The 230,686-nt window shown below is 70.9% G+C and carries 183 protein-coding genes, 1 tRNA gene, 4 pseudogenes and 1 riboswitch (1 of these 189 cut by a window edge); of the genes and pseudogenes, 124 read left to right on the forward strand and 64 right to left on the reverse strand.

Annotated elements, in window-relative coordinates; all coding sequences use genetic code 11:
• The 6 genes from CLV70_RS14170 to CLV70_RS14195 all read left to right on the forward strand — a co-directional run.
• Window positions 1-570: transposase (locus CLV70_RS14170; protein ID WP_245908221.1), on the forward strand; the 570-nt coding region annotated here is incomplete at its 5' end.
• A 21-nt stretch (window positions 571-591) separates the two neighbouring features.
• Window positions 592-888, forward strand: coding sequence for a hypothetical protein (locus tag CLV70_RS14175; protein WP_106126954.1), 297 nt, complete (start codon window positions 592-594; stop codon window positions 886-888).
• Between the two features lie 478 nt (window positions 889-1,366).
• A complete protein-coding gene (locus CLV70_RS14180) occupies window positions 1,367-2,413 on the forward strand; it encodes a DNA cytosine methyltransferase (RefSeq protein WP_245908222.1) in 1,047 nt (348 codons plus the stop codon).
• Between the two features lie 245 nt (window positions 2,414-2,658).
• Window positions 2,659-3,867, forward strand: coding sequence for a hypothetical protein (locus tag CLV70_RS14185; protein WP_106126955.1), 1,209 nt, complete (start codon window positions 2,659-2,661; stop codon window positions 3,865-3,867).
• 231 nt (window positions 3,868-4,098) lie between these two features.
• A complete protein-coding gene (locus tag CLV70_RS14190) occupies window positions 4,099-7,173 on the forward strand; it encodes a hypothetical protein (RefSeq protein ID WP_106126956.1) in 3,075 nt (1,024 codons plus the stop codon).
• Window positions 7,174-12,525, forward strand: coding sequence for a DEAD/DEAH box helicase (locus CLV70_RS14195; protein WP_106126957.1), 5,352 nt, complete (start codon window positions 7,174-7,176; stop codon window positions 12,523-12,525).
• Window positions 12,526-12,625: 100 nt separating this feature from the next.
• Here the strand turns inward: CLV70_RS14195 and CLV70_RS14200 are convergent, their stop codons facing one another.
• Window positions 12,626-13,198, reverse strand: a complete 573-nt coding sequence (locus tag CLV70_RS14200) for a very short patch repair endonuclease (RefSeq protein WP_106126958.1) — start codon at window positions 13,196-13,198, stop codon at window positions 12,626-12,628.
• A gap of 879 nt (window positions 13,199-14,077) precedes the next feature.
• Between CLV70_RS14200 and CLV70_RS14205 the strand changes: the two genes are divergently transcribed.
• Together CLV70_RS14205 and CLV70_RS14210 are read left to right on the forward strand one after the other, a co-directional pair.
• The gene (locus tag CLV70_RS14205) at window positions 14,078-14,950 is read left to right on the forward strand and encodes an aldo/keto reductase family oxidoreductase (RefSeq protein WP_106126959.1); all 873 of its coding nucleotides are present in this window, start codon (window positions 14,078-14,080) and stop codon (window positions 14,948-14,950) included.
• Window positions 14,947-15,954: an alpha/beta hydrolase gene (locus CLV70_RS14210; protein WP_106126960.1), complete on the forward strand. Its 1,008-nt coding sequence runs from the start codon at window positions 14,947-14,949 to the stop codon at window positions 15,952-15,954. Before CLV70_RS14205 ends, CLV70_RS14210 begins: the two co-directional genes overlap by 4 nt.
• Here the strand turns inward: CLV70_RS14210 and CLV70_RS14215 are convergent.
• The 4 genes from CLV70_RS14215 to CLV70_RS14230 all read right to left on the reverse strand — a co-directional run bounded on the left by CLV70_RS14215 (window position 15,942) and on the right by CLV70_RS14230 (window position 22,530).
• Window positions 15,942-17,624: a DEAD/DEAH box helicase gene (locus CLV70_RS14215; protein WP_106126961.1), complete on the reverse strand. Its 1,683-nt coding sequence runs from the start codon at window positions 17,622-17,624 to the stop codon at window positions 15,942-15,944. The two genes, CLV70_RS14210 and CLV70_RS14215, sit on opposite strands and share 13 nt — an antisense overlap.
• A gap of 255 nt (window positions 17,625-17,879) precedes the next feature.
• A complete protein-coding gene (locus CLV70_RS14220) occupies window positions 17,880-19,955 on the reverse strand; it encodes a M6 family metalloprotease domain-containing protein (RefSeq protein ID WP_106127263.1) in 2,076 nt (691 codons plus the stop codon).
• A 91-nt stretch (window positions 19,956-20,046) separates the two neighbouring features.
• Window positions 20,047-21,054 carry a calcium-binding protein gene (locus tag CLV70_RS14225; RefSeq protein WP_106126962.1) on the reverse strand — a complete coding sequence of 336 codons (1,008 nt, stop codon included), beginning with the start codon at window positions 21,052-21,054 and terminating at the stop codon, window positions 20,047-20,049.
• Between the two features lie 42 nt (window positions 21,055-21,096).
• Window positions 21,097-22,530 carry a hypothetical protein gene (locus tag CLV70_RS14230; protein WP_106126963.1) on the reverse strand — a complete coding sequence of 478 codons (1,434 nt, stop codon included), beginning with the start codon at window positions 22,528-22,530 and terminating at the stop codon, window positions 21,097-21,099.
• A gap of 173 nt (window positions 22,531-22,703) precedes the next feature.
• Between CLV70_RS14230 and CLV70_RS14235 the strand changes: the two genes are divergently transcribed.
• From CLV70_RS14235 to CLV70_RS14255, 5 genes and pseudogenes are all read left to right on the forward strand, one after another.
• Entirely contained in the window at window positions 22,704-23,249 is a 546-nt protein-coding gene (locus CLV70_RS14235; protein ID WP_158277763.1) for a TIGR03086 family metal-binding protein, read from the forward strand.
• Between the two features lie 291 nt (window positions 23,250-23,540).
• Window positions 23,541-24,632, forward strand: a pseudogene (gene rho, locus CLV70_RS14240) (transcription termination factor Rho); the annotation flags it as partial.
• A gap of 73 nt (window positions 24,633-24,705) precedes the next feature.
• On the forward strand, window positions 24,706-25,809 hold the full coding sequence (locus CLV70_RS14245; RefSeq protein WP_170148616.1) for an FxsB family cyclophane-forming radical SAM/SPASM peptide maturase: 1,104 nt from the start codon (window positions 24,706-24,708) through the stop codon (window positions 25,807-25,809).
• Window positions 25,806-27,425 carry an HEXXH motif domain-containing protein gene (locus CLV70_RS14250; protein ID WP_106126967.1) on the forward strand — a complete coding sequence of 540 codons (1,620 nt, stop codon included), beginning with the start codon at window positions 25,806-25,808 and terminating at the stop codon, window positions 27,423-27,425. The genes CLV70_RS14245 and CLV70_RS14250 overlap by 4 nt, the downstream gene beginning before the upstream one ends.
• Before the next feature lie 366 nt (window positions 27,426-27,791).
• Window positions 27,792-27,983: a hypothetical protein gene (locus CLV70_RS14255; RefSeq protein WP_106126968.1), complete on the forward strand. Its 192-nt coding sequence runs from the start codon at window positions 27,792-27,794 to the stop codon at window positions 27,981-27,983.
• 120 nt (window positions 27,984-28,103) lie between these two features.
• On the opposite strand, the gene fxsT (CLV70_RS14260) is transcribed toward CLV70_RS14255, so the two are convergent.
• The 3 genes from fxsT (CLV70_RS14260) to CLV70_RS14270 form a co-directional block, all read right to left on the reverse strand.
• Complete coding sequence (gene fxsT, locus CLV70_RS14260; protein WP_146164061.1) at window positions 28,104-31,997, reverse strand: FxSxx-COOH system tetratricopeptide repeat protein; 3,894 nt, start codon at window positions 31,995-31,997, stop codon at window positions 28,104-28,106.
• A gap of 9 nt (window positions 31,998-32,006) precedes the next feature.
• The gene (locus CLV70_RS14265) at window positions 32,007-33,290 is read right to left on the reverse strand and encodes a TIR-like protein FxsC (protein WP_158277764.1); all 1,284 of its coding nucleotides are present in this window, start codon (window positions 33,288-33,290) and stop codon (window positions 32,007-32,009) included.
• A 139-nt stretch (window positions 33,291-33,429) separates the two neighbouring features.
• The gene (locus tag CLV70_RS14270; RefSeq protein ID WP_106126971.1) at window positions 33,430-35,220 is read right to left on the reverse strand and encodes a RyR domain-containing protein; all 1,791 of its coding nucleotides are present in this window, start codon (window positions 35,218-35,220) and stop codon (window positions 33,430-33,432) included.
• Window positions 35,221-35,307: 87 nt separating this feature from the next.
• Here CLV70_RS14270 and CLV70_RS14275 point away from each other — a divergent pair, with 87 nt between their 5' ends.
• Complete coding sequence (locus CLV70_RS14275) at window positions 35,308-36,126, forward strand: AAC(3) family N-acetyltransferase (RefSeq protein ID WP_245908223.1); 819 nt, start codon at window positions 35,308-35,310, stop codon at window positions 36,124-36,126.
• On the opposite strand, the gene CLV70_RS14280 is transcribed toward CLV70_RS14275, so the two are convergent.
• Window positions 36,092-37,261, reverse strand: a complete 1,170-nt coding sequence (locus CLV70_RS14280; protein WP_106126972.1) for an FxsB family cyclophane-forming radical SAM/SPASM peptide maturase — start codon at window positions 37,259-37,261, stop codon at window positions 36,092-36,094. The two genes, CLV70_RS14275 and CLV70_RS14280, sit on opposite strands and share 35 nt — an antisense overlap.
• The gene (locus CLV70_RS14285; protein WP_146164062.1) at window positions 37,258-37,467 is read right to left on the reverse strand and encodes a hypothetical protein; all 210 of its coding nucleotides are present in this window, start codon (window positions 37,465-37,467) and stop codon (window positions 37,258-37,260) included. Before CLV70_RS14285 ends, CLV70_RS14280 begins: the two co-directional genes overlap by 4 nt.
• Before the next feature lie 353 nt (window positions 37,468-37,820).
• Here CLV70_RS14285 and CLV70_RS14290 point away from each other — a divergent pair, with 353 nt between their 5' ends.
• The 3 genes from CLV70_RS14290 (at window position 37,821) to fxsT (CLV70_RS14300) (ending at window position 43,742) form a co-directional block, all read left to right on the forward strand.
• A complete protein-coding gene (locus CLV70_RS14290; protein ID WP_106126974.1) occupies window positions 37,821-38,369 on the forward strand; it encodes a hypothetical protein in 549 nt (182 codons plus the stop codon).
• Window positions 38,370-38,484: 115 nt separating this feature from the next.
• Window positions 38,485-39,693, forward strand: a complete 1,209-nt coding sequence (gene fsxC / locus CLV70_RS14295) for an FxsC protein (RefSeq protein WP_106126975.1) — start codon at window positions 38,485-38,487, stop codon at window positions 39,691-39,693.
• A gap of 149 nt (window positions 39,694-39,842) precedes the next feature.
• Window positions 39,843-43,742, forward strand: coding sequence for an FxSxx-COOH system tetratricopeptide repeat protein (gene fxsT / locus CLV70_RS14300; protein ID WP_146164063.1), 3,900 nt, complete (start codon window positions 39,843-39,845; stop codon window positions 43,740-43,742).
• Between the two features lie 10 nt (window positions 43,743-43,752).
• On the opposite strand, the gene CLV70_RS14305 is transcribed toward fxsT (CLV70_RS14300), so the two are convergent.
• The 3 genes from CLV70_RS14305 to CLV70_RS14315 form a co-directional block, all read right to left on the reverse strand.
• Window positions 43,753-45,309, reverse strand: a complete 1,557-nt coding sequence (locus CLV70_RS14305; RefSeq protein WP_158277765.1) for an aKG-HExxH-type peptide beta-hydroxylase — start codon at window positions 45,307-45,309, stop codon at window positions 43,753-43,755.
• A gap of 37 nt (window positions 45,310-45,346) precedes the next feature.
• A complete protein-coding gene (locus CLV70_RS14310) occupies window positions 45,347-46,132 on the reverse strand; it encodes a L,D-transpeptidase family protein (RefSeq protein ID WP_106127265.1) in 786 nt (261 codons plus the stop codon).
• Window positions 46,133-46,299: 167 nt separating this feature from the next.
• A complete protein-coding gene (locus CLV70_RS14315; protein ID WP_245908224.1) occupies window positions 46,300-47,664 on the reverse strand; it encodes an RICIN domain-containing protein in 1,365 nt (454 codons plus the stop codon).
• 229 nt (window positions 47,665-47,893) lie between these two features.
• On the opposite strand from CLV70_RS14315, the gene CLV70_RS14320 reads away from it, so the two are divergent.
• Together CLV70_RS14320 and CLV70_RS14325 are read left to right on the forward strand one after the other, a co-directional pair.
• Window positions 47,894-48,532, forward strand: coding sequence for a CGNR zinc finger domain-containing protein (locus CLV70_RS14320; RefSeq protein ID WP_106126978.1), 639 nt, complete (start codon window positions 47,894-47,896; stop codon window positions 48,530-48,532).
• Between the two features lie 362 nt (window positions 48,533-48,894).
• Window positions 48,895-49,797 carry a zf-HC2 domain-containing protein gene (locus tag CLV70_RS14325; RefSeq protein WP_106126979.1) on the forward strand — a complete coding sequence of 301 codons (903 nt, stop codon included), beginning with the start codon at window positions 48,895-48,897 and terminating at the stop codon, window positions 49,795-49,797.
• 211 nt (window positions 49,798-50,008) lie between these two features.
• Here CLV70_RS14325 and CLV70_RS14330 read toward each other — a convergent pair whose 3' ends face one another.
• From CLV70_RS14330 to CLV70_RS14340, 3 genes are all read right to left on the reverse strand, one after another.
• Entirely contained in the window at window positions 50,009-50,242 is a 234-nt protein-coding gene (locus CLV70_RS14330; RefSeq protein WP_106126980.1) for a hypothetical protein, read from the reverse strand.
• 63 nt (window positions 50,243-50,305) lie between these two features.
• Window positions 50,306-50,746: a large conductance mechanosensitive channel protein MscL gene (gene mscL / locus CLV70_RS14335; RefSeq protein WP_106127267.1), complete on the reverse strand. Its 441-nt coding sequence runs from the start codon at window positions 50,744-50,746 to the stop codon at window positions 50,306-50,308.
• A gap of 94 nt (window positions 50,747-50,840) precedes the next feature.
• Window positions 50,841-51,194: an anti-sigma factor antagonist gene (locus CLV70_RS14340; RefSeq protein ID WP_106126981.1), complete on the reverse strand. Its 354-nt coding sequence runs from the start codon at window positions 51,192-51,194 to the stop codon at window positions 50,841-50,843.
• Between the two features lie 188 nt (window positions 51,195-51,382).
• On the opposite strand from CLV70_RS14340, the gene CLV70_RS14345 reads away from it, so the two are divergent.
• The 6 genes from CLV70_RS14345 to CLV70_RS14370 are packed head-to-tail and all read left to right on the forward strand — an operon-like array spanning window position 51,383 to window position 56,974.
• Window positions 51,383-52,249 carry an STAS domain-containing protein gene (locus CLV70_RS14345; RefSeq protein ID WP_106126982.1) on the forward strand — a complete coding sequence of 289 codons (867 nt, stop codon included), beginning with the start codon at window positions 51,383-51,385 and terminating at the stop codon, window positions 52,247-52,249.
• 4 nt (window positions 52,250-52,253) lie between these two features.
• Window positions 52,254-52,664 carry an STAS domain-containing protein gene (locus tag CLV70_RS14350; protein ID WP_106126983.1) on the forward strand — a complete coding sequence of 137 codons (411 nt, stop codon included), beginning with the start codon at window positions 52,254-52,256 and terminating at the stop codon, window positions 52,662-52,664.
• Entirely contained in the window at window positions 52,661-53,071 is a 411-nt protein-coding gene (locus tag CLV70_RS14355; RefSeq protein WP_106126984.1) for an ATP-binding protein, read from the forward strand. Before CLV70_RS14350 ends, CLV70_RS14355 begins: the two co-directional genes overlap by 4 nt.
• Entirely contained in the window at window positions 53,068-54,099 is a 1,032-nt protein-coding gene (locus CLV70_RS14360; RefSeq protein WP_106127268.1) for an ATP-binding SpoIIE family protein phosphatase, read from the forward strand. Before CLV70_RS14355 ends, CLV70_RS14360 begins: the two co-directional genes overlap by 4 nt.
• A 20-nt stretch (window positions 54,100-54,119) precedes the next feature.
• Window positions 54,120-55,439, forward strand: coding sequence for a sensor histidine kinase (locus CLV70_RS14365; RefSeq protein WP_211303763.1), 1,320 nt, complete (start codon window positions 54,120-54,122; stop codon window positions 55,437-55,439).
• Entirely contained in the window at window positions 55,436-56,974 is a 1,539-nt protein-coding gene (locus tag CLV70_RS14370; protein ID WP_106126986.1) for a fused response regulator/phosphatase, read from the forward strand. The genes CLV70_RS14365 and CLV70_RS14370 overlap by 4 nt, the downstream gene beginning before the upstream one ends.
• A 68-nt stretch (window positions 56,975-57,042) precedes the next feature.
• Here CLV70_RS14370 and CLV70_RS14375 read toward each other — a convergent pair whose 3' ends face one another.
• Complete coding sequence (locus tag CLV70_RS14375; RefSeq protein WP_106126987.1) at window positions 57,043-59,130, reverse strand: S9 family peptidase; 2,088 nt, start codon at window positions 59,128-59,130, stop codon at window positions 57,043-57,045.
• A 158-nt stretch (window positions 59,131-59,288) separates the two neighbouring features.
• On the opposite strand from CLV70_RS14375, the gene CLV70_RS14380 reads away from it, so the two are divergent.
• Window positions 59,289-60,443, forward strand: coding sequence for an FAD-binding oxidoreductase (locus CLV70_RS14380; RefSeq protein ID WP_170148617.1), 1,155 nt, complete (start codon window positions 59,289-59,291; stop codon window positions 60,441-60,443).
• Between the two features lie 489 nt (window positions 60,444-60,932).
• Here the strand turns inward: CLV70_RS14380 and CLV70_RS14385 are convergent, their stop codons facing one another.
• The 3 genes from CLV70_RS14385 to CLV70_RS14395 form a co-directional block, all read right to left on the reverse strand.
• Entirely contained in the window at window positions 60,933-61,559 is a 627-nt protein-coding gene (locus CLV70_RS14385) for a dihydrofolate reductase family protein (RefSeq protein ID WP_106126988.1), read from the reverse strand.
• 490 nt (window positions 61,560-62,049) lie between these two features.
• A complete protein-coding gene (locus CLV70_RS14390; protein WP_106126989.1) occupies window positions 62,050-62,610 on the reverse strand; it encodes a dihydrofolate reductase family protein in 561 nt (186 codons plus the stop codon).
• 182 nt (window positions 62,611-62,792) lie between these two features.
• Window positions 62,793-64,805, reverse strand: coding sequence for a SpoIIE family protein phosphatase (locus CLV70_RS14395; RefSeq protein ID WP_106126990.1), 2,013 nt, complete (start codon window positions 64,803-64,805; stop codon window positions 62,793-62,795).
• A 114-nt stretch (window positions 64,806-64,919) separates the two neighbouring features.
• Here CLV70_RS14395 and CLV70_RS14400 point away from each other — a divergent pair, with 114 nt between their 5' ends.
• Window positions 64,920-69,326 (forward strand): hybrid sensor histidine kinase/response regulator, encoded by a 4,407-nt coding sequence (locus tag CLV70_RS14400; RefSeq protein WP_106126991.1) that lies wholly within the window; start codon window positions 64,920-64,922, stop codon window positions 69,324-69,326.
• On the forward strand, window positions 69,319-69,867 hold the full coding sequence (locus CLV70_RS14405) for a response regulator (protein WP_106127270.1): 549 nt from the start codon (window positions 69,319-69,321) through the stop codon (window positions 69,865-69,867). Before CLV70_RS14400 ends, CLV70_RS14405 begins: the two co-directional genes overlap by 8 nt.
• 27 nt (window positions 69,868-69,894) lie before the next feature.
• Here CLV70_RS14405 and CLV70_RS14410 read toward each other — a convergent pair whose 3' ends face one another.
• The gene (locus CLV70_RS14410; RefSeq protein WP_106126992.1) at window positions 69,895-70,227 is read right to left on the reverse strand and encodes an STAS domain-containing protein; all 333 of its coding nucleotides are present in this window, start codon (window positions 70,225-70,227) and stop codon (window positions 69,895-69,897) included.
• 134 nt (window positions 70,228-70,361) lie between these two features.
• On the opposite strand from CLV70_RS14410, the gene hemL reads away from it, so the two are divergent.
• From hemL to CLV70_RS14465, 11 genes are all read left to right on the forward strand, one after another.
• A complete protein-coding gene (hemL, locus tag CLV70_RS14415) occupies window positions 70,362-71,708 on the forward strand; it encodes a glutamate-1-semialdehyde 2,1-aminomutase (protein WP_106126993.1) in 1,347 nt (448 codons plus the stop codon).
• Window positions 71,705-72,361, forward strand: coding sequence for a histidine phosphatase family protein (locus CLV70_RS14420; protein WP_106126994.1), 657 nt, complete (start codon window positions 71,705-71,707; stop codon window positions 72,359-72,361). The genes hemL and CLV70_RS14420 overlap by 4 nt, the downstream gene beginning before the upstream one ends.
• 4 nt (window positions 72,362-72,365) lie before the next feature.
• Window positions 72,366-72,923, forward strand: coding sequence for a TlpA family protein disulfide reductase (locus CLV70_RS14425; protein WP_106126995.1), 558 nt, complete (start codon window positions 72,366-72,368; stop codon window positions 72,921-72,923).
• 46 nt (window positions 72,924-72,969) lie between these two features.
• On the forward strand, window positions 72,970-73,698 hold the full coding sequence (locus CLV70_RS14430; RefSeq protein ID WP_425440162.1) for a cytochrome c biogenesis CcdA family protein: 729 nt from the start codon (window positions 72,970-72,972) through the stop codon (window positions 73,696-73,698).
• The gene (resB, locus tag CLV70_RS14435) at window positions 73,695-75,305 is read left to right on the forward strand and encodes a cytochrome c biogenesis protein ResB (RefSeq protein WP_106126997.1); all 1,611 of its coding nucleotides are present in this window, start codon (window positions 73,695-73,697) and stop codon (window positions 75,303-75,305) included. Before CLV70_RS14430 ends, resB begins: the two co-directional genes overlap by 4 nt.
• Window positions 75,305-76,327 (forward strand): c-type cytochrome biogenesis protein CcsB, encoded by a 1,023-nt coding sequence (gene ccsB / locus CLV70_RS14440; RefSeq protein ID WP_106126998.1) that lies wholly within the window; start codon window positions 75,305-75,307, stop codon window positions 76,325-76,327. Before resB ends, ccsB begins: the two co-directional genes overlap by 1 nt.
• Window positions 76,328-76,373: 46 nt before the next feature.
• The gene (locus CLV70_RS14445; protein WP_106126999.1) at window positions 76,374-77,348 is read left to right on the forward strand and encodes a LacI family DNA-binding transcriptional regulator; all 975 of its coding nucleotides are present in this window, start codon (window positions 76,374-76,376) and stop codon (window positions 77,346-77,348) included.
• 162 nt (window positions 77,349-77,510) lie between these two features.
• Window positions 77,511-78,863, forward strand: a complete 1,353-nt coding sequence (locus CLV70_RS14450; protein WP_106127000.1) for an ABC transporter substrate-binding protein — start codon at window positions 77,511-77,513, stop codon at window positions 78,861-78,863.
• Window positions 78,860-81,286, forward strand: coding sequence for a glycosyl hydrolase family 28-related protein (locus tag CLV70_RS14455; RefSeq protein ID WP_106127001.1), 2,427 nt, complete (start codon window positions 78,860-78,862; stop codon window positions 81,284-81,286). The genes CLV70_RS14450 and CLV70_RS14455 overlap by 4 nt, the downstream gene beginning before the upstream one ends.
• Window positions 81,286-82,887, forward strand: a complete 1,602-nt coding sequence (locus CLV70_RS14460) for a glycoside hydrolase family 13 protein (RefSeq protein WP_106127002.1) — start codon at window positions 81,286-81,288, stop codon at window positions 82,885-82,887. The genes CLV70_RS14455 and CLV70_RS14460 overlap by 1 nt, the downstream gene beginning before the upstream one ends.
• Window positions 82,884-83,906 (forward strand): LacI family DNA-binding transcriptional regulator, encoded by a 1,023-nt coding sequence (locus tag CLV70_RS14465; RefSeq protein WP_106127003.1) that lies wholly within the window; start codon window positions 82,884-82,886, stop codon window positions 83,904-83,906. Before CLV70_RS14460 ends, CLV70_RS14465 begins: the two co-directional genes overlap by 4 nt.
• Here CLV70_RS14465 and CLV70_RS14470 read toward each other — a convergent pair.
• Window positions 83,886-84,803 (reverse strand): hypothetical protein, encoded by a 918-nt coding sequence (locus CLV70_RS14470; RefSeq protein ID WP_245908227.1) that lies wholly within the window; start codon window positions 84,801-84,803, stop codon window positions 83,886-83,888. The two genes, CLV70_RS14465 and CLV70_RS14470, sit on opposite strands and share 21 nt — an antisense overlap.
• 90 nt (window positions 84,804-84,893) lie before the next feature.
• Here CLV70_RS14470 and CLV70_RS14475 point away from each other — a divergent pair, with 90 nt between their 5' ends.
• Together CLV70_RS14475 and mqnP are read left to right on the forward strand one after the other, a co-directional pair.
• Entirely contained in the window at window positions 84,894-86,354 is a 1,461-nt protein-coding gene (locus tag CLV70_RS14475; protein WP_106127004.1) for a menaquinone biosynthesis decarboxylase, read from the forward strand.
• Entirely contained in the window at window positions 86,351-87,244 is an 894-nt protein-coding gene (gene mqnP, locus CLV70_RS14480; RefSeq protein WP_106127005.1) for a menaquinone biosynthesis prenyltransferase MqnP, read from the forward strand. Before CLV70_RS14475 ends, mqnP begins: the two co-directional genes overlap by 4 nt.
• A 43-nt stretch (window positions 87,245-87,287) precedes the next feature.
• Here mqnP and CLV70_RS14485 read toward each other — a convergent pair whose 3' ends face one another.
• Together CLV70_RS14485 and CLV70_RS14490 are read right to left on the reverse strand one after the other, a co-directional pair.
• Entirely contained in the window at window positions 87,288-88,004 is a 717-nt protein-coding gene (locus CLV70_RS14485) for a hypothetical protein (protein WP_106127006.1), read from the reverse strand.
• Window positions 88,001-88,564 carry an RNA polymerase sigma factor gene (locus CLV70_RS14490; protein WP_106127007.1) on the reverse strand — a complete coding sequence of 188 codons (564 nt, stop codon included), beginning with the start codon at window positions 88,562-88,564 and terminating at the stop codon, window positions 88,001-88,003. The genes CLV70_RS14485 and CLV70_RS14490 overlap by 4 nt, the downstream gene beginning before the upstream one ends.
• Window positions 88,565-88,652: 88 nt before the next feature.
• Here CLV70_RS14490 and CLV70_RS14495 point away from each other — a divergent pair, with 88 nt between their 5' ends.
• Window positions 88,653-89,300, forward strand: a complete 648-nt coding sequence (locus CLV70_RS14495; RefSeq protein ID WP_106127008.1) for a UbiX family flavin prenyltransferase — start codon at window positions 88,653-88,655, stop codon at window positions 89,298-89,300.
• On the opposite strand, the gene CLV70_RS14500 is transcribed toward CLV70_RS14495, so the two are convergent.
• On the reverse strand, window positions 89,273-89,548 hold the full coding sequence (locus tag CLV70_RS14500) for a BldC family transcriptional regulator (protein WP_106127009.1): 276 nt from the start codon (window positions 89,546-89,548) through the stop codon (window positions 89,273-89,275). The genes CLV70_RS14495 and CLV70_RS14500 overlap by 28 nt on opposite strands.
• Before the next feature lie 220 nt (window positions 89,549-89,768).
• On the opposite strand from CLV70_RS14500, the gene CLV70_RS14505 reads away from it, so the two are divergent.
• From CLV70_RS14505 to CLV70_RS14515, 3 genes are read left to right on the forward strand one after another with little or no spacing between them, the layout of a single operon-like run.
• On the forward strand, window positions 89,769-90,230 hold the full coding sequence (locus tag CLV70_RS14505) for an Lrp/AsnC family transcriptional regulator (protein ID WP_106127010.1): 462 nt from the start codon (window positions 89,769-89,771) through the stop codon (window positions 90,228-90,230).
• A gap of 3 nt (window positions 90,231-90,233) precedes the next feature.
• Window positions 90,234-91,367, forward strand: a complete 1,134-nt coding sequence (cds1, locus tag CLV70_RS14510) for an L-cysteine desulfhydrase Cds1 (protein ID WP_106127011.1) — start codon at window positions 90,234-90,236, stop codon at window positions 91,365-91,367.
• Between the two features lie 34 nt (window positions 91,368-91,401).
• Window positions 91,402-92,865: a gluzincin family metallopeptidase gene (locus CLV70_RS14515; RefSeq protein ID WP_146164064.1), complete on the forward strand. Its 1,464-nt coding sequence runs from the start codon at window positions 91,402-91,404 to the stop codon at window positions 92,863-92,865.
• A 27-nt stretch (window positions 92,866-92,892) separates the two neighbouring features.
• Here the strand turns inward: CLV70_RS14515 and CLV70_RS14520 are convergent, their stop codons facing one another.
• From CLV70_RS14520 to CLV70_RS14530, 3 genes are all read right to left on the reverse strand, one after another.
• Window positions 92,893-93,507: a putative glycolipid-binding domain-containing protein gene (locus tag CLV70_RS14520; RefSeq protein ID WP_106127013.1), complete on the reverse strand. Its 615-nt coding sequence runs from the start codon at window positions 93,505-93,507 to the stop codon at window positions 92,893-92,895.
• 169 nt (window positions 93,508-93,676) lie between these two features.
• Window positions 93,677-95,671 carry a DEAD/DEAH box helicase gene (locus tag CLV70_RS14525; RefSeq protein WP_425440155.1) on the reverse strand — a complete coding sequence of 665 codons (1,995 nt, stop codon included), beginning with the start codon at window positions 95,669-95,671 and terminating at the stop codon, window positions 93,677-93,679.
• Between the two features lie 239 nt (window positions 95,672-95,910).
• Window positions 95,911-96,636 carry a hypothetical protein gene (locus CLV70_RS14530; RefSeq protein ID WP_106127014.1) on the reverse strand — a complete coding sequence of 242 codons (726 nt, stop codon included), beginning with the start codon at window positions 96,634-96,636 and terminating at the stop codon, window positions 95,911-95,913.
• A 76-nt stretch (window positions 96,637-96,712) separates the two neighbouring features.
• On the opposite strand from CLV70_RS14530, the gene CLV70_RS39680 reads away from it, so the two are divergent.
• Window positions 96,713-96,853: a hypothetical protein gene (locus CLV70_RS39680; protein WP_158277766.1), complete on the forward strand. Its 141-nt coding sequence runs from the start codon at window positions 96,713-96,715 to the stop codon at window positions 96,851-96,853.
• 1,275 nt (window positions 96,854-98,128) lie between these two features.
• Here CLV70_RS39680 and CLV70_RS14545 read toward each other — a convergent pair.
• Entirely contained in the window at window positions 98,129-99,880 is a 1,752-nt protein-coding gene (locus CLV70_RS14545) for an NlpC/P60 family protein (RefSeq protein WP_106127017.1), read from the reverse strand.
• A gap of 215 nt (window positions 99,881-100,095) precedes the next feature.
• Between CLV70_RS14545 and mqnE the strand changes: the two genes are divergently transcribed.
• The 4 genes and pseudogenes from mqnE to CLV70_RS14565 all read left to right on the forward strand — a co-directional run.
• On the forward strand, window positions 100,096-101,265 hold the full coding sequence (gene mqnE / locus CLV70_RS14550) for an aminofutalosine synthase MqnE (RefSeq protein ID WP_106127018.1): 1,170 nt from the start codon (window positions 100,096-100,098) through the stop codon (window positions 101,263-101,265).
• 563 nt (window positions 101,266-101,828) lie between these two features.
• Window positions 101,829-102,257: a hypothetical protein gene (locus tag CLV70_RS14555; protein WP_106127273.1), complete on the forward strand. Its 429-nt coding sequence runs from the start codon at window positions 101,829-101,831 to the stop codon at window positions 102,255-102,257.
• Window positions 102,258-102,269: 12 nt separating this feature from the next.
• Window positions 102,270-102,689: a DUF4229 domain-containing protein gene (locus CLV70_RS14560; RefSeq protein WP_106127019.1), complete on the forward strand. Its 420-nt coding sequence runs from the start codon at window positions 102,270-102,272 to the stop codon at window positions 102,687-102,689.
• Between the two features lie 138 nt (window positions 102,690-102,827).
• Window positions 102,828-104,135, forward strand: a pseudogene (locus tag CLV70_RS14565) (M14 family metallopeptidase); the annotation flags it as partial.
• A 44-nt stretch (window positions 104,136-104,179) separates the two neighbouring features.
• On the opposite strand, the gene CLV70_RS14570 reads toward CLV70_RS14565, so the two are convergent.
• Both CLV70_RS14570 and CLV70_RS14575 read right to left on the reverse strand, forming a co-directional pair.
• The gene (locus tag CLV70_RS14570; protein WP_106127021.1) at window positions 104,180-104,728 is read right to left on the reverse strand and encodes a PIN domain-containing protein; all 549 of its coding nucleotides are present in this window, start codon (window positions 104,726-104,728) and stop codon (window positions 104,180-104,182) included.
• 12 nt (window positions 104,729-104,740) lie between these two features.
• Entirely contained in the window at window positions 104,741-105,211 is a 471-nt protein-coding gene (locus CLV70_RS14575; protein WP_106127274.1) for a helix-turn-helix domain-containing protein, read from the reverse strand.
• A 61-nt stretch (window positions 105,212-105,272) separates the two neighbouring features.
• Window positions 105,273-105,432: riboswitch (cobalamin riboswitch) on the forward strand.
• Window positions 105,433-105,499: 67 nt separating this feature from the next.
• On the opposite strand from CLV70_RS14575, the gene CLV70_RS14580 reads away from it, so the two are divergent.
• From CLV70_RS14580 to CLV70_RS14590, 3 genes are read left to right on the forward strand one after another with little or no spacing between them, the layout of a single operon-like run.
• Window positions 105,500-106,411: an ABC transporter substrate-binding protein gene (locus tag CLV70_RS14580; protein WP_106127022.1), complete on the forward strand. Its 912-nt coding sequence runs from the start codon at window positions 105,500-105,502 to the stop codon at window positions 106,409-106,411.
• Window positions 106,386-107,501, forward strand: a complete 1,116-nt coding sequence (locus CLV70_RS14585) for a FecCD family ABC transporter permease (RefSeq protein ID WP_106127023.1) — start codon at window positions 106,386-106,388, stop codon at window positions 107,499-107,501. Before CLV70_RS14580 ends, CLV70_RS14585 begins: the two co-directional genes overlap by 26 nt.
• Window positions 107,498-108,262: an ABC transporter ATP-binding protein gene (locus CLV70_RS14590; protein ID WP_106127024.1), complete on the forward strand. Its 765-nt coding sequence runs from the start codon at window positions 107,498-107,500 to the stop codon at window positions 108,260-108,262. The genes CLV70_RS14585 and CLV70_RS14590 overlap by 4 nt, the downstream gene beginning before the upstream one ends.
• Here the strand turns inward: CLV70_RS14590 and CLV70_RS14595 are convergent.
• Genes CLV70_RS14595 through CLV70_RS14615 form a run of 5 tightly spaced genes read right to left on the reverse strand, consistent with a single transcriptional unit; the run spans window position 108,252 to window position 111,655 of the window.
• Complete coding sequence (locus CLV70_RS14595; protein ID WP_106127025.1) at window positions 108,252-109,013, reverse strand: VOC family protein; 762 nt, start codon at window positions 109,011-109,013, stop codon at window positions 108,252-108,254. The two genes, CLV70_RS14590 and CLV70_RS14595, sit on opposite strands and share 11 nt — an antisense overlap.
• Before the next feature lie 52 nt (window positions 109,014-109,065).
• Complete coding sequence (locus tag CLV70_RS14600) at window positions 109,066-109,806, reverse strand: ABC transporter permease (RefSeq protein WP_245908228.1); 741 nt, start codon at window positions 109,804-109,806, stop codon at window positions 109,066-109,068.
• Window positions 109,807-109,815: 9 nt separating this feature from the next.
• Window positions 109,816-110,679 (reverse strand): ABC transporter ATP-binding protein, encoded by an 864-nt coding sequence (locus tag CLV70_RS14605; RefSeq protein WP_106127026.1) that lies wholly within the window; start codon window positions 110,677-110,679, stop codon window positions 109,816-109,818.
• On the reverse strand, window positions 110,676-111,032 hold the full coding sequence (locus CLV70_RS14610; RefSeq protein WP_106127027.1) for a winged helix-turn-helix domain-containing protein: 357 nt from the start codon (window positions 111,030-111,032) through the stop codon (window positions 110,676-110,678). The genes CLV70_RS14605 and CLV70_RS14610 overlap by 4 nt, the downstream gene beginning before the upstream one ends.
• Complete coding sequence (locus CLV70_RS14615; RefSeq protein ID WP_245908229.1) at window positions 111,029-111,655, reverse strand: transporter; 627 nt, start codon at window positions 111,653-111,655, stop codon at window positions 111,029-111,031. Before CLV70_RS14615 ends, CLV70_RS14610 begins: the two co-directional genes overlap by 4 nt.
• A gap of 76 nt (window positions 111,656-111,731) precedes the next feature.
• Between CLV70_RS14615 and CLV70_RS14620 the strand changes: the two genes are divergently transcribed.
• Window positions 111,732-112,154 (forward strand): GNAT family N-acetyltransferase, encoded by a 423-nt coding sequence (locus CLV70_RS14620; protein WP_106127029.1) that lies wholly within the window; start codon window positions 111,732-111,734, stop codon window positions 112,152-112,154.
• On the opposite strand, the gene CLV70_RS14625 is transcribed toward CLV70_RS14620, so the two are convergent.
• A complete protein-coding gene (locus tag CLV70_RS14625; protein ID WP_106127030.1) occupies window positions 112,151-114,175 on the reverse strand; it encodes a HelD family protein in 2,025 nt (674 codons plus the stop codon). The genes CLV70_RS14620 and CLV70_RS14625 overlap by 4 nt on opposite strands.
• 342 nt (window positions 114,176-114,517) lie before the next feature.
• Here CLV70_RS14625 and CLV70_RS14635 point away from each other — a divergent pair, with 342 nt between their 5' ends.
• Together CLV70_RS14635 and CLV70_RS14640 are read left to right on the forward strand one after the other, a co-directional pair.
• Window positions 114,518-115,372: a menaquinone biosynthetic enzyme MqnA/MqnD family protein gene (locus CLV70_RS14635; RefSeq protein WP_106127031.1), complete on the forward strand. Its 855-nt coding sequence runs from the start codon at window positions 114,518-114,520 to the stop codon at window positions 115,370-115,372.
• A gap of 83 nt (window positions 115,373-115,455) precedes the next feature.
• Window positions 115,456-116,964 (forward strand): COG1361 family protein, encoded by a 1,509-nt coding sequence (locus CLV70_RS14640; RefSeq protein WP_106127032.1) that lies wholly within the window; start codon window positions 115,456-115,458, stop codon window positions 116,962-116,964.
• Window positions 116,965-117,050: 86 nt separating this feature from the next.
• Here the strand turns inward: CLV70_RS14640 and CLV70_RS14645 are convergent, their stop codons facing one another.
• Together CLV70_RS14645 and CLV70_RS14650 are read right to left on the reverse strand one after the other, a co-directional pair.
• Window positions 117,051-118,016: an alpha-hydroxy-acid oxidizing protein gene (locus CLV70_RS14645; RefSeq protein WP_106127276.1), complete on the reverse strand. Its 966-nt coding sequence runs from the start codon at window positions 118,014-118,016 to the stop codon at window positions 117,051-117,053.
• Window positions 118,017-118,474: 458 nt separating this feature from the next.
• Entirely contained in the window at window positions 118,475-119,431 is a 957-nt protein-coding gene (locus CLV70_RS14650) for an aldo/keto reductase (RefSeq protein WP_245908230.1), read from the reverse strand.
• Between the two features lie 464 nt (window positions 119,432-119,895).
• On the opposite strand from CLV70_RS14650, the gene CLV70_RS14655 reads away from it, so the two are divergent.
• Window positions 119,896-121,491, forward strand: coding sequence for a beta-1,3-glucanase family protein (locus CLV70_RS14655; protein WP_106127034.1), 1,596 nt, complete (start codon window positions 119,896-119,898; stop codon window positions 121,489-121,491).
• A 210-nt stretch (window positions 121,492-121,701) separates the two neighbouring features.
• Here CLV70_RS14655 and CLV70_RS14660 read toward each other — a convergent pair whose 3' ends face one another.
• The 3 genes from CLV70_RS14660 to CLV70_RS14670 are packed head-to-tail and all read right to left on the reverse strand — an operon-like array spanning window position 121,702 to window position 126,008.
• Window positions 121,702-122,529, reverse strand: coding sequence for an SWIM zinc finger family protein (locus CLV70_RS14660; protein ID WP_106127035.1), 828 nt, complete (start codon window positions 122,527-122,529; stop codon window positions 121,702-121,704).
• Between the two features lies 1 nt (window position 122,530).
• Window positions 122,531-125,572: a DEAD/DEAH box helicase gene (locus CLV70_RS14665; RefSeq protein WP_106127036.1), complete on the reverse strand. Its 3,042-nt coding sequence runs from the start codon at window positions 125,570-125,572 to the stop codon at window positions 122,531-122,533.
• A 55-nt stretch (window positions 125,573-125,627) separates the two neighbouring features.
• Window positions 125,628-126,008, reverse strand: coding sequence for a VOC family protein (locus CLV70_RS14670; protein WP_106127037.1), 381 nt, complete (start codon window positions 126,006-126,008; stop codon window positions 125,628-125,630).
• Window positions 126,009-126,080: 72 nt separating this feature from the next.
• Here CLV70_RS14670 and CLV70_RS14675 point away from each other — a divergent pair, with 72 nt between their 5' ends.
• The 20 genes from CLV70_RS14675 (at window position 126,081) to CLV70_RS14770 (ending at window position 149,014) form a co-directional block, all read left to right on the forward strand.
• A complete protein-coding gene (locus CLV70_RS14675) occupies window positions 126,081-126,875 on the forward strand; it encodes a TetR/AcrR family transcriptional regulator (protein WP_106127038.1) in 795 nt (264 codons plus the stop codon).
• Between the two features lie 234 nt (window positions 126,876-127,109).
• The gene (gene mqnC / locus CLV70_RS14680; RefSeq protein ID WP_106127039.1) at window positions 127,110-128,345 is read left to right on the forward strand and encodes a cyclic dehypoxanthinyl futalosine synthase; all 1,236 of its coding nucleotides are present in this window, start codon (window positions 127,110-127,112) and stop codon (window positions 128,343-128,345) included.
• A gap of 624 nt (window positions 128,346-128,969) precedes the next feature.
• Entirely contained in the window at window positions 128,970-129,665 is a 696-nt protein-coding gene (locus CLV70_RS14685; RefSeq protein WP_281260455.1) for a demethylmenaquinone methyltransferase, read from the forward strand.
• Between the two features lie 208 nt (window positions 129,666-129,873).
• Window positions 129,874-130,164 carry a hypothetical protein gene (locus CLV70_RS14690; RefSeq protein WP_106127041.1) on the forward strand — a complete coding sequence of 97 codons (291 nt, stop codon included), beginning with the start codon at window positions 129,874-129,876 and terminating at the stop codon, window positions 130,162-130,164.
• Between the two features lie 102 nt (window positions 130,165-130,266).
• Window positions 130,267-131,547, forward strand: a complete 1,281-nt coding sequence (locus CLV70_RS14695) for a geranylgeranyl reductase family protein (RefSeq protein ID WP_106127042.1) — start codon at window positions 130,267-130,269, stop codon at window positions 131,545-131,547.
• A 79-nt stretch (window positions 131,548-131,626) separates the two neighbouring features.
• Complete coding sequence (locus tag CLV70_RS14700) at window positions 131,627-131,992, forward strand: NADH-quinone oxidoreductase subunit A (RefSeq protein WP_106127043.1); 366 nt, start codon at window positions 131,627-131,629, stop codon at window positions 131,990-131,992.
• A 38-nt stretch (window positions 131,993-132,030) separates the two neighbouring features.
• Window positions 132,031-132,702 (forward strand): NuoB/complex I 20 kDa subunit family protein, encoded by a 672-nt coding sequence (locus CLV70_RS14705; RefSeq protein ID WP_106127044.1) that lies wholly within the window; start codon window positions 132,031-132,033, stop codon window positions 132,700-132,702.
• The gene (locus CLV70_RS14710; protein WP_106127045.1) at window positions 132,699-133,418 is read left to right on the forward strand and encodes an NADH-quinone oxidoreductase subunit C; all 720 of its coding nucleotides are present in this window, start codon (window positions 132,699-132,701) and stop codon (window positions 133,416-133,418) included. The genes CLV70_RS14705 and CLV70_RS14710 overlap by 4 nt, the downstream gene beginning before the upstream one ends.
• On the forward strand, window positions 133,415-134,740 hold the full coding sequence (locus CLV70_RS14715) for an NADH-quinone oxidoreductase subunit D (RefSeq protein ID WP_106127046.1): 1,326 nt from the start codon (window positions 133,415-133,417) through the stop codon (window positions 134,738-134,740). The genes CLV70_RS14710 and CLV70_RS14715 overlap by 4 nt, the downstream gene beginning before the upstream one ends.
• Window positions 134,741-135,943 carry an NADH-quinone oxidoreductase subunit NuoE gene (gene nuoE, locus CLV70_RS14720; RefSeq protein ID WP_106127047.1) on the forward strand — a complete coding sequence of 401 codons (1,203 nt, stop codon included), beginning with the start codon at window positions 134,741-134,743 and terminating at the stop codon, window positions 135,941-135,943.
• Entirely contained in the window at window positions 135,940-137,256 is a 1,317-nt protein-coding gene (gene nuoF / locus CLV70_RS14725) for an NADH-quinone oxidoreductase subunit NuoF (RefSeq protein ID WP_106127048.1), read from the forward strand. Before nuoE ends, nuoF begins: the two co-directional genes overlap by 4 nt.
• A complete protein-coding gene (locus tag CLV70_RS14730) occupies window positions 137,256-139,733 on the forward strand; it encodes an NADH-quinone oxidoreductase subunit G (protein ID WP_106127049.1) in 2,478 nt (825 codons plus the stop codon). The genes nuoF and CLV70_RS14730 overlap by 1 nt, the downstream gene beginning before the upstream one ends.
• The gene (gene nuoH, locus CLV70_RS14735) at window positions 139,730-141,121 is read left to right on the forward strand and encodes an NADH-quinone oxidoreductase subunit NuoH (RefSeq protein ID WP_106127050.1); all 1,392 of its coding nucleotides are present in this window, start codon (window positions 139,730-139,732) and stop codon (window positions 141,119-141,121) included. Before CLV70_RS14730 ends, nuoH begins: the two co-directional genes overlap by 4 nt.
• Window position 141,122: 1 nt before the next feature.
• On the forward strand, window positions 141,123-141,716 hold the full coding sequence (gene nuoI, locus CLV70_RS14740; protein ID WP_106127051.1) for an NADH-quinone oxidoreductase subunit NuoI: 594 nt from the start codon (window positions 141,123-141,125) through the stop codon (window positions 141,714-141,716).
• Window positions 141,716-142,489: an NADH-quinone oxidoreductase subunit J gene (locus CLV70_RS14745; protein ID WP_106127052.1), complete on the forward strand. Its 774-nt coding sequence runs from the start codon at window positions 141,716-141,718 to the stop codon at window positions 142,487-142,489. The genes nuoI and CLV70_RS14745 overlap by 1 nt, the downstream gene beginning before the upstream one ends.
• Complete coding sequence (gene nuoK, locus CLV70_RS14750; protein ID WP_015618499.1) at window positions 142,486-142,785, forward strand: NADH-quinone oxidoreductase subunit NuoK; 300 nt, start codon at window positions 142,486-142,488, stop codon at window positions 142,783-142,785. Before CLV70_RS14745 ends, nuoK begins: the two co-directional genes overlap by 4 nt.
• A gap of 12 nt (window positions 142,786-142,797) precedes the next feature.
• Complete coding sequence (gene nuoL, locus CLV70_RS14755) at window positions 142,798-144,723, forward strand: NADH-quinone oxidoreductase subunit L (RefSeq protein WP_106127053.1); 1,926 nt, start codon at window positions 142,798-142,800, stop codon at window positions 144,721-144,723.
• Complete coding sequence (locus CLV70_RS14760; protein ID WP_106127054.1) at window positions 144,723-146,261, forward strand: NADH-quinone oxidoreductase subunit M; 1,539 nt, start codon at window positions 144,723-144,725, stop codon at window positions 146,259-146,261. Before nuoL ends, CLV70_RS14760 begins: the two co-directional genes overlap by 1 nt.
• A gap of 2 nt (window positions 146,262-146,263) precedes the next feature.
• Window positions 146,264-147,796 carry an NADH-quinone oxidoreductase subunit NuoN gene (gene nuoN / locus CLV70_RS14765; protein ID WP_106127055.1) on the forward strand — a complete coding sequence of 511 codons (1,533 nt, stop codon included), beginning with the start codon at window positions 146,264-146,266 and terminating at the stop codon, window positions 147,794-147,796.
• A 225-nt stretch (window positions 147,797-148,021) separates the two neighbouring features.
• On the forward strand, window positions 148,022-149,014 hold the full coding sequence (locus CLV70_RS14770) for a polyprenyl synthetase family protein (protein ID WP_425440163.1): 993 nt from the start codon (window positions 148,022-148,024) through the stop codon (window positions 149,012-149,014).
• A 112-nt stretch (window positions 149,015-149,126) separates the two neighbouring features.
• Here CLV70_RS14770 and CLV70_RS14780 read toward each other — a convergent pair whose 3' ends face one another.
• On the reverse strand, window positions 149,127-150,311 hold the full coding sequence (locus CLV70_RS14780) for an MFS transporter (RefSeq protein ID WP_106127057.1): 1,185 nt from the start codon (window positions 150,309-150,311) through the stop codon (window positions 149,127-149,129).
• Window positions 150,312-150,464: 153 nt separating this feature from the next.
• On the opposite strand from CLV70_RS14780, the gene CLV70_RS14785 reads away from it, so the two are divergent.
• The 3 genes from CLV70_RS14785 to CLV70_RS14795 all read left to right on the forward strand — a co-directional run bounded on the left by CLV70_RS14785 (window position 150,465) and on the right by CLV70_RS14795 (window position 152,559).
• Window positions 150,465-151,259: an IclR family transcriptional regulator gene (locus CLV70_RS14785; RefSeq protein ID WP_106127058.1), complete on the forward strand. Its 795-nt coding sequence runs from the start codon at window positions 150,465-150,467 to the stop codon at window positions 151,257-151,259.
• Between the two features lie 98 nt (window positions 151,260-151,357).
• Window positions 151,358-151,852, forward strand: coding sequence for a sigma-70 family RNA polymerase sigma factor (locus tag CLV70_RS14790; protein WP_245908259.1), 495 nt, complete (start codon window positions 151,358-151,360; stop codon window positions 151,850-151,852).
• Complete coding sequence (locus CLV70_RS14795) at window positions 151,849-152,559, forward strand: anti-sigma factor family protein (RefSeq protein WP_106127060.1); 711 nt, start codon at window positions 151,849-151,851, stop codon at window positions 152,557-152,559. Before CLV70_RS14790 ends, CLV70_RS14795 begins: the two co-directional genes overlap by 4 nt.
• A 25-nt stretch (window positions 152,560-152,584) precedes the next feature.
• On the opposite strand, the gene rarD is transcribed toward CLV70_RS14795, so the two are convergent.
• The 3 genes from rarD to eccE form a co-directional block, all read right to left on the reverse strand.
• Window positions 152,585-153,526 carry an EamA family transporter RarD gene (gene rarD / locus CLV70_RS14800; protein WP_106127061.1) on the reverse strand — a complete coding sequence of 314 codons (942 nt, stop codon included), beginning with the start codon at window positions 153,524-153,526 and terminating at the stop codon, window positions 152,585-152,587.
• A gap of 393 nt (window positions 153,527-153,919) precedes the next feature.
• The gene (locus tag CLV70_RS14805; RefSeq protein WP_106127062.1) at window positions 153,920-154,303 is read right to left on the reverse strand and encodes a phage holin family protein; all 384 of its coding nucleotides are present in this window, start codon (window positions 154,301-154,303) and stop codon (window positions 153,920-153,922) included.
• 762 nt (window positions 154,304-155,065) lie between these two features.
• A complete protein-coding gene (gene eccE, locus CLV70_RS14810; protein WP_342750365.1) occupies window positions 155,066-156,928 on the reverse strand; it encodes a type VII secretion protein EccE in 1,863 nt (620 codons plus the stop codon).
• A 308-nt stretch (window positions 156,929-157,236) separates the two neighbouring features.
• On the opposite strand from eccE, the gene CLV70_RS14815 reads away from it, so the two are divergent.
• From CLV70_RS14815 to CLV70_RS14840, 5 genes are all read left to right on the forward strand, one after another.
• Window positions 157,237-157,575, forward strand: coding sequence for a WXG100 family type VII secretion target (locus CLV70_RS14815; protein ID WP_425440156.1), 339 nt, complete (start codon window positions 157,237-157,239; stop codon window positions 157,573-157,575).
• 17 nt (window positions 157,576-157,592) lie between these two features.
• On the forward strand, window positions 157,593-157,889 hold the full coding sequence (locus tag CLV70_RS14820; RefSeq protein WP_106127064.1) for a WXG100 family type VII secretion target: 297 nt from the start codon (window positions 157,593-157,595) through the stop codon (window positions 157,887-157,889).
• Between the two features lie 624 nt (window positions 157,890-158,513).
• Window positions 158,514-158,942, forward strand: coding sequence for a nuclear transport factor 2 family protein (locus CLV70_RS14825; RefSeq protein WP_106127065.1), 429 nt, complete (start codon window positions 158,514-158,516; stop codon window positions 158,940-158,942).
• A 386-nt stretch (window positions 158,943-159,328) separates the two neighbouring features.
• On the forward strand, window positions 159,329-162,736 hold the full coding sequence (locus CLV70_RS41025; RefSeq protein ID WP_245908232.1) for an SseB family protein: 3,408 nt from the start codon (window positions 159,329-159,331) through the stop codon (window positions 162,734-162,736).
• Entirely contained in the window at window positions 162,729-163,091 is a 363-nt protein-coding gene (locus CLV70_RS14840; protein ID WP_106127066.1) for a hypothetical protein, read from the forward strand. The genes CLV70_RS41025 and CLV70_RS14840 overlap by 8 nt, the downstream gene beginning before the upstream one ends.
• Window positions 163,092-163,103: 12 nt before the next feature.
• Here CLV70_RS14840 and CLV70_RS14845 read toward each other — a convergent pair whose 3' ends face one another.
• From CLV70_RS14845 to acs, 5 genes are all read right to left on the reverse strand, one after another.
• A complete protein-coding gene (locus CLV70_RS14845; RefSeq protein WP_106127067.1) occupies window positions 163,104-164,024 on the reverse strand; it encodes an alpha/beta fold hydrolase in 921 nt (306 codons plus the stop codon).
• 102 nt (window positions 164,025-164,126) lie between these two features.
• A complete protein-coding gene (locus tag CLV70_RS39685; RefSeq protein WP_158277767.1) occupies window positions 164,127-164,642 on the reverse strand; it encodes a hypothetical protein in 516 nt (171 codons plus the stop codon).
• Window positions 164,643-164,757: 115 nt separating this feature from the next.
• The gene (locus CLV70_RS14860; protein ID WP_425440164.1) at window positions 164,758-167,124 is read right to left on the reverse strand and encodes an immune inhibitor A domain-containing protein; all 2,367 of its coding nucleotides are present in this window, start codon (window positions 167,122-167,124) and stop codon (window positions 164,758-164,760) included.
• 200 nt (window positions 167,125-167,324) lie between these two features.
• The gene (locus CLV70_RS14865) at window positions 167,325-169,688 is read right to left on the reverse strand and encodes an immune inhibitor A domain-containing protein (RefSeq protein WP_211303781.1); all 2,364 of its coding nucleotides are present in this window, start codon (window positions 169,686-169,688) and stop codon (window positions 167,325-167,327) included.
• Window positions 169,689-169,959: 271 nt separating this feature from the next.
• The gene (acs, locus tag CLV70_RS14870) at window positions 169,960-171,945 is read right to left on the reverse strand and encodes an acetate--CoA ligase (RefSeq protein ID WP_106127072.1); all 1,986 of its coding nucleotides are present in this window, start codon (window positions 171,943-171,945) and stop codon (window positions 169,960-169,962) included.
• A gap of 199 nt (window positions 171,946-172,144) precedes the next feature.
• Between acs and CLV70_RS14875 the strand changes: the two genes are divergently transcribed.
• Together CLV70_RS14875 and CLV70_RS14880 are read left to right on the forward strand one after the other, a co-directional pair.
• On the forward strand, window positions 172,145-172,888 hold the full coding sequence (locus tag CLV70_RS14875; RefSeq protein WP_106127073.1) for a Fic family protein: 744 nt from the start codon (window positions 172,145-172,147) through the stop codon (window positions 172,886-172,888).
• A gap of 81 nt (window positions 172,889-172,969) precedes the next feature.
• On the forward strand, window positions 172,970-173,452 hold the full coding sequence (locus CLV70_RS14880) for a PH domain-containing protein (protein ID WP_106127074.1): 483 nt from the start codon (window positions 172,970-172,972) through the stop codon (window positions 173,450-173,452).
• Window positions 173,453-173,843: 391 nt separating this feature from the next.
• On the opposite strand, the gene CLV70_RS14885 is transcribed toward CLV70_RS14880, so the two are convergent.
• The gene (locus tag CLV70_RS14885; protein WP_106127075.1) at window positions 173,844-174,647 is read right to left on the reverse strand and encodes an HAD family hydrolase; all 804 of its coding nucleotides are present in this window, start codon (window positions 174,645-174,647) and stop codon (window positions 173,844-173,846) included.
• 370 nt (window positions 174,648-175,017) lie between these two features.
• Window positions 175,018-175,374 (reverse strand): STAS domain-containing protein, encoded by a 357-nt coding sequence (locus tag CLV70_RS14890; protein WP_106127076.1) that lies wholly within the window; start codon window positions 175,372-175,374, stop codon window positions 175,018-175,020.
• A 272-nt stretch (window positions 175,375-175,646) separates the two neighbouring features.
• Between CLV70_RS14890 and ssd the strand changes: the two genes are divergently transcribed.
• The 8 genes and pseudogenes from ssd (at window position 175,647) to CLV70_RS42005 (ending at window position 180,844) form a co-directional block, all read left to right on the forward strand.
• A complete protein-coding gene (ssd, locus tag CLV70_RS14895; protein WP_211303782.1) occupies window positions 175,647-176,693 on the forward strand; it encodes a septum site-determining protein Ssd in 1,047 nt (348 codons plus the stop codon).
• Window positions 176,690-177,877 carry a TadA family conjugal transfer-associated ATPase gene (locus tag CLV70_RS14900; protein WP_106127078.1) on the forward strand — a complete coding sequence of 396 codons (1,188 nt, stop codon included), beginning with the start codon at window positions 176,690-176,692 and terminating at the stop codon, window positions 177,875-177,877. Before ssd ends, CLV70_RS14900 begins: the two co-directional genes overlap by 4 nt.
• A gap of 518 nt (window positions 177,878-178,395) precedes the next feature.
• Window positions 178,396-178,773: pseudogene (locus CLV70_RS42110) on the forward strand (hypothetical protein); the annotation flags it as partial.
• Window positions 178,770-178,970 carry a hypothetical protein gene (locus tag CLV70_RS14910; RefSeq protein ID WP_106127080.1) on the forward strand — a complete coding sequence of 67 codons (201 nt, stop codon included), beginning with the start codon at window positions 178,770-178,772 and terminating at the stop codon, window positions 178,968-178,970. The pseudogene CLV70_RS42110 and the gene CLV70_RS14910, both read left to right, overlap by 4 nt.
• Entirely contained in the window at window positions 178,901-179,557 is a 657-nt protein-coding gene (locus tag CLV70_RS14915; RefSeq protein WP_245908260.1) for a type II secretion system F family protein, read from the forward strand. Before CLV70_RS14910 ends, CLV70_RS14915 begins: the two co-directional genes overlap by 70 nt.
• Window positions 179,558-179,607: 50 nt before the next feature.
• Window positions 179,608-179,784: a DUF4244 domain-containing protein gene (locus tag CLV70_RS14920; RefSeq protein ID WP_106127082.1), complete on the forward strand. Its 177-nt coding sequence runs from the start codon at window positions 179,608-179,610 to the stop codon at window positions 179,782-179,784.
• Window positions 179,781-180,182: a TadE family type IV pilus minor pilin gene (locus CLV70_RS14925; protein WP_342750366.1), complete on the forward strand. Its 402-nt coding sequence runs from the start codon at window positions 179,781-179,783 to the stop codon at window positions 180,180-180,182. Before CLV70_RS14920 ends, CLV70_RS14925 begins: the two co-directional genes overlap by 4 nt.
• On the forward strand, window positions 180,179-180,844 hold the full coding sequence (locus CLV70_RS42005) for an Rv3654c family TadE-like protein (protein WP_106127083.1): 666 nt from the start codon (window positions 180,179-180,181) through the stop codon (window positions 180,842-180,844). The genes CLV70_RS14925 and CLV70_RS42005 overlap by 4 nt, the downstream gene beginning before the upstream one ends.
• Window positions 180,845-181,037: 193 nt before the next feature.
• Here CLV70_RS42005 and CLV70_RS14935 read toward each other — a convergent pair whose 3' ends face one another.
• Window positions 181,038-183,290: a DEAD/DEAH box helicase gene (locus tag CLV70_RS14935; RefSeq protein ID WP_245908262.1), complete on the reverse strand. Its 2,253-nt coding sequence runs from the start codon at window positions 183,288-183,290 to the stop codon at window positions 181,038-181,040.
• Window positions 183,291-183,509: 219 nt separating this feature from the next.
• Between CLV70_RS14935 and CLV70_RS14940 the strand changes: the two genes are divergently transcribed.
• The 6 genes from CLV70_RS14940 (at window position 183,510) to topA (ending at window position 191,370) form a co-directional block, all read left to right on the forward strand.
• The gene (locus CLV70_RS14940; RefSeq protein WP_106127085.1) at window positions 183,510-183,881 is read left to right on the forward strand and encodes an STAS domain-containing protein; all 372 of its coding nucleotides are present in this window, start codon (window positions 183,510-183,512) and stop codon (window positions 183,879-183,881) included.
• On the forward strand, window positions 183,878-184,318 hold the full coding sequence (locus CLV70_RS14945) for an ATP-binding protein (RefSeq protein ID WP_106127086.1): 441 nt from the start codon (window positions 183,878-183,880) through the stop codon (window positions 184,316-184,318). The genes CLV70_RS14940 and CLV70_RS14945 overlap by 4 nt, the downstream gene beginning before the upstream one ends.
• Window positions 184,319-184,611: 293 nt before the next feature.
• On the forward strand, window positions 184,612-186,978 hold the full coding sequence (locus tag CLV70_RS14950) for a sodium-translocating pyrophosphatase (protein ID WP_106127087.1): 2,367 nt from the start codon (window positions 184,612-184,614) through the stop codon (window positions 186,976-186,978).
• A 65-nt stretch (window positions 186,979-187,043) separates the two neighbouring features.
• The gene (locus CLV70_RS14955) at window positions 187,044-187,583 is read left to right on the forward strand and encodes a hypothetical protein (RefSeq protein WP_425440165.1); all 540 of its coding nucleotides are present in this window, start codon (window positions 187,044-187,046) and stop codon (window positions 187,581-187,583) included.
• Window positions 187,574-188,365: a hypothetical protein gene (locus CLV70_RS40400; protein ID WP_245908233.1), complete on the forward strand. Its 792-nt coding sequence runs from the start codon at window positions 187,574-187,576 to the stop codon at window positions 188,363-188,365. The genes CLV70_RS14955 and CLV70_RS40400 overlap by 10 nt, the downstream gene beginning before the upstream one ends.
• Before the next feature lie 197 nt (window positions 188,366-188,562).
• Entirely contained in the window at window positions 188,563-191,370 is a 2,808-nt protein-coding gene (gene topA, locus CLV70_RS14965; RefSeq protein WP_106127089.1) for a type I DNA topoisomerase, read from the forward strand.
• 24 nt (window positions 191,371-191,394) lie between these two features.
• Here topA and CLV70_RS14970 read toward each other — a convergent pair whose 3' ends face one another.
• A complete protein-coding gene (locus CLV70_RS14970) occupies window positions 191,395-192,708 on the reverse strand; it encodes a D-arabinono-1,4-lactone oxidase (RefSeq protein WP_106127090.1) in 1,314 nt (437 codons plus the stop codon).
• 159 nt (window positions 192,709-192,867) lie between these two features.
• Here CLV70_RS14970 and CLV70_RS14975 point away from each other — a divergent pair, with 159 nt between their 5' ends.
• Complete coding sequence (locus CLV70_RS14975; protein ID WP_106127091.1) at window positions 192,868-193,500, forward strand: TetR/AcrR family transcriptional regulator; 633 nt, start codon at window positions 192,868-192,870, stop codon at window positions 193,498-193,500.
• Window position 193,501: 1 nt separating this feature from the next.
• Here the strand turns inward: CLV70_RS14975 and CLV70_RS14980 are convergent, their stop codons facing one another.
• Window positions 193,502-194,707 (reverse strand): amino acid deaminase/aldolase, encoded by a 1,206-nt coding sequence (locus CLV70_RS14980; protein ID WP_106127092.1) that lies wholly within the window; start codon window positions 194,705-194,707, stop codon window positions 193,502-193,504.
• Between the two features lie 189 nt (window positions 194,708-194,896).
• Between CLV70_RS14980 and tmk the strand changes: the two genes are divergently transcribed.
• The 5 genes from tmk (at window position 194,897) to CLV70_RS15005 (ending at window position 199,733) form a co-directional block, all read left to right on the forward strand.
• Window positions 194,897-197,188 (forward strand): dTMP kinase, encoded by a 2,292-nt coding sequence (tmk, locus tag CLV70_RS14985; protein ID WP_106127280.1) that lies wholly within the window; start codon window positions 194,897-194,899, stop codon window positions 197,186-197,188.
• A gap of 19 nt (window positions 197,189-197,207) precedes the next feature.
• Window positions 197,208-198,398, forward strand: a complete 1,191-nt coding sequence (locus CLV70_RS14990; RefSeq protein ID WP_106127093.1) for a DNA polymerase III subunit delta' — start codon at window positions 197,208-197,210, stop codon at window positions 198,396-198,398.
• Between the two features lie 104 nt (window positions 198,399-198,502).
• Window positions 198,503-198,829, forward strand: a complete 327-nt coding sequence (locus tag CLV70_RS14995) for a hypothetical protein (RefSeq protein WP_106127094.1) — start codon at window positions 198,503-198,505, stop codon at window positions 198,827-198,829.
• Complete coding sequence (locus CLV70_RS15000; protein WP_106127095.1) at window positions 198,829-199,125, forward strand: type VII secretion target; 297 nt, start codon at window positions 198,829-198,831, stop codon at window positions 199,123-199,125. The genes CLV70_RS14995 and CLV70_RS15000 overlap by 1 nt, the downstream gene beginning before the upstream one ends.
• Complete coding sequence (locus tag CLV70_RS15005; protein WP_106127096.1) at window positions 199,125-199,733, forward strand: hypothetical protein; 609 nt, start codon at window positions 199,125-199,127, stop codon at window positions 199,731-199,733. The genes CLV70_RS15000 and CLV70_RS15005 overlap by 1 nt, the downstream gene beginning before the upstream one ends.
• A 146-nt stretch (window positions 199,734-199,879) precedes the next feature.
• Here the strand turns inward: CLV70_RS15005 and CLV70_RS15010 are convergent, their stop codons facing one another.
• Window positions 199,880-201,274, reverse strand: a complete 1,395-nt coding sequence (locus tag CLV70_RS15010) for a hypothetical protein (RefSeq protein WP_158277768.1) — start codon at window positions 201,272-201,274, stop codon at window positions 199,880-199,882.
• An 826-nt stretch (window positions 201,275-202,100) separates the two neighbouring features.
• On the opposite strand from CLV70_RS15010, the gene CLV70_RS15020 reads away from it, so the two are divergent.
• On the forward strand, window positions 202,101-202,937 hold the full coding sequence (locus tag CLV70_RS15020; protein ID WP_106127098.1) for a PSP1 domain-containing protein: 837 nt from the start codon (window positions 202,101-202,103) through the stop codon (window positions 202,935-202,937).
• A 325-nt stretch (window positions 202,938-203,262) separates the two neighbouring features.
• Here the strand turns inward: CLV70_RS15020 and CLV70_RS15025 are convergent, their stop codons facing one another.
• The gene (locus CLV70_RS15025; RefSeq protein WP_106127099.1) at window positions 203,263-205,050 is read right to left on the reverse strand and encodes a metallophosphoesterase; all 1,788 of its coding nucleotides are present in this window, start codon (window positions 205,048-205,050) and stop codon (window positions 203,263-203,265) included.
• 108 nt (window positions 205,051-205,158) lie between these two features.
• On the opposite strand from CLV70_RS15025, the gene CLV70_RS15030 reads away from it, so the two are divergent.
• From CLV70_RS15030 to CLV70_RS39140, 5 genes are all read left to right on the forward strand, one after another.
• A tRNA-Thr gene (locus tag CLV70_RS15030) sits at window positions 205,159-205,235 on the forward strand.
• Window positions 205,236-205,684: 449 nt separating this feature from the next.
• Window positions 205,685-207,169, forward strand: coding sequence for a hypothetical protein (locus tag CLV70_RS15035; RefSeq protein WP_146164066.1), 1,485 nt, complete (start codon window positions 205,685-205,687; stop codon window positions 207,167-207,169).
• 53 nt (window positions 207,170-207,222) lie between these two features.
• Window positions 207,223-209,100, forward strand: coding sequence for a LamG domain-containing protein (locus CLV70_RS15040; RefSeq protein ID WP_106127101.1), 1,878 nt, complete (start codon window positions 207,223-207,225; stop codon window positions 209,098-209,100).
• Window positions 209,101-209,144: 44 nt separating this feature from the next.
• Window positions 209,145-216,104: a polymorphic toxin-type HINT domain-containing protein gene (locus CLV70_RS15045; RefSeq protein WP_106127102.1), complete on the forward strand. Its 6,960-nt coding sequence runs from the start codon at window positions 209,145-209,147 to the stop codon at window positions 216,102-216,104.
• Complete coding sequence (locus CLV70_RS39140) at window positions 216,098-216,691, forward strand: hypothetical protein (RefSeq protein ID WP_146164067.1); 594 nt, start codon at window positions 216,098-216,100, stop codon at window positions 216,689-216,691. Before CLV70_RS15045 ends, CLV70_RS39140 begins: the two co-directional genes overlap by 7 nt.
• Window positions 216,692-216,770: 79 nt before the next feature.
• Here the strand turns inward: CLV70_RS39140 and CLV70_RS15050 are convergent.
• Window positions 216,771-216,959: pseudogene (locus CLV70_RS15050) on the reverse strand (leucine zipper domain-containing protein); the annotation flags it as partial.
• Window positions 216,956-219,004 (reverse strand): GmrSD restriction endonuclease domain-containing protein, encoded by a 2,049-nt coding sequence (locus CLV70_RS15055; protein ID WP_158277769.1) that lies wholly within the window; start codon window positions 219,002-219,004, stop codon window positions 216,956-216,958. The gene CLV70_RS15055 and the pseudogene CLV70_RS15050, both read right to left, overlap by 4 nt.
• Window positions 219,005-219,191: 187 nt before the next feature.
• Here CLV70_RS15055 and CLV70_RS15060 point away from each other — a divergent pair, with 187 nt between their 5' ends.
• From CLV70_RS15060 to CLV70_RS15070, 3 genes are read left to right on the forward strand one after another with little or no spacing between them, the layout of a single operon-like run.
• A complete protein-coding gene (locus CLV70_RS15060; RefSeq protein WP_211303764.1) occupies window positions 219,192-220,424 on the forward strand; it encodes a DUF6271 family protein in 1,233 nt (410 codons plus the stop codon).
• A complete protein-coding gene (locus CLV70_RS15065; protein WP_106127105.1) occupies window positions 220,417-222,033 on the forward strand; it encodes a GNAT family N-acetyltransferase in 1,617 nt (538 codons plus the stop codon). Before CLV70_RS15060 ends, CLV70_RS15065 begins: the two co-directional genes overlap by 8 nt.
• An 8-nt stretch (window positions 222,034-222,041) precedes the next feature.
• A complete protein-coding gene (locus tag CLV70_RS15070) occupies window positions 222,042-223,220 on the forward strand; it encodes an MFS transporter (protein ID WP_106127106.1) in 1,179 nt (392 codons plus the stop codon).
• A gap of 24 nt (window positions 223,221-223,244) precedes the next feature.
• Here the strand turns inward: CLV70_RS15070 and CLV70_RS15075 are convergent, their stop codons facing one another.
• Window positions 223,245-223,808 (reverse strand): type 1 glutamine amidotransferase domain-containing protein, encoded by a 564-nt coding sequence (locus tag CLV70_RS15075; RefSeq protein WP_106127107.1) that lies wholly within the window; start codon window positions 223,806-223,808, stop codon window positions 223,245-223,247.
• A gap of 37 nt (window positions 223,809-223,845) precedes the next feature.
• Window positions 223,846-224,307: a DUF2231 domain-containing protein gene (locus CLV70_RS15080; protein ID WP_106127108.1), complete on the reverse strand. Its 462-nt coding sequence runs from the start codon at window positions 224,305-224,307 to the stop codon at window positions 223,846-223,848.
• 132 nt (window positions 224,308-224,439) lie between these two features.
• Between CLV70_RS15080 and CLV70_RS15085 the strand changes: the two genes are divergently transcribed.
• From CLV70_RS15085 to CLV70_RS15120, 8 genes are all read left to right on the forward strand, one after another.
• Complete coding sequence (locus CLV70_RS15085; protein WP_106127109.1) at window positions 224,440-224,793, forward strand: DUF1304 domain-containing protein; 354 nt, start codon at window positions 224,440-224,442, stop codon at window positions 224,791-224,793.
• A gap of 254 nt (window positions 224,794-225,047) precedes the next feature.
• On the forward strand, window positions 225,048-225,488 hold the full coding sequence (locus CLV70_RS15090; protein WP_106127110.1) for a DUF6232 family protein: 441 nt from the start codon (window positions 225,048-225,050) through the stop codon (window positions 225,486-225,488).
• A 248-nt stretch (window positions 225,489-225,736) separates the two neighbouring features.
• A complete protein-coding gene (locus tag CLV70_RS15095) occupies window positions 225,737-226,180 on the forward strand; it encodes a DUF6232 family protein (protein WP_106127111.1) in 444 nt (147 codons plus the stop codon).
• Window positions 226,181-226,260: 80 nt separating this feature from the next.
• Window positions 226,261-227,262: a helix-turn-helix domain-containing protein gene (locus CLV70_RS15100; protein WP_245908234.1), complete on the forward strand. Its 1,002-nt coding sequence runs from the start codon at window positions 226,261-226,263 to the stop codon at window positions 227,260-227,262.
• Window positions 227,263-227,341: 79 nt separating this feature from the next.
• Entirely contained in the window at window positions 227,342-227,539 is a 198-nt protein-coding gene (locus CLV70_RS15105) for a DUF397 domain-containing protein (protein ID WP_106127113.1), read from the forward strand.
• Window positions 227,540-227,754: 215 nt separating this feature from the next.
• Window positions 227,755-227,955, forward strand: coding sequence for a DUF397 domain-containing protein (locus tag CLV70_RS15110; protein WP_106127114.1), 201 nt, complete (start codon window positions 227,755-227,757; stop codon window positions 227,953-227,955).
• 136 nt (window positions 227,956-228,091) lie between these two features.
• Window positions 228,092-228,694, forward strand: coding sequence for a DUF6226 family protein (locus CLV70_RS15115; protein ID WP_281260457.1), 603 nt, complete (start codon window positions 228,092-228,094; stop codon window positions 228,692-228,694).
• A 12-nt stretch (window positions 228,695-228,706) separates the two neighbouring features.
• Window positions 228,707-229,291: a DinB family protein gene (locus CLV70_RS15120; RefSeq protein WP_106127116.1), complete on the forward strand. Its 585-nt coding sequence runs from the start codon at window positions 228,707-228,709 to the stop codon at window positions 229,289-229,291.
• A gap of 4 nt (window positions 229,292-229,295) precedes the next feature.
• Here CLV70_RS15120 and CLV70_RS15125 read toward each other — a convergent pair whose 3' ends face one another.
• Both CLV70_RS15125 and CLV70_RS15130 read right to left on the reverse strand, forming a co-directional pair.
• Entirely contained in the window at window positions 229,296-230,615 is a 1,320-nt protein-coding gene (locus tag CLV70_RS15125) for an MFS transporter (RefSeq protein ID WP_245908235.1), read from the reverse strand.
• Window positions 230,612-230,686, reverse strand: the 3' end of a protein-coding gene (locus tag CLV70_RS15130; RefSeq protein ID WP_106127117.1) for a TetR/AcrR family transcriptional regulator. It continues 570 nt past the right edge of the window; the window shows 75 of its 645 coding nt (coding positions 571-645); its start codon lies off the right edge, out of view; the stop codon is at window positions 230,612-230,614. Before CLV70_RS15130 ends, CLV70_RS15125 begins: the two co-directional genes overlap by 4 nt.

The following is a 230,686-nucleotide window of genomic DNA, read 5'->3' on the forward strand; positions in this document are numbered from 1 at the left end:
CGCAGGCTGGGCGCGTGGATCTGCTTCGCCGACGAGTCCGGCATCTCGCTGAGACCAGCCCGGGCCCGCACCTGGGCCCGGCGAGGCACCACCCCGATCGTCACCGTTGCCGGGCGCGGCGGCCGCAAACTCTCCCTCGCCGGGATCGTCGCCTACCACGCCGGACATCAGCCGCGCATCATCTACCGCACGATGGTCCACCGAGGACGTAAAGGTGAACCGAAAGGCTTCGGCGAAGACCACTTCGCCAAGCTCCTCGACGCCGCCCACCAGCACCTCGGCGCCCCGATCGTGCTGATCTGGGACGGGCTACCCGCGCATAAGTCCGCCAAGATGCGCGCCCTGATCGCCGCCCGGCCGTGGCTGCGCGTCTACCGTCTTCCCGGCTACGCCCCGGAACTCAACCCGGTGGAGAACCTGTGGTCCAGCCTCAAACGCAGCATGGCCAACCTGGCCCCCGGCCGCATCGACGACCTGCTCCGCGTCGCGAAAAACAGGCTCAAACAGATGCAGTACCGGCCCACCCTCGCCTACGGATTCCTCGCCACCAGCGGACTGGCACCGCCCTGACCCTGACCCCAAAAGCTCAGTATGCACAGGGCCGCGAGCGATGTGATCGCCACCGCACAGCGCATCCTCGGCGGCCTCGAGCAGGACGACCCCGTCACACTGGCAAATCTGCCCCGCCCGGATGTCGACTCGCCCGTCGACTTCGTCGAGCAGTACACCGGATACACCTCTGAATTGTTGCCCGCGTGGGGGCAGCTGACGCCCCGCGAGCAGCGAGACGCCTTCGCCGCCTACGTCGACGGGTTCGGCATGGCGGTCGTCAGCAGGACCATCGCCCGCTGCATCACAGAGCTCGGCGAGCGGGGCATCGCGGTGTGAAGCAGCCGAATCCCCCTCGCAGACCGACGTCGCGGTATTGGGGGGCGGAAGCCGGACCAACGGCCCATCTGGTGGTTTGCGCCGGAGCACGTTTGGGCGCGGCCATGACCTGCAAGCCAGTCGCTTACCCGGCGCGGCGGGCCACCGGCTGAGCTAGTCGTGAGTTGTTGAACCTTGATTCACAACCTCTTGGCATCGCGCTAGTTCGCTACGAGCATAATCGCCGAATCTTCAGCTGTCCCTAAATGGGCTGGCAACCTGCCATCATGCGTAGTCACCCTGCGTAAGGTTGCCTAGGTGAAACGCCAGCTTAGACATCTTCCTCGCCGAGGCGGTGAAGCCCAGACGGGGCTGGGCTTCAGTTCGCCGGCGGGCATGCTGGGACGATGTCGACTGTCCGAGATGCTGGGTGAGCTCTAAGTCACGATTTGGCGTGGCCTACTTGAATCTGATGACACCTGTGGCACAGTCATGTCCCATGGCAGGCGTAGCGATCTCTCTCTTCTCTGGGGCAGGCGGGCTCGACCTCGGCGTCGAGCGAGCCGGTTACGAAGTCAGGGCCGCTCTCGAGCGCAACCCCGACGCGTGCGACACGATGGAGAAGAACTTCGATCACCTGGCGTCGCCGGTAATTCGTAAAGACATTCTGGAAACGTCCACAGAAGAGATCCTCGATGCGGCCGGCCTGAAGAAGGGGAAACATCCGGAACTCCTAGTGGGTGGCCCGCCCTGTACCCCTTTCTCGAAATCGGGATTCTGGCTGGACTACAAGCGGGCAGGACTCGACCCTGACGCATCTCTCCTTCAAGCTTATACGCGCGTCCTCGCCGAGGCGAAGCCCCGTTATTTCATCCTCGAGAACGTCTACGCTCTCACCTACAACAACAAGGCCAGCCGGCCGGCGTTCGAGCGGCTTCTTAGAGAGATCACGGCCGCCGGATATACATTCGATCGTCAGGTCTTGCACGCCGCCGACTATGGCGTGCCGCAGGCGCGACCCCGGCTGTTCATCCTTGGCGCCCGTGAGGGCGAGCCCACGCCCAGTTTGCCAGATCCCAAGCGTGGTGGTCGATGGGAGCGCCGCGCCACCGGTAGGGCAGACACCCCCCATGTCACCGCTGGGGAGGCACTCGCCGGTTTGGTTACGGACCCCGAGCCTGAAGAGATCGTTGGGGGGAAGTACGGCCACCTTCTTCCGGAAGTGCCACCCGGCGGAAACTATCTGCATTTCACCGCTGAACGGAATCATCCGGACCCGCAGTTCGCTTGGCGCAGTAAGTATTGGTCCTTCCTGCTTAAGCTTGACCCCGAGAAGCCTTCGCCCACTATTCAAGCGCAACCAGGCCCCTATATCGGTCCTTTCCATTGGGAGAACCGGCGCTTGCGGGTCGCTGAATTGAAGCGACTCTTCACTTTTCCAGATAATTTCGAGCTAGTGGGTCGGCGCTCGTCCATCCAGGCGCAGTTGGGCAACTCTGTTCCGCCGCTGCTTGCAGAGGCGGTCACGCGCGCACTTCCGGCTTGAGCGTCGACTCGTAGCGCCCGGTGGCCCTGCTCTAGGCCGTACTTCTGCTGTGCAACCGAGGCCGCTGATCCCGGAGAGCGCAGGCGCGTGGACCAAGGCCGCACGCGGGCCTTCGATGTGATCGCAGTAGCGATCAACGCAGCGCTCGCCCGCGGTACGCCGGCCGGCCACCCGCTCGAGCCCGGTGCTTGTGCGCCGGTCACCCCACCCGCGGGTTTGGGTCTGAGTCGGACAGAATAATCCGGATGACCGACTCCATCGCTGGCCGCGCCTACGCACGTGTCTACAGGACCTCGAAGCGAGTAGAGATTCACCGGATGTTGATCGACGCTGTTGGTCGCGCCGGTGGGCGCCTGCTCTACGCCAGCGATCATAGGCGCGCACCGGTCTACCTAGGCGTCGAGACTCCGGCAGGCGAGCGCATCGGAATCATGGCCTACCCCTTCACCGCCACTCACAATGTGATCAAAAACCGGCCACCGGATGAGCATCGATTGCAGATCCGTTACGGGGGTGAGAGCACGTGGACTGGCGATCACCGCTTAGGACGCGACGCCGCCCTGGTGGACACCACGCTGGTGCTGGGCGTTCACCGTGACGCCGACCTATTTATCGGCCTAGACCCTGGGCTTTACGACCCCCTGCCTATGGGTATCTCGATCGAGTTCAAACAGGTCCACGTTGACGCAGCTCAAGCGAGTGGGTGGCATGTGTTCGAACGCGACAACATCACTGGAAGGCGCCGGCCAGACCCACGGGCCGCGCAAGGGCTTGAGGCTGTGGTCTTGTTTCAGCCGCATCGGCTGCTTGACTACGTCCGACTCGAGCGCCAAGCCTCCGACTTGCACCTCGATCCACCGCTGCGCTTCGCCGCGGCGGAGCAAGCGTCCTCGCCTCCTCCCGAGATGCAGCGGTCTCTGCCATCGCTGCATGACCTGGAACAGCAGTTCCAGATGACCGCACCGGAGATCATGGAGATGATCAGCGATCGGAGGCGCTTGACAGTCGCTGTCCGTGGCGGCGTCGCCGAACACCACCTCAACCGCGTGTTGAGCCGCGACGCGCGGGTTGCCCGGCACCGTTCGCTCGACGAGGACGGGCAGCACGACTTCGACGTCACCCTCGTCGACGGCCGGTTCGCGCGCGTGGAGTGCAAGAATGCGTCTCCGCAGCGGTACGCCAACGGCGACATCAAGGTGGAGGTGCAAAAGACAAGGGCGACTCAGGGCGATCCCGCTGGCCGCTTCTACCGGCGCGATCAGTTCGACATCGTCGCTGCATGTCTTTACGCCCCCACCGGCGAATGGCGCTTCGTGTACCGATCGACAGCGCGAATGGAGGCCCATCCCAAGTTCCCAGACCGGCTTGCCCCGTTGCAACACGTCACTAGTGAGTGGTCAGACAATATCGCTGACGCTTTGGGAGGCGGCCCAGTCAGCCGTTCTAGATGCTGATCGGATCCGCGAGACGCTTCGCATTTCCCGCTGTCAGGCATGGGCGGGCGTAGAGGCGGGACGCGGTCGGCGAGGTGTCAACCTCACTACCAGATGCCGAGCGACTGCCGGTCGCGCAAGGAGCGGCAGCCGAACACATGAGACTCGCCGACGAGAACGTGAAGCTTCGTACCCGAAAGGTGGATCTGCACCTCCGGACTTCGTCCCGTGCTGTAAGTAGTCTGTCACCAGGTGGTGATCGTGGACCTTGCGGAGTGGAACAGCCAGCTGTTCAGTGACGTCTGCGCGCGGGGGCGTAGAGGCCAGCGGCTGTACCTGTACGTCGACCGGGACTTGCTAGGCAAGCTCGCCAACACGTCGCCCCAAGCGGCCGTCGACGACTTCAGCCGCGCCTTTCGCGCTTCCATGGGAGTGGAGCCGTTCGGCCGAGGCGCTCAGGAAGCGTCCGCCTGGCGCCGAAGGAACTTCGAGGGCCCCCCACCGCTCGTCGCTCACCTGGCCATGAGCGTTCTTGCCGTGACCGAGCAGCCCATTGGCGGCAGCCACGGGGTGTATGCCTGTCAGAACCGTTTACTCGGCCTACCGGAGACACCGACACCTCCGCCGGGCTATGCGGTTCACGTACCGCTGCTCTGGGGCGTATGGAACTCATGGCTTCAAGGCCCTGGCGCCGTCTACGGCCTGCCCACCGCCAAGGCGCACCCGCACTGGTCGCTCCAGGGCTGGGCGCGCAGCCAAGGGCTAATTCGCTTCACGGACCGCCTCCAACTCGAGGAATACTTCTCGGCTTTCACAGGCGAAACGTCGTTCGACGGCTTCCTCTCGTGGTTGCGCCTGCACCGCTTTGAACTCTGGCGACGCCTCCAAGAGAAGCCTGCGCTGGAGATCCTCGAAGACGTTTTCCGCGAAGAGGCCGCGCGCTGGCTGGAGCAGGGACCGCGCGTTGTGAGCAGGCCCGGGCGGCAGGGTCTGTTGCAGTTCGACCCCTGGACGCGCTCCTTCAGCGGAGCCGTGCCCGTCGATGACGAACTGATCGGCCAGACGGTCGACCTTGGCGGCGGCGAGCAGTGCGTCGTCGAGGAATCCGACAGCTTGCTCACGGTGATACCGCCCGTTGCTGACGATGCGCTGCTGCGTGATGGTTTCGAGCATGAACTGAACGACACGGTAGCCAAGCGCTTCGGCGGCGAGGCCATCTACGTCATGCGAGATGACCCGGCGGCCAACGGTCTCCTGCAGGTGCGCTCATTAAGCCGCCCTGAGTCGGTGAAGGTTCTGCTGCGGCGCAGCCAGCTCCAGCGAGTCAGCGAGATCCTCCGCGGCGCTGGGATCGAGGTCAATGTCGGCCCGGCTGCGTGGGCGGGTTGGATCTGGATTAATAGCATCCAGTTAAGTCCATCGCAGCGGTCGGCCCTGGAATGCCTGCGCCTCACCCACGTGGCTGCAGGCGTGCAGCCGCTCGCCCATCTCCATGGTGGTCTGCGGCTACGCGCGAGCACCTATCTCGTCGGCGGCGAGCCCGACCTGCTAACGCCCTCCGGGATGCTCAAGGACGTGAGGCTGGACGGGGTATTGGTAAGGACCACGCCGCTCGCTTATCGTCTACCGCTTGTCGACCAGTTCCTCGGGCCGGGCGAGCACCTCCTTGAGTTTCCTGGTGGCCGGCTCTCGTTTCGCACCTTGGAGTATGTCCACGAGGTGCCTAAGGCCGGCGGCATCCTGAGGTCCATTGAACAACGCGGGTCACGCTATGTCATCGGCGTAGCAGAGCGGGCCGATGACGCTTCGATGTCGCTATCCGGAGCATCCCTGCGCCCCGTGAAGGTGCCCAACACGTATGTGATCAGACGCTCTCCGTCCTCTGAGATCCTGTTCGTCACTGACAGCGGCGAGGTGGCCGAGATTCGCCCCGACACGCCGCTGTGGCTTCGCTCCTTAAGCTTGGAGCCGGCGGCGATCGATGTCATGGCCGCGATCCGTGCAACGCCCTCGCCCGTAGCCTGTCTAGTCGTGCGCAACACTTATACGGGGAGCACCCAAGCCATCGCTGTTCCACCGGACGCCCCGCGCATGGACGGTCACGCCGAGACGCACCCACGCCCTGAAGCGTTTGCTGCGCTGGCGGTCAGTGTGGGCTCGTGGTCGTGGGTCGGGGTGCCGGACCCGCGGATCCGTCGAATCTTCTCCCAAGCGATCCAGGCCCATAAGGCCAAGGGAACCCGCCCTGCGCAGCCGCGAACTTGGTCGAGACGACCGGAAGCCGCCGTTCGCGGCGACGTCGCCGCGGGGCCTGTTGCGAATAATCCCTTCGACGACGTCCTCAGCTGGCTATCAGAGCGCGAGCACGGGCGAGCATCGGTGCAAGCGTTCATAAGCACCTGGGAATGGGCGTGCACGCGCTATGGCTTCGCCTCTCTTGCTCACCAGTGGCGACGCGCGCTGCGCGTCCTCGAGGAGCTCGGTCATATAGAGCGGGACTACGAGACGGGGCAGATCGGTGCAGCTCCGGCCGAACTCGTCGCACTACCCGCATCCTCGGGACTGTATGTCTTGACAGGCTCACGGCCCATCCGGCTCGTTGAGCGGATCAACGACCCCGATGACGATGACCCGGTTGTCGGTGACGCGGTGTCCGCATGGGAAGTGCACGTACGCACCCTGCTCGACGCACATGGTGTCCCCGCCGGACCGGCGGCTATCTACATCGAATGGGACCCGACACGGCGGGAGAGCGTCGAAAAGGGTCTGCAGCGCTTGGGCGTCGGTCTGACCGGATCAGTCGCCGAAGCCCTTCTCGCCATGCAGCCTGGCATCCATCAACTTGATCTGGCCGGCATGCCCCTGACCATGTCGCCAGGCCGGGAGATGTGGATGCGCCGTCGCAACCCCAGCGGCGCCTTCGACTGGATCGCAGCGTCCTCCGACACCGCGGCAGGCCTCTACTGTTACCAACTGCGGCACCGACGGGTCTACGCCTGGCGCTCCGAGCCCGCAGCGCCGCTCGTGCAGGTCGAGTTCGCTGTCGGCGAGTGGTTGCTTCAGACGGCCACCGGCAAGACAAGCTGCCTCCTCGCCGATGCGGGCGCTGCGCGCCTCTTGGCGGTGCCTGCCAATTTGCCGCTGCCTCGCCTCCTCGCGCGCTCGCTGGTCCTACGTAGCGGTCTGCCGCCGCATACCGCAACGGCGCGAACCGACGGCACCCCATACCTCGTCTACGACAACGTCGACGCGCGCACTATCCACCACGTCGCGCAGCTCTTGGCACAAGACCCCGTCCACACCAGCATCACCAGGAAGTTGGCATAAGTGAGTCAACATGCGGCATCCGCGCTCACCCTCGACAACCTGCAGACCTACCTCGAAGAAACGTTTCTGCGCTACTACCGGACGGCTTACGAGCTGCGCGACGCTCACGTGGAGGAAGAACGGCGGCGGTTGCTGAGCCAGCGCGGATCCATCTTCATCGACCCCTACGTCGAGCTGATGCCGGCGTACCCCTCGTCGGCCTCATCCGTGACGGACATCTTCGCCAGCCTCGGCCTCGCGGAGGCCGCGGAGCTCGTCCATGCTGGGCTACTCCCGCACGCTGCGCCGTGGAGCCATCAGGAGCAGGCTCTACGCGCTTCGATGGCAGGCGATGACGTCATCGTCGGCACAGGCACCGGTTCCGGGAAAACGGAAGCGTTCCTCTTGCCGGTGCTCGCTCGCCTCGTTGCCGAGTCCCGCACCTGGAGACCACAGGAAACATTGAGTGCCGCAACGCCGTGGTGGCGTGGCACGGGGGCGTTCAAGCCCCAGCGCAGCGGTGAGACCGGTCGCCTGCCTGGCATCCGCGCCCTGCTGCTTTACCCCATGAATGCCCTCGTCGAAGACCAGATGGTCCGCCTGCGATCCGCCCTCGACTCGCCATCAGCGCGCCGATGGCTAGCGAAGAACCGTCCTGGACATCGCTTCTACTTCGGGCGATACACCGGCCGAACTCCCCTGCCCGGCACACGACACACAGCAAACTCAGACAAAGTCAAACGACTGGCCCGGCTCTTGCGAGAGGCGGAAGCACGTCACCTGCGCCTTCTCCAAGGCATCGGCGAGGGAGAAATCCGGGAAAGCTGGCGCTACTTCCTGCCCGCCCTGGACGGTGCCGAGATGCGCTCACGCTGGGACATGCAAGCCGCCGTGCCCGACATCCTGATCACCAACTACAGCATGCTCTCGATCGCCTTGTCCCGCTCAGATGAGGCACCCATGATCGAGGCGACCCGCCGATGGCTAGAAGCCTCACCTGAGCACCACTTCAGCCTAGTCATCGACGAGTTGCACATGTATCGCGGCACGTCCGGCACCGAGGTCGCCTACCTACTACGCCGCCTCATGACCGCGCTAGGACTCGACGAGCGTCCCGAACAGCTTCGAGTGATCGGTACCTCCGCCAGCATCCAGGACGACACCGAGGGCCGAGCGTTCCTCAGCGAGTTCTTCGCCCGACAAGACCCATCGCGCTTCACCTTCGTCAAAGCGAAGCATCAGATCCCACCGGGCGCCGACGACCTGCGGCACCTGGCAGGTTCCTTGCTCCGCGGGGACCTGCACGTCGACAATCTGCCTGCCGACGACACTATTAAAAGAGCCTTCGCCCTGGCGATGACAGACCCGCAGAGCGGCGAGTTCCGCCCGCGCTCCATCGACACCGTCGCCGGCAGGCTGTTTCCCGAGAGCGAACCTCGGCAGGCTCGCGAAGCCCTCAACTGCCTTACCGCCTTGCTCGAGCAACAGCCCTCCCCAGCTGCACGGCTCCGCGGACATCTGTTCACGCGCACTCTGCAAGGCCTGTGGGCCTGTGCCGACCCATCCTGTCCTGAGGTGCCAGAAGATCTCCAAAACCCGGGACGCCGCATCGGAGTGCTCTACGCAACACAGCGCTTCACCTGCGAATGCGGCTCACGCGTCCTCGAATTGCTCTACTGCCAATCGTGCGGAGAAACCATGCTGGGCGGCTACGTCGCCCGAGCCTCCGGCCGTGAGTTCCTCGTGTCGTCGATAGCCTCCCTCAACGAGCTGCCGGATCGAGCTGCAACCGGCAGCAACGCCGACAACTACCGCGTCTACTGGCCGACCGACCGCGCGCCAGTCGGCACAGTGCAATGGCAGCGCACAGGCACACGAACGTCAGCCGATACCAAGGCGCCCCAATACCAGATGAGGTTCACCAAGGCACGGCTGTCACCCGGAACCGGCCAGCTCCTGCGCAATCCACGACAAGGCATGACGGGCTACGTTTACACGCTTACCGCCAACGGCGCCGAAGATCGTATGCCCCCCTACCCCACGAAATGCCCCTCCTGCGGCGATGACCGCGAGTGGAAGCAGAAAAGCACTAGAGTCGAAGACCGCCAACGCTCACGCTCTTCCATCCGCACCCAGGGCGTCGGCTTCGACCGAGCCAATCAGGTCCTCACCGGTGCTCTCAAGCGGCGCCTCGACTCCCACCTCGTCACCTTCTCCGACAGCCGCCAAGGCGCGGCCCGCGTCGCTGCCAATCTCGAGCTCGCGCACTACCTCGACCTCATCCGAGCCCTATTGCTCAAGACGCTACGAGAGAAAGCCGAAGACGGTGCGCTGCTACAGACCCTGCTGGACGGCAATTCAAGCTCCGAAACCAGCGCGTTCTTGGAGCGCCTGCAGGTAACCGATCCCAATGCTGCCATGGCAGCAATGAAGAAGGCCAACAAGTTCCCGCTCACCTCCGCCGACGAGCGCGCCCTACAGGGAGCCACCGAAACGCTGGGAGGCAAACCCAGCCTCGTCGACCTGGTCAATCAGCTGCAGCCGCTATTGCTTAACCTCGGCGTCAACCCAGGCGGTCCAGGACCATCACTCAACAAGCTGCCGAGCGGGCTGCCATGGACCAACCTCTTCGATTGGGATGTCCGTCCCGTCCGCGACCGAGGCGCCTTCCTCGACCCCGATGCCGTCGGACTTCTCAACAAGCTCCAGCGGCATCTCGCCGAGCAGGTCGTGAAAACGATCTTTGCAGGCGGTGACCGAGACGCCGAGTCACTCGGCCTGGCTCACGTCATACCGGCGACGACGGTGTCCCTCGGTTCCTTGAACACTGCCACAGCGTACGAATTCGCATGCTCAGCACTGCGGATCATGGGCCGGCGGCGACGCGTTATGTGGACAACCGACGCCGAGAAAGGTTGGCCAAGCCAGCTCAAGCACTATGCGGAAGCTGTCATCAACGCTCACCCCTGCGGCTTCGACGGCGAAGGACTCGCCGACGCCCTCGGCCAGCGCATCAAAGCCGGACAGCAATCAGGATTCCGTGTCGACCCAAACGAGATGCGCATCGCACTGATCGACAAACCGCAAGTCTGGCGATGCCAGGTATGCCGTACCAAGCACCTGCACCCAAGCGCCGGCGTGTGCATCACCTGTTATCAAAAGCTTCCCAACGAACCGGAGGCATCCGAGACCGTACCGCAGGACTACTACGCGTGGCTTGCAGACCATGACGGGGGCGCCTATCGATTCCACTGCGAGGAACTCACCGGGCAGACTGACCCACTCGAAGCCCAAGCGCGGCAAGCGCGCTTCCAAGGCGTCTTCCTCGCCGGAACCGAAGTCAAGGAAGTCGAGGAGATCGACATCCTCTCGGTCACCACAACGATGGAAGCAGGAGTCGACATCGGAGCGCTGCGCGGCGTAGTCATGGCTAACATGCCTCCCCAGCGCTTCAACTATCAACAGCGAGTCGGACGCGCGGGCCGGCGAAGCGAGCACCTAGCCGTCGCGCTCACCGTATGCCGCGGCGCCCGTAGCCACGACGAGCACTACTTCGCCAACCCGGCCGCGATCACTGGCGACGAACCACCCCAGCCGTTCCTTGACACGCGATCCGAGCCAATCCTCAGACGCGCCTTCACCGCTGAGGTGCTCACCCGTGCCTTCCGGCACGCAGCCACTCAGGTCGACTTCGACGGGGGCCGCAGCGTGCACGGAGAGTTCGGCTCAACCACCGACTGGCTCAACCACGCAAGTCTGGCCTCCGTCGTCCGCGACGCCCTGACGGCCGAGCGCGAGAGCTGGAAGGGGGTCGCGCGGAGCCTGCTCACTGCTACGAGGATGGCTGCCGCGAACACGGATACTCTGGCCGACTGGGCGGCGTCCGAGCTAGCCGGCCGGATCACGGCAGCTGCACAGGAAGCCCGAGTGCCCGCATTGTCCGAGGCATTAGCTCAGGCCGGCCTGCTACCGATGTTCGGCTTTCCCACGCAGGTTCGCGTCCTCTACGCCGACTGGCCGCGAGGCTGGGAAGAGCCCAACAGCCTGGACCGAGACACCGCAATCGCCATATCCGAGTTCGCGCCGGGATCAGAAGTGGTCAAAGACAAGGCCATTCACACCGCTGTCGGCGTCGTCGACTACATCCAACGCCCGGATGGCTCGTGGGCACAGAGCAACGACGACCCACTAGGCCCTCTCACGGCCGCAGGTATCTGTCATTCCTGCCTGGGTGTCGCCAAGGTTCTCAGCGATACTTGTCCGCACTGTGGCGCCAGCGCGCCCGAATACACGCAGGTGCAGCTAGCGGAGCCTCTCGGCTATCGGACGTCCTACTGGCCACGTGACTACGAGCAACTCGGCGATCCGTCCGCCCGCGCTACCCAGCCCCGCCTGGCACTCGACGAGGCGCCGGACATCAAATGCGACAACGCGCTCGTGCGATCCGCGAACGGAGAGATCCTGGCAGTCAATGACAACAACGGCGCTCTGTACGATTTCGTACCCGCCACGAAGAACACCCAAAAGGGAGCACGACTTGCGGACGGGCTCATCGACCAGGGCCTCCTCGACGACAAGGACCGCAAGGACCAAGCTCGGTTGTGGGGTCACACCGCCGCTGGGCCTGCTCGACAGCCGGTCGCCTTAGCCGCGCGCCGTCGCACTGACGTCCTTGTCATCGGCTTGGACCAGCTGGCGCCCGGGCTCCGCATCGATCCACAACTGCCTGCGGGCCGCGGGGCCTGGGCTTCGCTGGGCTATCTGCTACGCGACACAGCCGCCAAATGGCTCGATATCGGTTCTGACGAAATTCAGATTGGTATTCACCCCCGTAAGCGCGCAGAATTGGTTGGCGAGCTCTTCATCGCCGACAGCCTCGAGAATGGCGCCGGCTATGCAACCCGCCTCGCAGCCAAGATCGAAACGCTGTTCCAGGAGGCCGACGCCTACGCCGAGGCGCTCAGACGGCATGGCGCTGGACAGCCGTGCGACTCCAGCTGCCACAGCTGCCTACGCGACTACAACAACCGACCTTGGCACCCCCTTCTTGACTGGCGCCTGGCTGTCGATCTGCTCGATCTGCTTCGAGGCCGCTCGCTTGACGTCAACCGGCAGCGCGATCGCGACTTCAACGCGGCGCGAAAGCTTGCAGATGATTTTGACCTAACCCTCACCGGAGACGAGGTTCCGGTCATCGTCAAACAGGGCGGCAGCGCGCTTGCGATCATGCACCCTTTTGAGGACCAAGCGCCCACGTCCCCCAACGCACGAGTAGCCGAGGTCCGGAGCAGCTACGGCAACGTCGCCCTGGCTACGTCATTCGAGCTTCTCAGGCGGCCAGGCGCGCTGATCGCAGACCTCATGGCAAGCTAACTAAAAGCCTGGGATGTCCCGGCGCTGCCCGCTCGCCGAGTCAGCGAGGTAGCGCCGGCGGCGAGCTGGTGGATACGGTTGACGCTGTGCGAGCACCGCCTTACTGCCGCACGTTACGTACCGGACCCACTCCCTCGACGCGCGCCTGGATAAGGCGGTCCACAACATCGTCGGGATGCTCATGCTCCCAGGCTCTGATGACCCGCCAGCCTACGGCGCTCAGGCGCGCGTCGGTGTCTTGGTCCCGACGCACATTTCCCCTTATCTTCGCTGACCAGTATGACGCGTTGGTAGCCGCAGGCTTGTAATGCTCCGGACAGCCATGCCAGTAGCATCCATCGATGAAAACGGCGATCCTATCGCGAGTAAACACTAGATCCGCGCGCCGACGGATTTCTGGTACCGGCTGGGTATTGACGCGGTAGCGCAGACCTCGCCGATGCGCTACTCGACGGACCGCAAGCTCAGGACGCGTATCCCGACTCCGGTTTCCCTGCATCACTCGACGTACGGCTGCGCTGCTTGCCTCGGGCGGGCGTGGCAGTCGTCGGTCATCGTCGGTCACGTGGAAGACGATAGATGACCTGCTGGTGTTGTCGAGAGCTGTAGCCGGGTGAAGTCCCAGCAAGCATGCTGCGACCTGCACTGGGAAGAGCGGCGTCCGCGGAGGCATCGACGACTCCGTGGAGCCGGCGTGCTTGGAGGCGCCACTGTCCAGGAACGGCAGCCAGCGCCGGCTGCTCGGCAGTTGCTCGTATGTTCATTGCCTTTAATGGATGCACCGAGACGGTCGCGGACGCTGACTCATCCACGCGCGTATCGCGCCAACGTTAAAGACCCGAACGTCGTCGTACGACGATGGACTCGACCAGAACGGTGACCCTCACGTCGGACAGTCGCATACTCGTCTCACGGGCTGACCTTTAATCCTCAGGTTCGGGGTTCGAGTCCCGGCGGCCCAGATTACGCCCTTGGACAGTGCCGTCTGTGGTTGGACGGAGCGAAACATGGCCGCTCCCGAACAGACGAGCGCCCATCGAGGACCAGGCCGCCACAATGGACAATGCGGCGTTGGAGTTCCGCCTGCTCAGGGGGCATCTTGTCGAGCGGAAATTGCCCAATCTGGTGGATTAAAAGTCCACAGCTCTGCCATTGAGCTAGCGGCCCGCGAGATCAGGTTACCCGACCACGGCGCGGCCGGCGGGGCAGGCTTGGGGCGGCGTGGGGTTCTCCGCTTTCTGCGGGGCGGTGGACCGCCCCCGTGGCGGTGCGGCCTACCGGGAGCCCAGTGCGCGGCCGCCCTGAGGCGCGCCTCGTCCGCTCCGCTGGCGACCGTCCCGGCCGGCGGCGCTCGCGGTCGGGGGCGCACGCGTGAAGGGGATCTGGGCATAATCGCGGGGTCGGGCGGATCGGGGTTCGGGGACCAGGATTGGTTATACCGGCGGGGTATCACGGCTGACCGGACCGGTATTGGACGGTATTGGCGCCTCGCCGCATTCTTGTGTTTGCCGGGCTTCCCGGGCAATAGGCACGAGGATCGAAAGGCAATAGGTTGAGCGCGAATTCTTCCACCCTTCCCGGTGGCACCTGGTCCCTCGGCGACCTGACGGTCACGCGGTTCGGTTACGGGGCCATGCAGTTGGCCGGCCCGGGGGTGATGGGTCCGCCCGCGGACCGGGACGGTGCTCTGGCCGTTCTGCGCGAGGTCGTCGACCTCGGTATCACCCACATCGACACCGCGGATGCGTACGGGCCGCGGGTCACCAATGAGCTGATCCGCGAGGCGCTGCATCCGTACCCGGGGTCGCTCCACGTGGTGACGAAGGTGGGGGCGACCCGGGACGAGCACGGGGGATGGCCGCCGGCTCGCCGTCCCGATCAGTTGCGGCGGGCGATCGACGAGAATCTGGAGAGCCTGGGGGTCAGTGAGCTGGATCTGGTGCATCTGCGCCTCGGTGATGCCGCGGGGCCCCAGCCGGGCTCGCTGGCGGAGGCGTTCGAGGCGCTGGTCGACCTGCAGAAGCAGGGGCTGATCCGGCACCTCGGCGTCAGCAACGCGACCGCGGACCAGGTGGCCGAGGCGCAGTCGATCGCGCCGATCGTGAGCGTGCAGAACATGTACAACCTCGCGTACCGCCAGGACGACGAGCTCATCGACCGGCTCGCGGCCGAGAACATCGCGTACGTGCCCTTCTTCCCGCTCGGTGGTTTCACCCCGCTGCAGTCCGACGCCCTCTCGTCCGTGGCGGACCGCCTGGGGAGCACGCCGATGTCGGTCGCGCTGGCCTGGCTGCTGCAACGCTCGCCGAACATCCTGCTGATCCCGGGTACGTCGAGCGTCGCGCACCTGCGGGAGAACGTCGCCGGCGCCGGTCTCTCGCTGTCCGAGGAGGACCTGGCCGAGCTGGACAGGATCGGGCGATGACCAGGGTCCGTCTTCTGCTCGTCTCCGTCGCGGCGGCCGTCGCGGTCGCCGCGACCGGGTCCCTGCCCGCCGCGGCGCAGGCGAACGCGTGGCACCGCAGCGCTCTGGACGTCCGGGTGGCTGTCGGCGTGGACGGGGTGTCCTCGGCCACGATCCACGCCGAGCAGTACACGCCGTCGCGGCGGGCCCGCGGGGTGCAGGTGTTCATCCCCGGCGTCACCTACGACCACCACTACTTCGACCTGGCCACCGCGCGGGGAACCGTTTCCCAGGCCCGGCAGGCCGCCCGCAGCGGATGGGTGGCCATCGCGCTGGACCGCCTCGGCACCGGCCTGTCGTCCAAGCCGGCGGCGGACTCCGTCACCACCGCCGTACACATCGCTTCGATCGACCATTTCATCGACGCGATCAGCCGCCGGTACGCGCGGCTGCCGATCGTCGTCGTGGGTCACTCGTACGGAAGTGTCGTCGCCGAGGGGGTCGCGGCCCGATCGGACAAGGTCGACGCGCTCGTCGTCACCGGGTTCATGTACCGCGCGACCCCGCCGTCGTTCGAGGGATTCCCGGAGTTGACGCCGGCCTCCACCGACCCGGTGCTCGCCGGCCGGAAGCTGCCACCGGGATACCTGACCACCGCACCGGGCTCGCGGAAGTTCTTCTATCACCTGCCCGGCACTGACCCGGCGACGCTCGCGGCGGACGAGGCCACCAAGGCGACGACGACCGAGGCCGAGATCCCCGGTTTCTCCACCGAGTTCGGTACGGGGGCCTTCGCCGCCGCGGTCCGAGTCCCCGTCCTCGTCGTCGTGGGTCAATACGACTACCTCTACAAGGGCGGCGACCCCCGGGCCTTCGTGCCCGACCAGAAGCGGGCGTTCGGGGCGGCCCGGAAGGTCAGCGCGGTGCTGATCACGAACGCGGCCCACGACCTGGCGCTGCACCGCAACGCCGCGACGACCAACGCGCTCATCAACAGGTGGGCGGCCGCCTCTCAGCGGCCGTAGCGCTCCCGGCGTACGGTCGGCTTGCGTCCCCTGATCGTGCTCTTCTGCAGCGCGGCGATGACCATGTCGGCGGTCGATTCCGGAACCTCGACCAGGGAATAACGGTCGGTGATCTGGATCGCGCCGATGTCGCGGGTGCTGAGGCGGGCCTCGCCGGTGATCGCACCGACGACGTCCTGGGGGCGCAGGCCGGCGCGCCGCCCGATGCCGAGGAAGAGGCGGGTCACTCCGGCGTCGGGGTGGCGTGCGGTGCCCGGGCGGTCGCGGCGGCCGTCACCGCGCCGGGAGTCGCGGCCCTCCGGGCGCGGCTCCCCGGCGAACGAGGGGATCTCCTGCTCGTCGACGTCGCCGCCGGCCGCCTCGTGGGCCAGCTTCACCGCGGCCAGCGCGACCGTCTCGATGCCTAACTCGTCGCCGAGCGAGTCGATCACCACGCGGAAGCGTTCCAGGTCGTCGGCCTCGAGGCTGGCCTGCAGCGCCGCCCGGGTGAGCTCCATGCGACGGGCCCGCAGGTCGGTGACCGTCGGAACCTTCTCCAGGGCGATGCGCTGGCCGGTCAACCGCTCGATGGCCTTGAGCATCCGGCGTTCCCGCGGCTCGGCCAGGGTCACCGCGGCGCCCTCGCGCCCGGCGCGGCCGACCCGGCCGATGCGGTGGACGTACGACTCGGGCGCGGCGGGGACGTTGTAGTTGACGACGTGGGTGAGCTGCTCGACGTCCAGGCCGCGGGCCGCCACGTCGGTCGCGACCAGCAACTCCGTGCTGCCGCTGCGGAGCCGGCCCATCACCCGGTCGCGCTGGTCCTGGCTCATGCCGCCGTGCAGCGCCTCGGCGCGGTACCCGCGCCCGTTCAGGATCTCGGTGACTTCGTCGACCTCTTGACGGGTACGGCAGAAGACGATCGCCGCCGGCGGCGCCTCCACGTCGAGGACCCGGGCGAGGGCGGCGGGCTTGTGGGCGCGGGCGACCACGTACGCGCTCTGCCGGACCAGCGGCAGGTCGCCGGTGTGCGAGGTCTCCCGGCCCATCTGGATCCGGATGGGGGAGCGCAGATGCCGGCGGGCGATCGCGTCGATCCGGGGCGGCATCGTGGCGGAGAACAGCACCGTCTGCCGGTCCTCGGGCGTCTCGACGAGGATCGCGTCGATGTCTTCCGCGAAGCCCATGTCGAGCATCTCGTCTGCCTCGTCGAGCACCACCGTACGCAGGGCGCCGAGCTGCAGTGTCTCCCGGTTGAGGTGGTCGAGCACCCGCCCCGGCGTGCCGACGACGACGTCCACCCCGCGCTGCAACGCCTGCAGCTGACGCCCGATGGGCTGCCCGCCGTAGACCGGGAGCACGCGGACGCCGAGGTCGCGGCCGTACCGGTGGACGGCCTGCGAGACCTGCTCGGCGAGTTCGCGGGTGGGCACGAGGATCAGCGCCGCGGGATCGGCGCCGCCGGTGTGCCCGGTCAGCCGCTGGAGGACCGGCAGCGCGAAGGCCGCCGTCTTGCCCGTACCCGTGGCCGCCTGCCCCAGGAGGTCGTGCCCCTCGAGCAGGGGCGGGATGGCCTCCCGCTGGATCGGCGTCGGCTCCTCGTAACCCAGGTTGGTCAGCGCCCGCAACAACTCCGGCCCCAGCGCCAGGCCGGCGAAACCCGGGGCCTCCTCGGACGGATGCTCACTCATGAGTGCTCTGACCCTTCGCATAAGTCGCTTACGGATGTGCCGCCCGGCCGGGCGCGACAGACCCATGTTCCCCGTGGCGGCGCGCCGCTCACGCAGGATACGAAGGTAACGCGCCCCCGCCCGCGGCACGCGACGGGCTACAGGTCGCGCAGGTGGATGCCGTCGACGAGGTCGCGTCGGGCGGATCCCGCACCGGTGGGCGGTCGCCCCGGGCAGCGGCGGCGCCGGGTGGGGCGGCCCCGGGTGGGGACCCGGTTACCGCACGCGGCAGGTGGTGGTGGCGGTGGCGGCCGGGTCGCTCTCCGAGGTGATGGTCACCTGGGCGCGGGTGGCCCGCGCCGAGGCGGCGCGGTGGACGTAGACGTCGGCCGTCGCCGCCCGGCCCGCCGGCACGCTCACCACGGTGTGCGGGAGCCAGGTCGTGGCGCCGTCGGCCGAGATGCGGAACACGTCCGCGGCCGTACCTCCGGTGTTGCGGATCGGGACCCGGCAGCGGGCCCAGCCGGAGGAACCGGCGACGGCCGTCGCCGGGGCGGCCTTGACGCCGCGGGTGTGCGGGCCGGCGCCGTCCAGGGAGCGCACCGCCACCGTGTACGACAGCACGCCGGCCTTGTCGCGGCGCACGTCGAGCACGTAGAAGTGGAGGCGGTTGGCCGTGTCCACGTACTCGTACTCGCTGCCGGAATCCGTGCCGGCGTGGAACAGCGCGTCCGACAGCTGCCGGTAGTCGCCGATCGTCATCTTCTGGGGCGTGCCGTCCGGCAGGACGAAGTCGACCTTGTCGATGTCCTGCGGGTTGGCGTCGATCGTCCAGATGAACGGCTGCCGGTCGGCGTCCTTGGTCTTGGCCAGCAGGACGCCGGAGTCGGGCGTGAACGAGTCGAAGCCCATCCGGTCGACGACCTCGAGCGTGTAGTTCTGGTATCGGCCGCCGTCGCAGAACGGATCGGTGGCCGGGTCGCACGCGGGGCTGCGGTCGCCGCCGTCGAGCGTCACGTTGATGCCGGAGAGCACGCCGGGTCCGGCCTCGACCTCGCGGGCCGTCACGCGGGTCACGACGACGCCCGAGGCGGCCAGGCCGGTGCGGGACAGCCGCAGCACCGCGTCGTCGTCGATGATGCCCAGCTTGAGCTTGTTGCGGAGCATGTGCTGGGCGCCCATGGAGCTCCCGGCCACGCTGGGGATGAGCCATCGGCTGTGCGGGCCGCCCGGTCCGTTGAACGTGCCCCGGCTCAGCATCTCCCACGGGCCGCTGTAGTCGCGGCGGGCCGGCACCGAGTACGGGTTGTTGTAGTTGTCGCCCACGCCGAGGATGTGGCTGAACTCGTGGGCGAACGTGGACATGCCCGAGCTCTCGGTCTGGATCGAGCTGCCGCTGGAGGCGTTGGGCCAGATGCTCGAGGACGCCTGCCAGGAGGTCCAGTCCACGTACCGGGTCGCGTTCCAGTTGGGCAGCGCGTCGTCCGGCGGCCCGAACGCGTCGGAGACCTGCTCCTTGGACGCGAACTTCATCTGGCCGAACTCCTGCCAGGTCGACGACTCGTCCTGGCCGGCGGCGAGGAAGAACACGAAGTCGTAGCTCGCGGCCTCCTCCGCGCCCACGGCGGCGACCCACGCGGCCTGCGCATCGGTACGCAGATCCCGCCCGCAGCTGTCCCCGGCCGGGCAGCCGAGGCCGCTCTGCATGGAATTCTCGATGCCGTACTCGTGGCTCTTCGCCGGCATCTTGTAGACGCCGTACGCGCCGATGTCGATGCCGTAGCGCCCGCCCGAGTCCTCCATCCAGTACTCGTGGATGGTGTGCCCGCGGTTGAGCTCGCCGGGCCGGTTGAGGAAGTCGTGGTAGAACGCCGGCACGTCCGCCCGCGCCAGGTCGTGCACGGTGGTCGGGTTGCCGTAGATATCGGAGTTCGCCGGCTGGGTCACGACGAACGGCTGGTTGGGGAAGTCGACGAGGACGAGCGCGCCGCGGAAGTTCTTCACCGAGCCGGGCACCGCCGGATCCGCCCAGTCGGTGCCGGGGACCGGCGCGTAGTCGTCCCAGGTCATGGTGTCCGGCAGCTCGTAGTTCTGCGGATCGACCGGCTTCGGCGCGCCCGCCGGATACGTCCGCGGGGCGGCCTGCGACCGCTGCCACGGCTGGGTCCGCGGCCAGTGCCGCATCCGCCACGGCTGCTCGGAGCGGGCGCCGGGCGGCGGCTCGGGTGCGGCCTGCGCCGAGGGCGTGCCGGGCGGCTCGGGTGCGGCCTGCGCGGGCGACGCGGTCACGGCCCCCGTCACGGCCAGCAGGACAGCGGAGATCGTCGCGACCACGCCTCGGCTCACGGTCATCACCCCAGCGATAGAAGGTGGTCGATCACGTCCGCCTCATCCTGGCATCAGCGTGCGTACCGAATCAATGCCTTGCCCGGATGGGCGGCCGTCACTGCACGTCCACGTAATCCGCCGGGCTGTTGGAGACCGCTGACACGGAGTCCGAGGCGAAGCTGAACCGGTACGAGCCGTCCGAGCCCGCCGTGGCAGTCGTCTTCAGGTTGCCGGCGGAGTCCGACTTGAAGCCCTTGACCGTGCCCCAGGCCGACGTGTTGATCTTCGACCAGGCGAGGGTGACCGGCTGCGACGCGTACGGCTTGAAGCTGCCCGCACTCCAGTCGGCGCGGGTGAAGGCGCCGGTGACCGTGACGGTCTTGCCCTTCTTCACCGGCTCCGGCGTGGCGTTGGCCGTCAGCCGGGTGGCCCGCTTCAGGGCCACGCTGCCCGCGCCGTGGCGGTCGGTGAAGCCGATGCCGTCCTTCGCCGTGGCCCAGGCCGCCGCGCGCCAGCTCCCGGCCAGGGCGTTGCTGGCCAGCGAGAAGCGCACGTCCCAGAGGTAGACGGTGGCCGTGCACGTCGACGTCGTCGGGTTGACCGGTACGCACTCGGTGGCGGCGAACTCGATGCCGTCCGGGGCGTTGAAGTTGCCGTGCCACAGGTATAACCCGGCCCTGGCGATGCCCGACGGGTCGCCGGCCGTGAACGTCGCGGTGATTTGGACCTCGCCCGACGTACCGATGGACAGGCCCTTGCCGCCGTTGACCTTGACGTTGGAGATCGTGGTGCCGCCGGCGGACTCGTCGCCCGGCACGGCGGGCCCGGCGATGGCCCGCAGCACGGTGCGGCGCAGCGCGCCACCCTCGTCGTTACGCGCGCTGATCCGCAGCGAGACGTACGCCGCCGTCGCCGGCACGGTCAGCGAGGCCGCCGCCGCGGCACCGGACCCGGTCAGCGGCAGCTCGGTCCAGGTCCTGCCGTCGTCGGCGGACCACTCCAGCCGGTCGACCGTGCCGGCGGCGGAGCTCACCCGGGTCGACGGCACCACGGTCAGGCCCACCGGCGCCGAGCCGGCGCGGTTGCGCTGATCCAGGCCGGACGCGCCGATCGCCAGATCCATCAGCGGCAGGATGCCCCACTCCGGCCCGCCCGACGCGAAGGTTCACTCGCTGGTGACCTTGGTGGACAGTCGCGCCCAGGCCGCGCGCTGCGTGGACGTCTGCTCCAGCAGGTACGTCTGCCGCGCGGACGGCACCTCCACGGCCAGGGAGCCGTTGGGGGACTCCCCGAGCACCTCGCGACCGCTGCTGAGACGCATGGACGTCGTGGATCCGGAATCAGCTCCCCGGTTGCCGGCGGCGTCCCCGAGCGTCATGTTCTCCAGGAAATAGAGGGTGTTGCGCTCGCGCCGGGAGTCGTCGTCGTAGAACCGGCGGCCGGGCGCCAGGGGACCCGCGCCCACCGTCTCCCCGGCGGAGGTTCCCGCCGCGAGGCTCCGGTCACGCGGGAAGAGGGACCGGTCGTCGCCGTAGGAGACCATCCGGGACATGGTCACGCCGGGCGTCACGTACTCGGTGAAGACGGCCGGGAACCGCATCGACGTGGCCACGTAGGCGCCGGTCCACTCGCCGGTCATCGGCACGGTCCCGTACGAGCCCGGCATGGTGGTGCCCGGCGCGCGCACCGTGGTCGTGGTCTTCGCCAGCGACGAGGTCTTCACCGTGGTGATCGGCGACGCCGGGAGCGGGTGGGCCCAGCTCTTCACCAGGTCGTACCGGTACGGGGTGGGCTTTGCGGCGGACGAGCCGGACTTGGTCAGCACCTCGTGCACGCGCAGCGTGGTGCCCGGCGTCGAGGCCGTCGTCACGTACGTCCGGACCCCGTAGCCGCCGGCGAACCCCACCAGGTCGCCGTTGGGCAGCGACATCCAGACCGCGCTCCCGTCCTGCCGGGCCGTGGTGTCGTCGACCTTGATCGCCACCTCCTTGGCGGAGGTCTCGGCCAGCGTCACCGTCTGCGGCTTGTCCTTGACGGTGAAGGACTTCGTCAGCATGTAGCTGTCGACGTCGTAGATGCCGTACATCGCGGCGACGTAGTAGTTGCCGGGCGGGAGGTTCACCGTCGCGCTCAGCGAGTTGGCCGGGTTCGTGACCGGCACGTAGGTCCACGTGTCCCGGTTCCACAGGTTCAGGGACTTGTTCCAGGCGGTCCAGTTCTCGGACTTGACGGTCAGCGTCGTCTTGTACGTGGTGGCGGCGGCGCGGGCCTGCGCGGCGCGCACCGGCGCGCCCGACTTCGCCTGGGCAACGGTGGCGGACGGCTTGCCGAGCGCCTGCGCCCGCACCGTGCCACCGGTGGACACGAAGGCGTAGGGCGCCCTGCTGTCGCCCGAGGCGGGGGTGAAACGGAAGGCCGAGCGACCGCCGGCGCGGGGACTCGTGGTGAGGCGGTCGGCCGGATGCTCCGCCGCCGGGGCGGGAGCGGCCGGCCGCTCCTCGGCCTGTGAGACGGCGGGCAGGACGAGCAGGGAACCACCGAGGAGAGCGACGGCGACGACGCCGGAAGTGCGCAGCCTCGACCGGAACCACCGAGCCATGACGTGAGATCCTCCCGCGAACGACCGCGCCGGACGCGGTCGAGGGGGTCACCTTACGGCTCGGCGCGGGCTGCCGGCGACCCCGGAAACGTGGCCTGTGGACAAACTTCCGCGTTGGCCGACCGGGCACGGACCGGGATGCGGACGTGCGCGTAACCCCTAAGGTGTCCAGGGTGACCACGGCGACGGTGGATCAGCTGACGGCCACCGCCGAGCGGGTGGATCGGTTGATCGCGGGCATCAAGCCCGATCAGTGGAGCGAGCCCACGCCCTGCCCCGAGTGGGACGTCCAGGCCCTGGTCAGCCACCTGGTGCTCGGCAACGCGATGGTCACCTCGGCGCTCACCGCCGAGCCTATGACGTTCCGCACCCTGCGGGCCGGCTTCGACGAGAGCGTGGAGACGCTGACCGCGGCGCTGCGGCGGCCCGGCGCGCTGGACCGCACGGTGGAGGTGCCTTTCGGGCGGGTGTCCGGGGTGCTGGCGGTGCACCTGCGGCTCACCGAGCTGCTGGTGCACGGCTGGGACCTGGCCCGGGCCACCGGACAGCCGACCGGCTTCGCCGACGACGTGGTCGAGCAGGAGCTGGCCCACACGGCGCCGATGCTGACCGGCATGCCCGGCGACCGCCGGCCGTTCGCTGCGCCGGTCACCGCGGAGCCGGCCGCGCCGCCCCTGGACCGCCTCGCCGCCCTCCTCGGCCGCCGCACCACCGGCTGAGCCGGGCCAGCGGTCGAGCCGGGCCATCGGCTGAGCCGGGCCATCGGCTGAGCCGGGCCATCGGCTGAGCCGGGCCATCGGCTGAGCCGCACCGGTGGCAGTCCGGGCAAGTCAGCGGCCGGAGATGGCCGGCAGGGTGGCCGCAAACCGAGGGTTCGGTGCTACGGTTAACGCAACCGAGCCCTGGATGCCGGCGGCGGATCCGCCCCCAGAGGCCAGTTTTCCTCCCTTTTCGCGTCGTTCCCGACGCTCCCTTGGAGTACCTCTATGACGGACAAATCAGGCGTCGACGTACCCGTCGACGCCATGCTCGACATCGTCGACGACCGCGCCTGGCTGCGCGGCGACGGCTACCTTCCCGGTCCCGGCGACATCCCGGTGTCCCGTGACCAGCTTCGCCGGCTCGACCTGCGTCGCGGCGACCGGATCGCCGGCGTCGCCCGGGTCGACGGCCGCCGGCCGGCCGCCCTGCGGGTGCGTACGGTCAACGGCCGCGACCCCGCGCGCCGGCCCGACTTCTACCAGCTCACCGCGCTGTACCCGCAGGAGCGCCTGCGGCTGGAGACCGAGCCGCACCTCCTGACCACGCGCGTCATCGACCTGGTGATGCCGCTCGGCAAGGGCCAGCGGGCGCTGATCGTCTCGCCGCCGAAGGCCGGCAAGACGACCGTGCTGCAGCAGGTGGCGAATGCGATCACCCACAACAACCCCGAGTGCCACCTGATGGTCGTGCTGGTCGACGAGAGGCCCGAAGAGGTCACCGACATGCAGCGCTCGGTCGAGGGCGAGGTCATCGCGGCCACCTTCGACCGGCCGCCGCAGGAGCACACCGCCGCGGCGGAGTTGGCGATCGAGCGCGCCAAGCGACTCGTCGAGCAGGGCGCCGACGTGGTCGTGCTGCTCGACTCGATCACCCGGCTCGGGCGGGCGTACAACCTGATCGCGCCGGGCCGCGGGCGTACGCTCTCCGGCGGCCTGGACTCCAGCGCCCTCTACCCGCCGAAGCGGTTCCTCGGCGCCGCGCGCAACATCGAGAACGGCGGCTCGCTGACCATCATCGCGACCGCGCTCGTCGACAACGGTTCCGCCATGGACACCGTGATCTTCGAGGAGTTCAAGAGCACCGGCAACGCGGAGCTCCGGCTCGACCGCGCGCTGGCCGAGGCGCGCCTCTTCCCCGCGATCGACCTGGCCGCCTCCGGCACCCGCCACGACGAGAACCTGCTCGCCCCCGCCGAGCTCGCCATCGCGGCGCAGATCCGCCGCGCGCTGCACGGCCAGGGCCGCGAAGGGCTGCAGCAACTGCTGGAGCAGGTGCGCACCACCGGGTCCAACCGCGAATTCCTGCGGCGGGTGGCGCACTCCCTCGCCGTGGCCGGCTGAGCCCGGAGGAGACGGACTCCCAGTCCCCGCGATTCAGCCTCGGGTGGCGGCCGGGTACTGGCAGGATGGCCCGGTGCCCGCCACGGTCAGTCAGATTGTGTTGAAGCTGCACAGCAGATGCAACCTGTCCTGTGCGTACTGCTACGTCTACAACAGCGTCGACGAGACGTGGAAGCGACAGCCGGTCACCCTCACTGAGGAGACCCGCAAGCTGGTCGCCGAACGGATCGCCGAGCACGTGGGCGCCCACCGCCCGGCCGCGATCTCGGTGGTCCTGCACGGCGGGGAACCCCTGCTGGCGGGGCATGACGGGGTGGCGGACACGCTCTGCGCGATCAGCGCCGCGATGCCGCCGGAGACCGAGGTGCGCTTCGGCATGCAGACCAACGGCATGCTCCTGGACGAGCGGTTTCTTGAGATCTTTCATCGGTACGGCGTACGCGTGGGCGTCAGCCTCGACGGTGGCCGCGCCGCCAACGACCGGCACCGGATCCACGTCAACGGCCGGGGCTCGTACGAGCGTGCCGCCGCGGGCCTGCGCCTGCTGGCCCGGCCGGAGCACCGCGACATCTACAGCGGACTCCTGTGCACCATCGACGTCCGCAACGACCCCGTCGCCGTGTACGAGGACCTCGCCGCGTTCGACCCGCCGGCGCTGGACCTGCTCCTGCCGCACGGCAACTGGACCAACCCACCGCCCCGCCCGCCCGGCGCCAGGTCGTACGCGCAATGGCTGATCGAGGTCTTCGACGCCTGGTACGACGCGCCGGTCGTGCGCACGCACATCCGCCTCTTCGAGTCGATGATGGTCCGGCTCCTCGGCGGGCACGGCACGCTGGAGACGATCGGCGGGGACCAGGCCGGAATCGTGGTCATCGAGACCGACGGGACGTACGAGGAGACGGACTCCCTCAAGACCACGGTGGACGGCGCCGCGGCGACGGGGCTGGGCGTGCGTACGGCCTCGCTGGACGACGTGATGGCTCGGCTCGACGCGCCCGTACGCCTCTCGGAGACCTGTTTGTCGTGCCCGGTTCTGCGGGTGTGCGGCGGTGGGCTTCGGGCGCACCGCTACCGTGACGGCTCCTTCGACAATCCCTCCGCCTACTGCGACGACCTGTACGCCGTGATCCGCCACATCGAACAGCGCATGACCCAGGACCTGGGGAGCCGATGACAGTTCCGCATCACGCCCTGACCGCGGCCCAGTTCGACGGCCTCGCCGCGGGATACGGCTCGCCGGACGCCGTCCGGGTGCTGCGGGAGGGGCAGCTGACCAAGCGGAAACTGCTGCTCCAGGCGCTGATGGAGGCGACCGGTCCGGCCAGCCCGGCGATGGACCTGCTGATCCGCGCCGACGAGGCCGACCGGGACGCCACCGCCGAGCTCCTCTGGCACCCGCACCTCGACGTCTGGGCGGGCCAGGCGCTGCGTACGGGCGAGGGCACGGGGTATCTGGCGCAGGTGGCGGCGGCCGCGGGGGTCCGGGCCGGGCTGCCGTTCCGGCTGGAGGTGCCGGTCACCCACGGCGAGGTCTACCTGCCGGGGCTGGGCGCCCTCGCGCACGAGGGCGCCACGGCGGTGGTCACCCCGGACACGGTCGGCGCGGAAGGCTGGGAACCGCTGCGTACGGCGGAGCTGGAGCCCGGGTACGCCGTGGCCATCGAGGACCTCGAGCCCTACCGCGACTGCTACCACTGGCGTCCGGCCCCCCGCCTGGACGAGGCGGCGGCGGACCGTTTCGCCGGCCTGCTCCGGGAGGCGTGGCAGATCACCACGCGGCGCCACCCCGGGCACGCCGACGCCATGCGCATCCTGCTCCGCTCGATCGTGCCCCTGGCCACCCCGAGCACGGGCGGAAACGTCAGCGCGGCCTCCCGCCAGGCGTCCGGCTCGGTGGCGGTGGTGATCCCGGCGACCGCCGAGGAGCTGTGCCTCCTGCTCATCCACGAGTTCATGCACATGAAACTCGACGCGCTCCGCGACCTGGTCGACCTGCACCACCCGGGCGGCGAGCCCCGCTTCCTCGCCCCCTGGCGGATGGACCCGCGCCCGGTCGGCCCGCTCTTCCAGGGCGTGTACGCCCACACCGGCGTCACCGACTACTGGCGCCTCCGCCGCGCCGAACCGGACGCCCCGCCGGCCGCCGTGGTCGAGTTCGGATATTGGCGCCACCAGAACTGGCTGGCCGTCGGCGCCCTGAGCGACTCCGGCGAACTGACCCCCGAGGGCGAACGCTTCGTCCACGGACTCCACGACACGCTGGCCACCTGGCAGGACGAGGAGATCCCCGCCGGCACCTCCCGCTGGGTCGAGGCGATGGTCCTCGCCCAGACCATCCGCTGGCGCCTGCGCAACTGGCGCCCGGAAGACGCCGAACTGGCCGCCCTCCTGACCGCCTGGCGAGCCGGCCGCGACCCGGGCCCCCTGAACCCGGCGGGCGTCCTCCGCACCAACGCGGAGGGCGAACCGTCGGCTCTCCCGGGCATCGTGGGCGCGATCCGCACGGCCCTGGTCGGCGGCCCACCGGGGGAGGAGGCGGAGCAGGCCTACCTGCACGGCGACGAGACGAGGGCGGCCCAGCTGTACGCCGCCCGCCTACCCTCGGGCGACGACGACGCCTGGGTGGGCTTCGCCCTCGCGGTCGCCGACGACGACATCAGGGGTACGGTATGCCGCCGCCGCCCGGATCTGGTCCGCGCCCTGACCCTCGCCCTGACCGCCGAGGGTCACCCTGTCGATGTGGTCGCCGTCTCTTTGTGGCTGGGCGCCGGTAGCTCGTTCGGGTCCTGATCGCCGATCGGGTTGAGGCAAGTCTGCGGTCGCGGTATGACTAGATGCTCGTGTGCCTGCCGGGACAGGACTTGCTCCTTGTACACCCTAAGGAGTGACATCGCGCGTCGTGAAAAACGGCTCGCGCCTTTCGAATCATGCACTCGTTCCGGGTCTGCGCCGACGGATGCATCGTGCTCCCGGGGTTATTGACCTGGGAAAGAAGGTCGACCGCCGCAATTCGGTATCAATGCCATCAGGTTAGGGCGAATGCCCAACACGGCGGTTGATCACGTGATTTGCTGGGGGGGTGCCAAACTCCCGTCAATGGCGGGTTGGCAGAATGCGCCATGCCATTACACCCCTAGGCACAAGAGGGAACTCAGCATGCGCCACGCGAGCGATGTCGGCGTGGCCGACGGCATCGAGACCGAGGTCCCGAACGTTGTCGGCGTATCGCTGCGTGAGCTGCATAAGTTGCGTCACGGGGTGACCAAGCCGGTGCTCGCGTCCGTGCTCGATCGCATGGTGTCGTCGAAGGGCGAAGCGATCTCGCCTTTTGGCTCCTACGTCTCCTGACGGTTCCGGGCGGCCTCCTGCCGTGTCATGGTATCGCCTGCGCTGTCGGCGTGCCTGGCATTCGTCCGAGAAGTCCCGGTCGGCGGCGGCGTCCGTCCACTCCCGAGCGGTCCGGGTCGGTCAGATGGGCGGCGGGGAGATGTCGCAGTTGAGCCGGCGCCCCTGGGACATGGCGATGACGTTGGGATGCTTGTCGCCCAGCACGATACGGGCCCGTCTGACGGTGTCACCCTTCAGTTCCTCGAAGCCGGTGGTGGCACCCGTCGTCCGGCGGCTGATCGCGAGGTTCGCCGCGGCCGCGAGGGTGTCGGGATTGTCGTTGCCCAGGACGCGTACCAGCGCCGCCCACGTCTCCTCGTCCTGACGGAGCGCGGCCTCGTACTCGCCGGCCTCGTACATGTCGTTGGCGAGATTGACCTCGCTGGACAACGTGTACGGGTGGTGATCGCCGAGCGTCGACCGGAATCCCGATCGCACCTCCTCGGTGAGCGCACGGGCCTCGGCCACGGCACCGGCGAGCCGGGTGAATACGGCGAGGTTGTTGATGCCGGCGAGGACGAACGGATGGTTGGGCGCGTAGACCCGCTGGAACCCGCTGACGGCCTGCTGGGCGGTGGCCCGCGCGCCGGCGTGATCACCGAGCGCCGACTCCTCGCAGGCCCGGTTCATCAGGCAGGACAGGGCTTCCGGATGCTCGATGCCCACCGTCTCGCGGTACCGGCGCAGGGTGTCGTTCGTCAGCGCGTGCGCGGCCGCGAATTCGCCGGTCTTGCGCAAGGTGGCGGCGAGACTCTTGGCCGTTCGCAACGTCAGTGACGCACTGCTGCCGAGCACTTCGCGGTATCGCGCCACCGTGCTTTCGAGCAGCTCGCGGGAGCGAGCGAACTGGCCCTGCGCCCGCAGGTCGTGTGCCAGGTTGTCGGTCGCCTGAAGGGTTCGCGGGTAGTCCGCACCGAAGTAGCGCTGCCGTGCGGTGACCACCTGTTCGTCGAGGTCGGTTGCGGCCGCGAAGTTGCCCACCAGGCGGAGTGACACGGCCAGGTTCATGGCGGCGTTGAGGGTGCGGTCGTCGGATTCGCCGAAGACCTCGCGGGCTCGGTCCAGGGCGTCGGTGGAGATGTCCAGGGCTTCCCGGTAGCGGCCGAGGGCTCGCAGGTCGGCGCCGACGCTGCCGGCGACCATGACCGTGTACGGGTGCATCGGGCCGACCGAGTCGGTCAGGCTCTGCAGGGCGTGGCGGTTCAGCCGGTACGACTCCTCGTACTGGGCCTGCCAGCGGAGGGCGTTGCCGAGGTAGAAGCTGAGCAGGTGGGTGGCGGTGTCCTCGCCGAAGCGGGCGCGCCACAGTTCGAGGGTGCTCTGGGCGAGTTCGCGGCTGCTCGAGTAGTCGCCGCGTTGTTCGAGGTAGCGGGCGACGTCCGTGACCAGTTGGCGGACCGCGGGGTCGCCGGACTCGAGGGCGCCCGAGGCGCGCAGGTGGGGCCAGAGCAGCGCGTACGTCGGCCAGTTCTCGGGGTTGTCCGGGCTGCCGCGCTCGTACGACGCCAGGATCAGCTGGACGTCCTCGCGGTTGGTGCGCTGCTCCTCCTCGCTCAGGCTGTTGCGGATGACGGCCTGGACGAGGCGGTGGATCTGGATGCCGCGTTGAGCGTTGTCGACGGTCGCGAGGGCGTACCGGCCGATCTCGCGGAGCAGCTGGCCCTGGAGGATCGGGTCGCGCAGGGCCGCGTCGTACGGCAGCAGCACCTGGGTGAACCGGCTGCTGTAGACGATCTTGGTGGAGATCGGTTCGGGTGCGAAGAACGCGCAGACCTCGAGCAGCTTGGCCGCGGCGGGCCGGGTGTGCCGGAGCCGGTCGAGGGACAGCAGCCAGGTGGCGGCGGTGGTCTTCTCGTAGCCGAGCGGCGGGTTCTCGTCCAGCATGCGCATGAGCTGGGTGTCGAGGAGCTCGAGGTACTGCGACACCGGCATCAGCGTGGTGGTCAGCCAGGCGCCGGCCTGCTCGATGGCGAGCGGCAGGTCGCCGAGCTTGTCGGCGACCTGTTCCGCGTCGGCCAGCTCCAGCTGGGCCACCCGGCGGACGAGCAGCGCCACCGACTCCGAGCGGGTGAAGACGCCGAGCTGGACCGCCTGGGCCTCCTGGTTCCAGGCCTGGTTGCGCGAGGTCAGCAGGACGTGGCCGGCGCCCTGCGGGATGAAGTCGCGGACGTCCTCGGGGCGGTCGACGTTGTCGAAGACGATGAGCCACCGCTGGTACGGCCGGCCCTGCCGGAGCGCGTCGAGCACGATGCGGACGGCCTCGTCGAGGTTGTCGCCGCCCTCGAGGTGCAGCGCCCGGCCGAGCTCGGCGAGCGAGGAGCGGATCATGTGCGGCTGCTCCGCGGAGATCCACCAGACGCAGTCGTAGTTCGCGGCGAAGCGGTGGGCGTACTCGAGGGCCAGCTGGGTCTTGCCGACGCCGCCGAGGCCGAACAGGGCCTGCGGCACCACCGCGGTGATGCTGGCCGACAGCCGGTCGCGCAGCTGCTCGAGCATGATCCCGCGGCCGGTGAAGTCGGCGTTGCGCTGCTGCACGTTCCACACCGGCGGCAGGGAGCCCGGGAAACGCGGGCCGATGCGCCGGGACTGCCCGCCGCCGGGCTCCGCCCCCACCGCGGCCAGCAGCAGCTCGCGGGCGCGTTCCGGGGCCGCGCTGGTCAGGTCGACCGGCGGCCGGTCCAGGTAGGGGGCGTCGAGCCGGGTGCCGTCTATGCGTACGGGGACCAGCGGCGCCCGGTTCCCGCTGCCCGCCCGGGCGATCTGCCGCCAGGTCGGCAGGGCGTTGCGGGACGCGACGTAGTCCTTGGAGAGCAGCACCAGGGCGAAGCGCGTCCCGGTGGTACCCCGGTCGCCGAGCCCGTCGGTGCCGTCCGGGAGCACGAAGTCCACATCGGACAGCGTGGAGCGCAGGCCGGCCGAGGCCAGCTCCGCCGCCATCCACTCGGCCCACATCCGGTCCACCGGCGCGTAGCTGATCAGCACGTCGGACACGGAGATCGGCCGCCGGCGCTCGAACTCGACCAGCCAGTCGCGGCGGATGCCGTCGTCCATCGGCGGCAGCTCGTGCACCGCGCCGTCGGTGATCCAGCTCGCCAGCCGCTCGTACGCGGCCAGCAGCGAGCTCTCCACCATCGGCCGCTCCGCGAACGGGGCGAGGATCTCCTCGTACGCGAAGAAGGGTTTGTAGGGAATCTCGACCTCGCCCCAGTAGCGGTCGACGGACTCGCCGATCGAGGCCAGGAAGGGCTGGAATTCCTGGCGCGCGTAGTCGCGGCCCGCTTCCAGCTTGAGCGCCTCCGCGTTCTCCACCCGCATCGGTACGGGCAGCACCCGCACCGGCCGCCGGTCGCGCTGGGCACTGACCGAACGCGCGACCGAGACCGCACCGTCGATGCTCTGCGTGCTGAGGGTGAAGCAGTTGACGATGGTGTCCGGCAGCTGGACCGTGCAGATCCCGGCGCTGTCGCTGAGGCCGGTGCGGCTGTCGATCAGGATGTAGTCGTAGTGCGCCCGCATGTTCTCCGCGAGCGCGTCGATGAACAGGCCGCCGCCGAGGCGGTCCCAGAAGCTGGACCAGTCGAACGTGCTGACCTTGCGGGCGTACGAGCGGTCCTGCTGGCCGGCCGGGAGCAGGTCGATGCCGGCGCCCTCGGGGAACTGCCACTCCAGGGAGACGGCGTAGTCCAGGACGGCGGCGTGCTCGTCGATCCAGCCCACCGTGTCGGCGTGCCCGGGCTCCATCGCCGCCGACGCGTAGTCCCGGATCATGTCGATGATCCCGGGCGAGGACGTCAGCTGCTTGTCGAGCAGGAACGGGTGGAAGTAGCGGTGCAGGCCGGGCGACTCCAGGTCCCAGTCGACGACCAGCACCCGGAAGCCGTTCGCGGCCAGCAGCCACGCCGTGTTCGCCACGCCCATCGTGCGGCCGGTGCCGCCCTTGTACGAGTAGAACGTCACGATGCGACCGTTGCTCATCGTCGTCACCTAGGGCCCTTCGAGGATGGGACGGCTACCGCGTGGTCCGGGCAACGGGCGCTGGAGGGTGCCGTTCGCGATCACCCGGTTGCGGGATTCCTCGAGAACGGCCTGCAGGTCGGAGCGGAAGCTCTCGGTGGTGAGCACGCTCTGCCGGAACGTGGTGGTGTGCGGCCGGCGCATGTTGCGCGGGAACGTCTGGCGTACGGCGGCGTTCAGCTCGGGCGTCTTCTGCGAGGTCTCCAGGTCGTCGGTGCTCCAGGGGAGCATCACCGCGGCGGGGTGGTCCTCGCGCCGGTCGTAGCGCACCAGGATCTCGTGGTTGGCGTCCATCTTGGTGCTCCAGGGATCGACGAGCAGCACCACGATCTGGTTGTCGCGCCGGGCCTGGTCGATGCACGCCTCCAGCTCGCCCACCTCGGTGATCTGGGCGCGCAGGCTGCGCCCGGCGGCTATCCGGGCGGCGTAGTCGGCGAGCGGCTCGTGCGTGCCCGGCTTGTACGGCGACCAGCTGCGCGCGGTCGGCCCGTAATACTGCCGGTCCTCGCGCCCGACCCGCTCGTCGGCGGCTTCCTCGGCGGTCGGCGCGGACACGACGAAGTAGACCTTGTCGGAGGAGGGCAGCAGGCTCGTCGGCTCGATGACCGGGGGCGGGCCGCCGTTGACCGCCGGCGGGACGGCGTCGACGTGCATCGCGGTGTGGAAGGCGCTCGGCACCCCGTCGAACGGCAGGCGCTCGGCCGCGGTGGGCATCGGGTCTCGCCAGGTGGCCTCGACGACGAGCTCCGCGACCGTGGTCACGAACTCCAGGTAGTCGTCGCGGTTGCGCCGGATCCGCAACAGCTGGCGGATGCCGCGTTCGCGGTGCGGTTCCTGGTGGCGGTTGTCGATCTCGTGACGCGGCTCCGGCACGTACTGGATGATCTGAGCGGCCGGCGGCATCGTCCGCGACGGCAGCCATCGCAGCGGGATCAGGGTGGATCCGGTGTTGCCGGTGCGCAGCTGGTGCTGCCGGATGCGCTCCTGGAAGATCGCCCATTCCCGGCCGCACGGCTCGCTGAGGAAGTACGCCGGTGAGCACAGCGCGAGGAAGGCCTGGCACCGCGACAACGCGTCGACCAGGGTGTCCGGCCAGGTGTCGCCCGGCTGGATGTTGCGGTTGTCGAGGAAACCGACCTCGGTGGCGGGGTCGAGTCCCTCCAATGCGCGCACTTCGTCGCAGAGGTCGTTGAAGAATTCCTGCACGTACACGTCGTCGCCGCCGCGGGCGTAACTGAGGAAGAAATACAGCACGCAGTCTCCGACAAAGGATCGAGGCCCCATGCGGCGGACGGTGCCGCGTGACGGACAGTATATTGATCGGGACGTTTAGTGAACAGCTACGCAAGTGCGAATGACTTCAGGATGCGGTCCGCCGGCAAGGCCGCCGCGATCATCCCGGCAACGTGGTCAGGTCCTGGTTGTCGCCTGCCACGCGGGGTGCGGGGATGGCCGGTGGGTCCGGCCGGACGCGCACTATCCGAAATCCCGCGTCTGCCAGCAATTCCGGCAATTGCTTGACGGCGTCGAAGTCCTTGGCACGCGCGGTCTCCGAGAGCCGGTTCCAGTCCACGAGGTCCGGATGCCGGCGGTTGAGCTCGTCGCGCTCGGGGCCGTACCGCCAGCCGGTGGATTCCTTGAAGGCGCACCACCGCTCGTGTTCGTGCCTCGCGAGCTGCTCCAGCATCTCTCCGGTGAGGACGTCCGGGTCGCCCCAGACCGGATTCGGGGCCAGGGCGCAGCCCACCTCGTTGAGCTTCGCGCCGATGTCCGCCGCCTGGGCGCGGTTGGCGGCCCGCAGATCCGCGGCCAGCCGATCCCACGGGCGCAACGCCGGGGTGGCGCCCAGCGAGGCGCCGGCGGCCAGCTGCTGACGCAGGTAGCGCTCGTGGATCGTCCGGGCCAGCCGCTCGGTGAGGCTGTCCTCGGTGAGGGTCAGGTCGGTGCCGGCGCGCAGCGCGTCGAACATGTCCAGCGTGCCCGAGACCGGGTCCAGCAGGCGTTCACCCGGCCCGTGGAAGGCCTGTGCCAGGCCGCCGAGCTGGCCCAGCCGTACGATCACCGAGCGCGGGCCGCCGCGCCAGAAGTGGTCCATGGTCAGCGCGATCTTGAGCCCGACCTCCTCGTTGTCGCAGCAGATGTAGACCCGGTCGGAGGGCGCGTCGGGCAGGTCGCCGTCGAGCAGCGAGGCGACGTCGCGGTTGCGGGTGACGAGCCGGCAGACCTCGCCCACGAACGGGTAGAGCCGCTGCAGGCGGTGCACGGCCTCCCAGGCGTGCGCGTCCACCACGATCACCTCGAGCGGGTGCCCGGCGGCCCGGATCCGCCAGGTGCGCGCCAGCTCCACGATCAGCGTGCGGGCGAACCAGGAGGCGCCGATCACCATCACCCGGGTGGGGCGGTCCGGGTGCATCGGCGGGAGCCGGTCGCTGAGCAGGGCGTGGGCCGCCCGCTCGTGCCAGTTGAAGAAGTTGACGGCGAGCCGGTCCTCCTCGCGCCGCCCCAGCCGGCGCGCCTGCAACGCCAGGCACAGCTCCGGATCGTCGACCTGCACGTGGACGCGCAGCGGACCCTTGCGCTCCACGCCGGCCACCGCCAGGACCACGGAGAGATTCCGCGCGGTGTCGCCGGAGCAGACGTAGAGCGACTCCGCGCGGTGGATGCCGGCGCCCCGCAGCAGGCCCGTACGGGTCGAGTCGCCGGGCACGACCAGCATGCCCCGCCGGCCGCCGGCGCGTTCCTCCGGCCGCACCACCCGGACCACCCGCCGCCCGCCCTCGGCCAGCCGCGCGGTGAGGGCATCGGCCACCATGCTGTCGCCGCAGACGATGGCGTGCCCGCGCGACCGTCGCGCGCGCAGCCGGGTCAGCTCGGTGGCGAACAACAGCCGGACGGTCTCCACGACGGCGTAGATGGTCACCGCCGGGGCGAGGAACCGGGCTGCCTGCAACGAGGCCGGCAGCGTGCCGCCCTCGTCGAGCGGCGGTGCACCGAGCACGAACAGCTGCAACGTGTAGTAGAGGCGGTCCCAGAGGTTGTTCGCGAACTCGTCCTGGCCCGCGAGCAGCGTGCCCATTCCGCGATAGCCGAGGACCACGGCGGCGATCGCGATCGCCGGGAACAGGAGCCGCCACGAAACGGCTGCCGCGCGGGACCAGCCGCGGCGCTCGTCGGGTGCCGTCACCAGCCTTTCACCCCCCGAAGGATCGGCCGTGCAACGTAAAGCGACGGAAGGATTACTTTAGGCCAGGAGCGGTGGCACAATCCACGGGTGTTGATCGATCATGGTGCGGCGGGCCCGGTCACCCGGGCGTCCCTGGCCCGGGACTTCCGCGCTCTGGGCGTACGCCCGGACGGCGTGCTGCTGGTCCACTCCTCCCTCCGGTCGCTCGGTTGGGTCAGCGGCGGCGCCCTCGCCGTCGTGCAGGCGCTGCTCGACGTGCTCGGACCGGGGGGAACGCTGGTCGTGCCCAGCCAGACGGCGGACAACCGGGACCCGTCGACCTGGTCCCCGCGGCCGCCGGAGGCCTGGTGGCCGGTCATCCGGGACACCCTCCCGGGGTTCGACCCGGCCCGCACCCCGAGCGCGCGCGTGGGCGTCATCCCCGAACAGGTCCGCACCTGGCCGGGCGCCGTCCGCAGCGCCCACCCGCAGACGTCGTTCGCGGCGATCGGGCCGCGGGCCGCCGACCTGATGAGCGATCACCGGATCGAGTGTCACCTGGGCGAGCGATCCCCGCTCGCCGCCCTCGACGCGGCCGGCGCCGCGACGCTGCTGCTCGGCGTCGGCTTCGCCAAGGCCACCGCGTTCCACCTGGGCGAGTACCGGGTCCCGTTCCCGCCCCGGCGGACCTACGGCTGCGCGATCCTCACCCCCGACGGTGGGCGACGCTGGTGCGAGTACGAGGACGTGGCGCTCGACGACTCCGACTTCGCCCGGCTCGGCGCCGACTTCGAACGCCACACCGGCGTCGTCTCGGCCGGCCGGGCCGGCGCCGCCCCGTGCCGGCTCTTCCCGATTCCGGACGCCGTCGAGTACGCCCAGAAATGGTTCATCAGATACCGGGCCGCCCCCGGGGCCGGCGCCTGACCAGGTCGGCGCCGAGCCGCCGGTGCGCGTGCGCGATCAGGTGGTAGAGATCCGGGCAGTACACGCTGCGCTGGGCGAAGCTCGTGCCGTCGTACCGGTGGGCGTGCAGGCCGCCGCCGCAGATCCGCACCACCGGGCACTCCCGGCACTCGGGGCCGAGCCCGTCCAGGCCGGCCCGGCGCGCCCTGATGCCGGGATGCTGGGCGACGTCGTCGAACGAGCCGGTGAGCAGGTGCAGCCCGGTGGAGGCCGCGCCCTCGGCGGCGGTCTTGAGGATGTCGCTCTGCTCGATCGCGCCGTCGGTGTCCACCGTCACGACGTCGATCGGCCCCAGGCCCAGCGCCTCGGTGTGGCCGGTTCCGCCCAGCAGCAGGTCCAGGAGGCTCTCGAACAACCGGATCCGGGTCTCCTGTACGGGCGCCGCGTACCACCTGTCGAAGACGGCGACGAGCCAGTCACCGTACGCGGACCGCCGGTCGTCCACCGGGCGCGCGGGCGGCGGGCTCTGCCTGTTCCCGTGCGGCAGCAACAGATCCATGGCCGGGGGAGCGTGTGCGAGCAGGTGCTCGTACGTCTCCACGGGGTCGGCGTGCACGTCGACGGTGCACAGGATGCCGGCGTACAGATGGCGGAAGCGCGCGGAGCGCAGCAGGTCGAGGGCCTGGACCACCGCGGGGTGACTGCTGCGGCCCCCCGCGAACCTGCGGTGCCGGTCGTTGGTGCTGCGCGACCCGTCCAGGCTGACGCCGACCCGGATCTCCTCCTCGGCGAAGGCCCGCAGCACCTTCTCGTCCACCAGCACCCCGTTCGTCTGCACGGCGAACGTCGGCGTGGTCCCGTCCGGCAGCGCGGCGCGGATGGTGCCGACCGCGTACCGGAGGAAGTCGACGCCGGCCAGGAGCGGCTCCCCACCGTGCAGAACCACCCGCAGCCGCCCGAGCTCGTGCGCCCGGGCATGCTCACCGAGCCGATCGGCGAGCCGCTCGACGGTGTGCCGGCTCATCATCGCGGGCTTGCGACGCCAGCTCTGGTCGGCGTGCCGATAGACGTAGCAGTAGTCGCAGGCGAGATTGCAACGCCCGTGAACCTTGACGACGACCTCGCGGAACGGCCGGGTCGCCGTGGGGTCGGTCACCCGATCGCACTACCGCGACCCGGCGGCCCCCCGGGGTGGCCGTCGATGGCACTCTGGAACCCCGACACGGAGTCCTCGCCCGGATCGCGCAGCCGGTTCAGGGAGTGGGACAGCGCCGAGGCCGGCACGGACGCGGGTTCGCCCACCCCGGCCGCCAGTACGTCTGCGAACTCCTCCTCGAGGTCGAGCAGTTTCGTGCGAATCACGGACTCGTCATGGCGTGACATCTGCATCCACTCCCCGCGGAGATCCGGGACGGCGACGGGCACCGCCGCGGAACAGCCGATCGCGCTCTCGAAGCCGGAGGAACCGCCCGTGACGTCATCGTCCGCGGTGGTGCTGCCGTGGGGCTCTCCTCAGGCTGAGTCTGCCTCGGGGGCGGGCGACCGTCCAGCGTTACCGGTCTATGTCCGACGGGTCACCGCGGGGTCAGATCCGACGATCAGTGGCAAATTGCGGGCTTGACGCTCGGCGGGGCGGCGTCGCCGTTAGGCTTGAAGTTCTCGGTCACACTCACTGCACGGGGCAGGCGGCGGGGCAATGGGGAAGGGGTGCCGGGATGCACAGCATCGGGATCACCGGCCACATTCACCTGACCCGATCCACGATGCGCAGCGTACGCGAGGCGCTCGTCGCTGACCTGCGCGGACGCCGGGGTCCCCTGCACGGCGTCACCTGTCTGGCGCCCGGTCCGGACCGCATCTTCGCCGAGGTGCTGACGGCTCTCGGCGGCACCTACGACGTGGTTCTTCCGGCGGCCGACCAGCTCGGCGGCGGTGGCGGCCGGCGGGCGTCGTGCCACGTTCTCGAGAGCTTTCTCGCGGGTGCCCGTGAGGTGATCGTCGGTCCGTTCCCCCGCTCCGGAGCGGCGGCGTACGCCTTCGCGAACGAGCAGGTCGTCGCGCGTTGCCAGGAGCTGATCGCGGTCTGGGACGGGCACGCCGACGAGCAGCCCGGCAGCACCGCCCACGCCGTCTGGTTGGCCCGGCGGGCCGCCGTACCGGTGAATCGGATCTGGCCGGAGCGCGCCCGGCGGTCGCGGGCCTTCGGTGCGGAACCGGGTCGCCGGCCGTCCACTCCGCTCATTGTCGGAAGTGCGACAACGTGATGTCCGGGGGCCGGCGCCGTCCGACCACTATGGTCCTCGGGTGCCCGATCACCGACGTGTCGCTCCCGTGTGATCCGGCGTCCCGGTGATGACAGGGCCAACGGCAGGAGCGGCCGTGGCCCCGGAGGAGCATGTGCCCTACTTCCTGGTCAGCCACGTCCGCGGCGATGACGATGCGTACGTCGAGGAGCTCTTCCGCGACCTGCGCCACGCGGTCGGGGAGCTGACCGGGCAGACCCGGAGCGCGGACATCGGCGAGCTGGCCCGAGACCTGGATCCGGACGCCACGGCGTGGCCCGCGGCGACCGCCGATGCGCTGGCCCGGTGTCAGGTCTTTCTGCCCCTGTGCTCGGCCCGGTCGCTGCTCAACGAGAGCGCCGGACGGCACTGGTGGATCTTCCGGGAGCGCCTGCGGCGGTTCCGGGACGAGGGCGGGGCCGAGGCGCCGTCGCTGCTGCCGCTGCGCTGGACGGCGGTCCGTGATCTCTCCGCCGGCTTCCCGGAGTTCGTGCCCGCCGACCCCGCCGAGCCCCGCCGCCCGCTGGGCCAGTATCTCCGCCTCCGCTCGCTCCGCCCGCAGTACCGGGCCTTCGTGCACCGGCTGGCCCAGCGGATCGTGCGGACGGCTCGCGCCCACCCGCTCGGCGAGTATTGGCCGCTGCCCGCACCGGCGCGGACGCCCAACGCGTTCGCGGACGCCGGCAGCGGGGCGCCGGACCGGCTCACCCGGGGGACCCGCAACGTGCGGTTCGTCGTCGCCGCCGGCTCGCGGGACGACATGGAGCAGGTGCGATCCGTGCTCGACTATTACGGCAAGGAATCGGCGGACTGGGCGCCGTACCTGCCGGTGTACAGCCGCCCGCTGGCGGAACAGGCGAAGGCGGTCGCGGCCGAGCGCCTGTTCGGCTCCGAGGTGACCGACCTGAAGGATCTGCGGCGCACCCTCGACCTCGCGCGGGAGGCGCGGGATCTCGTGGTTCTGCTGCTGGACCCGTGGGCGACCCGGCTCCCGGACAGCCGCCGCCGACTGTCCGACGCCGACGGTGCCGGCCTGCCGGACGCCGCCCTGCTCGTCCCGCTCAGCGGCGCGGACGAGGAGAGCGAGCGCAGCCGGGAGGAGTTGCTCTTCGACGTCGAGCAGACCCTCTCGCAGTTCCTGGACCGGTCGGACGCCCTCTACAGCGGCCGGCTGCCCACCCCGGACAGCTTCGGTGGTCAGCTCGCGGCGGCGCTGGAAGAGGGGCGCAACCGGATGTTCCGATCGGGACGCAAGGTCCCCCCCTCGGGTACGGGCGGGGACCGGCCGATCCTGCGTGGTCCGTGACCGGCCACAGTCCAGTCAAGCTGCAATGGGGAAAATCGCGCCAGTCAGGAGTGGCCGGTCGGCATGTTGGTTCGTTCGTTCTTTGACAGGCAGTCTGATAATCGGCGCGACGACGACGTCGATGACGTCCCGAGGAACGGGGAGCCGGCGTGACCCAATCCGCTGATCGCTCGGACGGACAGGTGGTCACGTTCTACTCCTACAAGGGTGGGACAGGGCGCACCATGGCGCTCGCCAACATCGCCTGGATCCTCGCGGCCAACGGCTACCGCGTGCTCACCGTCGACTGGGATCTCGAGTCCCCCGGCCTGCACCGGTATTTCCACCCGTTCCTGCGCGACAAGGACCTGCGCGAGACCGACGGCGTGATCGACATGATCCGCCGGGTCTCGGACGCCACCCTGTCCGAGGACGACGGCTTCGATCTCGCGGAGCTCGCCGACATCCACGAGTACGCGGTGTCGCTGGACTGGGACTTCGGCACGGGCTGCCTCGACTTCGTCAGCGCGGGCCGGCAGGGACCGCAGTATTCGACGATCGTGAGCACCTTCGACTGGGACTCCTTCTGGCTCGCCCACGGCGGGGCGTTCTTCGACGAGATGCAGCGCCGGATGCGGGCGTCCTACGACTTCGTGCTGATCGACAGCCGCACCGGGCTGAGCGACACGGCCGGCATCTGCACGGTCCAGCTTCCCGACACCGTCGTCGCCTGCTTCACGCTCAACACGCAGAGCATCGAGGGCTCCGAGGCGGTGGCCCGGTCCATCGTCAAGGCACGGGAACGCCGCGACGCCGCCCCGCCGCGCATCCTGCCGGTGCCGACCCGCGTCGAGGACGGTGAGCAGCGCCGGCTCGAGCGGGGCCGGGCGTACGCCCACCGCACCTTCGCCTCGTTCCTCGAGCAGTCCGGGATCGCGGACCCGGACGAGTACTGGGGCTCGGTGGAGCTGCCCTATCGGGCGTACTACGCGTACGAGGAGATCCTGGCGACCTTCGGTGATCTGCCGCGCCTGGAGAATTCGCTGCTGGCGCCGTACGTCCGGCTCGCCCGGCGGCTGGCCGGCCCCGAGGTCTCGGCGCCGGTGGTCGACGAGGGCGCCCGCCAGCGGGTGCTCCGCCTGTTCGAGCGCTCCGAGCCGATCGAGCCCTGCCGCATCCTGATCAACTACGTGCCCCTCGACCGGGTGTATGCGGAATGGCTGTGCGAGCAGCTGGGCCGGGCCGGCCACCACCCGCAGCTCCACTTCGCCGGCGCCGACCTGCCGGACCTCGACGGTTTCGACCGGGTGGTCACGCTGATCTCCCGCGACTACGAGACGTTCCCGGAGAACGAGCAGCTCGCCCTGGCCCTCCAGCAGCAGCACGACCGGGAGGACGACGACTTCGCGGTCGCGGTGCAGACCGCCGCCGGTTCTCTGCCGGCGAACCTGAACCGCTATCCGAGCGTGGACCTGACCCGGATGAGCGCCGACCGGGCCCTGGACCAGGTGCTGAGCACCCTGCGGATCCAGCCGGAGCTCAGCCGCGTGACCGGCCACGACGAGACCGACGACGGCATCCGCTATCCCCGCGTCCGCGCCGAGTACTGGAACCTCCAGCTGGTGCGCAACGCGAGCTTCTCGGGCCGGCACCTGCTCCTCGAGGCGCTGCGCGACCAGCTGCTGGCGACGGAGAACACCGAGGGCGGCCGCGTCGCGCTCGAGGGCATCAACGGCGTGGGCAAGACCCAGATCGCCCTCGAGTACGCGTACAGGTTCGCCGCGACGTACGACATCGTCTGGTGGATCTCCGCCGAGCAGACCGACCGGGTCCGGACCAGCCTGGCCGACCTGGCCGAGCGCCTCGGCATCCCCGGCGACGCCGAGGAGCGGGTGATCGCGGTCCGCGAGCTGCTGCGCCAGGGCAAGCCGTCGTCGCGGTGGCTGATCGTGCTCGACAACGCCGACTCCCCCGAGGAGCTGCACGACTTCCTGCCGACCGGCACCGGCCACGTCATCATCACCTCGCGCAACCCGCACTGGACGGAGAAGTTCCACGTCCCGCGCCTGGACGTGAACGTCTTCGCCCGCGGCGAGAGCGTCGAGCTGCTCCGCCGCCGGGTGCGAGGCCTGGCCCTCGACGACGCCGACCGGATCGCCGACGCGCTCGGCGACCTGCCGCTGGCCCTCGAACAGGCCGCGGCCTGGCTGGCCCTGACCGGCTCCACCGCGACGGACTACCTGAGCGAGCTGGCCGCCCGCGCCGCCCGCCTGCTCGACCAGCAGGCCCCGCCGGACCAGCTGTCGACCACGGCCAGCGTCAAGCTGTCGTTCGACCGGCTGCGCGCGGAGAGCCCCGCGGCCGCCCGGCTGCTGGAGCTGTTCGCCTTCCTGGCTCCCGAGGCGATCCCGTTCCGCCTGCTGGAGAGCGAGCGGCTCTCCGACCGGCTGGCCGAGCTCGACCCGAACATGCACGACCCGCTGCTGCAGCGCACCCTGATCAGCGTCATCGGCCGCTACGCGCTGGCCCGCGTCAACACGGCCGTCGGCGGCGCGGTCGTGCACCGCCTGACCCAGGGCATCGTGCGGGACAGCCTCAGCCCCGAGGATCAGGTGGCCACCCGCGAGGAGCTGTGGCGGATCCTGGCCAGCGTCAAACGCGGCGAGCGGGAAAATTCCGACAACTGGCCCGTGTACGAGGAACTGCGCGCCCACCTGGAGGCCTCAGGAGCGATCGAGGCGTCCCGCCCCGACGTTCGCATCCTCTTCCTCCACCTCGCCAACTACCTGCGCTACCGCGGCGACTTCGTCGGCGCCGAGGACCTCGTCGTCCGCGTACACACCCGCTGGGCCGAACTGTTCGGCGCCGACGACATCCTCACCCTCCGCCTCCAGTCCGAGCGCGGCAACATCGCCCGGGAACGCGGGCACACCAAGCGGGCGTACGAGCTCGACAGCGACGTCGTCGAACGCATGACCCGGGTCCTGGGCATCGACCACCCGTACACCCTGATCGCCGCCGGCGGCCTGGCAGCCTCCCTCCGCGCCCTGGGCGAATTCTTCGCCGCCCGGGACCTCGACGAACGCACGGCCCCCCGCACCCGCGACGTGTTCGGCCCGAGCCACGAGCGCACCCTGATGCAACAGAACAACTACGCGCTCTCGTTGCGGCTGACCGGCGCCTTCTTCGAGGCCCTCCAGGTCTCCCGGGGCGTGCTGGAGGCGGGCAACCGCCTACTCGCCTCGAACGACTACCGGGTGGCGTCCAGCCGGGACAACTACTCCCGCAATCTGCGGGCCTGCGGGCGTTACGCGGACGCCCGGGACGGGCTGGAGGCCCTCGTGGCCGCGCAGCGGGAGAGCGCCCCGGATTCCTTCCGCACCTGGCGGGCGTCGACCAATCTCGCGGCGGTTCTCCGGCTCACCGGCGACGCGCGCCGGGGCCGCGAGATCGCCGAGGAGGCGTACGACCGGCTCACCGCGCTGGTCGGCCCGCAGCATCCGGAGACCATCGTGGCCGAGCTCGAGATGGCCTTCGCGCTGTGGTGGCTGGGCGATGTGGACACGGCTCGCAAGCACGCCGAGCGGGTGCACGACTTCTACCGCGACCGCCGTGGCGCGAAGCACCCGTTCACCCTCATCGCCGCGGCCGACCTGGCGATGGTCGAGCGCGCCAACGGCGACCTCACCACGTCCCGGGCGCGGGCCGAGGAGGCCGCCGGCGGGCTGAAGGCGGTGCTCGGCCCGGCGCATCCCTACACCCTGATGGCGCAGGCGAGCGTCGCCACCGGGCGGCTGCGGGTCGGCGAGGTGGAGGAGGCGTACCTCCTCGACCGGGACATCCAGCGCCGGCTGGCTCAGCAGCTCGGTGAGAAGCACCCCACGGTGGTGGCCGCGGAGGTGAACCTCGCCCTCAGCGCCCGCGAACGCAAGGACGGTCCGCAGGCGCGCGCCGAGCTCCCGCGGGCGCAGGCCCGGGCGGCGGAACTGCTCGGCGAGCGGCACCCGTACACCACGGCCGCCCTCGAGGCCCGGCGGATCGACGTCGACATCGAGTTGCAGCCGACCTGACCGGTGGCGCTCAGTCGATGGTCGCGCACCACCGCACCGCGTCGCGGGGATCCGGCGCGCTGCCGTCCCCGGCCAGGGCCGCGTAGAGGTCCCGCGCGAGCTCCGGCCGGGTCGAGCCGCCCAGGGCCAGGGTGAGGCCGGCCCAGTCGTCGTCGTTGCCGGCTCCGGCCACGATGGCCGATCGGTAGTGCCCGGCGGCCGCTCGAGGGTCGCCGGCGAGCAGTGCCCGATCCCCGGCGGGCAGGCCGGTCGCCCCGGCACGGACGGCCGCGAGAATCCGCGGGGAGACCCCGGTGTCCGCGCCGCTCGCCGCGGCGGCGGGCGGAGGGCGGGACCCGTTTCGCCAGGCGGTCACCAGCTCCGCCCGCGCCGAGGCGGGGATGCGCCGATTGGCCAGCAACCACACCAATTCGTTCACCGCGCCGCAGATGCCGGCGATCCGCAGGTCCCCCGGGCTGACCGGCTCCTGGGCCCAGGCGTCCAGGGTGTCGCGCATCCGGCGGACGAAACGGCTGCCCGTAATCGTGAGCTCGCCCGAGCGGGCCAGCGTCGCGGCGGCCTGCGCGGTCTGGGCACGCCAGTACGCGAACTGGCGACGGTCGTGCCGGCGCCAGAAGTCAGTCACGCCGAGATGCGCGTACGTGCCCTGGAGCAGGCCGCGGATCGGGCGCGGGTCGCCACGCCACGGCGCCCGGTAGCGCGGTTCCCGGTCTCCGGAGTCCAGGTCGACCAGGTCGAGCACGGCTCCGAGCTTCAGGTGCTGGGTCTCGTGGAGCAGAAGCATGGCCATCGAGGTGCCGGTGGCCGGCGGGGCGATCGCGAGGGACCCGCAGGCGTGGCTGCTCGACGCGCTGCGCTCCGTACGGTCGCCGGGTGCTTGCAGCGGCACGAAGGAGCGCACCATCCGGCCGACGATGCGCGCGTGCCGCGGATGGCCGGCGAGCAGGATCTTCCAGCCCTCCCGGCAGAGGGCGGTGAAGCCGGCGAGATCGAACCGCCGGTCGGCCAGTGGCATCCCGTACCGGTCGCGGTACTGATCGACGTCCTCGACGGCGACGGCCGGGCCGCCCAGGTCGCCGAGGTCGACCACCGAGCGGGGGCCGGGCGCGGCGGGTTTGCCGTCGGCGGTCAATGCCGCACCGTCGAACGCCAGACGGAGCGGCACCTCGGACTCGGTCAGCGCGCCCAGCCCGGGCAGGGTGACCGCACCGGCCGAGGGCGGCACGTCGAGGGTGAACGGCAGGCCGGCGCGGATTGCTGCCGTGGCGGCCAGGGCGTGGAGGTATCCGAGGTCGCCGTGTTTCGGGTACGTGCTCGCCCAGGCGTCGACCTGGGGGTGGGACAGGACCTCGTCGACCGTCCGGGGGGAGTGGGCGTGGACGGACAGGAGGAGGCGTACGGGGGCCTCGACCGGGCGGCCGGCCGCGCGGGCGTCGCGGACCACTCCCCAGAGCAGGATGCGGCGTTTGGCGAGCTGGCCGGCCAGGAGTTGGGTGATGGCCTCGTCGGAGCCGTGACCGGAGGCCAGGCTGTCGAGCTCGTCCGTGGTCAACGTCAGCGGCCGCACGCCACATATTGTCACGTGCGTCGATGGGTGGGGCCCGTCAGTAGACCCAGACCTTGGTCTTCAGCGGGATCTTGCCGGAGGACCAGAGGTAGTTCATCGCCGGGACCGAGAGGCGGGCGCAGCCGTGGGAGGCCGGGTACGGGGGCACGCTCGCCGACCCGTGCACCGCGATGCCGCCGTTGAAGTATTTCGGGCGCCACAGCATGCCGAGCGGGGCGTTGCGCCAGCCGTCGATCTGGCGGGAGACCGTGAACTTGCCGCTGGGGGTGTCCGCGAGGTACGTCCGGCCGTCGTGCTCGTAATGCTCGTACGAGCCGGTCGACGTGTTGAAGACCTCGGTCACCTTGCCGTCGTCGACGAGCATCAGGAGCTGGCGCTTCTTGCTGATCTCGATGACCCGGCCGCTGCGGCTCTTCGCCTTCGGGCGTACCCCCTGGTCCAGGGCCTGTTGGGTCTTGGGTCCCACCACGCCGTCGCGGGTGAGGCCGGCCGCCTTCTGGAGCGCGTAGACCGCCTGCTGGGTCTTCGAGCCGAAGCTGCCGTCCGCCTTGCCGTTCCAGTAACCGAGGGCGGTGAGGCGCTGCTGCAACGCCACGACCTTGTCGCCCTTCGCGCCGCTCTTCAGCTTCTTGGGCTTCGGGGGCTTGGTGGGGGTCGCCGGCTCCGACGGGGCCGGCGCGGAAGCGGAGGCCGAGGGCGCGGCGCTCGTCGTGGTGCCGGACGGCGCCGGGGCCGCGGCCGGGTCGGAGCCGCCCGTGTCGCAGCCGGCAACCAGGGACACCGCCGTGGCCAGGGCCACGGCATAGGTCAGAGCTTTGCGCACCACGCCTCCTCACCACCGATGATCACACGGGTGGACCCATCATGACCACCGATGTCCAATGAACCCTTGACATCGAGCCCGACGGTTGGCGGCACTGCCGGCACCCCACGTTGAAAAGGTTCAGTGTAGGAGCGCGACCGGACCGGTCCGGTCGCGCTCCTACGCGGTCACGGCTGGGCGGTCAGGCGGAAGCTCTGCGCCGCGGTGCCGTTGCAGGCGTACTGGACGAGCTGGACGCTGTCGGCGGTCGAGGCGGCCGGCACGTCGAGGCACTTCCCGCTGTTGCGGTTCACGAGGTGGTAGTAGCCGTCCCCCTCCGCGACCGGCTGCCACTGCTGGTTGGTGCCACCCGAGTACGCCCACGTCTGGATCGGCGCGTTGTCGGCAGCCGACACGTTGGTCACGTCGAGCGCCTGAGCGCTGTTGCCGCGATTGTTGACGCGTACGTAGGAGCCGGTGACCGTGGCGAACTGGTACTGCTGGGCGTTCGAGGTGTTGCAGGCGTACTGCTGGATCGGCGTGCCGCTGGTGGTTCCGGCGGCCCGCGCGTCCACGCACTTCCCGCTGTTCCGGTTGGTCAGCGTGTACCACCGGGCCGGGTCGATCGGGTCGGCCGGCGGCGGCGTGGTGCCGGTCGAGCCGCCGAGCCAGAGCAGGCCGTTGATCAGCCACTGGTTCTGCTGCGCGCTGGCGAACGTCGAGGACGTACGGGTGTTCGTCTCGTAGTTCATCCCGTTGTGTCCGAAGTTCGCGTACAGCATCTTGTAGTTCCGGTTGGTCCACAGCAGGGGGTAGTAGCCGCTGCGCCACTGCTGGTTCGGGTCGGAGCCGACCGGGAAGCTCGACGCGTCGATCGAGGCCAGCACGTCGATGTCCGGGTTCTGGCGCAGGTCGCGGCTCCACGAGTACCACTCGCTGACCGAGGACGTGATCGTGGTCGGGAGGCCGGCGGTGGACGGGTGATCGCGGTCCTCGATCCGCAGCGTCTCGGCGGTCGGCCCCCAGGTGTTGGTCTGGAAGTTCCCCGAGCCCAGGAACGTGTTGTAGTACCAGCTCCACGAGTTCGCGTCGGTGGTGAAGGCGCTCACGTGGAAGCCCAGCCAGGCGCCACCGTTCTGCACGTACTGCTGGAACGCGGCGCGCCGGTCCGCCGGCGGGCCGTCGTCCAAGAACATGATCACCTTGTACGCCGAGAGCCCGCTCGCGCTGAGCCGGCTCCAGTCGGTGGTGGCCTCCCAGGTGAAGCCGTACTGGGCGCCGGCCCGGGGGAACCAGTCGCGCGCCTCCTTGTCGAAGTCGATGTGCGCGGCGTCCCAGGTGCCGTTGTAGAAGGCCAGGACCTTGAAGGGGGCGGCGGCTGCCGGGGCCGCGGTCGCCGGGGCGGCGTGGGCCGGGGCGGCGGTCGCCGGGGCGGCGTGGGCCGGGGCGGCGGTCGCCGGGGCGGCGTGGGCCTGCGGTGTGGCGAGGGTGGTGGCGGCAGTGAGCAGCCCCATGGCCGTGATCAGGGCACGGCGGAGCGAACTTCGCACCATGTCGGTTCCTCGGGGGAGTCGGGGCGGGGACGGCGGCCGCTGCGGACATCTTCAGTCATCGATGTGGTGGGCACAAGGTTAAGAAGACTAATAGTTAATTCAAGTGCCGATCCCAACGAAGATCAACTGTGGGTCAGGACGGGAATGCGCTGCGTGGAGCCCTTGACGGGCCGGCCGATCAGGCGACCGGTGGATGTGGCGGAGAAAAAGAATCAAGTACCCTTCGCCTATGTCATGGAAGGCAAGTGCCCGGCACGGCGTACGCGAGGCGCCCGCCGGCCTCGCCCTCCTGCAGGACCTGATCAACACCCGGGCCACCATGTCGTACGGCGCCGACCTGCTCGCCTCGCAGGACGACGCCCAGCGCTGGCTCAGCGAGGCCCTCGCCACCTGGTCCCGCGTCGTCGGCCTGCCTGCCCCCGTGCTGCTGCTCTCCTCGACCGACCTCCGCTCGCTGCGCCGCCTCCGCACCACCTTCGAGGGCGTGATCCTCGCCGGCAGCGGCCGCGGCGCCACCCAGGACGGCGCCCTGCCCCCGGCCGACGTGCCGGTCAGCCTGGTCCCCGACGCCGAAGGCTGGGTCCGGATGATCCCGGCCGGCCGCGGCACCCGCTGGCTCGCGTCGGCGCTCTGGGCGGAGGCGCTCCTCGCCCAGCAGGCGGGGCTGTGGCCGCGGCTCAAACTGTGCAACAACCTCGAGTGCCGGGCCGCCTTCTTCGACACGTCCCGCAACAACAGCGGCGTCTGGCACGACGTGAGCACCTGCGGCAACACGGCCAACTTGAGGGCCTTCCGGGAACGCAAGCGCCTGATGGGCGGCACGGGCGGCCAGCCCGGCCCGTCGGTCCAACGCCCCGACCTGGCCTGACGCCAACCCCCGCCGCGCCACCCCGCCCGCGCCGGCTGGACCGCGTAACCCCGATCCCGGTCGTGTCGCCCCGGCCTGGTCCTAACTGCCCCGGTATAGCCCGCGCCGTCCCCGCGCAGGTCCGCGACGCCCGGGTTGCCCTGCTCGGCCCGCTTTGCCCTGCTCCGCCCGTGTTGCCCCGGTCCGCCCACGTCGCCCTGGTCCGCCCACGTCGCCCTGGTCCGCCCACGTCGCCCTGGTCCGCCCATGTCGCCCCAACCGCGTCGCCCCGGTTGCGTCGTTCTGGCCGTGTCGGCCGAGGTCGGCGCGGTTGTCGGGGGAGTGGCGGGAACCAGCGGGCTTCGGCGGGCGACTATGGGTACATGGCGTGTGAGCGGTGGCGCGAGATGCTGTCTGCGCAACTGGACGGCGAGGACGATCCGGCCGACAGGGGACGGGTCGACGAGCATCTGGCCGGGTGTGCCGGCTGCCGGGAGTGGTTCGAGCGGGCTGCGGCGGTCAACCGGCTGACGCGTACCGGCCTGGTGACCGACGTGCCGGACCTCACCGACTCGATTCTCGCCGCCCTCGCCGTTCCCGGCGCACCGCCGGCAACCGGGGAGGCCGGAAGCCTGTCATCGCGGTCCGGGCGGGCGCTGTGGGGCGGCCGGCTGAGGGAGTGGTTCGCCGTCTCGCGGCCTGAGGCGGGAGCGGATGCCGGGGTCAAGGTGCCGTGGCGGGCCCGGGTGACCGCCACGCTCTACGTGGCTCTCGCCGCGGTCGGTGCGGTGCAACTCATTCTCGGACTTGACCAGGTCGGCGGCGCGGCCAGCAGCCTGCATGTGCACAGCGGCGTCGACGCGACCCCCGGGCACCTGTGGCACGAGTCGGCGGCCTGGAACGTGGCGGTGGGGGCCGGCTTCCTGTTCATCGCGCTGCGGCGTAACCGGCCGGCCGGTCTGGTGCCGATGCTGACCGCGTTCGTGGGGATGCTGTTGCTGCTGTCGGTCAACGACCTGTCGGCGGCCCGGGTGGATGCGACCCGCCTGGTCAGCCACGGTTTCGTGCTGCTCGGCTACCTGCTCGTGGTGGCGCTGACCCGGGTCGGCGGCGGCTCGGCCCAGCCGCCGGGCGACCGGTCCGGCCTCGGCAGCCGCTGGCACCTGGCACAGGAGGAGGCGGCGGAGGGCGAGAACGCGCCCCGCCCGCCCAAGCTTCGCCTGGTCCCCCGCGGCCCCCTGACCGCCACCCACGAGCCCACAACCCCGGACCGCCGCGCCGCGTAACCCGAACGCGACGTCCGGCCCGCCCGGCATGGGGTTACCCGAACGCGACGTTCCGGCCCGCCGGGCCGCGAGAGCCGAACGCCATGTGCCGGACCGCCGGGCGGGTGGCTCCGAACGCGACGTCCCGGCCCGCCGCGCCATGTGACCCGAAGGCCATGTGCCGGCCCCGGACCCGGGTCGCGTGCGCGGTGGCGCCGGCTCCGGGGCCGGATCAGCGTTCGCGGGGGCGGACGGACAGTTCACGCCACTCGTCCGTGCCGGTCAGCAGAGCTCGGACCATGTCGAAGGCGGCGTCCTCGCTGTCGTACTCGAAGAAGTGCGAGACTCCGTCCGCGCCGCCCGCGCGTTGTTCCACGTACCACTGGTCGCCGCTCGTTCGCAGATACACGTCCTTGCGGGCGACGCGTCCCCATCTGCCGTTCCACCAGTGCTTACGCTGTTCCATCCCGGCACTGTATCGAACATCTGTTCGAACAGTGCCGGGTGGGTTGATCTTTTCCGAAAGCGATCAGCGGGGCGGTTCCTGCTGGTGCCGGCCGAGGATGTCGTTGACCGCGCCGGGGGCCACCTGCTGGCGGACGAGGGCGTCGCGGATCTCGGTCAGGAGCTTGACCTCTTCGCTGGGGGCCTCCGGCGGGGGCTCCTCGCCCCGCTTGCGGCGCTCCGCGAGCTTGTTCAGCGGGAAGACGACGAGGAAGTACAGCACCGCCGCGGTCAGCAGGAAGGTGATGACCGAGTTGATGAACGAGGCATAGTCGAAGTCGACGCCGCGAACGGTCCACTTCCCGGCGCCCGTGCCGGTGCCGCCGCCCATCAGCTGGATCAGTGGCTTGAGGAACGCGTTGGTGAAGGCGGTGACGACGGCGGTGAAGGCGGCGCCGATGACGATGCCGACCGCCAGGTCGACGACGTTGCCGCGCATGATGAAGTCTTTGAAGCCTTTGAGCATCGAGCCCATGAAGCCACTCCTGCCATGAGAGCCGAGAAGGAACCGACGGCAGCAGTTGCCCGCAGCCGGTCAGCGACAAACTACGCCGACCGCCTCAATCGAGCGCGGGTTCCTCAGCCGTGACAGCCTCGTCCACCGTCGGGTAGGTGTGCAGCACCTCGACCAGCCCGGACACCTCGAGGATGCGCAGCACGCCGCGCTGGGGTGCGGCCAGGCGCACCACGCCGCCGGCGTCGTCGGTGCTGTTCTTGGCGCGCACGAACACCGACAGGCCGGTGGAGTCGCAGAACGAGACCTCGGCCAGGTCGAAGACCAGGCGGGTGCGACCCTTCTCGAGCAGGTCGCTGATCTGGTCCTGTAGTTGTGGAGCGGTAGCCATGTCGAGCTCGCCGGCGACCGACACGACGACGACGTCGCCGCGCTGCTCCGTTTGTACCGTCAGGGACATTCAGGACCTCCCAGTTATGGCGAGAACGTTACTCCACGCAGCGGGCGGTCCGCAGAACGGGGAGACCGGCTGACCATGGGATATTAGTTGGCCGACGGCAAGTAAGAGCGGACGCCGATGGTAAAGTCCGGCCCGGCTGCCCGCGACGTGCGCGCAGGCCGGTCCGGCAGAGGTCACGGGAGGCAGCAGTGGCGCTGAGTTCGGACGAGGGCGGTCGCTTCGCCGACCTGCTCATGGAGCATGAGGACAGCATCGTCTCGTCCTGGACGGCTGAGGTCGCCGCGTTGCTGCGCGGCCGGCTCAGCCACGCGGAGCTGCAACGGCAGACCGCGGAACTGCAGAAGGGCTTCCAGACGGCGCTGGCCGGCGGGGCCCAGGAGCTCACCGACGACTCCGCGGCGGAGCTGCGGGCCCAGCTCGCCGAGTTGTCCAGCACCCGGGCGCGGCAGGGCTTCACCGCCACCGAGACCGCGGTCAGCGTGTTCGCGCTCAAGGAAGCCGTCCTGAAGGTCCTGGACGCCGGCGACGGCACCGACGCGGACACGCTGCGGGCGTACGTGGGGCTTTCGGCGTTCGTGGACCGGGCCGGGCTCTTCACCTTCGACAGCTACGCGCGGGCGCGCGAGGAGCTCATCGCCGACCAGGCGGAGCAGTTGCTCGAGCTCTCCACGCCGGTCGTCAAGCTCTGGGAGGGCGTCGTCGCGGTGCCCCTGGTCGGCACCCTCGACTCGGCCCGCGCCCAGGTGGTCATGGAGCGCCTGCTGCAGACCCTGGTCGACACCGGCTCGCCGTACGCGATCATCGACATCACCGGCGTCCCCGCCGTCGACACCCAGGTCGCGCAGCACATCCTCAAGACCGTGGTGGCCGCCCGCCTGATGGGCGCCGACTGCATCATCTCCGGCATCCGCCCGCAGATCGCCCAGACGATCGTGGCGCTGGGCATCGAGTTCGGCGACATCGCCACCAAGGCCTCGCTCGCGGACGCGCTGCGGCACGTGCTGCGCAAGACGGGCGACAAGGTGACGCAGAAGCCGTCGCGCCGGGAGGGCTGACCCGATGGAACGCGTGCCGGTCCTGAAGATCGGCGACATCCTCCTGGTCTCCATCCAGATCGACATGGAGGACCAGGTCGCCCTGCAACTGCAGGAGGACCTGGCCGAGCGGATCGTGGCGAGCGGCTGCCACGGCGTGATCATCGACATCAGCGCGCTCGACATCGTCGACTCGTTCGTGGGGCGGACGCTGGCCACCATCGCCTCGATCTCCCGGGTGCTCGACGCCGAGACGGTCGTCGTCGGCATGCGGCCCGCCGTGGCGATCACGCTCGTCGAGCTGGGGCTCTCGCTGCCGGGGATCCGCACCGCGCTCAACGTCGAGCTGGGCATGGAGCTGCTCGCCCGGGAACGGGCCGAGGACGACGAGGACCGGGACGACGACGCCGACGAGCCGGCGGTCACCACCCCATGACCGCCGGGGGCGCCGCCGAGCGGATCGCGGTCACCTCCGACCAGGACGTCGTCCGGGTACGCCAGCTCGTGCGTACGGTAGCGGTCGCGGTGAAGTTGTCACTGGTGGATCAGACCAAGCTGGTGACGGCCGCCAGCGAACTGGCCCGCAACACCCTCGTCTACGGCGGGGGCGGCACGGTCGAGGTGACCCGCGTCGAGAACGGCCGCCGGGCCGGCATCCAGATCGTTTTCGCCGACCAGGGGCCGGGTATCCCGGACCTCGACCTGGCCCTCACCGACGGGTACACCACCGGGGGCGGGCTGGGGCTGGGGCTCAGCGGTGCCCGCCGGCTGGTCGACGAGTTCGCCATCGACACGGCGGTCGGTAAAGGTACGACCATCAGCGTGACCAAGTGGTGCCGATGAGCGGAGGCGCGGTGGCTTCGCTACCGGAGGGACTTCTCGACGCGGGGGTCTGGTTCCGGGTGGAGGAGGCCGCCACGGCCGCCTCGGTGCGCCGCACGGCCGAACGGCTCGCCGCCGAGCTCGGCATGCCGGAGTCGCGCACCGCGGACCTCTCGATCGTCGCCTCGGAGGCCGCCGGAAACCTGGTGAAGCACGCCGACCAGGGAACGCTGCTGGTGCGGCCGGTCCGCGACGAGGACCCAGCGGGCATCGAGCTGATCGCGATCGACAAGGGCCCCGGCATGAGCGACGTGCCCCGGTCGATCGGCGACGGCCACTCCACCGCGGGCACGCTCGGCATCGGCCTCGGCGCCATCGTCCGCCAGGCGAGCTGGTCGGACCTGCATTCGGTGCCGGGCCGGGGAACGGTGCTCGTCGCGCAGGTGTGGCCGGGCAGGGCGCCCGCGCCGGCCTGGGCCGCCGGGCTCACCCGCCCGCTGACCGGCGAACCGGTCAGCGGCGACGCGTACGCCTTCCGCACCGCCGACGGCCGGCGCCAGGTCATGGTGTGTGACGGGCTCGGGCACGGGCGGCTCGCTCACGCGGCTGCTCAGGAGGCCGTACGCGTCTTCCGGGGTGCGCCCGCGCAGCCGCCCGCTGCGCTTCTGGACCTTTTACACCGTACGCTCGGACACACCCGCGGAGCCGCGATCGCCGTCGCCGAGCTGGACCCCGACGCGGGTCTGGTCCGCTATGCGGGCCTCGGCAACATCTCCGGCACCGTCCTGTCGCCGGGCGGCGCGCGGCGCGGCATGGTCTCGCTGCCGGGCATCGCCGGGCACCAGCGGCGGCAGATCCGGGAGTACGACTACCCGCTGGCCCCGGAGGCGGTGGTGCTCATGCACTCCGACGGCGTGGTCGACCGCTGGAAGGTGACCGACTACCCGGCCCTGTTGTCCCATTCGCCGCAGGTCATCGCGGCGACGGTGCTGCGGGACGCCGGAACGCGGCGCGACGATGCCGGCGTACTCGTGGCCCGGTTGCCATGAAACGGGAGCCGCTGACGCGCATGCGTATCCGATCCGAGCAGGACGTCTTCACCGTCCGGCAGCTCGGACGCGAGGTCGCGCGCGCCGTCGGGCTCGAATCGCAGGACCAGACCAGGCTCGCCACGGCGCTCAGCGAGGTCGGCCGGCTGCTGGTCGCCGCGGGCCACGAGACGGACGTGGCGTTCACGACGACGACGATCGGGGTACCTACCCTTCTGGTAGAGATGGCGCATCCGGTTTCCGGGGACGGTGATCGGCTGCGCCTGGAGCTGACCCAGGTGAGTCGCCTGGTCGACACGTTGGAGGTAGGGGATGGGGAGACCGGTACGGTCGTGCGGATGTCCCGACGTCTGCCGCCGAGCTCACCGGCTCTGACCCCCGGCCGTATGGACGAGATTCGCGACCGGCTCTCCGGCCACGTGCCGGGTACGCCCCTCGACGAGCTGACGGTGCAGAACCAGCAGCTCATCGCGGCGCTGGACGAGGTACGCGCGCAACGCGACGACCTGGCCCGGCTCAACGCCGAGCTGGAGGAGACCAACCGCGGCGTGATGGCGCTGTACCACCAGCTCTCCGACGAGCTGGAGGAGACCAACCGCGGCGTGGTGGCGCTCTACGCCGAGCTGGACGAGAAGTCGGTGCAGCTGCGCGCCGCCAGCGAGGCGAAGAGCCGCTTCCTGGCGAACGTCAGCCACGAGCTGCGCGCCCCGGTCACCGCCATCATCGGCCTGGGGCGGCTGCTCACCGACGAAGCGTCCGACAAGCTCACCGAGGAGCAGTCGCGCCAGGTCGAACTGATCCGCGCGTCCGCCTCGGACCTGCTGTCGCTGGTCAACGACCTGCTCGACCTCGCCAAGGCGGAGGCGGGCCGGATCGAGCCGGAGTGGTCCGACGTGGACCTCAAGGCGGTCTTCGGCCAGCTCCGCGGCACCCTGCGACCGCTCGCCACCCGGCCCGAGGTCGAGTTCATCGTGGACGAGCCGGCGGTGCCGCGCCTGCGCTCGGACGAGGTGCTGCTCGCCCAGATCCTGCGTAACCTGCTGACGAACGCGATCAAGTTCACGGCGGAGGGCTCGGTGCGGCTCAGCGTGGCCGCGGTCGGCGACGACGTCGAGTTCACGGTCGCGGACACCGGCACCGGCATCCCGCCCGATCTGCACGAACGCATCTTCGAGGAGTTCTATCAGGTGCCCGGCAGCCAGGCGTTGAGCGGCAAGGGCACGGGCCTCGGCCTTCCGTACGCCCGCCGCCTCGTCGGCATCCTCGGCGGTGCCCTGCGCGTCTCGTCCGCACCCGGCGAGGGCAGCACGTTCGTCGTCTCGCTGCCGGTGTCGCCATGACTCCGGCCACCGTCCTGGTGGTCGACGACAGCGCCACCAAGAGGTACCTCCTGGTGAGCTGGCTGTCGCGGGCCGGGTTCACGGTGGTCGAGGCGGAGACCGGCGGGGCCGCGCTCGCGACGCTCGGCGAGACCGAGGTCGACCTGGTCGTGCTCGACGTGAAGCTGCCGGACATGAGCGGCTTCGAGGTCTGCGAGAGAATCAAGACCGATCCCGAGTACGGCGTACTGCCCGTGATCCACGTCTCGGCGCACGCGGTGGACGTGGTCGACCGCACGCAGGGGCTCAACCGTGGCGCGGACGCGTACCTGGTCGAGCCGATCGAGCCGGACGAGCTGATCGCCACCTCCCAGGCGGTGCTGCGCTACTACCGGGCCCGCCAGCGCGCCGAGTCGCTGGCCGCCCGCATGATCAAGCTGGCCGAGACCACCCTGGCGATCAACGCGGCGTCGACGCTGGTCGGCCTCCTGCAGGCGGCGGCGGACGGCGCCTACCAGATCTTCGGCGGCCCGGTCGTGGTGGTCGCGGAGACGGCGGACGGCGACGGCCTCGCCGCGATCGCGGACGGCCATCCCGCCGCGGTGCGCCCGTGGACGGTCGAGCACCACGAAACGGCGGTCGGTTCCACCGTACGCACGGAGCAGCCGACGGCCTGGACCCTGGTCGACTGGCCGGACCAGGAATCCGTGGCGGTGGCCTCGGCCAAACTCCGCGCCGACCGCACGCCGGTGTACGTCGCGGTGGCGAGCAGTTCCCAGACCCCCGGCTTCCCGGTCCTGCGCCAGCTCTCCCAGGCCGTCGCCGCCGCGGTCGAGGCGCAACGCTCGTACGACGAGGAGCACCGCATCGCGGTCACCCTCCAGCGCAGCCTCCTCCAGTCCCGCCTCCCCGACGTGCCCGGCCTGGAACTGGCGGTCCGCTACGAGCCGGCGGGCGCCCAGACCGAGGTGGGCGGCGACTTCTACGAACTGACCATGCTGGACGGCCGCCTCCTGGTGGCGATCGGCGACGTCGCCGGCCACTCCCTGCACGCGGCAACCGTGATGGCCGAGCTCCGCCACGCGGTCCGCGCGTACGCGGTGGAGGGCCACCCGCCGGGAGCGGTCCTCGAACTGGTCAACCGCTTCATGCGCACGGTCCTGCCGACGGAATCGGCGACCCTCTGCCTCCTGACCCTCGAACCGGACACCGGCCGGGTCAGACTGGCCAGCGCGGGCCACCTCCCGCCGCTCCTCCACGTGGACGGCAGCAACGCCCGCTTCCTGAACCCGCGCGGCCCGCTGCTCGGCATCAACGCCCCCCGCCCGGAGGACCTGGAGTTCGTGATCCCCCGCGGCGGCACCCTGGTCCTCTACACGGACGGCCTGATCGAACGCCGCGACAGCGACATCGACGTCGGCCTGTCAGCGTTGTCCGCGTGCGCGAGCCGGGTGGAAACGAGCCTGGACGCGTTCTGCCAGCGGCTCCTGGTGCAGCTGGCTGGCGCGGGCGAACAGGCGGACGACATCGCGGTGGTCGCCCTCCGCCGCAGCTGACCCCGACCCGCGTCCCGCCTCGGCCCCGCCCGGCCCGGCGTGGGAGCCGGGTGCGGGTGGGTGGGCGGTCAGGCCAGGCCGACCGTGTCGAGGATCCAGGCCGTCACGAAGGCCTCCTCCTTCCAGGAGTCGTAGCGTCCGCTCGGGCCGCCGTGCCCCGCGCCCATCTCCGTCTTCAGCAGGTACGTCCCGTCCGGCGCCGTGGCGCGCAACCGGGCGATCCACTTGGCCGGCTCGTGGTACAGCACGCGGGTGTCGTTGATGCTGGTCACCGCCAGGATCGCCGGATACTTCAGCTTCGCGACGTTCTCGTACGGGCTGTAGGACTTCATGTAGGCGTACACGTCGGCGTTCTCCAGCGGGTTGCCCCACTCCTCCCACTCCGTGACGGTCAGCGGCAGCGACGGGTCGAGGATGGAGGTGAGCGGGTCGACGAACGGCACCTGCGCGACGATGCCGGCGAACGCGTCCGGCGCCAGGTTGGCCACCGCGCCCATCAGGAGGCCGCCGGCCGAACCGCCGCGCGCCACGATGCGCTCCGGGCTGGTCCACGACGACCGCACCAGGCTCCGCGCGCACGCCACGAAGTCCGTGAACGTGTTCTTCTTGGTCAGCATCTTGCCGTCCTCGTACCACCGGCGGCCCATCTCGCCGCCGCCACGGACGTGCGCGATCGCGTAGACCATGCCCCGGTCCAGCAGGGACAGCCGGGCGATGGAGAAATACGGGTCCATGCTGATCTCGTACGAGCCGTAGCCGTACAGGAGCAGTGGCGCCGTCCCGTTCCGCGGGGTGCCCTTGCGCGCCACGATCGAGATCGGCACCCGCGTGCCGTCGTCCGCCACCGCCCACTCCCGGAACTGCTCGTACGCGTCCGGGTCGAAGTCGCCGAGCACCGCCTTGCGCTTGCGCAGCACCATTGCGCGGGTGATCAGGTCCACGTCGTACACCGAATCCGGCGTGACCATCGACGTGTACGAGATGCGCACGAGGTTGGTGTCGTACTCCGGGTTGTTGGAGAGGCCCACGCTGTAGAGCGGCTCGGGAAACTCCATGTCGTACGAGTCGGTGCTGCCGTCGGTGATCACCCGCAGCCCGGTGAGCCCGTCGCGGCGTAGGGAGACGACGAGGTGCCGCTGGAACGCGTCGACCGCCTCGAGCCGGGTGCCCGGGGTGTGCGGGATCAGCTCCACCCAATCGCCCGGATTGTCCACCGAGGTGTACGCCAGCGCGAAGTCCTCGGCGTTCTCGTTGTGCAGGATCAGGAAGCGGTGCCCGTGGTGCTCGATCGAATACTCGACGCCCTGCACCCGCTCCCGGATCACGGCGGGCCCGGCCGTGGGGTTGTCCGCGGCGATCACGCGTACCTCGGAGGTGACCTTGCTGTTGGCGTCGATGACGATGAACTTCTCGCTGCGGCTGAGCTCGACGCCGACCCAGAACCGCTCGTCGGCCTCCTCGTAGACGATCACGTCGTCGGCCGCCGGCTGCCCGACGGTGTGCCGCCACACCCGCCACGGCCGCCACGCGTCGTCCACCGTGATGTAGAACAGCGTCGACCCGTCCGCCGACCAGGCGCTGCCGTAGAACGTGTCCGGGACCTCGTCGGCGAACGTCTCGCCCGTACGCAGATCCTTGACCTTCAGCACGAACCGCTCGTCGCCGTCGAAGTCGACCGAGTAAGCCAGGCGGGTGCCGTCAGGTGTGACGTCGAACGTGCCGAGCGCGAAGAACTTCTTGCCCTCCGCCAGCTCGTTGCCGTCGAGCAGCACCTCCTCGCCGGGCAGCGGCGCCCCGTCGCCGGTGGCCGGCGGATCGACCTCGTCCGGGCCGGCCGCGACGCGGCACTGGATGCCATACTGCTTGCCCTCGACCGTGCGCGTGTAATACCAGTAACCGCCCTTGCGCTGGGGCACGGACAGATCGGTCTCCTGGGTGCGGCCCTTGATCTCCTCGAAGATCGTGCTCCGCAGCCCCTCCAGGTGGGCGGTCGCCCGCTTCGTCCAGGCGTTCTCCGCCTCGAGATAGGCGATCGTGTCCGGATTCTCCTTGTCGGCAAGCCAGGAGAACTCGTCGGTGACCGTGTCGCCGTGGAAGGTGCGCTCGGTGGGCGCCTGGCGGACCGCGGGCGGGGTCGTGGGCATGTCGGTCGTCACGGTTGTCCACGTTACCGGTCGATCCGGGGCCGATCGCGTTATCCACAGGCATGCCTCGCCCGGTGCCCCACGGCCGGACGGCTCCCCGGACCGTTCGAACATGTGTACGATGTGCCAGAGTGGACGATCTCCGGAGCGATCAACGCGGGGGAGGTGCGATGGGGACGGATCTGCCCGCCCGTGAGCCGCTGCTGCGAGCCTTGATCGACATCTGCGGCCCGGACTTCGCCCGCCGGGCCGGAGCGCCCGATGCCGTCGCCGGCCGCCGCGCCAGCTTCGTGGCGGCCCCGGCCACCACCCAGGCGGTCGCCGACACCATGGGCCTGGCCGCCGAGCGGGGCCTGGCGGTCATCCCGCGAGGTTCCGGATCCAAAATCGACTGGGGTACGCCCCCGCCCGGCGTCGACCTGATCCTCGACACGAGCCGCCTCGACGGCATCTGGAACCACGACGTCCGCGCGATGACGGCCGAGGTCGGCGCCGGCACGCCCCTCAAAGCTGTCCAGGCGGCACTCGCCCTCCGCGGCCAGCGCCTCGCGACGGACCCGCCGTCCCCCTCGGCAACCCTCGGCGGCATGCTCGCCCTGAACGAGACCGGCCCGCTGCGCCACCGCTTCGGCACGGCGGCCCACCAGGTCAACCACATCGCGTACGTGACGAGCAAAGGCGAAGCAGCCACCTCCGACGGCGAGAACGGCCGCCCCGGCATCGCAGAGATCGACGGCGTGATCCTCTCCGCCCAGGTCCACGTCGAGCCCCTGCCCTCGGCCCGCCGCTGGGTGACAGCCCCGGTCACCAGCCCCCGCGACATCTACGAACTCGTCCAGGAAACCCTCACCCGCCGCCTCACCCCGAGCGCCATCGAGGTCGACCTATCGGCAACCCCACCCTCCGGAGTCCTCGCGGTCCTGCTGGAAGGAGACCCGCCGGACGTGACCGACCGAGCCACCCGCCTCGAAAAGGCCTTCGGCCCGGACGCGACAACTTCCCCCCTCGCCCCACCCTGGTGGGGCCGCTACCCCTTCACCCCGGCCGACGTGGCCCTGCGCATCGAGGTCCCGACCGCAGACCTCCAGGCCGCGGTGTACGCCCTCCGCGACGTCGCGGGAATGCCCGTCCCGGTCCGAGGCTCGGCCGGAAGGGGAACGGTCCACGCGGTGCTCCCGGGCACCCTCCCCCCGGAAAGGGTGGAAGGCATCCTGGACGCGGTGCGAGGCGTCCTGCTGGCAAGGGGCGGGCAATGCGTGGTGGTGGCCGCCCCCCGAGAAATCGGAGAGGAGCTGGACATGGCCAGCCGCCACGACATGTTCTAACCGCTGCCGCTGCCGCTGCCGCTGCCGCTGCCGCTGCTCGCGTGGCTCGTGGCTCGCGTGGCTCGTGGCTCGCGTGGCTCGTGGCTCGCGTGGCTCGTGGCTCGCGTGGCTCGTGGCTCGCGTGGCTCGTGGCTCGCGTGTTCGTGCGTGCTGCTTGCGCCCGCCGCCTGTGTCCGCTGCCCTCGCCCAGGTCAGCTGCCGGCGCCGCGGAACCGCCGCCGCGGCCGGCCACTCGTCAGCCGCCGCCTGCACCCACCGCCTCCGACCGCTGCCCCGCCGCCGGTCGCCGGCGTCCCTGCCTCCGACCACTGCCCCGCCCGCGCGCCCGGCTGCCCCGCCCGGTTGACAGCATCCCCGCAGCTCGCCCCCCGTTGCCGCGTGCTTCCCGCAGCGGCGCGCTGGCCGTAACCGGGCGCTACCCGTCGCCGCGCTCGCCGGCGCCCAGGTCGGCCGTCCTCCGTCGAGCCGGCGGTCGGGTTGCCGGGCGCTTCAGAGGGTTACCGGGGAGCGGCCGAGGGCGTCGGCGGCCAGGTGGCGGCCGAGGTCGGCGAGCACGCCCACCGCGTATGTGAGGTAGGCGAATTGGCCCATCTGCGCGACGTTGGTGAGGGCGAGCTGGCGTGACGACAGCCGGCGGGGCAGCAGTGGCGTGCCCGCGTTCAGCAGGACGGGGGCGACGGCCAGGATGATCTCGTCGAGGAGGCCGGCGTCGGCGAACTCGGAGACCAGGCCGCCGCCGCCGGCCAGCCAGACGTTGCGGCCCTGGGCGGCGACCGTCATCGCCTCGTGCACGCGGCGTACGTCCCCGCTGACCATGAAGATGTTGGCGCCGGGGACCAGGGGGAGTTCGCGGTGGGTGAAGACCCAGCAGGGCACGTTGCCGTACATCTCGTGCCAGTTGCCGGGCTCCTCGACGACGTTATCGTTCTGCAGCACCCACTCGTACGTGGTGGCGCCCATCGCGAAGGCGCCGACATTGGAGAAGAACGCGCCGAACGGGTTGTCGGTGCCCTCGTCGACCTCGAACAGCCAGTCGAGCGAGTTGTCCAGGTCGGCGGTGAAGCCGTCGATGCTGGCCGCGGTGTAGTACTGAGTCTTCGCCACGACAAACACCATGCCACGACACAGGCGACAAAAAGGTCGGATCGACCAGACCACCGCCGGCCCCACCCGCCGGTCACCGAACAACAGCGCTATCCGCCGACCGGCGACAGGGCCGAGGACTGCCCGGCCCGACTCCCGGCCACTACGCCAGGCACCGAGCCGAAGCGCTGCGGTCAGGCGCCGGGCACAAGTGCTGCGCCAGGCCGCCGCGCCCGAGGACCGTGCCAGGCTGCCGCGTCCAGGCGCCGCATCAGGGCCCACGCCGCCCGTCGCGCCCGCCGCCCACGCCGCCCGTCGCGCCCGCCGCCCGCGCCGCGCCCGCCCGCCGCCCGGCACCCGCGCGCCCGCCCGCCGCCCGGCACCCGCGCGCCCGCCCGCCGCCCGGCACCCGCGCGCCCGCCCGCCGCCCGGCACCCGCACGGCCGGCTGCTGCCTCCAGGCGCGCCGCGACCGGGCACCGGGCCCCGGCGATGTGCCCGGTGCTGCGGTCAGGCGCCGGGTGTCAGGCCGGCTTGCCCACCTCGTACGTCAGGTAGGCGAACTGTCCGCTCTGTTCCAGGGATCTCAGCGACAACCGCGAGGCCGCAAGACGCCGTGGCAGCAGTGGCGCTCCCGCTCCCAGCGTCACCGGTGCCACCCCCAGGATCAGCTCATCCAGCAGTCCCGCATCCGCGAAAGATCCCGCCAGCTCGCCGCCTCCGACGATCCACAGGTTCTTCTCCCCGGCCGCCGCCGTCATCGCCTCGTGGACCGGGCGGACGTCGCCCTGGACGAAGGTCAGGTTGGCGCCGGGGACCCGGGGGAGGTCCTGGTGGGTGAAGACCCAGGCCGGCGTGTCGCCGTAGTAGTCCGCCCACTTGATCGGTTTCTCGATCAGGGCGTCGTGTTCGAGGACCCACCGGTATGTCGTGGCGCCCATCGCGAACGCGCCGACCTGCGCGAAGAAGGGGCCGAACGGGTTGTTGGTGTCCTCGTCGACCTCGAAGAGCCAGTCGAGCGAGTTGTGCTGGTCGGCGATGAAGCCGTCGATGCTGGTTGCCGTGTAGTACTGCGTCTTTGCCACGCCGTCACCCTGCCACGGGGGTCCGACAGAACGCCGCCCGAGAGGCCCGCGGGAGCATGCGGCCAAGAGGGGCACGCGGGAGCACGCGGCCAGGAGCGCACGCGGAGAGAGCTGCCAAGAGGGGCACGCGGAGAGAGCGGCCAAGAGGGGCACGCGGGACCGCGCCGCCGGGAGCCGGGGGTTCAGGCGTCGTTGCGGAGGACCAGGATCGCGATGTCGTCGCGCGGTTCCTCGACCGAGAAGTTGATCGTCGTGGAGCGCAGCCGGGCCGCCATCACGTCCGCCGGGTAGCCCGCCAGTGGGGCCGCCGCCTCGCGGAGGCGGTCCGTGCCGAAGAGTTCGCGGCCTCGGCGGCGTTCGGTCACGCCGTCGGTGTAGAAGATCAGGGAGTCGCCCGGGTGCAGGGTCACCGCCGCGTCCGGGGAGGTGATGGTCTCCAGGAGGCCGAGGGCCGTGCCGCCCTCGCCCACGAAGGAGGTCTTGCCGTCCGCTCGGACGAGGACCGCGCGGTCGTGGCCGGCCAGGTGGAGGCAGACCTCGAGGTCGTCGCCGCTGCGGGTGACCGAGGCCATCGCCAGGGTGCAGTAGCGGCCGCCGCCGCGCTGGACGAGGGTGCGGTTGACGCGGCAGAGGACTTCCGTCATCGGTTTGCCGTCGTCGACCAGGATGCGGATGACGTCGCGGACGAGGCCGGTCACCGTTGCCGCCTGGACGCCCTTGCCGGAGACGTCGCCGACCACCACGATCCAGCCGTCGCCGGCCGGGACCACGTCGTAGAAGTCGCCGCCGACCTCCGAGCCGGTGGGGACGTATTCGGCCGCGAAACCGACGCCGGGGACGTGGGGCAGGGCCGGGGGCAGGAGCGAGGCCTGGAGCGTACGCGCGACCTTGTGCCGTTCGTCGTGGATGCGGGCGTTGTCGATGGCGAGCGCCGCCCGGCGGGCCACGTCCTCGAGCACCGCGACCTCGTCGACGTCGTGGCGGTGGCGCAGGTGCCGGCCGACCGCCAGGGTGCCGAGGCGCTGGCCGCGGGCGACCAGGGGCACCGCGAAGCCTTCCGACGGCGAGCCGAACATCACCTGCTGGCCGAGGCGGGACGCCTCCTCGAGGCGGGCGAGGACCGATTCGGGGCCGGTCTCGGAGAGGGTGCCGTGCAGCTGCGAGACGGCGGCCTCGTCGGCGTGGGTGGCGGCGGCGAGTTGGAGGCGGCCCCACGCGTCGGTGGTGTGCACCGCGCACCACTGGCCCAGCCGGGGGACGACGAGCTGCGGGATCAGGGCCATGGTCAGGTTGACGTCGAGGGACTGGGCGAGCAGCTCGCTGGCCTCGGCGAGGAAGGTCAGCCAGGTCTGCCGGCGCAGGTCGGTGCGCCGCAGCCGGTCGTTCTCCAGGTGCAGCGAGAGCCGTTCGGCGACGATCGTGGCGAGCGGGAGCGCGTAGCCCTCCGGGGAGGAATCGAGCTCGAGCTCACCCGCGTACGGTCGCTGGACGGAGAGGGGCACCCGGATGGTGGCGGCGTCGTCGCGGGGTGCCCGGCCGTGCCGGGCGAGGAGTTGCCGCCCGCCGCCGTCGCCGCGGTCGAGCCGGACCACCCCGCCGGTCGCGCCGGTCAGCCGGGAGAGCCGGACGAGCAGGTCGGTGGCGAAGTCGGCGAGGGCTTCCTCGGTGGGGCGTTCCGGGTCGGTCTGGAACAGGGCGGTCAGCTCGCCGACGCTGGGGGTGGCGTCGCCCTCGGCCACCGGCAGCGCGGCGGCCGTCTCGGAGCCGCCGCGGCTCTCGAGATAGAACCAGACGCCTTTGCCGGTGCCCTCGTGCACGGTGCCCCAGCGGCTCGCGAAGTGGTCGACGAGCAGCAGGCCGCGGCCGCGCTCGGCGACCTCGCCGATGTCCGTCTTGTCGTTTCGCGGGCCGACCGCGAGTTCTTCGACCGGGCCGGGGGCGAAGTCGGTGACGGTGACGGTGAGGCCGCCCGCGTCGGCCGCGACCTCCATGTCGAGCTCGGTGCCGGCGTGCACGACCGCGTTCGTGGAGAGCTCCGTGGTCAGCAGCAGCGCCTCGTTCACCAGCGCGTCGAGGCCGGCCTCCTCCAGCACCGAGCGGACCAGGGCGCGCGCGGCGGCGGGCGTACGCCGGTCGTTGGGCAGCCGGACCCGCCGGACCAGGGCGCCCGTCGTCTGTCCCGCCTCCACCGACACGACTGCATCCTCTCCTGTCCACGGCTCGATGCACAAAGCCACGTCTCGCAATGACCCCGCCGGCCGAGGGATGATGGGACGCCCCCCGGCGTTGGACAGCGAGTGAGGAACAGCATGACTGCGGCGAAAGAGGTCAGCGTCGGCGTGGCCGACGAGACCGCCCTGCTCGATGAGGTCGCCGACGCCCTGCGTCGGGTCCGTCGCGGCGATCTCAAGGTCCGGCTGGCGCGGCGCAGCGGCACGTTCGGCGAGCTCGTGGACGCGTTCAACGAGGTCGTGTCGCTCCAGGAGCGGCAGAATCTGGACGTACGGCGGATCAGCCGTACGGTCGGGCGCGAGGGCCGGCTCACCGACCGCCTGGACGAGGAGGGCCTCGACGGGGCGTGGGCGGACAGCGTCCGTTCGGTCAACTCGCTGATCGACGATCTCGCGCGGCCGACCACGGAGATCTCCCGGGTCATCGTCGCCGTGGCCGAGGGCGATCTTTCCCAGCACATGGCTTTGGAGATGGACGGGCGACCCCTGCGGGGTGAATTCCTGCGGATCGGCCGGACCGTCAACACGATGGTCGACCAGCTGTCGTCGTTCGCCAGCGAGGTCACCCGGGTGGCCCGCGAGGTCGGCACCGAGGGTGAGCTGGGCGGTCAGGCCGACGTGCGCGGCGTCGCCGGCACCTGGAAGGACCTCACCGACTCGGTGAACACCATGGCGTCGAACCTGACCCACCAGGTGCGCTCGATCTCCCAGGTGGCGACGGCGATGGCCCGCGGCGACCTGTCGCAGAAGATCACCGTCTCGGCCCGCGGCGAGGTCGCCGAGCTGGCCGACACGATGAACGGCGTGACGGACACGCTGCGGCTCTTCGCCGAGCAGGTGACCCGGGTGGCCCGCGAGGTGGGCACGGAGGGCAAGCTGGGCGGCCAGGCCGACGTGCCGAACGTGGCCGGCACCTGGAAGGACCTCACCGATTCGGTGAACTCCATGGCGTCGAACCTGACCAGCCAGGTCCGCAACATCGCCCAGGTCTCGACCGCGGTGGCGAAGGGCGACCTGTCGCAGAAGATCACGGTGGCGGCCCAGGGCGAGATCCTGGAGCTGAAGGACACCGTCAACACGATGGTCGACCAGCTCTCGTCGTTCGCCGACGAGGTGACGCGGGTGGCCCGCGAGGTGGGCACCGAGGGCCGGCTGGGCGGTCAGGCGCAGGTGCGCGGCGTCTCCGGCACGTGGCGGGACCTGACCGAGAACGTCAACCAGCTCGCCGCGAACCTCACCGACCAGGTCCGCAACATCTCCCAGGTCTCCACGGCCGTGGCCAAGGGCGACCTGTCGCAGAAGATCACGGTCGACGCGAGGGGCGAGATCGCGCAGCTCAAGAACACCATGAACACGATGGTCGACCAGCTCTCGTCGTTCGCCGACGAGGTGACCCGGGTGGCCCGCGAGGTCGGTTCCGAGGGCAAGCTGGGCGGTCAGGCTCAGGTCAAGGGCGTTTCGGGTACGTGGCGTGACCTGACCGACAACGTCAACTACATGGCCTCCAACCTCACCAGCCAGGTCCGCAACATCGCCTCCGTCACCACCGCGGTGGCGAAGGGTGACCTGTCGCAGAAGATCACGGTCGACGCCCGCGGCGAGATCCTGGCGCTGAAGTCGACCGTGAACACGATGGTTGACCAGTTGTCGTCGTTCGCCGACGAGGTGACCCGGGTGGCCCGCGAGGTGGGCACCGAGGGCAAGCTGGGTGGTCAGGCGCAGGTGCGCGGGGTGGCGGGCACGTGGCGTGACCTGACCGACAACGTCAACTCGATGGCGTCGAACCTGACCGCGCAGGTCCGCAACATCGCCCAGGTCTCCACCGCCGTCGCCCGCGGTGACCTGTCGCAGAAGATCACGGTCGACGCCCAGGGCGAGATCCTCGAGCTGAAGTCGACCGTGAACACGATGGTCGACCAGCTGTCGTCGTTCGCCGACGAGGTCACGCGGGTGGCCCGCGAGGTCGGCTCGGAGGGCAAGCTGGGTGGTCAGGCGCAGGTGCGCGGGGTGGCGGGCACGTGGCGTGACCTGACCGACAACGTCAACTACATGGCGTCGAACCTGACCGCGCAGGTCCGCAACATCGCGTCGGTCACCACGGCCGTCGCCCGCGGTGACCTGTCGCAGAAGATCACGGTCGACGCCCGCGGCGAGATCCTCGAGCTCAAGGACACCGTCAACACGATGGTCGACCAGCTCTCGTCGTTCGCCAACGAGGTGACCCGGGTCGGCCGCGAGGTCGGCATCGAGGGCAAGCTGGGCGGCCAGGCCCAGGTCAAGGGCGTTTCGGGTACGTGGCGTGACCTGACCGACAACGTCAACCAGCTCGCCTCCACGCTGACCACGCAGCTGCGCGCGATCGCCGAGGTGTCCACCGCGGTGACCCGGGGTGACCTGACCCAGCGGGTGGCCGTCGAGGCCCAGGGCGAGGTGGCGGAGCTCAAGGACAACATCAACCAGATGATCGTGACCCTGCGCGAGACGACCAAGGCGAACGCCGAGCAGGGCTGGCTGGATTCCAACCTGGCGCGGATCGGCGGCCTGCTCCAGGGCCAGCGCGACCTGGGCGAGGTCTGCCGCATGATCATGACCGAGGTGACCCCGCTGGTCGACGCCCAGCTCGGCGCGTTCTTCCTGGTCGACAACGAGGAAGCGGTGATGCGGCTGCGGCTGGCGGCGGCGTACGGCTACGTCGCCCGCAACCACGAGGTCACGTTCGGGCCGGGCGAGGGCCTGGTCGGGCAGGCGGCCGTGTCGCGGCGCACGATCCGGGTGCGGGCCACCCACGACGGCGTGCTGACCATGCGCTCCGGCCTGATGTCGATGCCGCCCAGCGACCTCGTCGTGCTGCCGGTGCTGTTCGAGGGCGAGATGCTCGGCGTCATCGAGTTCGCGTCGGTCGCCGCGTTCAGCGGGCTGCACCTGACCTTCCTCGAGCGCCTGGTCGCCACGATCGGCATCGCGCTCAACACCATCCAGGCCAACCGGCGTACGGAGGAACTGCTCGCCCAGTCGCAGCGCCTGGCCCGCGAGATGCAGGACCAGTCCGCGGAGCTGCAGCGCACCAACGCCGAGCTGGAGGACAAGGCGCAGCTGCTGAGCGAGCAGAAGGGCAACATCGAGACGAAGAACCGGGAGATCGAACTGGCCCGGCTGGGGCTGGAGGAGAAGGCGCAGCAGCTGTCGCGTGCCTCGGCGTACAAGACGGAGTTCCTGGCGAACATGAGCCACGAGCTGCGTACGCCGCTGAACTCCCTGCTCCTGCTGGCCCGCCTGCTCGCGGAGAACTCGGACCGCAATCTGACCGAGAAGCAGATCGAGTTCGCCCGCACGATCCACAGCGCCGGCTCGGACCTGCTGTCGCTGATCGACGACATCCTGGACCTCAGCAAGATCGAGGCGGGCCGGATGGACGTCGAGCCGGACCAGGTCGACTTCGAGGGCGTCCGCAGCTACGTCGAGCAGGCGTTCCGGCCGCAGGCGGACGAGAAGGGGCTCGGGTTCCGGGTGGACGTCTCGTCCGATCTGCCCGAGTCGATCGTCACCGACGCGCAACGGCTCCAGCAGATCCTGCGCAACCTGCTCTCGAACGCGGTCAAGTTCACCGACTCGGGTTCCGTCACGCTGAGCATCTTCCCGGCGCAGCCGGACACCGAGTTCGACATCCCGTCGCTGTCGGCGGCGCGGCAGGTGGTGGCGTTCGCGGTCACCGACACCGGCATCGGCATCTCCGACGAGAAGCTCAACCTGATCTTCGAGGCGTTCCAGCAGGCCGACGGCACCACGAGCCGCAAGTACGGCGGCACCGGCCTGGGCCTGTCGATCAGCCGGGAGTTCGCGGCGCTGCTCGGCGGCACGATCGTGGTGTCGTCGGTGCCGGGCGAGGGTTCCACGTTCACCCTCTACATGCCGGACGCGCTGATGCCCGACACGATGCCGGCGTCGACGCCGGTGCAGCAACTCCCGCTGGACGCCGCGCGGCCGGCGCGGGCGGGGACGCTGTCGTCGCTCGACCTGCCGCTGCTGACCGCCCAGCCCGATCCGGAGCCGCACCAGGTGAGCCCGGCGAGCCGGCAGCTGGACGGCGCCACGGTGCTGATCGTCGACGACGACGTCCGCAACGTCTTCGCCCTGACCAGCGCCCTCGAGATGCACGGCCTCAACGTCCTGTACTCGGACAACGGGGTCGACGGCGTCCGGCTGCTGGCCGAGCACCCGGAGGTGGACATCGTGCTGATGGACGCGATGATGCCCGACCAGGACGGCTACGAGACCACCCGCGGGATTCGCCGCAACCAGCGCTTCCAGGACCTACCGGTAGTGTTCCTGACAGCGAAGGCGATGCCCGGCGACCGCGAATCGGCGCTGGCGGCGGGGGCGAGTGACTACATCACCAAGCCCGTCGACCTGGATCAGCTCATCGAGCTCATGGCCCGGTGGGTGAACGCCTCCGACAGCACCGGGACGGAGAGTGAGCGTGGCTGACCGCGCCAAGGCCCTGCTGGTCGACGACCGGCGTGACAACCTGCTCGCCCTGGAGGCGATCCTGCAGGGCCTGCCTGTGCAGGCGGTCGCGGTGGAGAGCGGCGAGGCGGCGCTGAAGCAGCTCCTCGTGGACGACTTCGCGGTCATCCTGCTCGACGCCCAGATGCCCAACATGGACGGGTTCGAGACGGCCGGCCACATCAAGCGCCGCGAGCGCACCCGGCACGTCCCGATCCTGTTCCTCACCGCGGCCGACCGCGACGCCCAGCTCGCCCTCCGGGGTTACGCGGTCGGCGCGGTCGACTACCTCACGAAGCCGTTCGACCCGTGGGTCCTGCGCGCCAAGGTCTCCATCTTCGTCGAGCTGTGGACCAAGACGCAGCAGCTCAAGGCGCAGGCGGAGGCAACCAGGGAGCGCGACGCCCAGTGGCAGCGGCTGACCGACCTCGTCGACGAGGCCGCCCAGAAGCTGCGGTCCGGCGCCGGGAACGCCCCGGCCGAGGCGCTGGAGCTGCTGGAGAAGGCCCGCTGGGGCACCTGAGTCCGCGGCGGGGATGACCGGAAACGGTCAGGCGGTGGAGGAGATCATCAGCGCCGAGCGCAGGCCGGTGATGTCCAGCACCCGCAGCAGGAAGTCGCCGACGTTGGTGAGGGCGAGGACCGCGCGGGCGTGCTGGGCCTTGCGGCTGAGCACGACCAGCGTGCCGAGGCCCTGGGAGTCGCAGAAGGTGACGCCGGCCATGTCCAGCACGAGGCGGGCGGGCAGCTCGGGCTCCTGGAGGACCTCGTTGACCATCGCGGACAGCCGCGTCACGGTGAGCACGTCGATCTCCCCGGCGAGGTGGAAGACGACCTCGTCGGGGGCGCGGTCAACCGCGATGGACAGCTCCGGGCGCTCCACCCCGCCACCCTATCGCGGGTGGCCGGTTCCGGCCTGCCGGACGCGGTGGCGGCCGGGTCGCGCGCGGGGTGCAAGGTGATGTGAACAACCCTCGTGCGGGGCTGGCCGGACGCCACCCCGACCGCGCTGACAGAATGGGATCTGCCGTGACCACCTCAGACCGCGCCGGCAGCACTCCGTATCCGGAGGACGCCCCGGCCTCCCAGACGCTCTTCGACCGCGCCCAGGCCATCGTGCCCGGCGGGGTCAATTCACCCGTGCGTGCGTTCCGGGCCGTCGGCGGCGTGCCGCGGTTCATGGCACGCGGCGAGGGCCCGTGGATGGTGGACGCCGACGGGCGCCGCTACGTGGACCTCGTCTGCTCCTGGGGCCCGCTCATCCACGGCCACGCGCACCCGGCGATCGTCGCCGCGGTGCAGGCCGCCGCGGCCCAGGGCACCAGCTTCGGCACCCCCACCGAGGGCGAGGTCGAGCTGGCCGAGGAGATCGTCCGGCGTACCCCGGTCGAGCAGGTGCGCCTGGTCAGCTCGGGCACCGAGGCGACGATGACCGCGATCCGGCTGGCCCGCGGCTACACCGGCCGGTCCAAGATCGTGAAGTTCGCCGGCTGCTATCACGGCCACGTGGACGCCCTGCTCGCCTCGGCCGGTTCCGGGGTGGCGACCCTCGGGCTGCCCGACTCGCCCGGCGTCACCGGCGCGGCGGCGAGCGAGACGATCGTGGTGCCGTACAACGACGTGGCGGCGGTGGAGGCGGTCTTCGCCGAGCAGGACGACATCGCCGCGATCATCACCGAGGCGGCGGCCGGGAACATGGGCGTCGTCGCGCCGCGGGACGGCTTCAACCGGCGGCTCGCCGAGATCGCCCACGCGAACGGCGCGTTGCTCATCGTCGACGAGGTGATGACCGGCTTCCGGGTCTCGGCCGGCGGCTGGGCGGGGCTCGAGCCGGTCGACGCCGACCTGTTCACGTACGGGAAGGTCATGGGTGGGGGTCTGCCCGCCGCGGCCTTCGGCGGCCGGGCCGGGATCATGTCCCGGCTGGCCCCGGCCGGGCCGGTCTACCAGGCCGGCACGCTCTCCGGAAACCCGCTCGCCTGCGCCGCCGGGCTGACCAGCCTGCGCCTGGCCGACGACGGTGTCTACAAGCGCCTCGACGAGCTCGCCGCCACGGTGAGCGGGCTCGCCACCGACGCGCTGACCACGGCCGGTGTCCCGCACCGGCTGTCGACCGCGGGCAACATGTTCTCGATCTTCTTCACCGAGGCGGACGTCGTCGACTACGACTCGGCGAGGACCCAGGACGCGGCGGCGTTCAAGGCGTTCTTCCACGCGATGCTCAGCCGCGGGGTCTACCTGCCGCCGAGCGCCTACGAGTCGTGGTTCGTGTCGACGGCGCTGGACGACGCCGCGCTGGAGACGATCGGGGCGGCGCTGCCGGCGGCGGCACGCGCGGCGGCGGCAGCGGGGAGCAGCTCATGACGGAACCGACCCGGACCACGGTGCACGTGCTGCGGCACGGCGAGGTGCACAACCCGGCCAAGATCCTGTACGGCCGGCTGCCCGACTTCCACCTCTCCGAGCTCGGCCGGCAGATGGCGAAGGCCGCCGCGGAGGCCCTCGCCGACCGCGACGTCACGCACGTGGTGGCCAGCCCGCTGGAGCGCGCGCAGGAGACGGCCGAGCCGTTCGCCGAGCAGTTCAAGCTGGAGACTGCGACCGACACCCGGCTGATCGAGAGCGCCAACTTCTTCGAGGGCAAGAAGGTGTCGGTCGGCGACGGCGCCTTCACCAACCCGCGCAACTGGTGGGTCCTGCGGGACCCGATCACCCCCAGCTGGGGCGAGGCCTACCTGGTGATCGCGCAGCGGATGTTCGCCGCGGTGCAGGCCGCGCGGGTCGCCGCCGAGGGGCACGAGGCGGTGTGCGTGTCGCACCAGCTTCCGATCTGGACGCTGCGCCGCTACGTCGAGAAGAAGCGCCTGTGGCACGACCCCCGGCGCCGGCAGTGCGGGCTGGCGAGCCTGACGTCGTTCCGCTTCGAGGACGCCAAGGTGGTCGGCATCGACTACTCCGAGCCCGCCGCCGCCCTGGTCGCGATGTCGCCCGGCGCCAGGAACGCCAAGGGGGCCTGACCCGATGCGCCGGCTCGCCGCTGTCGTCCTCACCGCCGCCGTGGCGGCCGGTGCGCTGGCCGGGTGCGGCAGCGAGAGCTGGGAGAAGAAGTGCACGACGAACGCGGACAACGTCATCGAGTGCACCCCTGAGCAGCGTCCCGAGGCCCGCGAGGTGACCGGCGAGCTGCTCGACGGCGGCACGTACGACGTCGCGCAGGACCGCGGCAAGGTCGTGGTGGTCAACTTCTGGGGATCGTGGTGCAACCCGTGCCGCGCGGAGGCGGACGATCTCGAGGGCACCTACCAGGCGACCCGGGCGAAGAACGTCGCGTTCGTCGGGGTCAACTCGCGCGACGACCGGGACTCGGCGAAGGCGTTCGAGCGGGGACGGGTCACCTACCCGAGCATCTACGACCGGGACGGCAGCGTCGCGCTGAAGTTCGACGTGACGCAGGTCAGCACCCCGGCGACGCTGATCCTGGACCGGCAGGGCCGGATCGCCGCCGCCATCCGCGGCGCCACGATCCAGAGCGTCCTGCAACCGGTGGTCGAGCGCATCGCCGCCGAAGGTACGGGCTGACGTCGTGGGCAACTCGTTCGCGAACACGGCGAGCAGCGGCCCGCTGATGCTGGCGATCGCCGCCGCCACGCTGGCCGGCCTGGTCAGCTTCCTGTCGCCGTGCATCCTGCCGCTCATCCCCGGCTACCTGTCCTATGTGACCGGCCTCGCCGGCTCCGACCTGAACGCCGCCGAGGCGGACGGGCAGCAGGCCCGGACGAAGGGCCGGATCCTGGCCGGCACCAGCCTCTTCGTGCTCGGCTTCGCGGTGGTGTTCACGCTGATGGCGACGCTGGTCGCGAACATCGGCATGACCCTGCAGACGCACCGGCAGACGCTGAACATCGTCCTCGGCGTCCTGGTCATCGCCCTCGGCCTGGCGTTCCTCGGGGTGATCCCCGGCATGCAGCGCGAGTTCCGCATCCACAAGCTCCCGAACGCCGGCCTGATCGGCGCGCCCGTCTTCGGCGCGCTGTTCGCGCTGTCCTGGATCCCGTGCGTGGGCCCGACGCTGGGTGCGGTCCTCGGCCTCGCCACCACCGCCGGGCAGACCGACCGCGCGGTCACCCTGGCGCTCGCGTACAGCCTGGGCCTCGGGGTGCCGTTCGTACTCTTCGGGCTGTTCTTCCGACGGCTGCTCGGCGTCTTCCGCGCGGTGCGCCGCAACAGCCGCTGGGTGACCCGGGTCGGCGGGGCGCTGCTCATCGTCGTCGGCGTCACGCTGGTCACCGGCGGCTGGGACAGCTTCCTGATCTGGCTGCAGACCACGTTCACGTTCGACGGGACGCTGCTGTGACCGCCGTGGAGGAGCGACCGGCGCCGGCCGCCGCGCCGCCGCCGCGCCGGCCCCACCGGGTGTGGGCGCTGCTGCGCAACTCGTGGCGCCAGCTCACCAGCATGCGTACGGCGCTGGTGCTGCTCTTCCTGCTGGCCGTCGCCGCCATTCCCGGTTCGGTGCTGCCGCAGCGAGCGCTCAACGCGGAGAAGGTCGTCGCCTACTTCCGCGAGCATCCCGATCTGGCGCCGGTCCTGAACCGCCTCGGCGGCTTCGAGGTGTACGCGTCCCCCTGGTTCGCCGCCATCTACCTGCTGCTCTTCACGTCGCTGATCGGCTGCGTGCTGCCGCGGCTCGTGGACCACTTCCGCGCGCTGCGCACCGTACCCCCGGATGCTCCCCGGCGCCTGGAGCGTCTCCCGCAGTTCGCGGCGGCACGGGCGCGATCCGCCTCCCCGGCCGATGCGGCGAAGGCCGCGGCCGGCGCGCTGCGCAAGCGGCGGTTCCGCACGGTGGTCCGCGAGCGCGAGGACGGCACCTGGACGGTCTCCGCCGAGAAGGGCTACCTGAAGGAGACCGGCAACCTGCTCTTCCACTTCGCGTTGCTCGCGGTGCTGATCGGCGTGGGCTTCGGGCACTGGTACGGCTGGCACGGCAACCGTCTCCTGGTGCAGGGCACCGACCAGGGGTTCTGCAACTCCGTCACGCAGTACGACGAATCCTCGCTCGGCCCCCGCCTGGACGCCGCCGACCTGCCGTTCTTCTGCCTGCGGCTGACCGGCTTCGAGGCCGCCTTCCAGCCCACCGGCCAGCCGAAGACGTTCGAGGCGACCGTCGACGTGCAGGAGAAGCAGGACGGTGCCTGGCGTCCGGCGCGCTTCACGGTCAACGATCCGCTGCGCCTTCCGCACGCGAACGTCCACCTGCTCGGGCACGGCTACGCGGTGGCCCTGCGCTACACCGACCGGTACGGCGACCAGCAGACGAAGGTCGTGCCGTTCCTGCCCCGCGACGGCATGTTCACCAGCGAGGGCGTCGTGCAGTTCCCGGACGTCAACATCGACCCGCGGACGAACAAGCGGGACGAGAACCTCCAGGTCGGCTTCGAGGGCGTCTACCTGCCCACGGTCGATCCGAAGGGCGGCCCGACGTCGGTGTTCCCGGCCGAGAACGATCCCGTGCTGTTCCTGACGGCGTACCGGGGGAATCTCGGTGTGGATGCCGGCCTGCCCGGCTCGGTCTACGCGCTGGACCGGTCGCAGATCGTCAGCGGCGCCCTCAAGCAGGTCAGCGGCGAGCGGCCGGAGCGGCTCAAGCCGGGCGCGTCGTGGAAGCTCGACGACGGCACCCGGCTGGAGTTCCTCGGCACCCGGCCGTTCGCCACGCTGTCGGTCCGCTCCGACCCGACCCAGCCGCTGGTGCTGGGCGGCGCGGTGCTCGGCCTGCTCGGCCTGATGTTGTCGCTGGCCGGGCATCGGCGCCGGCTGTGGTTCCGGATCTCGCCCGGCGAGCGGTCCGGTAGTTTGGTGGAGGCCGGTGGCCTGCCCCGCACCGACTATCCGGGCTTCGACGAGGAGTTCGGTCAGGTCGTGGGTGCGGCCCGCGGTTCGGATGAAGGGACGCCGTGATGGCGGAGTTGTCGGATCAGTTGATGGCCGTCACGGTGCTGGCCTACCTCGCCGCGATGGTCTGCTACGCGGCGGAGTACGCGTTCGGCGACCGCAGCCACATCGGCCGCGCGGCCACCCGCCCGGTCCGTCAGCTGGTCGGCGCCGGCGTCGGCGGCCCGGTCGTCAAGGTGCCGCCCGCGGCCGACGTCGTCACCGGTGGACCGGCCGACGAGGTGCCGCCCCCGGACGACGCGGTGGAGCAGCCACCGCGGCGCGACCGGGGCGTCCTGTTCGGACGGATCGCCGTCGGCCTGACCTGGCTCTCCTTCGCCCTGCACCTGAGCACGGTGGTCACCCGCGGCCTCGCGGCGCATCGCATGCCGTGGGGCAACATGTACGAGTTCATCCTGGCCGTGACCCTGGTCGGCGCGGCGGTGTGGCTCGGCGTGCTGACCCGCAAGCCGGCCGTCCGGCACCTGGGGCTGTTCGTCGCGCTGGCGCTGGTCGTGCTGCTGGGCGCGGCGGGGCTGATCGCGTACACGCCGGTGGGTCCGCTGGTCCCGGCGCTCAACTCGGCCTGGTACATCGTCCACGTCTCGACGATCATCGTGTCCAGCGGCATCTTCCTGGTCGGCGCGGTGCCCGCGGCCATGTTCCTGATCCGCGGCGGGTACGACGCCGGCAAGCGCAGCTTCCCGTACACGCTCGGCGCCCGGGTTCCGGCCGCGACGGCGCTGGAGCGGCTGACGTTCCGCATGCACGCGTTCGCGTTCCCGCTGTTCACCTTCGGCGCGCTGATCGCCGGCCCGCTGTGGGCGGAGGCGTCCTGGGGCCGCTACTGGGGCTGGGACCCCAAGGAGGTCTGGGCGTTCATCTCGTGGGTCGTCTACGCCGCCTACCTGCACGCCCGTGCCACCCCGAGCGTCAAGCGCTCGACGGCGACCTGGATCGCGCTGCTCGGCTTCGCGACCATGCTGATGAACCTGTTCGGCGTGAACCTGTTCTTCGCCGGTCTGCACTCGTACGCGAACGCCGGCTGAATTTGCACGCTGGTGCAAGGATTTGCATCCCGCGTAACCTGAGCCCGTGACAAGCAGGCTGCAAGCCGTCGCGCAGTACGCCGGGGTCTCGGAGGCAACCGTCAGCCGGGTGCTGCACGACCGTCCCGGCGTCGCGCAGGCCACCCGGGACGCCGTGCTCACGGCGCTGGACGTGTTCGGTTATCCCCGTCCGCGGCCGGTGCGCGCGGAGCGGGCCCGGCTCATCGGCCTCGTGCTCCCGGACCTGGCGAACCCGATCTTCCCCGCGTTCGCCGACGTCCTGGGGGTGTCGCTGGTCCAGCGCGGGCTGGTGCCGGTGCTCTGCACGCGGACGTCCGACGGCGTGTCCGAGGCGCACTACATCCAGATGCTGCTGGCGCACCAGGTGGGCGGGATCGTGTTCGTGGGCAGCAGTTTCGCCGACGCGGGCGCCGAGCAGGGGCGTCAGCTCATGGAGCGGCGGCTGCCCATGGTGCTGATCAACGCGGCGGACGAGAATCTGGGCGTACCGCACGTGAGCATCGACGACGCGGCGGCGGTCCGGCAGGCCACGGCGCATCTGACCGGGCTGGGGCACGAGCGGATCGGGCTGGTGCTCGGGCCGTACGGGCACGTGCCGTCGATGCGCAAGCTGGCCGGCTTCCCCGGTGATCCGGAGCTCGTCGAGCACACCGTGTTCTCGCTGGAGGGCGGGCGCGCGGCCGCCGCCCGGCTGCTGGAGCGCGGGGTCACCGGGCTGGTCTGCGCGAGCGACGCGCTGGCGCTCGGCGCGGTGCGCGGGGTCCGCAAGGCCGGCCTGGACGTGCCCGGCGACGTGTCCGTGGTCGGTTTCGACGATTCGGCGTTCATGGGCGTGACCGATCCGCCGCTGACCACCATGCGCCAGCCGGTACGCGAGATGGCCGCGGCGGCGGTGTCCTCGCTCGTGGCCCAGCTCGACGGCCGCCCGGCGGTCGGCGACGAGGTCACCTTCGACCCGGAGCTCGTGGTCCGGGGCACGAGTGGCCCGCGCAAGTCGTAGATTTGCACTCCTGTGCAAACAGCCGACGTGAATACCTAGACTTCTTTGCACGGGCAGTCCTATCCTCGGCCTACGCCGCGCGTCATCGATCGGTTTGCATCCCACCGACAGGCCGATGTTCTCGCTGGTCGCGGCGGCCGCTCCGGAAGGGACCTCCCTGCGATGAAAAGACTCCTCGGCACAACTCTCGCTCTTGGCGCGCTCCTCCTCGGCAGCGCCTGCAACGCCGACAACGACGACGCGAACGACACCGGCGACGGCCCGGTGACCATCACGGTCAACGGCCTGCCCCCGGACACCGACCCGGTCAACCGGGCGAACTTCGAGAAGGACGTCAAGGACTTCACGGCGAAGTACCCCAACATCAAGATCGACGCCCGCGAGGGCATGATGGACGCCCAGACGTTCTCCGCGAAGCTCGCGGGCGGGCAGCTGGAGGACGTCTTCTACGTCTACTTCACCGACCCGCAGTCGCTCATCCGCAAGCGCCAGGTCAGCGACATCAGCAAGTACCTCGGCGACTTCCCGGACACCGGGAACATCAAGCCGCAGCTGTTGAAGGTCTTCTCCGACGAGGGCGGCAAGGTCTACGGCCTGCCCTCGCAGAACTACTCGCTGGGCCTGGTCTACAACCGCGACCTGTTCACCCGCGCCGGGCTCGACCCCGACTCCCCGCCCCGGACCTGGGCGGACGTCCGGGCGGCGGCCAAGAAGATCAGCGCCCTCGGCGACGGCATCGTCGGCTACGGCGACTACAGCAAGAACAACACCGGCGGCTGGCACTTCACCGCGGAGATGTACTCCCGCGGCGGCGACGTGGCGGTCCGCGACGGCGAGACGTGGAAGGCCGGGTTCCACAACGCCACCGGCCGCGAGGTGCTCCAGCAGCTCAAGGACATGCGCTGGACCGACGACTCGATGGGCCGCCGCCAGCTGCTCGAGTATGCCGACCTGCTGCAGATGATGGGCAGCAACAAGCTCGGCATGTACCTCGGCACCGGCAGCGACATCGTCAACATCGTCAACCAGTACAAGGGGAAGTTCGCCCCGCTCGGCCTCGGCCCGATCCCGGACGGCAAGGGCACCCTCGGCGGCGGCGACGGCTACATGTTCAAGGCCGGCCTCAGCCCCGCGAAGATCAAGGCCGGGCTGACCTGGCTGAGCTTCACGACCGTGAACTCCGAGCGGGTCGACGCGGACAGCGCCCGGTCGAAGTCCCGCAACCAGCCCGTCGGCCTGCCGCAGCCCAACATCTGGGTGGCCGGCTCCGGGAGCGAGAAGCGCCTCCTCGACGCCCGCGCCAAGCACGGCAACGTGCCGAAGGAGAACTTCGCGGCGTTCGCGGCGACGGTCGACACCATCCCGCTCAAGCTCGAACCGCCGCTCGCCCAGCAGGTGTACGCCGTCCTCGACGTGCCGATGCAGAAGGTGCTGACCGACCGCAACGCCGACGTCGACGCGCTGTTGGCGGCGGCCGAGACGCAGGTCAACGGCGTACTGGCCGGTGTGCGATGAGGGCGCTGCTGATCGCCGCCCTGATCGCCGTCACGCCCACCGCCTACGCCGCGACCGCCCTGGACGAGGCCGAAGCGGCGCAACTCTCCGGCGGCGCCAGGTGGGAGACCGAGCACCCCGGCTACACCGGGACGGGCTACGTCGGCGGCTTCACCGACGGCAACCGCGGCACCGCGACCGCGACCTTCGCGATCACGTCACCCTCGGCGGCCGACACGACCGCGACCCTCCGGTACGCGAACGGCACCGGCTCCACCCGCACGATGTCGCTGATCGTCAACGGCGTGACCCGGCAGTTCAGCCTCCCGCCGGTGGGCGGCTGGGACGCCTGGGGAACGGTCACCCAGCCGCTGTCGCTGAACGCCGGGGCCAACACGGTCGCGGTGAAGTACGGCACCGGCGACAACGGCAACATCAACCTGGACAACCTCACCGTGGCGCAGGCGCCGGCGCCGGGCCCGGCCGGGGGCGAGTTGGAGAGCGCCTTCCTCGCCGGCGGGGCCACCGTGGGCTCGGACGTCGCCGGGTTCACGGGCAGCGGGTTCGTCACGAATCTGAACGGCGGCGCGCGGGTCGTGCGTACGGTGGCCCGGACCGCGGCCGGGACCGCGACGACCACCCTGCGCTTCCGCAACGCCACCGGAAGTGCCCGCACCCTGTCGGTCTACGCCAACGGCCTGAAGCAGGGACAGATCTCGCTGCCCGCGGGGGACGGATGGCGCACGGCCCAGCGTGACCTGCCGCTGCGGGTGGGGCTCAACCTCCTCGGCTACCAGGTCGACGCCGGCGACTCCGGTGGCGTGCAACTCGACAACGTGGCCGTGGCCGGCAGCACGCCGCTCGCCGCCCGCGGCGCGACCGTTCCCTACACCACCTTCGAGGCGGAGGCCGGGCAGACCAACGGCAGCGTGCTCGCCGCCGGCCGCACCTACACCACCGAGCAGGCGGAGGCGTCCGGGCGGCGGGCCGTCCGGCTCACCGGCACCGGACAGTACGTCCAGGTCACGCTCACGAAACCGGCCAACGCGCTGACCGTACGGGCGAGCATCCCCGACGGCAGCACTACCCCGCTGGCCGTCTACGCGAACGGCACCAAGGTCACCGATCTGGCCCTGACCTCCAGGTACAGCTGGATGTACGGCGCCTACCCGTTCACCGACGGTCCGGGCGGCGCCAACCCGCACCGGTTCTTCGACGACGCGCGGGTGCTGCTGCCGCGGACGTACCCGGCCGGCACGGTGCTCAAGGTGCAGAAGGACAGCACGGCGAGCGCGTACGTGACCGTGGACCTGCTCGAGACCGAGGAGGCGGACGCCGCGTATCCGGCGCCGGGCGGCTACGTCAGTGTCACCGCGTACGGCGCCACCCCGAACGACAACAGCGACGACACCAACGCGTTCCGTACGGCGGTCTCGCAGGGCCGGGGCGTCTACATCCCGGCCGGAACGTTCGTGCTCAGCGGCACGGTGAGCGTGGCCGGCATCGACGTCCGCGGGGCCGGCATCTGGCGTACGGTCCTCAGCGGCCTGAACCGGCGCGGCGGCTTCCTGGTCACCGGCAGCAACACCACACTGGGCGACTTCACCCTCGACGGCGACGTCACCACCCGCGACCCGGACTGCTGCCCCGGCTCCGACGCCGCGATCGAGGGCGACTTCGGCACCGGCTCGCTGATTCACCACGTGGCCACCAACCACGCGAAGGTCGGGCTGTGGGTCACCGGCAACACCGACGGCCTGTACGCGGCCGGCCTGCGCATCCGCAACACGATGGCGGACGGCGTCAACTTCACCGGCAACACCCGCAACAGCCGGCTGGAGCAGACGACCGTACGGAACACCGGCGACGACTGCCTCGCGATGTGGTCGTGGAGCGCCACCGGCACGGTCCGCAACACGGTGTTCGCCTTCGTCTCGGCGGCGCTGCCCATTCTCGCCAACACCGCCGGCATCTACGGCGGCACGGACAACCGGATCGAGGACAGCCTCTTCACCGACGTGGTGTTCCAGGGCTCCGGCGTGACGGTGTCCAGCTGGCACAGCGCCAACCCGTTCGGCGGTACGACCGTCGTGCGGCGCAGCACGCTGACCCGTACCGGATCGCACAGCCTCGACTGGGGCAGCGACATCGGGGCGCTCTGGGTCTACGCCGAGGCGAACGACATCGCCGGCGCGGTGCTGTTCCAGGACCTCGAGGTCACCGACAGCAGCTACCAGGGGCTGCTGCTGAGCTGGCAGAAGAGGGTGAACAACCTGACCCTCGACCATGTCGCGTTCGCCGGCACCGGCACGCTCGGCATGGAGTTCAACAGTCCGGGCACGGGGTCGTTCAGCTACGTGACCGTCTCCCGTACGGGCGGCGCGGCGCTGGCGAACAACGCCGGCTTCACGATCAACCGCGGCCCGGGCAACAGCGGCTTCTGATGGGGGTGACCGTGTCTCACGAGTGGTGGCGGACGGCGGCGATCTACCAGGTCTACCCGCGGTCGTTCGCGGACGGCGACGGCGACGGGATCGGTGACCTGGCGGGCGTCCGCGCCCGCCTGGACCACCTGGTCGACCTCGGCGTGGACGCCGTCTGGTTCGGCCCGTGGTACCCGTCGCCGATGGCCGACGCCGGGTACGACGTGGCCGACTACCGCGACGTCGATCCGCTCTTCGGGACGCTCGACGAGGCCCGGTCCCTCATCGCCGACCTGCACGACCGCGGCCTGCGGTCCATCGTGGACATCGTGCCGAACCACTGCTCCTCGGAGCACGCGTGGTTCCGTGAGGCCCTAGGTGCGCGCCCGGGGAGCCCGGCCCGGGACCGGTTCTGGTTCCGGGCCGGGCGGGGCGAGCACGGCGAACTCGCCCCGAACGACTGGCAGTCCACATTCGGCGGCCCGGCCTGGACCCGGCTGCCGGACGGCGACTGGTATCTGCACCTCTTCGACCCCGGACAGCCCGACCTGAACTGGGACAACGCCGAGGTCCGGGCCGAGTTCGAGGACGTGCTCCGGTTCTGGTTCGACCTCGGCGCGGACGGCATCAGGATCGACTCCGCGGCCATGTGCGTGAAGGATCCGGCCCTGCCGGAGGTCCGGGAGGGTGCCCCGCATCCGTACGTCGACCAGGACGGCACCCACGACATCTACCGCTCCTGGCGTGCCGTGGCCGACTCGTACGACCCGCCGCGCGCGCTCATCGGCGAGGTGTGGCTGGCGGACAGCGAGCGGTTCGCGGCGTACCTGCGACCGGACGAGCTGCACACCGCGTTCAACTTCGACTTCCTCGGCTGCCCGTGGGACGCCAAGGAGTTGCGCCGGATCATCGACGACACCTTCGCCGCGCACGCCCCGGTCGACGCCCCGCCGACCTGGGTGCTCGCCAACCACGACGTGACCCGGCACGTCACCCGGTACGGCCGCGCCGACACCGGCTTCGACTTCGCCCTGCGCGGTGCCCGCCACCGGCTGCCCACCGATCCGGTGCTCGGGCTGCGCCGGGCCAGGGCGGCCGCGCTGCTCACGATGGCGCTGCCCGGTTCGGTCTACGTCTACCAGGGTGACGAGCTCGGGTTGCCCGAGGTCGAGGACCTGCCCGACGAGGTTCGGGACGATCCTATGTACCTACGTACCGATGGTGCCGATCCGGGGCGGGACGGGTGTCGCGTACCGCTGCCGTGGACCCCTGACGAACCGTCGTTCGGCTTCGGCGGCACGCCCTGGCTGCCGCAGCCGCGCGGATGGGCCGGGCTCGCCGTCTCGGCCCAGCGCGAGGACCCCGCCTCCACCCTGCACCTCTACCGCGCGGCGCTGCGTCTGCGCCGCTCCCTCGCCGGGCCGATGGCCTGGCGGGACGCGCCCCCGGAGGTGCTGGCCTTCGCCCGCCCCGGCGGCTTCGTGTGCGTGGTCAACCTGTCCGGGGGAGCGGTGCCGCTGCCGCCGTACGAGGAACTCCTGCTGGCCAGCGGGGAACTCGACGACGGCCGGCTGCCGAGCGACACGGCGGCCTGGCTGCGCGTCCTAGACTCGGGCGCATGACCCGCAGACTCGCCGACGTGGCCCGGCACGTGGGGGTCAGCCAGGCGACGGTCTCCCGGGTGCTCAACGACAAGCCGGGCATCTCCCGGGCTACCCGCGACGCCGTGCTGACCGCCCTGGACGTGCTGGGCTACGAGCGTCCCGCCAAGCTGCGCGGCGAGCGGGCCCGGCTGGTCGGCATCGTGCTACCGGAGATGGCCAACCCCGTCTTCCCGGCCCTGGCCGAGGCGATGGCGGGTGCGCTGGCGAAGCGCGGCTTCAGCCCGGTGCTGTGCACCCGTACGGTCGACGGCGTCAGCGAGGCCGACTACGTCTCGATCCTGCTCGAGCAGCAGGTCTCCGGGGTCCTCTTCGGCGGCGGCCACTACCAGGAGGGCGACGCCGACCACGGGCACTACGCGCTGCTGCGGGAGCGGAGCCTGCCGACGGTGCTGGTCAACGCCGCGGTGGACGGGCTGGGCTTTCCGCAGGTGGGCACCGACGACGCGCACGGCACCGACATGGCGTACGCCCACCTCGCCGCCCTCGGCCACGACCGGATCGCGGTGCTGCTCGGGCCGGCCGACCACGTGCCGAGCGCGCGGCGGCTCGCGGCGTACCTGGCGGCCCGCGACCGGCACGGCCACGACGGCCCGGTGATCGTCGGCCGGTCCCCGTTCACCATGGCCGAGGCCCAGGTCGCGGCTGCCCGGCTGATCGGCGAGGGGGCCCGGGCGCTGATCTGCGCCGGCGACGTCATGGCGATCGGGGCGATCCGGGCGGCGCACCGCCTGGGCCTGTCGGTGCCCGGGGACGTGTCGGTGGTCGGCTTCGACGACTCCCCGGTGATGGCCTGCACCGACCCGCCGCTGACCACGATCCGGCAGCCGGTCGACGCGATGGGCCGCGCGGCGGTGAGCCTGCTGCTGCACCAGATCGAGGGGCATCCCGGCCGGCGCGAGGAGCTGCTGTTCGAGCCCGAGCTCGTGGTCCGCGCCAGCACCGGCGCGGCGCCCAGGTCAGCCCCGCGGCTTGCGTGACGGCCGGCCGGTGCCGCCGCCCTCGCCCCCGCCCGGGCAGTCGCCCGCGCTCCACGTGTCGTAGTGGGTGATCCAGTCGAGGCAGAAGCCGCCCGCGCGCTGCGGGGCCGGGTCGCCGGTCAGCGTCGCGACGTCCTCGCGCCAGAACTGCGCCGGGCCGCCGCCGGGGGGCCGGAGCTGCACGTTGTCCACGGTCGCCGGCGGCACCCGCAGCCGCGCCGGACGGCCCGCGTCGACGTGCACCTCGACGTACTGCTCGACGTACGCGCCGGAGCCGAGCGGCAGCTTCTGGGCGGTCAGCAGGTTCCAGCGGTTGTCCCACCACAGCCAGGCCTGCCAGACGCCGTCCCCGTCCGTGTGCAGATCCACCCAGAGCCGGTCGCCGGGCCGCAGCCGGTACTGGTCGTAGAACTGCCAGGTCTTCGTGTTGGTGTTGAACGTGTAGATGTGCTGGCGGCCCTGACCGGCCCAGCCCGTCTCGGCCCAGCCGGCCTCGAGCCAGGCGATCTCGCCGCCGCCGAGGTCCCGCTTGACCATGAAGCGGCCGGCCACGAAGTCGTACGTGTTGCGCCGGACGGTGCCGTCGACCACCTGGATCCGGCCGGTGACGCCGCTCCACTCCCCGCCGGTGCCCGCGCCGAGGTGGTGGTAGCCGCTCGGGGTGGAACGGCCGCGGACCTGATCCATCCGTACGCCGGACTCCAGCACCCGCACCGGCGCCTGGCACGCCCCGGGCGCCCGCCGGCCGGGCGGCCCGGTCGGCGCCGTCGTCGAGGAGTTGCCCGGCTCACACACCGGCAGCCGGCCGCCGCCGTGCGACTCCGCCGGACCGGCGACCGCCAGGCCGGTGACCAGGCCCGCCAGGGCGCACCACCGTGCCACGACCCGGAACCTCACGCCGCCACCCGCCCCCTCACCAGCACCTGAATGACCCGATGAATCAACGCCGGACGAGATCATCGAGTGACGGGTGACAGACTGGGGGGCATGGCTGCCAAGGGCTTTCCGTACCACGATCTGCAGAGCTTCGTCGCGGCCCTGGAGGCGGCCGGTGAGCTGCGCCGGGTGCGCGTGCCGGTGGATCCGGCGCTGGAGATCAGCGAGATCGTCACGCGAACCGTCCGGGCCGGCGGTCCGGCCCTGCTCTTCGAGCGGCCGACCCGCGGCGAGATGCCGATCGTCGTGAACCTCTTCGGCACGGAGAAGCGCATGGCCATGGCCCTGGGCGTCGACGCGCTGGACGAGATCGGCGACCGGATCGGCGCGCTGATCAAGCCGGACCTGCCGGTCGGGTGGTCCGGCATCCGGGAGGGGCTGGGCAAGGTGCTCCAGCTCAAGTCGGTGCCGCCGAAGAAGGTCAAGACCGCGCCCTGCCAGGAGGTCGTGCTCAAGGGCGACGAGGTCGACCTGGACCGCCTGCCCGGCCTGCGGGTCTGGCCGGGCGACGGCGGCGTGTTCCACAACTACGGCCTGACCCACACCAAGCACCCCGAGACGGGCAAGCGCAACCTCGGCCTCTACCGCCTGCAGCAGCACTCGAGGAACACGCTGGGCATGCACTGGCAGATCCACAAGGACTCGACCGCCCACCACGCGGTGGCCGAGCGCCGGGGCGAGCGGCTGCCGGTGGCCGTCGCGATCGGCTGTGACCCGGTAGTGAGCTACGCGGCCAGCGCGCCGCTGCCCGGCGACATCGACGAGTACCTGTTCGCCGGCTTCCTGCGCGGCGAGCGCGTCGAGATGGTCGACTGCCTCACCGTCCCGTTGCAGGTCCCCGCGCAGGCGCAGATCGTGCTGGAGGGCTACCTGGAGCCGGGGGAGCGCGCGCCGGAGGGCCCGTTCGGCGACCACACCGGCTTCTACACGCCCGTCGAGCCCTTCCCGGTGCTGCACATCGAGTGCATGACCATGCGCAAGCAGCCGCTCTACCACTCGATCGTCACCTCGAAGCCGCCGCAGGAGGACCACGGCCTGGGCAAGGCCACCGAGCGGATCTTCCTGCCGCTGCTGCGGATGCTGATCCCGGACATCGTCGACTACGACATGCCGGCCGCCGGCGTCTTCCACAACTGCGTCATCGTCTCGATCCGCAAGCGCTACCCGAAGCACGCGCAGAAGATCATGAACGCGATCTGGGGCGCGCACCTGATGTCGCTGTCGAAGCTGATCGTCGTGGTGGACGAGGACTGCGACGTGCACGACTACCACGAGGTCGCGTTCCGGGCGTTCGGCAACGTCGACTACGACCGCGACCTGCTGCTCACCCAGGGCCCGGTGGACCACCTGGATCACGCGTCCTACCAGCAGTTCTGGGGCGGCAAGGCGGGCGTCGACGCCACCCGTAAGCTGCCGGGCGAGGGCTACACCCGCGGCTGGCCGGAGGAGATGACCATGTCGCCCGAGGTGGTCGCCCTGGTCGACAAGCGCTGGAAGGAATACGGCATATGACCGCGGTGGCGTCCGAGGAGCGACCGGGCCGGATCAGGGCGTTCCTCAAGCTGGTCGCCATCGAGCACTCGGTCTTCGCGCTGCCGTTCGCGTACCTGTCGGCGTTCGTGGCGATGGACCGCGACGGCTCCGGCGTGCACTGGGTGGACCTGTTGCTCGTCACGGTCGCGATGGTGTCCGGGCGGACGTTCGCGATGGCCGCCAACCGCATCCTCGATCGCCGCATCGACGCGCAGAACCCCCGTACGCAGAACCGCGAGCTCGTCACCGGCGCCGTGAGCGTCCGTACGGCCTGGACCGGCGCGGTGGTCTCGCTCGTGATCCTGTTCGTCGCGGCGGCCCTGCTCAACCCGCTGTGCCTCGTGCTGTCGCCACTCGCCGTGATCCCGCTGGTCGTCTACCCGTACGCGAAGCGCTTCACGAACTTCCCCCACTACATCCTGGCGCTGGCGCAGGCGGTGGCGCCGGTCGGGGCGTGGCTGGCGATCACCGGCACGTTCGACGGGTCGGGGCCGGCCTGGGTGCTCGGCGTCGCGGTCGGCCTCTGGATCGGCGGCTTCGACATCATCTACGCCTGCCAGGACGTCGAGGTGGACCGGCGGATCGGGGTGCACTCGACGCCGGCCCGGTTCGGTGTCCGCACCGCCCTGCACATCTCGACGGCCACCCACGTCGTGACCTTCGCGCTGTTCGTATGGTTCGGCCAGCTGGCCGGCCTCGGCTGGCTCTGGTGGCTCGGGCTGGCCATGACCGCCGTGGCCTTCGCCTACCAGCACGTCGTGGTGACGCCGCAGGACCTGTCGAAGGTCAACCGGGCGTTCTTCACGGCCAACGGCTTCGTCGCTATCGCCCTGTTCCTCTTCGCCCTGCTCGACCTCGTCCTGCTGTAGGTGCGTGGGCACCCCGGCCGGGGTGCCCACGACGAAGCCGCTGTCAGTTGCCGATCTTGCCGGCCAGGGGATCCTGCCAGGCCACGCAGGACGGCACCTCGGTGACGACGTCCTCGCGCCAGCCCAGGCCGGTCTGGTCGCGCGGAGGGTTCGGGTTCTCGGCGTCCGGGACGGGGTAGAGCTTCTGGAAGCTGACCACCAGCGTCGCGCCCGGCGGGATCCGATCGGGGGAGATGACCCAGAACGGCAGTTCCCGGTTCATGGGGTCCGGGAAGACGATGATGCCGTTCAGGACCGACTCGCCGTTCCCGACCGGCACCGGCTCCCGCTGCGTCACGAAGTCCGGATGCCTCCGCAGCTTCTCCCGGCAGTCGGCCTGCCCCTCGAAGAAGACCGTGCGCGCGTTCGCCCGGGCCAGGTCGGCGTTGAGCCGTTCCAGGTCGTCGATCTGGTCCACCTTCACCGACACCCGGACCGAGCCGTCCCCCTGCCGCTCGACCGTGTAGGCCACCGCCCTGCTCCCCTGGGACCACGGCTGGACGATCACCAGACCGCTGGCGCTGACGGCGGCGGCCACGGCCGCGGCGGCCAGCACGAGGCGCCGGCGCGTCTGCCGCGGCCGGGCGGGAACGGGCGCGTCCGGCGCGTGCAGCACCCGGTCGAGCATCGCGCGGGCGGAAGGTTCGTGCGGGTCCGGGTGCCCGGTCGCGGGGTCGGCGTCGCGCAGCCTGCGCAGGGCGGTCGTGACGGTGTCGTTCATGCCTGGCTCCTTGATCTCGTGACGACGGGTGGGGTCACCCGCTGATTCGGAACGGGCTGTTCCGCGGCCAGCAACCGGGCGGCGAAGCGGCGGCGGGCCCGGTGCAGCCGCACCTTCGCCGCCGTACGCGTGCACCCCAGGACGATGGCCATCTCGGCCACGTCGAGGTCCTCCCACTCGCTGAGCCGCAGCACCTCCTGGTCCATCGCCGACAGTCCGGCGAGCACCCGTTGCACCCGGAGCTGCTCGCCGACCGGTCCCGACGCGTCCTCCGCCCACCCGGCCTCCGTCGTCTCGAGCCGGGCCGACAGCCGCTCCCGCCGATTGCGCGAACGCAGCTCGTTGGCGATGACGTGGCGGGCGGTGGCGTAGAGCCAGGCCCGCGCGTGGTCGGCCGGCATCTCGGCGAACCGGCGCCAGGCGATCAGGAAGGTGCCGGCGACGATGTCGGCGGCGCTGTCCCGCCCCACCCGGCGGCCGGCAAAGCGGATGAGCTCCGGGTAATGGTCGGTGAACAATGCCTCGAAACGTTCCCGGGCGTCCTCGTCGTCGGTTGGCATGATTGGGAATCTCCGTCAAGGCCGCGGCGGTTACCGCGTGATCGTCGACAACCGAGATCGATACCCACCGTAGTGGCATCCTTGGGTGATGCGCAGTCCGTGGATCATCGGCGTCTCCGGGGCCTCCGGCACGCCGTACCCGCGAGCCGTCATCGGGGCGCTCCTCGACGCCGGCGAGGCGGTGGACCTGGTGATCTCCCGGGCCGCCCGGCTCACCCTGCTCGACGAGACGGGGGCGAGCGTCCGGGACGCGCACTGGAAGGACGACGTCGCCGCGTGGTTGGGGCGTGACCTCGGGGACGCCGACCTGGCGTACTGGCCGGCCGGCGACCTGGCCGCCGGGCCGAGCAGCGGTTCCTACCCGGCTAAGGGCATGGTGGTGGTGCCGGCGAGCACCGCGGCCTGCGCCGGCATCGCGATCGGGCTGTCCAAGGACCTGCTCCAGCGGGCCGCCGAGGTCACGCTCAAGGAGCGCCGCCGTACGGTGATCGTGCCGCGCGAGACCCCGGTGACCCGCAGCCACCTGGAACACCTGATCGCCCTGCACGACGCCGGGGCGGTGGTGCTGCCGGCCTCACCGGGCTTCTACGGCTCCGGTGCCGGCGCCACCGCCCAGCAGCTGATCGACTTCGTGGCCGGCAAGGTGCTCGACGCCCTCGCCGTGCCGCACGAGCTGTTCACGCGCTGGCGCGGAGAGCTCGGCGGCGGTCAGCGCAGCCCGTTGGGCGGACCGTAGCTCGGCCCGGGGTTCGCCGGCCCGGCGTTGCGGGGCCGGTTCGCGGCGTCGTCCTCGCGCATCTCCTCGACCACGCCGTCGCCCTCGAGCAGCGCCCGCACCTCCGACTCGCGGAAGCGGCGGTGACCACCCGGAGTTCGGATACTGCCGATGCGTCCCGCGGCTGCCCAGCGCGTCACCGTCTTGGGGTCGACCCGGAACAGCGCGGCCACCTCCCCGGGCGTCAGCAGTCGATCTCCTGTGTCCACGGCCCTCTCCTCGCGTCGTTATGGAGCGCCGGTGGTCACGGTGCGTGTCGGCGTGCTCGATCGGGACGTACAGCCATTAGAGCATCGGGAAAAACAGCAAGTCGCTGAAATGCGGAAAAAGCCCTAGTTGCGACGTTGACCATTATCCTGGCTGGCTGGGGTGGTCGCTGACCGCTACCGGGCGTGAGTGCCCGGACAGCTCACACTAACCTCTGAAGCCATGGATGCCATCGACCTGCGCCTGATCGGCCTTCTGCGGGACAACGCCCGCTCCTCGTACGCGGAGCTCGCCCGGCAGGTGGGCCTGTCCGCGCCCGCCGTGCACGAGCGGGTCGGCAAGCTCGAGGCCGCCGGGACGCTGCGGGCGTACCGGGCCGAGGTCGAGCCGGAGGCCATCGGACTGGGCGTCACGGCGCTGATCGGCATCATCGAGGACTCCGGCGCCGACACCGACGACGTGCTCGCCGCCCTGCGGATCATGCCCGAGATCGAGTCCTGCTACTTCATGGCGGGCGTGGAGTCGTACCAGCTGACCGTCCGGGTCGGGACCATCGCCGAGCTGGAGCAGCTCATCGTGCGGATCAACCGGACACCAGGGGTCGCATCCACCCGGACCGCCATCGCGCTGTCGACCAAGTGGGAGAACCGGCCTCAGCCGGGGCGCGACCCGGCGGTAGGTTGAACCATGCTGCATCTCGACCGCTGTGACCCGGCGAGGCGGGATTGGGTGAGCGACGCCATCGCGCTGGTGGAGGCCGACGCCAACCGCTCGGCGGACACCCACCTCCTGCCGTTCCCGCTGCCCACCTCGTGGGGGATCGACCTCTACCTCAAGGACGAGTCCTCGCACCCCACCGGTTCGCTCAAGCACCGGCTCGCCAGATCCCTTTTCCTGTACGCCCTGTGCAACGGCTGGATCGGTCCCGGCACCCCGGTGGTCGAGGCCTCCTCCGGCTCCACGGCGGTGAGCGAGGCGTACTTCGCCCGGATGCTGGGGCTCGAGTTCATCGCCGTCATGCCGGCCGGCACGTCGCCGGAGAAGATCTCGCTGATCGAGTTCCAGGGCGGCAAGTGCCACCTCGTCGACGACCCGACCGCGACGGTGGCGGCCGCCCGTACGCTCGCCGCCGAGCTCGGCGGGCACTTCATGGACCAGTTCACCCACGCCGAACGGGCCACCGACTGGCGCGGCAACAACAACATCGCCGAGTCGATCTACGCGCAGCTGGGGCTGGAGCGGCACCCCGTGCCGGCCTGGGTCGTGGTGGGTGCGGGCACCGGCGGCACCAGCGCCACGATCGGCCGGTACATCCGCTACCGGCGCTTTCCCACCCGGCTGTGCGTGGTGGATCCGGAGGGTTCGGCGTTCTGGCCGGCGTACCTGAATCAGGACTGGACGGTGAGCACGAGCCGCGGCTCCCGCATCGAGGGCATCGGCCGGCCCCGGGTCGAGCCGTCGTTCCAGCCCTCGGTGGTCGACCGGATGGTCCCCGTGCCCGACGCCGCGTCGCTGGCCGCCATGCGCGCGGGCTCGGCCGTGCTCGGACGCCGGGTCGGCGGCTCCACCGGCACGAACCTGTGGGGCGCGTTCGCCCTGATCGCGGAGCTGATGGCGGCCGGGCGTACGGGATCGGTGGTGACCCTGATCTGCGACGGCGGCGAACGGTACGCGCACACCTACTACTCCGACGACTGGGTGGCGGCGCAGGGTTTGTCCCTGGATGCGCCGCTGGCCACCATCGATGCCTTTCTGTCCACCGGCAGGTGGGATCCGCCGCCGATCCGGGGCAGCGCGGACGAGCCGGACCTGAAAGGATGAAGCCCGCAAAGGGATTCACCTTCTAGGAGTGCCCGTGCCCGACGGCGACGACGTCACCACCCCGCCGCGCCGCGCCGTCGTGCCCTCGCCACGGCCACCGCACCCGTCCGAGGCCCTGCCCCCTCCCGGCTTCCACCCGGGCTTCCATCCCGCCGCCCAGGCCGGTCCGTATCCCGATCCCTGGGCCGTGGGCGGGCCGCCGATCGAGCCTGCCCGCAACACCCTCGCGAAGGGGCTGATGGTCGGCGGCGCCCTGGCGGTCGTCGCCACAGTCGCCCTCGGCGCCGCGGTCGTCTACGCCGAGAACCGGACGTCACCGGCCGAGGCCGCGGCCCCGCCGGCCGCCGGGCGGAAGCTCACGCCGTTCGAGTCGGTGAACGCGATGCTCGAGCTCCAGGCGGCGGCGGTGGTCCGCGGCGACGAGAAGGCCTGGCTGGCCGCCGTCGATCCGGGCCGGCCGAAGCTGCGCTCCCGATACCGCATGATGTTCCAGAACCTGCGCGCCCTCGGGGTCAGCCACTTCGCCTACCAGACGTCGCTGCGCGACCGGATGGGCGACGGCCCGAAGCTCGGCATCTCCGCCGACGTCGCGTACTGCTTCGCCGACGACGTCTGCACGAGGGAGAAGGGTGTCGACTCGGACGGCCCGCCCTCGGTCGGCCAGACGCTCACCCTCGAGTCGATCGACGGCAACTGGGTCATCACCGCGCTGACCTCGCGCAAGGGCGACAAGGACGAGCAGAAGGTGCCGTGGGAGAGCAGCGCCCTGGTGACCGCCCGGGGCAGCCGGGTCACCCTGGTCGGCACGCGCAGCGAGCAGAAGTACTTCGAGCGGGTCCTGCCGATCGCCGACCGGGCCGCCACGGTCAACGACCGCTTCGCCGGCCTCGTCGGCAACCCGCAGAAGCGCTACCGCATCTACCTGGCCGGCGCCAAGCAGTGGAAGACCTGGTACGGCGGCATCACCGACAAGTGGGTCGTCGGGTACGCCCTCCCGCTCCGTCAGGCCGGCACGGACGTGGTGCTGAACATGCCGGAGCTCAAGAGCGACCCGCAGCTGCTCAGCACCACGGTCCAGCACGAGCTCGGCCACGTCGTCACGGTCGGCAACCTGCACCGCCGCACGTACGGGCAGAGCGACATGTGGCTCAAGGAGGGCATCGCCGAGTACATCGGCTGGTACCCGCAGCCGGCCTCCGCGAGCTGGCGCCGCCAGTCGGTCAGCGACGCCGTGCACGGCAGCCGGCCCCCCACCTCCATCGCGGTCAAGGCGCTGAGCGCGGACGCCCGCAGCGAGGACGGCGACGCGTTCTACGGCCTCGGCCACTTCGCCGCGGACTGCCTCGCCAAGAAGTACGGCCAACGCGCCCTCTTCACCTTCGTCCGGATGTACCTGCGCGAGGACCGAGACCTCGATCCGGCGTCACAGCAGGCGTTCGGCAAGCCGTTCAAGACGGTGGACCGGTCCTGCGTCGCCTGGATCCGCGACCGCGCCTGACCCGCCCCTCACGCGAACGCCCGGACCCTACCGACTGAAGGCTCGCGCGAGCCCCGGATAGTCGAGGACGAAACCGTCGTCGTCCACGACCAGGTCGGCGCTGAACGTCTCGCTGGCGAAGCGCACCCGGCCGTCGCCCAGCGCGGTGTAGATCTGGTCCGCCTGGATCACCTCGAGGCTGGGCAGCCGCACCCATGCGACGCTGACCCGGTGCGCCACCCCCGGCTCCGCGCCGGTGAGGCCCAGGCGGCGGATCGGCAGGGTGTTCGTGAGCGGCGACCCGGTCAGATCGACGTCGTACGCCCCGACCAGCAGGTCCGGGTCGTCCGTGCCGGGCAGCCCGGCGCCGGCGTGCCCGCTCGCGGCGAGGGCCGCGTCCAGGTCCCCCTGCTCGGCGGTGGCCGCCCGCCAGCGCCCACCCTCGCCCGTCAACCGCAGGGTACGGCTCCAGCCGCCGCCCTCGGTGGTCACCTCCAGCGAGGTGGTGACCCACGAGGAATCGGTCCGCAGCTCGTACCGGGCGGTGTAGGGGATCGGGTCGACGGCCAGCGCCGTGCCGCTCGCCCGCAACCCGTCACGCGCGTCGACCAGCGCGTGCTCGGTGCCGGTGGTGTCCCGGCGCTCCCAGAACAACGAACGCATGCTTCCTACCGTACGGCGAGAGGGCTCCCGGCCTCGGCCGGGAGCCCTCTCGATCAGTACGTGTCCTGCCCGCTCCGTCAGCGCGCGCTCTGCCAGACGTGTGCCCGGTCAGTGCGCGTTCTGTTCAGATATCTGCGGTCAGTGCGCGCTCTGTCGGACGTGTGTCCGGTCAGTGCGTGCGGGCCGGGCGGCCCGTCTGGTAGCGGCCGCTGCCCGGCTCGTGCCGATCGTTGCGGCCGCTCTCCCGGCGGAAGCCGCCGGGACGGTCGCCGAAGTTGCGGGCCGAGCGGTCGCCGAAGCCGCGGTCGCTGCGCGGCCGGTCGGTGGGCTGACGGTCACCCGCCGGACGGTCACCGTACGTGCGCTGCTCGCCCCGCGGCCGGTCGCCGAACCCCCGGGACCGGTCGCCGTAGCCGCCGCGATCCCCGGTCGGCCGATCGCCATATCCGCCGCGGTCGCCGGTCGGCCGGTCGCCGTAGCCTCCGGTGGGCCGGTCGCCCCGCGGGCGGTCACCGAACGAGCGGTCCCGGTCACCGTACGGCCGGTCGCCGCGCGGCCGGTCGCCGTAGCCGCCGCGGTCGCCCCGCGGACGGTCGTAGCCGCCACGCTGCGGACGGTCGCCGAAGCGGCGGGGCCGGTCACCGCGCTCGCGGCGCTGCTCCGGCTCCTCCTTCACCGGCACACCGCTGGGCTCGCGCGCCCCGGTGATCTCGGCCAGCTGCTCGTCGCCGAGGCGCACCCGGGTCTCGGTGGGCGCCACACCCGCCTTCAGCACCATCGACTGGGTGCTGCGACGCTGCTTCGGCAGAACCAGCGTCACGACCGCGCCGGACTCGCCCGCACGGGCCGTACGGCCGGCGCGGTGCAGGTAGTCCTTCGGGTCCTTCGGCGGGTCGACGTGCACGACGAGCGAGATGCCGTCGACGTGGATGCCGCGGGCGGCGACGTCGGTGGCCACCAGCACGTTCGTGCGGCCTTCCTTGAACTCGGCCAGCGTGCGGGTGCGTACCCGCTGGGTCTTGCCGCCGTGCAGTGCACCGGCCCGGACCCCGACCGCCGCGAGCTGCTCGACCAGCCGGTCCACCCCCATCTGCGTACGGGCGAAGACGATCGTCTTGCCCGTCCGGTTGGCGATCGACGCGGTGATCGGGAACTTGTCGTGCGGCGGGATCAGCAGCAGGTGGTGGTCCATGGTGGACACGCTCGCCTCAGCGGGAGCCGTCGAGTGCGTCACCGGGTCGGTCATGAACCGCTTGACCAGCGCGTCGACGTCACCGTCGAGCGTCGCCGAGAACAGCAGGCGCTGGGCGTCCGCCGGGGTCTTGGCGAGCAGCTCGGTGACCTCGGGCAGGAAGCCCATGTCGGCCATCTGGTCGGCCTCGTCCAGGACGGTGACCTCGACGTTGTCGAGCTTGCAGGCGCCACGCTCGATCAGGTCGCCGAGCCGGCCCGGCGTCGCCACGATGACCTCGACGCCACGCCGCAGCGCGTCCATCTGACGGTCGTACGGCACGCCGCCGACGGCGGTCTTGAGGAAGACGCCGACCGACCGGCCGAGCGGCATCAGCGAGTCGGCGACCTGCATCGCCAGCTCGCGCGTCGGCACCAGGATGAGGGCCTTCGGGTGGTGCGGCAGCGCCCGGCCGCCCTTGGCGATGCGGGCGAGCAACGGCAGCCCGAACGCCAGCGTCTTGCCGGAGCCGGTCTGGCCGCGGCCGAGCACGTCCCGGCCGCTCAGGGCGTCGGGCATGGTCGCGGCCTGGATCTCGAACGGGGTGGTGATGCCCTCGCGGTTGAGCACGCGGACCAGCTCGGCGGGGATACCGAGGTCGGCGAAGCTCTTGCGCGCCTCGACGATCTCGACGTCGGCGGTCGTGGGGTCACTCACCGTGATCTGCTCGGCAGCCGGAGTCTGCTCGGCCGCTGCGGTCTGCGCCGCTGCCGGAGCCTGAACGGCCGCGGCCTGGACGGCCGGGGTCTGAACGGCCGCGGCCTGGTCGGCAGCCGCGGTCTGGTCGGACGACGCGGCGTGGTCGGCAGCCGCGGTCTGGTCGATCTGCGCGGTCACCGGAGTCTGCTCGGCGGCCACGGTCTGCTCAGCCTGCTCGGGGGAGGGGCTTTCGAAGACGGACGGGAACGTGCTGGGATCAGCGAAAGTGGTCAAGAGAACCTCTCTACGGGGGCGCATGCTCGCGAATGGCCCGCCGCGGCTGCCGAAAAGCTTGCCGCTGAATTGCCCGCAAGAACGCCCGTGGCGTGCACCATGAAGGCACGCCAGGTCAATTACTGCCATCAGTGTACGAGACAACGTCCGTGACGCCGCCCGCATTCCGCGCCGGTAGTGGGCAGGCTCACCCTCAGCGCAACCTCGCCAGCTTAGGCGCGGATCGTGGAAGCGACAACCTAACCCTGGAAGACTCCACCGATCATGTCGCTGAACGCGTCGCCCACGGTGAAGACGAAGAGCAGGCTGACGCCCACCAGGAGACCCAGCACCACGAGCATGGCGACGATCACCTTGACGTTGCTGCGCCGCTGCATCTCGGGGCCGTCACGCCAGCCCTGGGCCAGGATGTGGCCGGTCAGCGAGCCGGAGTTCTCCACCGAGTTCATCATCACAGGCATCGTCATGTCGGCCGGCGCGTAATCGGCGAGGCCGCCGTAGACCGTTCCCTCGCCCCGCTGCTGCGGCACCGAGGCCGACTGTCCGGAACCCGACCCGTACGTCGAGGTTCGCGCGGACGGGCTACCCGGGTGGGAGACCGTTCCGCCGAACGGCTGCCGAGCACCGCCCGATGCGCCTACCCCGAACGGCATCGTCGGGTCACTCTGCGGCGGCGCGGCGGCGTGATTTCCGGCCATGAACGGCATCGTGGCGTCGCTGCCCGCCTGGCCGGCGGCGAACGGCATGGTGTGGTCGTGGTTCGCGGCCTGGCTCGCCGCGAACGGCATCGTGTTGTCGTGGTTGGCGTGGCCCGCCTGGTTCGCGGCGTGGTTCGCGGCCTGGCTCGCGGCGAACGGCATGGTGGCGTCCGGCCCGGCCTGCTGCCCGCCGGACGACGGGTAGCCGTTCGGCGAGTGGCTCGCCCCCGGCTGGTTGCCGCCCGGGTGGCTCGCGGCGAACGGCATGGTCGAGTCGCTCGGAGCCGGCTGTGCGGGGTGGCTCCCGGCGGCTGACGTGAAGGGCATTGTGGAGTCGCTTCCGGTGACGCCGCTCGTTCCGCCGATGCCCCACGAGGAGGCCGACCGGGCGGCGGCAGAGGTGAAGGGCATGGTGGAGTCGCTCGTCACCGGCGGTGCGGAGCGCGGAGCGCCGGCCGGCCCGGTGGCAGGCGGCGTCGTGTAAGCCGGCAAACCGTTCCCGCCGCTCGCCGAAGCGATGGTCGGGGGCGCCGGAAACGGCCCGGGAACGGGACCCGGCCCGGGGCCTGGAACCGGTCCTGGAGGCACGGGGCTCGGCCCGGGACCCGGAGGCACGGGCGACGGTCCCGGTCCCGGCGGGACTGGGCTCGGTCCCGGGCTCGGCGGCACCGGGCTGGGCCCGGGCCCGGGCGGCACCGGGTTAGGTCCGGGTCCGGGTGGCGTGGGGCTGGGCCCGGGCCCGGGGGGTGTCGGGCTGGGGCCGGGTCCGGGCGGCACCGGGCCGGGGGTCGGTCCGGGCGTGGGCGAGGGGCTCGGCGGCACCGGGCTCGGGAACGGCGCGGGCTCGGGCCGCGTGGGCTTGGCCGGCTCGGGCCTCCCGGGCCGCGGCTCCGGCGTCGAAGGCTCCGGAAGATCGGGCTCCGGCGTCGAGGGCTCCGCGGGCTCCGACGCGGACTCGCCCCCGGCGTCCGGCTTGTCGTCGGAGCGACTGCCGTAGACCTTGGGCGACCACGTCTGAGGCCGGTCACCGGCCGGGGACACCTGGGACGAACCGGACACGCTGGCCCGGGCGGCGTTCGGGCTCGGCGGCACCGACACGGGCCGCAACGATCCGGCGGCACCGTCGTAGGCGTCCGGGAAGAAGGCGGACCGCCCGCCGTCGACCGGCGCGCGCCCCGCCGGCCCACTGACCGGCGCCGATCCGGGCACGGCCGCGGACCCCGAGACAGGAGCCGAGCTCGGCACGGCCGCGGACCCGGAAACGGGGGCAGCCGCGGGCCCGGAGCTGGGCACGGCCGCGGACCCGGAAACCGGCGCGGAGCCGGGCACGAACCCGGCTCCGGAAACGGGCGGCGCGGAGCTGGGCACGGCCGCGGACCCGGAAACCGGCGCGGAGCTGGGCACGGACGCCGAACCGGAGACGGGGCGGGCGGCGCCGGGCTGGCCGGACGAGGCCCACAGGGCACCGGCGGCGGGCGGTGGCGGGAGCTCGTACCCCTGATCGCTCTGACCGGAACCGCTCGCCGGCGTCCGCGCAGCAGGCGGCTTCTTGCCGTCGCTGTCCGGTTTCGCCTGCTGCTCGTCCATGGGTCCTCCCGATCGCCGCCACCCGTGTGCGACGTCACTGCCGGACGCCGGGCAAGCCGATATGCCGGGCGTTCGTCACTACCGTGCCACATCTGCGCTCATGAGCACACCCGGCGTCAACCGGTCCTCGGTGTAGAGAACGGCCTAGCGCTCGACCGTTACCGGATTGTTTCTAGTCGCCGGAGGTCGCGGCTCCGGACTTCGAGGCCGATGCGGAGGAGGTCGCCTTCGTCGCCGAGGAGCTGGCCTTCGTTGCCGAGGCGCTGGCCTTGGTGGCCGAGGGCGAGGCGGTGGACTTCGTCGCCGAGGGCGACGTGGCGGTGGGCTTCGGTGTGGCCGCCGAGGCCTCCGACGACGGCGAATGCGTCGGCTGCTCGTCCTCGCCCCCGCCGGGCGCGCTGGACGACGCGGACGGGACCGGCTTGGACGTCGTCGGCGAACCGCCCGGCGTGGACGGCTGCGTGCTCGGGGTCGACGGCCCGGTGCTCGGCGAGCTGGGCTTCGTCGGCGGCGTCGACGGGGAGCTGGGCTTCGTCGGCGGGGTCGACGGCGAACTCGGCTTCGACGGCGTGGTCGGCGGCTTGCTGCTCGGCGTCGTCGGGGGCTTCGTCGTCGGCTTGTGGTTGCTCGGCGTCTCCGGGTCCGGCGAGCCCAGATCCGGGCCCTCGACGGTGCCCTCGACCGAGCCGTAGATGCGGGTCGCGGCGAACAACCTGGTCCAGCGTACGGGGGTGAGCCGTACGTTCAGGCCGGTCCGCGGCGCCTCGACCATCATGCCGTCGCCGGCGTACATGGCCACGTGGTGGATGCCCGTCCAGCTCGACGAGGAGCTGAAGAACAGCAGGTCGCCGGCGAGCAGCGAGTAGCGGTCCACCGTCTTGCCGCGGGTCTGGTAGTACTGGTCCTTCGAGACCCGGGTCAGCGGGAAGTTGCCCGCCGCGTTCGAGCGGTAGGCGTAATACATCAGCCCCGAACAGTCGAACTGGTTCGGGCCCTCCTCGGACCACACGTACGGGTCGCCGCGCTGCGCCAGGGCGATCGTCAGGGCCGCGATGGCCCGCGGGTCGGCGCCGCGTCCCGCGTTCTCGCCCGCCAGGAAGCCCGCGCCGGCCTGAGCGTCCTGGGCCGCCTGGGCGGCGTCCGACGCGCTGATCTCGGGGGCGTGCTCCTGCTCGTACTTCTGCTGGGCCGCGATTTTCTTGTCGAGTGTGGCCTTCTTCGTGGTGTGGGTGGCGGTGAGCTGGTCGAGCTTGGTGCGCAGGCTCTGCTGCTCGGCGATCGCCGCCGTGTACGCCGCCTGCACGATCGTCAGCTGGCGGCCGGAGGCCTGCTCGGTGCCGGATCCGCCCTGCTGGATGCGGGCGAGGGCGTCCAGGTCCTGCAGCCCCGAGCCGAACGCGCCCGGCGGGAGCGCGGCGGCGTTGCGTACGGCTTCGCCCGCCGCGGTCCGGACCTCTTCCTGGGCCGCCGTCACGGCGGTCTGGGTGTCGACCACCTTCTGGTCCGCCGTGGTCAGCTGGGTGCGGGTGAGCTTGAGCTCCTCGTCGAGCTTCGCGAGGTCCTCGCCCATGGCCGTGATCGCGGCCCGGCCGGCCTCCACCTTCTTCATCACCGGGCTGGTGGCCGCGCCGACGGGGGTGGTGGTGGCGGGATTGGTGGGTGTGAACGGAGTGCCGGGAGCGCCGGGCGTGCCCGGAGCGCCAGGCGTGCCGGGCTTCTGACCGGGCAGCGTGATGGCGCCGACGGCGATCGGGCGCGAACCGGTGTCGGGAACCGAACCGGGGGCACCCGGCGCGGCGCTCGCCGGCAGCGGGTTGAACAGCGCGGCGATGGCGGCGGCGGTCGCGGCGGAATAGGCGAGCGGACGCCACCAGGGGCGCAACCGTGTCGCGACTCCCGGTCGATCCTGCCTCGTCTTCGCCATGCGTTCCCCGTCCGCGAGCGTAGCCAGCCGGCGGTTGCCGTCCCCAATAAGGTCATACCGCAACACCTGCACCGGTGTCGATCGATCCGAGATGAGAGGACCCTGAGAATCGTACGGCGGCGAAGTGACTTGCGCCGCCCCGAAGCCCACAGGGCCCGACTTCTGTCGGAGTCAGGACGTAGGCTCGGTCCACCGCGAAGGCGAGAGGGGCCCAGATGGATGTCGGACTGAAGCGCGAGCTCGAGGCGAAGGTCTACGCCGGTGAGCGGCTGTCGCGGGAGGACGGCATCGCGCTCTACGAGAGCGACGACCTGGCCTGGCTCGGGCGTCTGGCGCACCACAAGCGCACCGAGATGAACGGCGACCGGGTGATGTTCAACGTCAACCGGCACCTCAACCTCACGAACGTGTGCTCCGCAAGCTGTGCGTATTGCTCCTTCCAGCGCAAACCGGGCGAGAAGGATGCGTACACGATGCGCATCGACGAGGCCGTGCGCAAGGCCAAGGAGATGGAGGACGAGCAGCTCACCGAGCTGCACATCGTCAACGGCCTGCACCCGACGCTGCCCTGGCGCTACTACCCCAAGGTGCTGCGCGAACTCAAGGCCGCGCTGCCCAACGTCAACCTCAAGTGCTTCACGGCCACCGAGGTGCAGTGGTTCGAGAAGATCAGCGGCCTGCCCGCGAGCGAGATCCTCGACGAGCTGATGGACGCCGGCCTCGAGTCGCTGACCGGCGGCGGCGCGGAAATCTTCGACTGGGAGGTCCGCCAGCACATCGTCGACCACAACTGCCACTGGGAAGACTGGTCGCGCATCCACCGCCTCGCGCACGAAAAGGGCATGAAAACCCCGGCGACCATGCTGTACGGCCACATCGAGGAGCCGCGGCACCGGGTCGACCACGTGATGCGCCTCCGCGAGCTCCAGGACGAGACGGGCGGTTTCGCGGTCTTCATCCCCCTGCGTTACCAGCACGACTTCGTCGACTCGGCGGACGGCAAGATCCGCAACCGCATCCAGTCGCGCACCACGATGGCGGCCCCCGCCGAGTCCCTGAAGACGTTCGCGGTCTCCCGCCTGATGTTCGACAACGTGCCCCACGTCAAGTGCTTCTGGGTCATGCACGGCCTCTCGGTCGCCCAGCTCTCCCTCAACTTCGGTGTCGACGACCTCGACGGCTCGGTCGTCGAATACAAGATCACCCACGACGCCGACTCCTACGGCACCCCGAACACCATGCACCGAGGCGACCTCCTCGACCTGATCTGGGACGCGGGCTTTCAACCGGTCGAACGCAACACCCGCTACGAAGTCGTCCGCGAATACGACAAGCCCACCCCCCTCGCCGACCGCCGAAGCGAACCCCAGCAGGTCTGGGCCTGACCCACCGCCCCGGGCGCTCACGGGTTCGGGCGTTCGCGGGCCTGGCTGCTCACAGATCCGGGCGCTCACGGGCCCTGCTGCTCACGGGTCCGGGCGCTCACAGGTCCGGGCGCTCACGGGCCCTGCTGCTCACGGGTCCGGGCGCTCACAGGTCCGGGCGCTCACGGGCCCTGCTGCTCACGGGTCCGGGCGCTCACGGGCCCTGCTGCTCACGGCTCCGGGCGCTCACAGGTTTGGGCGGTCACGGGTCCTGCTGCTCGCACAGGCCCCGGGCGCTCACAGGCCCGGCTGCTCACCGGTCCGGGCGTTCGCGGGTCCGGCTGCCCACCGGCCCGGCTGCCCACCGGCCCGGCTGCCCGCACGACGGGAGTGCCTGCCGTGCGAGCTCGACCGTCGCGGTGGACTGTCGCCGCTCTCGGGCGAACGACGACGACCGCGGGTCGGGGCGGGGCGGCGGTTTCGGTGATGGCTGGCTGGCTCAGCTGGTCCGGTGGGGTGTCGTTCGTGGGCGGCTGGGTGTGGAGTTCGGGGGGTGGTCCGGGGCGGCGTACCCTCGGGGGGTCATGGCCGAGACTCAGAGTGCGCGCCGTCCGCGCAGGGATGCGGATGGGCGGTTGGCGACCGTCCAGGACCTCGTCGGGGTCGCGCTTGCGGGGCTTGTCGCCGGGCTTGTCGTTCTGCTGATCTTCGAGGGCGTCATGTCGCTGGTGCGGGCCTCCGAGTTCGGGCAGGCCAGCGGGTGGATCGCCATTGTGCTGCCGGTGTGGTTGTTCACCGAGGAGTTCCGGGCGGCCGGCTTCGGGGCGTACCGGATCGTGGTTGCGGGGTTGGGTTCGGGGTTTGGGGTTGCGGTCGGGATGACGCTCGCCGGGCTGGCCGCGCCGCTCTTTCCGCCGCTGGTCAGTGGGGCTGCGGGGGCGTTCGGCCTCACCGTGGTCTACTGCGTGGTCTGGTTCTACGGCCTCCGGTGGCTGAGCCACCGTGCCGGCTGACAGGAGATCGTGATGAGTCCCGCCGTCAAGTACACGCTCGGCCGCCTCGGGCTGTTCGTCGTCGTGTTCGTGCTGCTCCTGCCGTTGCCGCTGAACCCGCTGGTCACGGCGATGATCGCGCTGCTGGCGTCGGCCGGGTTCTCCTACTTCCTGCTGGCCAAGTGGCGTAACCAGATGGCGGAGCAGCTCGGCTCGGTGGCGGAGCGGCGGGCGGCGGAGAAGGCGCGACTGCGGGCGGCCCTGGCCGGCGACGAGGAAGCAGCCGCGGCCGGCGACCGGGCGGCCGCAGCTGATGACCGGGCCTCGGCTGATGACCGGGCCGCAGCTGATGACCGGGCTGCGGCAGGTGACCGGGCCGCGGCTGATGGCCGGGCTGCGGCAGGTGATGGGGTGGTCGGTGACGGAGCGGCTGGTGACACCAAGGCCGTCTGAACTGCGGTTCTGCGGTCATCATGCCGACGTAGGGGGCACATTGGCATGGCCGGCAGCGGGTGGTTCCATTGCCAAGTATCGATGCCGGGTGATGCAGTGACGGGGTTCGGACCCCTCTGACACCCCCGGAGGTCGTTCATGAGACGACGTGTCACCGGTCTGGCCGCGGCCGCCACCGCCGGTCTGGCCCTGATCGCTGCCACCGCCGCCACCGCGCAGCCTGCCACCGCGCAGCCTGCCACCGCGGAGTTGCGTGCCGACAGTTCGGCCCAGTACGAGATCTATGACGTGCGTACGCTCGCGCAGCGCAACACGATCGCGAGCACCGGCGTGGCCATCGACTCCGTGGAGCACGCGGTGGTCGAGGTGACCGCCACGGGCAGCGAGGTCAAGGCGCTGCGGTCGCTGGGCTTCACGGTCAAGAAGATCGAGGCCACCGGTGCGAGCGACGACGTGTCCACGCTGGACTTCCCGTCGCGGGACGCCGCGTACCACAATTACGCGGAGATGGTCGCCGAGGTCGACACCATCGTCGCCCGCTATCCGAACATCGCGAGCAAGCGGGTGCTGGGGAAGACGTACCAGGGTCGCGACATCGTCGCCGTCAAGATCTCGGACAATGTCGGTACGGACGAGAGCGAACCCGAGGTCCTCTACGACGCCAACCACCACGCGCGCGAGCATCTGACCGTGGAGATGGCCGTCTACCTGCTGCATCTCTTCACCGACAACTACGCGAGCGACTCGCGGGTCCGTGGCGTCGTGGACAGCCGCGAGATCTGGGTCATCCCGTCGGTCAACCCGGACGGCGCCGAATATGACATCGCGAGCGGCGACTACCGGTCGTGGCGCAAGAACCGGCAACCCAACAGCGGCTCCAGGTACGTCGGCACCGACCTCAACCGCAACTACGGCTACAAGTGGGGCTGCTGCGGCGGCTCGTCGGGCAGCCCGTCGTCGGAGACGTACCGTGGCACCGCCGCGTTCTCGTCCCCCGAGACCAAGGTCGTCCGCGACTTCGTGCTGAGCCGCGTCGTCGGCGGCGTCCAGCAGATCAAGGCCGCCATGGACTTCCACACGTACTCGGAGCTGGTGCTGTGGCCGTTCGGCTACACCACGGCGAGCACCGCGCCCGACATGAACGCCGACCAGAACAACACGTTCGCCACGCTGGGCCGGCAGATGGCAGCCACCAACGGCTACACCCCGGAGCAGTCCAGCGACCTCTACATCACCGACGGCGACCTGCTCGACTACCTCTGGGGCACCCACAAGATCTTCGCGTACACCTTCGAGATGTACCCGACCAGCTCCGCGGGCGGCGGCTTCTACCCGCCGGCGAGCGTCATCACCCGCGAAACAACCCGCAACCGCGAGGCGGCCCTCCTCCTCGCCGAGGCGGCGGACTGCCCGTACAAGGTGATCGGCAAGCAGTCCCAGTACTGCTGACGCGGTTGCCCGCCACGGTCTCGGCCGTGGCGGGTAGCCGGCTACAGGTGCCGTCGCACCTCCGCGGCGAAGTGCCGCAATCCGGAGCGCTCCAGCATCGCCAGCACGCCCGCCACCGTCCTCGGTTCGCGGCGATGGGCCGCCGCCTGCGCCCGCAGCGCGTGCAAGGTCGCCCCCGGATAGAGATCCAGCTGGTCGAGAAGAAAATCGTCGGGATGCACGGCGGCGATGTCGTAGGCCTCGAGAGCGGTTGCCGGGAAGTCCTTCAGATTGAACGTGACGATGACCTCGGCATGTGCGCGGACGGCCGCGGCGAGCACATGCCGGTCCTTGGGGTCGTTGGTCATTCCGTCGATCAGCGACTCGTAGCCGGTAACCATCGCATCGGGAAAGGACTTCGTCATCTGGGCGATGCGACGGTCGACCCGCTCGGCCGGAAGGTCCAGCTTCACGAGGTTACGATGAAGCTCCGCCATGACGTCGCCGGACCACAGCGGCCGGAAGGCGTGAACCTCTGCGACGCGCAACATGGTGTCGCAGAGTGCGGCGGGGAAGAGAACGCAGGTGTCCAGGAACGCCGGGAAAGCCACCGGTCGACGCTCCTATCTCAGGTCCTCGGGCGGCCGAGCGGCCGTATAGAGATCCAGGTCCTCGGCTTCCGCGACCATGTCGTCCAGCGCGCGGCGACGCTCCTCGCGGGTCTGGTTCTGGTAGTCGAGCACGTCCCGGAGCAGCACCCTGCGATGCCTTCCACGCATCGTGTGCGGGATTTCGCCCTGAGTCAGGAGTCGCACCAGGGTGGGGCGAGAGATGTTCAGCAGGTCGGCGGCTTCCTGGGTGGTCAGCATCGTGTGCCGCGGGGCGATGGAGATCGCCACCCCCTGGGAGAGGGCTGTCACCACGTCCCGCAGCAGGCCGTACAGCTCCTCCGGCAGGTCGAGCTCCGAGCCGTCGGGGCCGATCAGCCGGGCTCGGCCCGGGACGCTCGGGCCGGCGAGCCCGTTGGCGAAGCGGCTCAGCGAAGACAGATCGTCGGGTGGCATGACGGTGCGTTCGTGCAGCGCTGACGGCATGTGTCCCACAGTACGCCTAAACGAAAAATCCGAAAGCCCTTCTCGTGATGGGTGACGTCTGCTGAACCGCTGATCAGGGGGTGGGATAGCGTCAGGGGGACCGCGTAGCAGCGAAGCCGGTGGGATTCCGGCGCTGTCCCGCAACTGTGAAGTTCTGGTCCTCGCCTCGCGCGGGACGAATCAGGCAAAGCCAGGTCGCCTGCACGCCGGTCGCGATTGAGCGCTCTCGACGGAGGGGCGCCTCGCGGGCCGGGAATCCGGTCGGCGGAGCCCGACAGGAGGACCAGGATGAGACGGGTGTTGACGGCCGCGATCGCGGTGACCGCGTTGTTGCTCGGGGGCGGCTGCGGTGGGGATTCGGGCGGGGACGACCGGCCGGCCCCGGGGGCTAGCGGTGCCGCCTTCCCGGCCACGGCGGGTGGGGTCACGCTGGAGCGGCGGCCCGAGCGGATCGTGTCGCTGGCTCCTACCGCCACCGAGATGCTGTTCGCGATCGGTGCCGGGTCGCAGGTGGTGGCCGTGGATGACCAGTCGACCTTCCCGGCTGAGGCGCCGCGGACCGATCTGTCCGGGTTCAAGCCGAACGCCGAGGCGATCGCCGCGAAGAACCCGGATCTGGTGGTGCTCTCCGACGATCTGAACAAGATCGTGGACCAGCTCACGAAGTTGAAGGTTCCCGTGCTGCTGGCCCGGGCCGCGGGGACGCTCGACGACACGTACGCCCAGATCGGTCAGCTCGGCACCCTGACCGGCCACCCGGCGGAGGCGGCGGCGCTGAACGAGCGGATGCGGACCCAGATCGACAAGATCGTGGGCGGGGTGCCGGCCCGGTCGGCGCCGCTGACGTACTACTACGAGCTTGATCCGACGTTCTACACCGTCACGTCGCAGACCTTCGTCGGGTCGATCTTCGCGCGGTTCGGGCTGACCAACATCGCCGATGGGGCGAAGACCGCGTATCCGCAGCTGTCGCCGGAGAAGTTGATCGCCGCCGACCCGGACATGGTGTTCCTGGCGGACAGCAAGTGCTGCGCCCAGTCGCCGGAGACGGTGAAGGCGCGCAAGGGGTGGGCCGGGGTGACCGCGGTCAAGAACAACCAGATCGTGGCGCTCGACGACGACATCGCCTCCCGCTGGGGTCCGCGGGTCGTCGACCTGGTCCAGGCGGTGGCGGATGCGGTGGCCAAGGCCCGCGCATAGCGCGACAGCCGTACCCGGAAAGGTCGAACGCGAGCCCGGAAAGGCCGAGCGCCCGAGGCCGGCCGGGTTGGGGGTCGCCTGGCTGGCCGGGGGCGTCCTCGCCGTGGCCGTCGCGCTCGTCGCCGGCGTCGCGTTCGGGCCGGTCACGCTGCCGCCCGTCCGGGTCGCCGCCGAGTTGCTCAACCTGCTTCCGGGCGTACGGGTGCACAGCGGCCTGACCGAGCGCGAAGCCGCCATCGTCACCGAGCTGCGCCTGCCCCGGGTCGTGCTCGGGCTGCTGGTCGGGGCGCTGCTGGCGGTGGCGGGCGCGGCGTACCAGGGCGTGTTCCGGAACCCGCTCGCCGATCCGCATCTGCTGGGCGTCGCGGCCGGCGCCGGGCTGGGCGTGACCGCGGTGATCGCGTTCCGCGGCGGCACCGGCGATGTCACCGCGAACCTGCCCATCGGCGTACCCGTCGCTGCTTTCGTGGGTGCGGTCGGCGCCGTCGTGCTCACCTGCTTGCTCGGCGGGGCCGGTGGGCGGGCCCGTACCCCCGCGACCTTGATCCTGTCGGGAGTGGCCGTTTCCGCGTTCCTGTCCGCGGCCCAGACGTTCCTGATGCAGCGGCACACCGAGTCCATGCGGGAGGTGTACGCGTGGCTGCTCGGCCGCCTCGCCACCGCCGGCTGGCACGACGTGCTGATCGTGTTGCCGTACGCGATCGTGACCGGTCTGATCGTCCTCGCCCACCGGCGGGAGCTGGACGTGCTGACCGTGGGTGACGAGGAGGCGACCAGCCTCGGGTTGCATCCGCAGCGGAGCCGCTACCTGCTGGTGGTCGCCGCGTCCCTGGGCACCGCCGCGGCCGTGTCCGTCTCCGGCCTGATCGGCTTCGTCGGCATCATCGTGCCGCACACGCTGCGGTTGCTGGCCGGGCCGAGTTACCGGTCGATCCTGCCGCTGTCGGTGCTCTACGGCGGGGCCTTCCTGGCGCTGACCGACCTGGTGGCGCGGACCGCGGCGAGCCCGGCCGAGATCCCGATCGGCGTGGTGACCGCGTTCTTCGGCGCGCCGTTCTTCGCCGTCGTCCTGCGCAGGACCAGGACATGATCGGCGTACGGGGGCTGCGCGTACGCCTCGGCGGCGCGCTGATCGTCGACGGCGTGGACCTCGACGTGGCCGACGGCGAATGGGTCACGATCATCGGGCCGAACGGCGCCGGCAAGTCGACCCTACTGCGGGCGGTCGGCGGGCTCGTCGCGTACGAGGGAACGGTCGTCCTGGGCGACACCACGCTGGAGCGGATGCCGCGCCGCGAGCGGGCCCGGACGCTCGCGACGGTCGCGCAGTCGCCGGTCGTGCCGCCGGGGATGCTCGTCTACGACTATGTGCTGCTCGGGCGCACGCCCTACATCCCGGCGCTCGGCCGCGAGTCCGCCGCCGACCTGGCGGTGGCCGGCGAGGTCCTCGACGCGCTCGACCTGGGCCCGTTCGGTCAGCGGCGGCTGGACACCCTCTCCGGCGGCGAACGGCAGCGGGTCTTCCTGGCCCGGGCGCTGGCCCAGGGCGCCCGGATCCTGCTGCTGGACGAGCCGACCAGCGCCCTCGACATCGGTCATCAGCAGGAGGTGCTCGACCTCGTGGACCGGTTGCGCGCCGAGCGGGGGCTGACGGTCCTCGCCACCATGCACGACCTCTCGACCGCCGGCGGGTACGCCGACCGCCTGGTCCTGCTGGCCGGCGGGCGGGTGGTCGCGAAGGGCGCCGCGCGCGACGTGCTCACCGAGGAGCTGCTGGCCGAGCACTACCGGGTGCGGGTGCGGGTGATCGACGGCGAGGACGGCCCACTGGTGGTCCCGGTCAGACGGTGAGGTTGTGCAGGACGGAGAACAGGCCGCCCTGGGGGTCCTCGAGCACCGCGTAACGGCCGATGGGCGAGTCCGACGGCGCCCGGGCGACCCGGCCGCCGAGGGACTGCGCGTGGGCCGCCGTGTCGTCGCAGTCGTCGGCCGCGAAGTAGATCATCCAGTGCGGCGGCAGGTCCTGCGGCCAGGTCTCGTCCATGACCTGCATACCCGCGACCGTCTCGCCGGCCAGCTCCCAGACGAGGTACGGCATGCCGCGCACCCACATCTCCCGTGCCACCCAGCCGAACACCGCGCCGTAGAAGGCGGCCGAGCCGTCGACGTCGCGGGTGACGAGCTCGCTCCAGGCCAGGGAGCCGGGCACGTCGAAGATGTCGGCGCCCTTCATGGTGCCGGGCTGCCACACGCTGAACGCGGCGCCGGCCTGGTCCAGGAAGGCCGCCATCCGGCCCTGGTACATGACGTCGAACGGCGCCACCAGCACCTTGCCGCCGGCCGCCTCGACCCGGGCCGCCACCGCGTCGGCGTCGTCGGTGGAGACGTACGTGCTCCACGCCGTCGGCTGGCCCTCGCCGAACAGCGGTCCGGCCCCCGCCGCGGCCCGGCCGTCGAGGCGGAACGTGGTGTACCCGCCGTACTCCTCGCCGGACACGTCGGCCTCCCAGCCGAAGAGCCGCGTGTAGAAGCGGGTCGCGTCCGCCAGGTCCGCTGTTCCCAGATCCACCCAGTTGGGGAGGCCGGGCGTCGGATCGGTCATGGGGTGGATCGTTGCACCCCGGTGCGAGCTTCGAGATCTCTCAGTCGGAAGTTCAACTGAACCGCCGACCCTCGTCGCGGCGATAGGCCCATGCGGCCACCCCGGCGAAGGCCACGGTCCACGCCACCAGGGCGGCCACCGAGGCGGGCTGCACACCGAAGTCGCCGACGGCCGCCCACATGAGGCGTACGGCGGCGCCCGTGGGCAGGTAGGGGGCGATGGCCTCGACGAATCCGGGCGCGCCGCCCGGCGCGGTCATCAGCCCGCCGCCGAACGCCAGCGGGAAGAACAGCACCTGCGCGACGACGATCGCGGCCTTGGCCGGCAGCGAGTAGCCGATCGCCAGCCCCATCAGCGTGAACGGCACCGCGGTGACCACCACCACACCCAGGGCGGCCAGGAAGGCTCCGGCGCCGACGGTCGCCTCCGTCGCCACCGCCGCGATCAGCACGACCGGGAGCAGCGACACCACCATCAGGACGAGCCCGGCGAGGATGCGGCCGGCGAAGCGCGGTGCGGCACCGGCCGGGAGGGTTCTCGCGTACGGGTCCCAGGGCTGGGCTCGGTCCTCGGCGACGCCGATGCCGTACTGGAAGAGGTTGGACGTCATCACCACAAACGTCACCATCGACGCGGTCGCGTAGGTCGAGTACGTGCGGTCGGAGCCGACGAACGGCACCACGAAGAAGATCATCGACGCGGCCGGGAAGAACGCGCTCCCGATCAGCGCCATCGGGATGCGCACCGTCTCGATCAGCTGGAACCGGGCGTGGGTGAGGGCGAGGGCTGTCACGGCGCTCCTTCAGGCGGTGAGGGTGAGGAAGGCTTCCTCGAGCGACGTGGGCCGGACCTCCAGGTCGCGGAACGGCACGTCGCGGGCGATCAGGTCGCGGACCAGGCGGTCCGCGTCCGGCGTCAGCAGGTGGGTCCGGTCACCCTCGCGTTCGGTGCCGACCACACCCGGCAGATCGGGCATCGGTACGGCCGCGGTCACGCTCACCCGGCGGATCGCGACGAGTCCGCGTACGGCGGCGACGGTGTCGTCGGCGAGCACCCGGCCGCCGTCGATGACCACGACCCGGCTCGCCAGCGCCTCGACCTCCTCCAGGTAGTGGCTGGTCAGCACCACCGTGCCGCCGTCGGCGTGGAACGCGCGGACGCCGTCCCACAGCGCGTGGCGCGCGGCGACGTCCAGCCCCGTCGTCGGCTCGTCGAGGAACACGATGCGCGGCCTCCCGGCGAAGGCGAGCGCCACCGCCACCCGCCGCTTCTGCCCGCCGGAGAGCCCGCCGGTCTGGCGCCGTTCCAGCTCCTCCAGGCCGAACCGGGCGAGCAACTCGCGCTTGCCCAGCGGGTCGGGGAAGTGCGCCCGGACGAAGTCGACGACCTCGCCGACCCGCAGCGCGGACGGCAGCCCGGTCTCCTGCGGCGTCACGCCGAGCACCCGCCGGGTGGCCGGGTCGCGCGGGTCGCCGCCGCACAGCTCCACCCGCCCGGTGCTCGGCCTCCGTACGCCCGTCAGCAGGTTGACCAGCGTGCTCTTGCCGGCCCCGTTCGGCCCGAGGAGCCCGACGAGCTCCCCGGCGTGCACGTCGAGGTCGAGGTGGTCGAGGGCGAGCACGGCGCCGTACCGCCGGCTGACGTCCGTGGCGCGGGCGAGTATCACGTCGGCTCCTCGGTGCGGGGCGGTTTCGCGGCGCCGGATGGCGGATCGGTGCGGGGTGTCAGCAGGGCCTGGAGGGCGGCGGTGTAGTCGTCGAAGGCGAGCCGGCCGCGGCGGGTCAGGTGCACGAGCGTGGCCGGGGTGCGGCCCTGATGGGTCTTGACCACCTCGACGTACCCGGCGTCCTCGAGCTTGCGCAGGTGGACGGAGAGGTTCCCGGCGGTCATCCGCAGGATGTCCTGGAGGCGGGGGAAGGAGATGCTGTCGCCCTCGCGCAGGGTGGACAGCGAGGAGACCACCCGCAGCCGGGCCTGGGCGTGGATGACCGGGTCGAGCTCGGGGAGGGCGTCGCTCATCGCGGCATCCGCAGCCACGACACGAGCCCGGCGACGAGCATCCCGCCGCCGCCGAGGACGGCCACGACCAGCGCGTGCCAGCCCGGCCCGAGAATGACGCCCACCGCGTTGACGACGCTGAGGAAGGCGCCGAGGAAGAACATCGAGCGGTCGTTCCAGACGGCGCCGCCGGCCATGTGCAGCGCCCCGGTGAGGCCGGTGAGGCTGCCGGCCCAGATCAGGTTGGCGAGGCCGTCGGGGAGCTGGTCGCCGAGCCGGCTCAGCACCGTGATCATGCCGGAGAAGGCGAAGGCCCAGGTCAGCCCGTACATCGTGCCCTGGCGGGCGGTCAGGCCGGTGACCTGGCGGGAGGCGCGGGCGCCGACGATGCCGCTGATGAGGCCCGCGGCGAACATCAGCGCGAGCAGCACCACGCTGGGCAGCCACCGGGGCATGGCGACGTAGACCCGGTCGTCCGGGCCGTAGCGCAGGAAGAACACCGTGAAGCCGAGGAGCCACGCGACGCCCCACGGCCACAGGAGCAGGCGCGGGTCGGGCATGATCCGGCGGACGGTGGCGGCGCGCTCCCGCTGGATGATCCGCAGGGACTCGGCCGGGTCGAGCGGGGGCTGGTCTTCGGTCATGCAAAGAACTTTACCGCACAAAGTCAAAGAAGTTTGTGCCATAAAGTTGACGGGGATTCCGCTAGCATCGCCGACCATGGGGGAAGTCGTGCTGCGGGCCGCCGAGTCGCGCGAACTGGGTGCCGTCCTGCGCTTCTGGCTCACCGCCGCGGAGAACGCGAGCCGCCCCGCCGACACCCCGGCCGCCGTCGCGGCGCTGCACCTGCGCGACCCGGACGCGCTCATCCTCGCCCTCGACGGCGACGAGATCGTCGGCACGGTCATCGCCGGCTGGGACGGCTGGCGCTGCCACCTCTACCGCCTCGCCGTCGCGCCCGCCCGGCGCCGCGCGGGCATCGGCCGGGCCCTGGTCGACGCCGCGGAGCAGCGCTGCCGTGCCCTCGGCGGCACCCGCATGGACGCCATGGTCCTCGACGACAACGAGGCCGCCCACGCCATCTGGGCGGCCCGCGGCTACCGCCGCCAGGACGACTGGTCCCGCTGGATCAAGCAGTTCTAGCCGGCGAGCGCCTCGGGGAGCGGCGCCGAGTGGATCACCGAGAGGCGGGAGACCGCGCGGGTGAGCACCACGTACAGCCGGTGCAGGCCGCGCGGCTCGGCGGCCACGATCTCCGCGGGCTCGACGACGATGACATGGTCGTACTCGAGGCCCTTGACGATCGTGGCGGGCACCACCGTGACGCGCGCCCCGGAATCGACGTCGTCCGGGGTCGCGGCCTCCAGGCCGGCCGCGGCGAGGTGCCGGCGCAGGCGCTCGACCGCCGGGTCCGCCGCGATGACCGCCACCGAACCCTCGTGCTCCAGCGCCGCCGTCACCTCCACCAGCGTCGCGGCGTCCACCTCGGCCGCGTCGGCCAGCGCCACGATCGCCAGGTCGCCGTCGCGGCGCAGGGAAACCGCCTCGGGCACGTCCACGCCGAGCGCCGGCAGCAGGCGGTTGGCCAGGGCCACGACCGCCGCCGGTACGCGGAAGCCGACGGTCAGCGGCACCACGGCCGCGTCCGGCTTGCCCAGGTGCGCCAGGGTGTCCTTCCAGTGCGCGGCGGCCCAGGGCGCGGTGCCCTGCGCGAGGTCGCCCAGCAGCGTGATCGAACCGTGCTCGCTGCGCCGCGCGATCGCCCGCGCCTGCATCGGGGAGAGATCCTGAGCCTCGTCCACCACCACGTGCCCGAAGCTCGACTCGCGCTCCAGCACGCCGGCCGCCTCGTCGAGGAGCAGCAGGTCGGCGGCGCTGAACCGGGCCGACTTCACGGACTTCGGCGCCTTCTCCCACAGCAGCGCCGCCTGTTCCCCGGCGCTGAGCACACCCTCGGCCGACCGGGCCAGCAACTCCGCGTCGGTCAGCAGCGATACGACGACGGCCTCAGGGGTGAGCGCCGGCCACGCCCGGTCGAGGAACTCCCGCACCGGCGCGACCTTGGCCATCCGGCGCAGCCAGCCCTCGGACGGCGAGTTGCCGGTCCGGTACTCCGACTGGCGCTGCAACAGCCCGACCACCCGGGCCAGGACCCGATCCCGGCCCACCGTGTACGGGAGACCCTCGCGTCGCGCCTCGTCGACGATCCGGCGCAGCGGTTCCGCGTCGATGCGCCACCGGTACGAGCCGTCCGACACCATGATCGGCTCGGTGGGCTTGACCAGCCGGTCCCACACCGCGCGGCGGATCACGGCGGCCATCCGTACGTCGTGCTTGAGCAGCACCGCCGCGTCGGTGTCCCGGCCCTTCACCGGCACGCGGGCGATCAGCTCGTCCACCGTGGACTGCTGCACCTCCACCTCGCCCAGCGCCGGCAGCACCGCCGAGATGTACGAGAGGAACGCGGTGTTCGGGCCCACGATCAGCACGCCGGAGCGCCGGAGCCGTTCGCGGTGCACGTACAGGAGGTAGGCGGCCCGGTGCAGCCCCACCGCGGTCTTGCCGGTCCCGGGCGCGCCCTGCACGCAGATCGACTGGTCGAGCTCGGCCCGGACCAGCTCGTCCTGCTCCGGCTGGATGGTCGCGACGATGTCCCGCATCGGGCCCACGCGCGGCCGCTCGATCTCGGCGGTCAGGATCCGGCTGCTCGTGCCGAGCTCCTCGCCGCGGTCCAGGTGCTCGTCCTCGAAGCTGGTCAGCTCGCCCCGGACGAACCCGAACCGCCGCCGCGTCGACACGCCCTGCGGGTCCCGCACGCTGGCCCGGTAGAACGACTGCGACAGCGGCGCCCGCCAGTCGAGCACCATCGGCTCCCCGGCGTCGTCGGTGACGTGCCGCCGCCCGATGTGGTACGCCGCCTCCTCGATCGCCAGCTTGCCGAAGAACAGCGGGGTGGACGGGTCGTCGGCCAGCTCGGCGACCCGCCGCGACAGGGTCCGGCCGAGCGTCTCCGCGGCGAAGGAGTCGCCGGCGACGTCGGCGGAGGAGGAGAAGAGCGACTCGGCCCGGCCGCGCATCCGGCCCAGGGCGGCGCGGGAGTCGGCGAGATGCCGGCGCTCCGCGGCCAGGTCGTCGTCGAGATCGAGGGGGGCAGGCAGCGTCATCCGAGGAACCTTTCGGCGTCGGTGGTGTGGTTCGGCTGACCTGGGCCGCCCGGCGCTCCGTCGAGGTGCGGTGGGTCTGGGTGCGGTGTCGGCTGTGCCCGGTGAAGAAAGCGCGCGGTCCCCGCGGGCGAGCCCACCAGGGTACGCCGTGGCCCCGCGCCCCACGACCGAATTAACGCGGGATCCTCCAGGGATGGCTGTGCTGGTCGCCGCCGCCCGGCTGGCGGGCCTGGTCGCGGTGGCGCGTTGCGCGGTGCCCGTACGCCGGGCCGGACGTGAGATAGCTCGCTGCGCCCCCGTACGGACGCCACCTACCGTGCCCGCCGGGGATAGCGTCGGGGCATGAGCGACGACGCAGTCCAGCGCCCCCGGGTCGGGCACATCCAGTTCCTCAACTGCCTGCCCATCTACTGGGGCCTGATGCGTTCCGGCGCGCTGCTCGACGTCGACCTCTACAAGGACACCCCGGACCGGCTCAACGCCGCCCTCGTCGCGGGCGACCTGGACATCGGCCCGATCTCGCTGGTCGAATACCTCCGGCACGCCGACGAGCTGCTGCTCCTGCCCAACCTCGCGGTCGGCAGCGACGGCCCGGTGCTCTCGGTCAACCTCGTCTCCACCCGGCCCCTCGCCGAGCTCGACGGGCGCCCGGTCGCGCTCGGCTCGACGTCGCGCACCGGCGTGCTGCTCGCCCAGATGCTGCTCGCCGACCGGTACGGCGCCGACCCCGAATACTTCCGCTGCCCGCCGGAGCTCAACCAGATGCTGCTGGAGGCGGACGCCGGTGTGCTGATCGGCGACCCGGCCCTGCGCGCCCTCTACGAGGCCCCCGCGCTCGGCCTCGAGGTGACCGACCTGGCCGAGGCGTGGAAGGAGTGGACCGGGCTGCCGATGGTCTTCGCCGTCTGGGCGGTCCGCAAGGACTTCGCCGCCGCCCAGCCGGGCATGGTCAAGGAGGTCCACGAGGCGTTCCAGCGCTCCCGTGACCTGTGCCTGGGCGAGCTCGACGAGGTCGCCGGGGCGGCCGCCCGCTGGGAGCCGTTCGACGCCGAAACCCTCGCCACGTACTTCCGGGCGCTCGACTTCTCGCTGGGAGAACGGCAGGTCGCCGGGGTGCGCGAGTTCGCCCGCCGGGCCGCCGAGCGGGGCGAGGCGCCGCCGCTGCCGGCCGACGGTCCGATCTTCGCCCAGGTATAGCCCGCTTTGCGCGCCGGAGGGTGGCGCGGGCGCCGGGTGGTCCCCTAGTCTTCGCGGGCCTCTCACCCTTGATCACTGAAACGGTGACCATGCGCCTGCACACCCTCCTCGGCCGGCTGGCCCTGCCCGTGGCCGTCGCCGGCCTCACGACGATCGGCGCGGCGGCTCCCGCGCACGCCGCTCCGGAGCCGGCGTTCCCCGAGGTCGAGGTCTTCATCCCGGACCGCATCGTCACCCTCGACGGCCGGTCGAAGACGGTGGAGTTCCAGGTCGTCAACGTGGGCGAGGAGCCGGCCGAGGGCCTGTCCGTCCGGTTCACCGACGACAACGGCGCGCCGGTTCCGGCCGCCGTCGGCCTCACCGCCCCGCAGGGCTGCACCGTGGACGCGTGTGCCGTCGGCGACCTCGCGCCCGGCGCGGACAAGTCGTTCAAGTTCACGGTCACGCCGACCGCGGGGCTGCCGGAGCTGGGCGAGACGCTGTCCATCGCGGTCCGCGGCCCCGGCGGCGACCCGATCAGCGCCGCGCCGTTCTCGGTGCTGCGTACGGACAAGGGCGTCGACCTGGAGCTGGCCGGCATCAAGGACGTGAAGCTGGCGCCCGGCGGCTCCGCCACGCTGCCGATCACGGTGCGCAACGCGGGCAACGAGACCCAGGACGGCGTCGCCGTCATCCTCGCCGGGGAGCCGTTCCTGAGCTTCCCGAACACGTACAGCAACTGCTTCACCATCGACGAGCTGTTCGGCGTCGCCTGCGCCTTCGACCAGCCGCTCGGGCCGGACGAGGTCTTCACCGTCTCCGCGGCCACGCCGCTGAAGGTCAAGGTCGCCGCGGACGCCCCCGGCCCGGCGGACTACTTCATGGGCGCGATCGCCACCGGCCTCGAGGAGGGCTCCGAGCTCGGCGCCCTCGCCGCCGCCAAGCGGGCCCCGGCCGGCAAGTCCCCGCTCAAGCTCGTGCCGGCCGGCAAGCAGCGTTCCGCCTCGGCCGCCGGCGGCGAGCTGAACCCCTGGGACAACGTCACCTCCTTCTTCGTCAAGGTGTCCAAGAACCCGGCGGACAGCGTCGCGGTCGGTGCGACCTTCGCCGGCGCGATCGGCGACACCCGTACGGTGAAGGTCGGCGTCCGCAACGACGGCCCGGCGGCGACCTTCGGCCCGCTCCAGGGCTGGGTGTCCTTCTCCGAGGTGACCATCCCCGCCGGCGTCGAGCTGACGAAGGTCGACCGGGACTGCATCCCGGCCGAGGACGACCTGTCGATTGGCGGCGACCTCGACGGCGGCCAGGTGAGCGGCCGCGACTACCTCTGCATCGCCGTCCAGAACCTGAAGCGCGGCGAGCAGGCGCTCTTCTCCTTCACCGGCAGGATCACCGCCGCTTCACCCGCCGGCTCGGTCACCGTCGACGGCGGCCCGCAGGACCCGAAGCGGTCCAACGACATCGCCAAGATCGAGGTGAAGCTGACCTCCGGCGGCGCGGGCGGCGGCCTCCCCGTCACCGGCGCCCCGACGTCCCTGCTGGCCACCGGCGGCGCGCTGCTCCTGGCCGCGGGCGTGTTCGCCGTCGTCACCACCCGCCGCCGCACCGCGTAACCCCTACCGGGACGCCGTCCCCGCACGCGAGCGTGTGGGCGCAGGCCTCGACGAGACGTCGCTCAGCGGCGTCCCGTCCACGGCCCTCACCTGTCGCTCAGCAGCGTCCCGTCCACGGCCCCCACCTCGGGAACCCCGGCCTGCTCCATCGTCCGGGCAAGGTCCTCCCGATAAAGATCCAGCAGCTCCCGTACGCCCTCAGCACCGCCCGTGGCCAACGCCCACAACACGGGCCGCCCGATCAGCACGGCCCGAGCCCCCAGGGCCAGCGCGGTCAGCACGTCGGCACCGTTGCGAACACCCCCGTCCACCAGCACCGGAACCCGCCCCGCGACGGCCTCAGCCACCGCCCCGAGAGCATCGGCCGAGGCAACCGCCCGATCCAGCTGGCGTCCCCCATGGTTCGAGACGACCACGCCCGCCGCCCCCGCCTCCACGGCAGCGACCGCATCCTCCGCCCGCAGCACCCCCTTGACCAGCACGGGCAGCCCGGAAATCCCCGCCAGCCACCCGATCGCGTCCGGCCCCAGCGCGGGATCCTGCCGCCGCTCGACGGGCCGGTTCTCCGGGGCGGCGCTACCGGCCTCCGGCACCGCACTGCGATACACATAGGGAGCATCCGCGGTCAGCACGACGGCGGACGCCCCCCTCGCGACGGCGTCGCGCACCTGAGCCTCGGTCAACGACCGGTCCCGCAACACATAGGCCTGGAACCACCACCGCTCCGACTCGATGTCCCGCCCGGCCCGCGACGAATGCACCAGCAACGACCCGGCCGCCGCCACCCCCCGAGCCGTGGCAACCTCCCCCTCCGCATGCGCCAGCGTGTGCAACGCGGTCGGCCCCACGATCACGGGCGCGGCAAGACGCGTACCCAAAAGCGTGGTCTCGGTACTCACCCGGGAAACATCCTGGAAGAGCCGCGGCCGGAACCGCCACCGAAGCCACGCGGCCGAAGCCTCGTCCCGGCTGATCCCCTCGCCGGCCCCGGCCCGGTAGTAGTCGAAAACCGCCGGCGGCAGGACGGCCTTCGCCTTCTCCTCGAGATCCATCCCCACTCCTCATCCCCCCAGCACCCGCGCGGCCCGACCGCCCGCTCTGTCCGTCTTGCTCCCCGCCGGACCTGTCGGCCCCGCCGGCCGTGCTGCCCTGCCGGTCGTGCTGCGCGGCCGGTCGTGCTGCGCGGCCGGCCCTAATGCACGACCGGCCGTGCGGCCGTGCGGCCCCACCCGCCCTGCCGCTGTACTGCACGGCGACCCCGCCGTGCCGCCGTGCGGCCCCCTGCCCGGCGGGGCTTGTGGCGCTCGGGCCGCCGGCTGGTCGGCTTCTGCGCCCTGCGCCCCGCGCCCTGCGGCCCGGCGGCCCCGCGCCTTGCGCCCCGCGCCCCCGCGCCCTGCGCCTTGTGCCCTGCCCCGCGCCCCGCGCCTTGTGCCCTGCCCCGCGCCCCGCGCCTTGCGCCCCGCGCCCTGTGGCCCGCGCCCTGCGCCCTGCGCCCGCGCCCCGTCCTTGCCTAGCCGGCCAGGATGTCGTCGAGGGCGGCGATGTCGTCGGCGGTCAGTTCCCAGGCGCCCGCCGCGACGTTGGCGCGCACCTGCTCCGGCGTCGTCGCGCCGGCGATCACGCTGGTCACCGCCGGTCGCGCGGCCAGACCCGCGATCGCCACCTCGAGCAGGGACCGGCCCCGCTCCTTCCCGTACGCCGTCAGCGCCTCGATCCTGTCCCAGTCGGCGCCGTCGAACCACCGCTTGTGTCGCTCGGTGGCGAGCCGCGTTCCCTCGGCGGGCTTCCGGCCGCGCTGGTACTTGCCGCTCAACAGGCCGCTGTCCAGCGGGAAGAACGGCAGCAAGCCGAGGCCGAACGTCTCGCACGCGGGCACCACCTCCGCCTCCACCCCCCGATGCAGCAGGCTGTACTGGTTCTGCGCACTGATGAACGGGGTGTGCCCGGCGGTCCGCGCGGTCCAGTCGGCGTCGGCGATCTGCCACCCGGCGAAGTTGGAGTTGCCCAGGTAGCGCACCTTGCCGCTACGCACGAGATCATCGAGGGCGCTCAGGGTCTCCTCGATCGGGGTGGCCGGATCGGGCTCGTGCATCTGGTAGAGGTCGATGTAGTCAGTCCCGAGCCTCCGCAACGACGCCTCGGCGGCCCGCACGATGTAGCGCCGAGACCCCCGGGCACCGAAGTCGTTGCCGTTCAGCCCCTCCATGTCCATGCCGAACTTGGTCGCGAGCACCACCTCGTCCCGCCGGCCCTTGAGCGCGGTCCCGAGGCACTCCTCGGAACTCCCGTGCGGCGTACCGTAGATGTCGGCGGTGTCGAAAAGCGTGATCCCGGCATCGATCGCAGCGTCGACGACGGCCCGGGTGCCGTCGAGATCCAGCTTCCTGCCGAAGTTGTTGCAGCCGATGCCGACAACGGAAACAACCAGGCCGGACGTGCCGAGGCGGCGGTAGCTCATCTGACTCATGCCCCGACCCTATGCCGCGGAGATCCGAGGCAGGGACGGCTGTCCACACCACGCGTTTGCCCGCGCGCTGTTCCCCGGATTGTGGAAAACGTCCAACCGCGCGGCGAGCGCGCATGGATCGCCGCGCGGCTCTGCGCCGCCCGCCCCACGCGGCTCCGCGCCGCCCGCTCCACGCGGCTCTGCGCCGCCGCCCCGCCCCGCCCCGCTTCGTAGCGCGCTCCCCACCCTCCGGACTCACGGCGTTTGGCCCCGTTCTGGGGAGGGTTCAGCTGGACTGCCCGGCTTATGCATCAGCTGTTGTCTATTGACACAGGAAGTTAACCATTTGATGCTGTGAGAGCGCTCTCAGGCTCCTCCTCAGGGCTCGGTGAGCCGCTCCCGTTGTGGTCCCGTCCGGGCCGCCGCGGGATTCCCCCAGTACCGCCCGTGCCGCTCCGTCCCCGCTTCGTCCTCAAGGAGTCACCGTGCGTACCAGAAGAAAGCTCTTGCATGCACTAGCCGCACTCGCGGTCGCCGTGCCTGTGGCAGTCTCGGCCGCGTCCCCCGCTCAGGCGGTCGGCCCGGACCGGCTTCCGGTCACCGTCACCAACAACACCGGCCGCGGCGACGCGGTCTACCTGTACGTCATCGGCAAGAGCCTCGTCACCGGGCAGCTCGGCTACGCCAACCAGAGCGGTACCTTCGTCCCCTGGCCCGCCGGTAACATTCCGCCGTCGCCCGCGCCGGACGCCTCCATCGGTGGGCCCGGCAACGGTGGGAGCACGACCGTCCAGTTCCCGCGGGGCTTCTCCGGCCGCCTCTACTTCTCGTTCGGCGAGAAGCTGAAGCTCTTCCTCACGCCGGACGGTTTCGTCCAGCCGGCGCCGTGGGCGGGTGGCGACCCCAACCAGAACATCTTGTTCGACTGGAGCGAGTTCACCTACAACAACGACGGGCTCTGGCTGAACAGTACGCAGGTGGACATGCTCGCCGTCCCCCACGCGGTCACGGCCACCGGCTCCAACGGCGTCACCACGCGTACGGGCGACCTGGTCAGCGACGGCCGCAACAAGGTCATCAACGCGATCAGGGGCCAGGCGGGCTGGGCGAACACGGTCGTCACCCGCTCGGACGGCACGGTCCTGCGCGTCCTGGCGCCGGGCAAGGCGGCCGGGGCCGGGCTGTTCAGCGCGAACTACTACGACTCGTACATCAACTCGGCGTGGAACGCGTACACCTCGAAGACCCTGACGGTGACGCCGTTCCTCGACCAACCCAACACCAAGTACTTCGGGCGTACGTCCGGCAACGTCATGCGCTTCACCAACTCGGCCGGCGCGCAGGTCGCGTCGTTCAACAAGCCGTCGTCCTCGTCGGTGTGGGGCTGCGACGGTGACCTGCCGGCCCCGAACGATCTGGTGGTGGGCCCGATCTCGCGTTCGCTCTGCGCGGCCCTGAACCGGGGCACGCTGGGCACCGTCGACACCCAGCCCAGCACCAACGCCGCCCAGTTCTACCAGAACAACCCGGCCAACCAGTACGGCAAGATCATTCACCAGAACATGGTCGACGGCCGGGCGTACACGTTCGCCTTCGACGATGTCGGCGCGTTCGAGTCGCTGGTCCACAGCGGCGACCCCCGCTCCGCCAGCGTGATCCTCACCCCGTTCGGCGCGGGCGGCGGCCCCACCAACCCGACCGGCGGCGTCCCGGTGATCAGCGACTGGAACGGCAAGTGCATCGACGTCCCCAACTCCAACTTCGTCGACAGCGCGCCGTTGCAGATGTGGACCTGCAACAACACCAACGCCCAGAAGTGGACCTTCACCAACGGCACCCTCCAGGCCGGCGGTAAGTGCATGGACGTGGCGGCCGGCTCCACCGCGAACGGCGCCCCGATCCAGCTGTACACCTGCAACGGAACGGGCGCCCAGCAGTTCGTCCTGTCCGGCGCGGGAGACCTGGTCAACCCCCAGTCGAACCGGTGCGTGGACATCAAGGACTGGAACGGGAACGACGGAGCCCGGCTGCAACTGTGGGACTGTGCCGGCTCGGCGAACCAGAAGTGGCACAAGGGCTGAGCAGCCAGAGCTGAGCAGCCAGAGCTGAGCAGCCAGAGCTGAGCAGCCAGAGCTGAGCAGCCAGAGCTGAGCAGCCAGAGCTGAGCAGCCAGAGCTGAGCAGCCAGAGCTGAGCAGCCAGAGCTGAGCAGCCAGAGCTGAGCAGCCAAGGCTGAGCAACTGAGAACGACGGAGGGTCCGCGCGGCAACGCGGGCCCTCCGCGTCTGTCCGTCAGGGCGCGGGGTCGGCGAGGTCGCGGTAGGCCGGGCGGAGGATGTCCGCGAGCGGGATGTGGCGTACCCGGATCGGGGGTGGATCCAGGACGCGGAGGAGGAGTTCCGGTGGGGTGGTGAGGCGGGCGGGGCGTTCGCGGAGCCGGCTCAGGGAGATGGACGGGGTGTAGAAGTCGGTGAGGCGGCTGTCGAGGGGCTGTTCCTCGATGGCGAGCGGGTCGACGGTGTCGGTGGGTTCCGGGAGGCCGCGGAGGGCGGCGAGGACCTCGTCGCGGTTGCGGCCGCGCCAGGCGAGCACCAGGAACGGGTCGTCGTCGAAGGCTTCGGCGAGCACGTAGAGCACCGCCGACACGTGCTTGCAGGGCACACCCCAGTCCGGGCACGAGCACCGCATGTCGAGGTCCGGCGGGAAGAGCGGCAGGTCCAGCTCGTCGAAGAGCTCGACGATCTCGTGCGGCATCTCGCCCGCCAGCAGCGCCGCACGGTACAACGCCTGTGATCCCAGGGCGGACAGGGCCACGGCCCACTGGGAGTCGTCGTAGGCCGGAATCGTGATCGTCACCGCGTACGGCGCCGGGCGGGAGCCCTGCACGCGCCCGCCGACGCTTCCCGGCTCGAGGGTGAAGTCGATGACCTGGCCCTTGCGGGCGTAGGCCCGGCCCCGGGCGAGGCGGCCCGGATCGCAGGTGCGTTCGAGGATGTCGACGAAACGCCGGGACCACCACTGCTCGCCGATCTTCCCGCGCTTGGCCCGCACGGCGATGCCGCCGTCGACGCGGATCGGCCCGCTCGTCTCGAACCAGCGTCCCTCGGGGTCGACGGGCATGTCAGCTCACCGCCGCCGGGTCGAGCGAGAACAGCTCGCGCAGCTGACCGGTCGTCAGATCCGTCACCCAGTCCTCACCGGTGCCGACCACTGTGGACGCCAGCGCCTTCTTACGCTCGATCATGGCGTCGATCTTCTCCTCCAGGGTGCCGGTGCAGATGAACTTGCGGACCTGGACGTTGCGGGACTGTCCGATGCGGAATGCGCGGTCGGTTGCCTGGTCCTCGACCGCCGGATTCCACCAGCGGTCGACATGGATGACATGGTTGGCGGCCGTGAGGTTGAGGCCGGTGCCGGCGGCCTTGAGGGACAGCAGGAACAGCATCGGCTCCGGGTCGTTCTGGAAGCGCTCGACGAGCTCGTCGCGTTTGAGCTTCGACAGTCCTCCGTGGAGCCACAGCACCGGGCGATCGAGGTGCGCGGCGAGGTAGGGCTGGAGCATGGCGCCGAACTCCGCGTACTGCGTGAAGATCAGCGCCTTGTCGCCGTCCTCGACGATCTCCTCGGTCAGCTCCTCCAGGCGGGCGAGCTTGCCGGACCGGCCGGGCAGGCGGGAGCCGTCCTTGAGCAGGTGGGTGGGATGGTTGCAGACCTGCTTCAGCTTGGTCATGGCCGCGATCACGTTGCCGCGCCGCTGGATCCCCTCGGTGCTCTCGATGACCGCCATCATGTCCTCGACCACTGCCTGATAGAGCGTCGCCTGCTCGGCGGTCAGCGTGCACCACACCTTCATCTCGTTCTTCTCCGGCAGATCCGAGATGATCGACTTGTCGGTCTTGAGCCGGCGCAGCACGAACGGGCCGGTGGCGCGCTTGAGGGCGGCCGTGGCATCGGCGTCTCCGCGCACCTCGATCGGCTCCTGGAACCGCTTGCGGAACCGTTTCGCCGGCCCGAGCAGCCCGGGATTCGTGAACTCCATGATGGACCAGAGCTCGGCGAGGTGGTTCTCCACCGGCGTGCCGGTCAGGGCGAGACGCGTGCGCGCGGGAATCGCCCGCACGGCCTGTGCCTGTCGCGTCCCGCTGTTCTTGATCGCCTGCGCCTCGTCGCACACCACGCGTCCCCATTGGACGGTGCGCAGTGCACCGAGGTCACGCAACGCCGTCCCGTAGGTCGTGATGACCACATCGGCGTCGCGCACCGCGGCCAGGAACTCGTCGTCGCGCTTGCGGGCGCCCCCGTGATGCACGTGAACCCGCAGGCTGGGCGCGAACCGGGCCGCCTCCTTCTGCCAGTTGCTGACCAGCGACATGGGGCAGACGAGCAGGGTCGGCGCCGGCTGACGCCCCTCGGCGCGCTCGGTGAGCAGGAGCGACAACGTCTGTGCCGTCTTGCCGAGGCCCATGTCGTCCGCCAGGATGCCCCCGAGGCCCAGCTCCGCCAGGAAGAAGAGCCACGACAGACCCCTTTCCTGGTACGGCCTGAGCACACCCTGGAACCCCGCCGGCGTCGGCACGGGCGTCAGCCGCTCGGCGGCGTTGCCGGAGATCAGGTCTCCGAGGCGGCCGTCAGCGTCCACCTCGACCAGGGGAAGGTCCTCGTCGCCGCCGTCGACCACCTGTTGCAGCACCTCCCCGGCGGTGACCTCGCCCTCGCGCCGCCGGTTCACCGCCTTCAGCGCCGCCTTGAGCTGCCGCTCGTCGAGCTCCACCCATTGGCCGCGCACCCGCACGAGCGGCACCTTCAGGCGCGCCAGCTCGGCCAGCTCCTCGGCGCTGACCGTGCCGTCCCCGATGACGAGGTCGATGCGGAAGTCGACGAGCTCCTCGAGCCCGAACCCCGAATCCGCGGCCGCCCTGCCCGACGGCGAAGTGGCCTTGGTGCGGGTGGTGAGCTTGAGCCCGACGGCCTTGCGGCCCGCCCACGCCGGCAGTTGCACGCCGAACCCGGCGGCCTGGAGCAGGGGTGCCGCCTGCCGCAGGAACTCGTGCGCCTCGGCGGTGGTCAGCGTCATGCCGGCGGGCTCGGCCTCGAGCAGAGCCGCGTGCAGCGACGGGAAGAGCCGGAACGCGCGCCCCAGCCCGGCGAGCAAGGTCTCGTCGGGACGCGCGGCGAGGCCCGGGAGCCGGCCGCCGTCCCAGAGGTCGTCGGCGGGCAGGTAGAGGCTCGGATCGTCGGCCGACTGCAGCGCGAAGTCCAGCGCCCAGTCGTCCTCGCCGGGCTCCGGCTCCACGAGCCGGAAGCTCACCCGCACCGGCCCGTTCGCCTCGTGCGCCGCGGCCAGCCACGCCTCGAGCGGGTGGGACAGCTCGGCGACGGCGGCGGTCCCGGCCCCAGGAAGGGCGGGGTCGACGGCCGTGAGAGCGGCGATCCAGCGGTCGGACAGGTCGGCCCGCGGCCCGGGGCGTGTCCCGGCCAGGAGCCGCTCGGGCATGACGGCGCGGGCGGCGGCGTCGAGCAGGGCGTTCAGGGCGTCGCGAAGGGTGCGCGCGGCGCCGGCCTCGGGGAGCGCCGAAGCGCGGCAGACCGGCGGCATGGCCTCGGCGAAGTCGCGGAACGCCGCGGCGTCCGAGCCGGTCAGCACCGGGCGCCACCGTGCCGCCGGCACTCCCGCCTCGGTCACGAGCTGCGGCAGCATCCGGCCCCGGCGGGCCAGGTCGCAGGCGTGACCGGCGAGCAGCGACAGATAGCGCAGCGATGCCGCGGCGGCCCACGGCCCGTCCGGGTCGGGCTCGGCCAGCGCGCCCAGGGCGGTCAGCGCCCGGTCGCCCGGAAGCACCAGGGCCGGGGTCTCCCATTCCGCCAGCCGCAGCCCCCGCGCGGGCGCTTCGCTGCCCGTCTCCGGGGACGGCAGCGGGCCCTTCGCGGCGCCGGGCAGCCGGAGGGCCAGGGTGGCCTCCTCGGCCTTGGCCAGCGCCTCCCGGACGTCGTCGGAGGAGCCGGTCAACGCCGCGGAGAGCGCGGAAGCGCCGGCGGCGAAGGGGTGGGGACGGCGGCGCGCCCGTCCCGAGGAGGTCAGGGGAAGGGCGGGATCCTCCGCCCAGAGAGCGAGCCGCCCCGGCGCTGACTCACCGGCGATCCAGACGCCATGTACGACGAGCACTGCGACTCCGATTCCGATCGACCCATGGAGACTAACGACCGAGGCGCTCCGGAGCTCAGGGCGTCACCCACTCGACCAGCTCGTACACGATGCCGTTGGGATCCGTGACCATGAACAGGCGCTCGCCCCACGGCTCCTCGCGCGGTGGCAGGGTGATCGGCGCCCCCTCCGCACGCAGGCGGTCATGCTCCGCGTCCAGGTCGTCGACCACGAACGCGACGATGGTGCCCGAGGCGTGCCGGTCCCGCAGCTCCGCCGGCAGGACCTCCAGGCCGCGGCGGAGGAACACGATGTCGACCGCGCCGTCCTCCCGGCCCAGCGACGCGAACCCGTCCGCGGACATCCGCTCGGCGAACCCGAAGTGCGTGGCGAGAAACTTGCTGGAGGCGGGGACGTCGTCGACGGTCAGTGAGACGGCGGACGAGGAGATTCGCACGGTGGCTCCCGCGGGCTGCGAAATTGTTGGACTGCGTATAAGATACACCGTACAAGAAAGGAGTGCCACCTCGTGGCGGAGGCGCGACGCACCATCGACCTGCTGTGGTTCGAGGAGCCGCAGAGCCGGCGTGGGCGCAAGAAAGGCCTGTCCCTGACGCAGGTCGTCGATGCCGCGATAGCGCTCGCGGACGCCGAGGGGCTCGACGCGGTCAGCATGCGGCGGGTCGCCCAGGAGCTGGGCGTGGTCCCCATGACTCTCTACACGTACGTACCGGACAAGGCGGCCCTTCTCGATCTGATGGTGGACGCGCTCTACCTGCGGATGGAGAGGTCGGCGGCCGGCGACCCCGGCTGGCGGGAGCGGGTGCGCACGGTCGCGGGGGACAACCGCATGTTGTACGAGCACCATCCGTGGGCCGCGGAGTTGTCGGCGAGCCGGCCGCCGCTCGGGCCCGGGCTGATGGCGAAGTACGAGCACGAGTTGCGGGCCTTCGAGGGCTCCGGGCTGGACAACGTGGAGACCGACTCGGCGCTGACGTTCGTCCTCGGTTTCGTGCAGCACTCGGCGCGCGCCGCGGTGCAGGCCAGGGCCGTGGCGGAGCGCAGCGAGCAGACCGATGCGCAGTGGTGGGAGGAGAGCGGGCCGCTGCTCGAGAAGGTGTTCGACCGGCATCGCTACCCCATCGCCGTGCGGGTCGGTGAGGCGGCGGGCGCGGAGCTGGGCGGGGCTTTCAACGCCGAGCATGCGTACGCGTTCGGGCTCGAGCGGGTGCTCGACGGCCTCGCCGCGCTGATCGAGGCGCGACCCGGGCCCGGGCCTCGCGCCGGGACGCGATCCGGGCCCGGTGCCGGCGCCGAGGCGTGACCCGGGCCCGGCGCCTACGCCGAGGCGCGATCCAGGCCCGGTGCCGGGGCCGAGGCGTGACCCGGGCCCGGCGCCCACGCCGAGACGTGACCCGGGCCCGGCGCCGGCACCGAGGCGCGATCCGGGCCAGGCACCCGCGGGACTGGGGCGTGCGCCGACGCCGGGAGCGGTGCGGGTGACGCCAGTGACCCGCGCCGCTGACCGGTGGTGGGTCGGCGACGTAGTCTTCGGGGCGTGACGGTGAACGCGGAGATCGACAGCATTCTGCAGCGGGGTGCCGACGGCGGGCGGATCACGCCCGAGGAGGCTTTGCTGCTCTACACCGACGCGCCCTTCCATGCCCTGGGGGAGGCGGCGGATGCCGTGCGGCGACGGCGGCATCCCGACGGCATCGTCACCTATCTGATCGATCGCAACATCAACTACACGAACGTCTGCGTCACCGCGTGCAAGTTCTGTGCCTTCTACCGGGCGCCGAAGCACAAGGAGGGGTGGTCGCACCCGATGGAGGAGATCCTCCGCCGGTGCGGCGAGGCGGTCGACCTCGGCGCGACCCAGGTGATGTTGCAGGGCGGCCACCACCCGGACTACGGCGTCGAGTATTACGAGAATCTCTTCTCGTCGGTCAAGGCCGCCTACCCTCAGCTGGCGATCCACTCGATCGGGCCCAGCGAGATCCTGCACATGGCCAAGGTCTCCGGCGTCTCCATCGAGGAGGCGGTCGTGCGGATCAAGGCCGCGGGCCTGGACTCCATCGCCGGCGCCGGCGCCGAGATGCTGCCCGAGCGGCCGCGCAAGGCGATCGCCCCGCTCAAGGAGTCGGGGGCGCGCTGGCTGGAGGTCATGGCCGTCGCCCACCGCAACGGCCTGAGCTCCACGGCCACCATGATGATGGGTACGGGCGAGACGAACGCCGAACGCATCGAGCACATCCGGATGATCCGCGAGGTGCAGGACCTGGCCGTCGCCAACGGGTACGTGGACTCGCCGGTCGAGGCGGACGGCGGGGTGGGCGGCTTCCGGGCCTTCATCCCGTGGACGTACCAGCCGGAGAACAACCACCTCAAGGGCCGCACCCAGGCGACCACGATGGAATACCTGCGGTTCATCGCGGTGTCCCGGCTCTTCTTCGACAACGTCGCCCACCTCCAGGCCTCCTGGCTGACCACGGGCAAGGACGTCGGCCAGCTGGCGCTGCACCTGGGCGTCGACGATCTGGGGTCGATCATGCTGGAGGAGAACGTCATCTCCTCGGCCGGCGCCCGGCACCGGTCCAACCTGCACGAGCTGATCTGGATGATCCGTACGGCGAACCGGATCCCGGCGCAGCGCGACACGCTCTACCGCCACCTGGCCGTGCACCACACCGAGGCGGACGACCCCACCGACGAGCGGGTGGTCTCGCACTACTCGTCGATCGCCCTGCCCGAGGGCGGCCGCAAGAACCTGCCCCTGGTCGACGCCCGCTGAACGGCCTGCCCGGACGGTTCGGCCGCCGCGCGCTGAACGGCTTGCCCGGACGGTTCGGCCGCCGCCCGCTGAACGGCCTGCCCGGACGGCGCGGCCAACGCCCGCTGAACGGCCTGCCGGGCTGCTTGGCCGGCGCTCGCCGAGCCGGCCCGCCCGGAGGCGCGGCCGACGCCCGATCAGCGGTCGGCCGGGCTGCTTGACCGGCGCCGGTTGAGCGGCCGCGCGCGGGCTGCTCGGTCCGGTGCGAGCCCCGGCCCGCCGGCGCCGCGCGGTCGCGCCGCCGGGTTGAGGGGTGTCGATGGGCCGTACGACCTCGTGGGTCGGCCGATCGGTCAGGTGCGGGTCGGTGGACCGGAGAGGGGCGGATTGCTCCTCGGTAACGAGGCGCGCGTCTCCCTGGCTCGCGGTGTTCGCGCTGGTTACGGTGCCTGCGTAAGACCAGAAACACCGCACCATTGAAGCGTCGCCGAGGCATTCGACCGCCGGCGGTGGGTTCGGACCCGACCGATGGCGGTCGTATATATAACGCACAAGGACCGGGCGGGATGGGTGACCATCCCGCCCGTTCTGTGTGAAACGGGCCTCCGGTGCGGGCGGGGTGACCGGATGGGGCAGAGTGGCAGCGTGACGCGCGCAGATCTGAACAAGCAGCCGCACGAGGTCGCCGAGATGTTCGACGGGGTGGCCGAGCGGTACGACCTCACCAACACCGTGCTTTCCTTCGGGCAGGATCGCGGCTGGCGGCGGGCGACCCGCGCCGCGCTGGGGCTGCGGCCGGGGGAGCGGGTTCTCGACGTGGGCGCCGGCACCGGGGTGTCGACCGAGGAGCTGGGCCGTTCCGGTGCCTTCGCGGTGGGCGCCGACCTCTCCACCGGCATGTTGCAGGCCGGGCGCCGGGTCCGCCGGGACGTGCCGCTGGTGGCCGGCGACGCGCTGAGGCTGCCGTTCGCGGACGAGGCCTTCGACGCGGTCACGATCTCGTTCGCCCTGCGCAACGTCGTCGACACCGAGGCCGCGCTGCGCGAGCTGGCCCGGGTGACCCGGCCGGGCGGGCGCCTGGTGGTGTGCGAGTTCAGCAGCCCGACGAACCCCGCTTTCCGTACGGTCTACATGTCGTACCTGATGCGGAGCCTGCCGGCCGTCGCGCGCGGCGTCTCGAGCAACCCGGACGCGTACGTGTATCTCGCCGAGTCGATCCGGGCCTGGCCGGACCAGGCGGGGCTGGCGTCCCGGATCGCCGCGTCGGGGCCGTGGAGCCGGATCGGCTGGCGCAACCTCACCGGCGGCATCGTCGCCCTGCACCGAGCCACCAAGGCATAACCCGAGCCCGAGGCATACCCGAGCCCGAGGCATACCCGAGCCCGAGGCATACCCGAGCCCGAGGCATACCCGAGCCACCAAGGCATAACCCGAGCCACCAGGGCACAGCCCGCCCCATCAAGGCGTAGCTCGCGGGGCGAACCACACCCCGAGGCGTAAAAAGCGTTATTTGCCCTATTGGAGCCGCTTACGGGTGTTAGCTCGGGGTATGACGACTATCGACCTGCTCGCCGACGACTCGGACATAGACGTCCCGATCAGCGACCGGGAAGAGGACGAGCGGAAGGCCCTCGAACTCGCCCAGCGCATCCGCCTGCTGGCCGCATCCGACCCGCGCGAGGCTCAGCGGCTGGTTGATGAGCTGATCGTGCGCCTGGACCGGGCCACGGACGGTACGTTTCGGGAATACCTGGACGGGGTGCCCAGGGAGGTCGCCGAGCGGGCTCTCGCGGGGGCGGCCGACGCGCAGGTCGGCGGCAGTTTCACCGGCCTGAAATAGTTAGGGTTCCCTAACCATAACCCGCTTCGATGCCGGTCATAGACTCCGGGCTGGGCTGGCTTGTGAACTGTTTCACGAGCCCGCGCGAGACGGAGGTGAGCCGTGAACGAGACCGTCGCCGACGAGGCAGATGTGATCGTGGTCGGTGCCGGGCCGGGCGGATCCGCCGCGGCCTACCACATGGCCAAGCACGGGCTGAGGGTGTTGCTGCTCGAGAAGACGGAGTTCCCGAGGGAGAAGGTCTGCGGAGACGGCCTGACCCCGCGGGCGGTGCGTCAGCTCGTCCGGATGGGCGTCGACACGTCCGAGAAGGCCGGCTGGCTGCACAACCGCGGCCTGCGCGTGATCGGTGGCGGCGTCCGCCTCGAGCTGGACTGGCCCGACCTCGCGAGCTTCCCCAACTACGGCCTCGTGCGCACCCGCCTGGACTTCGACGACATGCTCGCGCAGCGGGCCGTCGCGGCCGGCGCCCTGCTGCGCACCGGCGTCAACGTCACCGGGCCGGTGCTGGACGCCGACGGTCAGGCCATCGGCGTGGAGGCCAAGCTCGGCCCCGCGAAGGAACCCGTCCAGTATCGCGCGCCCCTGGTGATCGCGGCGGACGGCGTGTCCGGCAAGCTGCCGCTGGCCATGGGCCTCGCCAAGCGCGACGACCGGCCGATCGGCGTGGCCGTCCGGCGCTACTACCGTTCGCCCGCCCGCGCGAACGACGACTACCTGGAGTCCTGGCTCGAGCTGCGCAGTGCGCAGGACCGGGACCGGCTGCTGCCCGGGTACGGCTGGATCTTCGGCATGGGTGACGGCCGCGTCAACGCCGGCCTGGGCATCCTCAACTCGTCCGACGCGTTCGGCAAGACCAACTACCGGGCGATGCTGACCGACTGGCTCGGCTCGACGCCCGAGGACTGGGGCCTGCGCGGCGAGGAGAACGCCGACGGGCCGATCCTGGGTGCCGCCCTGCCCATGGGCTTCAACCGCGTGCCGCACTACACGCGCGGCATGATGCTCGTCGGCGACTCCGGCGGCATGGTCAACCCCATGAACGGCGAGGGCATCGCGTACGCCATGGAGTCCGGCGAACTGGCCGCGGAGGTGGCCGTCCAGGCGCTCGCCCGGGCCGCCGGCCCCGACCGGGAGCGGGCGCTGCGGGCGTACCCGGCGGAGTTGAAGATCCGTTTCGGTGGGTATTACCGCCTCGGTGGGGTCTTCGTGAAGCTCATCGGCAACCCGCAGATCATGCGGGTCGCCACCAAGCACGGCATGCCGCACCCGACGCTCATGCGCTTCGTGCTCAAGTTGCTGGCCAATCTGACGGATCCGCGGGACGGGGATGCCATGGACCGCATCATCAACGGCCTCACGAAGGTCGCACCCGCGGTATGAGAAGCCAGGACACCCCGGACGAGGCGCGGCGAATGCGCATTAATAGTGTGAAGCGGCCAACAGTCGAGCAGGAGACGGCATGACGCTCAATCCTTACGTACCGATCGTCGGGCTGCTGATCCTCGGTGCGCTCTTCGCCCTTTTCTCGGTGGCGATCGCCCCCATCGTCGGCCCGAAGCGCTACAACCGGGCCAAGCTTGAGGCGTACGAATGCGGCATCGAACCGGCGCCGCAGCCGATCGGCGGTGGACGCTTCCCGGTCAAGTTCTACCTGACCGCGATGCTCTTCATCATCTTCGACATCGAGACCATCTTCCTGTACCCGTGGGCCGTCTCCTTCGAGGCGCTCGGCCTGTTCGGCTTCGTCGAGATGGTCCTCTTCATCGTCACCGTCTTCATCGCCTACACGTACGTGTGGCGGCGTGGCGGCCTGAACTGGGACTGACCTCGGGATTCTTGGTCTTCAACTAAGGAAACGCAGCTATGGGAATCGAAGAGAAACTCCCGAGCGGCATCCTGCTGACCTCGGTCGAGAAGCTTTCGAACTGGGCCCGCAAGTCGTCGTTCTGGGGCGCCACGTTCGGCCTCGCCTGCTGCGCCATCGAGATGATGGCCGCCGGCGGTCCGCACTACGACCTGGGTCGCTGGGGCATGGAGGTCTTCCGGGCGTCGCCCCGGCAGGCCGACCTGATGATCGTCGCCGGCCGGGTGAGCCAGAAGATGGCCCCGGTCGTGCGGCAGATCTACGACCAGATGCCGGAGCCCCGCTCGGTCATCTCGATGGGCGTCTGCGCGTCGTCGGGCGGCATGTTCAACAACTACGCGATCGTGCAGGGCGTGGACCACATCGTCCCGGTCGACATCTACCTGCCCGGCTGCCCGCCGCGGCCGGAGATGCTGATCGACGCCATCCTCAAGATGCGCGAGAAGGTCATGGCCCAGCCGCTCGGCCCGAACGGCCGCAAGATGCTGGAGGCCCGCAAGGAGCGCGGCGACGTTCCCGTGGTGGCTCCGGGCGCGATGCCCTCCTCGTACCGGGTGGACAAGGTCCGGCGCGCCGAGTGGACCCAGGCGGTCAAGGAAGGCCGCGAGGAGCAACTCCGCATCGAGAACTGGATGAAGCTGCAGCCGCACCTGCGGGAGGGTGGCAAGTGACGACGAACCCCGGGTCCGACGGCGGCGTGCCCGCGACCCAGCCGGTCGGCGCGAACCTCGACGCCCCGGCGCAGGTCCCGCCCAGCCCCGCCAAGGGCATGTTCGGCATCACCGGCACCGGCGACGTCTCCGGCTTCGGCGGCCTGGTCCGCCGGCGTCCGACCACCGTCGACAGCCCGCGGCCGTTCGGTGGCTACTTCGACGAGGTGTACGACGCGCTGGAGGAGGCCTACCCCGGCTTCGCCGACGCGGTCGAGAAGGTCGTCGTCGACCGCGGCGAGCTGACCCTGCACATCCGGCCGGACCGGATCGCCGAGGTCTGCCAGATCATGCGCGACGACGAGTCGCTGCGCTTCGAGCTGTGCTCCTCGGTGGACGGGGTCGACTACCTGGGCAGCGACGAGCGCCGGCTGCACGTCACGTACCAGCTGACGTCCATGACCTACCGGCGCCGGGTGCGTCTGGAGGCCGCGGTCGCGGTGGGCACCAGCCTGCCGAGCGTGACCTCGATCTACCCGACCGCCGACTGGCAGGAGCGCGAGATCTACGACATGTTCGGGGTCGTCTTCGACGGCCACCCGAACCTGACGCGGATCCTCATGCCGGACGACTGGGAGGGCCACCCCCAGCGCAAGGACTACCCGCTCGGCGGCGTTCCCGTCGAGTACAAGGGCGCCGAGATTCCGCCTCCTGACCAGCGGAGGGTCTACCAATGACACAGTCCGGATACGCCACCGAACGAGAGACCACCGAGGGCCGCGTCTTCACGGTCACGGGCGGCGACTGGAACACGGTCACCGAGGGCATCGATCCGCTCAGCAACGAGAAGATCGTCGTCAACATGGGCCCGCAGCACCCGTCGACGCACGGCGTGCTCCGGCTCGTGCTGGAGCTCGAGGGCGAGACGGTCACCGAGGCCCGGCCGGTCATCGGCTACCTGCACACCGGCATCGAGAAGAACCTCGAGTACCGCAACTGGACGCAGGGCGTCACGTTCGTGACCCGCATGGACTACCTGTCCAACATGTTCAACGAGGCCGGTTACTGCCTCGCCGTGGAGAAGCTGCTCGGCATCACCGACCAGATCACCGAGCGGACGAACACGATCCGGGTCATGTTCATGGAGCTCCAGCGGGTCGCCTCGCACCTGGTGTGGCTGGCGACCACGGGCATGGAGCTCGGCGCGATCTCGATGATGCTGTACGGCTTCCGCGAGCGTGAGTACATCCTCGACATCTTCGAGGAGACCTCCGGCCTGCGGATGAACAACGGCTACATCCGTCCCGGCGGTCTCTCGCAGGACCTGCCGGAGTCGGCGGTCAAGAAGATCCGCGACTTCCTCGTCTACATGCCGAAGAAGCTCAAGGAGTACGAGGACATGCTCTCCGGCCAGGTCATCTGGCAGGAGCGCACCAAGGGCGTGGCCGTCCTCGACGTCACCGGCTGCCTGGCGCTGGGCATCACCGGTCCGGTGCTGCGCTCGGCCGGCCTGGCCTGGGACCTGCGCAAGACCATGCCGTACTGCGGCTACGAGACGTACGAGTTCGACGTCCCGACCGCGACGACGGGCGACGTGTGGGGCCGCTACCTGGTCCGGGTCGCCGAGATCCGCGAGTCGCTGAAGATCATCGAACAGGCGCTGGACCGGCTCAAGCCCGGCCCGATCTACGTCGAGGACAAGAAGATCGCCTGGCCGTCGCAGCTCGCGCTGGGCGTCGACGGGCTCGGCAACTCGCTCGAGCACGTCGCCAAGATCATGGGTCAGTCGATGGAGTCGCTGATCCACCACTTCAAGCTCGTGACCGAGGGCTTCCGGGTGCCGCCGGGCCAGGTGTACGTCGGCATCGAGCACCCGCGCGGCGAGCTCGGCGTGCACGCGGTCTCCGACGGTGGTACGCATCCCTACCGGGTGCACTACCGCGACCCGAGCTTCGTGAACCTCCAGGCCATCCCCGCGATGGCCGAGGGTGCGCTGCTGGCCGACGTGATCGCCGGCGGCGCCTCCCTGGACCCCGTGATGGGTGGGTGTGACCGCTAAATGTCGGATATTACGGTGGACTTCTCTCCCGCGGCAGCACCGCTGGCCGAGAAGCTCCTGGAGCCCGCGCGCGAGATCATCGCCCGCTACCCGGTGGGCCGCGAGCGTTCGGCGCTGCTGCCGCTGCTGCACCTCGTGCAGACGGTGGAGGGGCACGTCAGCCCCGACGGCGTGGCCTTCTGCGCCGAGATCCTGGGCATCAACAAGGCCCAGGTCGGCGCGGTCGCGACGTTCTACACCATGTACAAGCGCCGCCCGACCGGTGAATACCTCGTCAGCGTCTGCACCAACACGCTGTGCAACGTGCTCGGCGGCCAGGAGATCTACGACGGCCTGACCGAGCACCTCGGCGTCGGCCACGACGAGACCACGGCCGACGGCAAGATCACGCTGGAGCACGCCGAGTGCCTCGCGGCGTGCGACTACGCGCCGGTCGTCACGGTCAACTACGACTTCGCGATCGACGAGGCCACCCCCGACGCGGCGGTCGGCCTGGTCGAGAAGCTGCGCAACGGCGAGCGGCCCACGCCGAGCCGCGGGGCGCGCCTCTGCACGCTCAAGGAGATGCAGTTCCAGCTCGCCGGGTTCGCCGACGAGCGCGAGGGTGCGGTCGCTGACGGTGTCGCCGGCGCGCCGACGCTGCGCGGTGTGACCCTCGCGCAGGAGCACGGCGTAGCGGTGGCGAACTTCAACATCGACACGCCCATCACGACGACGAAGCCGGCCCGGGACGAGTCCGCGAAGGCCGTCAAGGACCCGGCCCCCGCGGGCGCGAAGCCGCCGGCGGCGAAGTCCGAGGGCAAGATCGCGAGCGCGGCGAAGCGGGCGGCGGGGGCGGTCAAGACCGCGGCGGCCGCCGTCGTGGACAAGGCCGAGCACGCGGTCGAGCACCGCAAGGCCGGGGCGCCGGTCAAGGCCGGCGACGTCAAGGACCCGGAGGTACGCGCCGCCGAGACGCGCAACCCCGACGGCTCCACGCCCACGCCGGACGCGTCGCAGACCGTGGCGCCCGTTCCGGGTACGCGTACGGAAGCCGCCGGAACGGCCAAGAACGCCCCCGCCGGCGACGGCAAGCCGGCCGGGGACACCCAGCGCGGCGAGAGCATCGTGAGCGAGGCCAACGCCGCCCACGAGGAGCAGTCCACCGCCTCCGAGAACCCCGGGTGGCAGAACGCTCAGCGCGGCACCGAGGAGAAAAAGTGACTCAGCCACGGCCCGAGGTGCTCCAGAAGCTCACCCCCGTCCTGACCAAGCGCTGGCTGTCGCCGGACGCGTGGAAGATCGACGTGTACGAGCGGCTCGACGGCTACGCCGCGGTCCGCAAGGCGCTGGACGTGCACCCGGACGACCTGATCCAGCTCATCAAGGACTCGGGCCTGCGCGGTCGCGGCGGCGCGGGCTTCCCGACCGGTCTCAAGTGGGGCTTCATCCCGCAGGGCGACGGCAAGCCGCACTACCTCGTCATCAACGCCGACGAGGGCGAGCCGGGCACCTGCAAGGACCTGCCGCTGATGACGTACGACCCGCACTCGCTGGTCGAGGGCGCGATCATCGCCTCGTACGCGATCCGCGCCAGCCGGGCGTACATCTACATCCGGGGCGAGGCGGTGCACGCCGCCCGCCGGCTGCGCAACGCGGTCAAGGAGGCGTACGCCAAGGGCTACCTCGGCGAGAACATCCTCGGCTCCGGGTTCGACCTGGACCTGGTCGTGCACAGCGGCGCGGGCGCGTACATCTGCGGCGAGGAGACGGCGCTGCTCGACTCGCTCGAGGGCTTCCGCGGCCAGCCCCGCCTGCGCCCGCCGTTCCCCGCGGTCGCCGGCCTGTACGCCAGCCCCACCGTCGTCAACAACGTCGGCACCATCGCCTCGGTGCCGTACATCGTGCTGGGCGGCGCGGACTGGTGGAAGAGCATGGGCACGGAGAAGTCGTCCGGCCCGATGATCTACTCGCTCTCCGGCCGGATCGCCAACCCGGGCCAGTACGAGTGCGGCCTCGGCATCACCCTGCGCGAGCTGATCGAGCTGGCGGGCGGCATGAAGCCGGGCCACAACCTCAAGTTCTGGACGCCGGGCGGCTCGTCGACCCCGCTGCTCACCGCGGAGCACATCGACACCCCGATGGACTTCGAGGGCGTGGCGGCGGCCGGCTCGATCCTGGGCACCACGGCGATGCAGATCTTCTCCGACCAGGACTGCCCGGTGTACGCGACCTGGCGCTGGCTGGAGTTCTACCACCACGAGTCCTGCGGCAAGTGCACCCCGTGCCGCGAGGGCAACTACTGGATGGTGCGCACGTACCGCCGGATCCTCTCCGGTCAGGGCACCTACCAGGACCTGGACACCCTGCAGGACACGGCGGACAACATCTTCGGGCGGTCCTTCTGCGGCCTCGGTGACGGCGCGGCCACCCCGGTCGTCTCCACGCTGAAGTGGTTCCGGCAGGACTACCTGGACTACATCGAGGGCCGGACCGCTCCGCGGCTGTCCGAGAAGGCCCTGGTAGGAGCGCACTGATGACCGACGTAGCCAAGAAGACCGACATGGTGACCTTGACCATCGACGGCGTCGAGGTCCAGGCCGAGAAGGGCGAGCTGGTCATCCGGGTCGCCGAGCGGATGGGTACGGCGATCCCGCGGTTCTGCGACCACCCGCTGCTGGCCCCGGCCGGTGCCTGCCGGCAGTGCCTGGTGGAGGTGGAGGGCCAGCGCAAGCCGGTGGCCTCCTGCACCCAGACGGTCGCCGAGGGCATGGTGGTCAAGACCCAGCTCAGCTCGCCGGTCGCCGCGAAGGCGCAGGCGGGCATCATGGAGATGCTGCTGGTCAACCATCCGCTCGACTGCCCGACCTGTGACAAGGGCGGCGAGTGCCCGCTGCAGAACCAGGCGATGTCCAGCGGCCGGCCCGACACCCGGTTCCACGAGCACAAGCGCGAGTACGAGAAGCCGATCCACATCTCCAGCCAGGTGCTGCTGGACCGCGAGCGCTGCATCCTCTGCCAGCGCTGCACCCGCTTCTCCGAGGAGATCGCCGGCGACAAGTTCATCGACCTGATGGACCGCTCGTCCGGTGAGCAGATCAACGTCTACCGCGACGACTTCTTCGGCGGCACCGGGACCGGCGACGGCCAGGTCGGCGAGGGCGCCGGCGACGTCGCGTTCAACTCGTACTTCTCCGGCAACACGATCCAGATCTGCCCGGTCGGTGCGCTCACCGGCGAGCAGTACAGGTTCCGCGCCCGCCCGTTCGACCTGGTCTCCACGCCGACGACGTGCGAGCACTGCTCGGCCGGTTGCTCCATGCGCGCCGACCACCGCCGGGGCAAGGTGCTGCGCCGCCTGGCCGGCGACGACCCGGCGGTCAACGAGGAGTGGAACTGCGACAAGGGCCGGTGGGGCTTCCGCTACGCCACCGGCTACGACCGCATCACCACCCCGCTGGTCCGCGACGCGGCCACCGGCGAGCTGCGGGAGGCCTCCTGGTCGGAGGCGCTGCTGGCGGCGGCCGAGGGGCTCACGGCGGCGAGGGGCAAGGGCGTCGGCGTGCTCACCGGCGGCCGGCTCACCGTCGAGGACGCGTACGCGTACGCGAAGTTCGCCCGCGTCGCCCTCGGCACCAACGACATCGACTTCCGCGCCCGCCCGCTGTCGGGGGAGGAGGCGGAGTTCCTGGCCGCCTCGGTCGCGGGCGTCACCGACGTCACGTACGAGGATGTCGAGAACGCGCCGTCGGCGGTCATCGTCGGGCTGGAGCCCGAGGAGGAGTGCCCGATCCTCTTCCTGCGCCTGCGCAAGGGCCACGGGAAGAAGAAGCTGAAGGTCACGGCCGTGGCGCCGTACCTGAGCCGGGGTTTCGAGAAGCTCGGCGCGACCCTGGTCCCGGCGGTGCCCGGCGACGAGGCCCGGCTGCTCGGCACCGACGCCACGGTGGCCGCCGCGCTGGCCGTGCCCGGTGCGCTGCTGATCGTCGGCGAGCGGCTGGCGAGCGTGCCCGGCGGGTTCTCCGCCGCGGCGGCACTGGCCGAGCGCACCGGCGCCCGGCTCGCCTGGGTGCCGCGGCGCGCGGGTGACCGCGGCGCGGTCGACGCGGGCTGCCTGCCCAACCTGCTGCCCGGTGGCCGCCCGGTCACCGACACCGGCGCGCGGACCGAGCTGGCCGCCGCGTGGGACGTCGAGGTCGGCTCGCTGCCGGCCGCGGTCGGCCGGGACACCGACGCGATCGTCGCCGCCGCCGCGGACGGCTCGCTCGGCGGCCTGCTGGTCGCCGGCGTGGACCCGGCGGATCTGGCCGACCCGCGCCTGGCCGAGGAGGCCCTGGACGCGGTGCCGTTCCTGGTCAGCGTCGAGCTGCGGCAGAGCGCCGTGACCCGGCGCGCCGACGTGGTCCTGCCGATCGCCCCGGCCGCCGAGAAGTCCGGCACATTCATGGACTGGGAGGGCCGGCTCCGCACCTTCGGGACGGTCCTGCCGACCGGCGTGATGACCGACGGCCGGGTGCTCGAGGCGATCGCCGCCCTGATGGAGTTCTCGCTGGGCACCGGTGATGTAGCCGCGATCCGGCGGGAGCTGGGCACGATGCCGGCCTGCCGCGCGGACCGCCCGGCGCAGCCCGCGGTCGCCGCGGCGGCCCTGCCCGAGCTCGCCTCCGACGAGGCCGTCCTCGCCTCCTGGCACCACCTGATCGACCTCGGCAGCCTGCTCGACGGCGACGAGGTGCTGGCCGGCACGGCCCGTACCCCGGTGGTGCGTCTGGGCAAGGATCTGGCCGAGTCGCTCGGCGTGGCGGACGGCGATGCGGTCACGGTCGGCACCGAGCGTGGTGCGATCACCCTGCCGGCCGCGATCACGGACCTGCCCCCGCGGGTGGTGTGGCTGCCGACGAACTCGCCCGGCTCGACGCTGCGCCGCACGCTGGGCGTCACCTCGGGCGCGGTGGTCAAGCTGACGGCCGGCAAGCCCGGCCCGATCCTCGCCCAGCAGGGGGTAAGCGCATGAAAACGGTGATTCTGGGAGCAGCTCAGGACCCGACGTTGCAGACGTTCGAGAACGACGTCTGGTGGATCACGCTGATCAAGCTGCTCGGCGTCTTCGTCATCCTGCTGCTGCTGACCCTCTTCACGATCAACTACGAGCGCAAGGTCGTGGCCCGGATGGCGGTCCGGCCGGGCCCCAACCAGGTCGGGCCCAAGGGCTGGCTGCAGAGCCTCACGGACGGCCTCAAGCTGCCGTTCAAGGAGGAGATCATCCCGAAGACCGCCGACAAGGTGGTCTACTTCCTGGCCCCGGTGATCTCGGCGACCTGCGCGTTCACCGCGTTCTCGGTGATTCCGTTCGGCCCGGTGGTGTCGATCTTCGGCCACAAGACGGCGCTGCAGCTCACCGACGTGCCGGTCTCGGTGCTGGTGCTGCTGGCCTGCTCGTCGATGGCCGTCTACGGCGTCGTGCTGGCCGGCTGGGCGTCCGGTTCGACGTACCCGCTGCTCGGCGGTCTGCGGTCGAGTGCTCAGATGATCTCGTACGAGGTCGCCATGGGCCTGTCCATCGTGGCCGTCTTCATGACCGCCGGGACGATGTCGACCTCGCAGATCGTCAAGGCGCAGGCCGGCAACGGCGCGTCGGACGTCGACATCCTCGGCTGGAACCCCACCGCGCCGAGCTGGTACGCGGTCCTGCTGCTGCCCAGCTTCATCATCTACTGCATCGCCGCGGTCGGTGAGACCAACCGCGCGCCCTTCGACCTGCCCGAGGCGGAGTCGGAGCTGGTCGGTGGCTTCCACACCGAGTACTCGTCCTTCAAGTTCGCGATGTTCTTCCTGGCCGAGTACATCAACATGATCACCGTCTCGGCGTTCGCCACCACGCTGTTCCTCGGCGGCTGGCGGGCACCGGCGCCGATCACCAGCTTCTGGGCGGGCGCCAACTCCGGCTGGTGGCCGCTGGCCTGGTGGCTGCTGAAGGTGCTCATCCTGCTCTTCGGCTTCATCTGGCTGCGGGCCACGCTGCCCCGGATGCGCTACGACCAGTTCATGCGCTTCGGCTGGAAGGTGCTGATCCCGGTCAACCTGGTCTGGATCCTCTTCCTGGCCGGCGTCCGGGTCACCAACACCCGGGTCGACGGCGGCGCGCGCTGGCTCGTCTACATCGTGGCGGCGGTGGTGGTGCTCGGCATCGCGCTGCTCTGGCCGGCGAGCAAGAAGCCGCGGGAGTACTCGATCGAGGAGCAGCTCGCGGCGCGGCCGCCGGGCAGCTTCCCGGTTCCGCCGATGGACCTCCAGGTACCGCCCAGCCCGCGCGCCCGGCGCGCGGTCGCCGAACGCCAGCCGGCCACGGTCGGCGGCACGACCACCGCCCCGGACGACGACACGTCAGACAAGGAGGTGTGACGTGGGAACGTTCACGGGCTCGTTCAAGGGCTTCGGGGTCACCTTCGCGCACATGTTCCGCAAGGTCATCACGACCGACTATCCGTTCACGCCGCCGAAGCCGGCGCCGCGCTACCACGGCCGGCACATCCTCAACCGGCACCCGGACGGCCTGGAGAAGTGCATCGGCTGCGAGCTGTGCGCCTGGGCCTGCCCGGCGGACGCGATCTACGTGGAGGGTGGCGACAACACCGACGAGATGCGTTTCTCGCCCGGTGAGCGGTACGCCAGCATCTACCAGATCAACTACGCCCGCTGCATCTTCTGCGGGCTCTGCATCGAGGCCTGCCCGACCCGCTCACTGACCATGAGCAACGAGTACGAGCTGGCCCGCGACAGCCGCCAGGACCTCATCTTCACCAAGAAGGAGCTCCTGGCGCCGCTGCTGCCCGGCATGGAGCAGCCGCCGCACCCGATGCGTCTGGGCGACACCGACAAGGACTACTACGTCGGTGCCCTGACCAACCCGGGTACGTCGGCCGGCGCCGAGCGGGCGCCCTGGTCGAACTCCGGCACCGGGGACGCTGCCGCCGACGAGCCCGCAGAGGTGAAGTGATGACGCCGGCGTACTACGCGGCCGAGGCCGCCGCGCAGGTGTCCACCGGTGAGGCCTGGGCCTTCTGGGTCCTGGGCTCGCTCGCCGTCATCGGCGCGCTCGGGATGGTGCTTGCCCGCAACGCGGTCCACTCCGCGCTGTGGCTCGTCGTGACGATGCTCTGCCTGGGCTTCCTCTACGTGGTCAACTCGGCGCCGTTCCTGGGCGCGGTGCAGATCATCGTCTACACCGGCGCGATCATGATGCTGTTCCTCTTCGTGCTCATGCTCGTCGGCCGGGACGCCTCCGACTCGCTCATCGAGACGCTGCGCGGCCAGCGCGTGGCGGCGATCCTGCTGGGCGTCGGCTTCGGCGTCCTGGTCGCCACCGGCCTGGCCCGCTCGCTCGGCGACACGACGGTGGCCGGGCTCACCGAGGCGAACGCCGCCGGCAACGTGCAGGGCATCGCGCGGCTGCTGTTCACCAAGTACGTCTTCGCGTTCGAGGTCACGTCCGCGCTGCTGATCACGGCGGCGGTGGGCGCGATGGTGCTGGCGCACGTGGAGCGCGCCAAGGAGGACGCCGTCGACCAGGTGACCCGGATGAAGGAGCGCTTCCGCCCCGGCAACTACCCCGGCGCGAAGGCGGGCCCCGGTGTGTACGCCAACACCATGTCGGTCGCCGCGCCGGGCCGCCTGCCGGACGGCAACGACTCGGAGCGCACCCTCTCGCCGATCCTCCCGGTGCGGGAACTGACCGCCCAGGAGGCCGCACCGAAGGGGACTGAGAAGTGACTCCCGACTACTACCTCGTACTCGCGGCGATCCTGTTCACCATCGGTGCCGCCGGGGTGCTCGTCCGCCGCAACGCGATCGTGCTGTTCATGTGCATCGAGCTGATGCTGAACGCGGCGAACCTCGCGCTGGTGACCTTCAGCCGGATCAACGGCAGCCTCGACGGCCAGATCATCTCGTTCTTCGTGATGGTGGTCGCGGCGGCCGAGGTCGTGGTGGGGCTCGCCATCATCATGTCGATCTTCCGGACGCGGCGCTCGGCGAGCGTCGACGACGCCAACCTCCTCAAGTACTAAAGGGGCCTTCACGTGGAACAGACAGTGGAGTACGCCCACGCGACGGGGCTCCTGAGCGGAATCTGGCTGCTTGTCGCCATTCCGCTCGCCAGCGCGGCGGTCCTCCTGCTGCTCGGCAAGAAGGCCGACAAGTGGGGCCACTGGCTCGGCGTGCTGGCGGTCGCCGCGACCTTCGTCCTGGGCGCGTCGATGTTCTTCAGCCTGCGCGGGCTCGACGCCGGTGCCCGCTCGGCGGAGCAGAGCCTGTGGGACTTCATCGCCGTGGGCAAGCTGGAGGTCGACTTCGGGCTGCTGTTCGACCCGCTGTCCGGCGTCTTCGTCCTGCTGATCACCGGTGTCGGCTCGCTCATCCACCTGTACGCGGTGGGCTACATGGCGCACGACCCGGGGCGGCGGAAGTTCTTCGCGTACTTCAACCTCTTCGTCGCCGCGATGCTGCTGCTGGTGCTGGGCAACAACTACGTGATGCTCTACTTCGGCTGGGAGGGCGTGGGTCTCGCGTCGTACCTGCTGATCTCGTTCTGGTACACCCGGCCGTCGGCGGCGACCGCGGGCAAGAAGGCGTTCCTGATGAACCGGGTCGGCGACGCCGGCCTGGCGATCGGCATCTTCCTGATGTTCGCCACGATCGGCAGCACCCAGTACGACGACGTGTTCAACGGCGTCTCCGCGCTCTCCGGCGGCACCGTACTGATCATGGGCATCCTGCTGCTGCTCGGCGCCGCCGGTAAGTCCGGCCAGTTCCCGCTGCAGGCCTGGCTCCCGGACGCGATGGAGGGCCCGACCCCGGTCTCGGCCCTGATCCACGCGGCGACGATGGTCACCGCCGGCGTCTACCTCATCGCCCGCTCGCACGCGATCTTCACGGCGAACGAGACGCTGCAGACGATCGTGGTCACGGTCGGCGCGATCACCTTGCTGATGGGCTGCATCATCGGCGCGGCCAAGGACGACATCAAGCGCGTCCTCGCCTGGTCGACGGTCAGCCAGATCGGCTACATGTTCCTCGGCGTCGGGCTCGGCGGGGCGGCGTACGCGCTGGCCATCGTCCACCTGCTCGCGCACGGCTTCTTCAAGGCCAACATGTTCCTCGGCGCCGGCTCGGTCATGCACGGCATGCACGACCAGGTCGACATCCGCCGCTTCGGCGCCCTGAGCAAGTACATGAAGTGGACCTGGCTCACCTTCGCCACGGGCTGGCTCGCGATCATCGGCATCCCGCCGCTGTCCGGCTTCTTCTCCAAGGAGCCGATCATCGCGGCGGCGTTCGAGCGCGGCGACTGGACCTCCTGGCTGTACGGCGGTGCCGCGCTGCTCGGCGCCGGCCTGACCGCCTTCTACATGACCCGGCTCTTCGTGCTCACCTTCCACGGGCCGAAGCGCTGGACCGAGGACATCCACGAGCCGCACGAGTCGCCGTACATCATGACCGTGCCGCTGATGCTGCTGGCGCTCGGCTCGATCGGCGCCGGCTGGCTCATGTCGACCTCGGTCCCGGACTGGCTGGAGCCGGTCTTCGGGCAGGAGGAGGCCGCGCCGCACGCGGTGCTGAGCCACACCTGGATCACGATCCTGTCGATCGTCGTCACCCTGCTCGGTGCGGGTCTCGCCTGGGCGCTGTTCCGCAACGGCACCGCCGAGCAGGAGCAGCCCGCGGGCGTGCTGGTGCGGGCGGCCCGGCGCAACCTCTACACCGACGCGTTCAACGAAGCGGTGTTCGAACGGCCCGGCATCTACCTCACCCGCGCCCTGGTCTTCCTGGACAACAAGGGCATCGACGGCGCGGTGAACGGCCTGGCGGCGACCGTCGGCGGCAGCTCGGGGCGCCTGCGCCGGCTGCAGACCGGCTTCGTCCGCTCGTACGCGTTGTCCATGCTCACCGGCGCCGTGCTGGTCGTCGGCGCGTTCCTCGCGATCCAGCTGGGGTGGTTGGCGTAATGAAGGACTTCCCGTTCCTGTCCATCCTGACGTTGCTCCCGCTGGTGGGCGCGGCAGTGGTGGCCTTCATCCCCCGCGGCAAGGGCAACCTCGCCAAGACGATCGCCCTGGTGTGGTCGCTGGTGGTGCTCGCGCTGAGCATCGGCATGTGGGTGGCGTTCCAGGTCGACGGCGACCGCTTCCAGTTCCGCGAGTCCTACCAGTGGATCCCCACCTGGGACGCGCGGTTCACCTTCGCCGCCGACGGCATCGCCCTGGTGATGCTGGTACTGATCGCGGTGCTCGTACCGGCGGTGATCCTGGCCTCGTGGCACGACGTCGACGAGGCCAAGCGGTCGGTGCCGACGTACTTCGCGCTGCTGCTCGCCCTCGAGTGCACGATGATCGGCGTCTTCGCGGCCGCCGACGTCTTCCTGTTCTACGTGTTCTTCGAGGTCATGCTGGTCCCGATGTACTTCATCATCGGCTCGTACGGCGGCCAGCGCCGCCAGTACGCCGCGGTGAAGTTCTTCCTCTACTCGCTGGTCGGCGGCCTCTTCATGCTGGCCGCGGTCATCGGCCTGTGGGTCGTCGGCGGGCACACGTTCGACTGGGCGAACCTCAAGGACGCCTCCGCGGCGTTCGAGACGAACACCGCCCGGTGGCTGTTCCTCGGCTTCTTCATCGCGTTCGCGGTCAAGGCACCGTTCTTCCCGTTCCACACCTGGCTGCCGGACGCCGGTGTCGCCGCTCCCGCGCCCGCCGCCGCCCTGCTGGTCGGCGTGCTGGACAAGGTCGGCACCTTCGGCATCCTGCGCTACTGCCTCCCGCTCTTCCCGGAGGCGGCGCGCTGGTTCGCGCCGGTGGCCCTGGTGCTGGGCGTCATCGGGATCATCTACGCGGCGCTGCTGGCGGTCGGGCAGAACGACCTCAAGCGGCTGGTGTCGTACACGTCGATCGCCCACTTCGGGTTCATCGGCATCGGCATCTTCGCCTTCACCACCCAGGCCGGCACCGGCTCGGTGCTCTACATGGTCAACCACGGCCTCGCCACCGGCCTGCTCTTCCTGGTGGTGGGCATGTTCGTGGCGCGCCGCGGCTCGGCCCTGGTGAGCGACTTCGGCGGGGCCGGCAAGCTCGTACCGGTCCTGGCCGGCGTGCTGTTCTTCGCCGGTCTGGCCTCCCTGGCCCTGCCCGGCACGGCGCCGTTCGTCAGCGAGTTCCTGGTGCTGATCGGCACCTTCACCACGCACAAGGTGTACGCGGTCATCGCCACCGTGGGCATCATCCTCGCCGCCGCGTACGTGCTCTGGATGGTGCAGCGGACGACCCAGGGCACGCTGAACCCGGCGCTGACCGAGGTCCCGGCGATGCACAAGGACATCACCCTGCGGGAGAAGGTCGTCGTCGCGCCGCTGGTGCTGCTCCTGCTGCTCCTCGGCTTCTATCCGAAGCCGGTCACCGATGTGATCAACCCGGCGGTCCAGGCGACCATGCAGGACGTCGGCAGGACCGATCCGGCTCCGACGGCGGTCGCGAACGGAAAGGTGGCGCGGTAGCCATGGGAGACCTGAAACTGCCCGACATCGACTACGGCGCCCTGGCGCCCATGTTGATCCTCTTCGGGGCGGCCTGCCTGGGCGTCCTGCTGGAGGCGGTCGTGCCCAAGGCCCGCCGGTACGCCATCCAGCTCGGCCTCGCGCTGGTGGCGCTGGTCGCCGCCCTGGTGACGGTGATCGTCGAGCGCAACACCCGGATCGTCACCATCGGCGGCGCGGTGGCCGTCGACGGGCCCACGCTGTTCCTGCAGGGCTCGATCCTGCTGCTGGGCGTCGTCTCGCTGCTGCTGATCGGCGAGCGGTCGATCGAGGCCGGGGGCGCGTTCGTCTCCCAGGCGGCGATCACCGTCGGCTCGCAGAAGGACCTGCGGCAGGCCAGTGGCCAGCCCGGTGGCACCGAGGTCTACCCGCTGACGATGTTCGCGCTCGGTGGCATGCTGCTGTTCGTGGCGGCGAACGACCTGCTGACCATGTTCGTCGCGCTCGAGGTCTTCTCGCTGCCGCTCTACCTGCTCTGCGCCCTGGCCCGCCGGCGGCGCCTGCTGAGCCAGGAAGCGGCCCTGAAGTACTTCCTGCTGGGCTCGTACGCCTCGGCCTTCTTCCTGTTCGGGGTCGCGCTCCTCTACGGCTTCAGCGGCGCGGTGGACCTCGCGTCGATCCACGCCGCGGTCGCCGACCCGGCCCGCAGCGAGGTGCTGCTCTTCGCCGGCCTGGCGCTCGTCGCCATCGGCCTGCTCTTCAAGAGCGCGGCGGCGCCGTTCCACGTGTGGACCCCGGACGTCTACCAGGGCGCCCCCACGCCGATCACGGCGCTGATGGCGGCCTGCACCAAGGTGGCGGCGTTCGGTGCCCTGCTCCGGGTGCTCTACGTGGCGTTCGACGGCGTCCGCTGGGACTTCCAGCTGGTGCTGGGTGTCATCGCCGTCCTGACGATGCTCGTCGGCGCGGTGCTGGCGGTCACCCAGACCGACATGAAGCGGCTGCTGGCGTACTCGTCGATCGCGAACGCCGGGTATCTGCTGGTGGGTGTCCTGGCGCTGAACAAGGACGGCCTGTCCAGCACGATGTTCTACCTGGTCGCGTACGGCTTCTCGGTGCTCGCCGCGTTCGGCATCGTCTCGCTGGTGCGCGACGCCGAGGGTGAGGCGACTCACCTCTCCCGCTGGGCCGGGCTGGGCCGCAAGAGCCCGCTGTTCGCCGGGGTCTTCTCGTTCATCCTGCTGGCGTTCGCGGGCATCCCGCTGACCAGCGGTTTCACGAGCAAGTTCGCGGTCTTCGGCGCGGCGATCGACGGCGGGCAGACCTGGCTGGTCATCTTCGGTGTGATCACCAGCATGCTGCTGGCGTTCCCGTACCTGCGGGTCATCGTGATGATGTGGCTGCAGGAGCCGGGCGAGAGCACCCCGGCGGTCTCCATCCCCGGCTTCCTCACCTCGGCCGCCCTCGCCATCGGCGTGATCGCGACCTTCGCGCTCGGCGTGATCCCGGCACCGCTGCTGGACCTCACCAACGACGCGGCGCAATTCGTCCGATAATTGTCAATGTGATAAAAACAGCCCCGGCCTTGTGGCCGGGGCTGTTGCCTTTTCGGGCAATTTCTCCCGGCAGCGAGGTGCGGCGCGTGACCAGGCAATTCCGGTCCGGTGTGCCGGTCGCGCCCGGCGGTGTCCGTACCATCACACGATTTTGATCTTGTTACCCCTGGGGAGGTCGCGGGAAATCTCGTATGGCATCGTGAAAGCGTGACTGCTGACAGCGCGCTGACGTCGCTCGGCCTCGAGATCGACCCCACGGTCGATGCCTCGGTGTCGGCGACGCTTGCCGTGGTGGAGGACGCGCTGCGCGACAACGTGGCCAGCGCCGACCCACTGGTCGCCGAGGCGGCGCGGCACCTGATGGACGCCGGCGGCAAGCGCTTCCGGCCGCTGATCGTGGCGCTGGGCGCCCAGTTCGGTGACCCCGCCCGGCCGGAGATCGTGCCGGCCGCGCTGGTCGTCGAGCTGACCCACCTGGCCACGCTCTACCACGACGACGTCATGGACGAGGCCGCCGTGCGCCGCGGCGCCCCGAGCGCCAACGCCCGCTGGGGCAACTCGGTGGCGATCCTGGTCGGCGACTACCTCTTCGCCCGCGCCGCGGACATCGCGGCCACCCTGGGCCCCGAGGCGGTCCGCCTCCAGGCGCAGACGTTCTCCCGGCTCGTGCACGGTCAGATCGCCGAGACCGCCGGGCCGCGCGGCAGCGACGCCATCTCGCACTACCTGCACGTCATCGCCGAGAAGACCGCGTCGCTCATCGCGACGTCCGCCCGCTTCGGCGGCCTGTTCTCCGGCGCGACGCCCGAGCACGTCGAGGCCCTCGCCGGGTACGGCGAGACGATCGGCATCGCGTTCCAGCTCTCCGACGACCTCCTCGACATCGCGTCGGAGTCGGTGCAGTCCGGCAAGACGCCCGGCACCGACCTCCGCGAGGGCGTCCCGACCCTCCCGGTGCTGTACGCGCTGGCCGGCGACGACACGGACGCGTCGGCGGTGCGCCTGCGCGAGCTGCTCGCGTCGGGCCCGCTGGTCGACGACGCGCTGCACGCCGAGGCGCTGGGGCTGCTGCGCGAGTCCCGGGCGATGAAGCGGGCGCGCGAGACGGTCCGCACCTACGCGGAGGACGCCCGGGCCCGGCTCGCACCGCTGCCGGACGGGTCGCCGCGCCGCGCCATGGAGTCGCTCTGCGACTTCATCGCCGACCGCACCAGCTGAGCCGACCGCACAGGCCGAGCCGACCGCACCAGCTGAGCCGACCGCGCAGGCCGAGCCGACCCCACAAGCTGAGCCGACCGCACCAGCTGAGCCGGCCGTGCCAGCTGAGCTTTCAGCGCAGCATTCGGCTGCCCAGGACCATCAGGGCGGCCGCGGCGAGCATTGCCGCGCCCGCGACCGTCCACATAGTCGGGTAGCCGGCGGCGTGCGCCACCGCGCCCAGCCCCAACGGCCCCGCGCAGCCGCCCGCGTACACGCCGGTCTGCGTGATGGAGGTCGCCGCCGCCGGCGCCTGCGGATGAAGCCGGACCACCGCGAAGTTCATCAACCCCGGCCACGCCCAGCCCAGGCCGAACCCGAGCACGACGCCGAGCACCAGCGGCACGACGCCGCCCACCGCGAGCAGGGCGAGACCCACGGCCCCCGCGGCCAGCAACCCGGCGATCACCGCGATCTGCCGCGCCGGGAAGAGGTCCGCCTGCCAGCCGCCGCCGATCCGCGCGGCGACGCAGACCGCGCTGCCGAGGGTGAGCGCCAGTCCGGCCGGGCCGGGTGCGATGCCGCGCCCCACCGCCGAGTCGACCAGGAACGTGCCCAGCGCGTTCGCGGCGCCCGAGGCCAGGGTCGCCGCCGCGCCGATCACCACCAGCGCCGCGGTGGCCCGCTCGCCGCGGTCGGCCCGCGACCGTCTCGCCTCGTCCCGCTCCACCGGTACGAGCCGGAGCGCCGCGGTCGCCCCCACGGCCGCCAGCACGAACGCCCACCGCCACCCGGCGGTCAGCGCCACCACGGGCACCGCCACGCCCGCCAGCATCGTGCTCACCGGGATGGCCGCCTGCTTCACCCCGAACGACAGACCCTGCCGGCGTACGGGCACATGCCGCGACAGGCTCACATTGCTCGCCAGCTGTCCCATGGCGTTGGCGCCCGCCCCGAGCGCCAGGATCGCGATGAGACTCCACAGTGAACGGGCGGCGACGGCGATCGTCAGCAGCGAGGCGGAGGCCAGGCCGATGCCGGCGCGCGCGACGGCGGTGGAGCCGTACCGTTCGACGAGGGCACCGGCGGGCACCGACGCGAGCGCGCTCGCCCCGAAGTATGCCGAGACGGCCAGCCCGAGACCCGCCGGAGAAAAATCGAGCTCCTCGCCGATCTGCACGGCGAGACCGCCGACGAGGAAGACCGGGACCGAGCACGCGATCGTCGTGGTAAGCGCGCCGGTGGCCGCGCGGACCGGCCGGACCGCGTTCGCGCTGGTCCCCGCGGTGTCCGGGACGGAGATCGAAGGTTCGGCCATCAGTCGGAGACTATGCCCGGGAATGCCAATTTCTAGACGCTGAGTGTCAATGACCACACGTCGCGTAGAGATCGGTCATGGTCGACACGCTCCAGGCATTCCGTCCGGGGAAGATTATTCATATGGTGTAAGTCCCCGGCGTCGGAGGTAGCTGTGCGCGACCCCCTGGCGGAGCCGTCAGATCTCATCCGGAGCGTGTCACGCGCCCTGCGTGTGCTCGAGTCGGTAGGTCGGGCCCCGCGCGGACTCACCGTGAAACAGATCGCTCGACGGTGCGAGCTGACCGTTGCCACGACCTATCACCTTGTCCGCACTCTGGCGTACGAGGGATATGTGATCCGGCGAGAGGACGGCACGTACATCGTCGGCCTCGAGATCGCCGATCGATATCGGGAGCTGGTGTCGGCGTTCCGCGGGCCGCCCTCGGTCGGCGAGGCGCTGCGGCGGGCGGCGGTCGAGACGGGCTACAGCCACTACCTCGGCCGGTTCGTCGGCGGGCGGATAGCCGTGACCGCCTCGGCGGAGGGGGCCCGCTCGCCGTTCATGGACGAGATGGTGCCCGGCTTCGACGAGGGCAGCCACGCCACCGCCCTGGGCAAGGCGCTGCTGGCGACGCTCACCGCCGACCAGCGGGCCCGCTACGTCCGCGACTGGGGCATGCGGGCCTTCACCCCGGCGACGCTGACCACCCCCGAGGCGCTCGAGGCCGACCTGGCCGCGGGCGAACGGCGCGGCATGCAGCTCGAGATGGGCCAGTTCCGCCAGGGCCTCGCCTGCGCCGCGGTCAACGTCATCACCGACCGGGACATGGAACGCCGGCTCGTGCTCGCCTGCGCGCTGCCCGCCGCGGAGATGCTGACCTCGGCGCGGGTGGTCCGGGCCAAGCTCACTGCGGCCGCCCGCAGCGTCGCCGAGGCCCTGTCCACCGGTGACGTCGCGACCGCCTGACCTTTCCCCGACCGGTTGAACCCGTCGACCTTCGCGCCCGTAAGACAGGGTGGAACGCGCGAGGGAGGTCGGCAACGGTGGAAGATCACGACGCCGAACTGCTGCGCGCGTTGCAGGACGAGCACGGGGAAGCCCTGTTCGCGCACGCCGTACGCCTCTCCGGAGGTGACCGCCAGCGCGCCGAGGACCTCGTGCAGGAGACCCTGCTGCGGGCCTGGCGCTATCCCGAAGCGCTCGATCCGGAGCGGGGCACGGTGCGGTCATGGCTGTTCACCACCGCGCGCAACCTGGCCATCGATGCCTGGCGGCGCCGGTCGGTACGGGTCGGCGAGGTGGTCACGGACATGATTCCCGAGCCTCCGCCCAGCGCGGACGAGGCGGACCGGGCCGTCGAGGCCTGGACGGTCGCCGAGGCCCTGGGGCGGCTGTCCCAGAGCCATCGGGAAGTGCTGGTCGAGTGCTTCTACCAGGGACGATCGGTCGCCGAGGCGGCCGCGCGGCTCGGCGTACCGCCCGGCACGGTCAAGTCGCGTACGCACTACGCCCTGCGCTCGCTGCGCATGGCCCTGGACGAGATGGGGGTGACGGGATGAGATGCGACCACGAGCACGACGACGGCGCGTACGTCCTCGGCGCCCTCTCCCCGGCCGAGCGCGCCGCGTACGAGCGGCACCTGGCCACCTGCTCGTTCTGCCGCGAGGCGGTGGCCGACATCGCGGTCCTGCCCGGCCTGCTGGGCCGCCTCGACCCGGCCGACTTCGAACGCCTGCTGGAACCGGACTTCCCGCCCCCGCCCGCCCCGCGCCGGCGCACGAGCATGCCGGACCTCGTCTCGGCCGCGCAGAGCACCCGTCGCCAGGAACGCCGGCGCGTGCGGTGGCGGGTGATGGGCGCGGCCCTCGCGGCGGCGTGCCTGGCCCTGGTCGCGGGCGTCGGCGCGGTCTTCTGGACCGACCGCGGCACCGCCGACCCGACCGGCCCCGGTCCGGCGGTGGCGATGACGCCGGTCAACGACCTGGTGCCGGTCACCGCGCACATCAGCATCGCGGGTACGCCGGGCGGGACCAAGATCGACCTGCTGTGCGCGTACAACCGGGGGAACGCGGAGTCGGAGCCGTACACGATCCGGCTGATGGCGTACGGGCCCGACCGGGAGAGCGAGCAGCTCGGTTCCTGGACCGCCTCGCCCGGCAAGGAGTTCAGCATGTCCGGCGTCACCCACTTCACGGGTGGCGCGCTCGACCGGCTCGCGCTCGTCCGCAACGACGGGCGCACCCTGCTGGCCTACGACGTCCCCTGACGGTCCGTCTCCTCCACGGGGACCGTCAGCGTGGCGGTAGGGCGGTGGCCGGCTCCGCGGTGGCGGCCGCGGGGTCGGTCGCCGTCCTCTGAACGGCGCCGGCCCGCCGCACCCCGTCCACGGTGAAGATGATCAACGCCACCCAGACCAGGGCGAACCCGGCCAGGCGCGGCGCCGGCATCGGCTCATGGAAGACAAGAACCCCGAAACCCAACTGCAGGATCGGCGCGACGTACTGCAGGATCCCGAGGCCGACCAGCGGCACCCGGTTGGCGGCCCCGGCGAAGAGCAGCAACGGTACGGCGGTAGCCACGCCGGAGAGCACCATGAGCACGGTGTGCCAGGCCGACACCCGCCCGAACTCGGCGCCCCCGGAGGCGTTCAGCCAGACCAGATAGGCGAGAGCGGGAACCGCCAGCACGGACGACTCGACGAACAGCCCCTCGGCCGGCGGCATCGACAACCGCTTCTTGACCAGACTGTACGTCCCGAAACTCGCCGCCAGCAGCAACGCGATGTACGGCAGATGCCCGTAGTCGACGGTCAGCACCGCCACCGCGGCGGCCCCGACCCCGACGGCCACCCACTGCCACGCCCGCAACCGCTCCCGCTGCACGGTGACGCCCAGCAACACGACGACCAGCGGAGTGATGAAATACCCGAGGGCGGTCTCGACAACCCGCGACGAGTTGACGCCGTAGATGTAGGTCGCCCAGTTCACCCCGATGAGCAGCCCGGCCAGCGTGATGCCGCCGAGCAGCCGCCGATCCCGCACCAGGCGGGCCAGGAAGCGCCAGTTCTTCGCGACCGCCAGCAGCAGGCTGATGAAGACCACGGACCAGATGACCCGATGCGCCAGAATCTCGAGCGGTGAGGCGGGCTTGAGCAGCTTGAAATACACCGGGAAGAAACCCCACAGCGCGTACGCGGTCAGGCCGTAGAGATATCCGCGTCGCTCATCACCCATGCCCTTACCGTAAGGTGCGACAGCAGACCCGGTCCTTGCTTATGTCGAACCTCACGCGGTGTGGGCATAGGGTGATCAAGATCTAGGTAGCCAGCTCAGGGCGGGTGCGATGAGCTCGCGCGGGTGCCGGGCTGCCCGGGTGCCGGGCCGTCCAGCTGGCTTGCCCGGCCCGTCTGTGCTTGCCCGGTCCGTTCGCGCTTGCCCGGCCCGTCTGTGCTTGCCCGGTCCGTTCGCGCTTGCCCGGCCCGTCTGCGCTTGCCCGGCCCGTTCGGCTGCCTGAACCGGCTGCCTGAACCGGCTGCCTGCATGTCTGTTCGCACGGCTGGCGCCTTGGGTGGCGTGGCCGGATGGCGCGGTCGCGTCGGGGCGGCCGCGCCGGAGGTCGTGCGGTTGTCAGTCGTCGTCGCCGTCGGGGACGAGCATGTTGAGCAGCCAGCTCACGACGCCGACGATGAGCGCGCCCAGCACCCCGGCGGGCCAGAAGTCGGCGACGTGGAACGGCAGGTCGAACTGCCCGGCGATCCAGCTGGTGAGCATGAACAGCAGACCGTTGACGACGAGCGAGATCAGCCCGAGCGTGAGCACGTACAGTCCGCAACCGACCGTCTTGATGATCGGCCGCAGCACCGCGTTGACGATGCCGAAAATGACGGCGACGGCCAGCAGCGTGCCGACCTTCCCCGGTACCGAGTCAGTGGTGAGCCGGATGCCATCGACGATCAACGTGGCGATCCACAGAGATACGGCGGTGATCACCAGCCGGATGATGATGCCCATGGCTCGCGATGGTGCCACGCCCGAGCCACCTACAGCGGCAACACTCCGCGATCTTGTGTACGCATATCGAGAAAGATCGCGCAACCGACACCCTCGACCGCCGCCTGGGTCGGGCGGGTCCCGGTTGAGCTCGCCCGGTCCCGGTTGAGCTTGGTCCCTGTTGGGCTCGGCCGATCCCGGTTGGGCTTGCTGGTCCCGGTTGGGCTGGCTGGCCCCGGTTGGGCTGGCGGCTCTCGGCTGGGCTGGCCGGCTTCGGTTGGGCTGGCCGGCTTCGGTTGGGCTGGTGGGTCCGGGTTGGGCTGGCCAATCTCGGGCTGGGCGGGCCGGTCTCGGGCTGGGCGGGAACGACTTGCGCCTATGCCGGCCCCGGCTCAGCCCGGCCCATCCCCTCCCGTCCCGGGCCGGGCCGGGCTGGGCCGGGCTGGCGGACTCTTGGGCTGGCGGAGCCCGGCTGAACTGGCGGGCTCCGGACTGAAAGGGCGGATGGGCGGCGATCTGGTCCCGGGGTGGTGTCGCCCGTTGGAGCTGAGAGTTGAGGCTCCCGGTTGGGAGGGGTCAGTTGCGCTGTTCGGGGCAGTTGCGCGGTTTGAGGGCTGGGCGCAGTTGCGCGGGCTGGGCGCGGTTGCGCGGCTGGGCACAGTCGCGCGGGTTGGGGGTGGTTGCGCGGTTGGGGGTGGTTGCGCGGCTGGGGGTGGTTGCGCGGCTGGGGGTGGTTGCGCGGCTTGGAGGAGGCAGTTGCGAGGGGGATGCGGGTGGGAGGGGTCAGTTGCGGGCTGGGGGGCCTATCAGTTGGGCCTCGATGGGGGTTTGGGAGAGGGCCGCCCAGCGGACGGCGCGGCGGTTGATTACTCCGACCATGTCGGGGCGGATCTGGGTGAGCCATTTGGCGGTTTCGCCGAGGCCGAGGGCGGCGCCCACGAGTTGGGCCTCGTCGGCGCGCAGGGGTTGGACGAGGAGGAGGTCGGCGCGGGATGCCACGTCGGCGTCCGCCGGGCTGAAGTCGTCGCGGACCACCAGGGTGGCCTGCCAGCCCGCGCCGGGGCGGTTGTCGGCGCCGACCGGGCCGATGTCGACCACGATCAGGAGGGGGTGGAGGGCCGAGCCGGGCGGGATCTCCACCGCGCGCCCCGGGGGGATGACCGCGATGGACTCGCCGGGGACGGCTGCTCCGCGTACGAAAGGGTCCCAGGCCTGGGGTCGCGCGGTCTGGACCACGACACGGGCGCCGAGTGCCATGGCGCGCAATGCCATGAGCTGGGCACACCGCACGCCGCCGACGAGCAGGGCCCGGGTCTGTTCCGGCCGGAAGAGGCGGGCGATCACCGGGTCGCCGTGGCGGTTGCTGCCGATCATCAGGCCCGCGTTGCCGAGGGGAAGATCCAGGTTGTCGAGCAGGTCCGCGGGGCGGTCGTCGAGGCCGGGGCGGCCGGGGACCGCCGGTGCGGCGGGGACGCCCAGCGGCAGGGTCGCCGTCAGGCCGTCGAGGTGCTCGCCGTCGAGGCGCTGTGCGGTGGCCCGTTCGCCGGCGAGGAGTTTGCGCAGCGCCTGGGTGGCGACCGAGAGGGTGGGGGCGTCCGGGGTGGCGAGGCGGACGGTCAGGTCGATTGCTGTGTCCGTACCCGTGAAAGAGCGTGGGCCCGCACCCAGCGCGACCGTCGTGGCCGCCGCGGGCAGCGCCAGCAGACGGGTGATGATTCGCCGGGCGGTTTCGATGCGCAGGTCGGGCCAGCGGCGCAGGCGGAAGGTCGCCTGGGTCATGCCGCCGATCTGCAGGCCGGGCCAGGTCTCCTGGGCGGCGCCGGCACCGTCGTCGTGGGCGAGCTCGGCGATGACCCGCAGCGCCGCGGCCTCGCCGAGCGGCCGCGCGGTCGTCGGCGCGAGGCGGCGCACCAGCTTGCGGACCAGCCCCGACAGCGCGAGCCTCAGATCCTCCTCCGACCAGCCCTCGGCGCGCAGCACGCGCACGGCCAGGAGTGCCCGGCTCTGGCCGAGCAGCCGGCCCTCGGTCAATTGACGGTACGAGTTGGCAGGCGTGCCGCCGCCGGCCCGCAGTGACGGCGCCGGAGCCCCGGTCAGGACGAGCTGGATGCGGCACGGGGGGTGCTCCGCGCTCGCCGGCGGCAGCAGACCCGCCGGGGAGGGCAGGGAGCCGGTCTCCTCCGCGAGCAGGCCGGTGGGGTCGCCCAGCTCCAGGACCGAGGTCAGGCCGAGCCCATCGACGATCATGGCGGCGGGATCTCCGGCCAGCTCGGTCTGCTCGACGCGGGAGCCGGGCGCGACGAACTCCAGCAGGGCACCCGGATCTCCGTCGACGGACACCAGCCGCCGCCGGCCCAGGTAGCGCATCGCCGTGCCGAGCCACTCGAACGCCCATCGGCCGCGCAGGCGGAGCCACGTCAGGGCCAGGAGGATGATCGCCACGAAGACCGCCGCGCCCAGCGCGACGGGACCGTTGACGGCGCCGATCAGCACGGTCGCCGCGGCGACCTGGGTGCTCACCAGCTGACCGGTGCGAATACCGAAGAATCGTCCATGTCGGACACGGCGGACTCGGATCCTGGGCAGCCGTTGACCCGCGCCGCTGAGCTCCGGGAAGCTGCGGCCGCTCGTCACCTCTGCCGTCACCGTCCGCCGCCTTTCGATCGTGCCTTTTCCTTGCGAGGCCTCATCGTATGGGTCGCGGTACGGCCGGTGGGGGCGCCTGTGGATAACCGGGGCATCGATATCCACAGCTTGACGTTCCGGGCTACCTTGAGCGCGTCCGGCCCGCTACGGTCAGCTATCGGAACGGACAATGGGCTGCTCAGGCGTGCCCCCCACCGCGTCGCGGAAAGGGCTAACCTGGTGGCCACGTCAATGCGCCGACGGTCGTTCCCCCAAGCACGGCCCGTCCATTCAGGACCCGGCGCGGGACAGTCGACAGAGAAAGCGGGGTGACGTCCGGGGTGGCCCAGACGCAGGCAGAATCCGCGGTGATGGCGCAGACCGCCGCGAAGTTCGATCAGGTCAACAGCTCGTTGACGGCGATGCTCAACAAGCTCATGTCCGAGCTCTCGGTGCTGCAGACCGCGTGGGTCGGCGCCGGCGGCCGGGCGTTCTCGACGGTCAAGCACCAGTACCAGCGTGACCTGGCCCAGCTGAACAAGGCCCTGGCCGACACGGCCGAAGCGATCCGCACCTCGGGTGTCAGCTACGAAAGCACCGACAGCTCGGCTGCCAGTTCGGTGACCAAGTCCGGTGGCGGCGGCTACAGCCTGCCGCTCGAGAACTGACGGCGGGGAGGATCTCCATGAACGACGGTTTGCTCCGCGTGAACTTCGGCGCCCTGGCCCAGGCCGGCGCCGACATCCAGAAGGCCGTGAACGAGCTCGAGAGCCAGCTGAGCCAGCTCGAGGCCGACGCGCGCCCGCTGGTCGCGACGTGGGAGGGCAAGGCCCAGGAGGCGTACGCCCAGCGCCAGCAGAAGTGGTCCTCGGCGTCCCGCGACCTGAAGAACATCCTCCACAACATCCGTGGAGCGGTGGACCAGGCGGCCCAGGACTACGCCACGACCGAGGGCAACGCGGAGAAGCGCTTCGGCGGCTGATTCGTGCGGGTGCGGCCGGGTCCTCCTGTGGGGGTTCCCGGCCGTTTTCGTCTGACAGGCCCATCTCCGCGATAGGGCTGTTCGCGACGCGGTCGACCTCGCCGTCTGCGGCGCGGCAGGGATCGTGACGCGAAGCGCCGAGTCGTCCACCGGCGGGCTGCAGCGCGCGGTGCTGTAGCGGCTCCGGTCAGGCGTTCCGAGGCGCCGGTGACATTCCTGCCCGGCAGCTGCGCCGCCGCGCGCCTGTCTGGCAGTTGAGCCGGCGCGGCGTCACGATTCGGACTGCCGGGTCGGGGTTGTCGTCTCGGATGTCACGCTCGCCTGCCCGGAGCACAACCCACTACCCGCCCATCCGCGAGAGCGGCGGGTCGAGGCGGGGGTCACCGCCAGGGCCCTGCGGCCTGCTCTGCCGCCGGCCGGACGGAAACGATAGTAGATTCTCGCTTGAGAAGTGCGTATGGTTTTCGGAGTGTGGCGCACGTGTCCGGTCAGGAAGATCAATCCCGCTGCGCGCCACCGGCACGCTCTGCCGGGCTTCCATCGTCCGAGGCTCCGTGCGCCCGGGCGAGCAATACCGCACAGCGGATCGGCCAAGACCGAGACAGTTCTCTGACAGGAGTAGAGATGACCGACAACGTGGAGCTCGCGCGCGAGTGGATCTCGGCATACAACACGCACGACTCCGCACGGCTGGCCGCCCTGATGACTGAGGACGGCGAGGTCTTGATCCCCGCCATGAACGTCGCTCAGGGGCCGGCCTGGGACAAGACCGCGGCCACCGCGGTAAGTCTGGTCGACGGCCACACCATCGAGGTCAAGCGGATCATCGCCTCCGGTGACGCGGTCGCCATCGAGATGTTGTGGCACGCGATCAGCAGGGGCGGCCCCGGAATGGCGCCGGCCGGCGAACGTGTGGAGATGGAGAACTGCATCGTCCTGTCCTTCCGGGACGGCCGCATCAGCCGGTACGTCGAATACATCGGCAGGTACGAAGGCATCAATCTGGAAATCGTCGCCGGCCGCATGCTGCAGAAGCCTCAGCCGGCCGCCTGAGGCGTGTTTCATGACCGGCGGGCTGCCGCCGGCCGCGTCGCCCTGCTGCCCGGGTCGCTCAGATCGCGGGCGGAAAGCGTTTGTAGCCGGCGCGCCCGGTCCGGGCGGTGATCGCTCGGGGCCGGGCGCGAATCCGGGATCGCCGCGCGTGATCACCCTGGCCGACGTGGTGCTGGACTGCCGTCGAGTGGCGGGGACATCCCCCGCGCGGGTGGCTTTCCCGCTTTTCGGCTACCCAAGGTTATGTAGCCGTCTCGCTGTGCGACTATCGCGAACTCGTGTTGCCTGGTTGGCTGTATGCGTACAGCCGCCCATTGTGATCGGGGCCTGACCTTGTAGGTTGTACGCGTTGAGGTGGCCCGTTCGCCGCGAAGGGAGAGGTGGACGTGACCGAGTGGGAACCGGGTACGGACGCCGAAGTCGCGATGCGCAACGCCCTGCGCACCGACGACCAGGAGTCCTACTTCCGCATTCTCGCCGGCGTCGACCTGCTGCTGCCCGTATCGGCGGATGCCCTCGCGGGCCTCGCCCCGATGGGCTGGGGCACGTGGAGCACCGGTGGCCGTACGCACGTGCTCGCTTTCACGTCGCCGTCGGCGCTCCAGGCCTGCCTATCCGATTACTCCGGTTCCGCGCGGCGGGTCGCGTACTCGGAACTCGCCGAGACCTGGCCCAACCTCGAATGGTGGCTGGCGGTCAATCCCGGCCTCCCGATCGAAGGCTATCTGCCGGCCTGGTTCGTCGCCCAGCTCAGCCGCGGTGACCTGCGCCTTCCCAAGCGTGGCCCGGCCCGCGACGGCGCCGCGGGGACCGGCCGGATGAAGGATCTGCACGCGGCCGCGATGGCTGCGAACGCGGCCGCGGCACAGGACTACGCCTCGCCTGCCTCCGGCGGACCCGTCCCGGCGGAGTCGGTCTCGGGTGCGCCCGTCTCCGGCGCTTCCGGCTACGACACCGTCGGCGCCGGCGCGGCGTCCGGCGGCGGCTGGGGTGCGGGCGGCCCGGGTGCGGGCGGGTACGGCCAGGGCGTGGCGCCCGGTCTCGCGGCAGCCACGGGCCCCGTCGGCGCCGAGCGCGCACCGGCCGGCTTCGGAGCCCCTGGCGGCTCAGCGGCAGCGTCCTTCGGCAGCGGAGCCCCTGGCAGCGGTGCGGCTGCGGCCTTCGGCTCGGCTGGTGGCACGGCGGCCGGCCTCGGATCGGCTGGTGGCGGCGCGACCGGCCCCGGATCGGCTGGTGGCGGCGCGGCAGCGGCTTTCGGGTCAGCCGGCGGTGCGGCGGCCGGCTATGGGTCGTCCGGTGGCGGTGCGGCGGCGGCCTTCGGGTCGTCTGGTGGCGGTGCCGAGCGGGTCGCGGCCGGAGGTTTCGGCCAGGGGGCTTCCGCGGCGGGGGCGCGCTACGGCGACGGCGGCCCGGCTGATGCGTCGCCGGTCGGGCCGGGCGGGCTTCCCGTGCGTACGCCGGGGGCTGTTCTTCCCAGCGGCTTGCCTTCGCGGGTGCCGTCGACGCCTCCCGGGCTCGGGGCGCCGGGCGGTTCCTCCTCGTTCAGTGGCTTCACGACCGGTGGGAGCGGGGCCGGCCGGTCGGGTGGACCCGGTTCCTACGGTGCCCAGGGTGAGGCGGGCCCGGGTGCCTCGCCGAGTGCCTTCGCCGGGGCGCCGAGCGTCCCCGGTAGCGGCACACCCGGCGGCAGCGCGCCCCACGACGCCCCGGCAACCGGCGCCGGCCTCACAAGCGCCGGTGCCCCCGGAAGCGGTGCCTCCAGCGCCGGCGCGCCCGCCGGTGCTCCCGGAAGCGTTGGGCCCGGCGGTGGTGCGGGCGGTCGTCGTGCCTCGGCTGCCGGCGTCGGTGGCGGGGCTCTCGCCGGCCGGGGACAGGGTCCGGGCTCGGCCGTTCCTTCGGGAAGTGCGCTCGATGCCCTCGTGAGCAGGTCCGGTGCGGCCGCTCCCGCCGGTGGCCCCAGTGCTCTGGACGCCCTCGGGAGCCGGTCCAGCGCGTCCACGCGGCCCGCCGAGACCCGGGATGCGAACGCCGAAGCGCTGCCCGAGTTGCCGCGGCCCGATGCGCCGCTGCCGACACGTACGCCGTTGGCGCAGACTCCGCCGGTTCCGGGTCACATCCCGGCGCCCGGGACCGATTCCGGTGATGCCGGGCAGTCGGCGACCGCGCCGGCCGGGGAGCAGCAAGCGACAGCCGGCCAAGACGCAACATCGACGCCGAGGGCCGAGGGCGACGCTGAGCAGGCCGGGCCCGGGGGACTGCCGCGCCGGCAGGTCACGCCGCCCTCCGAGCGGCCGTCCTCGATGGCCGCGGCCGCTCAGGCCCTGGCCGCCAAGGGTGCCGCCGGTGCCTCGCCGGCCAAGGCGCCGGACGACCAGTCGATCGACACCGCCACGACCTCCACCGATCTGGCCGAGGGTGCGCCGCTGTCGTCGCGTGCCGGGGTTACCCGGCCGAGTCTCGCCCCGCCCGTCATTCCGGGCGCGGGGGGCGCGAACCGCACCAGCGGTCCCGTGCCGGAGCCGGCTTTCCGGCCGTCCGTTCCCGGTGGCCTGCCCACGCGGTCCGGCGGCCCGGGTGCGACCCGGCCCGGTGAGGAGCGGCCCGCGGCGGGCTATTCCGCGGACACCGAGCGCATCACGCTGCCCCAGGGCGGCCTAGCCGCGGCCCGTCCCGCCGCCGGCCAGGAAGCCGCGGCCCAGCCCGCCTCCGGGCAGGAAGCCGCGGCCCGGCCCGCCGCCGGCCGGGAGCAGGAGCAGCGGGCGCACGCCGAGCACTACCCCGCGGTCACCGAGCGCATCGTCGTCCCGCAGGCGGATCACGCCCCGGCCGAGGATGACTTCCTTCCCGCCAACGACGTCGAGCGGGATCTCTACCAGGCCACTCTCGATCACAGCACCGACTCCTTCCTCTCCACGCTGCTCCTCGCCACCGTGCTGGTGCCGGTCGCCGACAATTCGCGGCCGGGGAGTTCGCCGGGGGAGCCCGGGTTCGCGTTCCGCACCGAGGAGATGGACGGCGAGCGGTTCCTGGTCGTGTTCACGAGCCGGGACCGGCTGGGCGATCACTACGCCGAGCCCGCGCGTACGGTGGCGGTCCGGTTCGTCGAGCTGATCCGGAACTGGCCCGATCCGGCCTGGTCGTTCGCGGTCAATCCGGGGACCGCGGTCGGGGCGAAGTATCCGGGGCCGCAGGTCATCGCGCTCGCGAACTGGGCGATCGAGGCCGGGCTCGGCGGCGACCCCGCCGAGGACGCGCCCGTCAGCAGCCCCGCCCTGCCGCAGCAGGCGGGGGAGGAAGCCCTGCCGACCACGATGCAGAAGGCCGTGCCCGCCGAGCAGATCGACTACTACCTCGAGCGGGGTTACGACCGCGTCGCCGGGTTCGTGCACCGGGCCGCCGAGGTCGAGCATCTGCGCAGCCCGGGCGAACTGTTCGCGGCGCTGGGCCTGCTCTACGACGGGTCGCCCTACCAGGCCGACGCCAAGGAGGCCTTCGTGCTTCGCTGGCCGGCTTTCCGGCCCAGTCTCTACCGCATTCCGTACGGCGGGCAGAGCGAGCAGGCGCTGCGGGCCATGGACGGCTGGGTGATCGAGCGCCCGCCGTTCCGCGGCAACGGGTTCGCCCCGGGCGAGGGCAAGGACGTGATCGCCGAGTTCAAGGTGGACAGTGTCCGGCTCCCGCACGGCGCCGAGCTGTGGCGGCTGGACGCGGACGGCGGCGAGCAGATGATCGCGACGTTCGACTGCGACGCCCCGGTGTGGCGTCGCGTCGGCGAGGGGAACGGCGATGCGTGACGGGTACGTCGTGACCTGGCAGGGGCGTGAGTACGACGCCGCGCCCGACGGGGAGAACGTGCGGGTCTACGCGCCCGAGGCCGGTGACGGGTTCGAGGAGGTGCGGCCCGGGCGCTACGTGCGGGTGCTGCGGCCCGGGGAGTTCACCGATCTCGTGTACGTGCGTACCACCTGCAACTGGCGCGGCGAGCCGTTCATCGTGCTCGCCGAGGCCGACAGCTGGTTGCGGGTGGAGTACACGGGCGGCCGGGCCCCGGTGGCGCAGTCGCTGGGCCTGGAAGAGTTCGACTTCGGGGTCTACCAGGGCTGGGCGCCGTCGCACGAGGTGTCGGAGCTCTACGAGCACCGGGTCTGACCGCCTCGCGGGTCAGGCCTTCAGCCAGCGGAGGATCTCGCCCGTCACCACGTCCGGGGCCTCCTGGTGCAGGAAGTGGCCCGCGTCCTCGATCAGGCGCCATTCGTACGGGGCGATGACGTAGCGTCCCGAGCCCTGAGCCGTGCGGGGCAGGACGGCGGTGTCGAGCGCGCCGTGCATCTGGAGGGTCGGCGTGGTCAGCGGGCGCTGCATCAGCTTCACGAAGCGGTAGCCCTGGAGGCGCAGCGCCGAGCGGAACACCCACCGGTACGCCTCCAGCGCGCAGAACGCCGCCTGCGGGATCTGCAGCGCCTCCCGGCAGCGGGCCGCATATTGCGCGTATTCGGGCGTCTGCGTCCACGCTGGACCGCTCCAGCGCTCGATCAACTCGCCCACCAGGGCGGCGTCGTCGCGGGTGAGGACGTGCTCGTAGCGGGGGACCTGGAACCTGAGGGTCGGCGCCGTCGCCGCGATCTGGCCGCGAGGGTCGGCGAACAGGGCCGTTCGCAGCCGCAGCGGGTGGGCCGCGCCCAGGACCACGAGGCGGCTCACCATCTTGGGGTGGAACGCGGCCGCCGTCCAGCCGATCATGCCGCCCGCGCCGGCCCCGACGATCATCGCGGAGCGTTCGCCGAGGGCGCGGATCAGGCCGGTCACGTCGGCGGCCATGGTGTAGCCGTCGTAGCCGCGCGGGGGTTTGTCGCTGGCGCCGTAGCCGCGCAGGTCGATCGCGGCGGCGCGGAAACCGGCGTCGGCGATCCGGGGCAGCATGTCGTGCCACGCCCACCAGAACTCGGGGAAGCCGTGCAGCAGCAGCACGAGCGGCCCGGTGCCCATCTCGACGACGTGGAAGCGGCTGCCGTTGGCGCCGACGAAACGGTGGGTCCAGGGACCCTCCGTCAGGACGCACGCCTCGTCCACCTGCGAAGTCATGCGAAACAGCGTACGGGCACCGGGCCACGTCCGGATATTCCGGTCACGCGCGCGCCATCAACGGTCACGGAGCGCAGTCGACGGCCGTGAGGACCGGGCGGGTCACGGGACTCGTTCGAGGGCTTTCAGGACGACCTGGGTGCCTTCGCCGCAGTCGATGCGCAGCTTGTTGGGGGTGACGCGGACCCGGACCCGGTCGCCCTTCTTCAGGGTGGTGCCGGCCGTGGAGTAGACCGCGTACGGCTTGCCGTCCCAGTCGGCGAAGCCGTAGCAGGGGCCGGTGCCGCCGCGGGTGATGAGGCCGTCGATCCAGCCGGGGCTGGGGATGAGGTCCGTCGGGGTCTTCGGGATGCCGCTGGGCCGCTTGGCACCCGGAGGCGCGCCGGTGCCCACGGAGTTGGGCGGGGGCGTGGCCCGGGTCCCGGAAACGGTGGGGTCGGCGCCGGCCGAGGGCTGGGACCCCGTGGGGGCGGCGCCGGCTGGGGGCTGGGACGCCGTGGCTGAGGCGCTGGGCGGGGCGGGCACGGAGATGCCGTTGTCCTCGGCCGGGTTGGATGAGCAGGCTGTCAGAAACCCCAGGAGCAGGGACGTTGCTGTGACCGTACGGAAAAAGGACATGATGTGGCACCTCCGGTGAGTGAGACCCGGGGTTGACGCGGAAGGTTCCCACCCGGCGGGAGAAAAGGGCGGCGCCCGGGGGCCGAAGCCCCCGGGCGCCAGGTGGTGCGGTGGTTCAGGAGATGCGGATCTTCATCGAGGTGCCGTTCTGCGACAGCACCTTGATCTTCACGCCCACGGCGGGGAGCTTGACGCCCGCCCACGGGGTGTCGGCGTAGAAGTACTTCTTCTTGTCGTTGAACGTCGACTGCGCGGCCTGGCCCCGGATGTAGCTGGCCTTGCCGTTGATGTGCAGCGTGAACGAGTCGGCCTTGGTCAGGCTGAACGGGGCGTCGTACAGCTGGATGCGCGCCCGCCACGGGACGCCCTCCAGGTTGTAGATCGGCTCCGGGTGGCTGTCGATGATCAGGTTACGGCCCGAGCCGGGGTGCTGGTTGACGTTGTTGTCCGGCACCGACTGGTCGTTGTACGAGATCAGCAGACCCTGCTGGTACGCGAAGTGCTCGGCCCAGTCCGGCTTGGTGTTCGCCCAGCCGATGTTGTACGGGCCGGTCTTCAGGTACTTGTCGTACGACACGTAGCTGCGGTGACCCGCGATGTAGAAGTTGTCGTAGTCCGCCGTGGTGGTCTGGCCCACGACCTTGAAGCCGCCGAGCGTCCAGGCCGGGGTGGCCTCGGCGCCGTCGGTCGACGTGGCGGCGCCGTTCACCTTGATGGTGAGGTCGTCGCCGAAGAAGCCGCCCGCGGAGACGCCGCCGTCGGTCAGGTAGTGCAGGCGGACCTGCACCTTCTTGCCGGCGTACGCGTCGAGCGGGATGTGGATGTCCTTCCACGCGCCGCCGCTGGTGCCGCTGATGGCCGGCCGGCCGGGCTCGCCGCCGTCCGTGCCGAGCGGAGCGCCGTCGATGGTGCCGTCGACCGCGGTCCAGTTGGTGCCGTCCGTCGAGACCTCGAAGTAGAGGTAGTCGTAACCCTCTTCGATCGAGTAGCGGCCCTTCAGGTCCAGCGACGCGGAGGTGGCGCCGGTCAGGTCGACCGCCTTCGTCAGCGAGGTGTTGAGCTCGTCCTCGTTGCCGGAGAAGTACTGCTTGGTGCCGGCGAACGGGGCGCCGAGGTCGGTGGTGACCTTCTTGTCCGGCAGGACCACGACCACGCCCTGGGCCTTGGCCGAGTTGTACTCCTGCGGGCCGAGGTTCAGGGTCTTCTTCTGACCCGCGACCACGGTCTCGTAGTCGAGCCAGCCGAGCTGCAGCTTGTTCCAGGCGCCGAGGTCGCCGGGGCGGGTGCCGAGGGGCTCGCCCGCGCCGGAGAGACGGCTCTGGGCCATCAGCGTCCAGTACTCGCTGTTGTTGTTCGTGCCGCCGCTGGTGTCGTAGTCGTCCGGCAGGCCGAGGTCGTGGCCGTACTCGTGCGCGAACACGCTGAGGCCGCCGTTCTCGGGCTGCATGGTGTAGTCGGAGATCCAGACGCCGGTGTTGCCGATCTGGGTGCCGCCGTACTTGTTGTACGAGGGGCCGTCGACGCCGACCAGGTTCAGGTACGCGTTCCACCGGTGCGCCCAGATGGCGTCCTCACCCTGCTGCGGGTCGCCGTCGGACTGGTCGCCGCCGGCGTGGACGATCTGGAAGTGGTCGATGTAGCCGTCGGACTCGTTGAAGTTGCCGTCGCCGTCGTAGTCGTTGCGGTCCCACTGGTCGTACTGCTTGACCTCGGCGGCGATCTGCGCGTCGGTGCGGCCGGCGGCCTTGCGGTCGGCCACCCACTTGGTGACGGCGTCGCGGACCAGGGCCCACGCGTTCGTGTCGGTGCAGGTGCCGTTGATGTCGCAGTCGCGACCGTAGCGGGCCTCGTTGTAGGGCACCTTCACCCAGTCCGAGACTTCACCCTCGACGCTGTAACGACCCGAGGACTGCGTCTCGTAGTAGGTCTTGAGCGACTCGACGCCCTTGCCCTTCGCGAAGTACATGTCCTCGTAGTGCTTTTTGTTGTAGTCCGCCTGCCAGACCGTGGTGTTGTCCTTGGTCCGGTCGGGGGCGGGAATCTTGTTGTGCAGCGGGCCCTCGAACGTGGTCGGGCCCGGCGTGTCCGGGTCGCTGTCGACGTCCGGGTAGTTCGGGTGCCGCTCGTTGCCGAACTCCGCCAGGATCACGAAGATCTTGTCCGTACGCTCGTTGCTGAGCTCGACGTACTGGTCCTGGCCGGCCGCCTTGACGGTGCGGTCGTTGAGGCCGCCGCCACGGGTCTTGCCGACCTTGGCGACGGTGCTGCCACCCCGCCGCTGCGTCTTGATGTCGCCCTTGAGGATGCCGTTGATGGCCTGCTCACGCAGCTCGCGGCGCTTGTCCTCGACCGGGTTCGGCAGATCGTCCATGGCGGCCTTCTTGCTGGCCGCCGGCGCCGGCTCCACCGGAGGCGCCGCCTGGGCCACAGTCGGGAGGGAAATCCCCACACCGGTGACCATCGCGGCACCGAGTAGTCCCACGACTACTTTGCGCACTAGTACCTCCGTCGACGTGCCCGAAACGCTGGGTGCAGCGATCCGGCGTGCAACGACCCTGGGTTCAAGGCCTCCGTGAACGTATGCAAAAAGAGAGATGCGTGGAAGTGTTCGGCGCGAATTCTTTACCGAAAAAGAAACGGCGCCCGGGGGGAAATCCCGGGCGCCGTTCCCTATGTCCAGATTCAGCTGATGCGGATCTTCATCGAGGTGCCGTTGACCTCGGCGACCTTGATCTTCACTCCGGCTGCCGGCAGCTTGACGCCGTGGTTCGGCAGTTCGTCGTAGAAGTACTTCTTGGTGTCGTCGAACGTCGGCTGCGCGGCCTGGCCCCGGATGTAGCTGGGCTTGCCGTTGATGTGCAGCGTGAACGAGTCCGCCTTCTTCAGGCTGAACGGGGCGTCGTACACCTGGATCCGGGCCCGCCACGGCAGGCCTTCCAGGTTGTAGAACGGCTCCGGGTGCGCGTCGATGATCAGGTTGCGGCCCGACCCCGGGTGCACGTTGGTGTTGTTGTCGACCTGCGAGGTGTCCCAGTACGAGATCAGCAGACCCTCCTGGTAGGAGTAGTGGTCCACCTTGTCCGGGGTTGCCGGGTATCCGAAGAAGTACGGGCCCGTCTTCAGGTACTGGTCGTAGGACACGTAGCTGCGGTGGCCGGCGATGTAGAAGTTGTCGAACTTCTGGGTCGAGGTGGCCCCGACGATCGAGAAGCCGTTCAGCTTCCACGTCGTAGCACCCTCGGCGCCGTCGGCCAGCACGGTCGCGCCGTCCGCCGTGATCGTGATGTTGTCACCGAAGAAGCCGCCGTCGGCGACGCCACCGTCGGTCAGGTAGTGCAGACGGAAGGTGATCTTCTTGCCCGCGTACGCGTTCAGCGGGATCGCGATGTCCGACCAGGCGCCACCGCTGCTGCCCGTCAGGGCCGGCGTGTTGCTGGCGTCCCGGGGGAGCGCCGCGCCGTTCAGCGTGCCGTCGAGGCGGGTCCAGGTGGTGCCGTTGTCGGTCGACGCCTCGAAGTAGAGGTAGTCGTAGTCCTCTTCGATGTCGTACCGGCCCTTGAGCGTGACCGCCCCGGTGGTCTTGCCGGTCAGGTCGATCGTCTGGGACAGGGACGTGTTCAGGTCGTCCGCGTTGCCCGAGAAGAACTGCTTGGTGCCCGCGAACGGCGCGCCCAGGTCGGTGGTGACCTCCTTGTCGGGCAGCACCACCACGGCGCCCTGTGCCTTGGCCGTGTTGTACTCCTGCGGACCCAGCTCGAGGGTCTTCTGCTGACCCGCGACCACGGTCTCGTAGTCGAACCAGCCGAGCTGCAGCTTGTTCCAGGCGCCGAGGTCGCCGGGGCGGGTGCCGATGCCCTGGTCGCCCGCCGCGCTGAGCCGGCTCTGGGCCATGAGGGTCCAGTGCTCGTTGTTGTTGTCGCCGCGACCGGAGGTGTCGTAGTCGTCCGGCAGGCCCAGGTCGTGCGTGTACTCGTGCACGAAGACGCTCAGGCCGCCGTTCTCCGGCTGGATGGTGTAGTCGCCGATCCAGATGCCGGTGGTGCCGATCTGGGTGCCGCCGAGCAGGTTGCCGGCCGGGCCGGTGCGGCCCTGGTCGGTGCCGTACGCGTACCAGCGGTGGCTCCAGATCGCGTCCTCGCCCTGCTGCGGGTCACCGTCGGCGGCGTCGCCACCGGCGTGGACGATCTGGAAGTGGTCGATGTAGCCGTCCGACTCGTTGAAGTCGCCGTCGTTGTCGAAGTCGTAGCGGTCGTACTGGTCGAACGACCGCATGTCCGCGGCGATCTGCGCGTCGGTGCGACCGGCGGCCTTCTGGTCCGCGACCCACTTGTTCGCGGCGTCGCGCACGAGCGCCCAGGTGTTGTTGCAGACGTTGCCGCCGCACAGGTCGCGGCCGTACCGGGCCTCGTTGTAGTTGACCTTGACCCAGTCGGTGACCTCGCCGTCGACGCTGTAGCGTCCGGACGACTGGGTCTCGAAGTAGGTCTTGACCGACTCCTTGCCCGCGCCCTCACCGAAGTACAGGTCGCGGTAGTGGTCGGCGTTGTAGTCCGGCTGCCACACCGTCGAGTTGTCCACCGCGCGGTTGGGCGCGGGGATCTTGTTGTGCTCCGGGCCCTCGAACGTGGTCGGGCCGGGCACGCTCGGGTTGCTGTCGACGTCCGGGTAGCTGGGGTGCCGCTCGTTGCCGAACTCGGCCAGGATCACGAAGATCCGGTCGGTCTGCTCGCGGCCGAGCTCCACGTACTGGTCCGTGCCCGTCTTGGCCACCTTGCGGTTGGTCACGCCCGAGCCCTGCGTACGGCCGACCTTGACGACCGTGCTGCCGTTCCGCTTTATCGGTTTCGCCTTGCCGCTGACCACGTCGGCGACAGCCTCCTCGCGCAGGGCGCGGCGCTTGTCCTCGAGCGGGTTGGGCAGATCGTCCACATGAGCCGAGTCGGCCGCCTTCGCGACCGGTGCCGGATCGACCGGCGGTGCTGCGCTGGCTCCGGCCGGGACGGAGATCCCGACACTGGTCACCATCGCGGCGCCGAGCAGTCCCACGACCACCTTGCGCACTACGTTTACCTCCGTTGGCATAACCGCGCGCTGGGGTACAGCGACGGCGGTGAACCGCCCCGGATTCGGAGCTCAGGTGAACGTATGCAAACACACCGATGGGTTGGAAGGGGTCCCACGGATTGTTCGGCGATGGTTACGCATTATGGCTGGGACATAATGCAAGAACCGGCAATTGGTAGAAAATGGACCGTCCACATGAAAGGGCGGCAGATCCCTACGATCGCAGATCTGCCGCCATTCATAGATGATTGTCTCAGTCTTCGGACTTCGCCGCCTGCATTCCGGAGGAGATGAGGTCCATCACCGTGGAGTCCTGGAGGGTCGTGACGTCGCCCAGCGACCGGTTGTCGGCCACGTCGCGCAGCAGCCGCCGCATGATCTTGCCGGACCGGGTCTTGGGCAGCTCCGCGACCAGCATGATCTGCCGCGGCTTCGCGATCGGGCCCAGCTTCTTGGCGACGTGGTTGCGCAGATCCTGAATGAGCTGCTCACCCGCCGCACCGTCGGTGTCCACATTGCCGCGCGGGATCGTGAAGGCCACGATCGCCTGGCCGGTGGTCGGGTCGGAGGCGCCCACCACGGCGGCCTCGGCGACCGACGGGTGCGACACCAGCGCCGACTCCACCTCGGTGGTCGAGATGTTGTGGCCCGACACCAGCATCACGTCGTCGACCCGGCCCAGCAGCCAGAGCGCGCCGTCGTCGTCCCGCTTCGCGCCGTCGCCGGCGAAGTAGATCCAGTCGTCGCCCGCGCCGGCGCCCTTGCCGAACCGCGACCAGTACGTGTCGATGAACCGCTGGTCGTCGCCCCAGATGGTGCGCAGCATGGACGGCCACGGCTCGCTGAGCACGAGGAAGCCGCCGCCGCCGTCCGGCACCGACTGGGCGGAGTCGTCCACCACGTCGGCGGAGATGCCGGGCAGCGGGGTCATCGCCGAACCGGGCTTGGTGCTGGTCACGCCGGGCAGCGGCGAGATCATCACGCCGCCGGTCTCGGTCTGCCACCACGTGTCGACGATGGGGCAGCGGTCCCGCCCGACGTTGGCGCGATACCACATCCAGGCCTCGGGGTTGATCGGCTCACCCACGCTGCCCAGGATGCGCAGCGAGGACAGGTCGTACTTGGCCGGGATGTCGTCGCCCCACTTCATCATCGTGCGGATGAGCGTGGGCGCCGTGTACAGGGTGGTCACCTTGTACTTGTCGACGATCTCCCAGAACCGTCCCTTGTGCGGGGTGTCCGGCGTGCCCTCGTACATGACCTGGGTCGCGCCGTTGGAGAGCGGGCCGTAGACGATGTACGAGTGCCCGGTGACCCAGCCGATGTCGGCGGTGCACCAGTAGACGTCGGTCTCCGGCTTGAGGTCGAACACCGCACTGTGCGTGTACGACACCTGGGTCAGGTAACCGCCCGTGGTGTGCAGGATGCCCTTCGGCTTCCCGGTCGTGCCCGAGGTGTAGAGGATGAAGAGCGGGTGCTCCGCGTCGAAGGACCGCGGCTCGTGCGTCGTGCTCGCCTGCTCGACGGTCTCGTGCCACCACAGGTCCTTCTCGCCCCAGGTGACGTCCTCGCCCGTACGGCGTACGACCAGCACGTGCTCGATGCTGGGGCACTTCGCGACCGCCTCGTCCACGGTCGGCTTGAGCGCGGAGGGCTTGCCCCGCCGGTAGCCGCCGTCGGCCGTGATCACCAGCTTGGCGTCCGCGTCCTCGATGCGCGTCGACAGCGCGTCGACCGAGAAGCCGCCGAACACCACGCTGTGCAGCGCGCCGATCCGCGCACAGGCCAGCATCGCGACCGCGGCCTCCGGGATCATCGGCAGGTAGATCGCCACCCGGTCGCCCGCGGTCACGCCGAGCTCGGTCAGCGTGTTGGCGGCCTGGCTGACGCTCTTCAGCAGGTCGGAATACGTGATCGTGCGGGTGTCGCCGGGCTCGCCCTCCCAGTGGATCGCGACCTTGTCGCCGTTGCCGGCCTCGACGTGCCGGTCGACGCAGTTGTACGCGATGTTCAGCTCGCCGCCGACGAACCACTTGGCGAACGGCGGGTTCGACCAGTCCAGCACCTGCTCCCAGGGCTTGGTCCAGGTGAGCCGCTTCGCCTGCTCCTCCCAGTACGCCAGCCGGTCGGCGCCGGCCTGCTCGTACGCCTCGGCCGTGACGTTCGCCGCGGCGGCGAGCTCCGCGGGCGGCGGGAACTGCCGCGTCTCCGAATACAGGTTCTCCAGCGTCTCACTCATGAGGGCGGCTCCTCTGCCGTGACCGGTTTCTTGAGGTGAACAGTAGTTCCGCACGGCCGTGACGGGCGAGGACGGCGAGCCGAAGCGCCCGCCTGCCGCGCCGACCGGCAGCGCGTGATCGGTACTGCGCGAATCCTGCCACTTTCGCGCTCGTACGCGCAGCCCGTGGTGGGGGTGTTTTTCCGGCTACGGTAGGCGCGTGACGAACGATCCCCTGGCCCCGCTGCTGGCCCTCGCCGACGTCGAGCCCTCCTTCGCCGAGGCCCGCGCCCGGGTCGACGAGGCGCTGCGGCACCGGGCGCTGCGGCGCAACGGCGGTCAGGTCGCCGCCGAGGTGGGCCTGCGCGCCGCCGTCGCCAGCGCGGCCCTGGAGGACCACCGCCACGATCTGGCCGCCGTGCGCGCCGGCACCGTCACCGACCCCGTGGTGCAGGGCTCGCTGCGGGTCTCCGAGGCGCTCGACGGGCTCGTCGACCTGTGGCCGCGTGCGCCCCGCCAAGTGCTCGCCCGCCTGCACATGCTGGCCGCCCGCGGTGCCGTCGCGGAGGCCGACCTGGGCCGGCTGCTCTCCGGCGCCGAGCGGATCGACGCGCTCGCCGCCCTGGTCGCCGGCAACGAGCGGACCCCGCCGATGCTGCTGGCCGCGATCGTCCACGCGGAGTTGCTGACGCTGCGCCCGTTCGCCGGCCCGGCCGGGGTGGTCGCGCGCGCGGCGGCCCGGCTCACCCTGGTCTCGCGCGGCTTCGACATCCGCGGGCTGGTCGGCGTCGAGGAGGGCCACCTCGCCCGCGAGCCCGAGTACGTGGGCTCGGCGGGCGCGTACGCGACCGGAACCCCGGACGGCGTGCGCTCGTGGCTGCGGCACTACGCGGCGGCGGTCACCGCGGGCGCGGGCGAGTTGGTGCGGATCGCCGACGAGGTGCTGGCCCCTTCGGGCAAGTAGCGCCTCACCCGGTTGGTCCCCATCTGCAGCGAAGCCCGAAACGCACCGTTCGTCCCTGCTCGGGTTGGCATACTCGGGCGGGTGGGAGACGACTGGGTCCGCCCGTACTCACCCGGCACCGGCCGCTGGCTGGTCATCGGCTGGGAGGCGGTGGCATTCGGGTTGCTCGGCTGGGCGAGCATCGGGCTCTTCGAGCTGACCGGCGTCGGCGTACGCATCCTCGCCCTGCTCATGGCGGTGGTCTGGGTCGTGGGCGGCTGGCGCATCCTCGAGATGGGCGTGTACGTCAGCCCCGGCGCGCTGCGGATCCGCGGGCTGCTGCGCTCGCGCACGCTGCGCTGGGAGGAGATCGCGCACGTCCGCCTGCACCGGCACGCCAACAAGATCGGCCGCTGGCAGATCGAGGGCGGCATGACCGTGCTCATCGAGCGGCGCGACGGCTCGATGGTGAACACCGAGCTGTGGGCGCAGGGCGTGGACTTCCACCGGCGGCCGCACCTGTTCCGCGCGGTCTACCACGAGCTGCGCAACCGCCACCTGGCCGCGACGATCTCCCCGGCCTGACTGCCGGCCCTCCGGCGAGCGCATGCTTCCGGCTGGCTCATGCTGCCGGCTGGCACATGCTTCCGGCCGGCACATTAAGGACGGCGCCTCACGGGTGAGGCGCCGCCGCTTGCGCGTCCGACCGGGTTATCAAGCGTGCACCTGGGTCGTTGTCGACAGTCCCGCCGGATGACCGGTGGGTCCCGCCGCAACGTGCCTGCCGTGGCTGATCGCGCGTGGGTTCCCGGTGGCCGTGCACGGAACCTGCTGTTCTTCGAGGTCCCGCGAGTTCTTTCTACGCCTCGGCGCCCATGATCACCAGGGCAAATGGGGCCAAGAGTAATTAGTCAGATGCTTCGGCGGCGAGCAGCGGGAGGCGAACTCGCCCAGGCCGGACGGCTCGCCGCGAGCGCTACGCGACGGCGGCGGCCCGGGTCCGGCGGTGGCGGCCGTACAGCGCGAGGCCTATCGCGACGCCCACGCCGACCCCGAGCGCGGCGGCGGCGACCGGAACGGCCGGGCGGTCGCGCAGCCGGCGGCCCAGCGGCACCGGGTGCCGGAACTCCAGCACCGGCCAGCCGCGCTCCAGCGCGACCCGGCGCAGCCCGCGGTCGGGATTGACCACGCTCGGATGGCCGACCGCCTCGAGCAGGGGAAGGTCACTGCTCGAATCCGAATATGCGTAACACTCCGCAAGGTCGTAGCCGCGTTCGCCGGCCAGCTCCCGCACGCCCGCGACCTTGCTCGGCCCGGCCGCGTAGAACTCGACCTCTCCGCTGTACCGCCCGTCGACGATCCCCATCCGGGTCGCGATCACGTCGGTCACGCCCAGCAGCTCGCCGATCGGGCGCACCATCTCGTCGCCCGACGCGGAGACCAGGACGACGTCGCGGCCGGCCGCCTGATGCTCGCCGATGAGGATGGCGGCCTCGGCGTACACGTACGGATTGATCAGTTCTTCCAGGGTCTCGGCGACGATCTGCCGGACCTGCTCGACCTTCCAGCCCTTGCAGAGCGCGGCCAGATAGTCGCGGGTGCGGGCCATGGTCTGTTCGTCGGTGCCGCCCAGCCGGAACATCAACTGCGCGTAGGCGGATTTCACGACGTCCCGGCGGCTGATCAGCCCATCGCGATAGAAAGGCCGTCCGAAGGCCAGCGCGCTGGACTTGGCGATGACGGTCTTGTCGAGGTCGAAGAACGCGGCGCTGTGGCCCACGGGCCGAAAGTGTAGCCGCAATGCGCACTCAATCACGCCCTCGGTGGCGTGTGTGCGGTTTCTGGTGACACTGGGTACTCGACGGTTCCCGGTACTTCAGGCATGCTTGTGTTGCGACTGAGATTCATGTTGTCCGTGGCAGTCGCGTTTTCCTCCCCGAGATTCTCGGTGGTTGCGCCCCCCGCGATCGCCGAGTCCGATTCGGCTCGACCCCCCCCGGAGCCGAATCCTCGGACGGCCCCCGTCACCCCCGACGGGGGTCGTTCCCTTTTCCGGTACGGCGGCCGGCCGAGCTGGACCCTCGCACACGCGGCGTGATGCCGGGTTCCGCTCCGGAGCGCGACCATCCGGGCTGGAGCGGTTGGCCGGCTCAGGCTCCGGTGGCCCGATCCAGGTCGGCGGGGGCGTGCTCTTCCGGCATGCCGAACAACTCGCACAGGCCGGTCACGGTGAGCACCCGGTGGAAGCCGGGACTGGGATTGATCACCAGGAAGCGGGACTCCGCCTCCGTCACCGCCCGGTAACCCTCGATCAGGGCCCCGAGCCCGGTCGAGTCGATGAAGGTGGCGTCGGCCAGATCGACCCGGACCTCCGCCGGTGGGGACCCGGCCACCACGTCCCGGATGGCCTGCGCCACCTCGTCGGCGTTGGCGAAGTCGATCTCACCCAGCACGGTGACCTGGGCGCTGCCGTCCTCGCCGAACTCGCTCCGGACCGGGTTCTCCATGCCAACTCCATCGGTCGGGTCCGGCACCAACATACCCAACTCCCGCCGCCGCCACGCTTCCCCAGCGGTACGCCATAGCAGATCAGCCCGGCACCGAACGCTTTTCCACAGCCCTGCGGCTTGTCCACAGGCCCGGCGGTCCGCGGTTGAGCGCCCGTACGCCGGGCCGCCACGGTGGGAGCCCACCCGCCGCCGTACCCGCTGGAGCCGTGATGTCCGCCCGTACCGCCCCACCCGCCGGAGCCCGCCCGGGGCCCGCCCTGCCGCTGGTCGTGACCGCCGACCCCGACCTGCTCGACGACCTCGTGCGCCTCGCCGCCGCGGCCGGCACCGAGGTCGACGTGGCCGCGGATCCGGCGGCCGCCCGCAGCCGTTATCTCGGCGCGGCGCTGGTCCTCGTCGGCGCCGACCAGGCGGTGGCCTGCCTCCGCGCCCACCTGCCGCGCCGGTCCCGCACGGCCGTCGTCGGTCACGAGCCGATCGTGCACGCCGCCTGGGAGGTCGCCGAGTCGCTCGGTGCCGAGCACGTCGCGATGCTCCCGGCCGCCGAACCCTGGCTGACCGAGCGGTTCGCCGCGGCCGCCCGCGCCGAGCCGCCACCGGCCGGCCGCGTGCTCGCCGTGCTGGGCGGCCGGGGCGGCGCCGGGGCGAGCATCCTCGCCGGCGGCCTCGCCGTCACCGCCGCCCGCGAGGCCCGCCGCACCCTGCTCCTCGACGCGGACCCGCTCGGCGGCGGCCTCGACCTCGTGCTCGGCTGGGAACAGGACGACGGGCTGCGGTGGCCTGCGCTCGCCGAGGCGGGCGCCCACGCCGACCCGGCCGCGCTGCTCAAGGCCCTCCCGCACCGCGGCGACCTGGTGCTGCTCTCCTTCGCCCGCGACGCGCCGCGGCCGGTGCCGCCCCAGGCCATGGCGGTCACCATGCAGGTCGCCCGGGACACCCGCGACGTGACCGTGGTCGACCTGCCCCGCCACCTCGACGACGCCGCGACGCTGGCCCTGGCCGCCGCCGACCAGACTCTGCTCATCGTGCCGGCGGAGCTGCGCGCCACCGCCGCGGCGGCCCGGGTCGCGGCGATCGCCCGGGTGCACTGCGCCGCCCTGTCGGTGGTCGTCCGGGGTCCGGCGCCGAGCCGGCTCAAGGCCCGGGAGGTGGCCCGCTCGCTGGGCCTCCCGCTCGCCGGCGCGCTGCGGCCCGAGCCGGGGGTGTGCCAGCGGATCGAGCGCGGCGTACCGCCCGCTGTGGACGGCCGGGGCCCGCTGGCGGAGCTCTGCGCCGAGTTGCTCGCGCAGCTGTCCGTGGTGGGAGAAGCGGCATGACCGCCTCCTCGTCCGCGCCGCTGGCCGACCGGGTCCGGCGGCACATCGCCGGGGAGGGCATCGAGGCCACACCGGCGGCCGTGGTCTCCGCCGTCCGGCATCAGGCCGAGGGCGCCGCGCTCGGCGACACGACGGTCCTGCGGCTGGCGGGCCGGGTCCGCGACCAGCTCGTCGGCGCCGGGCCGCTCACCCCCCTGCTGGCCGACCCCGCGGTCACCGACGTCCTGGTCAACGGCGTCCAGGTCTGGGTCGACCGGGGCTCGGGCCTGCACCGTGCGGCGATCGACGTGGGCACCCCGGACGACGTGCGCCGGCTCGCCCAGCGCCTCGCCGCCGCGTGCGGGCGCCGGCTCGACGACGGGCGCCCGTACGCGGACGCCCGCCTCCCCGACGGCACCCGGGTGCATGCGGTGCTGCCGCCGGTGGCGACCGGTGGGCCGTACCTGTCCCTTCGCACGTTCCGGCAACGCCCCTTCAGCCTCGGCGACCTCGTGGACTGCGGGACGGTCCCGCCGGCGGTCGCCCCGGTCCTCGCCGCCGTCGTCGCGGCCCGGCTGGCCTACCTCGTCACCGGCGGTACGGGCACCGGCAAGACCACGTTGCTCGCTACGCTGCTCGGGCTCGTACCGCCGACCGAGCGGATCGTGCTGGTCGAGGACGCCTCCGAGCTGCGGCCCCGGCACCCGCACGTGGTGGCGCTCGAGTCGCGTACGGCCAACGTCGAAGGGGCCGGCGCCGTCGGCCTCACCGACCTCGTCCGCCAGGCGCTGCGCATGCGCCCGGACCGCGTGGTGGTCGGCGAGTGCCGCGGCGCCGAGATCGCCGACCTCCTCGGCGCCCTGAACACGGGCCACGAGGGCGGCGCCGGCACCCTGCACGCCAACGCGGCGGCCGACGTCCCGGCGCGGCTCGAGGCGCTCGGCCTGCTCGGCGGGCTTCCCCGCGCGGCCCTCCACGCGCAGGTCCTCGCGGCGCTGCAGGTCATCCTCCAGGTGCGCCGCATCCCCCGCGGCCGCGTCCTGGACTCGATCGGGGTGCTGCTGCCGACGGGGGAGCAGCGCCTCACCACGGTGATCCCGGCCTGGCAACGCGGCCGGGGGACGGGCCCGGGCGCCCCCACGCTGGCCCGGCTCCTCGCGGAGCGCGGCGTGCGCATCCCGCCGGTCCTGGGCTCCCAGCCATGACCGTGTGGCCCTGGCTCGCCGCGACCGCGCTGCTCACGACCGCCGCCGCGATCGCCGCGTGGCCGGCCCGCGGCAGCCTCGGCCGGCTGGGTCCCTCCGCCCGGCCCGCTCCCGGCCCCGCCGCGGTCCACGCCCTCGCGGCGCGCTCACCGCGCCGCTTCCTCGCAACCTCGGCGGTGGCGGCGGCCGCGCTGGCAACGCTGTCGGGCGGCCCGGCGGCCGGATTCGTCGCTTGCGTCTACGCGGCCCTGGGCGCCCGCGCCCTGAGCCGCCGCGCCACCCGCCGCCGGGCGGCCGAGGCTCGCGCCCGAGACCTGGACGAACTCACCGCCCTCGCGGCTGACCTGCGCGCCGGCCTTCCCGGCAGCCGGGCAAGCGCCGGCCTCCCGAGCGGCCGGACAGATCTCCCAGGCGGCCGGGCACGTGCCGGAATCCCGGGCGGCCGGGCACGTGCCGGTCTCCCGGGCGGCCGGGCACGCGCCGGTTTCTCGGGCGCCCGGGCACACGACGGCCTTCCGGGCGGCGAGGCCGGGATTGGTGGGCGGCTCGGGGAGTTGACGGCGACGGCCGAGCGGCTGGCGGAACGCACCGGCGCCCCGATGGCGGACCTGATCGAGCGCATCGAGACCGACGCCCGTGCCGCCGACCGGGCGGTCGCGGCCGCCGCGGCCCAGGTAGCGGGTGCTCAGGCGACGGCCGTGCTTCTGGCAGCGCTGCCGGCCGGAGGAATCGCCCTGGGCTACGGGATGGGGGCCGACCCGCTGCGGATCCTGCTTCGCACGCCGCTGGGCGGGGCCTGCGCGGTGGGGGCGGTGCTGCTGCAGGTGGCCGGCCTGCTCTGGGCGGAACGCCTGGTCTCCGGCCCGTTCCAGGACCCCGCCGGGCCGGGCCGATGAGCCCGTCGACCTGCGGCGCCGAGTCGATCCTGCGCCGCGGCGGTCCGGTGCAGGTGCCGCTCCAGCCGTGCTGCGTCGTCGCGCTGCTGCACGCCGACAGGTTGCCCGAGCCGGTGACCTCCGTGTCCTGCCCGTTGCGGGCCGACCTGAGCACTCTGACCGCGGCGGCGGCCGTGACCCGGGAAGGAGTCCGATGACGCGGCGGGTCGTGATGGCCGTGGCGTGCGGCGCGGCGGTCGCCTGGTTCGTCGGGCGGTGGTGGGGCGTGCCGGTGGCGGTGCTGGTCGCGTACGGGACCGACCGGTGGCTGAGGAAGCAGGAGCCGGCCGCGGTCCGGGCGGCCCGGGCGCGGGCCGTGGCGGACCTGCCTCTCGGCGCCGACCTGCTGGCGGCGGCCCTGCGCGCGGGCGCACCCGTCGACCGGGCCGTGACCGCGGTCGCCGACGCGCTGGGCGGCCCGCTGGGCGAGCGGCTCGACCGGACCGGACGGTCCCTGCGCCTGGGCGCCGACCCGCCGGAGGCCTGGCAGCACCTCTCCGACGTGCCCGGCGCCGCCCGGCTGACGGCCGCCGCCATCCGCTCCAGCGCGAGCGGCGGCGCGCTGGCCGGCGCCTTCACCCGGCTCGCCGACGACCTCCGCGCCGACCGGGCGATCGCCGCCGAGTCCGCCGCCCGCCGGTCCGGGGTGCTGATCGTCCTGCCGCTGGGGCTCTGCTTCCTCCCGGCCTTCCTGCTGGCCGGCCTGGTCCCGGTTGTGATCGCCGTCCTCGGCGACGTGCTGTGACCGGCCCGGTTTTCGAACCCTCCCACCATCGACGACACCAAGGAGTTCCCATGCACCGATTTCTCGCCCGCCTCGCCGGACCCCGCGCCGACGAGGGCATGAACACGGCGGAGTACGCCGTCGTAGGCCTCGCCGCCGTGGCCTTCGGAGGCGTGCTGTTCAAGGTCCTGACCAGCCCCGGCGTCTCCCAGGCCCTGACCCGCGTGATCATGGAGGCGCTGAAGTGACACCGCGCCGGCACCCCGGTCGCCCGCCGCGCCGGACCGTTCGGGGCCGCGAGCCGAACGGGCGCGACCGCGGATCGTTCACTGCCGAGCTGGCGGCCGGGCTGCCGGCGCTCATGCTGCTCCTCTTCGCGGGCCTGACGGCGGTCGGCGCGGTGACCACCCAGCTGCGCTGCGTCGACGCGGCACGCGAGGGCGCGCTCGCCGCCGCCCGTGGCGCCCCCGGCACCGAGACCGCCGCCCGGACAGCGCCCCCGGGCGCCCGCATCGAGCTCGACGAGGCCGCCGGCACGGTCACCGTCACGGTCCGAGCGCCGGTCGCGATCCTCGGCGGCCACCTACCGGCGCTGACCGTCGGCGCCACCGCGGTAGCAGCCCGCGAACCGGCGGCGATCCCATGAACAACCCCGCCGCCGACCCCCCGAAGCCCACCCGCCTCGGCGATCCCGTGACGCCCACCCGCCGGCATGCTCGCGCCGCCGACCGCACGAAGCGCACTCGCCTCGGGGATCCCGTGACGCCCACCCGCCGGCAGGCCCGCGCCGCCGACCGCACGAAGCGCACCCGCCTCGGCGATCCCGTGAAGGACACCCGAGAGCATGCCCGCGCCGCCGACCCAGGGGAGCGCGCCGGCTGGCTGGCGCGATCCGGAAAGGCGCACCTGCCGGCGCCCCTCGCCGGTGACCCCGTCAAGTGCGCCAGCCGGCGGGCGCGATTCGCCGCTGACCGCGGTGCGGCGTCGTTCTTCGTGTTGGCGGTCGGGCTGGCCGTCGTCTCCGGCGGGGTCGCGGGCGCCGCCGTCGGTGCCGCCCGGGTGGGCCGGCACGAGGCCCGGACGGCGGCCGATCTCGGCGCCCTCGCCGGGGCGATGCGGGCGATCGAGGGCGAGCGGTCCGCCTGCGCGCGGGCCGCGGAGCTGGTCGGCGCGAACGGTGCCCGCCTGCTCTCCTGCCGGCTCGAAGGAATGGAGATCGTCGTCGAGGTGGCGACCCCGGTCACGCCCCTGCCCGGCCTCACCCTCCGGGCCACCGCGGCCGCCCGCGCCGGCCCGGCCCGCAGCTGACGGTGGGCTCCCGGCGACCGGACGAGGGCGACCCCGGGGAGCCAGCCGCGGGGAGGGCGGTGCGAGGAAGGCGGTGCGAGGAAGGCGGCGCGGGGAGGGCGGCGCGGGGAGGGCGGCTGGGACGGCGCTCCGGGGAGCAGCCCGGGGGAGCGGCCTCGGGAAGGAAGGGCAGGAAAGGTAGGCAGAGGTGCGGTCAGGGGAGGGCGGCCAGGACCGCGTCCAGGACCGCGACCGCCTTCGCCTTGTGCAGCGGGTTGTTGCCGTTGCCGCACTTCGGGGACTGCACGCACGACGGGCATCCCGTGTCGCACACGCACGAGGCGATCGCCTCGCGTGTTGCGCGGAGCCAGCCGGTTGCCGTCCCGTAGGCGCGTTCCGCGAAGCCCGCTCCGCCCGGGTGGCCGTCGTAGACGAACACCGTCGGGGCCTGCGTGTCCATGTGGTTGGCCGTCGACAGGCCGCCGATGTCCCAGCGGTCGCAGGTCGCGATCAGCGGGAGGAGGCCGATGCCCGCGTGCTCGGCGGCGTGCAGTGCGCCCGGCACGTCGGCCGGTTCGACGCCCGCGGCCAGGAGGGCGCCGGGGGAGATGGTGAACCAGACGGCGACCGTGCGGAGTTCGCGTACGGGCAGGTCCAGGGGCCGGGTGTCGATCACCTCGCCCGAGCCGATGCGGCGGCGCTGGTACGAGACCACCTGGTTGGTCACGTCCACCTCGCCGAGGAACAGGCCGACCGGGCCGGCGTCCACGTACTCACGGACCGAGACCACCGACAGGTCCGTGACGTCGCGGGCGTGTGTCGACCAGTCGGGTTCGGCCGCGTGGACCAGGGCGACCGCCTCGTCGAGGTCCAGGTCGTCGACCACATAGGAGGTGCCCTGGTGCAGGTGGACCGCGCCGGGGTGGAGCATGGCGTGGGACGAGCCCTGGTCCACCGTGCCGAGCAGGCGGCCGGTTGCCGATTCCACCACCGCCACCGGGGCGCCGCCCGTGCCGCGCAGGTCCACCTCGGGGCGGCCCTGGTGGGTCCAGTACCAGCCGGACGGGCGTTTGCGCAGGGCGCCGGAGCGGGTCAGGCCGTCGATCGCCGCCTGGGCCGCGGTGCCGCCGAAGAGCGGGAGATCCGAGGGGCGCAGCGGGGACTCCGCCGCCGCGCAGCACAGCTGGGGTCCCAGGACGTACGGGTTGGCCGGGTCCAGGACGGTGGCCTCGACCGGGCGCCCGAACAGCGCCTCGGGGTGGTGCACCAGATAGGTGTCCAGCGGATCGTCGCGGGCCACCAGGACGGCCAGCGCCTCGCCGCCGGCCCGTCCCGCGCGGCCGGCCTGCTGCCACAGCGAGGCGCGGGTGCCGGGGTAGCCGCAGATCAGGACCGCGTCCAGGCCGACCAGGTCGACGCCGAGTTCCAGCGCGTTGGTGGAGGCGAGCGCCAGCAGGTCGCCCGACATCAGGGCCCGTTCGAGCGCCCGGCGGTCCTCCTTCAGATAGCCCGCCCGGTACGCCGCCACCCGCTCGCCCAGGCCCGGGACCGCCTCGTCCAGCGACCGGCGGGTCATCGTCGCCACCACCTCGGCGCCGCGGCGGGAGCGGACGAAGGCGAGGGTCCGGGTGCCCGCCACCACCGCGTCGGTGAGCAGGTCCGCCGTCTCGCTCAGGGCCGAACGCCGGGTCGGCGGGAGCTCCGGCTCCTCGGGCGGCAGCAGCGGCGGCTCCCACAGGGCGAACGTCACCGCCCCGCGCGGGGAGGCGTCCTCGGTCACCGCGGTCACCGGCAGGCCGGTCAGCCGGGTCGCCGCGTCGGCCGGGTCGCCCGAGGTCGCCGACGCGAGGACGAACGTGGGGGTGCCGCCGTACCGCTCGGCGAGGCGGCGCAGGCGGCGCAGGACGTGGGCCACATGGGAGCCGAAGACGCCCCGGTAGCTGTGGCACTCGTCGATCACCACGTACGCGAGCCGGCGCAGGAACGTCCCCCAGCGGGCGTGGCCCGGCAGCAGGGCGTGGTGCAGCATGTCGGGGTTCGTCAGCACGAAGCGCGAGTGCTGGCGGATCCACTCGCGTTCCTCGCGCGGCGTGTCACCGTCGTACGTGGCCGGGCGTACGCCGTCGAGACCGAGCCGGACCAGCGCGCGCAGCTGGTCCGCGGCCAGGGCTTTCGTCGGCGAGAGGTAAAGAACGGTGGCGCGGTCGTCGCCGAGCAGCCGGCTCAGCGCGGGCATCTGATACGCGAGCGACTTGCCCGACGCCGTGCCCGTGGCGAGCACGACGTGCCGCCCCTCGTGCGCCAGCGTCGCCGCCGCGGCCTGGTGCTCCCACGGCTCGAAGCCGTACGCCTCCCGCAGCGCCCCCGGCACCCACGACGGCCACGGCACCGTTCGCCCGGCCCGCGCCCCGACCCGTTCGACGTGGGTGATCGGCGAGTCCTCGGCGGACGAACTGCGCGCCCGCATCCGGTGCAGCAGTTCCGCCGGTCCGAGGGTCCCCGGTGCGCCGCGCGCGGCCGGGATGCCCGGGACGGTCGTGGTCACGTCCTGCACTCTGACATCGGTATGCCCCGAACCCCAAACGGGTACGACGGTGGGTGCCCACGCGTCGGGGGATGACGGACGGTGGTTAGATTCGCTGGGGAGATCGACTGCCTGAGGGCTTGCCCGGAGGGAGGAGGACCGATGGAGCTGTCGCTGACGACCCGTACCGTCGGCGAGCACACGGTGCTCGACGTGGGCGGTGAGGTGGACGTCTACACCGCGCCCCGGCTGCGGGAACGGCTGGTCGAGCTGGTCGACGGCGGCGCCCGCCACGTGGTGGTGGACCTGGCGCGCGTCGACTTCCTGGACTCCACGGGCCTCGGCGTGCTGGTCGGCGCCCTCAAGCGGCTGCGCGCCGCGAGCGGCTCGTTCGGCCTGGTGTGCGCGAAGGAGCCGCTGCTCAAGATCTTCCGGATCACCGCGCTCGATCAGGTCTTCCCGATCTATCCGTCCGTCGAGGCCGCGACCTCGACCTCGTCCGGCGATCGCGACGACAACCCTCCGGCAGCGTGATGGCGACGGTACGGCTGTCGTTCTCGCCGGCGCCGGTGCACGTGCGTACGGCCAGGCTGGTCGGCGTGGCGGTGGCTCGGCGCGCGGGGGTCGCCGAGGAGCTGCTCGACGAGGTGCGGCTGGCGATCGGTGAGGCGTGCACCCGCGCGGTGGCGCTGCACAACCAGTACGGCATCCCCGACCTCGTCATGGTGGAAATGTCCGACTCGGACTCCTACACGGTACGGGTGATCGACCGCGCGCCCATCGAGGCGAGCATCGGCCTCACGAAGCTGCCCCCGGACGAGCTCGCCGACGAGTCGCTGACCGACGAGGCATTGACGACCGGGGTGGGTTTCGCGCTCCTCGCCGGCTTCGTCGACGATCTTCAGGTCCGCCCGGTCGACGAGGGCGCGGGCACCGAGGTCCGGATGGTGTGGCCGGTCCACCGCCGCTGAGCGCAAAAAGGGCACCGTTCGGCGCACGGCATGGGAAACCCGCAGGTGGGAGCCGGAGCCTAGGTGTTCACGCCCATCAATGCCAACCGCTAACACAGCGGTAAACATCACCACGACACGGCCGGATCCAGGTGTGACCATTGCCACGTCTGGCCGCTACAGTACGCCGGTAATCAGTCACTGCTCCCTGGTTCCGCGTCCGCGGGACCCGGTTTGTCGTCTCCCCCGAGCGGGGATGCGCCCGGCAGTTTCGTCCGCTACCGGGTGCGGTCGGTGTGTACAGGAGGACATTGATGTCCGGGACCTCCATAAACCTCGCCGCGGAGAGCGGCGAGGTGTCCCTCAGCGGGTCGAACGTCACGTTCGTCATCGTCGCGGTGGTGTTCGCGCTGGTAGCGCTCGCTTTCGCCGCCGTTTTCGTGCAGTCGGTGCTCAAGGCCGGCCGCGGCACGACCAACATGCAGGAGATCGCCGGCGCCGTGCAGGAAGGCGCGTCGGCCTATCTGTTCCGGCAGTTCAAGACCCTGGCGATCTTCGTCGTCATCGCGGTCGTGCTGCTGTTCCTGCTGCCCGTGCACGGCTCCGGTGACAACGAGACCGCGGTGAAGATCGGCCGCTCGCTCTTCTTCATCGTGGGTGCGGTCTTCAGCTCGTTCATCGGTGGCGCCGGCATGGCGCTCGCGACCCGGGCCAACCTGCGGGTTGCCGCGGCGGCCGGCGAGACCGGCGGCCGCGAGAAGGCGATGGGAATCGCGTTCCGCACCGGTGGCGTGGTCGGCTTCCTCACCGTGGGCCTCGGCCTCTTCGGTGGCGCGCTGGTCGTGCTGATCTACCGCGGCGACGCCCCGACCGTGCTCGAGGGCTTCGGCTTCGGCGCCGCGCTGCTCGCCATGTTCATGCGGGTCGGCGGCGGCATCTTCACCAAGGCCGCCGACGTCGGCGCCGACCTGGTGGGCAAGGTGGAGCAGGGCATCCCGGAGGACGACCCGCGCAACGCCGCGACGATCGCCGACAACGTGGGCGACAACGTCGGTGACTGCGCCGGCATGGCCGCCGACCTCTTCGAGTCGTACGCGGTCACGCTCGTCGCCGCGCTGATCCTCGGCCAGGCGGCGTTCGGCCAGGACGGCCTGATCTTCCCGCTGATCGTCTCCACCATCGGTGTGGTCATCGCCATCGTCGGTGTCTTCATCACCCGGCTGCGCGCCTCGGACCGCAACGGCCTGACCGCCATCAACCGGGCGTTCTACATCTCGGCCGTGCTCTCCGCGATCATCGTGGCGATCGTCAGCTTCGTCTACCTGCCGGACTCCTTCGCCGGCTTCAACGACGCCTCGCTGGACGCCGGCGTCGTCGCCAGCGGCCGCAACCCGCAGCTGGTCGCGATCGGCGCGGTCGTCATCGGCATCGTGCTCGCCGCCGCCATCCAGGCCCTGACCGGCTACTTCACCGAGGTGGAGCGCCGCCCGGTGCAGGACATCGGCAAGTCGTCGCAGACCGGCGCGGCCACCGTCGTGCTGGCCGGCATCAGCGTCGGCCTCGAGTCCGCGGTCTACTCCGCGCTGCTGATCGGCGCCGGCGTCTACGGCGCGTTCCTGCTCGGCGGCTCGTCCATCACCCTGTCGCTCTTCGCGGTCGCGCTCGCCGGCACCGGCCTGCTCACCACCGTGGGCGTCATCGTCGCGATGGACACCTTCGGGCCGATCTCGGACAACGCGCAGGGCATCGCCGAGATGTCCGGCGACGTCGACGAGAAGGGCGCGCAGATCCTCACCGAGCTCGACGCGGTCGGCAACACCACCAAGGCGATCACCAAGGGCATCGCGATCGCCACGGCCGTCCTCGCCGCCACGGCGCTGTTCGGCTCGTACACGAACACGCTGTCGACGTCGCTGGAGGACGCCGGCGTGAGCCCCGACCGGATCGGCACCGAGATCCTCGGCCTGCTCAACATCTCGAACCCGCGCAACCTGGTCGGCCTGCTGATCGGCGCCGCGGTGGTCTTCCTCTTCTCCGGCCTGGCGATCAACGCCGTCTCCCGCTCGGCGGGCGCGGTCGTGATGGAGGTACGCCGCCAGTTCCGCGAGTTCCCCGGCATCATGGACCGCACCCAGCGGCCCGAGTACGGCCGGGTGGTCGACATCTGCACCCGCGACGCGCAGCGTGAGCTGCTCACCCCGGGTCTGCTGGCCATCATGGCCCCGATCGCGGTCGGCTTCGGCCTCGGTGCCGGCGCGCTGGCGGCGTACCTGGCCGGTGCGATCGGCGCGGGCACGCTGATGGCGGTCTTCCTGGCCAACTCCGGTGGCGCCTGGGACAACGCCAAGAAGCTGGTCGAGGACGGCGCGTTCGGCGGCAAGGGCTCCGACGCCCACGCCGCGACGGTCATCGGCGACACGGTCGGTGACCCGTTCAAGGACACCGCCGGCCCGGCCATCAACCCGCTGCTCAAGGTGATGAACCTGGTCTCCCTGCTGATCGCCCCGGCGGTCGTGGCCTGGAGCATCGGCACCGACGAGAACACCCCGCTGCGGGTCGGCATCGCCGTCGTGGCGGCGCTGATCATCGTGGCCGCGGTGGTCTGGAGCAAGCGCAAGCCGATCTCGATGGGCGAGGACGCTCCGGCCACGGAGTCCGCCTCGACGCGCGTCGACGCCTGATCCGAAGTGGTCAGGGAGGGCACCCGGCGCTCGCCGGGTGCCCTCCGCCGCTCGATGCCCGTACGCTGCAAACCATGCGCACGGCCCGCACCATCCCCTTACTCATCGTCTGCTCGCTCGTCGTGACACTCGGTGCTTGTTCGAGCGGCCCGGCCCCCCGCGCCTGGGCCGCTTCCGTCTGCAAGGTCCTGGCGCCGTGGCGCACGGAGATCGGCACCCTCACGACCCGCACCCAGCAGCAGATGACCGCCGCGACGACCCCCGCCCAGGCGAAGGAGAACCTGATGCGGCTGTTCGGCGGGGCGGAGTCGGCGAGCGAGAAGGCCCGCGCGGGGGTGCAGGGTGCCGGCGTACCCGACGTGGACGAGGGTAAGAAGGTGGCGGAGAGCTTCACCGCCTCGCTCAGCGCCATGCGCGACGCGTACGGCCGCGCCCGGACCGGCATCGAGGCGCTCACGACCAGCCCGTCGAAGGACTTCTACACCCGGGTCGGCACGGTCGTGGAGACGCTCAACACCGAGTACAAGGCCAGCGAGCTCGACACCAGCAACCTCTCGTCGGTGGAGCTCAAGCAGGCGTTCGACGAAGCCCCGGAGTGCCGCTGACCATGGCCGAGCCCGGGTGGCCGCTGATTCCGCGCGAGGTGTTGCCCGCGCCGGTCCGGCCCGCCCGGCCCCGGCCCCGGCGGATCGCCGCGACGACCCCCGCCGGCCGGCAGCTGTCCGTCTTCGGCGTCGAGGCCGTCGACCCCTCGCTGGCCGACCTGGCCGGTCTGCTGGCGGGCCCCGGCCGGCTCGGCAGGATGGGCGGCACGGCCCGGGTTTCGGTACGCGTGGACGCGGCGTGGCGGGTGCACGTGCTGGTCCAGGAGCTGGTCAGTCGCGGTCTGGTGGTCAACTGGCACCCGGTCGCGGAGACGCCGCGCGAGGAGCCCGTGGTCGAGCTCACGTCGGTGCCGGTGGATCAGGAGACGGACGACGAGAGGCCGCCCGCCCCGGCTCCCGAGCCCGACGGCGCGGAAGGGGACCGCGAGCGTACGGTCGCCTTCGAGGTCAGGACCGCGTACAGCAGCCGGTTGAACGGTCTTGCCCGCACCTGGCCGCCGCCGGGCGGACGGCTCTTCCTCAACGGCCCGAGGCTGCGCCTGTGGGTGGCGGCGGCCGGAGCGCCCCACCCACAGGGGTACGCCCTCGGTCTGGATCCCGACGGGTCCCTTGACACGGCGGCGGACGAGGCATTGACGAGGGTCGGTCTCCCGGGCGTGATTCAGGCCGGTCCGGCGTACGTGATCGCAGGTCGCAGGCGTCTCGCCCGGCTCGCCGAACTCGTCGGCGAACGGCCCGCCGCGGCCCCCGGACGGCTGTGGCCGGGCGGCGCCGGTGCGTGATCTTCCGGGATTGTGTGCGACATGACGCCATGTTCCCGGTGTACGGTGTCGCCGTCGGACGCGTGCGGTGGCCGGGCCGTTACCATCCGACTTCTGTGTGCCCGGGGAATGTGAGCTCGTCCGGCGCGTTACGTTGAACGTCCGCGTGCCCGCCGTCCGCGACGGGCCGCCGAGTGAGTCTGAAGTTTGGGAGTGCCGTGCCGAGCAACGCCAGGACGACCCGTCTGGTCATCGTCGAGTCCCCGTCGAAGGCCAAGACGATCGCCGGCTACCTGGGGCCCGACTATTTCGTCGAGGCCTCCTTCGGCCATGTCCGCGACCTGCCGAAGAACGCCGACGAGGTGCCCGAGAAGTACAAGGGCGAGTCGTGGGCGCGGCTCGGGGTCGACGTCGACAACGGCTTCCACCCGCTCTACGTCGTCTCCGCCGACCGCCGCCAGCAGATCAACAAGCTGAAGCAGCTGGCCAAGGAGGTCGACGAGATCTTCCTGGCCACGGATGAGGACCGCGAGGGCGAGGCCATCGCCTGGCACCTGGTCGAGACGATCAAGCCCAAGGTTCCCGTACGCCGGATGGTGTTCCACGAGATCACCCGCCCGGCCATCCAGGCGGCCGTGGCGAACCCGCGCGAGATCGACAAGGACCTGGTCGACGCGCAGGAGGCCCGCCGCATCCTGGACCGGCTGTACGGCTACGAGGTCAGCCCGGTGCTGTGGAAGAAGGTCATGCCGCGGCTCTCGGCGGGCCGGGTCCAGTCCGTGGCCACCCGGATCGTGGTCGAGCGCGAGCGCCAGCGGATGGCGTTCCGCACGGCCGAGTACTGGGACATCAACGCCCAGCTCGCCGTCCAGGGCAAGGTCGAGGGCACCCGCTCGTTCTCGGCGACGCTGATCGCCCTCAACGGCGACCGCGTCGCGACCGGCAAGGACTTCGAGCCCACCACCGGCCGGCTCAAGCCCGGCGCCGCGGTCGTGCACCTCGACGGCGACGGCGCCCGCGGGCTCGCCGCCCGGCTCGAGGACCGCCCGTTCCAGGTCACCCGGGTCGAGGAGAAGCCGTACCGGCGCCGGCCGTACGCGCCGTTCATCACCTCCACGCTGCAGCAGGAGGCCGCGCGCAAGCTGCGCATGTCGTCGGCGCAGACCATGCGGGTCGCCCAGCGGCTGTACGAGAACGGTTACATCACGTACATGCGTACGGACTCGGTGAACCTGTCGGAGACGGCCATCGCGGCCGCCCGCCGGCAGATCGCCGAGCTGTACGGCGAGCGCAGCGTCCCGCCGGAGCCGCGCCGCTACACCGGCAAGGTCAAGAACGCCCAGGAGGCGCACGAGGCGATCCGGCCCGCCGGTGACACCTTCCGCGCCCCCGGTGAGCTGGCCAACGAGCTCTCCGGCGACGAGTTCCGGCTCTACGAGCTGATCTGGCGGCGTACGGTCGCCTCCCAGATGACCGACGCGGTCGGCAACTCGATCTCGGTCCGCATCCGCGCCGTCTCCACCACCCAGGAGGAGGCGGACTTCGCCGCGACCGGCAAGACCATCACCGACCCCGGCTTCCTGCGCGCCTACGTCGAGTCGTCCGACGACGAGAACGCCGAGGCCGAGGACGCCGAGCGCCGCCTGCCCAACCTGGTCAAGGACCAGCCGCTGACCGCCGAGGAGCTCGCCGCGGTCGGCCACCACACCAGCCCGCCGGCCCGCTACACCGAGGCGTCGCTGGTCAAGGCCCTGGAGGAGCTGGGCATCGGCCGCCCGTCGACCTACTCGTCGATCATGCAGACCATCCAGGACCGCGGGTACGTGGAGAAGCGCGGCCAGGCGCTGATCCCCACCTTCATCGCGTTCGCGGTGATCGGCCTGATGGAGCAGCACTACCCCCGCCTGGTCGACTACAACTTCACCGCCGCGATGGAGAACGACCTCGACGGCATCGCCGGCGGCGAGAACGCCTCGCTGGACTTCCTCAGCGCGTTCTACTTCGGCAGCCAGACCGCCGACCCGGACGGCTCGATCGCCCAGGCCGGCGGGCTGCGCAAGCTGGTCACCGACAACCTCAGCGCCATCGACGCGCGGGCGATCAACTCGATCCCGCTGTTCAAGGACGACGAGGGCCGGCAGATCGTGGTGCGCGTCGGCCGCTACGGGCCGTACCTGCAGCGCCAGGTCCCGGACAGCACCGAGGAGGCGGCGAACGACCGCGTCTCCATCCCCGACGGCGTCGCCCCCGACGAGCTGACCCCGGAGAAGGTCAAGGAGCTGTACCTCGGCGGCGGAGGCGAGAAGAACCTCGGCGAGGACCCGGCCACGGGCGAGTCGGTGCTGCTCAAGTCCGGCCGCTTCGGCCCGTACGTGGAGAGCGGGGAGCGCCGCTCGTCGCTGTTCCGCACCCAGTCGCCGGAGACCCTGACCCTCGACCAGGCGATCCAGCTGCTCACCCTGCCCCGCGTGGTCGGCAAGGACCCCGAGGGCGCGGAGATCGTCGCCAAGAACGGCAAGTTCGGCCCGTACGTCCAGCGCGGCACCGACTCCCGCTCGCTGCAGACCGAGGACCAGCTCTTCACGATCACCCTCGACGAGGCCCTCGCCCTCCTGGCCGCCCCGAAGACCCGCCAGCGCGGCGCCGCCAAGCCCCCGCTGCGCGAGATGGGCCCCGACCCGGTCACCGAGAAGCCGATGGTCATCAAGGAGGGCCGCTTCGGCCCGTACGTCACCGACGGCGAGTACAACGCCTCCCTGCGCCGCGGCCAGACCCCCGAGGAACTGACCGTCGAGCAGGCCTCGGAGATGCTCGCCGAGAAGCGCGCCAAGGGCCCGGCCCCGAAGAAGAAGGCCGCCGCGAAGAAGGCCCCGGCCAAGACCGCCGACAGCGCGGAACCGGCGAAGAAGGCCGCCAAGAAGGCCCCGGCCAAGAAGGCCGCCGCCCGCAAGGCAACCACCACCGCGGCGAAGAAGGCCGCCCCGAAGAAGGCAGCCCCCGCCAAGGCCACAGCCAGCGCCGAGTAAGCCTGTGGATGGGCCTGTGGATAACTAGGGGCCGAGGACCCGGTCCAGGTAGGTGTTGGTGAAGAGGCGGTGCGGGTCGAGGGTGTTGCGGGCGGCCAGGAAGGCGTCGAATCTCGGGTACGCCGGGCGTAGCGAGTCCGCGTCGCGGTAGTGGAGTTTGCCCCAGTGGGGGCGGCCGCCGAGGGGTTCGCACAGGGCCTCGAAGGCGCGGAAGTACGGCTCGTGCGGCGAGGTCGCGTACTGGTGGACGGCCACGTAGGCGGATTCGCGGCCGTAGCCGTGGGAGAGCCACACGTCGTCCGGGGCCGTGAAGCGGACCTCCACCGGGAACTGCACCCTGAACGGCAGGGCGGCGATGATGCCCGGCAGCGCCGCCATCACCTCGGGCAGGGCGGCGCGCGGGATCTCGTACTCCATCTCCACGAAACGCACCCGGCGTGACGTGCAGAAGACCCGGTCCGAGCGGTCCGTGTACGCGCGCGCGGTCAGCGCGCGCGCCGAGATCGCGCTGATCGCCGGTACCGACGCCGGGATGCGGCGGCCCAGCCGGCACACGACCTCGAGCATCGTGTTGGAGAGGAAGTCGTCGTCCATCCAGGCCCGGAAGCGCGACAGCGGCCGGTCCGACGCCGCGACCCGGTTGTTGAGTTTCACCTGGGCGTGATCGGTGTACGGGTACCAGAAGAACTCGAGGTGCTCGTTGGCGGCGAGCTGCTCGTCGAGCCCGGCCAGCACCTCGGCGAGGGGGAGCGGGCGCTCGTCGGCGAGCAGCACGAACGCCGGTACGCAGCGCAGCGTCACCTCGGTCACGATGCCCAGGGCGCCGAGGCCGAGGCGGGCCGCCGGGAACAGCTCCGCCGCCGGGCCGAGGTGCAGGACTTCGCCCGTACCGGTGACCAGGGTCAGGCCGGCCACCAGGGAGGCCAGGGTGGAGTGATCGCGGGCGCTGCCGTGGGTGCCGGTGGCGATCGCGCCGGCGATCGTCTGCCGGTCGATGTCGCCCAGGCTGGGCAGGGCCAGCCCGTGCTCGGCCAGCAGGGCATTCACCCTGTAGAGGGGCATACCGGCCTGCACGGTGACCAGGTCGCCGACGACGGATACCGGTTCGGCCAGCCGGTGCAGTAGCATGCGGCGGTCGTCCGCCAGGGCGATGCCGGTGAACGAGTGTCCGCTGCCGACCACCTTGATCCGGTGCCCGGCCGTGGCGGCTTCCTTGACGGAGGCGGCGACCTCGTCGACAGTGCGAGGGGTGAGAACGTCGGCGGCGACGGCCTGGTGATTGCCGCCCCAGTTCCGCCAGCGACGTGACGTTACGGGCAGCGAGTTGTCACTGGTCATGTCGGTCTTGTCCTTCCGGCGAGCGGACAGTCGCACAAAACCGAGCGGACAGTCGCACAAAACCGCGGATAGCGCACGCCCACCGCGTCCCGTCGATGCGCCTCGCTCGTTGATCCGAGTAACGTTCCGATTATCACTGCTGAGAGGGAGTGGCGACGCGTGTCGACACCAACCGTCACCACCGGACCGCTGCGGCGGGTTCCGGTGCAGGGCAGAAGCGTTGCCCGGGTCCAGCGCATGCTCGACGCCTGCGCGGAGCTGGTGGACGAGGTCGGGTACGAGGGCCTGACCACCACCCTGCTCGCCGAGCGGGCCGAGGTCGCCATCGGCTCGGTGTACCAGTTCTTCCCGGACAAGCGGGCCATCGTCCAGGCGCTCGCCATGCGCAACATGGACGCGTATCTGCAGAGTCTGTCCGCGCGCTTCGCCAACGAGACGTTCGCCCACTGGTGGGACGGCGTCGACGCGGCGATCGACGCGTACATCCACATGCACCGGAGCGTGCCGGGTTTCCGGACGCTGCACTTCGGGGACGTGGTGGACCTGCACCTGCTCGACGCCGAGCGGGACAACAACGCGGTCATCGCCGACCGGCTGGCCGAGCTGCTGGTCGAGCAGTTCCAGCTGATCGACCGGGGCCGGCTTCGGTTCGCGCTGCTGATCGCGGTGGAGGCGGCGGACGCCCTGATCAAGCTCGCCTTCCGGCGCGTCGTGACCGGCGACGACGCGGTGCTCATCGAGGCGAAGGCGCTGATCCGCGAATACCTGCACCGCCACGTCCCGGCCTCGTAGGTCAACCGAGGAACGCATACCCCTCTCCCCGGTACGTCGGGGCCGGCGCCGCGGTGTCGCCGTCGACGAGGTGCACCTCGTTGACGTGCTCGCACAGCTCGCCGGCCTTGGCGTGACGAAACCACACCCGGTCCCCGGTCCGTAACCCCTCGGCCGCCGCGCCGATCAGCGGCGTCTGCACCTCTCCCGCGCCCTCGTCGGCGCGCAGGCGCAGGCCGGCGGGCAGGTACGGCACCGGCAGCCGGGCCTTCTCCGCCGGCCCGGAGGCGATCCAGCCGCCGCCGAGCACCGTGGCGATCCGCGGTGCGGGCCGGCGCACCACCGACAGCGCGAAGAATGCCGCAGGCTCGGGCCGCCACGCCCGGTACGCGTCGAACAGCGTGGGCCCGTACAGCCCCGACCCGGCGGTGACCTCGGTGACGGACGGGTCCGCGGCGGTCGCCTCGACGCTGCCGGTGCCGCCGCCGTTGACGTACTCCAGTTCCGCGTGTTCCCGGACCGCCCGGACCGCGGCCGTCCGCCGGTGCACGAGTTCGCGCAGCGAGCGGCGTTGCATCGCGCGGATCGCCCGCCCGCGCAGGGCCTGGCCGGGCGGGGCGTCGCCGAGGCCGGCGATGTGCGCCTCGTACGCCATCATCGCGACCAGCCGGAAGCCGGGCCGGGCGACCAGGCGGCGGGCGAGCGCTCCGGCCTGCGCCGCGGAATGCACGGGCGAGCGGCGTACGCCCACGTGCAACGGTCCGGCGGGCCGCCACGCCGCGTCGAGTTCCAGGCAGATCCGCACCTCGGGGCGGCGGCCGGCCGGTGTGACCGCGTCGACGACGTCGAGGTGCTCCGTGCTGTCGGCCATGAGCGTGATGGCCGCCGCGAGGTCCGGGTCGGCGGTCAATTCGGCGATCGCGGCCCGGTCCACTGTCGGGTACGCGACCAGCACGTCGCCGGTCGTCCCGCTCCGGACCAGCCAGATCGCCTCCGGCAGGGTGTACGCCATCACCCCGGACCAGCCCGGGCGTCGGAGTACCCGGTCGAGCAGGGCGCGTACCCGTACGGATTTGGTGGCGACCCTGATGGGTTTGCCCGCCGCGCGAGCGCTCAGGGCAGCGGCGTTGGCGTCGAACGCGGCGAGGTCCACGACGGCCACGGGCGTCTCGAGGTGCGCGGTGGCCCGGTCCAGGCGGGTCCGCAGGGCGCTGTTTTCGGCCGTCACGACAGCAACTTAACCGCTGGACGGGCAATGCGAAACACATTCATCTTCATCCCACCCGTACGAGCGCACCCACGGTGAGCTGCAGCCGCCCGTTAGAGTGCTTCCGGCAGTGACGACCGGGAGGTAAGGGCCATCGACACCGAAACGAGCTCGGCACGCAAGGACGCCGCACCCGTGGACCTCTCCGGGATGGCCGCGCTGCGTTCCGTGCTGCGGATCCGCCCGTTCCGGCGGCTCTGGCTCGTGCTCAGCGTGGCCTCGTTCGGCGACTGGATCGGCACCCTCGCGACCGCCCTCTTCGCCTCCCAGCAGGTCGAGGGCGCGGTCGGGCAGAGCACGGCGTTCAGCAGCACGATCGCCGTACGCCTCCTGCCCAGCCTGCTGCTCGGGCCGCTCGCCGGGGTGATGGCCGACCGGTTCGACCGGCGCTACACGATGGTCATCTGCGACATCCTCCGGTTCGTCGTGTACGGCTCGATCCCGGTCGTCGCCCTGATCAGCGACTCCGGCGGCCTCACGGTCTCCTGGGCGGTCATCGCCACCTTCATCGGCGAGGCGATCACCCTCATGTGGATCCCGGCGAAGGAGGCCGCGGTCCCCAACCTGATTCCCAAGGCCCGGCTCGAGGTCTCGAACCAGCTCACGCTGATCACGACGTACGGAATCACCCCGATCCTGGCCGCCCTCGCCCTCGCCGCCCTCGACGGCGTGGTCCGCGGCCCGATCGGCGGGCTGCCCGACTGGGCCGAACCGGTCCAGATCGCCCTCTACATCAACGCCCTCTCCCGCGCCGCCACGGCCGCGGTGGTCTTCTTCGGCATCAAGGAGATCAGTCAGGGCCGCCGCGAGCGCCAGGAGAAGAACGCCGAGCAGAGCATGTCCCGGCAGTTCGTCGAGGGCTGGAAGTACATCGGCGGCACCCCGTTCGTGCGCGGCCTGGTCCTCGGCATCTTCGGCGCGTTCGCCGGCGCCGGCATCGTCATCGGCACCGCCCGTTTCTTCACCGCCTCGCTCGGCGCCGGCGACGCGGCGTTCTCGCTGCTCTTCGCGACCCTGTTCATCGGTCTCGCGCTCGGCATCGGTCTCGGCCCGATGATCGTCAAGGAGCTGTCCCGGCGCCGCTGGTTCGGCATGAGCATCGTGCTGGCCAGCGGCTCGGTGGCGTTCCTGTCGGTCGCGTTCCACCTGTCCATGGCCCTGTTCGGCGCGCTCTTCGTCGGCGCCGGCGCCGGCATGGCGTTCCTCGCCGGCGTCACCCTGCTCGGCGGCCAGGTCGGCGACGAGGTCCGCGGCCGCGTCTTCGCCGTGGTGCAGATCGGCGCCCGGCTGGTCCTGCTCCTCGCCATCTCGCTGGCGGGCGTCCTGGTCGGTCTCGGCAGCTCGCGTACGGTCAAAGCCGGCTCCCTGTCGATCGACATCTCGTCGACGCGCGTGCTTCTGCTGGTCGCCGGGGTCATCGGGGTCTGGACGGGCATCAGCGCCTTCCGCCAGATGGACGACAAGCACGGTGTGCCGGTCCTCGCCGACCTCTGGGGCGCGATCCGGGGGCGGCCGCTGTCGCCGGCGGAGCCGTTCGCGCGTACGGGAATCTTCGTGGTCTTCGAAGGCGGCGAGGGCGCCGGAAAGTCGACGCAGGTCACCCGCCTCTCCGAGCACCTGCGCGCGGCCGGTCAGGACGTCGTCGTGACCCGCGAGCCCGGCGCGACCGACGTCGGCGCGCGCATCCGCAGCCTGGTCCTCTCGCACGGCGCGGGCGCCGACACGCCGTCGCCGCGCGCGGAGGCCCTGCTCTACGCGGCGGACCGGGCCCACCACGTCGCGACCGTCGTCCGCCCGGCCCTGGAGCGGGGCGCGGTCGTGATCAGCGATCGGTACGTGGACTCGTCGCTGGCCTACCAGGGCGCCGGCCGTACCCTCCCGGTCCAGGAGATCTCCTGGCTGTCGTCCTGGGCGACCGGCGGCCTCAAGCCCGACCTGGTGGTCCTCCTCGACGTGGATCCCGTGGTGGGCCTGAGCCGGGTCGACAGCCGTGGCCTGGGCCCGGACCGGCTGGAGAGCGAATCCCGCTCCTTTCACGAGCGCGTCCGGTACGCCTTCCTCGACCTCGCCTCCGCCGACCCGAAGCGCTACCTGGTGCTGGACGCCGCCCGCCCGGCCGAGGAGATCGCGGAGGTGGTCGCGGCGCGGCTCACCGTGCTGCTGGCCGAGGGGGACGACAACCACCCGGACCCGGCGTCCACGGATCTGCCGCCGGGCCCCGACCTGACCGCCCCCGACCTTGCTCCCACCGTGGTGGTGCCGACCGAGACCCAGGTCCTGCCCTCCTCTTCCTCCGCCGAGGCCACGCAGGTCATCTCCTCGGCCGAGGCCACGCAGGTGATTTCCTCGGCTGAGGCGACGCAGGTGATTTCCTCGGCTGAGGCGACGCAGGTGGTGTCCGACGCCGGATCGGGGGACGACGGGGTGGGCGACCGCCGATGAGCGAGCGAGAATCGACGCCATGACCGTGTTCGCCGATCTCGTCGGGCAGGACGACGCCGTCGAGACCCTGAGCCGGGCCGCCGCGGCCGCCGCCCGCATCGTCGCCGGGGACACCGGCGCCCAGGGCGCGATGACCCACGCGTGGATCTTCACCGGCCCGCCCGGCTCCGGCCGTTCGGTCGCCGCCCGCGCCTTCGCGGCGGCCCTTCAGTGCGAGCGCGACGGCGTCGGCTGCGGCGAGTGCCACGGCTGCCACACCGCGCTCGGCGGCACCCACGCGGACATCCGCTACGTGGTGCCCGAGGGCCTGTCGATCGGCGTCAACGAGATGCGGGCGCTCGTGCTCCGCGCCGGCACCGCCCCGTCCGGCGGGCGCTGGCAGGCTGTCGTGATCGAGGACGCCGACCGCCTGACCGAGGCGGCGGGCAACGCGTTGCTGAAGGCCGTCGAGGAGCCGCCGCCCCGCACGGTGTTCCTGCTCTGCACGCCGTCCACGCACCCGGACGACATCTCGGTGACGATCCGGTCGCGGTGTCGCGTCGTGCCGTTGCGGCAGCCGTCGGCCGAGGCCGTCGCGGAGGTTCTCGTACGCCGGGACGGCATCGCCCCGGACGTCGCCTCCTGGGCGGCCGCGGCGTCCCAGGGACATGTGGGCCGCGCCAAGCGGCTGGCCCGGGACACCGACGCCCGCAGCCGGCGCGAAGCGGTCCTGACCGTGCCGCGGCGGCTCACCGGCGTGGGCGCCTGCTTCGACGCGGCGTCCGCCCTGATCGAGGCCGCCGAGGCGGAAGCCGCCGCGGCCTTCGCCGAGACGGACGCCGCCGAACGCGCGGCCCTCGAACAGGCGCTCGGCGCCGGCGGCACCGGCCGCGGCGCGACCGGCGCGATGCGCGGCGCCGCCGGCCAGCTCAAGGACCTCGAGAAGCGCCAGAAGTCCCGCTTCACCCGCTCCCAGCGCGACGCGCTCGACCGCGCGCTCGTCGATCTGGCCGGCTTCTACCGCGACGTGCTGATCACCTCCCTGCGCGCCCCGGTCGAGGTCGTCCACACCGACACCGCGGCCCAATCGTCGGCGGCGGCCGGGAAGTGGTCGCCGGAGAGCACCCTGCGCCGCCTCGAAGCGATCCTCGCCTGCCGCGAGGCCATCGAGCAGAACGTCAAGCCGAAGATCGCCGTGGAAGCGATGATGCTCAATCTTTGGCGCGGCTGATCCGTCGTCCACAGGACCCTCCACAGGGGATGCGGCGGGCCCGCGCGAGCGGGTACGGTTCGGTGCCGTAACGCCATTGCGGTACGCCCGGTAAGGAGCCTGCGATGCCCCGCGAGATCGACGAGGCATGGATCGACGAGGCGATCGAGCGCTACCGCCGCCTCGACGTCCTCCGGGCGGAGTTCGACAGGGCCGTCACGGCACACGTCGTGTCGGTCCACTCGCCGGACGATTCGGTCGAGGTGCTGGTCACGGCGGCGGGCGACATCACGGACGTCCGCATCCGCGGCAACCTGCACCATCGGAACGCGACGGAGCTGGCACGGGAGGTGCAAGCGGTGGTCACCAACGCGACGGAAGCGGCCCGCTGGGCGCGCGAGAAGCTGCACGCCGAGATCTTCGGCGCCTTCCGCGGCCTGGGAGAGCGCTGATGGAGCGGATAGCGGCCGGGCTCGAGTCGGCCGCCGACGCGCTGACCACGGTGGACCGGTCGCTGCCGGCGCACCTGGCCACCCCGGGCGCGTTCGGAGCGGACGACGAGGGCGTGCCCGGCCGCCTCGGCAAGCGCCTGCACGAGCACTGGCGGGCGGTGCTCGGCGCCCGCTCCCGGGAGGCCGCGGAGACCGCCCGGCACCTGACCGAGCTGGCCGCCGACGTGCGCCTGACCGCCAATGCCTACACGGAGACCGACGACGAGGCCGGCCGCCGCGTCCGACGGGAAATCTGATGGACCGGCTGGGACAACTCCTCGACACAGCGGGCCCGCTCCTGCGCCGTGTCGACGCGCTGCTGGGTGCCGGCGGCGCGCCCGCGGACCACGGGGTCTGGGCACAGCTCCGCCGCGTACGGCTGCTCCCCGGCGACGCCGCCCGCGCGATCGCGGCCCTGCGCCCGGCCGACCTCGAGGACGCCGCGCCGGAGCTGCGCGCGGACGCCCGGGCCTGCGCGGTCGTGGCCGCCACCCTGCCGCCGCCGGGGGAGTGGACGGGCGCGGCGGCGGACGCCTACGACCGGACCCGCCACCGCACGGCCACCCGCATCGCCGGCGCCACGAACAGCCTCGACCACCGGCTGGCGGAGTCGGCGGAGCTCGCGGAGTCCCTGGCCGGCTGGATGACCACGGCCCGCGAAGACCTGGCGGCGGCCCTGGCCGAAGCCCTGACCTCCACCGAAGCCGTCACCCTGTCCACGGACAAGCTGGACGTCGCCTCACCCGGCGAGGCAGCCGCGGCAGCGAACGTAGCGGAAACCATCCTCCGCCCGGTGGCCGACGCCTGCGACGAGGCCGCCGACCTGCTCCACACCACATCCCGCCTGGCCGAACCCGCCCTTTAGCCGCCCCGCCGCTTTCTGGGCCTGTCGCTTTCCGTGCCCGCCGCCTTCTGGGCCCGCGCTTTCCGGGCCTGCGCTTTCCGGGCCTGCGCTTTCCGGGCCCGCCGCCTTCGCGGCCGGCCTTGGCCGACCGGCCCTGCTGGCCAGGCTCAGGAGCGCGACCGTCCCCGCAGTCCGAAGATCAGCGCCCCGGCCCCCGCGATCAGCAGCGCCACGCCGCTCAGCGCGATCACGTCCACCCGAGGCCCGGTGATCGGCAACCCGCCGCCCGCCCCCGCCGACGCGTCCGACACGCCGGCCGTCGACTCGGGCGCCACGGCCGCCGCCTCCAGCACTCCCATGTCGAAGGCGAGAGCGATGCTCCGGCCGTACCCGGACCTGCGCCCCTGCCCCGGCGAACCGTGAGTGATCGTCACGGAGAAAGCCACCGCCCGGGCCGCGATCGCCCGTCCCTGCGTGGCCTGCCGCACATCGCCGACCTGAATGCGAACCCGGGTACCCGGCGCGACAGCGGGCGCGGCCTCCGGACCCTGCTGCCCGACCTCGGGCACCCCCGGCACCTCGGGCAACGGCAGATCGCCGCCGCCCGTCAGCAGCTTCCCGACCACCGGCAGCTTCCCGACCAGCCCGTCCCCACCGCTCGCCGGCGCAGCGTCCCCGCCCGGCTTGCCCGTCGCGCCTTCGCCAGGCTTGCCCTTCGCCTCACCGCCGGCCGTGTCCGCGTCTTCCCCGCCGATTGCTTTTCCGCCGGCCCTGCGCGTCCCCGATTCGGCGCCGTCCGTCCCACCCGGACCGTCCCACGTGATCTCCACGTCCTCGCCCGCCGAATCGAGCCGCTCGGTCCTGATCCCGGCCCCGGAAACCTTGATCGCCGCCGGCAGATACCGCACCTCACCACCGTCCTGCACGGACATGCTCGCCCGCAGCGACGGCGCCTTCACCACCTCGACCTTCACGGCCCCGTCCAGCAACTCCAGGTCGCCACCCGCCAAACCGGCCGTCGCCACCGTCGCGGCACCCTCCCCGCGCCGCTCCAGCCCGGTCGTGCTCTCGCTCGCAACCTTCCCGGGTACGCGCACAAGCGCCGCATCGCCATCAGCCAGAATCCCGGCGCCCCGCAGCTCGGCCCCAGCCCGGGTGACCTCGCCCACGACGGCGCCGCAAGCCATCCCGGCCTGCCACCGGGCATGCGTACTGACCCGCCCACCGCCGAGGCTGATCGCCCCGACGTCCGCGGCGCCGGTGGCCCGCCGCGCGGCCTCGGCATTCGTCGGAGGCGCCTGCTGCTGCAGCATCTCGTCGACCCGGCCGGAAGCCCCCGCGCCCTCGGCGTCGATCATGCGAGCAACGGCCGCCGAACTCACCGAAGCCTGAGCAACCATCGCCGACTTCGCATCCCCGACATGAACCCCCTGCCCCCGCCGCTCGCCGTCCACATCAAGCTGGCCGAGCCGGAGAATCTGCCCCCCGGACTGCGCCGAATACCGCTCGGCCTGACCACACGGCACCGGCGCGGCCTGCGCGGGCAGCGGCACGAGAAACAAGCCCACAACCCCGACAGCCCCAAGCGCCACAAGCCCTCGCCGCCGCGCCCCCGCCCGCCGGCCTGTCCGCGGGTCGCTGCCACGCACTGCCGACCGCCCCCGAGTGGTCGCGCCCAACCCCCGAGCCTCCGCGCAGGCCGCGCGTGCTCCCGGCTCGGTCGCGCGTGGTCCTGGGCCGGCCGCGCGTGCTCCCGGCTGGGTCGCGCGTGGTCCTGGGCCGGCCGCGCGTGCTCCCGGCTCGGTCGCGCGTGCTCCCGGCTCGGTCGCGCGTGCTCCCGGGCCCGTCGCGCGAGGTCCCGGTCCAGCGGCGCGTGCTCCCGGCCCGGTCGCGCGAGTTCCCACGTCCGGCACGCGAACCGTCGTGACCGCATCTCGGCCGTGTCCCGCCCCTGCATCCGCCTGCCCTCCGGCTGCGAACGCGGCGTTCGCCGGCAACCCGCCGGTCCCGGCGACCTCGCTGACTTCCCTGCCCAGGCTGGATTCCGCCGCCTTCCGGAGGTAGCCCTGCTCGTCGCGGGCCACCCGGTCGGCGCCCGCGCGTCGCTGGGCCGCGGCGGCCAGTTCTCCGAGCCGCCACCCCCGCCGAAACGTGACGATGGCGGGCACCCCGGCCTCCCCGCTCCCCTCGAAGCGAACAAACCGGACAGGCTGCGCAAGATCATCCCGTACGGGCACGGCGCGCGTCATGAAAATGTCCTCCCCCAAGGATTGCCGCGGCGTGCGGCGTCTACGGGACTGGACAACGAGGTTCGATGCGGGGGGTTGCGCGGATCTATGTAGTTCTGCGCCATTTCGCACGCCCGGTCCGTCGCCGTAGGGTGGGTGCATGGGCATGCTGTGCGCGGTCAGCTTCAACCGGTACGGCCGCCTCTACTACCTCGACCCGGGCGAGTTCTCGCCTCAGGTGGGCGACCGGGTGCTGGTCCCGACCGATGACGGGCCCGAGGTGGCGGAGTGCGTCTGGGCGGCGCAATGGGTCAGCGAGGACACGAGCGGTTTCCCCCGGATCGCCGGTCTCGCCGACGACAAGGACCTGCGCCGCGACGAGCTGCTGAGAAAACGCAAGGCCGAGGCGAAGGTCGCGGCCAAGAAGCTGATCAAGTCGCACGAGCTGCCGATGAAGGTCGTGGCGGTGGATCACGTCCTGGAGCAGAACGGCACGGGCGGCGCCCGCACCACGATCTACTTCACGGCCCCGCACCGGGTCGACTTCCGTTCCCTGGTCCGCGACCTGGGCGCCACCCTGCACTGCCGGGTCGAACTCCGCCAGCTCTCCGCCCGCGACTCGGCCCGCGTCCAGGGCGGCATCGGCTCCTGCGGCCGAGACCTCTGCTGCGCCACGTTCCTGACCGACTTCGAACCGGTCACCATCCGCATGGCAAAGGACCAGGACCTCCCCCTCAACCCCCTCCGCATCTCCGGCGCCTGCGGCCGCCTGATGTGCTGCCTCAAATACGAACACCCGCTGTACGTCTCATACCACTCCACAGCCCCGGCAATAGGCAGCCGAGTAACCACCCCCGAGGGCGACGGCCGAGTGGTCGGCCACAGCGTCCCCAAGGACGCCGTAGTCGTACGCATGGACGCGGACGGCTCCCGCTGCTCGTGCAGCCGAGCCTCGGTCTGCGGCCCCCGCCAAGCCCACGACGAGCAATACAACTAACCCCAGCCCAGCCCAGCCCAGCCCAGCCCAGCCAGGTCCAGCCCGACCCGGCGCAGCCCGACCCAGCGCAGCCCGACCCAGCGCAGCCGAAGCCGGGCCGGGCCGGGTTCAGCCCAGCCCGATCCAGCGAAGCCGAGTCGGGTGCAACCCACCGACTCAGCGCAGTCCGACCAGTCCAGCTCGACCCGACCCGACCGAGCCCAACTCGACCCGACCCAGCTCAGCCCAATCCGACCGAGCCCAGCCAGCCCGGCTCAGCCCCACCCAACCGAGCCGGGCCGGCCGCGCCCGAAGCTCACCAATCCGCCCGTGCCCCGTCCTCCTCCTACGCCGGTGCCGCGTCACCTGTGGTGGGGGCTCCGGCGCCGATCACCGGCCCGTCCACCACGATCGGCGGCTCGATCAAGCGGGCGTGCAGCGGTTCCTTCGGCAGCAGCCATGAGCTGTCCGGCGCCCCGTCCGGGTCGGGCTGCCACCGACGGCAGATCTTGTCCACGCCCAACGGGTAGATCGTGAGCGTCCCGTCGGCCGCGATGTGCATCCTGAGGAAGCTCTTCGAGTCCTCGATGCCCTGCCCCGCGAAGAGCTCGTTGACGTTCACGTCGAAGTAGCTGGCGATCAGCAGGTACAGCGCCAGGAGCTGCGTTGCCAGGAACGCGATCACCGGCCCGTACAGGATGGCCGCGATGATCAGCGGCCCCGGCCAGGCCCAGTCGTGGAACGGCAGCCGCAGCCAGGCCCAGGCGCCGGCGGTCGCCAGACCGATCTGGGCGAAGCCGTGGAGCAGCCCCAGGATCCAGTGCCGGGCGTGCTTGTTCTGGTCGGCGCCGGGCGGCTGAGCGAACATCACCGTGCCGGCCAGGATCACCACGAGCATGAAGACCAGCGGGATGCTGAAGAGCCGCTGGAAGATGCCGCCCTGGCTGGCCGCGCCGGCCATGGCCAGCATGGTGAGGGTGTGGACGATGCCGAGCATGCTCGCGAAGCCCGGGTTGCGCGCCGGCGCCCTGCGGAAGATCCCCCAGCTCATCCGCCGGGAATCGGCGGCGCTGGGGAAGCGGGTGGCAAGCTCGTAGTCGCGGCTGCGGCTCGCGCTGCGGGTCAAGGTCTCCTTCGGGGGTACGGTCAGCCGCTCCGGCAACTGATGCGTGCCGAGCAGGTACGCCCCGCCGCCCCCACACGTGATGAGCTCCCGGTCCTCGCCCGTGTAGCGCGCATAGTGGTGCAGGTCTCCGCTGACGAGCAGCCGCACCTGCGCCCCGGTCGGCGCGAGGATCGTACGGATGAAGTAGTCCACCGCGTCGTACGCCCCGGGCTTCTTCGCGGCCTTGACCCACGTCGGCGACGGCGTCATGAGGATGATGCGGTCGTCGGGGCCCAGCCCGCTCGCCGCCTTCTCGAAGTACAGCAACTGCGGATCGTCGATGTACGCCCCGAACTGCTCGTCGATCGCGAACAGCCACCAGTTCGAGGGCAACCGCACCGCGAAATACGACCGGCGCTGCTGGGTACGCCACCCGCCGATGTGACCGTCCTTACGCCGGGCGAAGAGGCGCAGGAACGCGGTGAGCCCGTCGTACCAATCGTGGTTGCCCGGCAGGGCGAAGAGCGTGGGCCGAGGCCCGGCCGCCGGCGGCTCGGGAAGCGCGGCCCGGTACGGCCCTTTCATCCGGTTCTCGTATTCGTCACCGTTGGCGACGGGATAGACCTGATCGCCACCCATGAGCAGCACCTGCCCGCGCGGCAACTCCCGGCCGTCGATCTCCAGCCCCGGCTGCGCCAGCAGGTACGCCACCGAGTACGTCGGATCGAACCCGTCCCCGAGATCCGCCACGTAGTCGAACCACAACTCACCGTCGGTCCCCGGCTGCGAGAACGACTCCCCGGACAACGCGTTCTGCAACTCCCGCTTGTCGAGATACGCCCCGAACAGCACCGCGAGCAACGTGCGCAACCCCGTATTGAGCAGCAACAACGGCGCCAGCCACCCCACCGGCCGCCGCGGCGTGAAGCCCAGCTGCTGCGGATCCATGCTCACCGGCCGCCGCGCCCGCGAAGGCTCAGCCTCAGCGGAGCGCGGACGAGGTTGCCGGGCAGGCTCTTGATCGGTCACGCATCGCACATTAGCCCGGAGGTATGACAACGATCGTCCGCTTCCGGCGCGCCCACACCCCACCCGTCGCGGCCGACCCCCCGGCATGCCGTACACTCAATGACCGTTGCCGCCTTAGCTCAGTCGGCTAGAGCGACGCACTCGTAATGCGTAGGTCGACGGTTCGATTCCGTCAGGCGGCTCCAGAACGTAAGACCCTGGCCAGCGGAAACGCTGGCCAGGGTCTTACGTTTATCGAGCAACGGCCTGGTGGCCCGACGTCGGCGGATGCTTTGCTTTCCCGGCCTCCAAGAACGGGCCCACTGTTCATCGGTGAGGTCACTGGGATACGCCTTCCGCTCACCCCTGAACGGATCTCTGCGGCTGCTACCGCTCGGCGGGCTCCATCTTTGCCGCATCTGCCTGGCTCGCGGCTACCTCGGCCGTCCGTCCCTGACTGCCACCTCGTCGTCGCTCGGCTGGTTCAAAGCCGTCTTGTGCGACTGATCATCTGCCGGTTACGGTGCCCTTGCATCGATCCGCATCGTCGCGACCTTCATCGATGCAATTGATCACACGGGGATTCCATGATTGAGCGCGTTCGGCGTGCGTCGATTCTGTCCGCCCTGGCCGCCTCAAGCCTCTGACGACCGCGTTGGCCGGCATCACCCTGCCCTCGCCGGCTCGGGCCTCGGAGCCCGCGGATCCACCCCCGGCCCTGACGGCCGAACAAGAAGCGTCTCGTCAAGCTCGGGAAACCGGCCGGCCGGTGCCGGTACCCTCACTGCTCAGCGAGACCACCGAGGTGGTCGCCAACCCGGACGGGACCTACACCGCCGAGGTGCATGCCGGGCCGACTCGATACCAGGACGAGGACGGCCAGTGGTGGCCGGTGGACCTCACGCTGACCAAGCGGTCCGACGGTTCCATCGCGCCGAAGGGGCACCCTCGGGGGCTGGTCATCTCGGGTGCCGCGGATGCGGGCGAGCATGATCTGGCGCGGCTCGCCAGTGGTGCCGCCAAGCTGGCCTTGGGTTGGGAAGGCACGCTGCCGGAGCCGGAACTGGAGGGCACGGCGGCGACCTTCCGCGAGGTCCGCCCTGGCATCGATCTGGTCGTGGACGCGACGCGTACCGGCTTCGAGCAGTTCATCGTGGTGAAGACGCGCGCTGCGGCGTCCGAGATCAAGAGCATCGCGATGCCATGGCGTATCGCCGGTGTCGTCCCGTCGTCGGAAGCGAACGGTGGGCTGACACTGCGCGGCAAGGACGGCAAGTACGTAGGGCATGTGCCTCCGGCCGTCATGTGGGACGCGACGGTGGGCGCCGAGTCCGGGGACCACCTGCGACGGGTGCCGGTACCGATGACGGTCAAGGCCGGCATCAAGCCGGGTTCCAAGGCTCTGATGCTGACTCCGGAGCAGGACTTCTTCAGCGATCCTGCGACGACGTATCCGGTGACGATCGACCCGTCTCCGACGCTCAAGCCCGGCTTCGACACCTTGGTGCAGGACAACATCGGCTCCGACCTGTCGACGTCCAAGGAGTTGAAGCTCGGTTCCGTCACGGACGGCGGCACCTACCGGGCCCGGTCCTTCATTCGCTGGCCCACGAAAGTTCTGGCGGACAAGCGGATCACCGCCGCCACGATGTATCTCTGGAACACCCACTCGTGGAACTGCAGCGACCATGAGTGGCAGGTCTGGATCACCGAAGCGGTCGGTACGGCGACGCGGTGGAGCAAGCAGCCTCGCTGGCGCAGCGACTATCCCGTCGCCAAGTCGACGATGACCAAGGGCTACAGCGGTTGCACGGCTGGCTATATCACCGCCAACGTGCAGCCCTTGTTCGCCACTGCTGCCGATCATGGTTGGCAGACCCTGACCACCGGACTCCGGGCGAAGAGTTCGGACGAGGCCGACCCCGGCACGCACAGTTGGAAGAAGTTCCAGTCCTCGGAAGACTCCAAGGACCCGTATGTCTCGTTGACCTACAACACCCAGCCGTCAGCGCCGAAGAATCTGACATCGGCGGCAAGAAGTGTGGCAGCAGCGACCCGGCGGCGTTCGTCTCCAAGGCAGCCGGTTATCCGTCGGCGCAGGCCAAAGCGTCGGATCCGGACGGCACGGAGCGGAATCTGACGGTCAAGTTCTACGTCGCGAAGAAGGGTGCGGCGCTTCCGGACAAGCCCACCATGACGAAGTCGGCAACCTCCGGCGCAAGTGCCACGGTCGCAATCCCGCAGAGCTTCGGCCTGGTCGAGAATCAGGCATACACGATGTCCGCCAGGACGTACGACGGCCTGGACGACTCGCCCTTGTCCGTGGCTTGCCCCTTCACCATCGACAGCACGGGGCCGCAGTCACCGCCGACGGTCACCTCAGCCGACTACCCCGAATGCACCGCGACAGCCTGCGAGTCGGCAGGCGGGGTCGGTAAGAGCGGTCTGTTCACACTGGGTGCGCACGGTGTCGCGGACATCATGCAGTACAGGTACTGGTTCGACGGTGGACCCAAGGTCACCACTGCGGCCGTCGCCAAGGGCGGCGGAGCCACGGTCCGCATCGACCCGCCGCCGTTGGAAGAGACGCTCCACCTCGAGGACCTGACGCGTGGTGGTCCGCGCACGTTGCATGTCGTGAGCGTCGACCAGGCAGGCCGGGAGAGTGGCGAGTACACCTCGGGCGCCGGCGACGACAGCGTCGGTGGATACAAGATCCTCGCCGGTTCTGCCCCCACCGCAGAGGCGTGGTGGAAGCTCGACGAGCCGGCCGGTAGTGCAGTGGCGACGGACTCCACGTCGCATGCCCATGACCTGACCACCGCAGGCACGGTGAGCAACGTCGAGGGCAGTGGTGACGGCGGCAGCGCCTACTCGTTCGGACTGTCCGGCACCGCGCAGGGGCCGTTGGCCGTCGATCTCAGAGGCAGCCGCACGACGGTCGCCACGGTTCGGCTCTCCGCTGCCACCGGCGAATCGACCATCGTCCGGCATACCAAGTACGGCGACCCGTTCCTGCAAGACGAGCTGTACTTCGACGGAGCGACCAAAAAGGTCTGCTACCGCGTGCAGGTCGGGGCCGCGACTACGGCGAACCCGCCGCCGCGGGGCGAGTGGGAGGCATGCGCCGCCGCCCCCTCGACGCTGGGGACGTGGCTTCGGGTGGCCGGCGGCTTCGACGCGATGCGGCGCGAGGCGTTCGTGTCGGTCGACGGAACGCGAACGGCGAGCTCTGTTGTCGCGGCCTACACGGCTCCGACCACCGGCACCGGCGGCCTGACCGCGCTCGGCGACAAGGAGCTGGTCGGCGCGGCCGATGACGTCCGGGTATGGAACCGGCAGCTGCGGCAGAACGAGATCGGTGCCCTCGCGGTGGCCGACGCCGGACGGTGGGATCTGGACTCGAGTGTCGAAGACGCGACCGAGAACCAGGTGAAGCACCCGCTCGATGACTCCGGGCCGTCCGACGAACGATGGAACGACTTCGGCCACGTGGAGGGCGACCTCGGCTCCGCCTATTTCGGCGGTACGTCGTCTCTCTCCACCTCCGGCAGGGTGCTGCGTACGGATCAGTCGTTCTCCGTGTCGGCGTGGGTGAGTCTCCACAAGGTGCCCACGAACAACATGACCGTGCTCGCCCAGGACGGAACCGTGCAGTCCGCGTTCTATCTGGGTGTTCGGCAGTGGGGCACGACCCCGAGGTGGGCGTTCTCCATGCAGAACGCGGACTCGGCCAGCACGGTGGCATTCACCCACGCCATCAGCACCACCGACGCTGTCACCGATGACGACGTCGGTGGATGGGTGCACCTGGTCGGCGTCTACGACGCGTCGGCTCAGACGCAGACCCTGTACGTCAACGGCGTGCACGCGCAGACCACGGCTCGCACCGCTCGATGGCAGGCCGACGGCCCGCTCGCGATCGGTAGAGCCCTTTATACGCCGGCGAACGGCACCACCGCGCAGGTGGACAAGATCGAGGGAAGTGTGGACGCGGTGCGTGCGTACGCGGGTGTGCTGACGCCCGACATGGTCGAGCGGCTCTACGAGACCCAGGACGGTCAACTGTGATCGGCACGTTCCAACGGCGGGTTGCGGCCGTCACTGCTGTCGTTGTGGCCGGTGCGCTGCTCCAGGCCAACCCGGCACGGGCGGAGCAAGCCAAGGCCGAGCCGCTGAAGCCGCACGCCGGCCAGTCGATCGGCGGCAAGCCGGTCAAGGCGATGCCGAGCAAGGTTCCGGCCACGAAGACGACGCCCGCGCGGGCCCCCAAGTGGCCGGCCGCCGCGACCTCGGTCATCGACCTCGCCGCTACCGGCAGCTTGAGAGCACTGGCAAAGAAGGCCGACTCGTCCCCAATCTCCGTGCGCAGCGCCGACAAGAAGCCGAAGAAACTCTCGGTGGACGTGCTCGGCAGGGCAGACGTCGCCAAAGCCCACCGCGACGTGGTCGTACGGATCAAACCGAACGACAACGGATCCGTCGGCAAGGCTGTCGTCAGGGTCGACTACACCGACTTCGCCGACGCCTACGGTGCGGACTGGTCCGACCGTCTGCGTCTGGTGTCTCTGCCGCCCTGCGCCCTCAACACGCCCGACGCCTCCGGTTGTGGCGCTACGCCGTTGGCCTCCACCAACGACGGTACGTCGGTCTCGGCGGCGGTCTCGGTCAGCGCCGCCGGGTCGGTGGTGGCGCTGGACGCCGCGCCCGCCGGAGGCTCCGGGGACTACGCGGCGACCTCCCTGGCATCGTCGGCCACCTGGAACGCCGGGGGCTCCAGTGGCGCCTTCACCTGGTCGTACCCGATGGCGGTGCCGCCTTCTCTCGGCGGCCCGGCGCCGAGACTGTCGCTCGGATACTCGTCGCAGGCCGTCGACGGCCGCACCGCCGTCACCAACAACCAGCCGTCCTGGATCGGGGAGGGCTTCGGCCTCGAACCGGGGTTCATCGAACGGCGCTACGTCGGTTGTGCCGATGACAACGACGATGACGACCGCAAGGGCAACAACACCACCGACACCGGCGACCAATGCTGGGGTACGGACAACGCCACGCTGTCCCTCGACGGTGTGGCCGGCGGCGAGCTGATCTACAACTCCACCGAGAAGCGCTGGCACACCCGTACCGACGACGGCACCCGCATCGAGCGCCTTTACAACGCCACCAACGGGGACAAGGGCGACAGTGACGAGAAGGCCGGCGCTCTGGGCGAGTACTGGCTGGTCACTGCCACCAACGGGACGAAGTACTACTTCGGCCTCAACCGGCTGCCGGGCTGGACGGCGACGGCCGCCGAGACCAAGTCGGTCTTCACCGCGCCGGTGGCGGGCAACCAGAGCGGTGAGCCGTGCAACAAGACGGCCTTCAAGGACTCGTTCTGCGACCAGGCCTGGCGCTGGAACCTCGACTGGGTTGTCGACCCGAACGGCAACGCCGAATCCTTCTGGTACTCGCCCGAGACCAACAAGTACGCGCGCAACTCCAACACCGATGTCTACCCGTACGTCCGCGGCGGCAACGTCACCCGTATCGACTACGGCCAGGTGTCCTCGAACGCGTACGCCAAGGCGCCGATGAGCGTCGCCTTCGCGACCGCGGACCGGTGCCTCACCTCCTGCACCGAAAAGGCCAACTGGCAGGACACCGCCCTCGACCAGGAATGCACCGGCACCACCTGTACGCAGCACGGCCCCACGTTCTTCACCAAGCGACGGCTCGCGAGCGTCACCACCCAGGTACTCAAGCCCGGGACCACCACGTACCGCAACGTTCAGCGGTGGACGCTGACCCACACGTGGCCCGACCCGGGTGACGGAACTCGCAGAGGCATGTGGCTGTCCACGATCAGCCACACCGGCTGGGACGCGGACAATGTCGCCACCTCGGTGCCGGACATCACGCTGGTCGGGACGCCGATGGACAACCGCGTGGACACCGCGCTCAGCAACGGCCTGCGGCCGATGCGCTGGTACCGGATGAAGACGATCTACACCGAGACCCGGTCGACGATCGACATCAACTACCTGCCCAAGGACTGCACCGCAGGTTCCACCCCTGACCCGGCGACCAATACCAAGCGGTGCTTCCCCGTACGGTGGGCGCCGCCGGACCTGGGCGACACGCCCGGCAAGGAGATCACTGACTGGTTCCACAAGTATGTGGTCGACAACGTGCGGGAGAACGACACCAAGAGCCCTCTGGAAGGGTTTCCCCTCAGCGTTCTGACCAGCTACAAGTACGACAAGCCGGCGTGGCGTTACGCCGACGACGACGGTCTGACCAAGGACAAGTACCGGACCTGGTCGCAGTGGCGCGGCTACGGCCTGGTCAGCGTCATCAAGGGAGAGGACGGCGACCGGACTCGGGTCGACACCCGCTACTTCCGTGGCATGGACGGTGACAAGTCGAGCCGGACGGACACCGTCGGCACCAAACGAGCCGACGTCACCGATTCCAAGGGCAAAGCCACCATCGTCGACGCCGACGACCTGAACGGCCAGGTCCGCGAGACGATCGTGTACGACGGGCCGGACGGTGCTCCCATCAGCGGCACCATCTCCGATCCCTGGCTGGGAACGATCACCGCCACCCACAAGATCGGCGACGTGCCGGTCAACGCGCGCTACGTCGATACCGCGGGCGTGTGGAACTGGACCGCGCGGGACCAGAACCGCTCGGACACCTGGACGCACAGCACCACCTCGTACGACAAGTACGGCATGCCCACGGCGGTCTCCGATTTCGGGGACACGGGCAAGCCCGGTGACGAACGGTGTGTGCTCACCGACTACAGCCGTGACGACGGCGCCGCCTGGATGATCGCGTTCCCTTACCAGGTCCGTACCTTCGCGCTGCCGTGCAGTGAGGCCACCAAAGCCGGCCGGGTCATCGACCGCGACGAGGTGCTCGGGGCCACCCGGACCAGCTTCGACGGCAAAGGCCCGGGCGAGGCACCCACGAAGGGCCTGACCACGACGACGGAGGCCTTGGAGGACTGGAAGAACAACGAGCCGGTGTATTTCAGGACCGGCAGGACGCAGTACGACGTTCACGGACGGCCCCGGTTCTCCTGGGACGCCGAGGAACACAAGACCGAAACCAAGTACACCCCGGCGACCGGGGGGCCGCTGACCCGCGTCGACGCGGTGAACCCGCTCGGCTGGACCTCGTACACCGCGATCGACCCGGCGACCGGAGCGACCACCCTGTCGCACGACGCCAACGGCCGGGACACGGAAACCCTGTATGACGGCCAGGGCCGCCTGGTCAGCGTCTGGAAGCCCGGTCGCAGCCGCGCGGACCAAGACGTCCCCGACTTGCACTACACGTACGCGCTGAACACCGACAAGGCCAGCGTCGTCCAGACGGACACCCTGAACGCGGCAGGCAAGATCACCACGACGTACATGTTCTTCGACTCCCTGCTGCGCCCGGTCCAGCAGCAGGTGCCGGCGGCAACGACGGGCATGCTCGTCAGCGACACCTTCTATGACACCGCTGGCCGGGCGAACGTCAGCTACGGCCCCTACTGGGTCGACAACAAGGCGGCTTCCAACGTTCGCTGGCAGCCCCCGATGCCGGCGGGACGCGACAACGTCCTCTCCTGGTCGAAGACGCTCTACGACGGCGCCGGTCGTGAGACGAACAAGATCCTGTTCTCCAAACTGGCGGAGAAGTGGCGCGCGGCCACCGTCTACGGCGGCGACCACGTGGACACCACGCCTCCCGAGGGCGGCACCACCGAGTCCAAGTACGTCGACCCGCTCGGTCGCACGACGGAGATCCGGCAGTACAAGGGCCGTGACGTCGGCGGCGCCTACGACCGGACGAAGTACGAGTACAACGCCAAGGGCCAGCTCACCCGGGTGATCAACCCGATGAACACGGTCTGGGCGTACGGCTACGACGTCCAGGGCCGGCAGAACTACACCAAGGACCCCGACAAGGGGGAGACCACCACCGCGTTCGACAAGCTCGGCCGGGTCCTGACCACGACCGATGCCAAGAAGCAGGTCCTGGCGTACGAGTACGACACGCTGGGCCGCAAGACCGGGCTGTACAAGGACTCGTTGCAGGGCACCAAGCTAGCGGACTGGAAGTACGACACCCTCGCCGGCGGTCTCGGCGTGCTGGCCGCCAGCAACCGCTACGTCGACGGCAAGCTGGACAAGCCGTACACCACCGCGACGCTGACCCTCGACGCGACCACCGGACTGCCGACGAAGACGGCGGTCACCATCCCTGACACGGAGAAGGGCCTCGCGGGTACCTACACGTACCAGGCGCGGTACGCGGTGGACGGCACACCCAAGGTCAGCCAGCTGCCCGCCATCGGTGGCACCGCCGGCGTCGGCACCGAAACCCTCACCACGGGTTTCAACGACCTCGGAGCGGCCACGACGCTGAGCACCACGATCGGCGGCTCGCTTGTCCCAGCGGTCCAGTTCACCGAGTTCGGCGAACTGTCCACCACCGTCTTCGGCGCCAGCGGCGGCAAGTCTCTGCAGGTCATCAACGACTACGACCCCAGCACACGCCGGCTCAAGGCCACCCAGGCATTCCGCGAAGTGAACCCGTCGGTCGTCTCGTGGAAGGAGTACTCGTACAACAACGCCGGCAACATCACCCGTACCGCGGAGAAGGCAGCCGTCGCGGGCGTAGAGACGCAGTGCTGGCGGATGGACTATCTGCTGCGGCTCACCGACGCCTGGACGCCCAAGGACGGCGACTGTGACGCCGATCCGTCGCTCGACCGCCTCGGTGACAGCACGGCCACCCCGGCTCCGTACTGGACGTCATGGTCGTTCAACGATGCCGGGAATCGCACCCAGCAGGTAGAGCACAAGACAGCGGTCGGCGAGCGTACGACGACGTACGAGTACCCGGCGCCGACCGAGGCCCACCCCCACTTCGCCACGGGAACCACGACGGTGGGCAGCGCGGGCACCAGCAACACTGCCACCTACCAAGCCGATGAAGCGGGCAACACCCAGCAGCGTCCGACGGCGAAGAACGGCCAGCAGACCCTGGCTTGGGACATCGAGGGCCACCTCGCATCCGCAACGGACTCGACAGGCACCACGGCGTATGTGTACGACGCCGACGGCAACCGGCTCATCACCAAGGAACCGGCTTCCAAGACGCTGTACCTGCCCGGCCAGGAACTCGAGGTCGACAACAACGGCGCGGTGAAGTCCTGCACCCGCTACTACTCCTACGGCGGCAAGACGGTCGCCCAGCGGACGAACGCGGGCCTGACCTGGCTGGTCAGCGACACCCAGAATACGGCCTCGATCAGCATCGACGCGGTCACCCAGCAGGCCACCGTCCGGCACCTCACCGCCTACGGCGAAGAACGCGACGGCCAGGCCGGCTGGGTCAACGACAAGGGTTTCCTCGGCAAGACGCTCGACAACACCGGCCTGACCCACATCGGCGCCCGCGAATACGATTCGGCGATCGGCCGCTTCATCTCGGTCGACCCGGTCATGGACGTCACCGACCCGCAGATGATGCAGGGCTACAGCTACGCCAACAACTCACCGGTCAGCTTCGCCGACCCGTCCGGAATGACCCTCGGCCCCGTGGACTGCACGACGGGCGGCGGGTACGCATGCACCGGAAACGAGGGAACCGGCAGCTCCAACGGCGCCAGCGCGGGCATGGGCGGAACCAGCGAAAACGCCGGCAACGGCGGCAACGGCGGCAACGGCGGCAACGGCGATTCTGGTGGAACCGGCGGATCCAGCGGCAACGGCAATTCCGGCGGCAACTCGTCGTCCGGCAGCGCCAAGCCGAAGAAATGCAACTGGTGGTGCAAATCCACCAACTGGGTCTCGGACCACAAAGCCGACATCGCCGGCGTCGTGGTGGGCGCTGTCGTCGGCGTCGGCTGCGGTGCGGCGATCGGCTGGACCGGCGTCGGTGCCGTCGGCTGCGGCGCCCTGGCCGGTGCCGCCGGATCCATCACGCACGACCTGGTCGAAGGCGGCCACAGCGTCGGTGACATGGCCGGCAACGCCCTGCTATCCGGTGCTATCGGCGGTGTCACGGGCGGCCTTATGTCGGTCGGCGGATCAGCCTTGAGCGCTGGCGTCCGAAGTCTCGTCGGCGGCCAAGGAGCACAGATCGCGCGACAGGCCGCTTCGAGTGCTGCCAAGGCGGAAGTACGGAACATCGCTAGCGGCATCACGAAGGGAGTGAGCAACGGCGCCAAGGCCGTGAAGTCCCTCTTCACGAGAGGCTGCCACAGCTTCGCTCCCACGACGCCGGTACTGATGGCGGACGGCTCGGTCAAGCCGATCGCTGAGGTGGCCGAGGGTGATGTCGTCGTCTCCACGGACCCCGAGACCGGCGAGACCGCCGACGAACCGGTCGTGGAACTGCACGTCAACCACGACACCGAGCTGACCAACGTGACGGTTTGGACCTCGGGCTCCGGGCCGACCACGCTGCACACCACGCAGAACCACCCCTTCTGGAGCATCAACCGCCAGGACTGGGTCGACGCGAAGGACCTGCTCCCCCGAGAACGCCTGCAGACAAGCGACGGCGCGATCGTCGCAGTTCTGCGAGTACACAGCTTCGTCGGCGCGCGCGTCATGCGTGACCTCACGGTCGACCGCATCCACACGTACTATGTGCTCGCCGGCAATACGCCGGTACTTGTGCACAACTGCGGATTCTCGGATCGGGCGAGCCAAATCCATGCAGTGGAACCCGACGAGTACGTCCGAAATAACATCAGCACGGTAGCCGTGGTCCGGGCGCGGACACCTCGCGGAGATGTTGATGTGATCGCCGGTTCTGGAGATGGCCTAACTCCAGCTCAGATGTCTGTTCCACTCCGGCGTGGCGAGATGCATGCTCCGAACATTCCAGGCACGCATGCCGAACAGAATGCTGTCCTGTTCATCAATGAGCAAGGGTGGACGCCGGTCGCGGGCGGAACGTCGAGAAATGTGTGTCTGTCGGTCTGCGCTCCATGGGTTCGGGGCAGCGGGGGAAGAATGATGGGCAATGTATATCCTGGCAGCGGAGTTACTACGACGCGTCAGAGGAGCTTCGAATGGTAGTTGACGAGGAGACCGCTCGCGCGCTTCGCGAGGGCGACGGACATTTGGCGCGAGTCTTCGCAGCGAGTTGTGCGGAGCGGCTGGTGCAGGTCTTCTGTGCTCTTCGGGCAGACGACCCCAGCCGATCTGATGACATCGCCTTCGTCGTCGATACCCTTGAGGGCTTGTGGGATTTGGCAAATTCGACGGGCTCTTTCGATGAGCGGCGTGAGCATTTGCTGTCTTTCCCTGAACTCCAGCCGAACGAATTGGGGTTCACACAAATCGCCGATATTTACTCTTTCTATGGATGTCTTGTTCTAATGTACGCGACGAAGTGCGCTGCGGCCGGAGGTGACGGTGAAGCTGCTGTTAGTTGCGCACATGCATCGCTAACTGCCATGGGGCAGCTCGACCAGAACGCGACTGACTCGACGAATTTTATGAATGAGAAGGCCCGGCAGAGGGCAGTGGTCCTTGGGATTGCGAACGGAATTCCACCCGCCCGGATTCGTGGTGATGACCGCATTGCGGCGCAACATTTGGTTGAAGTAATTCAAGGCAGGATGCACGGGAATTCAGGAGGCTGGAGCGGTTTCGGAAGGTAACTGGAGGGCGATTTCAGGCGGCCGATGGATTTCCCTCTACGAGTTCGGCGAACATCTCGGAGGGCTGCTGATCCGGGCTGGTCTTGCCGGGCAGCCGGTGGGCGGTGCTGGGCCGGTCCAGTAGTCCGGCGTCACCTTCGGCACGGCAGCGGGCCAGCCATTTGTATCCCGTCTGCCGCGAGCAGCCGAGTTCCTTGACCACGTGCGCCACAGGGCGCCGGTCATCCACGACACGCGGGATGAGCAGCCGCCGGCCGTGCACGGTCAGTCGGCGTCCGCCGTGTCGAGACCGACCGCTTCGGCCAGTTCGTTGGCCGTCATGCGCCGGTCGGCGGCGGCGCGGCCCCATCGGTCGAAGCGGATGCCTTCCGCTTCGAGGACCGTCTTGGGGTCGTCCTGGCGTTCCGGGTCGGGCCAGCGGAATTCCGGTGAGATCGCGCCGTGCAGTTTGAGGACCCGGTGGGCGTTCGGGACCTGGACGGCGGCGAGGCGGGCGCCGACCGCGACCTGGTGGGAGCCGATGACCTCGGCCACGTCGGAGTAGCTGGTCCATCGTCCGGCGGGGATGCTCGCGAGGACCTGGTTCATGAGCGACCAGCGGGGGCTCGGAGGTGTGGCGCCGACGGTCTCGTCGGGGCCGGGCCAGATCTTGATGATGCGTTCGGCGAGGGCGCGTCCGCGGGCGTGGATTTCCGGGCGGCCCCAGCGTTCGGCGCGGGCGAGTTCCCGGTTCATGGCGAGCCCGCTGTCGGCGAGGATCTGCTTCTTCGCGGCGAAGCCGTCGTTGGACAGCTTGGAGTTGTAGGCGGTCAGGCTCAGGTTGCCCAGCGTGTGTACGAGCGAGCTGTGCAATTCCTCCACGGTTTCGCCGTCGCGCAGATCGGCGAGCAGCATCTCGTTCCACTCGTCGGTCGGGGACTGCGGCAGTACGTGTTCGATGGTGACCTTGGCCTTGTCGAAGTCGAGGGGTTCCCCGTGGCGGTGGTCCTCCTCGATGCAGCGCAGGACGTACGCGCGCTGAGGCCCGCGGCCGAGCCAGTAGAAGCTGTTGACCAGTACGGCGTCTCGCACGTGCTGGTCGGTGGGGAAGCGTTTCCGGGGGCCCGACAGTGCACGGACGATCGCCTTCGCCGAGGGCACCTGGTCGCCGAGGTCCTTCACCAGCGACATCATCAGCCGGTTGTTGTTGGAGCTGGAAAGACCGACGAGGGTACGCCGGACCAGGTAGCTTTCGACGACCCGCAGGGCGGCCGCGGCCTCCTCAGCGGTGAGCCGGCCGGCATGGTGAGCGAGAAGGACGTGCAGAGTGACGGGGTGGACCACGGCGACGCCCCAGCGGTCGAGCCGATCGAGCGCTTGACGCAGCTGGGGATCGGGCTCGCGCCGCGGGTCGAGTATCTTGCGGAACAGCCGGGCCTTGTGGTGCAGATCGATGATCCACTTCTCGATCGCCGGCTCGTCGGGCAGGTGCTTGAGGCGCTCCTGCTGGGCCTGGTAGATCGACTCCTGGGTGGCCCGGTCGTCGCCGCGGAGCACGAGGTCGAGCCAGACGAGTTGCTCCAGTTGCCTGTCGGTCAGCAGCTCCTGCAACGGCAGCCACTGGCGTTCGTAGACGTCGTCCCCTCTGGCCGGCAACCGCATGAACAAGTAGTTGCGCAGCAGGTCAGCCTGGGTGAGTGGCTGGCCGGTGTAGTTGAGGGACTCGAAGATCCGATGCACGTTGTCGTCGGCGTGCGCGGCGATCTCGACGATGCTCAACTGCCCGGCGACCGCCTGCTCCATCCGGGCAACGTCCTGTTCGTCGTCGGGGTCGTCCGCCTGGAGCAGCGCCGCCCTGAAATACCGGTACGCCTCACCGATGCGGTCCTCGCCGCCGGCATCGGGCGCGCGTTCGATCAACCCGATCCAGGCCGCCCGATCGGCTTTGGTGGGCAGCAGCGTGTAGCGCTCGGCGCCGGAGGCGTACTTGTTGAACAGATAGAGATCGTCGATCTTGGCGGCGAGCTGCTGGTCGGTGTCCCGGACGTGATCCCGGATGGCGCAGAGCAGGATCCCCAGGGTCGTCAGCCGTTGCTGTCCGTCGACGACAAGCCACGTCTGCACGCCGGCCGGCGTGTTCGTGGGCGACGGGGCCAGCACGACCGAGCCGAGGAAGTGGGAGTGCGTGCCACCGGCCTCGACCACCCGCATGAGGTCGGCCCACAACTGCGCCAGATCACGACGCTTCCAGCTGTATCGCCGCTGGTAGAGCGGGACGACGTACTGCCGCTCGCCTTGGAGGAGATTGCGAATGGTCGTCTCGTTAGCCTTCACACGTACTCCTGAGGCCGCACCTGAACGCGTAGTCCACATCAGAGTCGTGCCGCTTGTCCATCCCCGAGGTGGTCGACCGGTCCACTGTGGTCGCTACCCATCGGTAAGATCCCTCCCCGGGCAGTGATGCTCGACGATGCGTGTCGCGCCCGGGACGCTTTTTTGCAGAGCTCAGGGAGGGGTAGGCGTGCGCCGGATCTGCCTGACCGTGCCGACCAATAGGGAGTGCTCGGCGACGTTGGCCGAAGTGTCGGAGGAGGCGCGTTATGCCGCCCGGCATTTCGATGTCGAGGTCCATCTTCTCGTCCTCGACTCGTCGGAGCATTTCGCGGCGCACGCCGGGGTCCTGAGCGGCCTGGACAACGTCTGGCATCTCGATGAGGCGGCGCAGCGGGCCTTCCTGCAGCGGGTCATCGGGCGTTCCGGGGTCGCGAAGCCGGATCTGGTTCTCGACCTGATGCTGCCGGACGGTCTGTCCTACGGCGCGTGCACCAACCGGGCGTTTCTCATCGCCGTCGCGCTGGGCTGCGAGTCGGTGCATCGGCGGGATTCGGATCTGTACTTCCAGACGTACGAGGGAAGCAAGGTCTTTCCGATCCACGCCGAGTTGCTGGCGCTCGGCAGGCCCGCGCGCGACGCCGTGGCCGTCGAGGATCGGCTGGATCCGGCGTTGCGGGACCGGCGCGTGGCGATGGTCGGCGGGTCGTTCGTGGGCGAGATGTCGGTGGATATCGCCGGCGTGCGGGACCACGACGCGTATTTCGACCTGGTCAGCCTCTGGGCCGCGGACGGCACCGGCGAGGCGGAGAAACGCGCCCTGGTCGAGGAGTCTTTCACCGGCAGCGAGCCTTTCGACGGCGACCGGTCCGTTCTCGCCGTGGTCGATCCGATGCGGGTCGACATGCACAACATCAGCTTCTACGGGCTGCACGAGCGGGTTCCGTTGCCGCCGGCGCTCGACACGATCGGCAGCGACTACTTTCTCATCCACGTGGCGGACAAGGCGCGGCTTCCGGGGGTGTGGCACAACCGGCACATCGTCAACTTCCACACGCCGGAACGGAAGACCGACGCCGGGTTCCTCGCGTACCAGATGCGATTCGCCAAGTTCATTCTGTCGATGTACTACTTCCATTTCATCTACGAGCGGATGGCGAGCGACGACCCGGCCGTGATCGCCGCGATCGTGCGAGACAGCACGTGGCAGGACCGCGGGGCCAACGAGGCGAAGGTGCACCGCCTGGAGGCGGCCTATCGCCGGCTCGGCGGCCGGTTCACCGCCGTCGCGGACCGGATCGCGGAGCGCCGGGAGCGTCTGCTCCTCGAAGCCCGCCGGGACATCGACGACTTCGCCTTGCTGATCGACGCGTGGGCGCCGCTGGTCGAGGCGGCCCGGGGCACGCGGGTCGGCGATGCGTGAGCGGCCGCACGTACGGTCGGCCCTCGCGGGCGCGGACCGCGACCGGATCATCTACGACCTGACCGGCATCGACCGGCAGTACGACGTGCTCCGCCGCGAACTGCCCGGCGTCGAGGTGCGGTTCGCGATGAAGGCGTGCCCGGTGGACGAGGTGCTCGCGTCCCTGGCCGACCGGGGTGCGGGGTTCGACGCGGCCAGCCCGGGGGAGATCAGGCAGGCGCTGCGGACCGGGGTGGCGCCGCGGCGCATCCATTACGGCAACACGATCAAGTCCGACGCCGAGATCGCCGACGCGTACGCGCTGGGGGTCACCACGTTCGCCACCGACAGCGTCGAGGACGTCCGGGCCATCGCCCGGCACGCGCCCGGCGCCCGGGTGTTCTGCCGGCTGTCCACCAGCGGCGAGGGCGCCCTGTGGGGGCTCACCGCCAAGTGCGGCACCGAGGATCCGGTGCCGGTCCTGGAGGAGGCGCGGCGGCAGGGACTCGTTCCGGCTGGGCTGTCGGTGCACGTCGGGTCGCAGCAGATGACCGTACGCGCATGGGAACGTGCCCTCGGTGACCTTGCCGCCGTCCTTCCCCGGCTGAAGGATCTGGAATTCGTCAACCTCGGGGGCGGCCTGCCGGCCGAGGGTTACCTGGACCGCGCCGGCGCCCCGATGACGCCGCCGACCGCGGAGATGTTCGCCGCGATCCGGGCCGGCCTGCGCCGGCTGCGCGAGGTGGCGGGCGGTGAACTGGACTTTCTCGTCGAGCCGGGACGGTACCTGGTCGCCGATCACGGCACGATCCGCGCGCACGTCGTGCGCCTGACCGTACGCCGGCAGCCCTGGCTCTATCTGAGCTGCGGCCGGTTCAACGGGCTCTACGAGGCGGACCAGATCGGGTACCGGCTGGAGTTCCCGACGCGGTCCGGCGGCCGGACCGTGCCGGCGGTGGTCGCGGGCCCGACCTGCGACAGCGACGACAATCTGGGGACGGCTCCGACGCCGGTCCCCGCCGATCTCGCCTCGGGCGATCCGGTGTGGATCCACGGCGCGGGTGCCTACGCGATCAGCTACATGACCCGGGGCTTCAACGGCTACGACCCACTTCCCTGCATTTCCGTACGCGCAGAGCACGTGCGCCCCATCACCCCCGGCGACTGGAGCTCGATCGCCGAGCTGGAGGCCGGCGCGTACACGGCGAAGGGGCTCTCCGAGGACCGCGCCGTGCTCGAGTCCCGGGCCCGCAGCTCACCCTCGACGTCCTTCGTGCTCGACACCGGCGGGCGGGTCGGGGGCTACGTGCTGGCGCTGCCGTACCCGCCCCGGCGGTTCCCCCAGCCGGACCGGCCCGAGCACGCCGTCCACCGATCGTCCAATCTGCACCTTCATGACATCGTTGTCGACGACCGCCTCCGCGGCCGTGGGTGGGCCAAGCGCATGCTGCGGCACCTCACAGACACGGCACGATCTTCGGAGTACGAGCAGATCTCGCTGATCGCCGTCGGCGGCACCTCGGGCTTCTGGTCCACGCACGGCTACCGTCCCCACCCCGAGGTCGACGTGCCGCCCGGGTACGGCCCGGGCGCCGTCTACATGTCCCGCCCGATCACCGACGGAAGCTGAGAATCCCCATGCCTCGTCCGAGCGGCTTCCGCCGGTCCCAGCTCGCCATCGCCGGGCTGTTCTGCTTCCTCGGCTTCCAGTACTCCACCTGGGCCGCCCGCATCCCGGCCCTCACCGACCGGCTCGATCTCTCCGCCGGCGAGGTGGGCGTGCTGCTGCTCGCGGCCGGCGTCGGGGCCGCGGTGTCGTTCCCCCTGGTCGCGAAGCTGATGGCGGTCCTCGGCTCGCGGCGGCTGGCCGTGGGTGCCGCCCTCGTGCTGGTGGCGGCGCTCGCCGGTCTCGTGGCGGCGCCGAACTATCCGACGGCGCTGGTCGTCCTGCTGGTCGACGGCGTCGCGGTCGGCTGCCTGAACGTGGCCATGAACGCGCAGGGTGCCGCGCTCGAGGCCGCGTACGAGCGCAACACCATGGCGAAGCTGCACGCCCTCTTCAGCGGCGGCATCCTCGCGGCGGCTCTGATCGCCTCCGGGGTCACCGCGCTCACCGATGCGATCGTGATCCACTTCGGTGTCGCCGGGGTCCTGCTGCTGGTGCTCATCCTGGCGGCGCGACCGGCGCTGCTGCACCAGGACCTTCCGGCCCCGGAGAAGAAGTCCGAGGGCCGCCGGTGGGCCCGCCCGTCCAGGATCACCGCATTCCTGGGCCTGGCCATGGTGTTCGCCACGATCACCGAGGGCGCGATGACCGACTGGACGGCGCTCTACCTCAAGGATGTCGTCCACGCCGCACCGCACCTGCTGCCGCTCGGCATCGCGGTCACGTCGGCGATGATGGTGACCGCCCGGCTCTTCGCCGACGGCTGGCGCGCCCGGTGGGGCGACAAGCGGGTCGTCCTGACCGGTGCCACGCTCGCCGGCGCCGGACTCGGGGCCGCCCTGCTCACCGGCGGGGTCGTCCCGGCGCTGGCGGGCTTCGCGTGCGTCGGGCTCGGCATGGCGGCGGTCAGCCCCTGCCTGTACGTGGCCGCCGCGCGGGCCGGCTCGACGACCCTCACCATGGTCGCCGCGATGGGCACGACCGGGCTGCTCGCCGGCCCGCCCGCCATCGGGTTCATCGCCGAGAGCAGCGACCTGGTCCGGGGGATGGCGGCCGTGGTCCTCACCGCCTGGCTCGTGGTGCTCTGCGTGACCCAGGTACGCGCGTCCGAGCTCGGTACGACGCGGGAAACAGCCGCGGCCCGGGGTTAGCTCCGGGCCGCTTCGCTCGGATGGTCAGGCGGTCTGCTTCTCGTGGGCGCCCTCGGCGATCTCCTCGAGCATCTTGTCGCAGAACGCGGGCAGGTCGTCCGGGTTGCGGCTGGTGACGAGGCCCTGGTCGACGAAGACCTCCTCGTCGACCCACGTCGCGCCGGCGTTCGCCAGGTCGGTGCGGAGGCTGGGCCAGCTCGTGAGCGTGCGGCCGTCGACGACGCCCGCCTCCACGAGCGTCCACGGACCGTGGCAGATGGCCGCCACCGGCTTGCCCGCCGTGAAGAAGTCGCGGACGAAGCGGATCGCTTCCGGGTCGACGCGCAGGAAGTCCGGGTTGGCCACGCCACCCGGCAGGACCAGGGCGTCGTACTCGCCGGCGTCCGCGTCCTTCACCTGCTTGTCCACCGGGTACGTGCCGGCCTTGTCCATGTGGTTCACGGCCTGGATCTCGCCGCTCTTGATCGAGACCAGCTCGGCCCTGCCGCCCGCGTCCTCGACGGCCTTGCGGGGCTGCGTGTACTCGACTTCCTCCACGCCGTCGGTGGCCAGGAAAGCGACGCGCTTGCCCTTGATCGAGGTCGCCATGGTCGATTCCCCTGTTCTTTCGGCGGTGTTGCTCCGGTCAATAGGAGCGGTTCCCGGCCTGGGCGCGGGCAAACGTCGCGGCGCGGCGGTTCACCAGCTCGCCGCCGTACCAGGCACCGAAGACGGCCCCGGCGAGGGCGAGAATCTCGACGGCCAGCAGGCCACCGCCGGCCACCCGGTCCGGGGTGCGCATCCGCAGCATGAGAATGACCGCGAAGAGGATGAGGACGCCCATGTTGGCCAGGCTCTGCAGGACGCCGATGCGCTTCGCCGGGGTGCCGTTGCGCACGAACATCACGTCGATCGCCGTGGCCAGGGCGGCCAGGATGCCACCGACCAGGCCGGCGACGATGTTCCAGTACGCCAGGGCGCCCAGGATGTCCGGGCCGCCGAGCAGGTTGCCGATGTCGAAGAACACCGCCATCGCGAAGAGCCCGAGTGGGAACATCACGAGGACGGGCTGGACCGCCTGGCCGGCTATTCTGAGTCGGCTCTCCATGCTGGACCTCACCCTCCCCTGGCTGCCTCTTCGCTCGTTCGCGGTGGGCCTACCCGGTCGTTGTGTCGATGAAACGCATGGTGTTTCCGGTTACGTCCTTCGATGTGGACCTTGATCGCTAGGGTGTGCCGCATGGAATGGGTGGCAAGAATCCTGGTGGGCCTGGTGGCCCTCATCCACATCTACATTGTCGTGCTGGAGATGTTCCTCTGGCGGACAGAACGGGTGCGTGCCACCTTCGGTACCACCGCGGAGTTCGCCGCGGAGAGCGCCACCCTGGCCGCCAACCAGGGCCTCTACAACGGGTTCCTGGCCGCCGGCCTCATCTATGGTCTCATCGCCGACGACACCGCGTTCCCGGTGTTCTTCCTGTCCTGCGTCATCGTCGCCGGAATTTATGGCGCCGCGACGGTCAGCCGCAGGATCCTGTTCGTGCAGGTCGTCCCGGGTGTCCTGGCCCTGGCGGCGGTGCTGCTGGCCCGCTGAGCGACCTACACGGCTTGTACGCAATCTGCGATATAGCAGGTTGATGTGTGGCGGAGAGCCGTGTGGCGTGCTGTACTGAAGACAAGTTAAGTAGGGCGGAGCTGGAGCGAAACACGCAACGGCACCCGGCGGCAACCGGGTGCCGTTGTCGCCTCTGCAGCCCTGGAAGACACGAGCGAGGCGGGGAATTCTCTCTGCGCCAATGGTGGCTCGCCTTTCCTCTCCTCGCAAGGAGTCGAAGGGGGGAGTTCGTCATGCGCGTCTACTACCGTGGCCCCGACGCGATGGTGACCAGCGAACACTTCGTCCATCGCACCACCACGACGACCAAGGCCTTTCTCGTACGCGACCTGCGTAACGTCTGCATCGCCAGCGCCGACGGCGTACGTCCGCACTATGCCCTGCTGGGCGTCGGCGCGGCCCTGGCGCTGGTGACCGTCTGGCCGCTCGGAAAGGTCTCACCCCTGTACGCGATCGCGTTCCTGGGGCTGGTCGGCTTCGGTATGGCCGCCACCGCGCTCCTCTGGCGCGCCCGGCCGCGCACCTGGGTGCTGCAGGCGACCTACCGCGGCCAGGCCGTCGACCTGTACGGAGCCGTGGACGCGAGGGTGTTCAACCAGGTCAGCCGCGCTCTGCGGCGAGCCATCGAGGACGCGAGGCCGCCGTCGTCGTGGGACGACAACGCCGCCGCGTGAAGGTGCTTTCTCGCAATCTGCAAGGTGGCACCTTGAGAGGTAGCGATCAGGCTGGTGGCCATGCTTGACTGCTGGCATACCAGGGGCGGAAAAGCGAGGGGAGACGTCAGCAACGGCACCCGGCGGCAACCGGGTGCCGTCTTTGCCTCTCGTGCTTTCCGGTCCGTTTCAAGCGAGGCGGGAATTCTCTCCAGTCGCGACCGCGACGCCTTTCCCCTCTCGTGGAAGAGCATGGAAGGGAGTTCGCAATGCGTATCTACTACCGTGGCCCCGACGCACGCGTTACCGACCAGCACTTCATCCGGCGTACCTCGTCGGCGGAGGTCGTCTTCAGCGTCCGTGAGCTCCGCAACGTCGTCCGGGTTCAGGGCGGCCCCGCGGTCGAGCGCATGGGCGGCATCATCGTGACGGGCGCCGGCCTGGTCACCCTGACCGCGGCGAGCTGGTCGCTCGTCGGTCCCACGGCCGGATACGCGATGGCCGTGGTCGCGATCCTGATCGCCCTGGCCGTCGTGACGGTGACCCGCCGCAACGCGCGTCAGTGGCACGTGCGGGCGACCTACCGCGGCGTCGACGTCACCCTGTACTCGTCATCCGACCGGCAGATGTTCAACCAGGTGGCGCGCGCTTTGATGCGGGCCATCGAGGATTCCCGTCCCGTGCGTGAGACGCGCGGGCTGGCCGCGGCCTAGAGATCACCGAGAGTTTCAGACGTGTGACTTGTTTCTTTTCGGTGAACCTTCCACCGCCGCTTTCCCGTTCTGATAGGACAGTGAGTAGGCTGGCGCGCGACCTCGCTGGTGGCCTTCTGGCAACCAGCGAGGTGGCAGCTTCACGCTCCATCACCAACGACTTCAACGCTGAAGGACTCATGGCTGAGGGTGACTCGCCCACGGTGGCACGCAGGCGCGTGCGTCTCGTGCTGCGCGAGGCACGGGAGGCCGCGGGATTCACTCAGCAGGACGTCGCTGAGCAGATGGAATGGAGCCTGAGCAAGGTCATCCGGATCGAGAACGGCGACGTCACCATCGCGCCCAACGATCTGCGGCCACTGCTCACCTACCTCAACGTCAAGGACCGAGCGCAGGTCGCCGATCTCCTCGCCACCGCGAAGATCGCGCGGACGCGGCAACGTCAGGCCTGGTACCAGAAGCCTGAGTTCCGCGAGCATCTCACCGACGGACTCCGCCGGCTCATCGAATATGAGACCGAGGCGCTGTCGGTGCACAGCTATTCCGTGTTCCACATTCCGGGCACGCTGCAACTGCCGTCCTATTCTCGCGCGCTTATCAATATGTGGCGCGACGAGATGACCGACGAACAGCGTGAATACCGGCTCGAGGCGCGCAGGCTCCGGCACGAGGCGGTGCTGCAACGCATCGGGTCGCTGCGGATGACCGCGCTGCTGGACGAGTCGGTCTTCATGCGCGCCGTGGGTGGGCCCGAGATTTTCGCGGAACAACTGGAGGAGATCCTCCGGCTCGAGGAGCAGGACCTCGTCAAGATTCGCATGTTTCCGTTCACCGCGGATGCGGCACTCTCCTACAACGCGGGCTTCGACATCGTGTTTCTGGGCAGTGAGGACGAGGAGACCGAGGCCGGTGACAAGGTGAACGCGGTCATGTACCGCGAGACCGGCACCTCCGACGAGATCGTCGAGGACAAGGCTGTGACGACGCGACACTTCGATCGGTACAGAAAGCTCTGGGAAGCGGCTATAGATGAGGATGAAACTGTCGATTTCGTGAAGAAGCGCATCAGAGAGCTGCGCTGACGGCGGAAAAAATCTAGCAACTTTCCAGGGGTCGAAAGGGTTAGTCACTCGATAGCAACTCTATTCGGAAGGCTCCACAGTGAATCCCACTCAGACTGCCCAGTGGCGTAAGAGCAGCCGCTGCGGCACCAATGCCTGCGTCGAGGTCGCCCAGTTCCCGGACCGGGTCATGGTCCGAGACTCCAAGGACCTCTCCGTAGCGCCGCTCACCTTCACCCGGGATGAGTGGACCGCCTTCGTTCACGGCGTCAAGCGGAACGAGTTCGGCGGGGAATGACGTCGTCGGCTGCGTGCGGCTCCGGTCGTGCGCAGTACGGTGGGGATTCGGAACACGGCGATCGTCGGCAATACCTGCACGGCAGGACCAACGGCGCCTTTGGGCCTAATGCCGACAAAAGGCGAGTCCTGTCACGCTTTCACTCATCTTTCCTCCTGTGGGAGGAAGCTCCAGTCTCGTACCGTGGGTCGGGAAACCGTCACGGAGGAGCGAGTATGACCAACTCGACGGAGCACCCGGTCGCCTGGCGTAAAGCCGGCGGCTGCGGCAACACGACGTGCGTAGAGGTGGCCAAGGTCGGCGACGAGTTCTGGCTGCGTGACAGCAAGAACCCGGGGGTCGGACCCCTCCGCTTCACCCCGGCCGAATGGGCGGCGTTCGTCGAGGGAGTCGCCTCGGGGGAGTTCAGCTACTGAACTTTTTTCAACGTGGCGAGGCCGGCAGTGCCTCTACCGGTCGGCGGCGCGGCACCGTCGGGCTCGATGTCAGGTTGAAAAGGGTTCACCGGAGTTTTCGCACCCGCTGGGGTCTTCGCCGGAAGCCCGGTCCACCGTGTGGCCCGCGCGGCATACTGCCCAGGTGGACGACGGGAAGGGCGGGCCGGACCCGCACCGTGCGCTCCGGGCCACCGGCCGGGGACGGTTCCAGGTGCTCCACGACGCCGCCGAACGGTTGCTCGACGAGCTGACCGAGCGCTACGTCGCCGATCGGCGCGAGGCCAAGGAGCCCATCGGGCCGGAGACCGGCGCCGAGATCGTGCGTACCGTGCGGGTCGTCCCGCGGCATCCCGCCGCGGGGCCGGTGGCGATCACGTTCACCGACTTCCCGGGCATCGTGCTCCGGCTCGGCCGGTGGTTCGTGGAGCCTCTGCCCGCCTGCGGCTGCGACGCCTGCGGCGAGGACGCGGACGAGCTGGTCGAGGTCCTCCGCGCCCGAGTGGCCGCCCACATCGAGGGCGGCCTGTGGGAGCGGGTGCGCCGCGGCGTGACCGGATCGTGGTGCGAGACGCGCCTGATCGCGCCGGGATTCCGGATGAGCCGGCAGGTGGCCCTGGACAACCGGGAAGCCCGAGCCGCCCGCCGGGAGGGCTTCGCCGCGGCGGTGCAGTGGGCACCCTGGCCGCTGCGCCCACCCGAAGATGTCGGTGGCGACTGATAGACCGTACCCATGGATTGGGTACGGGCATTGACGACGCAACTGGACTTCTACTGGGAGACGAGCCTGCGTCCCCGCCTCGAGGGGCTGACGGACGAGGAGTTCTTCTGGGAACCCGTCGAGGGCTGCTGGTCGCTGCGCCCGGGGCCGGACGGCGACTACCGGCTCGACGGCGCGGAGCCCGAGCCCAGTCCGCCGCCGGTGACGACCATCGCCTGGCGCATCCTCCACATCGCCGTGGGCGTCTTCCACACCCGGGCGAGCACGTTCTTCGGCGACGGCCGGGTGCCGGCGGACGCCACGATGTTCGACCCCCGGCACTGGCCCGCCTCGCTGCCCGGCACGGCGGCCGGGGCGGTGGAGCTGCTCGAGTCGTCGTACCGGTGGTGGCGGGACGGGGTCGCGGGGCTGGACGAGGAGGGCCTGCTGCGACCGCTCGGGCCTCGGGGAGTGTTCTTCGCCGAGGAGCCGATGGCCATGCTGGTGCTGCACCTCAACCGGGAGACGTTCCACCACGGGGGCGAGATCGGGACGCTGCGCGACCTGTACCGCGCCACGGGCGCCCGCTCCCGCGACGATCGGCTGGTGGTGAGGTGAGGGGTCAGGCGTGGGTGGTTGCCGGGGTCGGTTCGTCGGCGGGGGCGGGTGACGGGGCGGTGGTGTCCGGCAGGGGGCGGATGGCGCCGGCTACGGCCATGGCTACGGCGAGGAGGACGGCCACCGCGGTCAGGGCCTTGAGGACGGTGATGTGATCGCCGAGGAAGCCGACGAGCGGCGGGCCGCCGAGGAAGGCGCAGTAGCCGATCGACGCGACGACGCTCACGCGCGGGGCCGCCCGGGTCGGGTCGTCCGCGGCGGCGCTCATGCCGACCGGGAAGCCGAGGGACGCGCCCAGGCCCCACACCAGCGCCCCGGCGAAGGCCGTCGCCGTGTTCGGGCCGAAGACGAAGATGAGCAGGCCGGTCAGGCTGAGGGCAGCCAGCGCGCGCACCACGGCGACACGTCCGTAGCGGTCGAGCAGGCCGGGGCCGAACCAGCGGCCCAGCGTCATGGCGGAGAGGAAGAGCGCGAAGCCGAGCGTGCCCGTGGTCGCCGTGACGCCGTGGCCGTCGATCATGGCGACGCTGATCCAGTCGATGCCGGCGCCCTCGGCGAAGGCGAAGGCGAGGACGAACAGGCCGATGAGCAGGGTGCGGGGCTCGCGCCAGGTGGCCAGCGTGCGCCGGAGACCGCCGTCCGGCGCGGGGTCGGGGTCGGCCGGGGCGGCGTGCGGGGTGGGGCCGGGTTCGTGCGGGGTGGGGCCGGGTTCGTGCGGGGTGGGGGCGGGGGGAGAGGGCTCGGCGTCGTCGCTGACGAAGGAGCGTACCGAGACGATCACGATGGCGGTTACGAGCACGGCCGAGGCGATCAGGTGGGCGGTCACCGGGAGGTGCAGGGCCACGGCTGCCGCTCCGGTGAGGGCGCCGGCGACCGTGCCGACGCTGTAGCCGGCGTGGAAGCGGGGCATGATCGCGCGGCCCAGCCGGCGTTCCACCACGGCGCCCTGGACGTTCATCGCCACGTCCCAGGCCCCGTTGGCGAAGCCGAAGAAGAACAGGCCCACGAGCACGGGCGGGACGCCGTACGGATAACCCAGCCCGACGATGACCAGCGCGAGCGTGAGCAGGGCCGCCATCGCCGTCACGGTGCGCCGGGAGCCGAAGCGGGACACCATCGAACCGGCCAGCACCAGCGACACGATGGATCCGGTGGCGATCGCCAGCAGCACGAGGCCGAGCCGCGACGGGGTCAGGTCGAGGCCGTCGCGCACCTGGGGGATGCGGGTGGCCCACGAGGCCATGGCGAAGCCGGCGCCGATGAAGGCCACGTAGACGGCGCGGCCGGCGGCGCGTACCGGGGGAGCGGGGGCGAGGACGGTCACGGGTGTGCTCCAAGGGGTGGCGCCGGAGGGACGAGGCGGTCGATGAGGGCGTGGGTCTCGCGCCGGGTCGC

Origin of the sequence: Pseudosporangium ferrugineum, from assembly GCF_003002065.1 — a bacterium.
In the GTDB taxonomy this organism is placed as follows: domain Bacteria; phylum Actinomycetota; class Actinomycetes; order Mycobacteriales; family Micromonosporaceae; genus Actinoplanes; species Actinoplanes ferrugineus_A.

What these genes read in the sequence shown, in the direction of transcription:
- CLV70_RS14920 (WP_106127082.1), top strand. Translation starts at nt 179,608, where the DNA reads ATGCACCGATTTCTCGCCCGCCTCGCCGGACCCCGCGCCGACGAGGGC.
- CLV70_RS14360 (WP_106127268.1), top strand. Translation starts at nt 53,068, where the DNA reads ATGAGCGGAGGCGCGGTGGCTTCGCTACCGGAGGGACTTCTCGACGCG.
- CLV70_RS14475 (WP_106127004.1), top strand. Translation starts at nt 84,894, where the DNA reads ATGGCTGCCAAGGGCTTTCCGTACCACGATCTGCAGAGCTTCGTCGCG.
- CLV70_RS14420 (WP_106126994.1), top strand. Translation starts at nt 71,705, where the DNA reads ATGACGGAACCGACCCGGACCACGGTGCACGTGCTGCGGCACGGCGAG.
- acs (WP_106127072.1), bottom strand. Translation starts at nt 171,945, where the DNA reads ATGAGTGAGACGCTGGAGAACCTGTATTCGGAGACGCGGCAGTTCCCG.
- CLV70_RS14650 (WP_245908230.1), bottom strand. Translation starts at nt 119,431, where the DNA reads ATGAGTCAGATGAGCTACCGCCGCCTCGGCACGTCCGGCCTGGTTGTT.
- CLV70_RS15000 (WP_106127095.1), top strand. Translation starts at nt 198,829, where the DNA reads ATGGAGCGGATAGCGGCCGGGCTCGAGTCGGCCGCCGACGCGCTGACC.
- CLV70_RS14625 (WP_106127030.1), bottom strand. Translation starts at nt 114,175, where the DNA reads ATGACGCTGCCTGCCCCCCTCGATCTCGACGACGACCTGGCCGCGGAG.
- CLV70_RS14210 (WP_106126960.1), top strand. Translation starts at nt 14,947, where the DNA reads ATGACCAGGGTCCGTCTTCTGCTCGTCTCCGTCGCGGCGGCCGTCGCG.
- CLV70_RS14530 (WP_106127014.1), bottom strand. Translation starts at nt 96,636, where the DNA reads ATGCCGTTCGCCGCGAGCCACCCGGGCGGCAACCAGCCGGGGGCGAGC.
- CLV70_RS14175 (WP_106126954.1), top strand. Translation starts at nt 592, where the DNA reads ATGCACAGGGCCGCGAGCGATGTGATCGCCACCGCACAGCGCATCCTC.
- CLV70_RS14745 (WP_106127052.1), top strand. Translation starts at nt 141,716, where the DNA reads ATGACGCCGGCGTACTACGCGGCCGAGGCCGCCGCGCAGGTGTCCACC.
- CLV70_RS14255 (WP_106126968.1), top strand. Translation starts at nt 27,792, where the DNA reads ATGCGCCACGCGAGCGATGTCGGCGTGGCCGACGGCATCGAGACCGAG.
- CLV70_RS14580 (WP_106127022.1), top strand. Translation starts at nt 105,500, where the DNA reads ATGAGACGGGTGTTGACGGCCGCGATCGCGGTGACCGCGTTGTTGCTC.
- CLV70_RS14845 (WP_106127067.1), bottom strand. Translation starts at nt 164,024, where the DNA reads ATGACTTCGCAGGTGGACGAGGCGTGCGTCCTGACGGAGGGTCCCTGG.
- CLV70_RS14620 (WP_106127029.1), top strand. Translation starts at nt 111,732, where the DNA reads ATGGGGGAAGTCGTGCTGCGGGCCGCCGAGTCGCGCGAACTGGGTGCC.
- CLV70_RS15065 (WP_106127105.1), top strand. Translation starts at nt 220,417, where the DNA reads ATGCGTGAGCGGCCGCACGTACGGTCGGCCCTCGCGGGCGCGGACCGC.
- CLV70_RS14585 (WP_106127023.1), top strand. Translation starts at nt 106,386, where the DNA reads ATGCGGTGGCCAAGGCCCGCGCATAGCGCGACAGCCGTACCCGGAAAG.
- CLV70_RS15075 (WP_106127107.1), bottom strand. Translation starts at nt 223,808, where the DNA reads ATGGCGACCTCGATCAAGGGCAAGCGCGTCGCTTTCCTGGCCACCGAC.
- CLV70_RS14320 (WP_106126978.1), top strand. Translation starts at nt 47,894, where the DNA reads ATGTCATGGAAGGCAAGTGCCCGGCACGGCGTACGCGAGGCGCCCGCC.
- nuoE (WP_106127047.1), top strand. Translation starts at nt 134,741, where the DNA reads ATGTCGGATATTACGGTGGACTTCTCTCCCGCGGCAGCACCGCTGGCC.
- mqnE (WP_106127018.1), top strand. Translation starts at nt 100,096, where the DNA reads ATGGATGTCGGACTGAAGCGCGAGCTCGAGGCGAAGGTCTACGCCGGT.
- CLV70_RS14370 (WP_106126986.1), top strand. Translation starts at nt 55,436, where the DNA reads ATGACTCCGGCCACCGTCCTGGTGGTCGACGACAGCGCCACCAAGAGG.
- CLV70_RS15070 (WP_106127106.1), top strand. Translation starts at nt 222,042, where the DNA reads ATGCCTCGTCCGAGCGGCTTCCGCCGGTCCCAGCTCGCCATCGCCGGG.
- CLV70_RS14780 (WP_106127057.1), bottom strand. Translation starts at nt 150,311, where the DNA reads ATGGCCGAACCTTCGATCTCCGTCCCGGACACCGCGGGGACCAGCGCG.
- CLV70_RS14900 (WP_106127078.1), top strand. Translation starts at nt 176,690, where the DNA reads ATGACCGCCTCCTCGTCCGCGCCGCTGGCCGACCGGGTCCGGCGGCAC.
- CLV70_RS14220 (WP_106127263.1), bottom strand. Translation starts at nt 19,955, where the DNA reads ATGACCGTGAGCCGAGGCGTGGTCGCGACGATCTCCGCTGTCCTGCTG.
- CLV70_RS14560 (WP_106127019.1), top strand. Translation starts at nt 102,270, where the DNA reads ATGAGTCCCGCCGTCAAGTACACGCTCGGCCGCCTCGGGCTGTTCGTC.
- CLV70_RS14400 (WP_106126991.1), top strand. Translation starts at nt 64,920, where the DNA reads ATGACTGCGGCGAAAGAGGTCAGCGTCGGCGTGGCCGACGAGACCGCC.
- CLV70_RS14430 (WP_425440162.1), top strand. Translation starts at nt 72,970, where the DNA reads ATGCTGGCGATCGCCGCCGCCACGCTGGCCGGCCTGGTCAGCTTCCTG.
- CLV70_RS14180 (WP_245908222.1), top strand. Translation starts at nt 1,367, where the DNA reads ATGGCAGGCGTAGCGATCTCTCTCTTCTCTGGGGCAGGCGGGCTCGAC.
- rarD (WP_106127061.1), bottom strand. Translation starts at nt 153,526, where the DNA reads ATGGGTGATGAGCGACGCGGATATCTCTACGGCCTGACCGCGTACGCG.
- CLV70_RS14185 (WP_106126955.1), top strand. Translation starts at nt 2,659, where the DNA reads ATGACCGACTCCATCGCTGGCCGCGCCTACGCACGTGTCTACAGGACC.
- CLV70_RS15090 (WP_106127110.1), top strand. Translation starts at nt 225,048, where the DNA reads ATGCGCGTCTACTACCGTGGCCCCGACGCGATGGTGACCAGCGAACAC.
- CLV70_RS14215 (WP_106126961.1), bottom strand. Translation starts at nt 17,624, where the DNA reads ATGAGTGAGCATCCGTCCGAGGAGGCCCCGGGTTTCGCCGGCCTGGCG.
- CLV70_RS15085 (WP_106127109.1), top strand. Translation starts at nt 224,440, where the DNA reads ATGGAATGGGTGGCAAGAATCCTGGTGGGCCTGGTGGCCCTCATCCAC.
- CLV70_RS14820 (WP_106127064.1), top strand. Translation starts at nt 157,593, where the DNA reads ATGAACGACGGTTTGCTCCGCGTGAACTTCGGCGCCCTGGCCCAGGCC.
- CLV70_RS14825 (WP_106127065.1), top strand. Translation starts at nt 158,514, where the DNA reads ATGACCGACAACGTGGAGCTCGCGCGCGAGTGGATCTCGGCATACAAC.
- hemL (WP_106126993.1), top strand. Translation starts at nt 70,362, where the DNA reads ATGGGATCTGCCGTGACCACCTCAGACCGCGCCGGCAGCACTCCGTAT.
- CLV70_RS14590 (WP_106127024.1), top strand. Translation starts at nt 107,498, where the DNA reads ATGATCGGCGTACGGGGGCTGCGCGTACGCCTCGGCGGCGCGCTGATC.
- fxsT (WP_146164061.1), bottom strand. Translation starts at nt 31,997, where the DNA reads ATGAGCAACGGTCGCATCGTGACGTTCTACTCGTACAAGGGCGGCACC.
- CLV70_RS14890 (WP_106127076.1), bottom strand. Translation starts at nt 175,374, where the DNA reads ATGGAGAACCCGGTCCGGAGCGAGTTCGGCGAGGACGGCAGCGCCCAG.
- CLV70_RS14455 (WP_106127001.1), top strand. Translation starts at nt 78,860, where the DNA reads ATGAGGGCGCTGCTGATCGCCGCCCTGATCGCCGTCACGCCCACCGCC.
- CLV70_RS14340 (WP_106126981.1), bottom strand. Translation starts at nt 51,194, where the DNA reads ATGTCCCTGACGGTACAAACGGAGCAGCGCGGCGACGTCGTCGTCGTG.
- CLV70_RS14645 (WP_106127276.1), bottom strand. Translation starts at nt 118,016, where the DNA reads ATGGATCTCGAGGAGAAGGCGAAGGCCGTCCTGCCGCCGGCGGTTTTC.
- CLV70_RS42005 (WP_106127083.1), top strand. Translation starts at nt 180,179, where the DNA reads ATGAACAACCCCGCCGCCGACCCCCCGAAGCCCACCCGCCTCGGCGAT.
- CLV70_RS39140 (WP_146164067.1), top strand. Translation starts at nt 216,098, where the DNA reads ATGGTAGTTGACGAGGAGACCGCTCGCGCGCTTCGCGAGGGCGACGGA.
- CLV70_RS15110 (WP_106127114.1), top strand. Translation starts at nt 227,755, where the DNA reads ATGACCAACTCGACGGAGCACCCGGTCGCCTGGCGTAAAGCCGGCGGC.
- CLV70_RS14365 (WP_211303763.1), top strand. Translation starts at nt 54,120, where the DNA reads ATGCGTATCCGATCCGAGCAGGACGTCTTCACCGTCCGGCAGCTCGGA.
- CLV70_RS14315 (WP_245908224.1), bottom strand. Translation starts at nt 47,664, where the DNA reads ATGGTGCGAAGTTCGCTCCGCCGTGCCCTGATCACGGCCATGGGGCTG.
- CLV70_RS15120 (WP_106127116.1), top strand. Translation starts at nt 228,707, where the DNA reads ATGGATTGGGTACGGGCATTGACGACGCAACTGGACTTCTACTGGGAG.
- CLV70_RS15040 (WP_106127101.1), top strand. Translation starts at nt 207,223, where the DNA reads ATGACGAAGTCGGCAACCTCCGGCGCAAGTGCCACGGTCGCAATCCCG.
- CLV70_RS14995 (WP_106127094.1), top strand. Translation starts at nt 198,503, where the DNA reads ATGCCCCGCGAGATCGACGAGGCATGGATCGACGAGGCGATCGAGCGC.
- CLV70_RS14355 (WP_106126984.1), top strand. Translation starts at nt 52,661, where the DNA reads ATGACCGCCGGGGGCGCCGCCGAGCGGATCGCGGTCACCTCCGACCAG.
- tmk (WP_106127280.1), top strand. Translation starts at nt 194,897, where the DNA reads ATGGCCGCGCTGCGTTCCGTGCTGCGGATCCGCCCGTTCCGGCGGCTC.
- CLV70_RS14730 (WP_106127049.1), top strand. Translation starts at nt 137,256, where the DNA reads ATGACCGACGTAGCCAAGAAGACCGACATGGTGACCTTGACCATCGAC.
- CLV70_RS14690 (WP_106127041.1), top strand. Translation starts at nt 129,874, where the DNA reads ATGACGACTATCGACCTGCTCGCCGACGACTCGGACATAGACGTCCCG.
- CLV70_RS14450 (WP_106127000.1), top strand. Translation starts at nt 77,511, where the DNA reads ATGAAAAGACTCCTCGGCACAACTCTCGCTCTTGGCGCGCTCCTCCTC.
- CLV70_RS14230 (WP_106126963.1), bottom strand. Translation starts at nt 22,530, where the DNA reads ATGGCTCGGTGGTTCCGGTCGAGGCTGCGCACTTCCGGCGTCGTCGCC.
- CLV70_RS14805 (WP_106127062.1), bottom strand. Translation starts at nt 154,303, where the DNA reads ATGGGCATCATCATCCGGCTGGTGATCACCGCCGTATCTCTGTGGATC.
- CLV70_RS14520 (WP_106127013.1), bottom strand. Translation starts at nt 93,507, where the DNA reads ATGCGTTCGTTGTTCTGGGAGCGCCGGGACACCACCGGCACCGAGCAC.
- CLV70_RS14595 (WP_106127025.1), bottom strand. Translation starts at nt 109,013, where the DNA reads ATGACCGATCCGACGCCCGGCCTCCCCAACTGGGTGGATCTGGGAACA.
- CLV70_RS14840 (WP_106127066.1), top strand. Translation starts at nt 162,729, where the DNA reads ATGCGTGACGGGTACGTCGTGACCTGGCAGGGGCGTGAGTACGACGCC.
- CLV70_RS14610 (WP_106127027.1), bottom strand. Translation starts at nt 111,032, where the DNA reads ATGAGCGACGCCCTCCCCGAGCTCGACCCGGTCATCCACGCCCAGGCC.
- CLV70_RS14970 (WP_106127090.1), bottom strand. Translation starts at nt 192,708, where the DNA reads ATGACCAGTGACAACTCGCTGCCCGTAACGTCACGTCGCTGGCGGAAC.
- CLV70_RS14225 (WP_106126962.1), bottom strand. Translation starts at nt 21,054, where the DNA reads ATGGATCTGGCGATCGGCGCGTCCGGCCTGGATCAGCGCAACCGCGCC.
- CLV70_RS14545 (WP_106127017.1), bottom strand. Translation starts at nt 99,880, where the DNA reads ATGGCGAAGACGAGGCAGGATCGACCGGGAGTCGCGACACGGTTGCGC.
- CLV70_RS14290 (WP_106126974.1), top strand. Translation starts at nt 37,821, where the DNA reads ATGCACAGCATCGGGATCACCGGCCACATTCACCTGACCCGATCCACG.
- ccsB (WP_106126998.1), top strand. Translation starts at nt 75,305, where the DNA reads ATGGCGGAGTTGTCGGATCAGTTGATGGCCGTCACGGTGCTGGCCTAC.
- CLV70_RS14505 (WP_106127010.1), top strand. Translation starts at nt 89,769, where the DNA reads ATGGATGCCATCGACCTGCGCCTGATCGGCCTTCTGCGGGACAACGCC.
- CLV70_RS14380 (WP_170148617.1), top strand. Translation starts at nt 59,289, where the DNA reads ATGGGGACGGATCTGCCCGCCCGTGAGCCGCTGCTGCGAGCCTTGATC.
- CLV70_RS14325 (WP_106126979.1), top strand. Translation starts at nt 48,895, where the DNA reads ATGGCGTGTGAGCGGTGGCGCGAGATGCTGTCTGCGCAACTGGACGGC.
- CLV70_RS14385 (WP_106126988.1), bottom strand. Translation starts at nt 61,559, where the DNA reads ATGGTGTTTGTCGTGGCGAAGACTCAGTACTACACCGCGGCCAGCATC.
- mqnP (WP_106127005.1), top strand. Translation starts at nt 86,351, where the DNA reads ATGACCGCGGTGGCGTCCGAGGAGCGACCGGGCCGGATCAGGGCGTTC.
- CLV70_RS14330 (WP_106126980.1), bottom strand. Translation starts at nt 50,242, where the DNA reads ATGGAACAGCGTAAGCACTGGTGGAACGGCAGATGGGGACGCGTCGCC.
- CLV70_RS14950 (WP_106127087.1), top strand. Translation starts at nt 184,612, where the DNA reads ATGTCCGGGACCTCCATAAACCTCGCCGCGGAGAGCGGCGAGGTGTCC.
- CLV70_RS14460 (WP_106127002.1), top strand. Translation starts at nt 81,286, where the DNA reads ATGGGGGTGACCGTGTCTCACGAGTGGTGGCGGACGGCGGCGATCTAC.
- CLV70_RS14795 (WP_106127060.1), top strand. Translation starts at nt 151,849, where the DNA reads ATGAGATGCGACCACGAGCACGACGACGGCGCGTACGTCCTCGGCGCC.
- CLV70_RS15020 (WP_106127098.1), top strand. Translation starts at nt 202,101, where the DNA reads ATGGGCATGCTGTGCGCGGTCAGCTTCAACCGGTACGGCCGCCTCTAC.
- nuoN (WP_106127055.1), top strand. Translation starts at nt 146,264, where the DNA reads ATGGGAGACCTGAAACTGCCCGACATCGACTACGGCGCCCTGGCGCCC.
- CLV70_RS14490 (WP_106127007.1), bottom strand. Translation starts at nt 88,564, where the DNA reads ATGCCAACCGACGACGAGGACGCCCGGGAACGTTTCGAGGCATTGTTC.
- CLV70_RS14705 (WP_106127044.1), top strand. Translation starts at nt 132,031, where the DNA reads ATGGGAATCGAAGAGAAACTCCCGAGCGGCATCCTGCTGACCTCGGTC.
- CLV70_RS14425 (WP_106126995.1), top strand. Translation starts at nt 72,366, where the DNA reads ATGCGCCGGCTCGCCGCTGTCGTCCTCACCGCCGCCGTGGCGGCCGGT.
- CLV70_RS39685 (WP_158277767.1), bottom strand. Translation starts at nt 164,642, where the DNA reads ATGTCCTTTTTCCGTACGGTCACAGCAACGTCCCTGCTCCTGGGGTTT.
- CLV70_RS14250 (WP_106126967.1), top strand. Translation starts at nt 25,806, where the DNA reads ATGACAGTTCCGCATCACGCCCTGACCGCGGCCCAGTTCGACGGCCTC.
- CLV70_RS14200 (WP_106126958.1), bottom strand. Translation starts at nt 13,198, where the DNA reads ATGCCTCCGCGGACGCCGCTCTTCCCAGTGCAGGTCGCAGCATGCTTG.
- CLV70_RS14350 (WP_106126983.1), top strand. Translation starts at nt 52,254, where the DNA reads ATGGAACGCGTGCCGGTCCTGAAGATCGGCGACATCCTCCTGGTCTCC.
- CLV70_RS14575 (WP_106127274.1), bottom strand. Translation starts at nt 105,211, where the DNA reads ATGCCGTCAGCGCTGCACGAACGCACCGTCATGCCACCCGACGATCTG.
- CLV70_RS14660 (WP_106127035.1), bottom strand. Translation starts at nt 122,529, where the DNA reads ATGCCCGTCGACCCCGAGGGACGCTGGTTCGAGACGAGCGGGCCGATC.
- CLV70_RS14700 (WP_106127043.1), top strand. Translation starts at nt 131,627, where the DNA reads ATGACGCTCAATCCTTACGTACCGATCGTCGGGCTGCTGATCCTCGGT.
- CLV70_RS15095 (WP_106127111.1), top strand. Translation starts at nt 225,737, where the DNA reads ATGCGTATCTACTACCGTGGCCCCGACGCACGCGTTACCGACCAGCAC.
- nuoH (WP_106127050.1), top strand. Translation starts at nt 139,730, where the DNA reads ATGAAAACGGTGATTCTGGGAGCAGCTCAGGACCCGACGTTGCAGACG.
- CLV70_RS14615 (WP_245908229.1), bottom strand. Translation starts at nt 111,655, where the DNA reads ATGACCGAAGACCAGCCCCCGCTCGACCCGGCCGAGTCCCTGCGGATC.
- CLV70_RS15005 (WP_106127096.1), top strand. Translation starts at nt 199,125, where the DNA reads ATGGACCGGCTGGGACAACTCCTCGACACAGCGGGCCCGCTCCTGCGC.
- CLV70_RS14760 (WP_106127054.1), top strand. Translation starts at nt 144,723, where the DNA reads ATGAAGGACTTCCCGTTCCTGTCCATCCTGACGTTGCTCCCGCTGGTG.
- CLV70_RS14935 (WP_245908262.1), bottom strand. Translation starts at nt 183,290, where the DNA reads ATGCGGGCGCGCAGTTCGTCCGCCGAGGACTCGCCGATCACCCACGTC.
- CLV70_RS14990 (WP_106127093.1), top strand. Translation starts at nt 197,208, where the DNA reads ATGACCGTGTTCGCCGATCTCGTCGGGCAGGACGACGCCGTCGAGACC.
- cds1 (WP_106127011.1), top strand. Translation starts at nt 90,234, where the DNA reads ATGCTGCATCTCGACCGCTGTGACCCGGCGAGGCGGGATTGGGTGAGC.
- CLV70_RS15080 (WP_106127108.1), bottom strand. Translation starts at nt 224,307, where the DNA reads ATGGAGAGCCGACTCAGAATAGCCGGCCAGGCGGTCCAGCCCGTCCTC.
- CLV70_RS14555 (WP_106127273.1), top strand. Translation starts at nt 101,829, where the DNA reads ATGGCCGAGACTCAGAGTGCGCGCCGTCCGCGCAGGGATGCGGATGGG.
- mscL (WP_106127267.1), bottom strand. Translation starts at nt 50,746, where the DNA reads ATGCTCAAAGGCTTCAAAGACTTCATCATGCGCGGCAACGTCGTCGAC.
- CLV70_RS14485 (WP_106127006.1), bottom strand. Translation starts at nt 88,004, where the DNA reads ATGAACGACACCGTCACGACCGCCCTGCGCAGGCTGCGCGACGCCGAC.
- CLV70_RS14715 (WP_106127046.1), top strand. Translation starts at nt 133,415, where the DNA reads ATGACACAGTCCGGATACGCCACCGAACGAGAGACCACCGAGGGCCGC.
- CLV70_RS14465 (WP_106127003.1), top strand. Translation starts at nt 82,884, where the DNA reads ATGACCCGCAGACTCGCCGACGTGGCCCGGCACGTGGGGGTCAGCCAG.
- CLV70_RS14940 (WP_106127085.1), top strand. Translation starts at nt 183,510, where the DNA reads ATGGAGCTGTCGCTGACGACCCGTACCGTCGGCGAGCACACGGTGCTC.
- CLV70_RS14495 (WP_106127008.1), top strand. Translation starts at nt 88,653, where the DNA reads ATGCGCAGTCCGTGGATCATCGGCGTCTCCGGGGCCTCCGGCACGCCG.
- CLV70_RS14635 (WP_106127031.1), top strand. Translation starts at nt 114,518, where the DNA reads ATGAGCGACGACGCAGTCCAGCGCCCCCGGGTCGGGCACATCCAGTTC.
- CLV70_RS14910 (WP_106127080.1), top strand. Translation starts at nt 178,770, where the DNA reads ATGAGCCCGTCGACCTGCGGCGCCGAGTCGATCCTGCGCCGCGGCGGT.